General features: G+C 65.5%; 206 protein-coding genes, 5 tRNA genes, 3 pseudogenes and 2 riboswitches (2 of these 216 running past the window's edge). Of the genes and pseudogenes, 117 read left to right on the top strand and 97 right to left on the bottom strand.

The window, feature by feature from the left end; translation table 11 throughout:
* The 4 genes from carA to RQI28_RS03595 form a co-directional block, all read left to right on the top strand.
* A protein-coding gene (carA, locus tag RQI28_RS03610; RefSeq protein WP_311221206.1) for a glutamine-hydrolyzing carbamoyl-phosphate synthase small subunit crosses the window boundary here: on the top strand, positions 1–342 show its 3' portion. 843 nt of this gene lie to the left of the window's left edge; only the last 342 of its 1,185 coding nucleotides appear in the window; the start codon falls outside the window, past its left edge; its stop codon occupies positions 340–342.
* Complete coding sequence (gene carB, locus RQI28_RS03605) at positions 335–3,601, top strand: carbamoyl-phosphate synthase large subunit (RefSeq protein WP_311221205.1); 3,267 nt, start codon at positions 335–337, stop codon at positions 3,599–3,601. The genes carA and carB overlap by 8 nt, the downstream gene beginning before the upstream one ends.
* Before the next feature lie 213 nt (positions 3,602–3,814).
* On the top strand, positions 3,815–4,291 hold the full coding sequence (gene greA, locus RQI28_RS03600; RefSeq protein WP_311221204.1) for a transcription elongation factor GreA: 477 nt from the start codon (positions 3,815–3,817) through the stop codon (positions 4,289–4,291).
* 20 nt (positions 4,292–4,311) lie between these two features.
* Complete coding sequence (locus RQI28_RS03595; protein ID WP_311221203.1) at positions 4,312–4,728, top strand: DUF4149 domain-containing protein; 417 nt, start codon at positions 4,312–4,314, stop codon at positions 4,726–4,728.
* Between the two features lie 76 nt (positions 4,729–4,804).
* Here RQI28_RS03595 and RQI28_RS03590 read toward each other — a convergent pair whose 3' ends face one another.
* Both RQI28_RS03590 and RQI28_RS03585 read right to left on the bottom strand, forming a co-directional pair.
* The gene (locus tag RQI28_RS03590; protein ID WP_311221202.1) at positions 4,805–5,548 is read right to left on the bottom strand and encodes a glycosyltransferase; all 744 of its coding nucleotides are present in this window, start codon (positions 5,546–5,548) and stop codon (positions 4,805–4,807) included.
* Positions 5,548–6,024, bottom strand: coding sequence for a YhbY family RNA-binding protein (locus RQI28_RS03585; protein ID WP_311221201.1), 477 nt, complete (start codon positions 6,022–6,024; stop codon positions 5,548–5,550). Before RQI28_RS03585 ends, RQI28_RS03590 begins: the two co-directional genes overlap by 1 nt.
* A 76-nt stretch (positions 6,025–6,100) precedes the next feature.
* Between RQI28_RS03585 and RQI28_RS03580 the strand changes: the two genes are divergently transcribed.
* The 4 genes from RQI28_RS03580 to glmM all read left to right on the top strand — a co-directional run bounded on the left by RQI28_RS03580 (position 6,101) and on the right by glmM (position 11,205).
* On the top strand, positions 6,101–6,754 hold the full coding sequence (locus tag RQI28_RS03580) for an RlmE family RNA methyltransferase (protein WP_311221200.1): 654 nt from the start codon (positions 6,101–6,103) through the stop codon (positions 6,752–6,754).
* A gap of 165 nt (positions 6,755–6,919) precedes the next feature.
* Positions 6,920–8,839, top strand: coding sequence for an ATP-dependent zinc metalloprotease FtsH (ftsH, locus tag RQI28_RS03575; protein WP_311221199.1), 1,920 nt, complete (start codon positions 6,920–6,922; stop codon positions 8,837–8,839).
* Positions 8,840–9,017: 178 nt separating this feature from the next.
* Complete coding sequence (gene folP, locus RQI28_RS03570) at positions 9,018–9,824, top strand: dihydropteroate synthase (RefSeq protein ID WP_311221563.1); 807 nt, start codon at positions 9,018–9,020, stop codon at positions 9,822–9,824.
* Positions 9,825–9,870: 46 nt separating this feature from the next.
* Complete coding sequence (gene glmM / locus RQI28_RS03565) at positions 9,871–11,205, top strand: phosphoglucosamine mutase (protein ID WP_311221198.1); 1,335 nt, start codon at positions 9,871–9,873, stop codon at positions 11,203–11,205.
* 67 nt (positions 11,206–11,272) lie between these two features.
* On the opposite strand, the gene RQI28_RS03560 is transcribed toward glmM, so the two are convergent.
* Entirely contained in the window at positions 11,273–13,108 is a 1,836-nt protein-coding gene (locus RQI28_RS03560; protein ID WP_311221197.1) for an EAL domain-containing protein, read from the bottom strand.
* 139 nt (positions 13,109–13,247) lie between these two features.
* The gene (locus RQI28_RS03555; RefSeq protein ID WP_311221196.1) at positions 13,248–13,706 is read right to left on the bottom strand and encodes a TerB family tellurite resistance protein; all 459 of its coding nucleotides are present in this window, start codon (positions 13,704–13,706) and stop codon (positions 13,248–13,250) included.
* A 159-nt stretch (positions 13,707–13,865) separates the two neighbouring features.
* Between RQI28_RS03555 and RQI28_RS03550 the strand changes: the two genes are divergently transcribed.
* Positions 13,866–14,138 (top strand): hypothetical protein, encoded by a 273-nt coding sequence (locus RQI28_RS03550; protein ID WP_311221195.1) that lies wholly within the window; start codon positions 13,866–13,868, stop codon positions 14,136–14,138.
* Positions 14,139–14,219: 81 nt separating this feature from the next.
* Entirely contained in the window at positions 14,220–15,152 is a 933-nt protein-coding gene (locus RQI28_RS03545; protein WP_311221194.1) for a DHHA1 domain-containing protein, read from the top strand.
* A 13-nt stretch (positions 15,153–15,165) separates the two neighbouring features.
* On the opposite strand, the gene RQI28_RS03540 is transcribed toward RQI28_RS03545, so the two are convergent.
* The 5 genes from RQI28_RS03540 to RQI28_RS03520 all read right to left on the bottom strand — a co-directional run bounded on the left by RQI28_RS03540 (position 15,166) and on the right by RQI28_RS03520 (position 20,929).
* Complete coding sequence (locus tag RQI28_RS03540) at positions 15,166–16,431, bottom strand: DUF1501 domain-containing protein (RefSeq protein ID WP_311221193.1); 1,266 nt, start codon at positions 16,429–16,431, stop codon at positions 15,166–15,168.
* A gap of 21 nt (positions 16,432–16,452) precedes the next feature.
* The gene (locus RQI28_RS03535; protein ID WP_311221192.1) at positions 16,453–18,084 is read right to left on the bottom strand and encodes a DUF1800 domain-containing protein; all 1,632 of its coding nucleotides are present in this window, start codon (positions 18,082–18,084) and stop codon (positions 16,453–16,455) included.
* Between the two features lie 122 nt (positions 18,085–18,206).
* Complete coding sequence (locus tag RQI28_RS03530) at positions 18,207–19,487, bottom strand: MFS transporter (protein WP_311221191.1); 1,281 nt, start codon at positions 19,485–19,487, stop codon at positions 18,207–18,209.
* A gap of 120 nt (positions 19,488–19,607) precedes the next feature.
* Positions 19,608–20,048, bottom strand: a complete 441-nt coding sequence (locus RQI28_RS03525; RefSeq protein ID WP_311221190.1) for a thermonuclease family protein — start codon at positions 20,046–20,048, stop codon at positions 19,608–19,610.
* A gap of 272 nt (positions 20,049–20,320) precedes the next feature.
* Entirely contained in the window at positions 20,321–20,929 is a 609-nt protein-coding gene (locus tag RQI28_RS03520; protein ID WP_311221189.1) for a pseudouridine synthase, read from the bottom strand.
* Positions 20,930–21,129: 200 nt separating this feature from the next.
* Between RQI28_RS03520 and gltS the strand changes: the two genes are divergently transcribed.
* Positions 21,130–22,335, top strand: coding sequence for a sodium/glutamate symporter (gene gltS / locus RQI28_RS03515; protein ID WP_311221188.1), 1,206 nt, complete (start codon positions 21,130–21,132; stop codon positions 22,333–22,335).
* Positions 22,336–22,356: 21 nt separating this feature from the next.
* On the opposite strand, the gene RQI28_RS03510 is transcribed toward gltS, so the two are convergent.
* Complete coding sequence (locus RQI28_RS03510) at positions 22,357–23,250, bottom strand: peptidoglycan DD-metalloendopeptidase family protein (protein WP_311221187.1); 894 nt, start codon at positions 23,248–23,250, stop codon at positions 22,357–22,359.
* Between the two features lie 157 nt (positions 23,251–23,407).
* On the opposite strand from RQI28_RS03510, the gene RQI28_RS03505 reads away from it, so the two are divergent.
* A complete protein-coding gene (locus RQI28_RS03505; protein WP_311221186.1) occupies positions 23,408–24,229 on the top strand; it encodes a DUF6250 domain-containing protein in 822 nt (273 codons plus the stop codon).
* A 102-nt stretch (positions 24,230–24,331) separates the two neighbouring features.
* On the opposite strand, the gene RQI28_RS03500 is transcribed toward RQI28_RS03505, so the two are convergent.
* From RQI28_RS03500 to RQI28_RS03490, 3 genes are all read right to left on the bottom strand, one after another.
* Positions 24,332–24,514, bottom strand: a complete 183-nt coding sequence (locus RQI28_RS03500; RefSeq protein ID WP_311221185.1) for a hypothetical protein — start codon at positions 24,512–24,514, stop codon at positions 24,332–24,334.
* 51 nt (positions 24,515–24,565) lie between these two features.
* On the bottom strand, positions 24,566–25,729 hold the full coding sequence (locus tag RQI28_RS03495) for a zinc-dependent alcohol dehydrogenase (RefSeq protein ID WP_311221184.1): 1,164 nt from the start codon (positions 25,727–25,729) through the stop codon (positions 24,566–24,568).
* Between the two features lie 244 nt (positions 25,730–25,973).
* Positions 25,974–30,074, bottom strand: a complete 4,101-nt coding sequence (locus RQI28_RS03490) for a chemotaxis protein CheB (protein WP_311221183.1) — start codon at positions 30,072–30,074, stop codon at positions 25,974–25,976.
* Positions 30,075–30,339: 265 nt separating this feature from the next.
* Between RQI28_RS03490 and RQI28_RS03485 the strand changes: the two genes are divergently transcribed.
* Positions 30,340–30,690, top strand: a complete 351-nt coding sequence (locus tag RQI28_RS03485; protein ID WP_311221182.1) for a hypothetical protein — start codon at positions 30,340–30,342, stop codon at positions 30,688–30,690.
* A 130-nt stretch (positions 30,691–30,820) separates the two neighbouring features.
* The gene (locus RQI28_RS03480) at positions 30,821–31,279 is read left to right on the top strand and encodes a YetF domain-containing protein (RefSeq protein WP_311221181.1); all 459 of its coding nucleotides are present in this window, start codon (positions 30,821–30,823) and stop codon (positions 31,277–31,279) included.
* 421 nt (positions 31,280–31,700) lie between these two features.
* On the opposite strand, the gene RQI28_RS03475 is transcribed toward RQI28_RS03480, so the two are convergent.
* The 3 genes from RQI28_RS03475 to RQI28_RS03465 all read right to left on the bottom strand — a co-directional run bounded on the left by RQI28_RS03475 (position 31,701) and on the right by RQI28_RS03465 (position 32,438).
* Positions 31,701–31,776, bottom strand: a tRNA-Asn gene (locus RQI28_RS03475).
* Positions 31,777–31,825: 49 nt separating this feature from the next.
* A tRNA-Asn gene (locus RQI28_RS03470) sits at positions 31,826–31,901 on the bottom strand.
* A 75-nt stretch (positions 31,902–31,976) separates the two neighbouring features.
* Positions 31,977–32,438: a YbaN family protein gene (locus RQI28_RS03465; RefSeq protein ID WP_311221180.1), complete on the bottom strand. Its 462-nt coding sequence runs from the start codon at positions 32,436–32,438 to the stop codon at positions 31,977–31,979.
* 57 nt (positions 32,439–32,495) lie between these two features.
* Here RQI28_RS03465 and def point away from each other — a divergent pair, with 57 nt between their 5' ends.
* Positions 32,496–33,035 (top strand): peptide deformylase, encoded by a 540-nt coding sequence (gene def / locus RQI28_RS03460; RefSeq protein WP_311221179.1) that lies wholly within the window; start codon positions 32,496–32,498, stop codon positions 33,033–33,035.
* Positions 33,036–33,127: 92 nt separating this feature from the next.
* Here the strand turns inward: def and RQI28_RS03455 are convergent, their stop codons facing one another.
* Positions 33,128–35,785 (bottom strand): [protein-PII] uridylyltransferase, encoded by a 2,658-nt coding sequence (locus RQI28_RS03455; RefSeq protein ID WP_404976834.1) that lies wholly within the window; start codon positions 35,783–35,785, stop codon positions 33,128–33,130.
* Between the two features lie 104 nt (positions 35,786–35,889).
* Positions 35,890–36,705 carry a type I methionyl aminopeptidase gene (gene map, locus RQI28_RS03450; protein ID WP_311221177.1) on the bottom strand — a complete coding sequence of 272 codons (816 nt, stop codon included), beginning with the start codon at positions 36,703–36,705 and terminating at the stop codon, positions 35,890–35,892.
* Positions 36,706–36,873: 168 nt separating this feature from the next.
* Between map and purL the strand changes: the two genes are divergently transcribed.
* Complete coding sequence (purL, locus tag RQI28_RS03445; RefSeq protein ID WP_311221176.1) at positions 36,874–40,884, top strand: phosphoribosylformylglycinamidine synthase; 4,011 nt, start codon at positions 36,874–36,876, stop codon at positions 40,882–40,884.
* Between the two features lie 18 nt (positions 40,885–40,902).
* Here purL and RQI28_RS03440 read toward each other — a convergent pair whose 3' ends face one another.
* Entirely contained in the window at positions 40,903–41,658 is a 756-nt protein-coding gene (locus RQI28_RS03440; RefSeq protein ID WP_311221175.1) for a sulfite exporter TauE/SafE family protein, read from the bottom strand.
* A gap of 111 nt (positions 41,659–41,769) precedes the next feature.
* Between RQI28_RS03440 and RQI28_RS03435 the strand changes: the two genes are divergently transcribed.
* A complete protein-coding gene (locus tag RQI28_RS03435; protein ID WP_311221174.1) occupies positions 41,770–42,669 on the top strand; it encodes a LysR family transcriptional regulator in 900 nt (299 codons plus the stop codon).
* On the opposite strand, the gene RQI28_RS03430 is transcribed toward RQI28_RS03435, so the two are convergent.
* Entirely contained in the window at positions 42,656–44,446 is a 1,791-nt protein-coding gene (locus RQI28_RS03430; RefSeq protein WP_311221173.1) for an EAL domain-containing protein, read from the bottom strand. The genes RQI28_RS03435 and RQI28_RS03430 overlap by 14 nt on opposite strands.
* A gap of 188 nt (positions 44,447–44,634) precedes the next feature.
* Between RQI28_RS03430 and RQI28_RS03425 the strand changes: the two genes are divergently transcribed.
* Complete coding sequence (locus RQI28_RS03425; protein WP_311221172.1) at positions 44,635–45,642, top strand: DUF808 domain-containing protein; 1,008 nt, start codon at positions 44,635–44,637, stop codon at positions 45,640–45,642.
* A 159-nt stretch (positions 45,643–45,801) separates the two neighbouring features.
* Positions 45,802–46,422 (top strand): OmpW family outer membrane protein, encoded by a 621-nt coding sequence (locus tag RQI28_RS03420; RefSeq protein WP_311221171.1) that lies wholly within the window; start codon positions 45,802–45,804, stop codon positions 46,420–46,422.
* Positions 46,423–46,578: 156 nt separating this feature from the next.
* Here RQI28_RS03420 and RQI28_RS03415 read toward each other — a convergent pair whose 3' ends face one another.
* Positions 46,579–47,610, bottom strand: a complete 1,032-nt coding sequence (locus RQI28_RS03415; protein ID WP_311221170.1) for a metal-dependent hydrolase — start codon at positions 47,608–47,610, stop codon at positions 46,579–46,581.
* Between the two features lie 192 nt (positions 47,611–47,802).
* On the opposite strand from RQI28_RS03415, the gene egtD reads away from it, so the two are divergent.
* Together egtD and egtB are read left to right on the top strand one after the other, a co-directional pair.
* Positions 47,803–48,720, top strand: coding sequence for an L-histidine N(alpha)-methyltransferase (gene egtD / locus RQI28_RS03410; protein ID WP_311221169.1), 918 nt, complete (start codon positions 47,803–47,805; stop codon positions 48,718–48,720).
* A 26-nt stretch (positions 48,721–48,746) separates the two neighbouring features.
* Positions 48,747–50,108 carry an ergothioneine biosynthesis protein EgtB gene (gene egtB, locus RQI28_RS03405; RefSeq protein ID WP_311221168.1) on the top strand — a complete coding sequence of 454 codons (1,362 nt, stop codon included), beginning with the start codon at positions 48,747–48,749 and terminating at the stop codon, positions 50,106–50,108.
* A gap of 13 nt (positions 50,109–50,121) precedes the next feature.
* Here the strand turns inward: egtB and RQI28_RS03400 are convergent, their stop codons facing one another.
* The 3 genes and pseudogenes from RQI28_RS03400 to RQI28_RS03390 form a co-directional block, all read right to left on the bottom strand.
* On the bottom strand, positions 50,122–50,571 hold the full coding sequence (locus tag RQI28_RS03400; protein ID WP_311221167.1) for an energy transducer TonB: 450 nt from the start codon (positions 50,569–50,571) through the stop codon (positions 50,122–50,124).
* A gap of 41 nt (positions 50,572–50,612) precedes the next feature.
* A complete protein-coding gene (locus RQI28_RS03395; RefSeq protein WP_311221166.1) occupies positions 50,613–51,899 on the bottom strand; it encodes an aminotransferase class I/II-fold pyridoxal phosphate-dependent enzyme in 1,287 nt (428 codons plus the stop codon).
* Positions 51,900–52,150: 251 nt separating this feature from the next.
* Positions 52,151–52,409 (bottom strand): annotated as a pseudogene (locus RQI28_RS03390) (U32 family peptidase); the annotation flags it as partial.
* A 190-nt stretch (positions 52,410–52,599) separates the two neighbouring features.
* Between RQI28_RS03390 and RQI28_RS03385 the strand changes: the two are divergent.
* From RQI28_RS03385 to RQI28_RS03365, 5 genes are all read left to right on the top strand, one after another.
* Complete coding sequence (locus tag RQI28_RS03385; protein WP_311221165.1) at positions 52,600–53,760, top strand: branched-chain amino acid ABC transporter substrate-binding protein; 1,161 nt, start codon at positions 52,600–52,602, stop codon at positions 53,758–53,760.
* 97 nt (positions 53,761–53,857) lie between these two features.
* On the top strand, positions 53,858–54,112 hold the full coding sequence (locus RQI28_RS03380; protein WP_311221164.1) for a hypothetical protein: 255 nt from the start codon (positions 53,858–53,860) through the stop codon (positions 54,110–54,112).
* 48 nt (positions 54,113–54,160) lie between these two features.
* Positions 54,161–55,318: a tRNA adenosine(34) deaminase TadA gene (tadA, locus tag RQI28_RS03375; protein ID WP_311221163.1), complete on the top strand. Its 1,158-nt coding sequence runs from the start codon at positions 54,161–54,163 to the stop codon at positions 55,316–55,318.
* Between the two features lie 76 nt (positions 55,319–55,394).
* The gene (locus RQI28_RS03370; RefSeq protein WP_311221162.1) at positions 55,395–56,384 is read left to right on the top strand and encodes an LD-carboxypeptidase; all 990 of its coding nucleotides are present in this window, start codon (positions 55,395–55,397) and stop codon (positions 56,382–56,384) included.
* Between the two features lie 211 nt (positions 56,385–56,595).
* On the top strand, positions 56,596–59,070 hold the full coding sequence (locus RQI28_RS03365) for a penicillin acylase family protein (protein ID WP_311221161.1): 2,475 nt from the start codon (positions 56,596–56,598) through the stop codon (positions 59,068–59,070).
* Positions 59,071–59,164: 94 nt separating this feature from the next.
* Here RQI28_RS03365 and RQI28_RS03360 read toward each other — a convergent pair whose 3' ends face one another.
* A complete protein-coding gene (locus RQI28_RS03360; protein WP_311221160.1) occupies positions 59,165–60,697 on the bottom strand; it encodes a helicase HerA-like domain-containing protein in 1,533 nt (510 codons plus the stop codon).
* A gap of 70 nt (positions 60,698–60,767) precedes the next feature.
* Here RQI28_RS03360 and RQI28_RS03355 point away from each other — a divergent pair, with 70 nt between their 5' ends.
* The 7 genes from RQI28_RS03355 (at position 60,768) to rng (ending at position 67,593) form a co-directional block, all read left to right on the top strand.
* Positions 60,768–61,487: a YebC/PmpR family DNA-binding transcriptional regulator gene (locus RQI28_RS03355; RefSeq protein ID WP_311221159.1), complete on the top strand. Its 720-nt coding sequence runs from the start codon at positions 60,768–60,770 to the stop codon at positions 61,485–61,487.
* Complete coding sequence (gene purD, locus RQI28_RS03350; protein ID WP_311221158.1) at positions 61,484–62,782, top strand: phosphoribosylamine--glycine ligase; 1,299 nt, start codon at positions 61,484–61,486, stop codon at positions 62,780–62,782. The genes RQI28_RS03355 and purD overlap by 4 nt, the downstream gene beginning before the upstream one ends.
* Positions 62,782–63,753 carry an oxygen-dependent coproporphyrinogen oxidase gene (gene hemF, locus RQI28_RS03345; RefSeq protein ID WP_311221157.1) on the top strand — a complete coding sequence of 324 codons (972 nt, stop codon included), beginning with the start codon at positions 62,782–62,784 and terminating at the stop codon, positions 63,751–63,753. The genes purD and hemF overlap by 1 nt, the downstream gene beginning before the upstream one ends.
* A gap of 205 nt (positions 63,754–63,958) precedes the next feature.
* The gene (gene rsfS, locus RQI28_RS03340; protein WP_311221156.1) at positions 63,959–64,807 is read left to right on the top strand and encodes a ribosome silencing factor; all 849 of its coding nucleotides are present in this window, start codon (positions 63,959–63,961) and stop codon (positions 64,805–64,807) included.
* Between the two features lie 40 nt (positions 64,808–64,847).
* Positions 64,848–65,315: a 23S rRNA (pseudouridine(1915)-N(3))-methyltransferase RlmH gene (rlmH, locus tag RQI28_RS03335; RefSeq protein WP_311221155.1), complete on the top strand. Its 468-nt coding sequence runs from the start codon at positions 64,848–64,850 to the stop codon at positions 65,313–65,315.
* Positions 65,316–65,447: 132 nt separating this feature from the next.
* A complete protein-coding gene (locus tag RQI28_RS03330; protein WP_311221154.1) occupies positions 65,448–66,062 on the top strand; it encodes a Maf family protein in 615 nt (204 codons plus the stop codon).
* 37 nt (positions 66,063–66,099) lie between these two features.
* On the top strand, positions 66,100–67,593 hold the full coding sequence (gene rng / locus RQI28_RS03325; protein WP_311221153.1) for a ribonuclease G: 1,494 nt from the start codon (positions 66,100–66,102) through the stop codon (positions 67,591–67,593).
* 66 nt (positions 67,594–67,659) lie between these two features.
* On the opposite strand, the gene RQI28_RS03320 is transcribed toward rng, so the two are convergent.
* The 5 genes from RQI28_RS03320 to lptF are packed head-to-tail and all read right to left on the bottom strand — an operon-like array spanning position 67,660 to position 72,516.
* Positions 67,660–68,835, bottom strand: a complete 1,176-nt coding sequence (locus tag RQI28_RS03320) for a pyridoxal phosphate-dependent aminotransferase (protein WP_311221562.1) — start codon at positions 68,833–68,835, stop codon at positions 67,660–67,662.
* 57 nt (positions 68,836–68,892) lie between these two features.
* Positions 68,893–69,834 carry a CysB family HTH-type transcriptional regulator gene (locus tag RQI28_RS03315; protein ID WP_311221152.1) on the bottom strand — a complete coding sequence of 314 codons (942 nt, stop codon included), beginning with the start codon at positions 69,832–69,834 and terminating at the stop codon, positions 68,893–68,895.
* A gap of 56 nt (positions 69,835–69,890) precedes the next feature.
* Positions 69,891–70,295 (bottom strand): CbiX/SirB N-terminal domain-containing protein, encoded by a 405-nt coding sequence (locus tag RQI28_RS03310; RefSeq protein WP_311221151.1) that lies wholly within the window; start codon positions 70,293–70,295, stop codon positions 69,891–69,893.
* Positions 70,292–71,425: an LPS export ABC transporter permease LptG gene (gene lptG, locus RQI28_RS03305; protein WP_311221150.1), complete on the bottom strand. Its 1,134-nt coding sequence runs from the start codon at positions 71,423–71,425 to the stop codon at positions 70,292–70,294. The genes RQI28_RS03310 and lptG overlap by 4 nt, the downstream gene beginning before the upstream one ends.
* The gene (gene lptF, locus RQI28_RS03300) at positions 71,422–72,516 is read right to left on the bottom strand and encodes an LPS export ABC transporter permease LptF (protein ID WP_311221149.1); all 1,095 of its coding nucleotides are present in this window, start codon (positions 72,514–72,516) and stop codon (positions 71,422–71,424) included. Before lptF ends, lptG begins: the two co-directional genes overlap by 4 nt.
* A 23-nt stretch (positions 72,517–72,539) precedes the next feature.
* Between lptF and RQI28_RS03295 the strand changes: the two genes are divergently transcribed.
* The 4 genes from RQI28_RS03295 (at position 72,540) to RQI28_RS03280 (ending at position 76,294) form a co-directional block, all read left to right on the top strand.
* Positions 72,540–74,093 carry a leucyl aminopeptidase gene (locus RQI28_RS03295; protein WP_311221148.1) on the top strand — a complete coding sequence of 518 codons (1,554 nt, stop codon included), beginning with the start codon at positions 72,540–72,542 and terminating at the stop codon, positions 74,091–74,093.
* A gap of 17 nt (positions 74,094–74,110) precedes the next feature.
* Entirely contained in the window at positions 74,111–74,545 is a 435-nt protein-coding gene (locus RQI28_RS03290) for a DNA polymerase III subunit chi (RefSeq protein WP_311221147.1), read from the top strand.
* A complete protein-coding gene (locus RQI28_RS03285) occupies positions 74,545–75,030 on the top strand; it encodes a hypothetical protein (RefSeq protein ID WP_311221146.1) in 486 nt (161 codons plus the stop codon). Before RQI28_RS03290 ends, RQI28_RS03285 begins: the two co-directional genes overlap by 1 nt.
* A gap of 136 nt (positions 75,031–75,166) precedes the next feature.
* Positions 75,167–76,294 carry a branched-chain amino acid ABC transporter substrate-binding protein gene (locus RQI28_RS03280; protein WP_311221145.1) on the top strand — a complete coding sequence of 376 codons (1,128 nt, stop codon included), beginning with the start codon at positions 75,167–75,169 and terminating at the stop codon, positions 76,292–76,294.
* A 220-nt stretch (positions 76,295–76,514) separates the two neighbouring features.
* On the opposite strand, the gene RQI28_RS03275 is transcribed toward RQI28_RS03280, so the two are convergent.
* The 5 genes from RQI28_RS03275 to RQI28_RS03255 form a co-directional block, all read right to left on the bottom strand.
* Complete coding sequence (locus RQI28_RS03275; protein ID WP_311221144.1) at positions 76,515–77,300, bottom strand: peptidylprolyl isomerase; 786 nt, start codon at positions 77,298–77,300, stop codon at positions 76,515–76,517.
* A gap of 64 nt (positions 77,301–77,364) precedes the next feature.
* Entirely contained in the window at positions 77,365–77,652 is a 288-nt protein-coding gene (locus tag RQI28_RS03270) for a BolA family protein (protein ID WP_404976835.1), read from the bottom strand.
* Complete coding sequence (locus RQI28_RS03265) at positions 77,649–78,227, bottom strand: septation protein A (protein WP_311221143.1); 579 nt, start codon at positions 78,225–78,227, stop codon at positions 77,649–77,651. Before RQI28_RS03265 ends, RQI28_RS03270 begins: the two co-directional genes overlap by 4 nt.
* A gap of 53 nt (positions 78,228–78,280) precedes the next feature.
* Positions 78,281–78,694 carry a peptide-methionine (R)-S-oxide reductase MsrB gene (gene msrB, locus RQI28_RS03260; RefSeq protein WP_311221142.1) on the bottom strand — a complete coding sequence of 138 codons (414 nt, stop codon included), beginning with the start codon at positions 78,692–78,694 and terminating at the stop codon, positions 78,281–78,283.
* On the bottom strand, positions 78,691–80,193 hold the full coding sequence (locus RQI28_RS03255) for a protein adenylyltransferase SelO family protein (protein WP_311221141.1): 1,503 nt from the start codon (positions 80,191–80,193) through the stop codon (positions 78,691–78,693). The genes msrB and RQI28_RS03255 overlap by 4 nt, the downstream gene beginning before the upstream one ends.
* Before the next feature lie 182 nt (positions 80,194–80,375).
* On the opposite strand from RQI28_RS03255, the gene RQI28_RS03250 reads away from it, so the two are divergent.
* The 15 genes from RQI28_RS03250 to RQI28_RS03180 all read left to right on the top strand — a co-directional run bounded on the left by RQI28_RS03250 (position 80,376) and on the right by RQI28_RS03180 (position 98,016).
* Entirely contained in the window at positions 80,376–82,019 is a 1,644-nt protein-coding gene (locus RQI28_RS03250) for a 3-(methylthio)propionyl-CoA ligase (protein ID WP_311221140.1), read from the top strand.
* 152 nt (positions 82,020–82,171) lie between these two features.
* Positions 82,172–83,407: a branched-chain amino acid ABC transporter substrate-binding protein gene (locus RQI28_RS03245; protein WP_311221139.1), complete on the top strand. Its 1,236-nt coding sequence runs from the start codon at positions 82,172–82,174 to the stop codon at positions 83,405–83,407.
* Between the two features lie 76 nt (positions 83,408–83,483).
* Positions 83,484–84,437, top strand: a complete 954-nt coding sequence (locus tag RQI28_RS03240) for a branched-chain amino acid ABC transporter permease (protein WP_311221138.1) — start codon at positions 83,484–83,486, stop codon at positions 84,435–84,437.
* Between the two features lie 2 nt (positions 84,438–84,439).
* On the top strand, positions 84,440–85,777 hold the full coding sequence (locus tag RQI28_RS03235; protein ID WP_311221137.1) for a branched-chain amino acid ABC transporter permease: 1,338 nt from the start codon (positions 84,440–84,442) through the stop codon (positions 85,775–85,777).
* Positions 85,778–86,605, top strand: coding sequence for an ABC transporter ATP-binding protein (locus tag RQI28_RS03230; RefSeq protein WP_404976959.1), 828 nt, complete (start codon positions 85,778–85,780; stop codon positions 86,603–86,605). It abuts the gene before it with no gap.
* 1 nt (position 86,606) lies between these two features.
* Positions 86,607–87,302 (top strand): ABC transporter ATP-binding protein, encoded by a 696-nt coding sequence (locus tag RQI28_RS03225; RefSeq protein WP_311221135.1) that lies wholly within the window; start codon positions 86,607–86,609, stop codon positions 87,300–87,302.
* Positions 87,303–87,552: 250 nt separating this feature from the next.
* Complete coding sequence (locus tag RQI28_RS03220) at positions 87,553–89,652, top strand: 3-hydroxyacyl-CoA dehydrogenase NAD-binding domain-containing protein (protein ID WP_311221134.1); 2,100 nt, start codon at positions 87,553–87,555, stop codon at positions 89,650–89,652.
* Between the two features lie 55 nt (positions 89,653–89,707).
* Positions 89,708–90,883, top strand: a complete 1,176-nt coding sequence (locus tag RQI28_RS03215) for an acetyl-CoA C-acyltransferase (protein ID WP_311221133.1) — start codon at positions 89,708–89,710, stop codon at positions 90,881–90,883.
* A gap of 194 nt (positions 90,884–91,077) precedes the next feature.
* Positions 91,078–93,000: an acyl-CoA dehydrogenase gene (locus RQI28_RS03210; RefSeq protein ID WP_311221132.1), complete on the top strand. Its 1,923-nt coding sequence runs from the start codon at positions 91,078–91,080 to the stop codon at positions 92,998–93,000.
* Between the two features lie 103 nt (positions 93,001–93,103).
* Positions 93,104–93,895 (top strand): SDR family oxidoreductase, encoded by a 792-nt coding sequence (locus RQI28_RS03205; RefSeq protein WP_311221131.1) that lies wholly within the window; start codon positions 93,104–93,106, stop codon positions 93,893–93,895.
* Positions 93,896–93,937: 42 nt separating this feature from the next.
* Positions 93,938–94,363, top strand: coding sequence for a PaaI family thioesterase (locus tag RQI28_RS03200; protein WP_311221130.1), 426 nt, complete (start codon positions 93,938–93,940; stop codon positions 94,361–94,363).
* A gap of 115 nt (positions 94,364–94,478) precedes the next feature.
* Positions 94,479–95,495: an NADP-dependent oxidoreductase gene (locus RQI28_RS03195; protein WP_311221129.1), complete on the top strand. Its 1,017-nt coding sequence runs from the start codon at positions 94,479–94,481 to the stop codon at positions 95,493–95,495.
* Positions 95,495–95,965, top strand: coding sequence for a GNAT family N-acetyltransferase (locus RQI28_RS03190; RefSeq protein WP_311221128.1), 471 nt, complete (start codon positions 95,495–95,497; stop codon positions 95,963–95,965). Before RQI28_RS03195 ends, RQI28_RS03190 begins: the two co-directional genes overlap by 1 nt.
* 44 nt (positions 95,966–96,009) lie before the next feature.
* Entirely contained in the window at positions 96,010–96,945 is a 936-nt protein-coding gene (locus tag RQI28_RS03185; RefSeq protein WP_311221127.1) for a glutathione S-transferase family protein, read from the top strand.
* A 165-nt stretch (positions 96,946–97,110) separates the two neighbouring features.
* Positions 97,111–98,016 (top strand): SDR family oxidoreductase, encoded by a 906-nt coding sequence (locus tag RQI28_RS03180; protein ID WP_311221126.1) that lies wholly within the window; start codon positions 97,111–97,113, stop codon positions 98,014–98,016.
* Between the two features lie 16 nt (positions 98,017–98,032).
* On the opposite strand, the gene RQI28_RS03175 is transcribed toward RQI28_RS03180, so the two are convergent.
* Positions 98,033–98,764 carry an ABC transporter substrate-binding protein gene (locus RQI28_RS03175; protein ID WP_311221125.1) on the bottom strand — a complete coding sequence of 244 codons (732 nt, stop codon included), beginning with the start codon at positions 98,762–98,764 and terminating at the stop codon, positions 98,033–98,035.
* 63 nt (positions 98,765–98,827) lie between these two features.
* The gene (locus RQI28_RS03170) at positions 98,828–99,436 is read right to left on the bottom strand and encodes a DUF1566 domain-containing protein (protein WP_311221124.1); all 609 of its coding nucleotides are present in this window, start codon (positions 99,434–99,436) and stop codon (positions 98,828–98,830) included.
* Between the two features lie 126 nt (positions 99,437–99,562).
* Here RQI28_RS03170 and RQI28_RS03165 point away from each other — a divergent pair, with 126 nt between their 5' ends.
* From RQI28_RS03165 to RQI28_RS03155, 3 genes are all read left to right on the top strand, one after another.
* Positions 99,563–100,759 carry a heparan-alpha-glucosaminide N-acetyltransferase domain-containing protein gene (locus tag RQI28_RS03165; protein ID WP_311221123.1) on the top strand — a complete coding sequence of 399 codons (1,197 nt, stop codon included), beginning with the start codon at positions 99,563–99,565 and terminating at the stop codon, positions 100,757–100,759.
* 138 nt (positions 100,760–100,897) lie between these two features.
* Positions 100,898–102,151: a multidrug effflux MFS transporter gene (locus RQI28_RS03160; RefSeq protein WP_311221122.1), complete on the top strand. Its 1,254-nt coding sequence runs from the start codon at positions 100,898–100,900 to the stop codon at positions 102,149–102,151.
* A gap of 62 nt (positions 102,152–102,213) precedes the next feature.
* On the top strand, positions 102,214–103,575 hold the full coding sequence (locus RQI28_RS03155; RefSeq protein WP_311221560.1) for an MFS transporter: 1,362 nt from the start codon (positions 102,214–102,216) through the stop codon (positions 103,573–103,575).
* 60 nt (positions 103,576–103,635) lie between these two features.
* Here the strand turns inward: RQI28_RS03155 and RQI28_RS03150 are convergent, their stop codons facing one another.
* From RQI28_RS03150 to RQI28_RS03140, 3 genes are all read right to left on the bottom strand, one after another.
* Positions 103,636–104,724: a DUF72 domain-containing protein gene (locus RQI28_RS03150; RefSeq protein WP_311221121.1), complete on the bottom strand. Its 1,089-nt coding sequence runs from the start codon at positions 104,722–104,724 to the stop codon at positions 103,636–103,638.
* 39 nt (positions 104,725–104,763) lie between these two features.
* Positions 104,764–105,168 (bottom strand): hypothetical protein, encoded by a 405-nt coding sequence (locus RQI28_RS03145; RefSeq protein WP_311221120.1) that lies wholly within the window; start codon positions 105,166–105,168, stop codon positions 104,764–104,766.
* Positions 105,169–105,251: 83 nt separating this feature from the next.
* Positions 105,252–105,515 carry a hypothetical protein gene (locus RQI28_RS03140; protein ID WP_311221119.1) on the bottom strand — a complete coding sequence of 88 codons (264 nt, stop codon included), beginning with the start codon at positions 105,513–105,515 and terminating at the stop codon, positions 105,252–105,254.
* Positions 105,516–105,656: 141 nt separating this feature from the next.
* On the opposite strand from RQI28_RS03140, the gene RQI28_RS03135 reads away from it, so the two are divergent.
* The 3 genes from RQI28_RS03135 (at position 105,657) to RQI28_RS03125 (ending at position 110,162) form a co-directional block, all read left to right on the top strand.
* Positions 105,657–108,011 carry a Tex family protein gene (locus tag RQI28_RS03135; protein WP_311221118.1) on the top strand — a complete coding sequence of 785 codons (2,355 nt, stop codon included), beginning with the start codon at positions 105,657–105,659 and terminating at the stop codon, positions 108,009–108,011.
* Between the two features lie 154 nt (positions 108,012–108,165).
* Positions 108,166–108,990 carry an HDOD domain-containing protein gene (locus tag RQI28_RS03130; RefSeq protein WP_311221117.1) on the top strand — a complete coding sequence of 275 codons (825 nt, stop codon included), beginning with the start codon at positions 108,166–108,168 and terminating at the stop codon, positions 108,988–108,990.
* On the top strand, positions 108,987–110,162 hold the full coding sequence (locus tag RQI28_RS03125; RefSeq protein WP_311221116.1) for a phospholipase: 1,176 nt from the start codon (positions 108,987–108,989) through the stop codon (positions 110,160–110,162). The genes RQI28_RS03130 and RQI28_RS03125 overlap by 4 nt, the downstream gene beginning before the upstream one ends.
* Positions 110,163–110,185: 23 nt before the next feature.
* Here RQI28_RS03125 and RQI28_RS03120 read toward each other — a convergent pair whose 3' ends face one another.
* Positions 110,186–111,322: an iron-containing alcohol dehydrogenase gene (locus tag RQI28_RS03120; RefSeq protein ID WP_311221115.1), complete on the bottom strand. Its 1,137-nt coding sequence runs from the start codon at positions 111,320–111,322 to the stop codon at positions 110,186–110,188.
* Positions 111,323–111,381: 59 nt separating this feature from the next.
* On the opposite strand from RQI28_RS03120, the gene RQI28_RS03115 reads away from it, so the two are divergent.
* On the top strand, positions 111,382–112,257 hold the full coding sequence (locus RQI28_RS03115; RefSeq protein WP_311221114.1) for a fumarylacetoacetate hydrolase: 876 nt from the start codon (positions 111,382–111,384) through the stop codon (positions 112,255–112,257).
* On the opposite strand, the gene RQI28_RS03110 is transcribed toward RQI28_RS03115, so the two are convergent.
* From RQI28_RS03110 to tviB, 10 genes are read right to left on the bottom strand one after another with little or no spacing between them, the layout of a single operon-like run.
* Complete coding sequence (locus tag RQI28_RS03110) at positions 112,250–114,262, bottom strand: nucleoside-diphosphate sugar epimerase/dehydratase (protein WP_311230882.1); 2,013 nt, start codon at positions 114,260–114,262, stop codon at positions 112,250–112,252. The genes RQI28_RS03115 and RQI28_RS03110 overlap by 8 nt on opposite strands.
* A complete protein-coding gene (locus RQI28_RS03105) occupies positions 114,259–115,446 on the bottom strand; it encodes a DegT/DnrJ/EryC1/StrS family aminotransferase (RefSeq protein WP_311221112.1) in 1,188 nt (395 codons plus the stop codon). The genes RQI28_RS03110 and RQI28_RS03105 overlap by 4 nt, the downstream gene beginning before the upstream one ends.
* Positions 115,446–116,111, bottom strand: a complete 666-nt coding sequence (locus RQI28_RS03100; protein WP_311221111.1) for an acetyltransferase — start codon at positions 116,109–116,111, stop codon at positions 115,446–115,448. The genes RQI28_RS03105 and RQI28_RS03100 overlap by 1 nt, the downstream gene beginning before the upstream one ends.
* Entirely contained in the window at positions 116,108–116,725 is a 618-nt protein-coding gene (locus RQI28_RS03095) for a sugar transferase (protein ID WP_311221110.1), read from the bottom strand. Before RQI28_RS03095 ends, RQI28_RS03100 begins: the two co-directional genes overlap by 4 nt.
* Positions 116,722–117,882: a glycosyltransferase family 4 protein gene (locus RQI28_RS03090; protein ID WP_311221109.1), complete on the bottom strand. Its 1,161-nt coding sequence runs from the start codon at positions 117,880–117,882 to the stop codon at positions 116,722–116,724. Before RQI28_RS03090 ends, RQI28_RS03095 begins: the two co-directional genes overlap by 4 nt.
* Entirely contained in the window at positions 117,879–118,985 is a 1,107-nt protein-coding gene (locus tag RQI28_RS03085; protein ID WP_311221108.1) for a glycosyltransferase family 4 protein, read from the bottom strand. Before RQI28_RS03085 ends, RQI28_RS03090 begins: the two co-directional genes overlap by 4 nt.
* Positions 118,982–119,908 carry a glycosyltransferase family 2 protein gene (locus tag RQI28_RS03080; protein ID WP_311221107.1) on the bottom strand — a complete coding sequence of 309 codons (927 nt, stop codon included), beginning with the start codon at positions 119,906–119,908 and terminating at the stop codon, positions 118,982–118,984. The genes RQI28_RS03085 and RQI28_RS03080 overlap by 4 nt, the downstream gene beginning before the upstream one ends.
* Positions 119,905–121,194, bottom strand: a complete 1,290-nt coding sequence (locus RQI28_RS03075; protein ID WP_311221106.1) for an oligosaccharide flippase family protein — start codon at positions 121,192–121,194, stop codon at positions 119,905–119,907. Before RQI28_RS03075 ends, RQI28_RS03080 begins: the two co-directional genes overlap by 4 nt.
* Before the next feature lie 4 nt (positions 121,195–121,198).
* On the bottom strand, positions 121,199–122,269 hold the full coding sequence (locus tag RQI28_RS03070; RefSeq protein ID WP_311221105.1) for an NAD-dependent epimerase/dehydratase family protein: 1,071 nt from the start codon (positions 122,267–122,269) through the stop codon (positions 121,199–121,201).
* 59 nt (positions 122,270–122,328) lie between these two features.
* Positions 122,329–123,609 carry a Vi polysaccharide biosynthesis UDP-N-acetylglucosamine C-6 dehydrogenase TviB gene (tviB, locus tag RQI28_RS03065; RefSeq protein WP_311221104.1) on the bottom strand — a complete coding sequence of 427 codons (1,281 nt, stop codon included), beginning with the start codon at positions 123,607–123,609 and terminating at the stop codon, positions 122,329–122,331.
* A 121-nt stretch (positions 123,610–123,730) separates the two neighbouring features.
* On the opposite strand from tviB, the gene RQI28_RS03060 reads away from it, so the two are divergent.
* Entirely contained in the window at positions 123,731–124,714 is a 984-nt protein-coding gene (locus RQI28_RS03060; protein ID WP_311221103.1) for an alpha/beta hydrolase, read from the top strand.
* Positions 124,711–125,595, top strand: coding sequence for a YbgC/FadM family acyl-CoA thioesterase (locus RQI28_RS03055; RefSeq protein ID WP_311221102.1), 885 nt, complete (start codon positions 124,711–124,713; stop codon positions 125,593–125,595). The genes RQI28_RS03060 and RQI28_RS03055 overlap by 4 nt, the downstream gene beginning before the upstream one ends.
* A gap of 112 nt (positions 125,596–125,707) precedes the next feature.
* Here the strand turns inward: RQI28_RS03055 and RQI28_RS03050 are convergent, their stop codons facing one another.
* The 5 genes and pseudogenes from RQI28_RS03050 to RQI28_RS03030 form a co-directional block, all read right to left on the bottom strand.
* Complete coding sequence (locus tag RQI28_RS03050) at positions 125,708–126,391, bottom strand: HAMP domain-containing sensor histidine kinase (protein WP_311221101.1); 684 nt, start codon at positions 126,389–126,391, stop codon at positions 125,708–125,710.
* Positions 126,392–126,464: 73 nt separating this feature from the next.
* Positions 126,465–127,034, bottom strand: a pseudogene (locus RQI28_RS19710) (response regulator transcription factor); the annotation flags it as partial.
* Positions 127,031–127,639, bottom strand: coding sequence for a hypothetical protein (locus tag RQI28_RS03040; RefSeq protein ID WP_311221100.1), 609 nt, complete (start codon positions 127,637–127,639; stop codon positions 127,031–127,033). The pseudogene RQI28_RS19710 and the gene RQI28_RS03040, both read right to left, overlap by 4 nt.
* 5 nt (positions 127,640–127,644) lie before the next feature.
* Positions 127,645–128,490, bottom strand: a complete 846-nt coding sequence (locus RQI28_RS03035) for a MipA/OmpV family protein (protein ID WP_311221099.1) — start codon at positions 128,488–128,490, stop codon at positions 127,645–127,647.
* Positions 128,491–128,610: 120 nt separating this feature from the next.
* Positions 128,611–129,540: a folate-binding protein gene (locus tag RQI28_RS03030; protein ID WP_311221098.1), complete on the bottom strand. Its 930-nt coding sequence runs from the start codon at positions 129,538–129,540 to the stop codon at positions 128,611–128,613.
* 9 nt (positions 129,541–129,549) lie between these two features.
* On the opposite strand from RQI28_RS03030, the gene mltG reads away from it, so the two are divergent.
* From mltG to RQI28_RS03000, 6 genes are all read left to right on the top strand, one after another.
* Positions 129,550–130,593, top strand: coding sequence for an endolytic transglycosylase MltG (gene mltG, locus RQI28_RS03025; RefSeq protein WP_311221097.1), 1,044 nt, complete (start codon positions 129,550–129,552; stop codon positions 130,591–130,593).
* 11 nt (positions 130,594–130,604) lie between these two features.
* Complete coding sequence (tmk, locus tag RQI28_RS03020) at positions 130,605–131,321, top strand: dTMP kinase (protein ID WP_311221096.1); 717 nt, start codon at positions 130,605–130,607, stop codon at positions 131,319–131,321.
* Complete coding sequence (locus RQI28_RS03015; protein WP_311221095.1) at positions 131,318–132,343, top strand: DNA polymerase III subunit delta'; 1,026 nt, start codon at positions 131,318–131,320, stop codon at positions 132,341–132,343. Before tmk ends, RQI28_RS03015 begins: the two co-directional genes overlap by 4 nt.
* 16 nt (positions 132,344–132,359) lie before the next feature.
* Positions 132,360–132,719: a PilZ domain-containing protein gene (locus RQI28_RS03010; protein WP_311221094.1), complete on the top strand. Its 360-nt coding sequence runs from the start codon at positions 132,360–132,362 to the stop codon at positions 132,717–132,719.
* Positions 132,720–132,846: 127 nt separating this feature from the next.
* Entirely contained in the window at positions 132,847–133,656 is an 810-nt protein-coding gene (locus RQI28_RS03005; RefSeq protein ID WP_311221093.1) for a TatD family hydrolase, read from the top strand.
* Between the two features lie 17 nt (positions 133,657–133,673).
* Positions 133,674–134,324 (top strand): ankyrin repeat domain-containing protein, encoded by a 651-nt coding sequence (locus tag RQI28_RS03000; RefSeq protein WP_311221092.1) that lies wholly within the window; start codon positions 133,674–133,676, stop codon positions 134,322–134,324.
* Between the two features lie 38 nt (positions 134,325–134,362).
* Here the strand turns inward: RQI28_RS03000 and msbA are convergent, their stop codons facing one another.
* Entirely contained in the window at positions 134,363–136,150 is a 1,788-nt protein-coding gene (msbA, locus tag RQI28_RS02995) for a lipid A export permease/ATP-binding protein MsbA (protein ID WP_311221091.1), read from the bottom strand.
* Between the two features lie 123 nt (positions 136,151–136,273).
* Between msbA and tolB the strand changes: the two genes are divergently transcribed.
* The 5 genes from tolB (at position 136,274) to RQI28_RS02970 (ending at position 139,898) form a co-directional block, all read left to right on the top strand.
* A complete protein-coding gene (tolB, locus tag RQI28_RS02990) occupies positions 136,274–137,596 on the top strand; it encodes a Tol-Pal system beta propeller repeat protein TolB (protein WP_311221090.1) in 1,323 nt (440 codons plus the stop codon).
* Between the two features lie 46 nt (positions 137,597–137,642).
* A complete protein-coding gene (gene pal, locus RQI28_RS02985; protein ID WP_311221089.1) occupies positions 137,643–138,188 on the top strand; it encodes a peptidoglycan-associated lipoprotein Pal in 546 nt (181 codons plus the stop codon).
* A 14-nt stretch (positions 138,189–138,202) separates the two neighbouring features.
* On the top strand, positions 138,203–138,964 hold the full coding sequence (ybgF, locus tag RQI28_RS02980; protein ID WP_311221088.1) for a tol-pal system protein YbgF: 762 nt from the start codon (positions 138,203–138,205) through the stop codon (positions 138,962–138,964).
* Positions 138,961–139,812 carry a ThiF family adenylyltransferase gene (locus RQI28_RS02975; protein ID WP_404976836.1) on the top strand — a complete coding sequence of 284 codons (852 nt, stop codon included), beginning with the start codon at positions 138,961–138,963 and terminating at the stop codon, positions 139,810–139,812. Before ybgF ends, RQI28_RS02975 begins: the two co-directional genes overlap by 4 nt.
* 10 nt (positions 139,813–139,822) lie before the next feature.
* Positions 139,823–139,898 (top strand) — tRNA-Lys (locus RQI28_RS02970).
* An 83-nt stretch (positions 139,899–139,981) separates the two neighbouring features.
* Here RQI28_RS02970 and RQI28_RS02965 read toward each other — a convergent pair.
* The 3 genes from RQI28_RS02965 to RQI28_RS02955 form a co-directional block, all read right to left on the bottom strand.
* Positions 139,982–140,956, bottom strand: a complete 975-nt coding sequence (locus RQI28_RS02965; RefSeq protein WP_311221087.1) for a tripartite tricarboxylate transporter substrate-binding protein — start codon at positions 140,954–140,956, stop codon at positions 139,982–139,984.
* 312 nt (positions 140,957–141,268) lie between these two features.
* Positions 141,269–141,760 carry a DUF192 domain-containing protein gene (locus RQI28_RS02960; protein ID WP_404976837.1) on the bottom strand — a complete coding sequence of 164 codons (492 nt, stop codon included), beginning with the start codon at positions 141,758–141,760 and terminating at the stop codon, positions 141,269–141,271.
* Between the two features lie 125 nt (positions 141,761–141,885).
* On the bottom strand, positions 141,886–142,017 hold the full coding sequence (locus RQI28_RS02955) for a hypothetical protein (RefSeq protein WP_311221086.1): 132 nt from the start codon (positions 142,015–142,017) through the stop codon (positions 141,886–141,888).
* A gap of 315 nt (positions 142,018–142,332) precedes the next feature.
* Here RQI28_RS02955 and icd point away from each other — a divergent pair, with 315 nt between their 5' ends.
* The 3 genes from icd (at position 142,333) to RQI28_RS02940 (ending at position 147,412) form a co-directional block, all read left to right on the top strand.
* Positions 142,333–143,592, top strand: coding sequence for an NADP-dependent isocitrate dehydrogenase (icd, locus tag RQI28_RS02950; protein WP_311221557.1), 1,260 nt, complete (start codon positions 142,333–142,335; stop codon positions 143,590–143,592).
* A 123-nt stretch (positions 143,593–143,715) separates the two neighbouring features.
* Positions 143,716–145,953, top strand: a complete 2,238-nt coding sequence (locus RQI28_RS02945) for an NADP-dependent isocitrate dehydrogenase (protein WP_311221085.1) — start codon at positions 143,716–143,718, stop codon at positions 145,951–145,953.
* 175 nt (positions 145,954–146,128) lie between these two features.
* The gene (locus tag RQI28_RS02940; protein ID WP_311221084.1) at positions 146,129–147,412 is read left to right on the top strand and encodes a phospholipase D-like domain-containing protein; all 1,284 of its coding nucleotides are present in this window, start codon (positions 146,129–146,131) and stop codon (positions 147,410–147,412) included.
* Between the two features lie 158 nt (positions 147,413–147,570).
* Here RQI28_RS02940 and RQI28_RS02935 read toward each other — a convergent pair whose 3' ends face one another.
* The 5 genes from RQI28_RS02935 to RQI28_RS02915 all read right to left on the bottom strand — a co-directional run bounded on the left by RQI28_RS02935 (position 147,571) and on the right by RQI28_RS02915 (position 152,203).
* On the bottom strand, positions 147,571–148,131 hold the full coding sequence (locus RQI28_RS02935; RefSeq protein ID WP_311221083.1) for a cytochrome b/b6 domain-containing protein: 561 nt from the start codon (positions 148,129–148,131) through the stop codon (positions 147,571–147,573).
* Between the two features lie 124 nt (positions 148,132–148,255).
* Positions 148,256–148,723 (bottom strand): SRPBCC family protein, encoded by a 468-nt coding sequence (locus RQI28_RS02930; protein ID WP_311221082.1) that lies wholly within the window; start codon positions 148,721–148,723, stop codon positions 148,256–148,258.
* Between the two features lie 145 nt (positions 148,724–148,868).
* On the bottom strand, positions 148,869–149,771 hold the full coding sequence (locus RQI28_RS02925; protein WP_311221081.1) for an alpha/beta hydrolase: 903 nt from the start codon (positions 149,769–149,771) through the stop codon (positions 148,869–148,871).
* Positions 149,772–149,922: 151 nt separating this feature from the next.
* A complete protein-coding gene (locus RQI28_RS02920) occupies positions 149,923–150,249 on the bottom strand; it encodes a DUF2322 family protein (RefSeq protein ID WP_311221556.1) in 327 nt (108 codons plus the stop codon).
* A 145-nt stretch (positions 150,250–150,394) separates the two neighbouring features.
* Entirely contained in the window at positions 150,395–152,203 is a 1,809-nt protein-coding gene (locus RQI28_RS02915) for a glutamine--tRNA ligase/YqeY domain fusion protein (protein WP_311221080.1), read from the bottom strand.
* A 186-nt stretch (positions 152,204–152,389) separates the two neighbouring features.
* On the opposite strand from RQI28_RS02915, the gene RQI28_RS02910 reads away from it, so the two are divergent.
* From RQI28_RS02910 to RQI28_RS02885, 6 genes are all read left to right on the top strand, one after another.
* Positions 152,390–152,794 carry a hypothetical protein gene (locus tag RQI28_RS02910; protein ID WP_311221079.1) on the top strand — a complete coding sequence of 135 codons (405 nt, stop codon included), beginning with the start codon at positions 152,390–152,392 and terminating at the stop codon, positions 152,792–152,794.
* Between the two features lie 152 nt (positions 152,795–152,946).
* Complete coding sequence (gene aroQ, locus RQI28_RS02905; RefSeq protein ID WP_311221078.1) at positions 152,947–153,390, top strand: type II 3-dehydroquinate dehydratase; 444 nt, start codon at positions 152,947–152,949, stop codon at positions 153,388–153,390.
* Positions 153,387–154,256: an alpha/beta hydrolase gene (locus tag RQI28_RS02900; RefSeq protein WP_311221077.1), complete on the top strand. Its 870-nt coding sequence runs from the start codon at positions 153,387–153,389 to the stop codon at positions 154,254–154,256. Before aroQ ends, RQI28_RS02900 begins: the two co-directional genes overlap by 4 nt.
* A 6-nt stretch (positions 154,257–154,262) precedes the next feature.
* A complete protein-coding gene (arfB, locus tag RQI28_RS02895; protein WP_311221076.1) occupies positions 154,263–154,679 on the top strand; it encodes an alternative ribosome rescue aminoacyl-tRNA hydrolase ArfB in 417 nt (138 codons plus the stop codon).
* A 74-nt stretch (positions 154,680–154,753) separates the two neighbouring features.
* A complete protein-coding gene (locus tag RQI28_RS02890) occupies positions 154,754–155,422 on the top strand; it encodes an alpha/beta fold hydrolase (protein ID WP_311221075.1) in 669 nt (222 codons plus the stop codon).
* Between the two features lie 135 nt (positions 155,423–155,557).
* Positions 155,558–156,484: a DUF3014 domain-containing protein gene (locus RQI28_RS02885; protein WP_311221074.1), complete on the top strand. Its 927-nt coding sequence runs from the start codon at positions 155,558–155,560 to the stop codon at positions 156,482–156,484.
* A gap of 21 nt (positions 156,485–156,505) precedes the next feature.
* On the opposite strand, the gene RQI28_RS02880 is transcribed toward RQI28_RS02885, so the two are convergent.
* A complete protein-coding gene (locus tag RQI28_RS02880; RefSeq protein WP_404976838.1) occupies positions 156,506–157,747 on the bottom strand; it encodes an MFS transporter in 1,242 nt (413 codons plus the stop codon).
* 74 nt (positions 157,748–157,821) lie between these two features.
* On the opposite strand from RQI28_RS02880, the gene RQI28_RS02875 reads away from it, so the two are divergent.
* Together RQI28_RS02875 and RQI28_RS02870 are read left to right on the top strand one after the other, a co-directional pair.
* On the top strand, positions 157,822–158,808 hold the full coding sequence (locus tag RQI28_RS02875) for an AraC family transcriptional regulator (RefSeq protein ID WP_311221073.1): 987 nt from the start codon (positions 157,822–157,824) through the stop codon (positions 158,806–158,808).
* A 44-nt stretch (positions 158,809–158,852) separates the two neighbouring features.
* Positions 158,853–159,155, top strand: a complete 303-nt coding sequence (locus RQI28_RS02870) for an antibiotic biosynthesis monooxygenase (protein WP_311221072.1) — start codon at positions 158,853–158,855, stop codon at positions 159,153–159,155.
* A gap of 6 nt (positions 159,156–159,161) precedes the next feature.
* Here the strand turns inward: RQI28_RS02870 and RQI28_RS02865 are convergent, their stop codons facing one another.
* Positions 159,162–159,632 carry an Lrp/AsnC family transcriptional regulator gene (locus RQI28_RS02865; RefSeq protein ID WP_311221071.1) on the bottom strand — a complete coding sequence of 157 codons (471 nt, stop codon included), beginning with the start codon at positions 159,630–159,632 and terminating at the stop codon, positions 159,162–159,164.
* Positions 159,633–159,736: 104 nt separating this feature from the next.
* Between RQI28_RS02865 and mdeB the strand changes: the two genes are divergently transcribed.
* Positions 159,737–162,448 (top strand): alpha-ketoglutarate dehydrogenase, encoded by a 2,712-nt coding sequence (gene mdeB / locus RQI28_RS02860; protein WP_311221070.1) that lies wholly within the window; start codon positions 159,737–159,739, stop codon positions 162,446–162,448.
* Between the two features lie 39 nt (positions 162,449–162,487).
* On the opposite strand, the gene RQI28_RS02855 is transcribed toward mdeB, so the two are convergent.
* Positions 162,488–163,417: a LysR family transcriptional regulator gene (locus tag RQI28_RS02855; protein ID WP_311221069.1), complete on the bottom strand. Its 930-nt coding sequence runs from the start codon at positions 163,415–163,417 to the stop codon at positions 162,488–162,490.
* 144 nt (positions 163,418–163,561) lie between these two features.
* Between RQI28_RS02855 and RQI28_RS02850 the strand changes: the two genes are divergently transcribed.
* Positions 163,562–164,554, top strand: a complete 993-nt coding sequence (locus RQI28_RS02850; protein WP_311221068.1) for a tripartite tricarboxylate transporter substrate binding protein — start codon at positions 163,562–163,564, stop codon at positions 164,552–164,554.
* Between the two features lie 23 nt (positions 164,555–164,577).
* Complete coding sequence (ggt, locus tag RQI28_RS02845; protein ID WP_311230398.1) at positions 164,578–166,197, top strand: gamma-glutamyltransferase; 1,620 nt, start codon at positions 164,578–164,580, stop codon at positions 166,195–166,197.
* A 39-nt stretch (positions 166,198–166,236) separates the two neighbouring features.
* On the opposite strand, the gene RQI28_RS02840 is transcribed toward ggt, so the two are convergent.
* The 6 genes from RQI28_RS02840 to RQI28_RS02815 form a co-directional block, all read right to left on the bottom strand.
* Positions 166,237–167,118, bottom strand: a complete 882-nt coding sequence (locus tag RQI28_RS02840; protein ID WP_311221066.1) for a zinc-dependent peptidase — start codon at positions 167,116–167,118, stop codon at positions 166,237–166,239.
* A 4-nt stretch (positions 167,119–167,122) separates the two neighbouring features.
* On the bottom strand, positions 167,123–167,932 hold the full coding sequence (locus RQI28_RS02835; protein WP_404976839.1) for a UDP-2,3-diacylglucosamine diphosphatase: 810 nt from the start codon (positions 167,930–167,932) through the stop codon (positions 167,123–167,125).
* Positions 167,933–167,942: 10 nt separating this feature from the next.
* The gene (locus tag RQI28_RS02830; protein WP_311221065.1) at positions 167,943–168,449 is read right to left on the bottom strand and encodes a peptidylprolyl isomerase; all 507 of its coding nucleotides are present in this window, start codon (positions 168,447–168,449) and stop codon (positions 167,943–167,945) included.
* 39 nt (positions 168,450–168,488) lie between these two features.
* Positions 168,489–169,067, bottom strand: coding sequence for a peptidylprolyl isomerase (locus tag RQI28_RS02825; RefSeq protein WP_311221064.1), 579 nt, complete (start codon positions 169,065–169,067; stop codon positions 168,489–168,491).
* A complete protein-coding gene (locus RQI28_RS02820; protein WP_311221063.1) occupies positions 169,064–170,365 on the bottom strand; it encodes a L,D-transpeptidase family protein in 1,302 nt (433 codons plus the stop codon). Before RQI28_RS02820 ends, RQI28_RS02825 begins: the two co-directional genes overlap by 4 nt.
* Positions 170,366–170,473: 108 nt before the next feature.
* On the bottom strand, positions 170,474–171,607 hold the full coding sequence (locus tag RQI28_RS02815) for a tetratricopeptide repeat protein (protein WP_311221062.1): 1,134 nt from the start codon (positions 171,605–171,607) through the stop codon (positions 170,474–170,476).
* A gap of 226 nt (positions 171,608–171,833) precedes the next feature.
* On the opposite strand from RQI28_RS02815, the gene cysS reads away from it, so the two are divergent.
* The 8 genes and pseudogenes from cysS to RQI28_RS02775 all read left to right on the top strand — a co-directional run bounded on the left by cysS (position 171,834) and on the right by RQI28_RS02775 (position 177,965).
* Positions 171,834–173,213 (top strand): cysteine--tRNA ligase, encoded by a 1,380-nt coding sequence (gene cysS / locus RQI28_RS02810; protein ID WP_311221061.1) that lies wholly within the window; start codon positions 171,834–171,836, stop codon positions 173,211–173,213.
* Positions 173,214–173,257: 44 nt separating this feature from the next.
* Positions 173,258–173,929 carry a DNA-3-methyladenine glycosylase family protein gene (locus RQI28_RS02805; RefSeq protein WP_404976840.1) on the top strand — a complete coding sequence of 224 codons (672 nt, stop codon included), beginning with the start codon at positions 173,258–173,260 and terminating at the stop codon, positions 173,927–173,929.
* A gap of 94 nt (positions 173,930–174,023) precedes the next feature.
* Positions 174,024–175,001 (top strand): acetyl-CoA carboxylase carboxyltransferase subunit alpha, encoded by a 978-nt coding sequence (locus RQI28_RS02800; RefSeq protein WP_311221060.1) that lies wholly within the window; start codon positions 174,024–174,026, stop codon positions 174,999–175,001.
* Positions 175,002–175,109: 108 nt separating this feature from the next.
* Positions 175,110–176,060: a tRNA lysidine(34) synthetase TilS gene (gene tilS / locus RQI28_RS02795; RefSeq protein WP_311221059.1), complete on the top strand. Its 951-nt coding sequence runs from the start codon at positions 175,110–175,112 to the stop codon at positions 176,058–176,060.
* A gap of 97 nt (positions 176,061–176,157) precedes the next feature.
* Positions 176,158–177,044 (top strand): annotated as a pseudogene (locus RQI28_RS02790) (aspartate kinase).
* 41 nt (positions 177,045–177,085) lie between these two features.
* A tRNA-Ser gene (locus RQI28_RS02785) sits at positions 177,086–177,178 on the top strand.
* Positions 177,179–177,291: 113 nt separating this feature from the next.
* Positions 177,292–177,504, top strand: coding sequence for a hypothetical protein (locus RQI28_RS02780; RefSeq protein ID WP_311221058.1), 213 nt, complete (start codon positions 177,292–177,294; stop codon positions 177,502–177,504).
* 50 nt (positions 177,505–177,554) lie between these two features.
* Positions 177,555–177,965: a DUF1090 domain-containing protein gene (locus RQI28_RS02775; RefSeq protein WP_311221057.1), complete on the top strand. Its 411-nt coding sequence runs from the start codon at positions 177,555–177,557 to the stop codon at positions 177,963–177,965.
* Between the two features lie 24 nt (positions 177,966–177,989).
* Here the strand turns inward: RQI28_RS02775 and RQI28_RS02770 are convergent, their stop codons facing one another.
* The 9 genes from RQI28_RS02770 to RQI28_RS02730 form a co-directional block, all read right to left on the bottom strand.
* A complete protein-coding gene (locus tag RQI28_RS02770) occupies positions 177,990–178,535 on the bottom strand; it encodes an Rrf2 family transcriptional regulator (RefSeq protein ID WP_311221056.1) in 546 nt (181 codons plus the stop codon).
* A gap of 213 nt (positions 178,536–178,748) precedes the next feature.
* Positions 178,749–178,928 carry a hypothetical protein gene (locus tag RQI28_RS02765; RefSeq protein WP_311221055.1) on the bottom strand — a complete coding sequence of 60 codons (180 nt, stop codon included), beginning with the start codon at positions 178,926–178,928 and terminating at the stop codon, positions 178,749–178,751.
* A gap of 226 nt (positions 178,929–179,154) precedes the next feature.
* On the bottom strand, positions 179,155–179,886 hold the full coding sequence (gene kdpE / locus RQI28_RS02760) for a two-component system response regulator KdpE (RefSeq protein WP_311221054.1): 732 nt from the start codon (positions 179,884–179,886) through the stop codon (positions 179,155–179,157).
* 23 nt (positions 179,887–179,909) lie between these two features.
* Positions 179,910–182,630 (bottom strand): DUF4118 domain-containing protein, encoded by a 2,721-nt coding sequence (locus RQI28_RS02755; protein ID WP_311221053.1) that lies wholly within the window; start codon positions 182,628–182,630, stop codon positions 179,910–179,912.
* A 16-nt stretch (positions 182,631–182,646) separates the two neighbouring features.
* A complete protein-coding gene (gene kdpC / locus RQI28_RS02750) occupies positions 182,647–183,243 on the bottom strand; it encodes a potassium-transporting ATPase subunit KdpC (RefSeq protein WP_311221052.1) in 597 nt (198 codons plus the stop codon).
* An 11-nt stretch (positions 183,244–183,254) separates the two neighbouring features.
* The gene (kdpB, locus tag RQI28_RS02745) at positions 183,255–185,399 is read right to left on the bottom strand and encodes a potassium-transporting ATPase subunit KdpB (RefSeq protein ID WP_311221051.1); all 2,145 of its coding nucleotides are present in this window, start codon (positions 185,397–185,399) and stop codon (positions 183,255–183,257) included.
* Between the two features lie 12 nt (positions 185,400–185,411).
* Positions 185,412–187,220, bottom strand: a complete 1,809-nt coding sequence (gene kdpA, locus RQI28_RS02740; RefSeq protein WP_311221050.1) for a potassium-transporting ATPase subunit KdpA — start codon at positions 187,218–187,220, stop codon at positions 185,412–185,414.
* Between the two features lies 1 nt (position 187,221).
* Positions 187,222–187,320, bottom strand: coding sequence for a potassium-transporting ATPase subunit F (locus RQI28_RS02735; protein ID WP_311221049.1), 99 nt, complete (start codon positions 187,318–187,320; stop codon positions 187,222–187,224).
* The gene (locus tag RQI28_RS02730) at positions 187,317–187,448 is read right to left on the bottom strand and encodes a hypothetical protein (RefSeq protein WP_311221048.1); all 132 of its coding nucleotides are present in this window, start codon (positions 187,446–187,448) and stop codon (positions 187,317–187,319) included. The genes RQI28_RS02735 and RQI28_RS02730 overlap by 4 nt, the downstream gene beginning before the upstream one ends.
* A 395-nt stretch (positions 187,449–187,843) precedes the next feature.
* Between RQI28_RS02730 and RQI28_RS02725 the strand changes: the two genes are divergently transcribed.
* From RQI28_RS02725 to RQI28_RS02675, 11 genes are all read left to right on the top strand, one after another.
* The gene (locus tag RQI28_RS02725) at positions 187,844–188,800 is read left to right on the top strand and encodes an ABC transporter substrate-binding protein (protein WP_404976854.1); all 957 of its coding nucleotides are present in this window, start codon (positions 187,844–187,846) and stop codon (positions 188,798–188,800) included.
* Positions 188,800–189,609 (top strand): ABC transporter permease, encoded by an 810-nt coding sequence (locus RQI28_RS02720; protein ID WP_311221552.1) that lies wholly within the window; start codon positions 188,800–188,802, stop codon positions 189,607–189,609. The genes RQI28_RS02725 and RQI28_RS02720 overlap by 1 nt, the downstream gene beginning before the upstream one ends.
* On the top strand, positions 189,609–190,388 hold the full coding sequence (locus RQI28_RS02715) for an ABC transporter ATP-binding protein (protein ID WP_311221046.1): 780 nt from the start codon (positions 189,609–189,611) through the stop codon (positions 190,386–190,388). The genes RQI28_RS02720 and RQI28_RS02715 overlap by 1 nt, the downstream gene beginning before the upstream one ends.
* A gap of 25 nt (positions 190,389–190,413) precedes the next feature.
* Positions 190,414–191,208 carry a histidine utilization repressor gene (gene hutC, locus RQI28_RS02710; protein WP_311221045.1) on the top strand — a complete coding sequence of 265 codons (795 nt, stop codon included), beginning with the start codon at positions 190,414–190,416 and terminating at the stop codon, positions 191,206–191,208.
* 117 nt (positions 191,209–191,325) lie between these two features.
* Positions 191,326–192,867 (top strand): histidine ammonia-lyase, encoded by a 1,542-nt coding sequence (gene hutH, locus RQI28_RS02705; RefSeq protein ID WP_311221044.1) that lies wholly within the window; start codon positions 191,326–191,328, stop codon positions 192,865–192,867.
* A gap of 34 nt (positions 192,868–192,901) precedes the next feature.
* Positions 192,902–194,635 (top strand): urocanate hydratase, encoded by a 1,734-nt coding sequence (hutU, locus tag RQI28_RS02700; protein WP_311221043.1) that lies wholly within the window; start codon positions 192,902–192,904, stop codon positions 194,633–194,635.
* A gap of 20 nt (positions 194,636–194,655) precedes the next feature.
* Positions 194,656–195,258 carry a HutD family protein gene (locus RQI28_RS02695; protein WP_311221042.1) on the top strand — a complete coding sequence of 201 codons (603 nt, stop codon included), beginning with the start codon at positions 194,656–194,658 and terminating at the stop codon, positions 195,256–195,258.
* Positions 195,259–195,326: 68 nt separating this feature from the next.
* Complete coding sequence (gene hutI, locus RQI28_RS02690) at positions 195,327–196,580, top strand: imidazolonepropionase (protein WP_311221041.1); 1,254 nt, start codon at positions 195,327–195,329, stop codon at positions 196,578–196,580.
* Positions 196,581–196,629: 49 nt separating this feature from the next.
* A complete protein-coding gene (locus RQI28_RS02685; RefSeq protein ID WP_404976855.1) occupies positions 196,630–198,045 on the top strand; it encodes a formimidoylglutamate deiminase in 1,416 nt (471 codons plus the stop codon).
* Positions 198,046–198,070: 25 nt separating this feature from the next.
* Positions 198,071–198,886: an N-formylglutamate deformylase gene (gene hutG, locus RQI28_RS02680; RefSeq protein WP_311221039.1), complete on the top strand. Its 816-nt coding sequence runs from the start codon at positions 198,071–198,073 to the stop codon at positions 198,884–198,886.
* A 153-nt stretch (positions 198,887–199,039) separates the two neighbouring features.
* Complete coding sequence (locus RQI28_RS02675; protein WP_311230719.1) at positions 199,040–199,225, top strand: hypothetical protein; 186 nt, start codon at positions 199,040–199,042, stop codon at positions 199,223–199,225.
* Between the two features lie 17 nt (positions 199,226–199,242).
* Here the strand turns inward: RQI28_RS02675 and asd are convergent, their stop codons facing one another.
* Entirely contained in the window at positions 199,243–200,103 is an 861-nt protein-coding gene (gene asd / locus RQI28_RS02670; protein WP_311221037.1) for an archaetidylserine decarboxylase, read from the bottom strand.
* Between the two features lie 306 nt (positions 200,104–200,409).
* Between asd and infA the strand changes: the two genes are divergently transcribed.
* From infA to RQI28_RS02655, 3 genes are all read left to right on the top strand, one after another.
* Positions 200,410–200,658 carry a translation initiation factor IF-1 gene (infA, locus tag RQI28_RS02665; protein ID WP_024815327.1) on the top strand — a complete coding sequence of 83 codons (249 nt, stop codon included), beginning with the start codon at positions 200,410–200,412 and terminating at the stop codon, positions 200,656–200,658.
* 84 nt (positions 200,659–200,742) lie between these two features.
* A tRNA-Pro gene (locus RQI28_RS02660) sits at positions 200,743–200,819 on the top strand.
* A 94-nt stretch (positions 200,820–200,913) separates the two neighbouring features.
* The gene (locus RQI28_RS02655; RefSeq protein WP_404976841.1) at positions 200,914–201,696 is read left to right on the top strand and encodes a DUF1624 domain-containing protein; all 783 of its coding nucleotides are present in this window, start codon (positions 200,914–200,916) and stop codon (positions 201,694–201,696) included.
* A gap of 4 nt (positions 201,697–201,700) precedes the next feature.
* Here RQI28_RS02655 and RQI28_RS02650 read toward each other — a convergent pair whose 3' ends face one another.
* Positions 201,701–202,708 carry a D-2-hydroxyacid dehydrogenase family protein gene (locus RQI28_RS02650; protein ID WP_311221036.1) on the bottom strand — a complete coding sequence of 336 codons (1,008 nt, stop codon included), beginning with the start codon at positions 202,706–202,708 and terminating at the stop codon, positions 201,701–201,703.
* 335 nt (positions 202,709–203,043) lie between these two features.
* On the opposite strand from RQI28_RS02650, the gene RQI28_RS02645 reads away from it, so the two are divergent.
* On the top strand, positions 203,044–204,732 hold the full coding sequence (locus RQI28_RS02645; RefSeq protein WP_311221035.1) for a long-chain fatty acid--CoA ligase: 1,689 nt from the start codon (positions 203,044–203,046) through the stop codon (positions 204,730–204,732).
* 26 nt (positions 204,733–204,758) lie between these two features.
* Here the strand turns inward: RQI28_RS02645 and RQI28_RS02640 are convergent, their stop codons facing one another.
* Positions 204,759–205,127: a PilZ domain-containing protein gene (locus RQI28_RS02640; RefSeq protein WP_311221034.1), complete on the bottom strand. Its 369-nt coding sequence runs from the start codon at positions 205,125–205,127 to the stop codon at positions 204,759–204,761.
* Positions 205,128–205,226: 99 nt separating this feature from the next.
* Here RQI28_RS02640 and RQI28_RS02635 point away from each other — a divergent pair, with 99 nt between their 5' ends.
* Entirely contained in the window at positions 205,227–206,018 is a 792-nt protein-coding gene (locus tag RQI28_RS02635) for a 2OG-Fe dioxygenase family protein (RefSeq protein ID WP_311221033.1), read from the top strand.
* Between the two features lie 91 nt (positions 206,019–206,109).
* A complete protein-coding gene (locus RQI28_RS02630; protein WP_311221032.1) occupies positions 206,110–206,547 on the top strand; it encodes a universal stress protein in 438 nt (145 codons plus the stop codon).
* A gap of 112 nt (positions 206,548–206,659) precedes the next feature.
* Here the strand turns inward: RQI28_RS02630 and RQI28_RS02625 are convergent, their stop codons facing one another.
* A complete protein-coding gene (locus RQI28_RS02625) occupies positions 206,660–207,643 on the bottom strand; it encodes a tripartite tricarboxylate transporter substrate binding protein (RefSeq protein WP_311221031.1) in 984 nt (327 codons plus the stop codon).
* A 121-nt stretch (positions 207,644–207,764) separates the two neighbouring features.
* The gene (locus RQI28_RS02620; RefSeq protein WP_311221030.1) at positions 207,765–208,526 is read right to left on the bottom strand and encodes an SDR family NAD(P)-dependent oxidoreductase; all 762 of its coding nucleotides are present in this window, start codon (positions 208,524–208,526) and stop codon (positions 207,765–207,767) included.
* A gap of 112 nt (positions 208,527–208,638) precedes the next feature.
* Between RQI28_RS02620 and RQI28_RS02615 the strand changes: the two genes are divergently transcribed.
* The 3 genes from RQI28_RS02615 (at position 208,639) to RQI28_RS02605 (ending at position 211,877) form a co-directional block, all read left to right on the top strand.
* Complete coding sequence (locus tag RQI28_RS02615; RefSeq protein WP_311221029.1) at positions 208,639–209,679, top strand: LacI family DNA-binding transcriptional regulator; 1,041 nt, start codon at positions 208,639–208,641, stop codon at positions 209,677–209,679.
* Positions 209,680–209,788: 109 nt separating this feature from the next.
* Entirely contained in the window at positions 209,789–210,772 is a 984-nt protein-coding gene (locus RQI28_RS02610) for a tripartite tricarboxylate transporter substrate binding protein (RefSeq protein ID WP_311221028.1), read from the top strand.
* 28 nt (positions 210,773–210,800) lie between these two features.
* Positions 210,801–211,877 (top strand): alpha/beta fold hydrolase, encoded by a 1,077-nt coding sequence (locus tag RQI28_RS02605; RefSeq protein WP_311221027.1) that lies wholly within the window; start codon positions 210,801–210,803, stop codon positions 211,875–211,877.
* 108 nt (positions 211,878–211,985) lie between these two features.
* Here the strand turns inward: RQI28_RS02605 and RQI28_RS02600 are convergent, their stop codons facing one another.
* From RQI28_RS02600 to RQI28_RS02590, 3 genes are all read right to left on the bottom strand, one after another.
* Entirely contained in the window at positions 211,986–212,696 is a 711-nt protein-coding gene (locus tag RQI28_RS02600) for an RluA family pseudouridine synthase (RefSeq protein ID WP_311221026.1), read from the bottom strand.
* On the bottom strand, positions 212,680–214,977 hold the full coding sequence (locus RQI28_RS02595; RefSeq protein ID WP_311221025.1) for an ATP-binding protein: 2,298 nt from the start codon (positions 214,975–214,977) through the stop codon (positions 212,680–212,682). Before RQI28_RS02595 ends, RQI28_RS02600 begins: the two co-directional genes overlap by 17 nt.
* A gap of 160 nt (positions 214,978–215,137) precedes the next feature.
* Positions 215,138–215,548, bottom strand: a complete 411-nt coding sequence (locus tag RQI28_RS02590) for an FKBP-type peptidyl-prolyl cis-trans isomerase (protein WP_311221024.1) — start codon at positions 215,546–215,548, stop codon at positions 215,138–215,140.
* A 419-nt stretch (positions 215,549–215,967) separates the two neighbouring features.
* Here RQI28_RS02590 and RQI28_RS02585 point away from each other — a divergent pair, with 419 nt between their 5' ends.
* Complete coding sequence (locus tag RQI28_RS02585) at positions 215,968–217,407, top strand: alpha/beta hydrolase (protein ID WP_311230401.1); 1,440 nt, start codon at positions 215,968–215,970, stop codon at positions 217,405–217,407.
* 232 nt (positions 217,408–217,639) lie between these two features.
* On the opposite strand, the gene RQI28_RS02580 is transcribed toward RQI28_RS02585, so the two are convergent.
* The 6 genes from RQI28_RS02580 to gcvT all read right to left on the bottom strand — a co-directional run bounded on the left by RQI28_RS02580 (position 217,640) and on the right by gcvT (position 224,696).
* Entirely contained in the window at positions 217,640–218,185 is a 546-nt protein-coding gene (locus tag RQI28_RS02580) for a WYL domain-containing protein (protein WP_311221022.1), read from the bottom strand.
* 102 nt (positions 218,186–218,287) lie between these two features.
* Complete coding sequence (locus RQI28_RS02575; RefSeq protein ID WP_311221021.1) at positions 218,288–218,740, bottom strand: hypothetical protein; 453 nt, start codon at positions 218,738–218,740, stop codon at positions 218,288–218,290.
* Between the two features lie 95 nt (positions 218,741–218,835).
* Positions 218,836–219,309, bottom strand: a complete 474-nt coding sequence (locus RQI28_RS02570; RefSeq protein WP_311221020.1) for a hypothetical protein — start codon at positions 219,307–219,309, stop codon at positions 218,836–218,838.
* An 800-nt stretch (positions 219,310–220,109) separates the two neighbouring features.
* A complete protein-coding gene (gcvP, locus tag RQI28_RS02565) occupies positions 220,110–222,998 on the bottom strand; it encodes an aminomethyl-transferring glycine dehydrogenase (protein WP_311221019.1) in 2,889 nt (962 codons plus the stop codon).
* A 77-nt stretch (positions 222,999–223,075) separates the two neighbouring features.
* On the bottom strand, positions 223,076–223,450 hold the full coding sequence (gene gcvH, locus RQI28_RS02560) for a glycine cleavage system protein GcvH (RefSeq protein WP_311221018.1): 375 nt from the start codon (positions 223,448–223,450) through the stop codon (positions 223,076–223,078).
* Positions 223,451–223,562: 112 nt separating this feature from the next.
* The gene (gene gcvT, locus RQI28_RS02555; RefSeq protein ID WP_311221017.1) at positions 223,563–224,696 is read right to left on the bottom strand and encodes a glycine cleavage system aminomethyltransferase GcvT; all 1,134 of its coding nucleotides are present in this window, start codon (positions 224,694–224,696) and stop codon (positions 223,563–223,565) included.
* 59 nt (positions 224,697–224,755) lie between these two features.
* Positions 224,756–224,889, bottom strand: a riboswitch (glycine riboswitch).
* Positions 224,890–224,905: 16 nt separating this feature from the next.
* Positions 224,906–225,004: riboswitch (glycine riboswitch) on the bottom strand.
* Between the two features lie 189 nt (positions 225,005–225,193).
* Here gcvT and RQI28_RS02550 point away from each other — a divergent pair.
* Both RQI28_RS02550 and RQI28_RS02545 read left to right on the top strand, forming a co-directional pair.
* The gene (locus tag RQI28_RS02550; RefSeq protein WP_311221016.1) at positions 225,194–225,781 is read left to right on the top strand and encodes a DUF3455 domain-containing protein; all 588 of its coding nucleotides are present in this window, start codon (positions 225,194–225,196) and stop codon (positions 225,779–225,781) included.
* A gap of 123 nt (positions 225,782–225,904) precedes the next feature.
* Positions 225,905–226,371, top strand: partial view of a sigma-70 family RNA polymerase sigma factor gene (locus RQI28_RS02545; RefSeq protein WP_311221015.1) — the 5' portion only. Its footprint extends 100 nt past the window's final position; only the first 467 of its 567 coding nucleotides appear in the window; the start codon lies at positions 225,905–225,907; its stop codon lies beyond the right edge, outside the window.

Raw genomic sequence — 226,371 nt, 5'->3', positions numbered from 1 at the left:
CACCAGATCATGGCCTTGGCCAGCGGTGCCAAGACCTTCAAGATGGACAACAGCCACCATGGCGCGAACCACCCTGTGAAGGATCTGGACAACGGCCGCGTCAGCATCACCAGCCAGAACCACGGCTTCGCGGTAGAGGCCAACTCGCTGCCCGGCACGCTGCGCCCCACGCACATCAGCTTGTTTGACGGCACGCTGCAGGGCCTGGAGCGCACTGACCAACCTGCGTTCTGTTTTCAGGGCCATCCGGAAGCCTCGCCTGGTCCGCACGACATCGCCTATCTGTTCGACCGTTTCACGGCCCTGATGGAAAAGCACAAGACGGAGAACAAGAATGCCTAAGCGCAGCGACCTCAAATCGATCCTCATCATCGGCGCAGGTCCGATCATCATCGGCCAGGCGTGCGAGTTCGACTACTCCGGCGTGCAGGCCTGCAAGGCGCTGCGCGAAGAGGGCTACAAGGTCATCCTGATCAACAGCAACCCTGCAACGATCATGACTGACCCGGCCACGGCCGACGTTACCTACATCGAGCCGATCACTTGGCAGACGGTCGAGAAGATCATCGCCAAAGAGCGTCCCGACGCCATCCTGCCGACCATGGGTGGCCAGACCGCACTGAACTGCGCACTGGACCTGTGGCATCACGGCGTCCTCGAAAAGTACAAGGTCGAGCTGATCGGCGCGACGCCTGAGGCCATCGACAAGGCCGAGGACCGCCTGAAGTTCAAGGACGCGATGACCAAGATCGGCCTGGGCTCTGCGCGCTCCGGCATCGCCCATTCGATGGACGAGGCCTGGGCCGTGCAGAAGACGTTGGGCTTTCCTACCGTGATCCGCCCCAGCTTCACGCTGGGCGGCACGGGCGGCGGCATCGCCTACAACCCCGAAGAATTCGAGACCATCTGCAAACGCGGCCTTGAAGCCTCGCCGACCAACGAGCTGCTGATCGAAGAATCGCTGCTCGGCTGGAAAGAGTACGAGATGGAAGTGGTGCGCGACAAGGCGGACAACTGCATCATCATCTGCTCCATCGAGAACCTGGACCCGATGGGCGTGCACACGGGCGACTCCATCACTGTGGCCCCCGCGCAAACGCTGTCGGACAAGGAATACCAGGTTCTGCGCAATGCGTCGCTGGCCGTGCTGCGGGAGATCGGTGTGGACACCGGCGGCTCCAACGTGCAGTTCTCCATCAACCCGAAAGACGGCCGCATGGTCGTCATCGAGATGAATCCGCGCGTGTCGCGCTCGTCCGCGCTGGCATCCAAGGCCACGGGATTTCCGATCGCCAAGGTCGCGGCCAAGCTGGCGGTGGGCTACACGCTCGACGAGCTCAAGAACGAAATCACGGGCGGTGCCACGCCAGCGTCGTTCGAGCCCTCGATCGACTACGTCGTCACCAAGATTCCACGCTTCGCTTTCGAGAAATTCCCCACGGCTGATAGCCGCCTGACGACGCAGATGAAGTCGGTCGGCGAGGTGATGGCCATGGGCCGCACGTTCCAGGAGTCGTTCCAGAAAGCCCTGCGCGGCCTGGAGGTCGGCGTGGACGGCATGAACGAGAAGACCCAGGACCGCGAGCTGCTCGAGAAGGAGCTGGGCGAGCCCGGCCCTGAGCGCATCTGGTACGTGGGTGACGCGTTCGCCATGGGCCTGTCGGTGGATGAGGTGTTCGACCTCACCAAGATCGACAAGTGGTTCCTGGTGCAGATCGAGCAGATCGTGAAGATCGAGCTGGACATCGACAAGCTGGTGGCCGACAAGGGTGAGGGCGCCTTGGCAGCGCTGGATGCAGGCACGCTGCTCGCACTCAAGCAAAAAGGCTTCTCCGACCGTCGCCTGGCCAAGCTGCTCAAGACCAACGAAAAGGCTGTGCGCGAAGCGCGCCGCGCTCTCAACGTGCGCCCCGTCTACAAGCGCGTGGATACCTGCGCGGCGGAATTCGCTACCGACACGGCGTACCTTTATTCCACCTACGAGACTGCCACGTACGGGGGTGTCGCCGAATGCGAGGCAGCGCCCACCAACAACAAGAAGATCATGGTGCTGGGCGGTGGACCCAACCGCATCGGCCAGGGCATCGAGTTCGACTATTGCTGCGTGCATGCCGCTCTCGCCATGCGCGAGGACGGCTATGAAACCATCATGGTCAACTGCAACCCCGAGACCGTGTCGACCGACTACGACACCTCTGACCGCCTGTACTTCGAGCCGGTCACGCTCGAGGACGTGCTGGAGATCGTCAACAAGGAAAAGCCGGTTGGCGTGATCGTGCAGTATGGCGGCCAGACGCCCTTGAAGCTGGCCCTGGGCCTCGAAGCCGAAGGCGTGCCGATCATCGGCACCAGCCCCGACATGATCGATGCGGCCGAAGACCGCGAGCGCTTCCAGAAACTGCTGGGCGACCTGGGCCTGCGCCAGCCGCCCAACGCCACGGCCCGTACCGAACCCGAGGCGCTGGAAAAGGCCGCGGCCCTGGGCTACCCCCTGGTGGTGCGCCCCAGCTACGTGCTGGGCGGCCGTGCGATGGAAATCGTGCACGAGCAGCGTGACCTGGAGCGCTATATGCGCGAGGCCGTGAAGGTCAGCAACGACTCGCCCGTGCTGCTGGACCGCTTCCTCTCCAACGCCATCGAGTGCGACGTGGACTGCGTGCGTGACTCCGCAGGCGTCACCTTCATCGGTGGCGTGATGGAGCACATCGAACAGGCAGGCGTGCACAGCGGCGACTCCGCCTGCTCGCTGCCGCCTTACTACCTGTCGCAGCCCACCATCGACGAGATCAAGCGCCAGACCGCCGCCATGGCCCAAGGCCTGAGCGTGGTGGGCCTGATGAACGTGCAGTTCGCGATCCAGGAGGTGGACGGCAAGGACGTGATCTACGTGCTCGAAGTGAACCCGCGCGCCTCGCGCACGGTGCCTTTCGTGAGCAAGGCCACCGGCATCCAGCTGGCCAAGGTGGCCGCGCGCTGCATGGCCGGCCAGACGCTGGCCTCGCAAGGCATCACCAAGGAAGTGACGCCGCCGTACTTCAGCGTAAAGGAGGCCGTGTTCCCGTTCGTCAAGTTCCCCGGCGTGGACACGATTCTCGGCCCCGAGATGAAGTCCACCGGCGAAGTGATGGGCGTGGGCAAGACCTTTGGCGAAGCCTTCGTGAAGAGCCAGCTGGGTGCGGGCACCAAGCTGCCGACGTCGGGCAAGGTGTTCCTCACCGTCAAGAACGCCGACAAACCACGCGCCGTGGACATTGCACGCCAGCTCGTCGCCCTGGGCTTCGATCTGGTCGCGACCAAGGGCACGGCGGCTGCAATCGCCGAAGCGGGCGTGCCGGTGGCCGTCGTGAACAAGGTGACCGAGGGTCGCCCGCACATCGTGGACATGATCAAGAACGACGAGATCGTGATGGTCATCAACACCGTGGAGGAGCGCCGCAACGCGATTGCCGATTCGCGCGCCATTCGCACCAGCTCTTTGCTGGCCCGGGTGACCACCTTCACTACCATCTTCGGCGCCGAGGCGGCCGTGGAAGGTATGAAGCACCTCGACACCCTCGACGTGTATTCGGTGCAGGAACTGCATGCCCAGCTGACTGCCTGATAGGACCGCCGCTCCGTTCGGACGGCACGTCTTTGGGTGCAGGGCGCCGCGTCAAACGCGGCATAATCCCTACTCGAACTGAAACCGCCGCGCGGCAACGCGCGGCGGTTTGCTTTTGGTGGCGTCGCGGCACATTGCATGGCAGTGCGGCCGACACGCTGAGGAGGGTTGCGCATCTGTGCGCAGCAAAGAGTTGAACGGAGAGATTGACCCATGACCACCATCCCGATTACCAAGCGCGGCGCAGAGAAGCTGAAGGAAGAACTGCATCGCCTGAAAACCGTCGAGCGCCCCTGGGTGATCAACTCGATCTCCGAAGCGCGTGCGCAAGGCGACCTGAGCGAAAACGCCGAGTACGAGGCCGCCAAGGATCGCCAGGGCTTCATTGAAGGCCGCATTCAGGAAGTAGAAGGCAAGCTGTCGGCCGCGCAGATCATCGACCCGAGCCAGTTGGACGCAGGCGGCAAGGTCGTGTTCGGTGCCACGGTGGAACTGGAAGACGAAGAGAGCGGCGAGACGGTCACCTATCAGATCGTGGGTGAGGACGAAGCCGATCTGAAGCTGGGCCTGATCAACGTGTCCAGCCCGATCGCCCGTGCGCTGATCGGCAAGGAAGAGGGCGACACGGCAGAGGTGCGGGCGCCCGGCGGCGTACGCCGTTACGACGTGGTGGCGGTCAGCTACCGTTGATGGACGGCGGGGCGCACGCCATGCGAGATCGCCTGCCTGTTTTTGCTGCCGCGCTGTGGTGGGGCAGCCTGTCCACCATCGGGTTCGTGGTGGTGCCCTTGCTGTTCGCCCATCTGGCCACGCCAGCTGCTGCCGGCTTGATGGCGGCACGTCTTTTCGAGGCGCAGACTTTCATTTCGATAGCATGTGGCGCTTTGCTGCTGGTGCTTTCCAAGCGAAAGTTTGCTGAAACCGAGGAGGAGTGGGCGCGAGCAGCTATGATTTTTATCATTGGCGGGCTGTTGCTGGCCTTGGTCGTGCAATACGGCGTGGCTCCCCGCATCGTGGCGCGACAGAACCTCAAGCTCTGGCATTCGATCGGCACGGTGCTGTATGCGCTGCAATGGCTATGCGCACTCGCGGTGCTGTGGCGCACCGTTCAACAACCCCCGCGTTGATATAAGAGGCCAGAGGCCTCAAAGATCGTCAGTTGAGCACGGTCACAACACCGCGCCGATCTGCCCGATGACTCGATCACTCGTGCCAGTGTTCCGCCACCCAGGTGGCCGGCTCGATATGGCGGAAACGCCGGTTGCGCCGGCCTGCCAGGGCGTCTGGCGGATTGCATTCGCCGTGGAAGATAACGATGCGCGCGCCTGCAGGCACGGCTGGCGCCTTCCAGTAATTTGATGGCCAGGCGGGGATGCTGTGGTACTTGAAGCTGGGACACCAGGCGTCAGGCCAATACGACAGCTTGCCCTGGCGATGCAGGAAGTCCGACAGATACGCCTGCTCATTGCGAAACTGGCTTCGAATTTCTTCGAAGTGCCCGCGAAAGTAATCGAGGACGTCCGGATGCGCGCCGATCTCGAAACGATACACCGACGAATTGCCTGTCACCCGCCAGGGGCGCTTGTAATCGTGAATGATGACGAAGTCACCCGACTGGGTAAAGAATTCGTCCAGGCTTCCGGTGACCACCACGTCGACATCGAGAAAGAGTGCGGTGCCGCGCAGGCCGTGCAGGTCAGCACTGAAGGTCGCCAGCTTGGTCCAGCCCCTCTCCGGAATACCCGCAGGCAGATCCAGCGGCGGGATGGGCAGGCACTGCACTTCTTCGCGAATGCCAGAGGCATCGTCCGTCAGGCAGACAAAATGAAAGTCGCCGCGCAGGTGGCGGCGCACCATGGCGTAAAGGCGGTTGACATACTCGGGGCCGTACTTGGTGCCCCATTTCATGCAGATGACGTGGCGCTCTGGCGCCGTGGCGCCAGGCATTAATCAGCCTGCCGTTTCTTGATCGATTTCTGCTTGGGCGGCTTGGCACGCTTGATCTGGCCGCCCGGCGTGAGTCGTTGGTTGCCCAGCACGCGCAGTTGCTTTACTTCGGGGCGTTGGCCGCCGCGCTTGCTGAACTTCAGCACTTTCACGTCGCGAGGACCGGGCATGCGGTCTTCGTCCAAGGTCTTTTCCTTCGGTGGCACGGGGCGCCAGAGCACCAGCAATTTGCCGATGTGCTGAATGGGCGCTGCGTTCAGATCGTTGGCCAGCTGTTGGTAGACCTGTTCGCGCGCCACGCGGTCGTCGCTGAAAACGCGGACCTTGATAAGTCCGTGCGCGTTCAAGGCGGCGTTCACCTCTTTTTGCACGGCAGGAGTAAGGCCGTCACCGCCGATCAGAACCACAGGGTCCAGATGGTGGGCTTGAGCGCGGTGTTCCCGGCGCTCGGCGGGAGTCAATTGAATGAGGGGCATGGGCCGTATTATCTCAATGCGCCGGGCTGGTGCCGGCAACCGGCTCCGCGGCATGCGAATGCACAGCGAAAAACAGATGAAAGCCGACAACAAACCCAAGAAGGTCAACAAAGCGTGGTTGCATGACCACATGAACGACCCGTACGTCAAACAGGCGCAAAGGGACGGCTATCGCGCGCGCGCTGCATACAAGCTCAAGGAGATCGATGAGCAGCTGGGGCTGATCCGGCCGGGCCACATCGTGGTGGACCTGGGTTCGGCTCCAGGTGCTTGGAGTCAGTACGTACGCAGGCGCATGTCTCCTGACGGCGCTGCCGCCGGCGCGCTGAAGGGCACCATCATTGCGCTGGACATGTTGCCCATGGAGCCCATCGAAGGTGTGGTGTTTCTGCAGGGCGACTTCCGCGAGGATGCGGTGCTCGAGAAGCTTCAGGAGGTCGTGCAGGGCAGGGCTGTGGATGTAGTGATCTCGGACATGGCGCCCAACCTCTCCGGCATTGCATCGGCCGACTCCGCCCGCATCTCCTTGTTGATCGAGCTGGCGGTGGATTTCGCCAAGGTCCATCTCAAGCCCGACGGCGCCTTGGTGGTGAAGCTGTTTCACGGAGGTGGCTACGCCGAACTGGTGCAGCTCTTCAAGGACAACTTCAAGCTCGTCAAGCCGCTCAAACCCAAGGCTTCACGCGACCGGTCGTCCGAAACCTTTCTGGTGGGCATTGGCCTGAAGTAGGCGTCGCCAGAGGTATTTGCGGCCTGTGCCGCGTTGACCATAGCCATTGCTGGGGTAAGCCGCCTCGGCCCATGGCTTGAAACGCCTAAAATGCGCCTCAAATGCGCTAGGACGGTTTCATGACACGCTCATGGCTGTTCAACCTTTCCCTTTCTGGAGTTCCGCTTGAACAATCAGTGGTTTTCAAAAGTCGCCGTCTGGCTTGTCATTGCCATGGTGCTTTTTACGGTGTTCAAACAGTTTGACACCCGCGCGGGTGCGAGCGCTGGTGCCGTGGGCTATTCGGAGTTCCTGGAGGAAGTCCGCAGCAACCGCATCAAGAGCGCCACCATCCAGGAAGGCCAAGGCGGTACTGAAATCGTCGCGGTCACCAATGATGACCGCAAGATCCGCACGACCGCCACCTACCTGGACCGGGGCCTGGTGGGCGATTTGATCAGCAACAACGTCAAGTTCGATGTGAAGCCACGCGAAGAAGGCTCGCTGCTGATGACCTTGCTCGTCAGTTGGGGCCCCATGCTGCTGTTGATCGGCGTATGGGTGTACTTCATGCGCCAGATGCAGGGCGGCGGCAAGGGTGGCGCGTTCAGCTTCGGCAAGAGCAAGGCACGCCTGCTCGACGAGAACAGCAATACCGTGACCTTTGCGGATGTCGCAGGCTGTGACGAGGCCAAGGAAGAAGTGAAGGAAGTCGTCGACTTCCTGAAAGACCCGCAGAAATTCCAGAAACTCGGCGGCCGCATTCCACGTGGCTTGCTGCTGGTCGGCCCTCCGGGTACCGGCAAGACGCTGCTGGCCAAGTCGATTGCCGGTGAAGCCAAGGTCCCGTTCTTCAGCATTTCGGGCTCCGACTTTGTTGAGATGTTTGTCGGCGTGGGCGCATCCCGAGTCCGCGATATGTTCGAGAACGCCAAGAAGAACGCGCCTTGCATCATCTTCATCGATGAAATCGATGCGGTGGGACGCCAGCGTGGTGCCGGCCTGGGCGGCGGGAATGACGAGCGCGAGCAGACGCTGAACCAGATGCTGGTCGAGATGGACGGTTTCGAAACCAACCTCGGCGTGATCGTGGTGGCTGCCACCAACCGCCCTGACATCTTGGATGCGGCCTTGCTGCGCCCAGGACGGTTCGACCGCCAGGTTTATGTGACGCTGCCTGACATCCGCGGCCGCGAGCAGATCCTGAACGTGCACATGCGCAAGATTCCCGTGGGTCAGGACGTGAACCCCAGCATCATTGCCCGTGGCACGCCAGGCATGTCGGGCGCTGACTTGGCCAACCTGTGTAACGAAGCTGCCCTGATGGCTGCCCGCCGCAGTGCCCGCACCGTGGAGATGCAGGACTTCGAGAAGGCCAAGGACAAGATCATCATGGGGCCAGAGCGCAAGAGCATGGTCATGCCCGAGGAAGAGCGGCGCAACACGGCCTATCACGAGGCTGGCCACGCATTGATCGGCAAGCTGCTTCCCAAGTGCGACCCTGTGCACAAGGTCACGATCATTCCACGCGGCCGTGCCCTGGGCGTGACGATGAGCTTGCCCGAGAAGGACCGCTACAGCTACGACCGTGAATACATGCTCAACCAGATCAGCATGCTGTTCGGTGGCCGCATCGCTGAAGAAGTGTTCATGAACCAGATGACTACGGGTGCTAGCAATGACTTCGAGCGTGCCACCTCCATCGCCCGCGACATGGTCACACGCTACGGCATGACTGAGGCGCTGGGCCCCATGGTCTACGCTGAGAACGAGGGTGAGGTTTTCCTGGGCCGTTCGGTGACCAAGACCACCACCATGAGCGAGCAGACCATGGAGAAAGTGGATGGCGAAGTACGACGCATCATCGATGAGCAATACGCCCTGGCCCGCCACCTGATCGAGGAAAACCAGGACAAGATGCACGCGATGGCTAAGGCCATGCTCGAATGGGAAACCATTGATGCAGAGCAGCTTGACGACATCATGGCGGGTCGCCAGCCGCGGCCACCAAAGGATTGGACGCCGCGCACTCCATCGTCCGGTGGGGACAACTCTGGTGGTGGCACACCTGCCGTGAACACCGAGCCCGCTCCTACCGCTGCTTGACGCGCGGAACAGCGCAACTGAACAACGGGGCCTTGTGCCCCGTTGTCGCATTTGATCTTCCAATGCGCAACGACAAATTTTCTGCAGAGATCGGGCTGTGAAGTTGGACACGTCGGTGCCGGCTACTGGCTATTGGCGCACCTCGCGTTTTGCCATCGACCTGTCGCGGCCGCAGGTCATGGGCATCGTCAATGTGACGCCCGATTCCTTTTCTGACGGCGGACGCAACGCGGGGCTGTCGAGGGCGCTGGCGCATTGCGAACAATTGCTGGCCGAAGGCGCAGACATTCTCGACATCGGGGGTGAGTCGACCCGCCCGGGCAGTCCGGCCGTATCGCTGGAGGAAGAACTGGCGCGCGTCATGCCCGTGGTGCGCGAGGCTGTGAGGCTGAACGTGCCTCTTTCGGTGGACACCTACAAGCCAGAGGTCATGCAGGCCGTGCTGGAACTCGGGGCCGACATCGTCAACGACATCTGGGCGCTGCGGCAGCCAGGCGCTGCGCAGGTGATTGCGGGCCACCCCCACTGCGGCGTGTGCCTGATGCACATGCACCGCGATCCGCAAACCATGCAGCAGCTGCCCATGGAAGGCGATGTTCCCAAGCGGGTGCTATTATTTTTAGAGCAATCTGCGCTTGAACTGCAAGCGCTAGGGGTCGAAAAGGCTCGTATCGTGCTGGACGCGGGCATTGGCTTCGGCAAGACCGTGGAACAGAACTTCGCCCTGCTGGCCCGGCAAGCTGAGCTGCAGGCCGCTCCTTATCCCTGGCTGGCCGGCTGGTCTCGCAAATCATCGCTGGGTATGGTCACCGGGCTACCGGTAGACCAGCGTCTAGGCGCCAGCGTGGCCGCTGCTGTGCTGGCCGTGGACCGTGGCGCACGCATCGTGCGGGTGCACGACGTGCGTGATACCGTGGCAGCGATTCAGGTCTGGCACGCCATGCAGCAGCAAAGCATTGGCCCAGCGCTGTCGGACAATTCGTAGTTCAGCCGCTGGCATAACAATCAACAAGGCAGTGAGGAGAGAGCACATGAAGCGAACCTATTTCGGCACCGATGGCATCCGTGGAACCGTGGGCCAGGCGCCCATCACGCCTGATTTCGTTTTGCGACTGGCCCACGCCGTAGGACGCGTGCTGCGGGAAACCGAAAAACGCCCGACGGTGCTGATCGGCAAGGACACCCGCATTTCCGGCTACATGCTGGAAAGCGCGCTCGAATCCGGCTTCAATTCGGCCGGCGTCGACGTGGTGCTGCTCGGGCCACTGCCCACGCCCGGCGTTGCCTACCTCACTCGCGCGCAGCGGGCCAGCCTGGGCGTGGTGATCAGCGCCAGCCACAATCCGTACCCCGATAACGGCATCAAATTCTTCAGTGCGCAGGGCGCCAAGCTATCGGACGCGTGGGAGCAGTCGGTGGAAACGGCGCTGACCGCCGCTCCCGTCTGGGCCGATTCGGCGTCGCTGGGCAAGACGCGCAGGCTGGACGATGCCGCCGGCCGGTACATCGAATTCTGCAAGAGCACCTTCGCGCAGGACTTGACGCTGCGAGGGCTGAAGATCGTCGTCGATGCGGCTCACGGTGCGGCCTATCACATAGCGCCCAAGGTGTTTCACGAACTGGGCGCCGAAGTGCTCGCCATCGGCTGCTCGCCCGATGGGCTGAACATCAACCACGAGGTGGGCGCCACGCACCCCGACGCTCTGGTGCGCGCCGTGCGGGCCAACCATGCCGACTACGGCATTGCGCTGGATGGCGACGCGGACCGGTTGCAGATCGTGGACGCCGCAGGGCGCCTCTACAACGGCGACGAGCTGCTCTACCTGATGGCGGCAGATCGCCTGGGCCGCAACGAGGCCGTTCCGGGCGTTGTTGGCACGCTGATGACCAACATGGCCGTGGAAGTGGCGCTGCGCAAGCGCGGCGTGCAGTTCGTGCGTGCCAAGGTGGGTGACCGGTATGTGCTGGAAGAACTGGCACGACACGGATGGCTGCTGGGGGGGGAAGGCTCGGGCCACTTGTTGGCGCTGGATCGCCACACGACCGGCGACGGATTGGTCAGTGCCCTGCAGATCCTTCAGGCCTGCGTGCGCAGTGGCCGCACGATTGCCCAGTTGCTGCAGGACGTGACGCTTTTCCCGCAAGTGCTGCTCAACGTGCGCCTGGCGCCGGAACAGGACTGGAAGTCGAATCAGCTACTGTCAGACGATATCAAGGCCGTCGAAGCGGAACTGGGAGACACCGGCCGCGTGCTGATTCGCGCAAGTGGCACCGAGCCGCTGTTGCGTGTGATGGTGGAAGCACGTGACGCTGAGCAGGCCAATCGGTGTGCGCAGCGCCTGGCGGATGCCGCGCGAGCCGGATAAGGTCGCACAGCGCTGACGGATGCCCGGTACAACATGTGCCGAAGATTCAAGTCCCTGGGCTTGGAGGCTACAAATCCAGCGTGGCGGCTTCTTCTGCCGCCGGCTCCGTAAGCAAGCCATGCCCGCCACGCCGCAACAGCGGCGTGATCTGTTCCGCAGGCATGGGGCGGCTCAGAAAGTAGCCTTGGGCCTCATCACACCCTTGCTCCCGCAAGAACGCGAGTTGCTCGGCTGTTTCCACGCCCTCGGCGGTGGTGCGCATGCCCAGCGCCTGGGCCATGCGGATGATGGCGCTGACGATGGCGCGGTCGTTGGGGTCATGGCCCAGATCACGCACGAACGATTGGTCGATCTTCAGCTTGTAGATCTGGAACCGCTTCAAGTGGCTGAGCGACGAATATCCGGTGCCGAAGTCGTCCATGGACATGCGCACACCGCGCTCGCGCAACTGGTCCATGGTGGCGATGGCAGAACGCGGATCGTCGACCGCCACGCCCTCGGTCAATTCCAGCTCCAGCAAGTGCGCCGGCAACACCGCCTCATCAAGGATGCGGCCGATCAGCTCGGGCAATTGTGGCTGGCGGAACTGCACGGCTGACAGGTTCACCGCAATCGTGAGTGCTTCCAGCCCTTCGGCGCGCCAAGCGTGCAGTTGCGCCAGCGCCGTGCGCAACACCCATTCACCGATCTGCAGGATCTGGCCGGTGTCTTCGGCAATGGGAATGAACTCAGCAGGCGACACGGAACCCAGCTCGGGATGGTCCCAGCGAAGCAGCGCTTCTACGCTGCGGATGGTGCCGGTGCGCAGCGTGACCTGCGGCTGGTAGTGCAGGTGTAGCTGATTGCGCTCCAGCGCCCGGCGCAGGGCGTTTTCCAGTCGCAGTGCCCGCGTCGATTGCGCATGCATCTCCGGCGTGAAGAACCGGAAGGTATTGCGGCCATCCGACTTGGCACGGTACATCGCGGTGTCCGCGGACTGGGTCAGGGTTTCGAAGTCTTCGCCGTCTTGCGGGAAGAGGGCGATGCCCATCGATGGTGCCATCGTCAGCTCGTGATGGCCAATTTGATACGGCTGGCGCGCTGCTTCCTGCAGCTTGCCCGCAACGCGCGCCGCGCCGAGGGCGTTGGCGCCGGGCAGCAACAGTACGAATTCGTCGCCACCCAGCCGCGCCACGGTGTCGCGGTCGCGCACGATGGCCCGCAGCCGCTTGGCGATCTCCACCAGTAGGTCGTCGCCCACGCGGTGCCCCAGCGAATCGTTCACGTGCTTGAAGTGGTCCAGGTCCAGAAACATCACGGCCAGCGGCGTGCCGTTCTGTTGCGCCAGGCGAATCGCCTGCTGGCTGCGTTCGGCCAGCAGGGTACGGTTGGGCAGACCGGTCAGGGGATCGTAATGAGCCAGCCAGTAGATGCGTTCCTGGTCGAGCTTGCGGTCATGGATTTCGCGGTGCAAGTCGGTGACCGTGGCACGCAGCTCTTCGGTTCGGTCCTGCACCAACTGCTCCAACTCGTCGGTCAGGCGCTTGGCCATGCCGGCGCGGCGGGCGCGTACGCCGCCATCCATCACGGCCCACAGAAACTGTTGGGCGTCATCTTCCACACCGGGCATGGCCCGAACGCTGACGCGGCACTGCACAGGCTCACCGTCCTTGCGCAGCAACGTCAATTGGCCGTCGAACACACCGGCTTCGACGACTGCCCATTGCTGCTGTGGAATACCACGCAGCTCGCCCGGCTCGTAGCCCAACAGGCTTTCGAAATGGGGGTTGCAATGCACCAGCAGCCCCTGGTGCACCAGGGCGATCCCCACAGGCGCCGCGTCGAACAGTGCCGGCTCCCATGGATCAGATCCGGAAGACGCTGCATCGGGCAAGCATTCCGGAACGGGTGACAGCGGCGGCATAGATCGGTGCGAATGTAATGGCAGAAGCGGAATTTGTACCAAATTGTAGTCTTCGCTGGCGTGCTGCGTATTTCGGTCGATCCAATGCCCATGTGAACGCCCGTGTGCGCATCGCCAATAGCGCAGCTGCCGGCTGCTTCTACGCAGGCCCGCGCGCGTGCATCTTGGCTGCGATGTACTCCCCATGGGTCACGTGCAGCAGACCGGCAATCTTGCTGATGGCGTGCTGCTCTCCGGCTCCAATATGGTCGTCGGCATACGCCACTTGCCACAGGGCCTCCACCAGCCGGATCTTTTCCGGCTGGGTGAAATGGTCGTTCAGCGCAGAAGTGAAGCGCTGGTAATCGTAGGCGGTTCGGGCGGTCGCATCTGCCAGCTCGAGCAGCTGGTCCAGCTCATCGCCCGCCAGCGCGAAGCGTTCGGACAGCGCCTGGGCCACGGCCTTGCGTTCCTGCGGCTCGGATGCCGGCTCCGCACGCATGACCTCCACCAGCAGCACGGCTGCCGCCAGCTGCACTGCGTGCTGGCGTTCTGCCGCAGGCGCCTCGATGGCCGAGCGGGTGAATGTATCGAACAGATCCTTGAGTGTTTTGAGCATGCGATGTGCGAGCCGGGGCAGGGCGGGTTGGTTCCTGGGTTAAACCCACCGCCGTCCCGCAGGCCAGCCTTCTCCTACGTGCCCATGGCCTGCCGGACGGCCCGCGCACGCCAGGGTGCTGCTAGTTTCAAGGCTTCATCCAACGAAAGGACTTGCCCCATGACTGATTCCGTTCGGGAGTCGTTGAACGATCTGATTGCCTATGACGATGCGCGTGCGAGTGCGCCGTTCGAACACGGATTCGTGGCTGTCGCGGGGCTGGGCCTGCTGGCGTGCGCAGTCGCCGCGCCATCGCGCGGGCGCGCCGTGTTCCATGCGGCGATGGCGGGTGCGTTGCTCTTTCGCGCAGCTTCTGGCAAGGACGGCTTGCGCAAATGGGTCGAAGCAGCGCAGCCGAAGACGGAGAGCAAATGGGTGATTGCACGGCCATGACCGCGCGGACATATCGGGCGAAAAAATGCGCGCGCCGACCCCCACCACTCGCGCAACCGGCGCTGCTCGACAATAGCGGCGATGACCACGACCCAGAACTCCTCCCGCACCCTGCTGCCCCGCCAACTGCTGGTAGCTCCTGACAAAAACGACCCGCAACCCCTGGTGCTGTACCACGGCCGTTGCGCCGATGGTTTCGGCGCGGCGCTGGCCGCATGGATCTACTACGGCGGCCAAGTCGAATGCGTGGGTCTCTCGCACGGGCAGGCCACGTCGGTGGACGACCTGCCGCCGCTGCAAGGGCGTGCGGTGTACATCCTCGACTTCGCCTTTGCGCCAGACCTGTTGGGTGCCATCGACGAGCGCGCTGCCAAGTTGGTGTTGCTCGACCACCACAAGAGCGCCGCAGAGCAATTGACGGGCTTTGCCTGCCGCTGCGGCGTCGTGCATTTCGACATGACCAAGTCCGGCACGCGGCTCGCGTGGGACTTCTTTCACCCCGACGCGCCGCTGCCCGACCTGGCGCGCTTCATCGAGGACCGCGACCTCTGGGCCTGGAAGTACCCGGAGACGGCGGGCTACGTCGCCGCGCTCGACATGGAGCCGTTCGACTTCGCGCGCTGGCAGCAAATCGCGGCATTCACTCCGGCCGACACCGTCGCCTTCATCGCGCGCGGGCAGGCCATGGACGAGAAATTCCGCCACCTGGCCCAGGACGTTGCGGGCGGCGCGCAGGCGCTGGTCTTCAACGGCGAGGCTGGCCTGATGGTGAATGCGCCGGGCGCTTTCCACAGCCTGGTGGGCGAGCTGCTTTCTGCCCAGAGCGGCACCTTCGCGCTGATGTGGACGGTGGGTAAGGACGGCAAGGTGAAGGTCGGCCTGCGCTCGCAGCGCGGCTACGACTGTTCGCTGCTGGCAGTCACCATGGGTGGCGGCGGGCATGCACAGGCGTGTGGCTTTCGTATGGGCGCCGACCGCCTGCCTGAACTGCTGAGCGGGCAATTCAAGGCCTGATCGCCGCCGGGCGCTACACCAGCTTCAGATCGACCGCGCGGGCCTGCGGAAACACGCGCGCCAGCGCGGCCGGCCTCAATCCATAGGTGCGGGCGAAGAGTCCACCGAGCACGGAACGGTAGTCGTTGAGCACGGGGTAGTCGCGGTTCTGGAACAGCGTGGTGGCCGACAGGGCCTGCTGCTCGCCCGCAATGCGCCCGCCCGCCACGCTGCCGCCCAGCACCCACATGACGCTGCCGTGGCCGTGGTCGGTGCCCCGGTTGCCGTTCTCGCGAAAGGTGCGTCCGAACTCGCTGACGACCACCACGGTGGTGCGGGTCCACGACGGGCCCATCTCGTCGGCAAAGGCGGCCAGGCCCCGGCCCAGTTCCTCGAACCGGTTGGCCAGCGCGCCGGTGGCGTTGCCTTGGCCCACATGCGTGTCCCAGCCGCCCACATCAACGAAGCCCAGGTTGTAGCGCGACTGCATCAGCCGCGCCATGCGCCGGGCCGTGCCTTCAAAGCCTTTGGTGCTCAGGGCGTTGCGACTGGCCGCATCCATCTCGCCCTGCATGGTGCGCGCCACCTCGTCTCGGGTTTGAAACCCCTCGGCCACGGGCACCGCCAGCGGCGTGCCCTGGTACATGGATGCGATCAGCCCAGCCTGCCGGTCATCGATGCCCGGCTTGGCCGCGCCGGCCGCGCCCAGGGCGGTGTTGGGCACGTCGTAGCCGCCGCGCAGCGCCAGCGGCAGCGTGTCGGTAAAAGCCATGGGCGACAGGTGGTCGTGCCAGCGCGGCTGGGCCCCCAGCTCCAGCGCCAGCCGGTTGAGAAAGCCCGAGCGGTAGTCGCGCCGCGCAGCCACCGGCTGGCCCAGCTCGATGCTGTCCTGCGTGTCGAAGTGGCTGCGCGTGAGGTCTTCGGTGCCTGAGAACGGCACGAAGGCGATCTGTTTTTTGGCATAAAGCGGCTGCAGCGACCCGGCCAGCGCCGGATGCAGGCCCCAGTCCGCCGTCAAGGGCAGCGCCCCGCCATCGCTGCCCGGGCGCGCAATGGCGATGTTGGGGCGCGTCTCGTAGTAGAAGTCGCTGGCGACTGGCACCAGCAGGCTGGCGCAGTCGTAGCCGCCACGCAGAAAGACGAGCAGAAAGCGTGCGTCCGTGGCGCCGTCGGGCGTCGCGGCCAGACTGGCTTGCAGCACGCCGGGTGCGGCCATGGCGGCCAGCGCCTGCAGGCAATGGCGGCGCGTGGGCGTGTTGCCAGAGCTGCCGGTCGAAGTTGAAAAAGCGGAGTGCGGCATGGCGAACCTTTCCTGGGGGCCTCAGGCGTACATGAATTCCGGCGCCGAAAGCAGGAACGTGTTCCATTCCGCCGGCGATGTGGCGCGGGCCAGCGCGACGCGCGTGGCCGGCGCCAGCAGCGGCTCCAGCGCGCGGAAGGCCTCGCTTTGTGCGATGGCCGGTGGCGGTACTTTGGTCTGTGGCGCGCCCTCCGCGCGGTAGAGCGCGCCGGTGCCGGCGCCGCCCAGCGCCCGTGCGATCTCGAACCGCACGGCCAGCTGGCCAGAGCTGGTCCACGCGGCAGCGTCCAGCGGGTAGCCGTCTGGCGTGGCTCGGCCGTAAAGCGGTTCGGCCAGCCGCTGCAGCCACGACAGCGCGGGGTCGGGGTTGGCCAGCACACGGTCGGCATAACCCAGCCGCAGCCCGGCCATCACGTACTGCACCGGGTCGCGCAAGCGGGTGCCCAGCGACGCCTTGAACGCATCGCTGGCGATGAGCGTCTGCAGCACCGCGCCGATATGGCCGTCGCTGCGTGTGAAGCTTTCGGCCAAGGCCTGCACCAGGGCCGGCGATGGCGCGTCGCCCACCAGGTACGCGGCCAGTTTGCGCGAGACGAAGCGGGCAGTGGCCGGAGCACGCGCCAGGCGGTCCAGCGCCTCGTCCAGTTCGGCCATGCCCTGGCCCTGCAGCGGCTGGCCCAGCAGCTCCTTCGGTTGCCAGTCGTGGCGCTGTGGGTGGAATTCATAGAGGCCGTTGCGCACGTAATGGCGCGCCCATTCGGCTTTCAGCTTCGGCGGCGGCTCGTCCAGCGGGCGCAGGGACACGCCGTGGCCGGTGAGCACACGGGCCAGCTCCTGTACGTCGTGCTGCGAATAGCCACCGCCCACGCCCAGCGTGTGCAGCTCCATCAGCTCGCGCGCGTAGTTCTCGTTGATGCGGCCCGCCGCGTTCTGCGCATTGTCCAGATAACGCAGCATGGCCGGGTGGCGCACCGTGGCGCCCAGCAGGTCACGAAAGCGCCCCAACGCATGCGGGCGGATCGCGCGGTCTTCATAGTCGCCCACCATGGCGCGAATGTCGGCCTTGCCGGCGAAGACGCTGAAATGGTTCATCCAGAACCACGTCATCTTTTCCTGCAGCTGCGCCGGCGAATACACGGCGCGCAGCACGAAGCGGCGCTCAGCCTCGCGCTGCAGGGCGCGCATGTCGCGCTGGTAGGCGTCCTGCGCGGCCTTGCGGGCGTCTTCGGTGGGGTCGTTCTTGATGGCCTGCTGGCGGGCCTGCATGTCGATGGCCAGCGCTTCCATTGGCGTGCGGGTGATGGCCATGGCGTCGATCTGCGCCTGGGCCTGCAGCGGCAGAGCGGTTGGCGTACCGGGCCGCAGCAGCGCAGCAACGGTGGCGGCGGTGCCGGTGCGCTGCAGTGCTTGCAGCGAGGCGTTGTCGGCGCCCCAGGTCAGGCGATCCAGCAGGCGTACGCCTTGTGCGCTGCCGGCATCGATGGCCGTCTCAGTAGCCGCCCACCCGGTGACTGCCGGCCCGCACAGGCTGGCAGCCGTCACCGCCAGCCATTGGCGGCGGTTGAGCCCGGGGGAGAAGCGCGCTGGGTCAGACGAAAAGTCACCGCCGCGCGAGGGCGCGGCAGGCAAGGCGGCACGCACAAAAGACAGCATGGTGTTGGAAAAGTAGTGGCTGCGCTGCGCATGGTGCGCCGCCACATTCCGGCCCGCAAGGGGCCGCGCCGGTTTTTACCCCGGCGACACAGATGTATCGGCCTGTGGCCGAGTGCAACCGATCAGCTGGCGGCGCGGTGCGCTGCGGGCGTGGCTTCCTCGAAGCGGTCGACCTTGCGCAGCGGTTTGAAGACCAGCGCCCAGGTGCCCACTACGCCCAGCGTGCACAAGCCGCCCAGCACGGCAGCGGGCACCACGCCCAGCCACGCGGCGCTGGTGCCGGCGCGGAATTCGCCCAGCTCATTGGACGACCCGATGAACAGCATGTTCACCGCGTTGACGCGCCCGCGCATCGCGTCGGGGGTGGAGAACTGCACCAGCGCACCACGGATGTACACACTCACCATGTCCGCTGCGCCCGCCACCATCAGCGCCGCGAACGACAGCCAGAACAGCGTGGACAAGGAAAACACCAGGTTCGCCACGCCGAAGATCGCCACAGCGATGAACATGGTGCGTCCCACATGGCGGTTGAACGGGCGCATGCTCAGGTACAGCCCGGCGCTGACCTCGCCGATCGCCATCGCACTGCGCAGCGCGCCCAGGCCCTGCGGCCCCACGTGGAGCACTTCATGCGCGTAGATGGGCAGCAGGGCGATCACGCTGCCCAGCAGCACCGCGAACAGATCGAGCGAGATGGTGCCCAGAATGATGGGGCGCGATTTGATGAAGCGAATGCCTGCGCCAAAGCGCTCGACCATGCTGCCCTGCGTGGGCCCCAGCGGTGCAGCGTGCGCCACCGGCACGCGCAGCAGCAGCGCCGTGCCCAGCGCAAAGCACACCAGGCACACCGGGTACGTCAATTCGCCCCCGCCCAGCGCGTACAGCAAGCCGCCCAGAAACGGCCCGCCGAGGGTGGCCGAACGCATCAGCATGCTGTTGGCCGCAATCGCCTGGGCCAACTGGGCGCGCGGCACGATCTGCGGCAGTAGGCTTTGCAGCGCCGGCCCCGAGAACGCGCGGGAACAACCGAACAGCACCAGCACCGCGTAGATGCCCGCAACCCCCGCCGAGCCGTGGCCTGACAGCCACCACAGCAGGCCGCTGCAGACAGCGCCCACCGACCAGCTCACGGCCAGGATGCGCTTGCGGCTGTAGCGGTCGATCAAATCGCCCGCCGGCAGCAGCAGGCAGAGCATGGGCAGAAACTGCGCCAGCCCGACATAGGCCAGCGCCAGCGGCTCGCGCGTCAGGTCGTACACCTGCCATGCCACCACCACGGCCTGCACCTGCGTGGCGAACACTGCGGCCAGCCGCGCCATCAGGAACGCGATGAAGCCGGCGTGGCGGTACACGCTGGTGGCCGGGGCAGGCGCGGCAGGGTCGTTGGGGGTAGCGGTCATCGAGGGCGAGGCCGGGGCAGGCGCGGCAGCAATTGCATAGTCCAGGCAGCCTGTCGGCCCTGGCGTGCAAAAGCGCCCGATCCTACCGGCTTCGCGCTCGGCGCGTGTGGGCCCCTCGGGTCAGCGCGGGTGGCGCCGGCGGTAGTCCCACGGTGCTTGCGGGCGCTTTTGCGACCACAGGCCCGTGTGGCTGGCGCGGGCCTTGCGCTGCAGCGCTGCCAGTTCGGGGTAGCGCGACGCGTGCGGGGTGTAGACCCAGGCCAGCCCGGCGCCGATCTGTTCGCTCGCCACGTCGCGCCCTGCGCAGCGCACGTGAGCCAGCAGGCGGCCATAGGCGTCGTGCCCCTGCGTGCGCAGCGCTGCCTGCTGGCGAAAGCACAGCTGCGCGAGGTTCTGTCGGGCGCGTTGGCCGAAGGCCTGCTTGCTCTCGGGCGCGTCGATGGAGACGATGCGTACCTTCTGCGGCCGGTATTCGCCGGGCGTGCCGCAGCGCACCGTGAGGGTGTCGCCGTCGCTGATGGCGACGACGAGGCAGAAAAGAGAGGCGGCGACGGTAGACAAAAGAAGGTGAGGTGCGTGGACGAAAAGCCGCGCACTATACCGTCGTGCCTGTGCAGCGGCTGCCGAAATCTGCGGCTTGTTCGATCTGCCTAAAAACAAGGCAGTGCGCTGAAACGCAGCACCGGCGCGGCTTTGGCGGGGTTGTCCGGGCGCTTGTCCACAGATCGGCCCACAGGCTGCGGGCATAACTCGAGCCGGTCGGTCGCCATGGCCAAAATTATGGTCTTTTAGGCCTCTAGCGCTTTATTGATAAGCGCAAGTAGCTATGAAAGTTATAGCGAAACGGCTTGCTCTGCCCAGTCGCCCGGCGCGAGTCCGTCCAGCGTATACGGCCCGATGGCGGCGCGCACCAGCCGCAGCGTGGGGTGCCCGACGGCAGCGGTCATGCGGCGCACCTGGCGGTTGCGGCCTTCGCGAATGGTCAGCGCGATCCAGGCCGTGGGGCGGGCCTGGCGCACGCGAATCGGCGGATCGCGTTCCCACAGCGTGGCGGGTGGCTTGATGCGCCCGGCGCGGGCCGGCAGCGTCAGCCCGTCGTTCAGCGTCACGCCTTGGCGCAGCGCTGCCAGTGCGTCGTCGCCGGGCTCATCCTCCACCTGCACCCAGTAGGTCTTTTCCATCTTGAAGCGTGGGTCGGCAATGCGGGCCTGCAGGCGGCCATCGCTGGTCAACAGCAGCAGGCCTTCGCTGTCCGCGTCCAGCCGGCCGGCCACGTACACGCCGGGCAGGTCGATGAAGTCCTTCAGGCCCTGCCAGCGGCCCTCGGCCGTGAACTGGCTGAGCACGCCGTAGGGCTTGTTGAAGCGGATCAGCCGGGGCGTTCCAGCGGCTGCAGCGGCTGGGGCGGAGGGTTGAGGGCGGGCGTGGCGGAAAGCTGGCATGGGCTGCCAGCATAGCGGCCCCGGCGGTCGCCCGACCGCGCAGCCGGGCTCATCTGGCAGCGCGGTAAATAACAGTAAAATAAGGCTCCAGCGCTTTATCCATAAGCGCTAACAGCTATTAAGTTGATAGCGTTTAAGCGGTGCGACGCATGGGCTTCTCGCCCCGCCATCCATTCCAACGCCCAGATTCATCCCAGCCCATGATCACCATCTCGCTCGATATTGCCCAGACCGTGGGCGCGGCCGCCGTCCTGCTCGTGGTTGGGGAATTCATCCGCAATCGCGTGGGGCTGCTCTCGCGCTATTTCATTCCCGGGCCGGTCATCGGCGGCGTGCTGTTTTCGTTGCTGGCGCTGGCCGGCTACCAGGGCGGCTTTTTCTCGATCCAGTTCGACGCGAGCATTCGTGCTTTTCTGCTGCTGGTGTTCTTCACCACGATCGGCTTTTCGGCCAGCTTCGAGATGCTCAAGAAGGGCGGCGTGGGCGTAGCGATCTTTCTGGGCGCGGCCGTGGCGCTGGTGCTGCTGCAGAACGTGGTCGGCGTGGGCGTGGCGGCTTTGCTGGGGGTGCATCCGATGATCGGGCTGGCGGCGGGGTCGATGTCGCTCACGGGCGGGCACGGCACGGCGGCAGCCTTCGGGCCGCTGCTGGAGCAGGCGGGCGCCGCCGGTGCGCTGCCGGCGGCGATTGCAGCGGCCACCTGGGGGCTGGTGTGCAGCTCGGCCATCGGCGGACCGGTGGGCTCGCTGCTGATGCGCCGCCACGGGCTGACCGGCCCGAAGGCGCAGGCCACTGCCGCGCCGCCCGTGCCCGGCCATGTCGTCACCGCGCATGAAACGGAAGACACCAACGCGCAGACCATGATGTACGCCACCGTGCTGATCGCGTTGGCCATCGGCGCGGGCACGGTCATCGTGCGCTGGCTTGCCGATGCGGGCATCGTCATTCCGGCCTACCTGGGCCCCATGCTGGTGGCAGCCTTGCTGCGCAACGTGATCGACTGGCGCGACGGCGTGCTGCCTGCCAACCAGTTCGACGTGGTTGGCAACGTGTCGCTGGGGTTTTTCCTCGCGATGGCGCTGATGTCGATGAAGCTCTGGGAGATGGCCGAGGTGGCCGGCCCGCTGCTCGTCATCCTCATCGTGCAGACAGCGCTGATGTTCTGCTTCGCTTACTTCATTACCTTCCGGGTGATGGGGCGCGACTACGACGCGGCCGTCATCGCCGCCGGCCACTGCGGCTTTGGCCTGGGCGCCACGCCCAACGCCATGGCCAACATGCAGGCATTCACCACGGCGAACGGGCCATCGGTGAAAGCGTTCTTCGTGATTCCACTGGTGGGTTCGCTCTTCATCGACTTCTTCAACGCCGTCATCATCACCGGCTTCATGAACGCGCTGCGCTAGATTCCGGCGCTCCAAAAGGCATCACGCCGGCAGGAACAACGCCGGGTTCACCATCGCGCGGTTCAGCATCACGCCCCAGTGCAGGTGCGGCCCGGTGACCCGCCCGGTGGCGCCTACGCGGCAGTAGGGCTGACCGGCGGCCACTGTGTCCCCTACGCGCACGTCCACCGCGCTCAGGTGGCACACCATGGTCAGCAGGCCGCCGCCGTGGTCCAGCCACACTGTGTCGCCATTGAAGAAATAGTTGCCCACGTCGATCACGCGCCCTGGCAGCGGCGCCACCACGGGCGTGCCGGTCGGTGCTGCGATGTCCATGCCGCTGTGCGGGCTGCGCGCCTGGCCGTTGAACACCCGCCGCAGCCCGAACGAGCTGGAGCGCGGCCCCGGTACGGGCACCTGCATGCGCAGGTCCTGCAGGCGGGGCAACGGGGTCGAGAACGTGGCCATCACCTGCCGCTGGTGGTCGCGCTCGCGTTCGTAGCGGGCCTGGTCCTCGGCTGACAAATCCACTGTGCGCGGAGCCACGTTCAGCCGCTGCTCTCGGTACTGGTGCGCCGCGATGCGGTAGGTGAGCGTGCGTTCGGCCTCGCCCGCCACGCGCACGGTGATGTGCGCCGGGCCTACCGGTGCCGACAGCGCGATGCCCACGATGGCCGTCCATTCGATCATGTCGCCCAGCACCAGCAGGGGCACGCCATCGGCATGCGCCACGGGCCGCTCGGCCGACGGCCCCAGCGATATGCGCGCCACGCCGCCGGGCACCACGACGGCGCGCGGCCACACGGTGGGCGGCGCGGGTGGGCTGTCCTTGGCCGCCCACGCCGGCAGGGCGCACAAGCTGGCGCCGGCCAGGGCCTGCTGCAGCAGCAGCCGGCGATTTGAACGAGGCAGGGCGATGAAAGAGTGGGCGGGCATGTGGCGTGCGGCAAGGCGGTAACGGAATGCGTGATCTTCGCACCCTTGCGCGCCGCTCAAACCCGCATATCGAACAACGAAATGGTAGTCAGGCACGCCCCTCTGGCTGCGTGAAGATGGCAGCTTCTTTTAGTTCGGATCAGAGAAAGAGCACAGCATGCCGGTCTTATTGTCGAAAGCGCGCCGCGCCTTGTGGGGGGCCATCTTGGCCTGTGCGGCGGGTGGGGCCGTGGTGGGCTGCGGCGGTGGGGACGGCTCGGGCGAAGGGTCGGGCGACCTGACGCTTGGGCTACTGGCGCACGACGATTTCACCCAGGGCCTCGGCCGCTGGAAGGTCGAGCAGCAGGACGGAGCCGGTACCGTGACCGCCAGCGGCGGCGTGCTGGACATCGTGCAGCCGTCGGGCGCCACGATCTGGTTTCGGCAGAAGTTCTCGGGCGACTACCAGATCACCTTTTCGGCCACGCCCGTGCCCATCACTTTTCCTGACACGCGCTTCTTTGATCGCATCTCCGATCTGAACATGTTCTGGAACGCGGTCGATCCGCGCGCAAGCGGCGGTGACCCCACGCTGAACACGTTCGACGGGGCGCTGAATTCATACAACCCGGTCAAGCTCTACTACGTGGGCTTTGGCGCCAACAGCAACACAACCACACGGCTGCGCCGCAACGACGGCACGGACAGCCGCCCGCAGATCACTGGCTACTCCACGCCCGCATCGGCCACGGCGGACGACCGCGCAGGCGGCATGACGGCCGCCACCACGCTGGTGGCCAACCAGCCAACGCAGGTGCGCATCGTCTCGCGAGCCCCCACGGCTGGTGATCCAGTCACACTGCGCTGGTACGCCAACGGCGCGCTGGTGTTCAGCCACACCGACCCGGCGGCTTATCTGGAAGGCTGGTTCGCGCTGCGCACGACTACCAGCCATTGGCAAATTCGGGATTTCAAGGTGCAGGCGCTGGCCCAGCTTTGAGTGCAGTGCTAGGCCGACGATCGTTGGCTGTACGTTCCCTGGGTGCCTCCTGTCCTGTGGCACCACAGCTCTGTGCCTCTCCAGCGGCTGAGGCAGCGTGCTTTATGAAGCGGTCTTGCCGTCGTCAGGTCCTGACGAAGAATGCTTTTCGCGCTCGTCATCCGGATGCGGCTGGTAAGCCGGCGTCGCCGGTTTGCCTCCGCTGTCCGTTTCTACCAGGGCAGGGCTGGGACGGTCGGTGTCTTTGCGGGGCTTGCCGTCGGGGGAATCGATTTGGGTGACCATGGAGTTTCTTTGTGATGGGTTGGTAGTGAGGGCCAGCGCGCTGGGGCCAGCTCAGGGCGTGAGCACCACTTTGCGGCAGTCGTCCTGGACCTTGTCGAACATGTCGTAGGCGCTTTCAGCTTCTGAGAGCTTCATGCGGTGCGAGATGATCACGTCCGGCCGCATCTTTCCTTCGCCGATGAGCTCGAGCAGTTCAGGCATGAACCGCTGGGCGTGTGTCTGCCCCATCTTGAAGGTCAGGCCCTTGTCGAACGCGTCGCCGAACAGAAAGCCGTGAATGAATCCAGCGTACACGCCCGGCACGCTGACGACTCCGCCGCGCCGCGTGGCGGCAATGCACTGCCGCAGCGCCTTGCCACTGGAGCCTTCGAGCTTGATCGCGGTGAGGGCGGTTTCCAGCGCGCTGCCTTTGGCTTCGAAGCCCACGGCATCGATGGTGGCGTCCACTCCGTGCCCTGCCGTAGCTTGCAGAATGACTTCAGCCGGGTCGCTTTCCTGGTCGAAATTGATGGGTATCACGCCGTACTGCTGAACGGCGAACTCCAGGCGAGAGACGTTATCGTCCACCATGAAGATCCGCTCGGCACCCACATGGCGAGCGCATAGCGCTGACATCAGACCGACCGGGCCCGCGCCAAAGATCGCTACCGAGGAACCGGGCCCCAGTTCCGCATTGAGTACCGCCTGATAGCCGGTGGGCAAGATGTCCGAGAGAAACAGCACTTGTTCATCACTCAGTACGTCGGGCACCTTCAGCGGACCCACGTTTGCCTGCGGAACGCGCACATATTCCGACTGCCCTCCCGCGTAGCCGCCGTATAGGTGGGAATAGCCGAACAGCCCCGCACCGGGGGTGGCGGACTTCTTGTTCAGAATGGCGCCGCGTCCTGGGTTGGTGGTCTCACAGGCGGCGAACAGAGTTTTGTCGCAATAAAAGCAGCTGCCGCACGCAATGACGAATGGAATCACCACGCGGTCGCCGCGCTGCAGGCCCGCCACACCCGTACCCACGTCTTCCACGATCCCCATGAACTCATGGCCCAGAATGTCGCCCTCTTTCATTTCGGGAATCTTGCCGCGGTAGATATGCAGATCCGAGCCGCAGATTGCCGTGGCGGTCACTCGCAGGATGATGTCGTCGGGGGCATAAAGCACCGGATCTGGAACGGTTTCCACCCGTACCTTCTTGGCGCCTTGATAGGTGAGAGCCTTCATGGGGAAGCACCTTGCTATTGATGAGGGATCTTTAGCCTATGGAGCAATGGTTGCCGGTTTTGTCGGCCATCGCGCCGTGTGCGGCCCCATAGCCGTGGGCCTGCTGCATTCAATTGGCAGCGGCAACATGTGTTGAGCAGGTGCCAGGCACAGTGCTAAAGGGGCGGGGTATCGACACACTTGAAGCGTCCCGCGAAGTGGCATGCCTACTCTGAGACGGACGACAAAGAGATCTGTCGCCCTATTAGACTTTTGCTTGTCTTTGACGCATGGCCGCGACCACCGCGCTTTCCAGCATTTCTAGGTCGACAGGCTTACCTAAATGGGCGTCGAAGCCGGCAGCGATGGCCCGCGACCGGTCCACCTCTCTGGCCATTCCAGACACGGCCACCATGGCAATATTGAACGTCTCTTCCTGCTCACGGAGCTGCTGCGCCAGCCAGTACCCGTCTCTTATGGGCATGCCGATATCGGACACCACCACGTCAATTGCTGTGTTTCTTGCGAGATGCAGCGCTTGCTCCGCACTGTTCGCCAGGTGTACCTGCGCGCCTTCGTTTTCGAGGATTGCAGAAAAGGCGCCAAGCAGTTCGGGCTCGTCGTCCACCAGCAACAGCCGCACTCCTTGCAGCCGCACGTCAGATTGAACCTGGCAGGCTGCCTGAGCAAAGGTAATGGCCAGCGGCAACCAGACCTTGAAGCAAGAACCAAGACCCTTGCCCTGTGAAGTAGCGGCTACCCTGCCGCCGTGCAACTCTGCCAGTTGCTTGACCAGCGCCAATCCGATGCCCAGGCCTCCCGTGCGCCGGCTGGGGCCGGCGTCAACCTGCCTGAACATCTCGAAGACACCGGTCACGTGGACAGGGTCCATGCCAATGCCATCATCCGTGACGGTGATGACGGCCATGCCTTCCTCGGTCTCCAGGCGTACATCGATCCTTCCTTCTGGCGGAGTGAACTTGACGGCGTTGGTGATGAGGTTCCAAACGATCTGCTCAACGCGTACTGCATCTCCGTAAATGCTGGCGTCGGCTAACTCCATGGAAAAACGCTGCGCTTTCTTCTCCACATCCGGTCGCACTGCGTCGGCAATATTGCGCACTAGGCCAGCCATATCCACCAGCGAAGGGGTCAAGGTCATCTTGCCCATGTTGGCGCGAGACAGCTCCAGCAGGTCGTTGATGATCTGTAGCTGACTTGCCACCGCACTCTTGATTGACGCAGCAGCCCGCAACGCTCGTTCATCCTGCTGCAGTGACGGCAGTCGTTGTATCAACTGAGCGTTCATTTGAATCACGGACAGAGGGTTTTTGAGCTCATGCGACACGACGGCGAGGAACTCGTCCTTCATGGCGCCGACCTCCTGCAACTTCGCACGGGTGGCCCGTTCAGTAGCCAAAGCGGCATCTCTACGCTGGTCGCGCAGTTCCTCCTCCGTCAGATTGCGCGCGATTTTCGCAAATCCGATCAAACGCCCATCTGCGTGCATAGGTGTGGTGATGCCGCTGCAATACACCCGCGTTCCGTCCTTTCGGACGTGCCACCGGCTATCGTCGGCGCAACCAGAGTCCCTTGCCTTTGCCAACTCGTCATCAGCCTTATTTGCCAGCCGCTCGTCTTCAGAAAAAAGGATGCTGAACGACAGACCTATGGCCTCGGAATCGGCGTAGCCAAAAATTTTCTCTGCTCCCCGGCTCCAGGTGTCGATCACTCCTGTCTCATCCATTGTGATGATGGCGTAGTCGCGCATGCTCTCCGCAACGAGTTGCATGCGTCGCTCGCTCATGCGGAGGTTCTCTTCGGCCTTCCGTTTGGATGTAATGTCGAAAAATGCGAGAACGGCGCCCTCGATGCGGTCAGTGAGCGTGCGGTAGGGTACAGCCCGCGCGAGAAACCAACGCTTGTCATTGCTGCTGACCTCTCTTTCGATACGTGTCAGGTTCCGTAGAACGTCGTGCACATCGTCGGCCAGTTGGGGGTAGTCAAGACGGTGCGTGATATCAAGCAGCGGACGCCCCGTATCCGAAGTCAGCAAATTGAAAAGCGTGGCAGCTTGCGGGGTGAAGCGCTTGATGCGCATTTCCCGGTCGACAAAGACAGTGCCGATGTCTGCTGAATTCATCAGATTCTGCAGGTCGTCATTGAGCTGGGTAGAGTCTTCGATGCGCATCGTCAACTCGGAATTGACGGTGGTGAGTTCCTCATTCACCGCCTGCAGTTCCTCACGGCTGGTTTCCAGCTCTTCCGTCGTTGAGCGAAGCTCTTCATTGATGGTCTGAAGCTCTTCATTGGATGCCCTGAGCTCTTCCGTTGATGCATTGGACTCGCCCACCATTGTTCTCAGTCGCTCTTGCGTTCTAAGTAGCTCTCTCTCCAACGAGTCGACCAGCGGATCTCTATGTATATTGCCATCGACAGGTGTCGCCAGGCTTTCCTGAGCCTCATCAAAGACGATGAGCAGCAGACCCTTAGGCGTTTCGTCGAACGCGGGTCGCACAGTCATCACGATGGTATGCAACTGGCCGTTGACTCTCAGCCGTACACGCGGTGCCTCCACAACCAGCCCGGTCTCAATCGCCCGGGTGAGAGCTGCGCGAAGTTCCGCTCTCAACTCAGGTCGCGCCAACGCAAGCAGTTTGTTTGTCGGTGCGCCTTCAGGCAGTCTCAACAGATGAGTAGCTCGCTGGCTAACGTGCAGCACGGTGTTGTCCGCATCGATCAGAACCGTGGGCGGGCCGTAGTTACGCAAGATACGCTCATGTAACATTTCCAACGGCGGACGCTCCGCCTGCCGGGGTGGATCCGCAGTAAACGCAGGCGCAGCAACCTCTGGAATCTTCACTGGCATTGGTGGCAGCGAGCGGGCTCGAAGCGCTTTGGCGGTGGCCCGGTAGATACGGTGGCCCTTGTCGACGCCGTCGAACAGGCCTTCTGCTGTGTCGATGGTTTCAGAGCTGCCGAGAAACAAGAGACCTTGGGGCTTCAAGGCAAAGTGAAAGCTGCGCGTCACCTGATTTTGAGCGACCCGGTCCAGGTAAATCAGCACATTTCGGCAAGAAATAAGATCCATGCGCGTGAACGGAGGATCACTCAACGCGTTATGGGTCGAGAACACGACCATGTCTCTCACAGTCTTGGTGATTCGCAGGCACCCCGGCTCAGCCGTGAAAAAATCTGCGATTCTTTGAGGATCGATATCTACGGCGATGGACTCCGGAAATAACCCTGTGCGGGCGGCTGCAATAGCTCGTTCATCAATATCCGAAGCAAAGATTTGAATGGTGGCGGCTTGCCCCAGTATTTCTCTTAATACGATGGCTAAGGAATAAGCTTCCTCGCCTGTGGCGCACCCCACTACCCAAGCGCGAAACGGTTCGTTTTGCTGCCGTTCAGAGGCGGCATTCCTAAGCGACGCTTCCAAGGCTGCAAATGATTCCGGGTCTCTGAAGAAGTTCGTAACGCTGATCAGCATGTCCTGCAGCAATGCAGGCGTCTCGCGCGGCTCGGTGTCCAGCAGTTTGCGGTAGCTTGGAAGATCTGACACTGCGTTGACTTGCATGCGCCGTTCCAACCGACGGAGCACCGTGCCGCGTTTGTAATGCGCAAAATCGTGACCGGTGCGCTCACGCAGTAGCGCCTTGATAGAGGCTAGCGCTTCCTCCGACTGGAGTTCCTCCTCGGGGGTCTGGGTCAGAACCCTGAGATCAGCCGGCGGCGCGGGTAACGCTATATTTTTGGCGTTCTTCCAAAGGAATTTGAGCTTCGACGCCATTTCTTCCAGCGGCAGAACGAAGTCCACCATGCCGGTGCGAATGGCCGATTGGGGCATGCTGTCATATTCGGCTTCGTCCGGGCTTTGGGTGAAGGTCAATCCGCCTAATTCCTTCACACGCCGGAGCCCCTGCGCTCCATCGCTGCCTGTGCCCGTGAGCACTATGCAAATGGCGCGCTCCTCGTGGGCCTGCGCCAAGCTGCGAAAAAAGAGATCAATTGAACTTCTTCTTGCCGCGAGCGTGGATAAGGGCGAAACACGCAATTTGCCGTCCGTCATTTCCAATTTCAAAGCGGGTGAAATGACATAGACGTGATTGACCTCGATAGTGGTGACTTCCGTCACAGTCACCACGGGTAGGGCGACGTCTCTCTGCAGAATGGATCCCAACACGCTTTCGTGGTCCGGGCTGAGATGCATGACCACAACAAATGCCATTTCCGGGTCGGTTGGCAACTTGCCTAGCAGATCTCGTAGCGCTGCGAGGCCGCCTGCCGATGCGCCCACCCCAACGATCGGGAAGTTCAGCTGACTCTTGGCGACTGGCAATTCTTCGGGGTCTTGAGGGCGCATGGTGTCAACTCTGCTATGGCGACATCGCAAGCGTTTAGTCGCGTTGGTGAATGAGGCAATGGTTGAGCCGATGAAGGTGCCGCGCCAAGCTGGTGGTTCAGAATAAAGCCATTTTCAACAGACTCTGTTACAGACTCAGGCAAATTCCAACTGGTGGTCTGGGAGCCCAACCTCCGAACCGTCGGGGGTTCAGTGGCGCTGCTCTGGTCATCTGGCTGTCAGTCAAATCTGACGCGTGTCGGCTCTATCCGACTTCGTCTATTGATTGATTCTGGCTCTGCTCGCGTGGAGCACGCATGCAGTTTTAAAGCTGGCCAACACGTTCAAGGCTGACTTTCTCTTTGCTGCAAATCATGGAAGGCTGTATATGCAGGAAAAATTCACTGACCGACATCCGCTGAGCGATCTTGCTTATGACTGGGTGACACTGGTGCAGAACAAGGCGCAGGCGCTGACCGCATATGACCAGTACATCAAAGATGCCGAAGCTGCCGGATCTTCAGAATGTGCAGCCTTTTTTCGCAAAGTACATGAAGCCGACAAGGCACAGTTAGCTGAAGCGAAGCAGCATCTCATATCAGTACTGCAGGGGAAAATGGGTGCAAACACCCCTTAGCGTAATTCGGTCTTGAAAGCAGGCTCGATTTTTCAAGGGGATCAATAACCTCTCCGCCCGGAAAGGCGTAGAGGGCGGCCAGGTGCTGGACTTTCAATGGCGCCATTCATGATTTGCCGTGGAGCAAATAATGTTTAATCTTGAGTTGGACGTGCTGGAGTTGATGGTGCGGCCGGTCATCGTCTACGGCATTCTGTTGCTAGTAATGCGTCTGACTGGAAAGCGGACGGTGGGTCAGTTCACGCCGTTTGACCTTCTGGTGGTGATGCTTGTCAGTGAGGCTGCCGGCCCTTCCATGACGGGGAAAGATCAATCCCTGCTAGGGGGGCTGATAGTCTGTCTTATCCTTCTAGGACTCAACACGCTGGTGGGGGCGATTACTGCACGTAGCCGAGCCGCCGAGATATTACTTGACGGAGAAGCTGTACTCCTGGGGCGCGATGGGGTGATATTAAATGCTGCTTGCAAGAAACATCGGATTTCTCAAAACGATATAGACCAAGCCTTGAGGGAGGCCGATTGCGATATCAGCGAGCTTAGATATGCGTTCCTTGAAGTAGACGGGAAAATCAGTATTCAGAAAATTTGAAACTATTGTCGACGCGCATGAGCGTGTCGCTCGCGGCGCAGACGTATCGGTCGGCCTAAGGTGACGTTTACGTCGGCAGGAGTCGGTTGGCGTGGAAGTTGACGGTTTGCTGTCGCCACCTGCTCTAAAACCAGACTTGTTAACTGCCGGGACGCAGAGAATCTGTTGAGCTCACCGCGCAAGAATCTTCATCTTGTTCAATTGCCGGTGCCTGCGGACCATCAAGAACATTCTCTGGCGAAGGGGAAGCAACCACCGTCGGCAAAAGGTCGCTGTTAGACGGCCTCGTCGCAGGTGGCCTCACCAAGCGGCCTGCACAGAATTCTGGGCGGTAGGTGCAATGCGCAGAAGACTCTCAGCGCCAAGAAAAAAAGCCCGCCATCATTGAGATGGCAGGCTTTTTTCGCTTTGCGGCTTGTAGTGGCTCCTCGACCTGGGCTCGAACCAGGGACCTACGGATTAACAGTCCGGCGCTCTACCAACTGAGCTATCGAGGAATATGAATGGTGTTTGATCGCTTGTTGCTGGAACAAAGATCTGAAATCTTGGCTCCTCGACCTGGGCTCGAACCAGGGACCTACGGATTAACAGTCCGGCGCTCTACCAACTGAGCTATCGAGGAACAAGACTTCGATTATATACACAAAAAAACGGGTTTCAGACGGTGCGGCGCGGCCCTGGTGCGCGGCGGCGAAGCTCACACGCCGGGGCGCTGCGATTCGGGTACGTGTGCCAGCGACGGCTCGGGGCGGCGCCAAAGCCAGGCCAGCACGCAAGCCATGCACAGGCTAGCCGTCACCGCCGCCCAACGCGGCGCTTGGCTTACCACCAGCACGACCGCACACAGCGCCATCAACGCGGTGGCGCTCCACTTGGCGCGGCGGCTCACGCAGCCACCGTTGGCCCAGTTGCGCAGCATGGAGCCGAACAGGGGGTGGCCCCACAGCCACGCGTGCAGACGGGGCGAACTGCGCGCCGCTGCCCAGCCGGCCATCAAGATGAAGACGGTGGTGGGCAGCCCCGGCACGAAAATGCCGATGACGCCCATCACCAGGCACAGTGCCGCAAACGCCAACAGCAGCCACCGCACCACCAGCGGCAGCGGCGCGTGCGGCGGTAGGGGGGGCAGCGGCGGCTGCGGCTCTGGCGGAACGGGCATGGCCCGATTGTGCCTGCGGCGTTATGCTCGCCAGCCGCCCAGCGCAACCACACATCCATGACCATCCACGCCATTCTGAAAATGGGCGACCCGCGGCTTCTGCGCGTTGCCCAGCCCGTGACCGAATTCGACACCGATGCTCTGCATACGCTGGTGCGCGACCTGCTGGAGACGATGCAGTCCGTCAACGGCGCAGGCTTGGCCGCGCCGCAGATCGGCGTCGATCTGCAGGTGGTGATCTTTGGTTCGAACCAGCGCAACCCGCGCTACCCGGACCGCCCGCTGGTGCCGCAGACCACGCTGGTCAACCCGGTGATCATGCCGCTGGGCCACGAGGAGGAAGAGGACTGGGAAGGCTGTCTGTCCGTGCCGGGCCTGCGCGGCGTGGTGCCGCGCTGGTCGCGCATTCGCTATACCGGGTTCGATCCGTACGGCGACCCGATCGACCGGGTCGCCGAGGGTTTTCATGCGCGTGTGGTGCAGCATGAATGCGATCACCTGATCGGCAAGCTCTACCCGATGCGGGTGCGCGACTTCTCGCGATTCGGCTTTACCGAGGTGCTTTTTCCGGACATCAACGCGGCCGAAGACGATTGAATCCGGCGGGTGGAGTTTTGAATGAAATAGTGCTCTAGCGCTTATCCATTAAGCGCTACTAGCTATATATATAATAGCAAAAGCGGGTGGGCTCAGTCGCTGTCCGCCAGCGCCTTGAGCAGCTCGGTCTCGATGCGGATCTGCCGGGCGTTGTTCTGCAGCTCGGAGCCTTGCACCAAGAAGGTGTCTTCCACCCGCTCGCCCAGCGTGCTGACCTTGGCGAGCTGCACGCTCAACTGGTGCTGCGACAGCACTCTCGCTATCAGATACAGCAAGCCGGCACGGTCGCTGGCAGAGATAGAGATAAGCCAGCGCTGCGCTTTTTCGTCGGGGCGCAGCGTGACGCGGGGGGCCACCGGAAAGCTCCTGACCCGCCGCGACACGCGCTTGCGCGTCGGCTCGGGCAGGGCGCCGCCGTCGGCGATGGCGCGCCCCAGATCGCTTTCGACCATGTGGGTGAGTTCACGGTAGTGGCCCGCCTGGGTGGATGCCACCACCTGGAACGTGTCGAGCGCGTAGCCATTGCGCGTGGTGTGCACACGCGCATCCAAGATGCTGAAGCCTGCCCGGTCGAAGTAGCCGCAGATGCGCGCGAACAGGTCGGGCTGGTCGGCCGCGTAGACCATCACCTGCAGGCCTTCGCCCACCAGCGACTGGCGTGCGCGCACCACCGGCCGCTCCGATCCCACCAGCCGCGCCAGGTGCCGCGCGTGCCAGGCGATGTCGGCAGCTTCGTGCCGCATGAAGTAGCCCACGTCCAGCGTGTCCCACAGCTTCAGGTGGCCATCGGCCGGCTGCGCGCTCAATGCCAGCAGCACCAGCGCTTCGCGCTTGCTGGCTTCGACCTCGGCGGCGGCATCGGGCGCGCGGCCGCCCAGCGTGCGCAGCGTGGCGCGGTACAGGTCTTCCAGCAGCTTGCCCTTCCAGGCGTTCCAGACCTTGGGGCTGGTGCCGCGGATGTCCGCCACCGTCAGCAGGTAAAGCGCGGTCAGATTGCGCTCGTTGCCCACGCGCTGCGCGAAGGCGGCGATGACGTCAGGGTCCGACAGGTCCTGCTTTTGCGCGACCTGGCTCATCGCCAGATGCTCGCGCACCAGGAATTCGATCAGCGCCGAGTCGGCCTTGTCCACACCGTGCTGGCGGCTGAAGTGGCGCACTTCCTCCGCGCCGATCTGCGAATGGTCGCCACCACGGCCCTTGCCGATGTCGTGGAACAGCGCGGCCAGGTACAGCAGCCAGGGCTTGTCCCAGCCGCTCGCCAGTTGCGAGCAGAACGGGTATTCATGCGCATGCTCGGCCATGAAGAAGCGCCGCACGTTGCGCAGCACCATCAGGATGTGCTGGTCGACCGTGTAGACGTGGAACAGGTCGTGCTGCATCTGCCCGACGATGCGGCGAAAGGCCCACAGGTAGCGCCCCAGCACCGAGGTCTGGTTCATCAGCCGCATGGCGTGGGTGATGCCGGCCGGCTGCTTGACGATCTGCATGAAGGTGGCGCGGTTGACCGGGTCGCGCCGGAAGGCCGCATCCATGACGCCACGCGCGTTGTAGAGCGCGCGCAGCGTGCGCACCGACAGGTCTTTCAGCCCGCCGGTGGTCTCGTACAGCAAGAACGTTTCCAGAATGGCGTGCGGCTGCTGCTGGTACAGGTCGTCGCTCGCCACCTCGATCAGGCCGGCTTTTTCGAAGAACCGGTCGTTGATGCGGCGCAGCTCGTGCGTGGAAGGCGACAGGCGCTCCTCGATGTTCAGCAACAGCATCTGGCTGAGCTGCGACACGGCCTTGGCCGCCCAGTAATAGCGGCGCATCAGCGTTTCGCTGGCGCGCATGGCCAGCCGCTTACCGTCGGGCGAAGTAGAGCGGTAGCCGAACGATTCGGCCACGGCGGTCTGCAGGTCGAACACCAGGCGGTCTTCGTGGCGGCCGGCCACTACATGCAGGCGGGCGCGAATGAGGAACAGCAAGGCCTCGTTGCGCTCGATCTGGCGTACCTCGAACGGCGTGGCCAGCCCGCTGGCGGCCAGGTTGCGCCAGGTGCTGCCCAGGCCCGCTGCGCGGGACACCCAGGTGATCATCTGCAGATCGCGCAGGCCGCCGGGCGACTCCTTGCAGTTGGGCTCCAGCGCGTAGGGCGTGTTTTCGTACTTGTTGTGGCGCTGGCGCATCTCCAGCGTCTTGGCGACCAGGAAGGCGGCCGGGTCCATCTGCTCCAGATACCGGCGGCGGAACTCGGTGAACAGCGCGGCGTTGCCGCAGATCAGGCGCGACTCCAGCAGCGAGGTCTGCACCGTCACGTCGCCGGCCGACTCGCTCAGGCATTCGGCCACCGTGCGTACGCTGGAGCCGATCTCCAGGCCCGTGTCCCAGCAGCTGCCGATGAAGGTCTCCATCGCGGTGCGCAGCGGGTCTTGCGCTTCGGTGTCCACGCAGGGTTCTTGCCCTTCGCTGCGGTCTGGGCACAGGGCGTCGGGCAGCAGCACCAGCACGTCCACGTCGGAATAGGGAAAGAGCTGCGCCCGGCCGTAGCCGCCCACCGCCACCAGCGCCACGGTGGCGGGCAGGCCAGCGCGCTGCCACAACTGCTGCAGCAGTCCGTCGGCCAGCGACGACAGCTTGAGCAGCAGCGGGCGAATGCCCCGGGTGGAGACGCCACCTGCCTGCAGCGATGCGAGCAGCTCTGCCTTGTCTTGCCGATAGGCGTCCCGCAACGCGGGGAGTTCAGAAGGCGTGGGGGAAGGGATGGCGGACATGGGCGTACTCATGGGCGGACTGTGAGGCATGCCTGCGGGTGCAAGCAAGATCCATACGAAAGCACAACACCCGCCAGGCCCGGCGCGGGGCCGGGCGGGGCAAATCAGGTCTTGGTGGCCGTCACGAAGGAAGGCAGCGGCGGCGATCCGGCCGACAGCGTCAGCACTTCGTAGCCGGTTTCGGTCACCAGCACCGTGTGTTCCCACTGCGCGGACAGGCTGCGGTCCTTGGTGATGATGGTCCAGCCGTCGTTGCCCAGTTCCTTGATCTCGCGGCGGCCCAGGTTCAGCATGGGCTCGATGGTGAAGATCATGCCGGGGCGCAATTCGTCCAGCGTGCCCGGGCGGCCGTAGTGCAGCACCTGCGGCTCTTCATGGAACTTCTGGCCGATGCCGTGGCCGCAGAATTCGCGCACCACGGACAGGCCATGCCCTTCGGCAAATTTCTGGATCGCATGGCCCACGTCGCCCAGCCGCGCGCCTGCCTTGACCTGCTGAATGCCCAGCCACATGGCATCGAACGTCAGGCTGCTCAAGCGCTTGGCCGCAATCGAGCATTCGCCGATCAAGTACATGCGGCTGTTGTCGCCGTACCAGCCGTCCTTGGTGATGACGGTGACGTCCACGTTGACGATGTCGCCCTTCTTCAAAGGCTTGTCGTTCGGAATCCCGTGGCACACCACATGGTTGACCGACGTGCACAGGTGGCCGGGGTAGGGCGGGTAGCCCGGCGGCTGGTAGCCGATGGTGGCGGAGACGGTGCCTTGTTGCGCCATGCACTCGGCGCCCAGGCGGTCGATTTCTGCGGTGGTGATGCCGGTGCGAATGTGGGGGGTGATGTAGTCCAGCACTTCGGAGGCCAGGCGACACGCCTCCCGCATGCCGGCAATGCCCTCGGCGTCTTTGATGGTGATGCTCATGGGGCCGAATTATCCCACCCGGCTTTTGCCTTTGCAGCCAAGCGGCTTCGGTGCGGCCGGGCACCGTTAAAATGCCGGGTTTTCCGAGAACCTCCGGGCCGGCGTCCCCATTCAGCGGCCACCGTCCTGCGCAGTCCGCGTTCCACCCCCATCACACAGGCCGCTACCGTGACCTTGCACATGACTCAGCTGGAGGGCGGCAATGCCCTCAGCACCTTCCGCGCCCAGCAACTGCAGCCCGCCCTGGAGGCCATCCATCCCAAGATCACCGGCATCGCGGCGCGCTTCGTGCACCTGGTGTCGACCGATGCCCAGCCCACGCCGGCCGAGCGCGAGCGCCTGGCCGCGCTGCTGACCTACGGCGACCCGTACGCCGGCCCGGTGGCGGGTCCTGCGCTGATCGTCACGCCGCGCCTGGGCACGGTGTCGCCATGGGCGTCCAAAGCCACCGACATCGCGCGCAACTGCGGCCTCGCCATTCGCCGCGTCGAGCGCGTGACCGAATACCGCCTGCAGCTCAAGTCCGGCCTGCTGGGCGGCACGCCCGAGCTGACCGAGGCGCAGCGGGGCCAGGTCGCCGCGCTGCTGCACGACCGCATGACCGAATCGGTGGTGCCTGACTTGGGCAGCGCCGCCGCGCTGTTCACCGAACTGCCCGCCGCGCCGATGGAATTCGTCGACGTGCTGGGCGGCGGGCGTGCAGCGCTCGAAGCGGCCAACACGCGCTGGGGCCTGGCGCTGGCAACGGATGAGATCGACTACCTGGTCAACGCGTTCACCGGCTTGAAGCGCAACCCGACCGATGTCGAGCTGATGATGTTCGCGCAGGCCAACAGCGAGCACTGCCGCCACAAGATCTTCAACGCGCAGTTCACCATCGACGGCGAAACGCAGGACAAGAGCCTGTTCGCCATGATCCGCAACACGCACCAGCTGGCGCCGCAGCATACGGTGGTGGCGTACTCGGACAACGCCTCGGTCATGGAGGGCTCGCCGGTTGAGCGATTTATAGCCAAAATGGCCTCTAGCGCTTATCCATCAAGCGCAAGTAGCTATGAAAAGAGTAGCGCACTGAACCACGTGCTGATGAAGGTGGAAACGCACAACCACCCCACGGCGATTTCGCCCTTCCCCGGCGCCTCGACCGGGGCGGGGGGCGAGATCCGCGACGAAGGCGCCACCGGGCGCGGCTCCAAGCCCAAGGCAGGGCTGACGGGCTTCACGGTGTCCAAGCTCTGGGGCGGTGAATTCGGCAAGCCCGAACACATCGCCAGCCCGCTGCAGATCATGGTCGAAGGCCCGCTGGGCGGCGCGGCGTTCAACAACGAATTCGGCCGGCCCAACCTGCTGGGCTACTTCCGCGAATACGAGCAGACCGTGGGCGGCGTCGACCGCGGCTATCACAAGCCCATCATGATCGCGGGCGGCCTGGGCACCATCGATTCCGGCCTCACGCAAAAGATCGAATTCCCGGCCGGCTCGTTGCTGATTCAGCTGGGCGGGCCCGGCATGCGCATCGGCATGGGCGGCAGTGCGGCCAGCTCGATGGCTACCGGCGCCAATGCAGCCGAGCTGGACTTTGACTCGGTGCAGCGCGGCAACCCCGAGATCGAACGCCGCGCGCAAGAGGTCATCAACCACTGCTGGGCGCAAGGCGCGGCCAACCCCATCCTGGCCATTCACGACGTGGGCGCGGGCGGCCTGTCCAACGCGTTTCCTGAGCTGACCAACGACGCCGGGCGCGGTGCGCGCTTCGACCTGCGCGCGGTGCAGCTGGAAGAATCGGGCTTGGCCCCGAAGGAAATCTGGTCCAACGAAAGCCAGGAACGCTACGTGCTGGCTATTGCGCCCGAATCGCTGGAGCAGTTCCGCCTGTTCTGCGAACGCGAACGCTGCCCCTTCGCCGTCATCGGCACCGCCACGGGCGAGCGCCAGCTGGTGCTGGACGACACGGCACTCACCGAAGGCGAACAGAAGCTGCCCGTCGACATGCCCATGGAAGTGTTGCTGGGGAAGCCGCCCAAAATGCACCGCGACGTCACCACCGTCAAGCGCGCCCTCACGCCCATCGACCTGACCGGCGTGGCGCTGCAGCAAGCGGTGATCGACGTGCTGGCCCACCCGACGGTGGCGTCCAAGCGCTTTCTGATCACCATCGGCGACCGCACGGTGGGCGGCTTGAGCCACCGCGACCAGATGGTCGGCCCCTGGCAGGTGCCGGTGGCCGATTGCGCCGTGACGCTGGCCGACTTCAAGGGCTTTGCCGGCGAGGCCATGAGCCTGGGCGAGCGCACGCCGCTGGCCGCCATCGATGCACCCGCTTCGGGCCGCATGGCGGTGGCCGAGGCCATCACCAACCTGCTGGCCGCGCCTATCGAGCTGCCCCGCGTGAAGCTCAGCGCCAACTGGATGGCCGCCTGCGGCGAGGCCGGTGAAGACGCCGACCTGTACGCCACGGTGAAGGCCGTGGGCATGGAGCTGTGTCCGGCTTTGGGCATCAGCATTCCGGTCGGCAAGGACAGTCTTTCCATGCGCACGCAGTGGAAGGACGAGGCCGGCACTGCCAGGAAGGTGACCTCGCCCGTCAGCCTGATCGTGACCGCCTTCGCGACGCTGGCCGACGTGCGCGGCACGCTCACGCCGCAACTCGACGCCACCGAAGACGACACCACGCTAGTGCTGGTCGACCTGGGCAAGGGGCAAAGCCGCATGGGCGGCTCCATCCTGGGCCAGGTGCTGGGCCAGGCCGGTGATGTGGCGCCCGACCTGGACGACGCCAAGGACCTGGTGAACCTGGTCAATGCCGTGAACGCCCTGCGCGCGCAGGGCCGCATCCTGGCCTATCACGACCGCAGCGACGGCGGCCTGCTGGCGGCAGCGGCCGAAATGGCCTTTGCCGGCCAGGTGGGCGTGGCGCTGAACGTCGATTTGCTGGTGACAGAAGGCGACGGCATCAGCGACAGCCGCATGGAAACGGGCGACGCCAAGAACTGGGCGCAGCAGGTGAGCGCGCGGCGCGAAGAGCTGACGCTCAAGGCGCTGTTCAACGAAGAGCTGGGCGTGCTGCTGCAGGTGCGCACGGCCGAGCGCAACGAGGTCATGCAGACGCTGCGCGATCACGGGCTGTCGAAGTGGAGCCACTTCGTCGGCAAGACGCGCCCGCAGTCGTCCACCATGAATGTGGGCAAGGGCGAGCTGCAGGTCTGGCGCGATGCCAAGAGCGTCTTCAGCGCCAGCCTGTCCGACCTGCATCAGGTGTGGGACGCGGTGAGCTGGAAGATCTGCCAGCAGCGCGACAACCCCGCCTGCGCCGATGCTGAACACGCAGCGGTGGGCCAGCCGAACGACCCAGGCCTGCACGTGGCGCTGACGTTCGACCCCGCAGACAACATCGCCGCGCCGTTCCTGAACCTGGCGCGCCCGAAGGTCGCCATCCTGCGCGAGCAGGGCGTCAACTCGCATATCGAGATGGCTTACGCCTTCACCGAGGCCGGCTTCGAGGCTTACGACGTGCACATGACCGACCTGCAGACCGGCCGCGCCGACCTGGCCGCTTTCCAGGGCGTGGTGGCGTGTGGCGGCTTCAGCTACGGCGACACGCTGGGTGCCGGCATCGGCTGGGCGCGCTCCATCACGTTCAACGACCGGCTGGCGGCGCAGTTCCAGGGCTTCTTCGGCCGCGGCGACACGTTCGGCCTGGGCGTGTGCAACGGCTGCCAGATGTTCGCCGAGCTGGCCGACATCATTCCGGGTGCCGAAGCCTGGCCGCGCTTCACCACCAACCAGAGCGAGCGCTTCGAGGCGCGCCTGTCGCAGGTGGAAGTGCTGGAATCGCCCAGCCTGTTCTTCTCTGGCATGGCTGGCAGCCGCCTGCCGATCGCCGTGGCGCATGGCGAGGGCTATGCCAACTTCGCACGCCGCGGCAACCAGAGCGAAACGATTGCCGCCATGCGCTTCGTGGACCACCACGGCGCACCCACCGAGCAGTACCCGCTTAACCCGAACGGCAGCGCGGGCGGCCTCACCGCCGTCACCACGGCCGACGGCCGCTTCACGGCCATGATGCCGCACCCCGAGCGCGTGTTCCGCAACGTGCAGATGAGCTGGACTAACGGCGACGTGAGCGCCTTCAGCCCGTGGATGCGCATCTGGCGCAACGCGCGCAAGTGGGTCGGCTGACGCGGGCGACGGAGCCGGTCAGCGCAGCGTGCGCGAGGCCAGTTCCAGCCCGAGCAGCAGCAGGAACCAAAGGAATCCCTGCCGAAACCGCTGTGGGCTGATGCGCTCCCGCAGCCGCTGCCCCAGCCACATGCCGGCCAGCGCCGGCAGCGTGGCCAGGGTGGACCAGCCCATCTGCTGCACAGGCAGGGCGCCGTGCCCGGCCAGCCCGGCGGCCAATGCCAGCGTGGACACGGTGAATGACAGACCGAGCGCCTGCACCAGTTCGTCGCGCTCCAGCCGCAGCGCTTGCAGGTAGGGCACGGCAGGCATCACGAACACGCCCGTGGCGCCGGTGATCGCTCCGGTGGTCAAGCCCACGGCGGGCGACAGCCAGCTTTCGGCACAGCGCGGCACCGACAGCGGCCGTGCCATTAGCGCATAGGCGGCGTAGCCCATCAATGCCAGCCCCAGGGCCAGCCCCGTCCAGCGGGGATCGGCCCGCGCCAGCAGCGCAGACGCAGCCCACGTGCCCAGCACGCTGCCCAGCAGCATGGGCCAGAGGCGGCGCAGCAGCGGGCCTTCCGCAGGCCCGACCGCCAGTTGCCAGAGGTTGGTCACCAGCGACGGAATCACCAGCAGCGCAGCCGCCGCGACGGGCGGCATGGCCGCGCCCAGCAGGCCCATGGCGACCGTGGGCAAACCCATGCCGGTCACGCCCTTGACCAGCCCCGCGGCCACGAAGGTCAGGCACAGCCAGGCGAGGAAACCGGGTGAGGTGTGGAGGTCGGGCATGCCTGCATTGGAGCGTTGGCGGCCCGCCGGCACAATGCGGATTCTTCCGGCGATGCCTTCGGGTGAGCCGAAGGCGCGTTACCGTCCATCCACTCCACTGGCAGCCACCGAATGCGGCTCGATCTCGCGGATCTTCGTCTCTTCCTCAGCGTGGTGGATGCCGGCAGCATCACGCAGGGCGCCGTGCAGGCGAACCTGGCGCTGGCGTCTGCCAGCGAGCGCTTGCGCCACATCGAGGCTGACGCTGGTGTGCCGTTGCTGCAGCGCCGCCCGCGCGGCGTGGTGGCCACGGAAGCCGGCGAGGCGCTTGCCCACCACGCGCGGCTCATCGTGCGCCAGCAGGCACTGCTGCGTGGCGAGTTGCGCGACTTTGCCGCTGGTGCGCGCGGCACGCTGCATCTGTACGCCAATACCGCCGCGCTCACCGAATTCCTGCCGCGCCAGCTGGGCGCCTGGCTGGCCGAGCGCCCGGGCCTGCAGGTGGATCTGAAGGAGCGCACCAGCGCAGACATCGTGCGGTTGATCGGGGCCGGGCTGGCGCAGGCCGGCATTGTGTCGGATGCTGTGGACGCCCCCGGCCTGCAGTTGCAGCCGGTGGCGCGCGACCGGCTGGTGCTGATCGCCCCGCTTGCGCACCCCATCGCGCAGGCCGGACTTTCAGTGCGGTTCGTCGATGTGCTGGGAGAAGCGTTCGTGGGCCTGTCGGCAGGCCATGCGCTGCAGGACCACATTGACGAGCACGCCCGGGCGGCGGGCGCCGTGCTGGCCACACGCATTCGCATGAACACCTTCGATGGACAGTGCGACATGGTGTCGCACGGCGTGGGCGTGGCCATCGTGCCGCAGAGCACGGCCCGGCGACTGCGGCGCGGCCGCCATTACCGCGCTGTGCCTTTGCTGGATGGCTGGGCGCAGCGCCGGTTGTGCCTTTGCTACAGCGACTGGCCCAGCCTGCCGCCCGCCCTGCAGAGCCTGCTGCGGCACCTGGGAGCCACGGTCACACCGGCGTGACGAGCTGGTTCCAGCCGAGCAGGAAGTCGAACGCCGCTGCCGGCGGCAGCGGGTGGCTCAGGTAATAGCCCTGCGCCTGGTCGCAGCCGATCTGCAGCAACTCGTCGAAGACCTCGGCCGTCTCCACGCCTTCAGCCAACATGCGGTAGCCCAGCGTGTGGCCCAACTGCACCATGGCACGTACGACGTCCAGCGCGCGGGCGTCATGGCCGATGGGCCGGATCAGCGACTGGTCCAGCTTCAGTACCTCGGCCTGCAAGCCGTAGAGGCAGCCGAAATTGCAATAGCCGGTGCCGAAGTCATCCAGCGCCACGCGCACGCCCAGCGCGCGCACGGCGCGAATCGCGGCCAGCGTGGGGCCTTCGGTCAGCACCGCGTTCTCAGTGCATTCGATCTCCAGTCGCGATGGCTCCACGCCATGTCGCTTGCAGCAGTCACTCAGCTGCCGCACGAAGTCGGGTTGCTCCAGATTGCGGGGCGACACGTTGATGGCCACGTTCACCCTCAGGCCGTGGTCCTCCCATTCGCGGATCTGCGCGATGGCGGTGTCCATCACCCAATGCGTCACCGACTGGATGTAGGTGGTCTTTTCCAGCAGCGGAATGAATTCGCCCGGCGAGACGGCTCCCAGCAGCGGGTGGTCCCAGCGCAGCAGCGCCTCCACGCTGGTGTATTGCATCGATGCACGATCGAACTGCGGCTGGTAGACCAGCCGGAATTCGTTGGCCTGCAAGGCGCGCGGAACCCGCGACAGCAGGTCGTACGAATGCCGGTGGCGGCCATCGGCTGCGGCGTCGTACACGCTCACGTCGTCCAGCGTGTCCAGGCCGTGAAACAACGCCACGTTCGCGCGTCGCAGCGCATCGCCCGCATCCGTCGGCTCCAGCAGAAACGGCACCAGGCCGACGCGGCGGTGCTGGTGGATCACAACGCGCTTTCCGTCGTCCCGCCCGGAACGCGACTGGTCGAGCGCATGGAGCAACTCGTGCGCGAACGCACGGGCTTCGGTGAGAGAGTGGCCGGTCAGCAACAGCGCCAAATGTCCCATGTCGGTGCGGTACACGCGCGCGGCGCCCGCCAGCCAGCGGGTGATGTGCTTGCCCATCTCGTGGCTCAACGCTTCGATCGCATCCATGCCCACGGCACGTTTCACGTCCATCAGGGCTTCCAGGGGCAGCAGTTCCAGCAACACCAGCACGCGCTCGCCGCCAGGCTCGCTCATGCACAGTCCGGCCAGGTCGGCCAGCAATTGGCTGCGATTGGGCAGCAGCGTGGCCTCGTCCAGCCGGGCGAAGGAACATTGCAGGTCGATCTGTGCCACCACCAGCGCGGCCAGGTCGACCAACTGCCGCTGCTGCGCCTCGTCGAAGCTGCGGGGGCGCGTGTCCAGCACGCACAAACTGCCCAGCGCGTGCCCGTTGCGCAGGCGCAGCGGCGCGCCCGCGTAAAAGCGCAGGTGCGGGGAGCCCAGGACCAGGTTGTTGTTCTTGAAGCGTGGATCGGTGAGCGCATCTTCCACGACCATCACGCCGTGCTCACGGATGGTGTGGTCGCAGAAAGCGTCCTCGCGGCATGTCTCGCGCACGTCCATGCCGACTTCCGACTTGAACCACTGCCGGTCCGCATCCACCAGGCTTACCAGGGCCATGGGTACGTCGAACACATGGCTGGCCAGCCGGGTGATGCGGTCGAATTCTTCAGACGGGGGCGTGTCCAGCAACCCCGTGGCCTGCAGGGTGGCCAGCCGCTCGGGCTCGGAAGTGCTGTGCAACGGCATGGGCTGGAAGAAAAAAGGCAGGGAAACAGACGCGAAACTTTAACCCAGCCACTTCGGCACCGTCTCGCGCCGCACCGGCGACGTTGCAGAGGACAGGGTTTTGTCCCGCGAACGCTGCCGCCGGTGCGGCGGGGCGGCGCCCGGTTTTCCTCCCATAATCGGCCGCTTTGTAACCTTGGGGAACTTCCATGGCCGGTGCCAGCCTTCTGACTTTGCTCGATGACATCGCCACGGTGCTGGACGACGTCGCCTTGATGACCAAGGTGGCTGCGCGCAAGAGCGTGGCCATGGCCGACGACGTGTCGGTGATGACCAAGGTCGCCGCGCAGAAGACGGCGGGTGTGCTGGGGGACGACCTGGCGCTGAATGCGCAGCAGGTGTCCGGCGTGCGCGCAGAGCGCGAGATTCCGGTGGTGTGGGCGGTGGCCAAGGGATCGATGGTGAACAAGGCCATCCTGGTGCCGGCGGCGCTGCTCATCAGCGCCTTTCTGCCCTGGGCGGTGACGCCGCTGCTGATGGTGGGCGGGGCCTTCCTGTGCTACGAGGGGTTCGAGAAGCTGGCGCACAAGTTCTTGCACAGCGACGAGCCTCGCAAGGACGCGGCCCGCGAGGCCCATGCCCTGGCCAACGCCAACCCGGCGGTGGACATGGCCAGTTTTGAAAAGGACAAGATCAAGGGCGCCGTGCGTACCGACTTCATCCTGTCGGCCGAAATCATCGCCATCACGCTGGGTACGGTCAGCCAGGCGCCCTTCACGCAGCAGGTAGCCGTGCTGGTGGGCATCGCGGTATTGATGACCGTGGGCGTCTACGGCCTGGTGGCCGGCATCGTCAAGCTCGACGACCTGGGCCTGTGGCTGAGCAACAAGGCCAGCAGCGTGGCCCGTGCCATCGGGCGCGGCATTGTCGCTATGGCGCCCTGGTTGATGAAGGGGCTGTCGATTGCGGGCACGGCCGCCATGTTCTTGGTGGGCGGCGGCATTCTGGTGCACGGTGTGCCTGCTGTGGCGCACTGGGTCGAGGGGCTGGCTGCTAGCGCGGCCCAGTGGCCGGCGGGCGGGCTGTGGAGCTTTTTGGTCAACAACCTGCTGAATGCCTTGGTGGGTATCGTGGCCGGCGCGATCGTCCTGATGGTAGTGATGCTGGTCAAGCGCCTGCGTGGCTCCAAGCCCGACAAGGCCGCCGCCGCGCACTGAGTGGATGGAAGAGCCGCAACGCTTGCGCTGGGTCAGAGACCGGTCAAAGCGCCGCCACAGAGGCGGGCGCACCTTTGATCTGAGGCAAGGCTGGCACCACGGTAAGTGGGCTCAATACGGCTACGGGGGTCTTCCCCGGTCAACCGCATTGAGTTCCTTATGAAAAAACATTGGCTGGCCCTCGCTGTCCTGAGCGTCATGACTTCCGGCGCGGCTTTCGCTCAACAGGCGGCTTCCGAGGGCTCGTGGATGGTGCGCGCACGCGCAGTGCACCTGGACAGCGTGAACAAGGACTCCACCGGCCTGGGCCTGTCGATCAATGACAAGGCGCTGCCTGAAGCGGACATCACCTACTTCTTCAGCCCCAACATCGCTGCCGAGCTGATCCTGACCGTGCCGCAAAAGCAGAAGATTCGCGCTGACGGCCTGGGCCAGATCGGCACGCTCAGGCATCTGCCACCCGCGCTGCTGGCGCAATACCACTTCACGCAGTTCAACGGCTTCAAGCCCTATCTGGGCGCTGGCATCAACTACACGCGCTTTTCCAGCGTGCGGTTCGACCCGGCGGTGCAAGCCGCCTTGAACCCCACCATCGACAAAGACAGCTGGGGCGGCGCGCTGCAGGTGGGCGTGGATATTCCGCTGGCCAAGAACCTGTACCTGAACTTCGACGTGAAGAAGGTGTTCATCAAGACAGATGTGTTCTCTGCTGGCGCCAAGGTGGGCACGTTCAAGATCAACCCCGTGTTGGCGGGCGTGGGCCTGGGCTGGCGGTTCTGAGGCCCCATTGATCGCTGAGTAGGTCGGTCATAGAACGGCGGGTTCCGCGCACCAGTTTTTTTGTGCGCGCCAGGCTTGATAGATGGTTTGCTATAGAAAATATAGCTATCAGCGCTTATTCAATAAGCGCCAGAGGCCAAAAAGACCATAAATCTATCATTCGGCGCTCGTCACCCCGAACATTCCGCTGCCGCCGCCATGCCCGCGCATGCGCCGCCACAGCGCGGGCAGGGCGGCCGCAATGTCGGGCCGCTGCCACTGCTGGGTCACGGCACCACCGCCAGCGGCCACTGCATCGGCGGGCCCCAGGTCGAAGTGGAAGGTGTATGACGGCTCTTGCCCCATGCGCAGGTCGGTCACGAAGATGTGGCCCCGCGTATCTTGCTGCAGGCGCCAGAAGCCGCGGCTGAAGTGCGCTATGCGCTGCACCTGCGGGTGCTGGCCGTAGCGCGCGATCAGGTCGGCACCGCGAGGGTGTTCCGTCCACTGCATCGGCTTCTTGCCGTCCGCCAGGGCATAGAAGCCTTCCAGGTATTGCGTGGGCGTGACGGCCACCACGCGCCACAGCACGGTGTTGAAAGGCGTGGGCGTGACCAGCACGCGCTCTGCCTGCACGCCGCGCTGAGCCAGCGCCTGGCGCGCCACCTGCGCCACGTACTGCTGCGCCGCGAAGCTCCAGCCCAGGTAGAGGGTGGTGAACGCCAGCGCCACGCCGTTCCACCGCAGCCCACGCCCGCCGCGAAGCAGCAGGGCCAGCAACACGCCCGCAAGCAGCGGCACCGTGTAGACCGGGTCGATGATGAAGATGCTGCCCACGCCCAGCGGCGTGTCGTCGAACGGCCGCAGCAGCTGCGTGCCGTACACGGTCATCCAGTCCAGCAGCGGGTGGGTGATGAGCGCCAGCCACAGGGCGAGCCACCAGCGGCGCCACTGGTGCGATTGCCCATGCACGCGCGCGGCCAGCCAGCCCAGCGGCAGCGACAGCAGGGTCAGATAGAAGAGGGCGTGGCTTTCCGCCCGGTGCAGCACCATGTTGGCGATGGCGTCGCCCTGGTCGATGAAGGTGTCCAGGTCGGGCAAGGTGCCGGCGGCGGCGCCCCACAGGGCGGCCTTCCACACTGCGGTGCGGCGACCCAGCGCGGCGATGGAGACGGCGGAGCCGAGGGCGAGTTGAGTGAGTGAATCCATGCGCTGAAATTAGCAGAGATGGGCAAAGGATTGACCTTGCCAGGGGTGATCGAGCCCGGAAGCGGGCAAGTCCTACAGCCGATGCGGGTCAGCTCTGCAATCCTGTCACATCGGCATGACCCAATCATCTATGCCGCTGCGGATGCCTTTTCCGCCACCGTACATTTCGTATTCACAGCTCCCCCGAACGCCATGCACTACCCATTGCATCTCGACATCATCCAGGGGCTGTCGCGCCACCCCGCCAGCATTTCACCCAAGTATTTCTACGACCAGCGCGGCTCCGAGCTGTTCGAAGAGATCACCCGTGTGCCGGAGTACTACCCCACGCGCACCGAAAACGCCTTGATGCAGGCGCATGGCGAAGACATCGCACGTGCGGTCAAGCCCTGCACCACGGTGATCGAGCCGGGCGCCGGCAGCTGCGAAAAGGCCCGCACGCTGTGTCGGCTGCTGCAGCCCGAGCGCTTCGTGGGCGTGGACATTTCCGCTGACTTTCTCCGTGATGGCGTGGCGCGCCTGGGCGCGGCCGTGACCGGCCTGCGCACGCATGCGGTGGCGGGCGACATCACCCAGGGCATCACACTGCCGCCAGACATTCCGCGCGCTGGCCGGCTGGTGTTCTACCCAGGCTCGTCCATCGGCAACTTCGACCCGCCGCAAGCGCATGAGCTGCTGAGTCACATGCGCGCCCTGGTGAACGCTGACGGCGCCCTGTTGATTGGCGTCGATCTGCGCAAGAGCGTGGATGTGCTGGAGGCCGCGTACGACGACGCTGCTGGCGTGACGGCGGCTTTCAACCTGAACGTGCTCGCCCATGTGAACCGTCTCATAGGCAGTGACTTCGCGCCGGGCGACTGGCAGCACCAGGCATTCTTCAACGACGCCCAGTCGCGCATCGAGATGCACCTGCAAGCGCGCAGCAAAGCCTGTGTGCGCTGGCCCGGCGGCCAGCGCCAGTTCGCGGTGGGTGAGCGCATTCATACCGAAAACAGCTACAAGTACACGCTGCCCGCGTTCTCGGCATTGCTGGCGGGCGCTGGTTTTTCTCGCGCACAGGCGTGGACGGACGACCAGGGCTGGTACGCCGTGGTGCATGCCCGCCCCTGAGCGACACGACAAGGCCCAATATGACCATGACCCGACCCATTCCGTCCCAAGACATCAGCGCCTTCTCTGCCGCAGACGGGGCTACCTTGCTACACCACTACGAAGACGTGCGCCAGGCCACGGCGGCACTGGCCATGCCGCTGACCGATGAAGACTGCTGCGCGCAGTCCATGCCCGATGCCAGCCCGGTGAAATGGCATCTGGCGCACACCACCTGGTTCTTCGAAACCTTCGTGCTCGAGTCGTATGAGCCAGGCTTCGCACCGTTCCATCCGTCATTTCGCGTGCTGTTCAATTCGTACTACAACGGGCTGGGCGCGCAGCACCCGCGCGCCCAGCGCGGCCTGCTGACACGGCCGGCGCTGCCGCAGGTGCTGGCCTACCGCATGAACGTGGATGGCCGAATCGCGCGCCTGTTGCGCGATCGCGCAGACGACGCGGCATTGACCAAACTGATCGAGCTGGGCCTGCAGCATGAGCAACAGCACCAGGAATTGATCCTCACCGACCTGAAGCACCTGCTGTCATGCAACCCGCTGTGGCCGGCTTATGAAGAGCGGGCCCGCGCTACGGCGGCTTCAGGCGCTTCGCTGCACCCCGCAGCATTGCCGCTGGCGTGGCGCAGCTTTCAAGGCGGTTTGGTGGATATTGGCCACGGCGGCCAAGGCTTCGCGTTCGACAACGAGGTTCCGCGCCATCGCGTGTACCTGGCACCGTACCAACTGGCCTCGCGCCTGGTCACCAACGGCGAATATCTCGCTTTCATGGAAGACGGCGGTTACCGGGAGTCTGCGCACTGGCTGGCCGAAGGCTGGGACTGGCGCAAATCGCAACAGCTGGAGCACCCGATGTACTGGCGGCGGGTGGCAGGTCGTGCCGACGGCAGCGCGCCATTGCAGGGCGCTGCGGCCTGGGAAGAGTTCACCCTTGCCGGCGCCTGCCCGCTCGCGCCGCATCGGCCGGCGGTGCACCTGTCGTACTACGAAGCCGATGCGTATGCCCGCTGGGCCGGTGCGCGGCTACCGACCGAGGCCGAATGGGAGGCAGCCGCAGCCGGTGCAGACAGCTCGGTCGGCCACTTTGCCGACAGCGGCGAATGGCACCCGCGCGCCGCACGCAGCACGCCCGCGGAAGGCGACACGCCTTTAGCGCAACTCTTCGGCGATGCCTGGCAATGGACGCAGTCGAGCTACTCCGCCTATCCCGGCTTTCGGATTGCCGACGGCGCGGTTGGTGAGTACAACGGCAAGTTCATGGTGAATCAGTACGTGCTGCGCGGCGGCTCCTGCGTAACGCCGGCCGGCCATGTGCGGGCCAGCTATCGCAATTTCTTTCCGGCCAGCGCGCGCTGGCAGGTCAGCGGCATTCGCCTGGCGCGCGACGCCTGACGCGGCAGACGCCTCAGGGCGCCATCTTGAACGTCTGCTTCAACTGCAGGCGAACCGCCTTGCCATCGCGCTTCGGCGGATCGAACCGCCAGCGGCGCACTGCATCCAGCACAGGTTTGTTCAACGACTCGTCGGTGCCGGGCAGCACTTTGGCGTCGCCCACATGTCCGCTGGGCAGTACCTCGAAAGCCACCACCACATTGCCCTTGATCCCCATGGTGATCAGGTACGAGGGATAGCGCGGCTCGGGCGATTCGAGCAGCTTGAGCGGGGCGTCCAGCGGCGGGCTGATCTGCTGCTGCAGCACCAGCAGGTCCTGGCTCTTGCGGTAGGCAATGAAGTCTTCTTCCGTCTTGTCGGAGCCGGCGGGGCCGGTGCCGCAGGCCGCCAGCAGCACACTGGCTGCAAGCGTCGCGGCCAGCGTGAGGGAGCGGCGGGCGAGGGGAGCGCGGTGATGGGTCATGGCCCCGAGTATCGCGCGAGCGGCCCTGCCACGCCGCAGGCTCACACCGCGTCCAGCGCCTGGGCCAGGTCGGCCAGCAGATCGTCGATGTGCTCGATGCCCACCGACAGGCGCACCATGCCTTCGCTCACGCCCGCGTTGGCCAGCTCGGCCGCGTTCAGCTGGCGGTGCGTGGTGGACGCCGGGTGCGTGGCCAGCGATTTCGCGTCGCCGATGTTGACCAGCCGCGTGAAGAGCTGTAGCGCGTCGAGAAAGCGTGCGCCCGCCGCCCGGGGATCGATGCCGTCCGGGGTCTTCAAGCTGAACGACAGAATGCCCGAGGCGCGCCCGCCGAGTTGCCGCTGCACCAGGGCATGGTCAGGATGGTCGGGCAGGGCGGCGTAGCGCACCCATTCGACCTTGGGGTGCGTTTGCAACTGCCTGGCCACCGCCAGCGCGTTGTCGCAGATGCGGTCCATGCGCAGCGCCAGCGTTTCGATGCCTTGCAGAATCAGGAAGGCGTTCTGCGGTGCCAGCGCGGCGCCGGTATTGCGCAGCGGCACAACGCGGGCGCGGCCGATGAAGGCCGCCTCGCCCAGCGCTTCTGTGTAGACCACGCCGTGGTAGCTCACGTCGGGCTCGTTCAGGCGGGGAAAGCGCGCCCTGTGCTCCGCCCAGGGGAACTTGCCGCTGTCCACGATGGCGCCGCCCACGCTGTTGCCGTGCCCGCCCAGGTACTTGGTGAGCGAATGCACGACGATGTCCGCACCATGCTCGATGGGCCGCAGCAGGTAGGGGCTGGGCACGGTGTTGTCGACGATCAGCGGCACGCCGTGCGCGTGGGCAATGTCGGCCAGCGCGCGGATGTCGGTCACGTTGCCCAGCGGGTTGCCGATGGATTCGATGAAGATGGCCTTCGTCCGCTCGTCGATCAACCGCGCAAAACTGGCCGGGTCGCGCGCATCGGCGAAGCGGGTGGTGATGCCTTGCTGCGGCAGCGTGTGGGCGAACAGGTTGTAGGTGCCGCCGTAGAGCGTGCCGGCCGAGACAATGTTGTCGCCCGCCTCGGCGATGGTCTGGATGGCATAGGTGATGGCCGCCATGCCCGAGGCCACTGCCAGCGCGGCGATGCCGCCTTCCAGCGCCGCGACGCGCTTTTCCAGCACGTCGTTGGTCGGATTCATGATGCGGCTGTAGATGTTGCCCTGCACCTTCAGGTCGAACAAATCCGCGCCGTGCTGGGCGCTATCGAAGGCGTAGGCCACCGTCTGGTAGATGGGCACCGCCACGGCCTTGGTCGTGGGGTCTGGCGTGTAGCCGGCGTGGACGGCAAGCGTTTCGATCTTCATGCAGTGTGTCTCCCGATGGGGTGTGTGAAAGGGCGCCTGCGCGCCGCTTGGGGGCGGGCCGGGCGCGGCCATTTTGGCACCGGGGTTGCGTGCGCGGATCGAATCTTTGGCGATGAGCTTATGCGTGGGCCGTGTTGCTTGCAGTCGCAACAGGGTTTATGGAAAAGAGGGCTGCAGCGCCTGTTCTATCAGCGCTAGTAGCTACTTTTATGATAGCGAATGGAGCGCAGGCCGCGTGCGGTAGAACTGTAGCGGTTGGCGCTGCGGCCCGTGTGGGTATGGGTGATGTAGCACTGGCCCGAGTACGCCACGCACAGCGCCTTGCAAGAAGAACTCGATGGTAGTGCGCGCAGGGTCGGTGGCAGCGCGCAAGGCGGCGATCTCCTGCAGGTCCAGCTCGCGCCCGATCACGATCTGCGACAGCCCGTCGTCCTGCAGGAGGCGCATTTTCTCGGGCGTGCGGATGTCGGTCTGCGTGGACGCATGCAGCTGGATGGGCGGCAGATCCAGCAGCTGCTGCGCCGCGCACGGTGGGCTTGGATCCGTTGCGCAAATGGGTTCGCAATGTGGGGCGCGGTTGCACCAGATTGACGCGTCTTTGCCCCTGGTTTGCCCGTTCTTGGTGCGGTCCTGGTTAGCATAGGCAGGCTTGCAGCAACCGGCTGCGGCAACTTTTATCCAAGTCAGCCACGGAGACCGAATGTTTGTTTTGCCCCCCGCTTCCCGCGTGCGTTTGCCCCTGCAACTGACGGCCCTGGCCTGCGCCCTTGCAGCGGCGGCCACCGCGTCTGCCCAGGACGTGCAGGCCGTCAAGATCGGCCACGTCGGCCCCCTGTCAGGCGGCATCGCCCACATCGGCAAGGACACCGAGAACGGCGTGCGCATGGCGCTCGCCGATTTGAACGCGCAGAACCTGGTCATCGGCGGCAAGAAGATCAAGTTCGAGCTGGCCGCCGAAGACGACGCGGGCGACCCGCGCCAAGCCACCGCTGTGGCGCAGAAGCTGTGCGACTTGAAGGTCGCTGGCGTGGTGGGCCATCTGCAGTCGGGCACGTCGATTCCCGCGTCCACCATCTATGAAAAGTGCGATCTACCGCACATCACCGCGTCGGCCACCAACCCAGACCTGACCAAGCCCGGCTACAAGACCGCCTTTCGCCTGATCGCCAACGACAGCGCGCTGGGCGCGGCGCTGGCCATCTACGCGGCCGACCACCTGAAGCTCAAGACCGTGGCCATCATCGACGACCGCACGGCCTACGGCCAGGGCGTGGCTCAAGTCTTCAAGGCCACCGCGCAGCAAAAGGGCCTGACCGTGGTGGGCGAAGAATTCACCAACGACCGTGCCACCGACTTCATGGCCATCCTGACCTCGCTCAAGAGCAAGAAGCCCGACGGCATCTTCTACGGCGGGCTGGACGCGCAGGCCGGCCCCATGTTGCGCCAGATCGAGCAACTGGGCCTGGGGCAAGTGAAGTTCTTCGGCGGCGACGCGCTGTGCACCGAAAAGCTGCCCGAGCTGGCGAGCAAGTCCGCCACGCTGAAGAACGTGACCTGCGCCACCGGCGGTGCGTCGGTCACCAAGATGCAGGGCGGAGCCGAGTGGAAGAAGCGCTACGACGCGCAGTTCCCTGGCCAGTTCCAGATCTACAGCCCCTACGCCTACGACGCGGCCATGGTGCTGGTCGACGCCATGAAGCGCGCTGACTCGGTGGACCCGCGCAAGTACACGCCCTTCATCGCCAAGACGCAGTACAAGGGCGTGACGGCCAACGTGGCATTCACCCCCAAGGGCGAGCTGACCCAGCCTGCCGTGACGCTGTACCACTACCCCACCAACGCCCGCGTTGCGCTGAACTGATCTGCGTTTCTTGCCTTGCGCAACGGCCGCCGCGAGCGGCCGTTGTGCTGTGCGGCGCGCTACAGTGGCCCCCGCATGTTTTTCCAGGGGCAAAGCGATGTTCAGAGCGTTCGGGTTGGTCGGGTTGGTGGTGGCGCTGGCCATCGTGGCGGTGCTGGCCAAGCGCCAGATGGCAGCTCCGCAATTGGCTGTGCCGGCGCTGCCCACCGTCACAGGTTCGCCGCAATCTCCGGCCAGCGCGCCGACTGGCTCGGTGCGCGACCAGAGCCAGCAGATCCAGCAGCAGGTGCGCCAGCAGATGGACACGCTGATGCAGCAGCCGCGCCCCATGCCCGAAGATGAATCCAAGTAAAAAAATGCCTCCAGCGCTTGTCTAATAAGCGCAAGTAGCTATCAAAAGATGAGTGATTCAACCCTTCATGCCACCTCGGAGGATGACGCTGTCTGGATGCGCCTGGCGCTGGCCGAAGCCCGTGCCGCCGCCGACGCGGGCGAGGTGCCGGTGGGCGCCGTCGTCGTGCGCGCGGGTGAAGTGATCGCCACCGGCCGCAACGCGCCCATCGCCGGCCATGACCCCACGGCGCATGCCGAGATCGCGGCCCTGCGCGCGGCGGCCGAGCGGCTGGGCAACTACCGGCTCGACGGCTGCACGCTCTACGTCACGCTGGAGCCCTGCGCCATGTGCAGCGGCGCCATGCTGCACGCGCGCCTGCCGCGCGTGGTGTTTGGCGCGGCCGATGCGAAGACGGGCGCGGCCGGCTCGGTGGTCAACTTGTTTGCCCAGCCGAAGCTCAATCACCAGACCGGTTTGCAAGGCGGTGTACTGGCTGCTGAATGCGGCGCGCTGCTGAGCGATTTCTTCCAGCGCCGCCGCCAGCAGCAGCGCGCGCAGGCCCAGGCCGCTCACCCCCTGCGCGACGACGCACTGAGGACGCCCGAACGCCACTTTGCCGATCTGCCCGGCTACCCCTGGGCGCCGCATTACGTGAGCGACCTGCCCGCGCTGGACGGCCTGCGCCTGCACTACCTTGATGAGGGCCCGCAGGGCGCTGCCCGCACCTGGCTGTGCCTGCATGCCAGCCCGGCGTGGAGCTACGCGTGGCGGCGCATGCTGCCTGTGTTTTTGGCGGCGGGTGATCGTGTGGTCGCGCCCGACCTCATCGGCTTTGGCAAGAGCGACAAGCCCAAGAAGGAGGCCGTGCACACGTGGGAATGGCATCGGCAGGTGCTGATCGAATTCGCAGAGCGGCTCGACCTGCGCAACGCCGTGCTGGTGGTGCCCGAAGAAAACGACGGTTTGGCGGCCGCGTTGCCCGTGGCGTTGCCAGGGCGCTTCGCCGGCCTGCTGGCTTGCACGGCATCGCAGGCCGGTGAAGAGGGCGATGTGGACGCTTGCTGGGCCGCACCGTTCCCTGACGCGGGGCATCGCGCCGCGCCACGGGCCTTCGCGCGTTGGGCGCGGGCTGTGCAAGCGGGCTTGCCGGTCGCTACCCGGGCCGACCCGGCGCTGAATGGCGAAGCCCTGGCCGCACTCGCTGTGGAATACTTCCGCCCTTGACGCCACGCCCGCAGCCATGCGAAGGCGCTGCGCAACGTTCATTCTTTCGGAGCAGGCCGCGCACGGCCTGAATGCCTTGTCCTCAGATCACGACCATTCCCACCACGGCGACCATTGCGGCCATCACCACGGCCCGCTGCACATCTACGTTTACTCGCCCTCGGGCGCGGTGCGCGACAAGGCCGGCTTCAAGCGCGGCGTGGCGCGGCTCAAAAGCATGGGCCATGAGGTCGAAATCGACACTGACGCGCTGGCCAGCCACACGCGTTTTGCCGGCGACGACGCCACACGTCTGGCCGCCATCCACCGCGCAGCCGCCAGCGGTGCTGACGTGGCGCTGATCTCGCGCGGCGGCTACGGCCTCTCGCGCATCCTGCCAGGCATTCGCTACAAGGCCGTGGCCAAGGCGGTGGGCGGTGGCACGCGGTTCGTGGGCCTGAGCGACTTCACCGCTTTCCAATCCGCGCTGCTGGCGAAGACTGGCGCCACCACCTGGGCCGGCCCGGCGCTGGTCGGCGACCTGGGTTGCGAAGGCGAGCCCGACGACATCATGCTGGCCTGCCTGGACGACCTGTTCACCGGCCACGGCGAAGGCACCGGCTGGCGCATGAACGCCGAAAAGCCTAAGGCCGACGGCAAGCCCGCGGTGCGTGACATCTACGTGAAGAACGCCACGCTCTGGGGCGGCAACTTGGCCGTGCTGGCGTCGCTGGTGGGCACGCCCTACCTCCCCGACGTGCGCGGCGGCATCCTGTTTTTGGAAGACGTGAACGAGCACCCGTACCGCATCGAGCGGATGCTGACCCAGCTGCTGCACGCCGGCGTGCTGGCCCGCCAGAAGGCCGTCGTGCTGGGGCAGTTCTCCGACTACCAGCTCACCCCGCACGACAAGGGCTTCAAGCTGCAGAGCGTGGTCGACTGGCTGCGCACGCAGATCAAGGCCCCCGTGCTGACCAACCTGCCGTTCGGCCATGTGCCCACCAAGGTGCTGCTGCCCGTTGGCGCGCCGGTGTCGCTGTCGGTGGAAGGGCGCGATGCCTTGATCTACTGGGGCCATACGCACTAAGGCACTAAGGCACTAAGGCCCACGCTAAGAATTTCCCCCTGCATCGTAGTGCCAGCCAATGAGACCCGTCCGCCCTGAGAAACCCGTTCACCCTGAGCCTGTCGAAGGGTGTTCGCAACCGCGTGCCCTGGCTTCGACAGGCTCAGCCCGAACGGACTTTTCTTCACTGACGGACATCGCCCTGCCGGGCATTTGAAGGGAAGGGCGACCCATGGGATGGATTCGGCGAGGCGCGGTCGCCCTGGTGGCCCTGGCGCTGCTGGCAGGCGCCGCAGCCGCCGTCTACGTGCTGCGCAGCTTTTCCGCGCTCGACGGGCGTTTGCAAGCGGCAGGCCTCACGCAGCCCGTGAAGGTGCGGCGCGACGAGGCAGACGTCACCCACATCGAAGCGGCCACGCCCTTCGATGCCTGGTTTGCCATGGGCTACGTGCATGCGCAGGAGCGCACCTGGCAGCTTGAATTCAACCGGCGCCTGATGCATGGCGAGCTCTCGGAGCTCTTCGGCCCGGCGGCGCTGGACACCGACCGGCTGATGCGCACGCTGGACATCGCCGGCGCAGCGCGCCGCCAGTACGCCGGCCTGCCGCCCTTCGCGCGCGAGGCGCTGCAGGCCTACAGCCGGGGCATCGCCTCGTTCCACCAGCACCGGCCGCAGGCGCTGCCGCCAGAATTTTTGCTGTTGGGCGCGCAACCCGGCGGCGCCAGCGGCACGCCCTGGTCGCCCGAGGACAGCGTGGGCTGGGCGCTGATGATGGCGCTGGACTTGAGCGGCAACTGGGGCAGCGAATTCGCACGCCTGTCGCTGGCGCGCACGCTGCCCACCGACCGGCTCTGGCAGCTGATGCCGCCGTATCCCGGCGAGGCGCCCGCGACGAGTGTGGACCTGGCGGCGCTGTACGAGCGGCTGGGCGTGTATCGCGCGCAGGGCGACAAGGTGTCAGCAGCCGAAGCCACCGCCGTGCCGTCAGTCCCATGGGCGCATGAGCTTTTCGCTCAAGCGGGCGACCCGGGCGGGCGGGGCAGCAACAACTGGGTGGTCGCGGGCAGCCGTACCGTGAGCGGCAAGCCGCTGCTGGCCAACGACCCGCACCTGGGCCTGGGCGCGCCGGCGCTCTGGTACTTCGCGCGGCTGAAGGCGCCAGCAGGCGTGGCGTCCGACGGCAGCGCCGTCGCCGCCATGGACGTGATCGGCGCCACCTTGCCCGGCTTGCCCTTCGTAGTGCTGGGGCGCACGGCGCAGGCGGCCTGGGGCTTCACCAACACCGCGCCCGACGTGCAGGATCTGTATCTGGAGCAGATCGACCCGGCGGACGCGAAGCGCTACCGCACGCCCGACGGCTGGGCGCCGTTCACGCAGCGCGAGCACACCATTCGCGTCAAGGGCCAGCCCGACGTGCGCCATACCGTGCGCGCCACGCGCCACGGCCCGGTGCTGAGCGACGCGCAGCCAGCGTTGCACGGCGGCGTGATCGAGCTGAACCGCCACGTGCTGGCGCTGCGCTGGAGCGCGCTGGACGCCGACAACCAGACCGTGCTGGCCGGCCTGCTGGCCAACCAGGCGCAGTCGGTGGATGAATTGTTCGCCGCGTTCGCGCACTACCACTCGCCCATGCAGAGCGTGGTGGCGGCCGACGTGCACGGCCACATCGCTTTCAAGGCCATGGGCCGCGTGCCGCTGCGCGGCGAGGGCAACGACATGCGCGGCGTGGCGCCCGCGCCCGGCTGGGACGCGCGCTACGACTGGCAGGGCTGGCTGCCGCTGGAGGGCGCCCCGCAGGACGACGGCGCCGCACGCGGCTGGCTGGCCACGGCCAACCAGCGCATCACGGCGCAGGGTTACGCGCACTTCATCACCGCCGACTGGGCGCTGCCCTATCGCTATGACCGCATCGCCGAACGGCTGGAGGTCACGCCGCGCCACGACGTGGCCAGCCTGCGCGCGCTGCAGCAGGACACGGTCTCGCTGGCCGCGCTGCGGCTGCTGCCGCATCTGGCCGCCGCGCCTTCCACCCACGCGTTGGCGGGCCGCGCGCAGGCCGAACTGCAGGGCTGGGACGGCGACATGCGAACCGACCGCGCGGCGCCGCTGATCTTTGCCCTGTGGACGGATGAGCTGGCGCGCGGCCTGCTGCTGCCGCGCATGGGCGCCGATCGATTCGCCGCACTCTACGGCCGGCGCGACTTTCGTGCCGCCATCGAAGGCATTCTGGAGCGCGGCGACGCCTGGTGGTGCCAGCCGTTGACCTGCCCGCAGCAGGCCGGCGCTGCGCTGCACCGGGCGCTGGATCGGCTGGCTGCCCAATACGGCGCCGACCCCGCCCGCTGGCGCTGGGGCGCGGCGCACCCGGCGCTCAGCGTGCACCGCCCGTTCAGCAACGTGCCGCTGCTGGCGCGCTGGTTCGACGTGCGCGTGCCCTCGCCGGGCGACGCCTACACCGTCAATGTCGGCCAGTACAACCCGGCCGAAAAGACCGAGCCCTTCGCCAGCCGCCACGCCGCATCGCTGCGCGCGGTGTACGACCTGGGTGACCCGGAACAGTCGCTGTTCATCTACCAGACGGGGCAGAGCGGGCTGGTGTTCTCGCCGCGCTACCGCGATATGGCCGAGGCCTGGGCGCAGGGCGGCCTGCGGCGGCTGCAGCTGGCGCCAGAGCGCTTCAGGCACCGGCTGGTGCTGGAGCCTTGAGGGCGGCTTGAATATGAGTCAAATTGGCCTGTAGCGCTTATCCATCAAGCGCTGGTAGCTATCAAAATAATAGTAAATCGCTGGTGGCTGAATCTCAGCGCTTTTTGCCGCCGAAGATGCTACCCAGCACGCCGCGCAAAATTTCCTTGCCCAGCGACGTGCCCATGGTGCGCACGGCCGACTTGGCCATGGTCTGCACCAAGCCGTCGCGCTTGCCGCCGCGCGGGCCGGTGGAGCCGAACAGCACGTCGTTCAGCCCGCCCATCATTCCTGCGTCGCCCGACGCCGGGGCGCCGGCTGCGCTGCCACCGCGTTGCGCGCTAGCGGCATTGCTGGCGTTGTCTGCCGCCGTATCGGCGCGCCCGCGCAGCTTCTCGTAGGCCGATTCGCGGTCCACGGTCTTTTCATACACACCGGCCACCAGCGACTGGGCCAGCAGCGCCTGGCGTTGCTGCGGCGTGATCGGGCCGATCTGGCTGCCCGGCGGCAGCACGTAGACGCGCTCGGTGATGCTGGGGCGGCCCTTGGCGTCCAGAAAGCTCACCAGCGCCTCGCCCACGGCCAGCTCGGTGATGGCGGCTTCGATGTCCAGCCCCGGCTTGGGGCGCATGGTGGTGGCCGTGGCCTTGACGGCCTTCTGGTCGCGCGGGGTGAAGGCGCGCAGCGCGTGCTGCACGCGGTTGCCCAGTTGGGCCAGCACGCTGTCGGGAATGTCCAGCGGGTTCTGCGTGACGAAGTACACGCCCACGCCCTTGGAGCGCACCAGCCGCACCACCAGCTCGATGCGTTCGACCAGCACCTTGGGCGCCTCGTTGAACAGCAAATGCGCCTCGTCGAAGAAGAAGACGAGCTTGGGCTGGTCGGGGTCGCCGATCTCGGGCAGGGTCTCGAACAGCTCGGACAGCATCCACAGCAGGAAGGTCGCGTAAAGGCGCGGCGCGTTCATCAGCTTATCGGCTGCCAGGATGTTGATGACGCCCTTGCCGTCCACCGTCTGCATCAGGTCGTTGATGTCGAGCATCGGCTCGCCGAAGAACCGGTCGCCGCCCTGCGTTTCGATCTGCAGCAGGCCGCGCTGGATGGCGCCCACGCTGGCGGCGCTGATGTTGCCGTATTCGGTGGTGAACTGCTTCGCGTTGTCACCCACGTAGGTGAGCATGGCCCGCAGATCCTTCAGGTCGAGCAACAGCAAACCATTGTCATCGGCGATCTTGAAGACCAGATTCAGCACGCCCAGCTGTGTCTCGTTCAGCGCCAGCATGCGGCCCAGCAGCAGCGGGCCCATGTCGGACACGGTGGCGCGCACCGGGTGGCCTTGCTCGCCGAACACGTCCCACACCGTGGTGGGGCAGGCCGCGGGCTCGGGCAGCGCAATGCCCCTTTCGGCCAGCGTGGCCGCGAGTTTGTCGCCGATGCGGCCGGATTGGCTGATGCCGGTCAGGTCGCCCTTCACGTCGGCCATGAACACCGGCACGCCGATGCGCGAGAAGCCCTCGGCCAGCGTCTGAAGCGTCACCGTTTTGCCCGTGCCGGTGGCGCCGGTGATGAGCCCGTGCCGGTTGGCCAGGCCGGGCAGAAGTTGGCATTCGGTGGTGCCCGAGCGGGCGATCAAAAGAGGTTCGGCCATGATGGGTGGGCAGTCAAAAGTAAAATCGCAATCAGTAGATTAAATCAATACCAGTAGCACAAGGACACCCGTGGCAGGACACAGTAAATGGGCGAACATCCAGCACCGCAAGGGGCGGCAGGATGAGAAGCGCGGAAAGATCTGGACGCGGATCATCCGCGAGATCACGGTGGCGGCGCGTGCCGGCGGCGGCGATGTGTCGGCCAACCCGCGCCTGCGCCTGGCGATCGACAAGGCCAAGGCCGCCAACATGCCGGCCGACCGCATCAAATACAACATCGACAAGGCCACCGGCAATGCCGAGGGCGTGAGCTATGAAGAAATCCGCTACGAGGGCTACGGCATCGGCGGCGCGGCCATCATCATCGACACGATGACCGACAACCGCGTGCGCACCGTGGCGGAAGTACGACACGCTTTCAGCAAGCATGGCGGCAACATGGGCACCGAAGGCTCGGTGGCGTTTCAATTCAAGCATTGCGGTCAGCTCATCTTCGCCCCCGGCACCGATGAAGACCGCGTGATGGAGCTGGCGCTGGAGGCCGGCGCCGAAGACGTGGTCACCGGCGAAGATGGTGCCATCGAGGTCTTGACCGCGTATGCCGACTTTGAAACGGTGAAGAACGCGCTGGAAGCGGCCGGGTTGGTGCCTGAATTGGCCGAAGTCACGATGCGTGCTGAAAACACCATCGAGCTGGAAGGCGACGACGCTGCACGGATGCAGAAACTGCTCGACGTCCTGGAAGACCTGGACGACGCGCAAGAGGTCTATCACAACGCAGCATTATGAAAATTCTCGTGATTGGTGGCGGCGGCCGGGAACACGCAATGGCCTGGAAGATCAGCCAGTCGCCCAAGGTGACGAAGGTGTACGTGGCGCCCGGCAACGGCGGCACGGCGCTCGACTCCCAACTGGAAAACGTGGACATCACCGATGTGCGTGCGCTGCGCGAGTGGGCGCAGGCACAGAAGATCACCCTGGCCGTAGTCGGCCCCGAGGCGCCCCTGGCCGCTGGCGTGGTGGATGAATTCCGCGCACACGGCCTGCGCATCTTCGGCCCCACGAAGGCCGCTGCACAGCTGGAAAGCTCCAAGGCTTTTTCCAAGGCCTTCATGAAGCGCCACGGCATTCCCACGGCGGAATACGAGGCCTTCACCGACCCGGTGGCCGCGCATGCCTATGTAGACCGCCTGGGCGCGCCCATCGTCGTCAAGGCCGACGGCCTGGCGGCCGGCAAGGGCGTGGTGGTGGCCACCACGCTGCAGGAGGCGCATGACGCGGTGGAGTTCATGCTGGTCGACAACAAGTACGGCGTGAGCCACAACGAAGGCGAGAACGGGAAGGCCGAGCCGCGCGTCGTCATCGAAGAGTTCCTGGAAGGCGAAGAAGCGTCGTTCATCGTGCTGTGCGACGGCAAGAACGTGGCCGCGCTGGCCACCAGCCAGGACCACAAGCGCCTGAAAGACGGCGACGAAGGCCCCAACACCGGCGGCATGGGCGCGTATTCGCCGGCGCCCGTGGTCACGGCCGACGTGCACGCCCGTGCCATGCGCGAGATCATCCTGCCCACCATTCGCGGCATGGAAAAAGACGGCATTCCGTACACCGGCTTTCTGTACGCCGGCCTCATGATCGACGCCGCCGGCCACCCAAAGACGCTGGAATTCAACTGCCGCATGGGCGACCCGGAAACGCAGCCCATCCTGATGCGCTTGAAGAGCGACCTGGTGGACGTGCTGGGCGCAGCGGTGGACGGCAAGCTCGACCAGCTAGAGATGCAGTGGGACCGCCGCCCCGCGCTGGGCGTGGTGATGGCAGCCCATGGCTACCCGGAGAACCCGCGCAAGGGCGACGCCATCGCCGGCCTGCCGGCAGATACCGACGATGCCATGGTGTTCCATGCCGGTACCGCGCTGGATGAAGCCGGCGTGCCGCGTACCGCCGGCGGCCGCGTGCTGTGCGTGACGGCCCTGGCCGACAGCGTGAAGTTGGCGCAGCAGCGCGTGTACGACGTGGCGCGCGGCATTCACTTCGAAGGCGCGCAGTACCGCCGCGACATCGGCCACCGCGCCATCAAGAGCTGATGCTGCAGACCGCTGCCGAGGCGTCGCTGCCGATCCATTCCGGGGCGGTGGCTGCTCGGGTGCGCGATTACCTGGTCGGCCTGCAGGCCCGCATCACCGGCGCTCTCGAAGACGTCGAAGGCCCGGGAGAGCAGGGCGGGGCGCGCTTTCGCTCAGATGCCTGGACCAAGGCGCCGGGCGAGCCGCTGCAGGGCGACGGCATCACCTGCATCCTGGAAGGCGGTCGCGTGTTCGAGCGGGCCGGCTGTGGCTTCTCGCACGTGCGCGGACCGCGCCTGCCACCCTCGGCCACGGCCCACCGGCCCGAGCTGACCGGCGCGCCGTTCGAGGCCATGGGCGTGTCGCTGGTGTTCCACCCGCGCAACCCTTATGTGCCCACCGTGCACATGAACGTACGCATGATCGCGGCCGGCCACCCGGGTGCCACGCCGGTCTGTTGGTTCGGCGGCGGCATGGACTTGACGCCCATCTACGGCTTTGACGAAGACGCGGTGCACTTTCACCGCAGCTGCCAGGCCGCACTAGCGGCTTTCGGCGACGACAAATACCCGCGCTTCAAGCAGTGGTGCGACGAGTATTTCTTCTTGAAGCACCGCAACGAGCAGCGCGGCGTGGGCGGCATCTTCTTTGACGACTTTTCAGAGCCCGGCTTCGAGCAGAGCCTGGCCATGATGCAGTCGGTGGGCGACGCCTTTCTGGGCGCCTACCTGCCCATCGTGCAGCGGCGCCAGAGTCTGCCCTACGGCGAGCGCGAACGCGCTTTCCAGCTCTACCGGCGGGGGCGCTACGTTGAGTTCAATCTGGTGTGGGACCGGGGTACGCACTTCGGCCTGCAGTCGGGCGGGCGCACCGAATCCATCCTGCTGTCGATGCCGCCCCTGGCCGCCTGGGCCTACCAGCGCGAGGACGCTGCGGGCTCGCCCGAGGCCGAATTGACGGCGCGGTTTTTGCAGCGGCGCGACTGGCTCTGAGACGCTTTTCAACCAGTCTCCCAGCCAATTTGAGCCGATCAACTATAATTTTGATAGCTATCTGCGCTTGACGCCATTGCGCAAGACGCCCAAAACGCACCCAATCCGGCCCGCACCACGCCGGATGGCGAAGGGGGCGGCCCTACTGGCCGCCGCTTCGCTTGCACGCTATAAATGATTTCCATCCTTCACTGAATACAGCCTGATGACCACTTCCAGCCAATCGGAATCCGCCGCCAAGAAAGACGTGACCAAGCTCCAGCGTGCCATTGTGGACGGGCTGGAGGACGTCAAGGCGCAAGACGTGCAGGTGTTCAACACCGAGCATCTGTCGCCGCTGTTCGAGCGCGTGATCGTGGCGTCGGGCACGTCCAACCGACAGACCAAGGCGCTGGCTTCCAGCGTGCGAGACGCCGTGCGCGAAGCGGGTTTCCCCAAGCCGCGCATCGAAGGCGAAGAGAACGGTGAATGGATCATCGTGGACTGCGGCGCCGCCGTGGCGCACATCATGCAGCCGGCCATTCGCGCGTATTACCGCCTGGAAGAGATCTGGGGCGACAAGCCCGTGCGCCTGAAGCTGGGCGCGCCCAAGCCGGTGGTCGCGGAAAAGGCTGTCAAGCCCAAACGCAAGAAAGCCGACGTGGCTGCCAAGGCCGAACAGCCGGCGCGCAAGCCTGGCGCGTCCAGGGCCAAGCCAGCTACCGCCGCCGCCGCTCCATCGGCTGGCCGCAAGACGGCAGCGGGCAAGACCACGACCGCCAAGTCATCTACTAGGACCCCCGTCAAGACCGTTGCCCAGGCCCCGGTGAAGACGTCGACCCGCAAGGCCTCCACATCCACCCGGGCGCCGGTGAAGACGGCCGCAAAGGTTGCGGCCAAAGCGCCAGCAAAGACGGCAGCCAAGCCCGTCAAGACGCTGATCGTCAAGCCCATCACCAAGAAGGCCGCACCGGCCAAGACCGTCACGCGCGCCGCGCCTCGCGCAGCCGCCAAGGCACCGGCGCAGCGCGCCGCAGCCCCCGCCGCCAAGAAGGCACCTGGCCGCAAGGGCTGATCGGTCTGCTGACTGATCTGTTGATGCCAGCGACCCACCGATGAAGCTCCTCATCGTGGCCGTGGGCCAGCGCGTGCCCGACTGGGCGCAGACGGCCTACGACGACTATGCCAAGCGGTTTCCGCCGGAGCTGAAGGTCGAACTCAAGGCCGTCAAGACGGAGCCGCGCAGCTCCAAGACGCTGGAAACGCTTTACGCCGCCGAGCGCGAGCGCATCGAGTCCGCCATTCCGCGCGGCATGCGCGTGGTGGTGCTCGATGAGCGCGGCACCAACCTGACCACCAAGGCGCTGGCGCAGCGCCTGAAGGATTGGCAGTTGAGCGGCGACGACGTGGCGCTGGTCATCGGCGGGCCCGATGGCTTGGAACCGGCCTTCCGGCAGGCAGCCCACGAGCGCATTCGGCTGTCCGACCTGACGCTGCCGCACGCCATGGTGCGTGTGCTGCTGATCGAGCAGCTCTACCGTGCCTGGTCCGTCAACGCCGGACACCCGTACCACCGCGAGTGAGTAAGGCGCCTCTGGCGGCCCGGGCCACGATCTGCTCCGGCTGCGCGAGTCGTCTGGTTTGCTATTATTTAAATAGCTGCTAACGCTTATCAGTAGGGCGCTAGCGGCCATTTTGTTTCAAATTCATTTGCCATGGCCGACTTCATCTACCTCGCATCCCAAAGCCCGCGCCGCCGGCAGTTGCTGGAACAACTGGGCATTCGCCATGAACTGCTGCTGCCCAATGCAGAAGGCGACACGGCAGAAGATGCGGAGGCCATCGAGGCCGTGCTGCCGGGCGAGTCGCCCGAGGTGTACGTGCAGCGCGTGACCGGCCTGAAGCTGGACGCGGCGGTGACACGGCGTGCGCGGCGCGGTTTGGCCGTGGCGCCGATCCTGTGTTCCGACACCACCGTGGCGCTGGGCGACGCCATCTTCGGCAAGCCCGAAGACGCGGCCGACGCTGCCCGCATGCTGGCCACGCTCGCCGGGCGCGAGCATCGTGTGCTGACCGCCGTCGCGGTGCAGGCGGGTGAGCGGCGGCTGGCAGCCCTGTCGGTATCCACGGTGCGTTTCGCGCCCATGACGGCCGCGCAGATCGACGCGTATGTGGCCACCGGCGAGTCGCTGGGCAAGGCGGGGGCGTACGGCATTCAGGGGCGCGCCGCAGCGCATGTGGAACACTTGGCCGGCAGCTATTCGGGCATCATGGGACTGCCCATGTACGAGACGGCGCAGCTGCTGCGCGAAGCCTGTTTCTCCGTCTGATTTTTCGGCGCCTGCCTGTCCACCTTTCCCCCCGACCATGCAACAAGACATTCTCATCAACTGGTCGCCCCAGGAAACCCGCGTTGCCGTCGTTGAGCACGGCGCCGTGCAGGAGCTGCACGTGGAGCGCACGCTGGAACGCGGGCTGGTCGGCAACGTTTACCTGGGCAAGGTCTCGCGGGTGCTACCGGGCATGCAGTCCGCCTTCATCGACATGGGCCTGGAGCGTGCGGCCTTCCTGCATGTGGCCGACGTGTGGCAGCGGCAGGAAGGCGGCGAGGCCCCCATGTTCGCGCGCAAGGGCGAGCCGCTGGTGCCGATCGAAAAGCAGGTGTTCGAGGGCCAGTCGATCATGGTGCAGGTCATCAAGGACCCCATCGGCACCAAGGGCGCCCGGCTCTCGACACAGATCAGTGTGGCCGGCCGCCTGCTGGTCTTTCTGCCGCAGGACGACCACATTGGCATATCGCAGAAGATTCCCGCCGCCGAGCGCGATGCATTGCGCGCGCGGCTGCAAGCGCTGGTGGCCGACAAGACCCACGGCGGAGCGTCGGGCGGCGGTTTCATCCTGCGCACCAATGGCGAAGATTCGACTGACGCCGAATTGGCCGAAGACATCACCTACCTGCGCAAGACCTGGGCGCGCATCAAGCAAGCCGCGCTGCGCCTGCCGCCCGCGTCGCTGCTGCACCAGGACCTGAGCCTGCTGCAGCGCGTACTGCGCGACCTGGTGGGTGAAGAGACGACCAGCATCCGCCTCGATTCGCGCGAGCAGTTCAACGAGCTGCAGCTGTTCGGCCGAGAATTCATGCCGGCTGCGGTGCCCAAGCTGCAGCTCTACCGGGGCGAGCGGCCGATCTTCGATCTGTATGCCATTGACGAAGAGATTGCGCGGGCGCTCGGCCGAAGGGTGGACCTCAAATCGGGCGGCTACCTGATCATTGACCAGACCGAAGCGTTGACCACGGTGGACGTGAACACGGGCGGCTATGTGGGCGCGCGCAATTTCGACGACACCATCTTTCGCACCAATCTGGAGGCGGCGGGTGCCATTGCACGGCAGCTGCGCCTGCGCAATCTGGGCGGGATCATCATTGCCGACTTCATCGACATGGCGCGCGAAGACCACCAGCTGGCCGTGTTGGCCGAATTCCGCAAGCAGCTGTCGCGCGACCGGGTCAAGACGATGTCGGGCGGCTTTTCGCAACTGGGCTTGGTGGAGATGACCCGCAAGCGCACTCGCGAATCGCTGGCACACATGCTGTGCGAACCCTGCGAGCACTGTCAGGGCAAAGGCAGCGTGAAGACAGCGCGCAGCGTGTGCTACGACGTGCTGCGCGAGATCCTGCGGGAAGCGCGCCAGTTCAACCCGCGCGAATTCCGCGTGGTTGCCTCTCCCCGCGTGGTCGAGCTGTTTCTGGACGAGGAGAGCCAGCACTTGGCGGGGCTGTCGGACTTCATCGGCAAACCGATTTCACTGCAATCGGAAAGCGCCATGGCGCAGGAGCAGTACGACATCGTGCTGTTGTGACGGGCTACTGGATCGCAGCCTGAGCCTTCCGAATCTGATCGCGCCCGGAGCTGCGCTGGCTTCAGGTCAAAGCTTCCGCAGCCGCGTCAGCGCCTCGTTCAATGTGGCGTCCTGCTTGGCGAAGCAAAAGCGCACCACCCGCTGGTCAAAGCCGTTGCCGTAGAAAGCCGACAGCGGAATGGCTGCCACGCCGATCTCGCGCGTGAGCCACTGGCAAAAGTCGGCTTCGTTCAGATCGCTGACGCCGGAGATGTCCACGCATTGAAAGTAGCTGCCGGTGCTGGGCAGCAGTTTCAGGCGCGAGCCTTCCAGCCCCTGGCGGAACAGATCGCGCTTGGCCTGGTAGAAGGCAGGCAATTGCAGATACGGCGCCGGGTCTTGCAGGTAAGCCGCCAGCCCATGCTGCATGGGCGTGTTGACCGTGAACACATTGAACTGGTGCACCTTGCGGAATTCCGCCATGAGCGGCGCCGGTGCCGCCACCGTGCCGATCTTCCAGCCCGTGACGTGGAAGGTCTTGCCGAAGCTGGACACGATGAACGCGCGTGCCGCCAGACCTGGAAAGCGTGCGGCGCTCTGGTGCTCCACGCCGTCGAACACCATGTGTTCGTACACCTCGTCGCTGATCAGCAGCACGTCGGTCGGCGCGAGCAGCTCTTGCAGCGTGCGCATGTCGTCTGCCGTCCAGATGGTGGCGCTGGGGTTGTGCGGCGTGTTGATGATGAGGGCCCGCGTGCGCGGCGACATGGCGGCGCCGATGGCATCGAAGTCGGGGCGGAAGCTGCCAGGCGTGAGCGGCACACGCAATACGGTGCCGCCCGCCAGCTCGATGTTGGGCACGTAGCTGTCGTAGCAGGGCTCCAGCACGATCACCTCGTCGCCTGGCTGCACGGTGGCGAGGATGGCGGTCAGGATCGCCTGCGTGGCGCCCGCCGTGATGGTGATTTCTGTGTTCGCGTCATAGGCACGGCCATGCAGCGCCTCGATCTTGCGCGCCACGGCCTGCCGCAGTGCCGGAACGCCGGGCATGGGCGGGTACTGGTTGTGCCCGGCCTGCATGGCCTGGGTGACCGAGTCAACCAGCGCGGGGTCGCAGGCGAAATCCGGAAAGCCTTGACCGAGATTCACCGCGTTGTGTTCCGCCGCCAGCGCGGACATCACGGAAAAGATGGTGGTGCCGACCTGCGGCAGCTTGGTGGGCACGTCAGGGGTGCGATGAGGGAGCGAGGCGGCGTAATTCATGCGGCAACGAAAGGCGGGGCTGGGGAAATGGTCGGTGCTGCGCGGGGCAGCAGTCATTCAGAGTTCGTAATCGTTCACGTGGCCAGTCATGGCCCGCGCGATCAGTTCGCGGTTGAGGCGATCGCTGAGCAGTTCCGCGAACTTGTAGACGAAATTGCGCAGGTAGGCCCCGCGCTTGAAAGCTACGCGTGCGACGCTCTGGCCGAAGAGGTGGCCCACCGGACGCACTGTCAAATCATTCATCGGATCGTCGCGCATGGCCATTTCAGCAACGATGCCTACGCCCAGGCCAAGGCGCACATAGGTCTTGATCACGTCGGAGTCAATGGCTTCCAGCACGATGCGTGGTTGCAGCTTGCGCGTGGCGAAGGCCTGGTCGATCTTGCCGCGCCCGGTGAATGACGGGTGGTAGGTGATCAGCGATTCGTGGGCGATGTCGTCCAGCCCTATCCGCTCCTTCTGGGCCAGCGGGTGGGCGTTGGGAACGACCAGTACGTGCTGCCATTCATAGCAGGGCAGGGTCACCAGGTCGGGATAGTCGGCCAGCGATTCCGTAGCCATGCCGATTTCGGCCACTTCGTCGATCACCATGCGAGCCACCTCATGTGGCGTGGCCTGGTGCAGGCTGATGTTGACCTTGGGGTAGGCTTCGCGCAGTCGGGCGACCGGCATGGGCAATACGTAACGGGCTTGCGTGTGGGTGGTGGCGATGCTGAGCGTACCGCTGTCCTGTGCGCTGAACTGCTCGCCGATGCGCTTCAAGTTGCCCACCTCGCGCATGATCAGCTCGATGCTCTTGAGTACGTGCTGCCCGGGCTCGGTGATGCGTTTGAGCCGCTTGCCGTGGCGCGCGAAGATGTCCACGCCCAGTTCGTCTTCCAGTTCGATGATGGCCTTGGAGACTCCGGGCTGCGAAGTGTGCAATGCCTTCGCGGCTTCGGTCAGATTCAGGTTACGGCGGGCAGCTTCCTGAACGAAGCGGAACTGGTGCAGGTTCATATCTGATTGCGGCTAAAAAGTCGCATCATTATGCTGCAGTCTTCTAAGTCAATGGCTTACGCCGAGGCGAACGGGGCGAACGGAGTGCTTGCAATTTCAGCCATCAGCGAGGTCATGCGCTCATCTTCCCCAATCGCCTGCTGCACGTGAAATTGCACGCCCGGGTACTCGGCGCGCAGCGCACTGACCAACATCGGCAAATCGTCACGCGCATGGCGGCCAGTGCCCAGGAACATCGGCACGATGGTGATGCGTGTGATGCCTGTTGACGCCAAATGGGCCACGGTGGTGGGCAGATCAGGTTCGCTAAGTTCGAGGTACGCACAGGCTACCGCCAGCGTGGGCCGGTCCGCTGCGATACGTGCGGCGACCGCTTCCATCGGCTTGCTCCAGAGCGGATCGCGAGAGCCGTGCGCGAACAGTACGACGCCGTCTTGGGTAGAGGAAGTTGAGGTTGTCATCGCCTGAGCACCAGCCAGCCAAAGGCGCCGAGTGAAAGTACCGAGTAAATCAGCCCTGGCGCCGCAGCCGTCAACCAAGGGGACCAGTTCTGCAGGTTGCCCGCATAGCCAAACACGTTGTTGAGCAGGAAGAAGCTGATGCCCGCCATTACCCCGCCGAACACGTAAGCCGCAATGCCGCCCGAACGAAAATGCAGATAGGCAAAGGGCAGCGACAGCACCACCATCACCAGGCAGCTCAACGGGTAGAACACCTTGCGCCAAAACTCGATCTCATAGCGCTGAGCGGACTGGCCGTTCGCTTCCAGGTGCCGGATGTACTGGAAAAGATCAATGGTCGCCATCTTGTCGGGTTTCAGCAGCGACGCGGCCACCATGTCCGTGCTGATGCGGGTCTGCCAGTGAAACTGCGGCTCCTGCAAGCGTTCCACGCGGGGGGCACCGGCATTACCGGCTGTAGCGCCCTGGGCGCTGCCGTGGTGAAAGACGTTGCGTCGCACGCCTTCGAGGCTCCAGCCGTTGCCTTCTGGTGCGAACTGCCCGCGTTCGGCATGCAGCGTCGAGACCACACGCCCCTGCGCATCGAACTCGAACACGTGCACGTTGCGCATGTGGCCGTTCGGGTCGAGCGCACGCACATTCACCGCGATCGAGTGATCGCCCTGGCGCTCCTTGAGCCAGGCGCCTGTGGCTCCCGCGCTGATCTGGCCGGTACGGCGAGCCTTGACGAGCTGAGCCGCACGGTCGCTGAGGGGCGCCACATAGTCGCCCACCGCAAAGGTGACGATGACGAACGCGCAACCCAGCACCAGCAGCGTGCGCAGGGCACGCCATGGGCCGAGCCCGCTGGTGCGCATGATGGTGAATTCGGAGCTCTGCGCCAGGCGCGCCATGACGAAGATGGTGCCGATCAGCACCGTGATCGGCAGCAGTTCATACAGGTGCGCCGGCAGGCTCAGCGCCACGTAAAGCAGGGCGTACGACAGCGTGTAGCCGACTTCGCTGGCGCGGCCCACCCAGCGCAGCTCGTCGACCATGTCGAAGAAGAAAAACAACGCCAGGAAGGCCAGCGTGACGAAGGCCACGCCCGTGATGGCCTCCTGATAGATGAGTCGGCGAATGGTTTTCATGGGCGGTTGCGGCCGGCGAACAGCGTGCGCAAAGACCAGTGGTTGTGGCGCCAGGCCAGCAGTGCAAGCCCGAAGGCCAGGGTGCCGCCGTGCAGCATCAGCATGAACGGCCCGACGCCCAGCCGCCCGACGGCGACCCAGCTCTGGCCCACGGTCATCAGGTTGTAGTAGGTGATGAAAGCGAACAAGGCAAATAGCATGCTGCCGCTGCGGCCTGCGCGCGGGTTGACCACGGCAATGGCCAGTCCCAGCACGACGAAGTTGAGCGCAGCGAATGCGAGGCCGAAACGCCAGCCCAGTTCCGCCAGGTCGTTGGCTGATGGATCACGCATCAGATCGAGCGTGTCGCGTGTCTTGATGGCGGCTTCGTCCGACGAGCGGGAGGAGGCGGCGCCGATGCGCGTGCCGTACTCCACGAAGTCGCTGACCTTGATGGCCGGTTTGTCGAGCGTCGTTTCCAGTCGCTGGCCGTTACTCAGCAGCACCATGCGTTGGTCGTTGCGCACTTCCAGGCGCGCGCTGCGCGCGGAGGTGACCGTTTCGCGGTTGTGTTCATTGGTGGCGATGAACACGTTGGTGGCTTCACCGGCGTCGGAAGTGGCACGGTCGATGAAAAAGACGCGCGTCCCGTTCGCCGATTCCTGGAATTCACCCGGAGCGATGCGGTCGATGTCGCTGCGTTGCTCGTACTGCGCACGCAGCTCCTGCACTTGGCGGTTGGCCCAGGGCCAGATGGCCAGCGACAGCGCGGCGACGACCAGCATCACCGGCCATGCAAAACGCAGCAGCGGCTTGAGCAGGCTCATCAAGCCCTGGCCGCTGGCAAACCAGATCACCATTTCGCTGTCGCGGTACATGCGCGACAGCGTGCTGACCGTGGCCACGAACAGGCTGAGCGTGAGGATAGTGGGCAACTGGCCCAGTACGGTAAAGCCCATCACCAGCATGACGTCTGACGGATTGACACTGCCGCGCGCAGCCTGGCCCAGCGTGCGGATCAGCATCATCGTCATGACCACGGTGACAAGCACCACCAGCGTGGCTCCGAAGCTGCGTGCCAGCTCCTTGCGGATGGATGAATCGAATAACATGGGCTCGAAGGAAAACGCCGATTATGAACTTCGATCTGAAGACCCTGCCGCTGTCCACCGCCGCTGCCGAGAAGTGCGACCTGTTGGTCGTGCTCGTTCCCGATGGCTTCAAGCCGGCCGCGGATGCCCTATCCACCCTGGTCACCCATGCGCTCAAGCTGGGAGACCTCGACACCAAGCCGGGCAAGAGCCTGTCGCTCTACCAGGCGCCTGCCGTAGCTGCGCGGCGGCTGGTATTGGCCGGCGTCGGCAATGGTGGTGCCAGACATGTGCGCCAGGCTTTGCAGGCGTGCGCTGCTGCGCTGAAGGCTACGCAGGTCAAACGTGCCGCCGTGGTCTTTGCAGGCATTGCGCAGGCCGATGCAGTGTGTGCCGCCGTGCTGGCGCTCGCCGATGGCAGCTATGTCTACACCGCCACCAAATCGAAGGCCGAGCCCCGGGCGCTGGCCCGGGTGACCGTGGGTGTGCCTGACGCTGCCGCCGTGCGTGAGGGTTTCGTTCGCGGCACCGGCGTAGCCGCTGGCGTGGAATTTGCCCGTGAGTGGGCCAACCGCCCTGCCAACTACGCGACTCCCACCTTGCTGGCTGACGCAGCCAAGACGCTGGCGAAGGCACCGAACATGCAGTGCAAGGTGCATGGCCCGGCCGAAGTGGCGCGGCTGGGCATGGGTTCGTTCCTGGCGGTGGCGCGTGGCTCAGAAGAACCCTTGCGTTTCATCGAACTGCACTACAACGGCGCCGCCAAGGGCGTGGCTCCAGTCGTGCTGGTGGGCAAAGGCATTACCTTCGACACGGGCGGCATTTCCATCAAGCCCGCGGCCGAAATGGACGAGATGAAGTTCGACATGGGGGGCGCAGCCAGCGTGCTGGGCGTGTTCCGCGCGTTGGCCGAACTCAAGCCGGCCATCAACGTGGTGGGCCTGATTCCGGCGTGCGAGAACATGCCCGACGGTCGTGCGGTCAAGCCTGGCGACGTGGTCACCACCATGAACGGTCTGACCGTCGAAGTGTTGAACACCGATGCCGAAGGCCGGCTGGTGCTCTGCGATGCGCTCACCTATGCCGCGCGTTTCAAGCCCACGGCTCTGGTCGACATCGCTACGCTGACGGGTGCCTGCGTTGTGGCGTTGGGCGGCCTGCGCAGCGGCCTTTTTGCCACTGACGAGGCGCTGGCCAAGCAACTGGAAGCGGCTGGCGACGCGGCGCTAGACCCCTGCTGGCGCATGCCGCTGGACGACGAATATGCCGAAGGACTCAAGAGCAACTTCGCCGATCTGGGTAACGTGGGTGGCCGGGCCGGTGGCGCCATCACCGCCGCCAAGTTCCTTCAGCGCTTTGTCGGCGACACGCCCTGGGCGCATCTGGACATTGCCGGCACGGCCTGGAAGGGCGGCGCGGCCAAGGGCGGCACGGGGCGTCCGGTTGGCTTGCTGGTGCACTATCTGCTGGACGTGGCACGCAACGCGGCCAGCGCCTCCAAACCCGCGAGGCGCGTTGCTGCGAGCGCGGCGGGAGGCAAATCTGTGGCCGCACCCGCGACACGGCCAGGCAAGGCCACTCGCGCAGCCGCGCGATAAGAACGAGGTTGGCGGCGATGACCGAGATCGCATTCCATTTCAACGCGCCGGACAAGCTGGCCTACGCATGCCGCTTCGCCCGCAAGGTGGTGCGCAACGACGCTCGGCTGGTGATTACCGGGCCCGAAGAGGTGCTTGACCAGCTGGATCGCATGCTCTGGGCGCTGGGTCCGACCGATTTCGTCGCGCATTGCCGTGACGATGCCGACGAAGAGACGACGCTTGCGTCGCCCGTGCTGCTGGCCCGGGATGCCAGCGTTGCATCGCACAGCGAAGTGCTGTTGAACATGGGGTCGGTCGTTCCGCCGGCGTTCAGCCGGTACTCCAAGCTGGTAGAAGTGGTGAGCAGCCATGACGAGCCCGACCGCCAGGCAGCACGCGACCGTTGGCGCCATTACGCGGCACGCGGCTATGAGATCGTGCGGCACGATCTCGTTCTGAAAGGTGCCTGATGACGACGCAACCTCCCAAGGGGCCGCCCAGATTTGTGCCCACGCTCACCGATGTGGTGCTGGTTGATGCACTGCCGTTGCCCACGTCGGCTATTCCTTCTGCGTCGCCTGTAACTGCAGCGTCCGCTGTGCCTGCTTTAGTTGCAGGGGTGGCTTCCAATCCCCAGGCAGCCAGTAGTTCTGCGCCCATGGTGGGGGCTGCTGCTCCCGCGCACGCGCGTCCCGCCGCATCTGCGGCGACCGTTCGGGCCGCTTCCGCGTCCGCACTGCCCGCCGGGATTGAGGAATACATCGTTCACCGGGTGATGCAGCGCGTGGATGTGGTGCTGGATCAGCGCCTGCGCGAGGCCATCGCCACGGTGGTGCAGGAACAGACGCGCTCCATGGTGCCCCGTTTGCGCGAAGAGGTGGAATCGGTGGTGCGCCACGCGGTTTATGAAGCCGTGGCGGACGAGTTGTCTGCCGACGGAAACACGGACGCTTGAGTTGACAGGGTATATCCCTGCGATTTCGAGCATGCCTGCGTGTGTTCCCTAGTGATCTGGCCCGTAAATTGCGATATGTTCGCCTGCGTTGAGACACAACAATATTTCTCAGCGTTTACCTTTACTGGAGATCCATATGCAATTGAAGTTGAAACTGACCGTTGCCGCTGCTATCGCTGCGGTTGCTGGCATGGCCACCGCCCAAGAAGTGGTGAAAATCGGCCACGTGGGCCCGGTTTCTGGTGCGCAGGCCCATTACGGCAAGGACAACGAAAACGGCGCCCGCATGGCGATCGAAGAGTTGAACGCCCAAGGCGTGACCATTGGCGGCAAAAAGGTCAAGTTTGAACTGCAGGCCGAAGACGACGCGGCCGACCCCAAGCAAGGCACCGCCGCTGCACAGAAGCTGTGCGATGCCAAGGTCGCTGGCGTGGTCGGTCACTTGAACTCCGGCACCACCATCCCTGCATCGAAGGTTTACAACGACTGCGGTATTCCGCACGTGACGGGTGCGGCGACCAACCCCAACCTGACCAAGCCTGGTTACAAGACCACGTTCCGCATCATTGCGAACGACAACGCCCTGGGCGCTGGTCTGGCTGCCTACGCTGCCGACACGCTCAAGCTCAAGAGCGTGGCGATCGTCGACGACCGCACAGCTTACGGCCAAGGCGTGGCGACCGTGTTCAAGAAGATTGCCGCTGAAAAGGGCATCAAGGTGGTTGACGAGCAGTTCACCACCGACAAGGCCACCGACTTCATGGCCATCCTGACGGCCATCAAGGCCAAGAACCCAGATGGCATCTTCTTCGGCGGTATGGACCCTCAAGCCGGCCCCATGCTGCGTCAGCTGGAACAGCTGGGCATGGGCAACGTGAAGTACTTCGGCGGTGACGGCATCTGCACGGCAGAAATCGCCAAGCTGGCTGCCGGCGCCAAGACGCTGGGCAACGTGGTGTGTGCTGAAGGCGGCGCGTCGCTGGGCAAGATGCCTGGCGGCACGGCATGGAAGGCCAAGTATGACGCCAAGTACCCTAACCAGTTCCAGGTCTACAGCCCTTACACCTACGACGCCACCATGCTGCTGGTCGACGCCATGAAGCGCGCTGGTTCCTGGGATCCTAAGGTCTACATCCCTGAGCTGGCCAAGTCCAGCTACAAGGGCGTGACCGCCAACATCGCCTTCGAGCCGAATGGTGAAATGAAGAACCCGGCCATCACGCTGTACGTCTACAAGGACGGCAAGAAGACGCCTCTGAACTGAGCGCGCTTTATCGTTCTGGCTGATTGAAACGCCCGGCGGGATGTCCATCCTGCCGGGCGTTTTTTTGTTTGGACTGTACCCCTCGGCTTGGTTTGTTCAGGCCGTCCTACCTACAGACTTGGCGTGAACGCAGGCAGAACGAAAAAAGCGGCCAGAAGCCGCTTTTTTCGTGCCGGGAAAGCACGTGCCCCCGGAAGGGGTCGTGCCACCGAAGGGTCGATTACTCGACCTTGGCCTTGGCGCGCAGTTCTTCCTGGAACTTGGCCAGCTTCTGCTGCTGCAGTTGCTGTGCGACCTGGGGCTTCACTTCATCCAGCTTGGGCAGCTGTGCTTCACGCACGTCGTCCAGGCGGATCACGTGATAGCCGAATTGGCTCTTGACCGGGGTCTGGGTCATCTGGCCCTTGTTCAGCTTGACCAGGGCTTCAGTGAATTCAGGCACGTAGGTGCTGGCGTTCGCCCAATCCAGATCGCCGCCACGGGCGCCCGATCCAGGATCTTTCGACTGCTTCTTGGCGATGTCAGCGAACTTGCCGCCCTTCTTGATGGACGCGATGATGGCCTTGGCCTCATCTTCCTTTTCCACCAGGATGTGGCTTGCCTTGTATTCCTTGCCGGTGTTGGCGGCAACGAACTTGTCGTATTCGGCCTGAATTTCGGCGTCGGTGACGGGGTTGGTCTTCTGGTAGTCAGCGAACAGTTCGCGGATCAGGATGGTCTGGCGAGCCAGTTCCATTTGCGTCTTGTAATCGGCAGAGCCTTCCAGGCCGCGCTTTTGCGCTTCTTGCAGGAAGACTTCGCGAGCGATGACTTCTTCCTTGATCTGGCCTTCAATTTCGGGGGTCACAGGACGGCCCGAGCGCTCCACTTGCTGCTTCAGCGCGTCGGCACGTTCCTTGGGGACGGCCTTGCCGTTGACGACGGCGATGTTCTGCGCGGAGACCGGCAGAACCACCGTGCCCAGCAGAGCTGCGGCCACGAGGCCGGACAAGAGCTTTTTCTTCATTCGAATATCCACAAAAAGGAAGTTGGTTGCAGCACTGGGCGCCGCAAGCCCGACGTGGGGCAGATCAGAGAATTTCAATCGCGATGGCGTGAGCGCCCCGGTCAATGAAAAGCTGCAGCGCATCATACACAAGGCGATGCTGTGCTACGCGTGTACGACCCGTAAAGAAAGGTGACGCGATGCGCACCCGGAAATGGGTACCAGAGCCCGTGCCGTTGGCTCCGACGTGGCCTGCATGGGCGGCGCTTTCGTCCAGGACTTCTAGCTGTGTGGGAGTGAGCGCGTCAGCCAGGCGCGCATGCATGGCCTCCGCTGTGATCGCCATGTTGGTTGCTCCAGTGTCAGGGCTCATGGCTGGACATCCTTCGATGCCGCAGCGGCTGCATCGTCGCCGTTGTCGTCATCTTTCATGTAGCGGCTGATGTAGAGCGCCTGGGCCACGATGAAGACCACCATCAGGCCCATGCCGCCGAACAGCTTGAAGTTCACCCAGGTGTCGGTGTCGAAGGTGTAAGCCACCCACAGGTTGATGATGCCCATGGAGGTGAAGAACCCCGTCCAGCTCCATTGCAGGGTGCGCCAGGCCGCGTCGGGCAGTTGCATCTGCGCGCCCATGACGGAGCGAATGAGGTTCTTGCGGAAGATCAGCTGCCCCAGCACCAGGGCCGCAGCCATCAGCCAGTACAGCACCGTGGGTTTCCACTTGATGAAGGTCTCGCTGTGTGAGAGCAGCGTGGCGCCACCGAAGACGACGATCACGCCCAGGCTGACCCACTGCATGGGCTCGACCTTGCCGTGCCGAAAGCGCAGGTAGGCGATCTGCACGATGGAGGCCGCGATGGTCACGGCTGTGGCGATGTAGATGCCCCAGACCTTGAAGGCCACGAAGAACAGGATGATGGGAAAGAAGTCGATCAGCAGTTTCATGAAAGGCGGAGCGGAGTTCGGGCCGATAGGTTGACAGGCTGCAGTCAGGCGTTTCAGCGTGCCGGTGGCTCGAAGTCGAGCGATGCGGAGTTCATGCAGTAGCGCAGTCCGGTAGGCGTGGGCCCGTCTTCGAAGACGTGGCCCAGATGCGCACCGCATTGTGCACAAACCGTTTCAGTGCGCACCATGCCGTGGGTGCGGTCGACGATCTCCTTGATGGCACCAGGCACGGCGAGCGAAAAGCTAGGCCAGCCGCAGCCCGCGTCGAACTTGGTGTCAGAGTCGAACAGCTTGGCGCCGCAGCAAACGCAGTGGTAGCTGCCGTCGGCCCAGTGCGCTTCGTATTTGCCGGTGAACGGCCTCTCGGTGGCGGCGTGGCGCGTGACTTGGTACGACGCAGGTTCAGCGCCTTTTTCTTTCAGCAGGGCCTGCCATTCGGCGCCCGATTTTTCGATGGGGTAGGTCATGATGAACAGCTGATTTCGATGGTGGATGCCCAGTCGGGCGGGAAGTCCGCCCAGTGGGCGTCTTGGGTTGCGTGTTCGTCGAACGGGTGTTCCAGCAGGGCTTGCAGCGTGTGCAGCACAGAGAAGTCGCCGGCCTGGGCTGCGCGAATGGCCTGCTCGCCCAGGTGATTGCGCAGCACGAACTTCGGATTGGTCTTTAGCATCAAATCGGCCGCTAGCGCTTTATCCATAAGCGCAGTATGCTCCTGAAATGATAGCTTCCATGCATGCCAGCCATCACGGTGGATGAACAGGTCGTCCACCGGTTCGTAGTCGCCGGAGCGCCGCGCGTGCGACAGGCGCCGCCAGAAGATGGCCCAGTCCACGCCGTCCTGCGCCAGCAATTGCAGCAGCGTGTCGATGAGAGCTGCGTCGCTATCGCCCTCGCCGGGTTGCAGCAGACCGAGCTTGGCGCGCATGCGGGCCAAAAATTCGGCAGGGAAGACGGTCTTGTACGATTCCAGCGCAGTCTGGGCATGCGCCGTATCGCCGATCAAAGGCATCAGCGCCTGCCCCAGGCAGAACAGGTTCCAGTACGCCACGTTGGGCTGGCGGTTGAAGGCGTAGCGACCCTGGTGGTCGCTGTGGTTGCAGACGTGGCCGGGCACGAAGGCATCGAGAAACTGGAACGGGCCGTAGTCGATGGTCAGGCCCAGGATGCTCATGTTGTCGGTGTTCATCACCCCGTGGCAGAAACCTACCGCCTGCCATTGCGCCAGCAACGCGGCCGTGCGCTCGCTCACCGCCTGCAGCAGCGCCGCGTAGGCGTTGCTGCCCAAGTGCGCGTTGGCCCCGGCCGTGCGGCAGGCCGGGTAATAGCGGTCGATGACGTAGTCGGCCAGCTGGCGCAACTCGGTCTCTTTGCCGCTGGACGCAAAGTGTTCGAAATGCCCAAAGCGGATGAAGCTGGGCGCCAGGCGCGCGACGACCGCAGCCGTTTCTGCCTCTTCGCGGTACACGGGCGCGGGCGAGCCGGTGAGGCTGAGCGCCCGCGTGGTGGGCACGCCCAGGGCGTGCATGGCCTCGCTGCACAGAAACTCGCGGATCGACGATCGCAGCACCGCGCGGCCATCGCCGCCACGGGAATAGGGCGTGCGGCCCGCTCCCTTCAACTGCACTTCGATGTGTCCTTGGGTCTCGCCCAGCAAGATGGCGCGCCCGTCGCCGAGCTGCCCTGCCCACACGCCGAACTGGTGGCCGCTGTAGACCGACGCCAGCGGGCGCGCATCGGCCGGCACGGCGTTGCCGCTGAACACCTGCAGTGCGGCGTCCGACGCCAGCCATTGGGGCGAGACGCCCAGCCATTGGGCGGCGCTGGCGCTGGTGCTGATCCAGTGCGGCGCAGGCAGCGGGGTCGGCACCAATTCAGTGAAAAACGATGGCCCCAATGCCGCGAAGCCATTGCGCCAGGCCAGGCCAGAGCGCGGGACAGCGTCTGTGGATGCGAGGGTAGAAGACATCGGCACATTGTCTCGCAGGGGCGATGTCCAGAGCGGGGCAGGGACTTGGAGCAGCACGCTGTCCGCTGCGCGACACAACCGTGCCGGCGGCCTGCGCAGGTCGGGCTTGCCCTGCCCGGCGGCCGCCGGGTGCGCGGTAGGATGGCCAATCACCGTAAGCCACTAAAAAAAGGAGCACATACATGCTGGGTCTGATGCAGAACCAACCGTTGCTGGTTTCGTCGCTGATCGAGTTTGCGGAGCGCCACCATGGTGACACCGAGATCGTTTCGCGCCGCGTGGAAGGCGACATCCATCGCACCACCTACCGTGCGCTGTCGGCCCGCGCCAAGCAACTCGCCAACGCGCTGGACAGCCTGGGCCTGCAAGCGGGCGCCCGCGTGGCCAGCCTGGCATGGAACGGCTACCGCCACCTGGAGATGTACTTCGGCGTGAGCGGCTCCCAGCGCGTGCTGCACACCGTCAACCCGCGGCTGCACCCGGACCAGATCGCCTGGATCGTCAACCATGCCGAAGACCAGGTGCTGTGCTTCGATCTGACCTTTCTGCCCCTGGTGCAGGCCGTGCATGCGCGGTGCCCGACGGTGCGCCACTGGGTGGCCCTGTGCGACGCCGACCGGCTGCCGCAGGACAGCGGCGTGCCCGGGCTCGTCAGCTACGAGGCCTTGATCGCCAACGCATCGCCCGACTACGCCTGGCCCGTGTTCGACGAGAACACCGCTTGCGGCATGTGCTACACCAGCGGCACCACCGGCAACCCCAAGGCGGCGCTCTACAGCCACCGCTCCAGCACGCTGCATGCGTATGCGGCGGCGCTGCCCGACGTGATGGGCTTGTCCGCGCGCGACTCGGTCATGCCGGTCGTGCCCATGTTCCACGTCAATGCCTGGGGCATTCCTTACTCGGCGCCGCTCACCGGCTGCAAGCTGGTGTTTCCGGGCCCGGCGCTGGACGGCAAGTCGGTCTATGAGTTGATCGAGGCGGAGGGCGTGACTTTCGCCGCCGGCGTCCCCACCGTCTGGCAGATGCTGCTCGGCCACCTCAAGGCGGGCGGCCTGCGCTTTTCCACGCTCAACCGCACGGTGATCGGCGGATCGGCCTGCCCGCCGGCGATGATCCAGACCTTCCAGGACGACTACGGCGTGCGCGTGCTGCACGCCTGGGGAATGACGGAGATGAGCCCGCTGGGCACGCTGTCCACGCTGAAGAACAAGCACAGCGACTGGCCCAAGGACGAGCAGATGAAAATCCTGCGCAAGCAGGGCCGGGCCATCTTCGGCGTGGACATGAAGATCGTCGATGGCAATGGCCGCGAGCTGCCCTGGGACGGCAAGACGTACGGCGACCTGCTGGTCAAGGGGCCGTGGATCGTCGCCAGCTACTTCAAGTCCGAAGGCGGCGACCCGCTGGTGCCCGATGAGCGCGGCATCGGCTGGTTTCCGACCGGCGACGTCGCCACCATCGACCAAGACGGCTTCATGCAGATCACCGACCGCAGCAAAGACGTGGTCAAGTCCGGCGGCGAATGGATCAGCTCCATCGACATCGAGAACATCGCCATGGCGCACCCGGCCGTTGCCATGGCCGCCTGCGTGGGCATGGCGCACCCCAAGTGGGACGAGCGGCCCATCGTGGTGGTGGTGCGCAAGCCAGGGGCTGAAGTCACGCGCGAAGAGCTGCTGCAGTTCTACGAAGGCAAGACGGCCAAGTGGCAGATCCCGGACGACGTGGTATTCGTAGAAGCGATTCCGATCGGTGCTACCGGCAAGATGCTCAAGACGCGGCTGCGCGAGCATCTGAAAGACTACCGGTTGCCGGGGCTCTGAGAACGTAAAAACGCTCTGCGTACCCGCAGTCGCGCAGGGCTTCTTTCATGCCCGCAGTCGCTTGGGCGATAGCGGCTACGGGCATTCCCTGAAACGAACCTGGCCCCTTGTCGATACGCTGCGTCGTGTTGACACTAAAAAGGAGACAGACCATGGGTTTCGCTATCAGATCAATAGCAGCATCCGTCCTGTTGGCGAGCGCTGGCGGCGCATTCGCTCAGAAGGGTGAGACCGTCAAGATCGCTTGGCTGGACCCTCTGTCCGGCCTGATGGCGGCGGTCGGCACCAACCAGCTCAAGAGCTTTCAGTTCCTGGCCGAAGAGTTCAGCAAGAAGAATGCCTCGGGTGTGAAGTTCGAGATCATCGGTATCGACAACAAACTCAGCCCCCAGGAAACCACCAGCGCGCTGCGCTCGGCCATGGACCAGGGTGCGCGCTACGTCGTGCAGGGCAACGGCTCGGGCCCTGCGCTGGCCATCATGGACGCCCTGGAAAAGCACAACGCGCGCAACCCCGGCAAGGAAGTCGTCTTTCTCAACTATGCCGCGGTGGACCCGGACCTCACCAACAGCAAGTGCAGCTACTGGCACTTCCGGCTCGACGCCGACACGTCGATGAAGATGGAGGCGATGACCACCTTCATCAAGGACGTGCCCGAGGTGAAGAAGGTCTACCTCATCAACCAGAATTATTCGCACGGCCAGCAGGTGGCCAAGTTCGCCAAAGAAAACCTGGCGCGCAAGCGGCCCGACGTGCAGATCGTCGGGGACGACCTGCACCCGCTGGCCCAGGTGCGTGATTTCTCGCCCTACATCGCCAAGATCAAGCAGTCGGGCGCCGACACGGTGATCACCGGCAACTGGGGCTCTGACCTGGCACTGCTCATCAAGGCAGCCAACGATTCGGGCCTGAACAACGTCAATTTTTACACCTACTACGGCGGTGTAACGGGCAGCCCCACCGCCATGGGAGCGGCGTCTTCAGGGCGCATCTACATGGTGTCGTACAACCATCTGAACCTGCCTGGCGACATCGGGCGCATCGTCAAGGACTACAAGGCGAAGTTCAACGACGACATGTACACCGGCGCCGTCTATCACGCCTTCTCGATCCTCGACAACAGCTTCGTGAAGGCGAAATCCACCGACCCGGTCAAGGTGGCTGCGGTGATGGAGGGGCTGAAGTTCAACAGCTTCAACGGCGAAGTGGAGATGCGCAAGAGCGACCACCAACTGCAGCAGGGCCTGTTTGTCTCCAAATGGGAAAAGGCCGGCGGCAAATATCCGAACGATGCGGAGAGCACCGGCTACACATTCGTTCCTGTGAAGTACTACGAGCCCTATGTGGCCAGCACGCCGACGTCGTGCCAGATGAAGCGGCCGTCGTGACATGATTTTTGTTTGAAGTCCTTCGAGGCCCGATTCGCTCTCGGGCCTTTTTTTTACCCAGCTTCCGACCATTCCGATGAACCTTGAGTTTTTCGTCATCTCTTTGCTGAACGGCGTCAGTTACGGCTTGCTGCTGTTCATGCTCAGTTCGGGGCTGACCCTCATCTTCAGCATGATGGGGGTGCTCAACTTCGCCCACACCAGCTTCTACATGCTGGGCGCCTACCTGGCCTATTCGATTGCCGGGGTGGTGGGCTTCTGGCCTGCGCTCGTCATTGCGCCGCTCTTGATCGGCGCGATGGGCGCGGGCTTCGAGCGGTTCGCACTGCGCCGCGTCCACAAGTTCGGCCATGTGCCTGAGCTGCTGGTCACGTTCGGCCTGTCTTACCTCATTCTGGAACTGGTGCAGTTGATATGGGGCCGCTCGACCGTGCCCTATGCGCTACCCAGCCAACTGCAAGGGCCGCTCTTCACGCTGTACGGCACGCAGTTTCCGAAGTCGCGCTCGTTCATCATGCTGGTGGCTTTGCTGATGCTGGTGTCGGTCTGGCTGCTGCTCACGCGCACGCGCATCGGCCTGGTGATTCAAGCGGCGCTCAAGCATCCCGACATGGTCGAGGCGCTGGGCCACAACGTGCCGCGGGTGTTCATGCTGGTGTTCGGCGGCGGTTGTGCGTTGGCCGGGCTGGCTGGCGTGATCGGCGGTAACACCTACATCACCGAGCCCGCCATGGCCGCGTCGGTGGGCTCCATCATCTTCGTCGTGGTGGTGGTGGGTGGCATGGGCTCGCTGGCGGGAGCGTTCATCGCCTCGCTGCTGATCGGGCTGGTGCAGACCTTCGCCGTGGCGCTGGACTATTCGCTGGTGCATGCCTTTGCCCGCATCGGCGTGCAGGTCACCGAACAAACCTTCGGCTGGCCCGTGCTCAAGCTCACGATCTCGCAGATCGCTCCGATCCTTCCGTACCTCTTTCTGGTGCTGATCCTGATCTTCCGGCCCAAGGGCTTGCTCGGCACCCGGGAGGACTAAAGATGAGCCATTCGACACCTTCATCCTCCTCCGCCTCGCCGTCCGCAGACGTGCGCTACCACCGCTTCAAGCCGCTGAACGTGGGCCGCTTCGTCATCTGGACCGCCTTCGCCCTGGCACTGATCGCCGCGCCCTGGGTATTCACCAGCAGCCTGGCGCTGACCATGCTGGCCCAGATCGGCTATCTCATCATCATCTGCCTGTCGTACAACATTTTGCTGGGGCAGGGCGGCATGCTGAGCTTCGGGCATGCGGTGTACACCGGGCTGGGCTCGTTCATCGCCATCCATGCGATGAACCTGGCGGCCAAGGGCTCCATGCCCATTCCGCTGGTGCTGATTCCGCTGGTGGGCGGCCTCGCCGGGCTGTTCTTCGCGGTGCTGCTGGGCTTTGTGACCACCAAGAAGTCGGGCACCACGTTTGCCATGATCACGCTGGGCATCGGCGAGCTGGTGGCGTCGATGGCGCTGATGTTCCCTGAATTCTTCGGCGGCGAAGGCGGCATCACCACCGACCGCGTGTATGGCAAAGCCTTCTTCGGCATCAGTTTCGGGCCGGCCATCCAGGTGTATTACCTGATCGCCGCGTACTGCTTCGTGTGCACCGCGCTGATGTTCGCCTTCACCGGCACGCCGCTGGGGCGCATCTTGAATGCGGTGCGCGACAACCCCGAGCGTGTGGAATTCATCGGCTACAACACGCAGCGCGTGCGCTACTTCGCCTTCATCATCGCGGGCTTTTTCGCGGGCGTGGGCGGCGGGCTGGCGGCCATCAACTTCGAGATCGTCACGGCCGCCGACAGCGTGAGCGTGCTGCGATCGGGCGGCTACCTGCTCTTCACCTTCCTGGGCGGCGCCACCTTCTTCTTCGGGCCGATCATCGGCGCGGTGCTGCTGGTGCTGGCGTCCGTGCTGCTGTCAGAGCTGTCCAAGGCCTGGCTGCTGTACCTGGGCCTGGCCTTCCTCTTCATGGTGATGTATGCGCCGGGCGGCATCGCCAGTCTGATCATGATGAATCTGCGGCTGGCCCGCTACGGCAAGCTGCGCGCGCTGGTGCCGTCCTATCTGGCACTGGGCGGCACGGCGCTGGTGGCGGTGCTGGGCGCTGCCGTCATGGTGGAGATGACCTATCACCTGCAACTGAACGCGGCACTGGGGCCGAAGCTCACCTTCATGGGCGTCATCCTCGACGCACGTGCCTTCGCCACCTGGTTCGGTGCGGGCTTCGTCTTCTTGACGGGCCTGGGCCTGTTCGAGCTGTGCCGCCGGCAGTTTTCAAAGCAATGGAGCACGATCCAGGAAGAGATCGAGCACGCCATGAAACGCGGGGAGGGTGCCTGAATGAGCCGCGACGACATGACCGCAACGACAACGCAAGCAACCTCTGCGCGCACGGCAGCCACACCTGCGCTGGAGCTGCGCGACCTGCACAAGAACTTTGGCAAGACCGCCATCATCCGCGGGGCCAATCTGCGTGTGGCGCCCGGCGAGCGCGTGGCCATCATCGGCCCCAACGGCGCGGGCAAATCCACGCTGTTCAACCTGATCAGCGGCCGCTTCGGCGCCACCAGCGGCCAGGTGCTGCTGAACGGCCAGCGCATCGACGGCAAGGCGCCGTACGAGATCAACCGCATGGGGCTGTCGCGCAGCTTCCAGATCACCAATATCTTCCCCAAGTTGAGCGTGTTCGAGAACCTGCGTTGCAGCGTGCTGTGGAGCCTGGGCTACCGCTACACCTTTCTGCGGTTCCTGTCGCGACTGGACGATGCGAACGAGCGCGCCGAAGAGCTCATGCAGCAGATCCGGCTCGACAAGAAGCGCGACACGCTGGCCATGAACCTGACCTACGCCGAACAGCGCGCGCTGGAGATCGGCATCACCATCGCCGGCGGAGCCAACGTGATCCTGCTGGACGAGCCCACCGCCGGCATGAGCAAGAGCGAAACCTCGCGCTTCATCCATCTCATCAAGGAAGTGACCGTGGGCCGCACGCTGCTGACCGTGGAACACGACATGGGCGTGGTGTTCGGCCTGGCCGACAAGATCGCCGTGGTGGTCTATGGCGAGGTGATCGCCTTCGACACGCCCGAGGCGGTGCGCGCCAACCCGCGCGTGCAGGAGGCCTACCTGGGCTCCGCCGTCGCCGCACAACAGGAAGGGGCGCACTGACATGCTCCAGATCGACAACCTGCACGCCTATTACGGCAAGAGCCACGTGCTGCACGGCGTTTCGTTCGACGTGCAGCCTGGTGAGATCGTCGCGCTCCTGGGCCGCAACGGCTCGGGCCGCTCCACCACCGCCAAGGCCGTCATGGGACTGGTCACCTGGGAAGGCGGCCTGCAATGGCGGGGCGAGAGCCTGCAGGGCCGCAAGGCCTACGAGATCGCGCACAGGGGCATCGGCTACGTGCCCGAGAGCCGCGACATCTTTCCGAACCTGACCGTGCACCAGAACCTGCTGCTGGGCCAGAAGGGCAAGGGCAAAGGCAGCCGCTGGGGCTTCGACGACATGTACGAGATGTTTCCGCGCCTGAAGGAACGCCAGCACACCGAGGCGGGCGTGATGTCCGGTGGCGAGCAGCAGATGCTGACGCTGTGCCGCACGCTGATGGGTGACCCCGAACTCATCATCATCGACGAGCCCACCGAGGGCCTGGCGCCCAAGATCGTCGAGCTGGTGGCCGAGTACCTCATGAAGATCAAGTCGCGGGGCGTATCGGTGCTGCTGATCGAGCAGAAGCTCACCATCGCCATGACGATCTCCGACCGCGCGCTCGTGATGGGGCACGGCAGCATCGTCTTCAACGGCACGCCCGACGAACTGCGCGCCAACAGCTACGTGCGCAAGGAGTGGCTGGAGGTCTGAGCCCATGCCCCGGGCTCTTTCCGCACCTGCTGTAGTTTTATGAGTCAAATAGGGCTCTAGCGCCCTATTTATAAGCGCTGATAGCTATAAAAATTATAGCGAATACTGCTTGGGTGTCGCGGCGTTGCGCGGCATGGGGCCCGGCTTGTCCCGCCAGAGACAAATGCGCGGGGGCTGAACTTCCAGCCTCCAGCAAAAAAACGTACGATCGTTCTATTTACTTCCACCAAAGCACAAGGGGACCGACCGCATGACCGCTGAATACCAAGTCCATGGCGACATCGCCGTGATCACCCTGAACAACCCGCCCGTCAATGGACTGGGCCACGCGACGCGCAAGGGCATCACCGACGGCCTGGAGCGCGCCAACGGCGATGCGGCAGTCAAGGCCATCGTCATCACTGGCGCCGGCGGCGCTTTTTCGGGCGGGGCCGACATCAAGGAATTCGGCACCGACAAGGCGCTGCAAGAGCCGAATCTGCTGTCGGTGATTGCCACGGTAGAAAACTCCACCAAGCCCGTGGTCGCGGCCATCCACACCGTGTGCATGGGCGGCGGGCTGGAATTGGCGCTGGGTTGCCACTACCGCGTGGCCGCGCCCGGCTGCAACGTGGCGCTGCCCGAAGTGAAGCTGGGCCTGCTGCCCGGCGCCGGCGGCACGCAGCGCCTGCCGCGCGTGGTGGGAGTGGAGGCGGCGCTGAACATGATCGTGAGCGGCGAGCCGGTCAAGAGCGAGCTGATCGGCTCCATGCCCGGCCAGAAATTGTTCGACAAGATGGCGGCCTCCGCCGAAGCGCTAGCCGGCGAAGCTCTGGCCTTTGCCCGCAGCGTGGCCGACGTGCGGCCGCTGCCGCTGGTGCGCAACCTGCCGTGCCGCCACCCCGAGGGCGACGCGTACTTCCAGTTCGCGCGCAACATGGTCAAAGGGATGGCCAAGAACCTGCCCGCGCCCGCCAAATGCGTGGACGCAGTCGAAGCCGCCACCAAGCGCAAGTTCAACGACGGCCTGGCCTATGAGCGTGAGCTGTTCATCAACCTGATGTGGACGCCCGAGTCGCGCGCGCTGCGTCACATCTTCTTCTCCGAGCGCGCCGCCAGCAAGATTCCGGACGTGCCGTCCGACACGCCCCAGCGCGAGGTCAAGGCCGTGGGCGTGATCGGCGCCGGCACCATGGGCGGCGGCATCGCCATGAACTTCCTGAACGCCGGCATTCCCGTGACGATGCTGGAGACGAAGCAAGAAGCGCTGGACCGCGGCATCGCCACCATCCGAAAGAACTACGAGTCGCAGGTCAAGCGCGGCAAGCTCAAGGAAGACAAGTACCAGCAGCGCATGGGCCTGCTGAGCACCACGCTGAGCTACGACGACCTGAAGAACGCCGACCTCATCATCGAGGCCGTGTTCGAAGAAATGGGCGTGAAGGAAACCGTCTTCAAGCAGCTCGATTCCGTCGCCAAACCGGGCGCGATCCTCGCGTCCAACACCTCCACGCTGGACGTGGACCAGATCGCAGCCTTCACCCAGCGCCCGCAGGATGTGGTCGGCATGCATTTCTTCAGTCCCGCCAACGTGATGAAGCTGCTGGAAGTGGTGCGCGGCAAGGCCACTGCCAAGGACGTGCTGGCCACCGTGATGGGCGTTGCCAAGAAGATCCGCAAGACGGCCGTCGTGTCGGGCGTGTGCGACGGCTTCATCGGCAACCGCATGATCGAGCGCTACAGCCAGCAGGCCGGCTTTCTGCTGGACGAAGGCGCCACGCCGCAACAGGTGGACAAGGCCGTCGAGAAGTTCGGCTTTGCCATGGGCCCGTTCCGCATGGGCGACCTGGCGGGCAACGACATCGGCTGGGCGATTCGCAAGCGCCGCGCCATCGAGCGCCCCGACATGAAGTACAGCCGTACGGCCGACAAGCTGTGCGAGCTGGGCCGCTTTGGCCAGAAGACGGGCGCGGGCTGGTACGACTACCAGGCCGGCAAGCGCGACGCCATTCCGAGCGAGCTGGTGAACAAGATGGTCGAAGACCACCGCAAGGAGCTGGGCATCACGCCGCGCAAGATTTCCGACGATGAAATCGTGCAGCGGCTGGTGTATGCGCTGGTCAACGAAGGCGCGAAGATCCTCGACGAAGGCATCGCCAGCAAGGCGGGTGACATCGACATGGTGTATTTGACCGGCTACGGCTTCCCGATCCACCGTGGCGGCCCCATGCACTACGCCAGCGAGACGGGCCTCTTCAACGTCGAGCAGTCGATGAAGCGCTTTGCGCAGAACCCGCTGGACGATGCCAGCGCCTGGGAGCCCGCACCGCTGCTCTCGCGCCTGGCCGCCGAAGGCAAGGCGTTCGCTTGAACGCCCACGCTCCGCATCCGCCATTGCCCTCGCCGACAGAACAAGGAATTTGCACATGACCTCCGCAGTGATCGTCTCCACCGCCCGCACGCCGCTCGCCAAGAGCTGGAAGGGCTCCTTCAACATGACCCACGGCGCCACGCTCGGCGGCCACGCCGTGCAGCACGCGGTGCAGCGCGCCGGCATCGACGGCGCGCATGTCGATGACGTCATCATGGGCTGCGCCACGCCCGAAGGCGCCACCGGCAGCAACATCGCGCGCCAGATCGCCATCAAGGCCGGGCTGCCAGTCACCACCTCGGGCATGACCATCAACCGCTTCTGCTCCTCGGGCCTGCAGACCATCGCCACGGCAGCGCAGCGCATCATCGCGGGCGAGGGCGACGTGTATGTGGCCGGCGGGGTGGAAAGCATCTCGTGCGTGCAGCAGGAAATGAACCTGCACATGATCCAGGACCTGGCCCTTGCCAAGCAAAAGCCCGAGATCTACTGGAACATGCTGCAGACGGCAGAACAGGTAGCCAAGCGCTATGGCATCGGCCGCGACGCCATGGACGAGTACGGCGCCGGCAGCCAGCAAAAAGCCTGCGCCGCGCAGGCTGCCGGCCTGTTCGATGCCGAGATCGCGCCCATCACCGTCACGGCAGGCATTGCCGACAAGACGCTGGGCCTGATCACCAGGCAAGTCACCGTATCGAAGGACGAAGGCACGCGCGAAGGCACGACGGTGGAGGCCATTAGCGGTCTGCGTTCCGCGCTGCCGGGCGGTTTGATTTCAGCCGGCAACGCCAGCCAGTTTTCTGACGGCGCCGGCGCCTGCGTGGTTACCAGCGAAGCCTACGCCAGCCAGCACGGCTTGAAGCCGCTGGGCCGGTTCCTGGGCTTTGCGGTGGCCGGCTGCGAGCCCGACGAGATGGGCATCGGCCCCATCTTTGCCGTGCCCAAGGTGCTGAAAAAACTGGGCCTCACGGTGCAGGACATCGACCTGTGGGAGCTGAACGAAGCCTTTGCCGTGCAGGTGCTGTACTGCCGCGACAAGCTGGGCATTCCGGCCGACCGCCTGAACGTGAACGGCGGCGCCATCGCCCTGGGCCACCCCTACGGCGTGAGCGGCCAGCGCCTGACAGGCCATGCGCTCATCGAGGGCAAACGCCGCGGTGCCAAGCGTGTCTGTGTGACCATGTGCATCGGCGGCGGCATGGGTGCTGCGGGTGTGTTCGAGGTGCTGTGACGCACGTTGCGACCCTGGCGTGATGGCGCGCGTGTGTCTGCCCCTGTGAAGGCCCACCTGGGGACGCCCGTGCGGTGCGTGCCCGCGCTGCTGTGCCACTGGCAGCGCGTGGCATCGATTGCTCTTTCACTCTCTTTTTAATAGCTGTCAGCGCTTGCTTGGCGGGCGCTGGCGGCCTCAATGAGGCACGGTTCATGAGCCTGCGTCCCACCCTCGACTTTCTGCTCTACCAGTGGCTCGGCGCCGAATCGCTGGCCACGCGCGAGCGCTTTGCCGATCATTCGCGCGAGACCTTCGATGCGGTGCTGGACACCTGCGAGCGCATCGCCCGCGAAAAGTACGCGCCGTTCAACCGCCTGGTCGACACGCAACAGCCGCACACCGTGACCGAGCCGGACGGCACGCTGCGCGTGGTGCTGCCGCAAGCCACGCACGATGCGCGCCGCGCCTATGCCGAATCGGGCCTGCTCAGCGCCGCGCAAGACTATGAAGTGGGTGGCATGCAGTTGCCCTACACGGTGGAGGCTGCGGCCAACAGCTTCTTCGCCGCAGCGTCGGTCAGCATCGGCTCGAACCTGCTGACCTCGGGCAATGCCAACCTGCTGATGGCGCACGGCACGCCGGCACAGCAGCAGGTGTTTGCCCTCAACGAATTCAACGGCCGCTGGGCCGGCACCATGTGCTTGTCCGAGCCGCAGGCGGGCTCTTCGTTGTCGGACGTGGCCACGCGCGCCGTCCCAGACAAGACCCCTTCGGTAGCCGCAGACGAGGCCGCTTCGGTAGCCGCAAACGGCGAAGTCCCTTGGGATGGCGACGTGCTGGGTGCGCGCTATCGCCTGACCGGCAACAAGATGTGGATCAGCTCGGGCGACCATGAGCTGACCGAGAACATCGTGCACCTGGTGCTGGCCAAGATTCCGGGGCCGGATGGCAAGCTGGTGCCGGGCGTCAAGGGCATCTCGCTTTTCATCGTGCCCAAGCATCTGGTGAACGCAGACGGCGCACTGACGGGCGAGCGCAACGACGTGGCACTGGCCGGCCTGAACCACAAGCTGGGCTGGAGCGGCACCACCAACACGCTGCTGAACTTCGGTGAGGGCAAGTATCCCGTGCGCGGCGGCGTGGGCGCCATCGGCTATTTGGTCGGCCAGCCGGGCGAAGGCCTGAAGTGCATGTTCCACATGATGAACGAGGCGCGCATCGGCATCGGCATGGCGGCCACCATGCTGGGGCTGGCCGGCTACTACGCCAGCCTGGACTACGCCAAGAACCGTCCGCAGGGCAGGCCCATCCAGGCGGGCAGCGCGAGCGCTGCGGGCAAGTCCGGCAAGGACGCCGCCGCGCCCCAGGTGCGGTTGATCGAGCATGCCGACATCAAGCGCATGCTGCTGGCGCAAAAGAGCTACGGCGAAGGCGCGCTGGCGCTGAACCTGTACTGCGCGCGCCTGGTCGATGAACAGCACACGGGCGACGCGCAGGCGGCCGACGAGGCGCGCCTGCTGCTGGAAGTGCTCACCCCCATCGCCAAGAGCTGGCCCAGCGAATGGTGCCTGGAGGCGAATTCGCTCGCCATTCAAGTTCACGGCGGCTACGGCTACACGCGCGACTTTCCCGTGGAGCAGTACTGGCGCGACAACCGGCTGAACATGATTCATGAAGGCACGCACGGCATCCAGGCGATGGACCTGCTCGGCCGCAAGGTGCTGATGGAAGGCGGCCGGGGGCTGCAGCTGCTGGCCGGCCGCATCAACGCCACCGTGCAGCAGGCCATCCAGCAGCCCGAGCTGGCCACCTACGCCAACGCGCTGGCCGGTGCGCTGGCCGAAGTGGGCGCGGCCACCAAGGCGGCCTGGGCGACGGGCGAGCCGGCGCAAGCGCTGGCCAACGCCGTGCCGTACATGCAAGCCTTCGGCCATACCGTGCTGGCCTGGGTCTGGCTGGATGTGGCGCTGGCCACGCAGCGCAACGACGCTGCGCTTTCGATAGCTGCTAGCGCAGGCAGGATGGGCGCTGCACGCTATTTCTATCATTACGAACTGCCCAAGATCGGCGCCTGGCTGAACGTGGTGCGCCAGCGCGACCAGACCTGCGCGGCGCTGCCCGAAGACGCGTTCTGATCCGCGCGGCGCGCCTATCAAAGGCGCGACACGGCCCAGGCCGCAGCGCTCGCACAATGTGCCGGCACCTGATTCACAGGCCATCACAAGGAGACACAAGCCCATGAGCCGAACCGTCCAGCAACTCTTCGATCTTTCCGGCAAGACTGCCCTCATCACCGGCGGCTCGCGCGGGTTGGGCCTGCAGATGGCCCACGCGTTGGGCGAGGCCGGCGCCCGCGTGCTGATCACGTCGCGCAAGGCCCCCGACCTGGAAGAGGCCACCGCCACGCTGCAGGCCGCAGGCATCGACGCACGCTGGGTGGCGGCCGACTGCGGGCAGGAAGCGGACATCCAGCGCCTGGCCGCCGAGACGCTGCAGCGCCTGGGCGACGTGGACATCCTCATCAACAACGCTGGCGCCAGCTGGGGCGCCCCGGCCGAAGACCACCCCACCGCCGCGTGGGACAAGGTGATGAATCTCAACGTGCGCGGCTACTTCCTGCTGTCGCAGGCCATCGCCAAGCACAGCATGATCCCGCGCAAGAGCGGCCGCATCCTGAACGTGGCGTCCATCGCCGGGCTGGGGGGCAACCCGTCGGCGATGAAGACCATCGCCTACAACACGTCCAAGGGCGCGGTGATCAACTTCACCCGTGCGCTGGCGGCGGAGTGGGGCGAATACGGCATCACGGTCAACGCGATCTGCCCAGGCTTTTTCAAGACCAAGATGGCAACGGTGCTGATCGAGTCTTTGGGGGAGGAGAAGATGGCGTCGCACGCGCCGCTGCGCCGCCTGGGCGACGAGGAGGACCTCAAAGGCATCGCGCTGCTGTATGCCAGCGATGCGGGCAAGCACATCACCGGGCAGTGGATGGCGGTGGACGGCGGCGTGAGCGTGGTGACGGGCGGCTAAGCTCCGGGTGTTGACCACTACCCGCTGACAGGAGACCTATCCGTGCTGAATTTTGGTGTCGAGATTCCCTTCGTGACCCACCTGGGTTTCACCCTGCACCGCTTGGAGGCGGGCGAGTCCGAGCTGCGCTACGAGGCTGCGCCCGAGCACCTCAATTCGTTCGCCGTGACCCACGGCGGCGCCACCATGGCGCTGCTGGACGTGACGCTGGCCACAGCCGCGCGCAGCGAGACGCCGGACTACGGAGTGGTCACCATCGAGATGAAGACCAGCTTCATGCAGCCCGCGCGCGGACCGCTGGTGGCCAAGGGCCGGCTCATTCACCGCACCCGTTCCATCGCGTTCGCCGAAGGCACGGTGTACGACGCCGAAGGGCGTGCGTGCAGCCATGCCACGGGCACCTTCAAGTACGTGCGGCGCGCCGCGGCGGAAGGGCCCGGCGAGGGCACGGCACTGTCTACCGACTGATGCTTCTTCACGGCGTCTGAAATCGCCGCTTTGCAAAATTTGAATCAAAACGTGCTCCAGCGCTTGTAAATAAAGCGCTGGCCGCTATCATAAATATAGCAAAAGGAGTTTCGCCATGCCCCGCAATCAACAGATCGTTCTCGACAACCGCCCTCAGGGCGAAGCCACCACGGGCAATTTCAAGCTCGTTGCCACCGACACGCCAGCGCTGGGCGATGGCCAGGTGCTGGTGCGCCACCACTACCTGAGCCTGGACCCGTACATGCGCGGCCGCATGAACGAAAGCAAGAGCTACGCGGCCAGCCAGGCGCTGGGCGAAGTGATGATCGGCGGCACCGTGGGCGAGGTGGTGGAAAGCCGCCACGCCAAGTTCGCCGTGGGCGACAAGGTGGTGGGCATGGGCGGCTGGCAGGAATACAGCGTGGTCGACGGCAATGCCGCCGGCGCCTTGCGCAAGGTCGATACGACGCACGTGCCGCTGTCGCACTACCTGGGCGCCGTGGGCATGCCGGGCGTGACGGCCTGGTATGGCTTGGTGAAGATCATCGAGCCCAAGGCGGGCGAGACGGTGGTCGTCAGTGCCGCCACCGGCGCCGTGGGCAGCGCCTTTGCTGCGCTGGCAAAGGCACGCGGCTGCCGCGTGGTGGGCATTGCCGGCGGGCCGGACAAGTGCAGGTACGCCACCGAAGAGCTGGGCTTTGACGTGTGCATCGACCACCGTGCCAACGGCGATCTGAAGGCCATGTCGAAGGCGCTGAAAGAGGCTTGCCCGGACGGCATCGACGGCTACTTCGAGAACGTGGGCGGCTACATCCTCGACGCGGTGCTGCTGCGCGCCAACGCCTTCGCGCGCGTGGCGGTGTGCGGAATGATCGCCGGCTACGACGGCCAGCCGCTGCCGCTGCAGAACCCGGCGCTGATCCTCATCAACCGCATGAAGGTGCAGGGCTTCATCGTCAGCGAACACATGGAAGTGTGGCCCGAGGCGCTCAAGGAACTGGGCGGGCTGGTCGCGGCCGGCAAGCTGCGCCCGCGCGAGACCATCGCAGACGGCCTGGCCGCTGCGCCCGAAGCCTTCCTGGGCCTGCTCAAAGGCAAGAACTTCGGCAAGCAATTGGTCAAGCTGGTCTGATGGCACTGCATTGGACCTGGGCCCGGTTCGACGACCTGGGCGTGCATGCGCTGCACGACGCTCTGGCGTTGCGTTGCCGCGTGTTCATTCTTGAACAAGGCCCGTACCAGGACCCAGACGACGCCGACAAGACCGCCTGGCACCTGCTGGGCCGCGCGCACGCCGGCGGGCCGCTGCTGGCCACGCTGCGGGTGGTGGATGGTGGCGTGAACTACCCCGAGCCCTCCATCGGCCGCGTGGTGACGGCGCCCGAGGCGCGCGGCACCGGCGCCGGCCGCGCGCTGGTGGCTGAGGGCCTGGCGCGTTGCCAGCAGGCTTGGCCCGGCCAGGCCGTGCGCATCAGCGCGCAGGCCCATCTGCAGCGCTTCTATGGCGAGCATGGCTTTGCCACCGTGTCGCCCGAATATCTGGAAGACGGCATTCCCCATGTCGAAATGCTGTGGAGTCCGGGCGAGCGCGCCATAGCCTGAGCGCTTGCCAACAGGCAGATTTCCATCACCACGAGGAGCCCGCGATGACCACTGAGCTGATCCTGCACCATTACCCTTCGTCGCCCTTCTCTGAAAAGATCCGCGCGGCGCTGGGCTTCAAGCAACTGGCGTGGAAGTCGGTCATCGTGCCCAGCGTGGCGCCCAAGCCCGACGTGGTGGCGCTCACGGGCGGCTACCGGCGCACGCCTTTTCTGCAGGTGGGGGCCGACGTGTACTGCGACACGGCGCTCATCTGCGACGTGCTGGAGCATGTGCAGCCCGAGCCGCCTTTGTTTCCACCCCACCTGAAGGGCGTGGCGCGCGTGTTCACGCAGTGGGCCGACACCACGCTCTTTTGGGCCGCCATGGCCTACAACCTGCAGCCGCGCGGCGCCAGCGTGCTGTTCGCCAACCTGCCGCAGGCGGCGCAGCAGGCTTTTTCTTCTGACCGAAAGGCCATGAGCGGCGCAATGCCCCGGCTGGATCCGCGCGACGCCACGGCGGCCTACCGGTCGTACCTGCGCCGTATCGCGCACATGGCTGAAGAGCATGAATTCCTGTTCGGCGCCGAGCCCTGCGTGGCCGACTTCGCCGCCTACCACCCGCTGTGGTTCACGCGCCAGTGCGTGCCGGTGATGGCCGACATCTTTGCCGCGACGCCGGCGGTCGTGGAGTGGATGGACCGCGTCGCGGCGCTGGGGCATGGCCGCATGGAGAAGTTCGATGCGCAAAGCGCGATCACTGTGGCCGAGCGCTCCGAGCCCGCACCGCTGGCCGACGACGTGTTCCAGGACGAGCACGGCATTGCACTGGGCACCGCAGTCACCATCGCCGCCGAGACCTTTGGTACCGAACCCACCGCCGGCACGCTGGTGGCTGCCACGCGCACCCGCTACACGCTGCGCCGCAGCGACCCGCGCGCCGGCACGGTGCACGTCCATTTCCCGCGCATCGGATACGTCTTGAGAGCAACCCCCTGAGCGGCTGCGCCGCTTGCCCCTTCTCTCGGCTCGCTTCGCGATCCGGGAAGGGGGACGACGCCAGCGGTCTGGCAAAGCCAGTCCCGCGGCGTCTGCTGGCCTAGGCGGCGCGGGCGTTCCGGCGGCGCGCTTTTCATGCATCAACACATTCAAGGAGACAGGCCAATGATCGAAGACTTCCACGGCAAGACCGCCGTCATCACGGGTGCGGGTTCCGGCTTCGGGCTGGAATGCGCGCGCATCGGCGCGGCGCGGGGCATGCAGCTGGTGCTGGTAGATGTGCAGCAGGACGCGCTGGATGCGGCAGCCGTCGAACTTGGCGCGGCCGGCGTGCCGGTGCTGGCCCGGCGCGTGGACGTGTCGAGTGCCGCGCAGATGGAGCAACTGGCGGTTGATGTGCAGCAGCAATTCGGCGCGCCGCACCTGGTCTTCAACAACGCCGGCGTGGGCTCAGGCGGGCTGCTATGGGAAAGCACGGTGGCCGACTGGCAATGGGTGCTGGGCGTGAACCTGTGGGGCGTGGTGCACGGCGTGCGCCTGTTCACGCCGATGATGCTGGAGGCGGCGGCCAAAGACCCCGCCTGGCGCGGCCACATCGTCAACACCGCCAGCATGGCGGGCCTGCTGAACCCGCCGAACATGGGCGTCTACAACGTCAGCAAGCATGCGGTGGTCAGCCTGAGCGAAACGCTGTACCAAGACCTTTCTCTCGTTACCGATCAGGTGTGCGCCAGCGTGCTGTGCCCGTTCTTCGTGGCCACTGGCATTCATGCCAGCGAACGCAACCGGCCGGGTGCGCTGGCGGCCGGCCAGCCCACGCGCAGCCAGCTGATCGGGCAGGCCATGACGGGCAAGGCCGTCACCAGCGGCAAGGTGTCTGCCGCCGACGTGGCGGCGAAGGTGTTCGACGCCGTGGCCGGCAACCAGTTCTACATCTACAGCCACCCGCAGGCGATCGGATCGGTGCAGACGCGGCTGGAAGACGTGCTGCAGGGCCGCAACCCCACCGACCCTTTTGCGGGCAAGCCCGAACTGGGCGCCCAGTTGCGCGCGCAGCTGCGGGCGGTGTAGGGCCGGGTTCTACAACTTAGGCAACTGGCGCGACTGAGGCGCCTTCGATGCCGTGCCGGGCCAACGCCTCGGCCACGAAGCCCGAGGCCTTGGCTTCTTCCACGAAATCAGCCAGCGCCTGCGCTGCCTCTGCGCCACGCGACTTGGGCAGGCCCATCGCCTGCTGAATCACCATGAAGCGGCCGGGCAGCAGGCGCAGGCCCGGGTGGCGTGCGGCATCGGCCTGCAGCTGCTGGCGCACGCCGGCGGCCACATCGGCGTTTTCAGCCAGAAAGGTGCCGACCACCGCCGGCGAGGTGGGCGCACGCACCAGTTCGGCATGGCGGATCTCGCGTGTCAGATGCAGGTCGTAGGCGCTGCCTTTGCCTACCACCAGCCGGTGGCCGGCGGCATCGACCTCCGCGTTGTCCTGCAATGGCGAATCTTCCCGCACCAGATAGCTGCCCTCGATCAACACATAGGGCGCTGAAAAAGCGATGCCGGCGCCGCGCACCGGGTCCACCGCGAAAAAGCCGAAGTCGGCGCGCTCGGCCGTCACGGCCTCCACCGACTTGCCCGCTGCGTCGAACACGCACAGCTCCAGCGGCACGCCCAACTGCTCGGCAAAGCGCCGCGCCAGGTCGACCGATACGCCCTTGGCACCACCTTCCGCAGCTGCTCGCGCGAGGATGGGGTTGCCGGTGTTGATGGCGGCACGGATGCGGCCTTGCGGGGCCAGAACGGAACGGAGGGCGGTGGACAGGGGCATGGTGTTCAGGCGCTCAACGGCCTGCCGGGTTGGAGGTGAAAGAGGGGACCATGGCGGGTGGATTCATGGCTGTGGCCGCACCAGCCGCACCGGCAGCCGATTGCCCTTGCCCATGGTGCCGCGCACTTCGCCGGTTTCCATGTCCACCGCCCAGCCTTGTTGCGCCTGCATGCCGGCCTCGCCGTTGCCGCCGCGCGCCACGTTGCCGTAGTTGTAGGGGTTGACGGTGGCGGTGGCGGTGTTCACGCTGGCCGTGCCCGTCCAGTGCCACTGCATGGGCGTGGCCGGAAACAGCACCGGGCTGATCATCGGCGGCTGGCGGCTGCGGTCCACCAGCCGGCGCAGTTCGGGCACGCGCGGCAGGCGCCAGCGCACGCCCTCGGCCTTCCAGCGCGCATTGGCCAGGGCCTGCGCTTCTGAATAGGTGAAAAGGCGCGCCTCGCCCGTGCAGGTGCGGCCGTTCCACTGCATGCCCTCCACGCAGCGAGGCCACGCGAGCTTGGCGCGGTCGTCCAGCACGTACAGGCCGTCGTCAGACGCGCGCATGGCCGCCGGCTTGTCGGGTGGTGCCGCCTGCACGGGCCGTGCGATGACGGCCGTGCAGAGCAGCAGCGCAGCCACGGCCGTGCGGAAGACCATGTGGGACAACAGTGGCAGGGCGGGGTTTGGCATGGCGTCTGCATTCTCGCGCAAGCCCGTATTCGCCGTGGCAGCAACTGCAGATGGCTGCATGTGCGACGGCACAATGGCGCCTCTTTCGATTTCGGGCCGGCCTTTAGCACGCCGGTGCCTCTGCCCATGCTCTCATCGACAACCTTGCCGGGCGCGCCATCTGCCGGCACGCCTGCCACGCAACGACTCGCATCCATCGACGCCTTGCGCGGCCTCGTGATTTTGTTCATGTTGCTGGACCACGTGCGTGAAACCTTCTTCCTGCACCACCAGGTCACCGACCCCATGGCAGTGGCGACCACGTCGCCCGAGCTGTTCGCCAGCCGCCTGCTGGCGCACGTCTGCGCGCCGGTGTTCGTGTTTCTGACGGGTCTGTCCGCGTACCTGTACGGCGCACGCCAGCCCGATGGCCGGGCTGCAGCAGCGGCCTTTCTGGCCAAGCGCGGGCTGTTTCTGGTGCTGCTGGAAGTGACGCTGGTCAACTTCGCGTGGACGTTCCAGTTCCCGCCGCAAATCATTTACCTGCAGGTGATCTGGGTGATTGGCCTCAGCATGCTGGCGCTGGCGGCCCTGGTGTGGCTGCCGCGCCCGGTGCTCATTGCGCTGGGCCTGGTGCTGGTGGCCGGGCACAACCTGCTGGACGGGCTGCACTTTCCCGCGGGCCATGCGCTGCACGTGCCCTGGGCGGTGCTGCATGACCGGGGCTGGATCACGCTGGGCGGCGAGGGTGCCTTGCGCCTGCGCACGTCGTATCCGCTGTTGCCGTGGATCGGTGTGATCGCCCTGGGTTACGCCGCCGGCACCTGGTTTGCCGCCGGGGCTGACGCGGCAGTGCGGCGCAGGCGCCTGCTCGGGTGGGGCCTGGGCCTGCTGGCCGGGTTCGTCTTGCTGCGCGCGCTGAACGGCTATGGCGACCAACCTTGGGGCCTGGCCGATTCGGCCATGGTCACCGTGATGGGCTTTTTCAACGTCACCAAGTACCCGCCCTCGCTGCTGTTCGTCGCGCTGACGCTGGGCATAGGCCTGCTGCTGCTGCGTGCCTTCGAACGCATGCACCCCGCCAGCGGCGTGCTGCGCGTGCTGACGGTGTATGGCGCCGCGCCCATGTTTTTCTACCTGCTGCACTTGTACGTGCTCAAGCTGCTGTACCTGGGTGCCGTGGCGGTCTGGGGCACAACCCAAGGCCGTTACTTCGGCTTTGATGGCATGGGCGCCGTGTGGCTGGCGTCCATTGCGCTGGCCGCTGCCTTGTTCGTGCCCGTGCGCGCCTTTGGCCGCTTCAAGGCCCGGCGCAAGGACCTCGCCTGGCTGAAATACCTCTGACCCGCTTTCGAGTCAGTCGGCTGGTTGCTATAAAAAGTATAGCTACTAGCGCTTGATGAATAGGCGCTAGAGGCCAAAAACACTGAAACTTTGACCCTACGCCGGCGCCGTGGTTCGCCGTTGGCGACAATTGCCCGAATGCGTTCACCGTCGTCTCCCCAGCCGCGTTCCGGCTCGTCTTCTTCATCCTCCCACTTCCTTCGGCTGGCCTTGGTACTGGGGCTGCTCTCGGCCATCGGCCCCTTCGCCATCGACATGTACCTGCCGGCGCTGCCCGACATAGGCGCCAGCTTGGGCGCAGACGTGGGTGCCGTGCAGTGGAGCCTGACGGCTTTCTTCATCGCGCTGGGCGTGGGCCAACTGGTCTACGGGCCGGTGTCCGACCGCGTGGGCCGCAAGGTGCCGCTCTATTTCGGCCTGGGGCTTTTCGCGGTCGCCAGCGTGGGCTGCGCGCTGGCCACCGATATCCAGACGCTGATCGGGCTGCGGTTTCTGCAAGGCCTGGGTGCAGCGGCGGGCATGGCGATTCCGCGTGCGGTGGTGCGCGACCTGCACACCGGCACCGAGGCCGCTCGGCTCATGTCGCTGCTGATGCTCGTGTTCAGCGTGTCGCCGCTGCTGGCGCCCCTGGCGGGCAGCGGCGTGATCGCGCTGACCGGCTGGCGCGGCGTGTTCTGGGCGGTGGCGATTGCGGCCGTGGCGGGGCTGGTGCTGGTGCGTCAGTCGCTGCCAGAGACGCTGCCGGCCGAGCAGCGCGCCGGCGCTGGCGGGCCCAGCGCACTGGCCGCTTACGGCGTGCTGCTGCGCGACGGGCACTACCTGGGGCTGGTGCTGATCGGCGGCTGCTCGATGGCAGGCTTTTTCGTCTACCTGGCCGGCTCGCCTTTCGTGCTCATCAACCATTACGGCTTGTCTTCCGTGCAGTACAGCCTGGCGTTTTCGGTCAACGCTGCGGCCTTCTTCGTGTCCGCGCAGTTCACCGCATCGCTGGGCCGGCGCTTCGGGCTGGTGCGGGTGGTGAAGGCCGCGGTGACGGTGGCTGCCTCGGTAATGATCGCGATGCTGGCGTATTACGCGGCGGGCGGCGACCGGCTGGCGGTGTTGCTGGGCCTGTATTTTCTGGCCAGCGGCGCGATGGGGCTGGTGATTCCGACCACCTCGGTGCTGGCGCTGGAAGAGCATGGCGCCATCGCCGGCACCGCGTCTGCACTGCTGGGCACGCTGCAGATGCTGGTGGGCGCTGTGGCCATGGGCGTCAGCGGCGCCTTCGCCACCGGCAAGCCGCTGCCCATGGTGGTGGGCATGTCGGCCGGCGCGCTGGTGGGCTTTGCGCTGACCTGGACCACGCTGGGCGGCAAGCGGGCACACCGGGTGGGTGGAGCCGCCCATTGACGGCCTCCAGTGCGCAGGCGGCCCCGCCCGATGGCCTGCCGCAGGGGCCGCGATTGCGGGCCATGCTGGTCATCATCCTGGGCCTGACGCTGGCGGTGCTCGACAGCAGCGTCCTCAACCTGGCGCTGCCCGGCATTGCGCGTGAACTGAACGCCAATGCCTCGCAGGCCATCTGGGTGGTCAACGCCTATCAGATCGCCGCGCTGGTCTTGCTGTTGCCGCTGGCTGCGCTGGGCGACCGCTTGGGCTATCGGCGCGTGTATCTGGTGGGCATGGCGGTGTTCGCGCTGGCATCGATGGGCGCCATGCTGGCCTCGTCGCTTTCCACGCTGATCGCAGCGCGTGCGCTGCAGGGCGCGGGCGCCGCCGGTGTCTTGAGCGTGAACGCGGCCGTGGTGCGGCTGATTTACCCGCGCGCGTTGTTGGGCAAGGGCATGGCCATCAACTCGCTGGTGGTGGCGGGCGCGTCGATGGCGGGGCCTTCGGTAGCTGCCGCCGTTCTTTCCGTGGCGTCATGGCCCTGGCTGTTCGCGATGAACCTGCCGCTGGGCCTTTTCACGCTGTGGCTGGGCCGCCGCGCGCTGCCGGCCAACGCGGTCAGCGCCCTGAGCGGCCGCTTTTCCTGGGTCGATGTGCTGTTGAACATCGCCATGTTCACGCTGATTTTCATCGGGGCTGAGCAGTTGGGCGTGCGCGCATCGCCTGCCGCTGCCGGGCTCGGCGGGCCCAGCGCGGGCTGGCTGCTGCTGGCCGCAGGCGCGGCGGTGGGCGTGGTGTACCTGCGGCGGCAAGGGCACCAGGCCACGCCGCTCTTTCCGGTCGATCTGCTGCGCATTCCGGTGTTCGCACTGTCCATGGGCGCATCGGTCAGCGCCTTCTGCGCACAGATGATGGCGTTTCTGTCGCTGCCCTTTCTGTTGCTGGAAGTGCATGGCCGCTCGCACATCGAAGCGGGCCTGCTGATCACCGTGTGGCCGCTGGCCATCGTGACGGTGGCGCCCATCGCGGGGTGGCTCATCGGCAAGGTGGCGGACGGGCTGCTGGGCGGCATCGGCATGGGCGTGTTCGCCTGCGGGCTGCTGGCGCTGGCGTTCATGCCCGCGCATGCGGCCACGGCCGATGTGGTGTGGCGCATGGCGCTGTGCGGCATCGGCTTTGCGTTGTTTCAGTCGCCCAACAACCACACCATCGTGACGACGGCGCCCCTGCACCGCAGCGGCGCGGCCAGCGGCATGCTGGGCACGGCGCGGCTTACCGGGCAGACGTTGGGCGCAGTGGTGCTGGCCGGCATCTTCGCCGTCTGGACGCAGCATGACGGCCGGGGCGAATCCATCGCCATGCTGCTGGCGGCGGGCAGTGCAGTGCTGGCGGGGGTGTGCAGTTCGCTGCGCGTGGGGCGCAAAGCGGCCGGGGCTGCGCACTGACCGATTAATGGTCATAATGGCCTCTAGCGCTTATCCATCAAGCGCTATCAGCTATAAAAATCATAGTAGTTTATTGGCCGCCACGATCTGCTCGGCCAGCGTGCGGATCGTGAGCGGCGCGCAGCCCTCGGCATGGTTGCTGATGGTCACGTACGCGTTCTGCCCCCGCCCCGTGATGCCGGCAATCGCCTGCGCCAGCTCGGCGTGCAGGTCGGGGTCGGGGTGGTGGATGCGGTCGTAGGGCGCGTAGAGCTTTTCGGCATCTTCGTAGCCATACATGCCGTGCACCGGGTGCAGGTTCCAGCGGCAGACCAGCGGCCCGGGCCAGAGCAGGCGCAGCAGTTGCAACTGGTCGCGCAGCGCCGGCATGCGCGCGTGCAGGCCCAGGCAATAGGTGGCGCCGCTGGCGCGCAGCACCTCAGCCAGGCGCGGCAGCACGTCGGTCGCCAGCCATTCGGGGTCGCGCACTTCAACGGCCAGCACCGCATCGGGCGCCACGGCTTGCAGCGGGGGCTGCGCGCTCAGCATCGCATGAAGGCGGTCCAGCACCTCGGGCAGGCGGTGCAGCAGCGTCAACGGCAGGGGGCTGAGTTGGAAGACGAGCGCGCCGGCCTTGGCGCCCAGGCCTTCCAGCGCGGGCTGCACGAATTCCTGCCGCGCCAGGTCGGGGTTCAGGAACGCGCTGTTGGCCTGCCTGCCGCGCCCGTCTTCGCTGCGCACCAGCGCGTCTGTGACCAGGCTGGGCGCCTTCACGACGAAGCGGAAGTCGCCCGGCACCTGGCTTGCGTAGCGGGCGTACTGCTCGGCGGTGAGCGGTCGATAGAAGCTGCGGTCGATGCTGACGGTGCGCAGCAGCGGGTGCTGGGCGTAGATGGGCAGGCCGTTCTTGGACAGGGTGGCGTCGGAATGCTCGCCCTCCCACACCAGGCCCTTCCAGCCGGGATATGTCCACGACGAGGTGCCCAGCCGCAGGTGCGGCGGCAACGCGGCGCCCAGTGCGCGCAGTGCCTCGTCCCAGTCGGCAGGGTGCACGCCGGTGCGTCGGCGTGGCGCTGCGTTGCTGTCTGCATCGTCTGGAGGCGGCGCAGCGGGTGCTGGGGGTGCCGAAGGAGGCGGGGCGGGCGGGCCGCCGAACAAATCGTCTTGCATGGGCTGCGTTGCGTGTGGCGCGGTGTGCGTGGTGCGTCGTCAGGCCGCGCCGAACAGACCGCCTTCGTTCAACAGGTCCCATGCGATCTGCGGGCGCTGGTCCATGCTTTTCTTGATGGCCGCCGGAATGGCCTGGCGCGTCTTGCGGCACAGGCCCGGCTGTTCGTGCACGAGGATGGTGATACCCCGCAAGGTGCGCACTTCGTTCGCGCTGGCCGCAATGCTCAGGCGCACGCCCAGCAGCTCGAAAAGCCGGCTTTCCATGCGGCGCAGATCGGGCAGATCTGCCAAGTTCTCCAGACGCTCCAGCAGCCGCTTTTCTTCGTCGCGCGTCAACTGCAGGATGCGCACGTCGCCACCTTGCTGCTGCATCAGCGCATCCCGTTCGCACACGCAGGCGCCGGGCGGGCATTCGGTGCGGATGGGGAAGGGCAGAGGGGTCATCAAAAAAATGGGCATCGCCACAGAAAAGGCGATGCCCATTTTAGGAAGAAAGGTGACGTGTGGCGCTCACCGACAGCCTTCGGTCATCCAGCGTTCTTGAGCGACTTCTTGGCCTTGTCGGCCGAGTGCTCGGAGCGGTTCTTGTGGTAGCCCGATTTGGCGTTGTTCACCGCCTTGCCTACGGGGCCGCTCTTCTTGGCCTCGCTCTCGGCGCGTTTTTGTTCGATCTTGTGTTCGGCGGAATCAGACGCCTCGGCAGCGGCCTTGCTCACTTGCGCAGTGGCCGTGCCTGCAGCGGCGAAGAACGACAACGAGGCGGCGATGGCGACCAGTGTCTTGCGTTGCATGAAAAACTCCCTGTGATCTGTTGATGATTTGCAGATGGTTGCAGTTGAGCGTGCGGCGAGGTGTCAGCCAAGGTCGAATCGGGCGTAGGTGCTATGGCAAACTTCCCGGCTTCGTTTTTCGTCTCACAACATCGGCAGTACATGCAGCAGATCATTCGGCAGTTGGCCGCAGAAATCAGGGTCAGTGAACAACAGGTGCGTTCAGCGGTGGAACTGCTGGACGGTGGCGCTACCGTGCCGTTCATCGCGCGCTACCGCAAGGAAGTGACGGGCGGGCTGGACGACATTCAGCTGCGCGAACTGGAAGCACGCCTGTCGTACCTGCGCGAGCTGGAGGACCGGCGCGCGGCAGTGCTGAAAGCCATTGACGAGCAGGGCAAGCTGACCGATACGCTGCGATCTGCCATCGCTGCGGCCCCCACCAAGCAGGAGCTGGAAGACATCTACCTGCCCTTCAAGCAGAAGCGCCGCACAAAGGGCCAGATCGCGCGCGAGTTCGGCATCGAGCCGCTGGCCGACAAGCTGTTTGCCGACCCCACACTGAACCCGGCCGAGGAAGCCGCGGCGTTCACCAAGCCGCCCGAAGTGCTGGACGACGGCAAGCCCGGCGCCGACTTCTCGACCGTGCCCGCGGTGCTGGACGGCGTGCGCGACATCCTCAGCGAGCGCTGGGCCGAAGATGCGGTGCTCGTGCAGTCGCTGCGCGAATGGCTGTGGGCCGAAGGGCTTTTGCGCAGCAAGAAGGTCGAGGGCAAGAACGAGAACGACCCCGAGGTTTCGAAATTCCGCGACTACTTCGAGTACGACGAGCCCATCGGCCGTGTGCCCTCGCACCGCGCGCTGGCCGTGTTCCGGGGCCGGGCGCTCGAAATCCTCGAAGCCAAGCTGGTGCTCCCGGTCGAGCCCGAGCCGGGCAAACCCAGCGTGGCTGAAGGCAAGATCGCCCTGCACCTGGGCTGGAGCCATGCGGGCCGCGCTGCCGACGACCTGCTGCGCAAATGCGTGGGCTGGACGTGGCGCGTGAAGTTGAGCCTGTCGACCGAGCGCGACCTGTTCACCCGACTGCGCGAAGACGCCGAGAAGGTCGCCATCAAGGTGTTTGCCGACAACCTGCGCGACCTGTTGCTGGCCGCTCCTGCGGGCCCGCGCGTGGTGATGGGGCTGGACCCGGGCATCCGCACCGGCGTGAAGGTGGCGGTGGTGGATGCGACCGGCAAGCTGGTGGAAACCGCGACCGTTTTCCCGCACGAGCCGCGCCGTGATTGGGAAGGCTCGCTGCACACGCTGGCCAAGCTGGCCGAAAAGCACGGCGTGAACCTGATCGCCATCGGCAACGGCACGGCCAGCCGTGAAACCGACAAGCTGGCGGCCGACCTGATCAAGCTGGCCGCCAAGGCCGAGCGCGCCATTGAAAAGGTGGTGGTGAGCGAAGCCGGTGCGTCCGTCTATTCCGCCAGCGAATACGCGTCGCAGGAGATGCCCGATGTGGACGTGAGCCTGCGCGGTGCGGCATCCATCGCCCGGCGCCTGCAGGACCCGCTGGCCGAGCTGGTCAAGATCGACCCCAAGAGCATCGGCGTGGGCCAGTACCAGCACGACGTGAACCAGAGCGAGTTGGCGAGGACCCTGGGTACGGTGGTGGAAGACTGCGTGAACTCGGTCGGCGTGGACCTGAACACCGCCAGCGTGCCGCTGCTGTCACGTGTGTCGGGCCTGTCGGGCAGCGTGGCCAAGGCCGTGGTGCGCTGGCGCGAGGCCAACGGTGCCTTCAAGAGCCGCAGGCAGCTGATGGACGTGTCGGGCCTGGGCGCCAAGACCTTCGAGCAGAGCGCCGGCTTCTTGCGCATTCGCGGTGGCGACAACCCGCTGGATATGACCGGCGTGCACCCCGAGACCTATCCGGTGATCGAGCAGATCATGGAAAAGACCGGCAAACCCGTGGCGGAGATCATGGGCCGCGCTGACATGCTCAAGACCCTGAAGCCCGAGCTGTTCGCCAACGAAAAGTTCGGCGTCATCACGGTCAGGGACATTCTGGGCGAGCTGGAAAAGCCCGGCCGCGACCCGCGCCCGGACTTCAAGGTGGCACGCTTCAACGACGGCGTGGAAGACATCAAGGATTTGAAGGAAGGCATGGTGCTGGAGGGCACGGTGAGCAACGTGGCGCAGTTCGGCGCGTTCATCGACTTGGGCGTGCATCAAGACGGCCTGGTACACGTGAGCCAGCTGAGCCACAAGTTCGTGACCGATGCACGCGAGGTCGTGAAGACCGGCGACATCGTGAAGGTGAAGGTCATGGAGGTGGACGTGGAGCGCAAGCGCATCGGCCTGACCATGAAGCTGGATGCCGCACCGGCCCGCAAGGACGGGCCGCGTGACAACCGCTTCGAGGGCGCAGGGCGCGGCCAGCACCAGGCACCGCGCCGCCCTAGCGAGCCGGCGGGGCAGTCGGCCATGGCGTCGGCCTTTGCCAAGCTGCAGCAGGGCAAGCGCTGAGATCGCACCGCAGCGGCAGGGAGAGCGCGGGCCGTGCGCAATGCGGCCCGCGGCGCGTACCGCCTGGTGGATGCCGCGTTTTTCCTGTCGATCGCACGGCTGAACTGCCCGGATAATCCAGGCTCCCCACCCAACCCCACACGCCGCGCCATCCATGGAGCTGAACGCACTGCTGGCCGTCCCCGTCGCGCTGCCCAGCCTACCGAAGGCCGTGGCGCTGCTCATGACCGAGCTGGCGTCGGCCGAGCCCGACTTGCGTCGCGTGAACCAGTTGTTCGGCACCGACCCGGCAATGGCCGCGCGGCTGTTGCAAGAGGCCAATTCGCCCGCCTTCGGCGCGCAGGGCCAGGTGGCAGGCATTCCCGAAGCGCTGGCGCTGCTGGGCCTGCGCCAGCTGCGCACACTGGTGGCGTCGGCGCCGCTGGGCACCACGTCGCGGTCGGTGCCGGGTGTGAACCTGCAGCAGTTCTGGCGCTACAGCCTGCGCACCGCCAAGCTGGCGCGGTCGCTGGCGGGCCTCGTCCACCAGAGCCCGCTGGCCGCCTACACCGCCGGCCTGCTGCACGGCGTGGGCGAATTGGCGCTGCACCTGGCCGACCCGGAGCGCGCGCAGTCCATCAACACGCTGATCGCTCCGCTGGAGCTGCGCCGCGCGCGGCTGGAGCAGCGGTTGATGGGCTACAGCTACGCGCACATCAGCGCCGGCATGGCGCGGCGCTGGCAGTTGCCGCCGACGGTGGTCGATGCACTGCAGCACCACTGCGCGCCGTTCGACAACGGCGTCTATGAGCCGCTGGCCGGCGTGCTGCATCTGTCGGCCTGGCGCGTGCGCGCGGGCGAGGCCGAGATGGGCGACAAGGAACTGGCGGTGAGCTTTCCGGGTGAAGTGGGCGTCACGCTGGGGCTGGACATCGACATGGTGCTGCAGCAAGACCCTATCGACTGGACGGTGCGGCCCGACGCGGGCGACTTTGTGTGAAGGCCTTGCGCATTCACGCCGGCCCGGGTGCCATGCGCCAGCTGCGCGATCAAGGCGGGCTGGCACCAGAGAACGTGGGCGTGGTGCCGGCCGCAGCCGGCGGGCCGAAGGGTCTGATCCTCGGGCCGCTGGATCGGTTCTTGTTCGGTGAATGGTTGGCCGCATCGACCCACCCGGTGCACCTGGTGGGCGCTTCCATCGGCGCCTGGCGCATGGCCACGGCCTGCCTGCAGCATGGCGCGGTGCAGGCCTTCGAGCGGCTGGAGCACGACTACATCCACCAGACCTACGACCTGCCGCCCGGTGCGCGCCGGCCCACGGCGGCACACGTCAGCGAGCGTTTCGGGCAGAACCTGCGCGCCTTCTTCGCCGGGCGGGAGGCCGAGTTGCTGACGCACCCGCGCTATCGCCTGCACATCGTCACCGCGCGCGGACGGCACGTGCTGGGGCGCGAGCACCGCCTGGGCACGCCGCTGGGCTACCTGGGCGCCTTTGCCGCCAACGCTTTGCACCGGCGCGCGCTGGGCTGGTGGCTGCAGCGGGTGGTGTTCTCGTCAGGGCAGGGCGATGGCGAGGGACTCGCACCGCTGCCCTTCGATGCGCGCGATTTCTCCACCCGGCAGGTGGCGCTGTCGCTGGACAACCTTTTGCCTGCGCTGCAGGCCAGCTGCTCCATTCCCTTCGTGCTGCAGGCGGTGCATGGCATTCCGGGCGCGCCGCCCGGCGCTTACTGGGACGGTGGCATCACCGACTACCACCTGCATCTGCGCTACCGGGTCGATGATTCGATTGCTATCAAAGATATAGCTGTTAGCGCTTATCCATCAAGCGCTGGAGGCCAAAAAGATGCTGAAACTGGCCGTGCACCCCTGGTGCTGTACCCGCACTTCCAGTCCAGCGTGGTGCCCGGCTGGCTCGACAAGAACCTGCGCTGGCGCCACCGCAGTACGCCCGCGCTGCACCGCATGATCGTGCTCTCGCCCAGTGCCGAGTGGGTTGCCGCGTTGCCGCGCGCCAAGCTGCCTGATCGCAATGACTTCACCCACTACGGCACCGACACCGCCGCCCGCGTGCGCGCCTGGAAAGCCGCCACGTCGGCTAGCCAGCAACTGGCCGACGAATTCGCCCAATGGCTGCAGCGCCCTGATCTGGATTGCGTGCGGCCGCTGTGACTGCCAGGGCTTAGAAGAGGTTCTTACATCGACGCGAGCAGCATCTCGCGGTAATCGTCCACGCTCGCTTCGCGCGGGTTGGTCTTGTGGCAGTGGTCGGCCATGGCGCCGCGAATCACGTCATCGAACATCGCCTCGGTGACGCCCATGGCCGCCAAGCCGGTGGGCAGGCCCAGCCGGGCACTCATGTCGCGCACGGCCTCGGGCACGTCACTGGCGCTCTGCAGGCCCATGGCATGGGCCATGCGCTCCAGCCGGCGGCCCTTGCGCACGGCATCGGCCTCTGCGTTGAAGCGGATCACGGCGGGCAGGAACACGGCGTTGAGCGTGCCGTGGTGCAGGCGCGGGTTCACGCCGCCCAGGCTATGGCTCAGCGAATGCACGCAGCCCAGCCCTTTCTGGAACGCCATGGCGCCCTGCATGCTGGCGCTCATCATGTTCAGGCGCGCGTCCTGGTCGGCGCCATCGCGCGTGGCGCGTTCGATGTGGTGCCAGCCGCGCTCCAGGCCGTCGAGCGCAATGCCGTCGGCGGGCGGGTTGAAGGCCGACGACATGAAGGTTTCCATGCAATGGGCGATGGCGTCCATGCCGGTGGCGGCGGTCAGTTGCGGCGGCAGGCCCATGGTCAGGCCGGGGTCGCAGATGGCGGTGCGCGGCACGATGTGCCATGAATGAAAGCCGAGCTTGCGGTGGTCGTCCACGATGAGGATCGCGCCGCGCGCCACCTCGCTGCCGGTGCCGCTGGTGGTGGGCACGGCGATCAGCGGCGCCGCCCGGTCGGTGATGCGCCCGGAGCCGCCTTCGATGGTGGCGTATGACGTGAGCGGCCCTTCGTGCGTGGCCGCAATGGCGATGCCCTTGGCGCAGTCGATGGCCGAGCCGCCGCCCACTGCGATCAACCCGTCGCAGCCCTGCGCGCGGTAGAGCGCCACGGCATCGCGCACGGCGGCCTCGGTGGGGTTGGAGGGCGTTTGGTCGAACACGGCGTGCGGCAGACCGCCCAGTGCGTCGAGCGCGGTCTGCAGCACCCCAGCGGCCTTCACGCCCTGGTCGGTCACCACCATCGGGCGAGTGATGCCCACGCGCGCGCATTCCTGCGGCAGCAGCCGCACGGCGCCGAACTCAAACTGGATCTGGGTGACGTAGTAGATGAAAGCCATGGTGCGCTGCTCGTAAGTCCTGATTACGATGCTGCACACACTACAACCCGGAGACATGCATGACCATGAAGCAAACCCTCATCGCGCTGGCAGCTGTCGTCGCTTGTGCGACATCGATCACGGCGCAGGCCGAATGCCTGAACGACACGCAGGTAGCCGAGCTGGCGGCGAGCTATGTGGCGAAGACGCCGGCACCGAACTTTCCGGCGCTGTCGGAGGCCGATGGCGCCTGCACGCGCGCCAAGCTGAACGCGCAGTTGGCGCCCCGGCTAGGCAAGGTCATCGGCTACAAGGCCGGGCTGACCAACCCGGCGGTGCAAAAGCGCTTCAACACCGACAAGCCGGTGTGGGGCAAGCTCTATGAAGGCATGGTGCTGGCCAGCGGCGCCACGGTCGACGCCGCCTTCGGTGCGCGGCCGCTGTATGAGGCCGACATGCTGGTGCGCGTGAAGAGCGCCGCCATCAACCATGCGCGCACGCCGCTGGAAGTGCTGCAGCACATCGACCAGGTCATTCCGTTCATCGAACTGCCCGACCTGATGGTGCAGGCGCCGTCGCAGCTCAACGGCGCGGGCGTGGCGGCCATCAACGTCGGCGCGCGGCTGGGCGTGGCGGGCAAACCCATCGCCGTGCCGACCACGCGCGGCGAGCAATATGCGCTGCTGGACGCGCTCGAACGCATGTCGGTCACGCTGACCGACGGGCAGGGCTACAAGCTAGGGGGCGGCACGGGCAGCGACATCCTGGGCCAGCCGTTGATGGCGGTGGTGTGGCTGACGGGCGCGCTGCAAAAGGAAGACATCACGCTGCAGCCGGGCGACCTGGTGAGCCTGGGTTCTTTCTCGGCGCTGCTGCCGCCGCGCGCCGGTCTGGCGGTGACGGCGAAGTTCGACGGGTTGCCGGGCGCGCAGCCGGTGCGCGTGACCTTCAAGTAGCCGTGTGCGATCTGGCGGGCAGCGCGCCATCGTGCTGCCGCGGCTGTTGCTTCAAATACACCCAGTCCACGACGTCGTCCGTGGGCTGGTAGCCCGACACCAGCCGCTGCAGCAGCGCGCGCAGGGTGATGACGTCGTTGGCCTGCACGGCGGCCTGCAGCGCGGCCAGTTGCGGCTGCAGCTCGGGCCACGGCAGAAAGTCTTCGTGGGCTTTCATGATGCGTTCGTGCGCCGTGGGCTGCGGGTCATTGCCGATCAGCAGTTCCTCGTACAGCTTCTCACCAGGGCGCAGCCCGATCACGCGGATGGCCACGTCGCCGTCGGGCCGCGCATCGTCTTGCACCGACAGGCCCGACAGCTCGATCATTCGTCGCGCCAGGTCGGCAATGCGAATGGGCTGGCCCATGTCGAGCACGAACACATCGCCGCCGCGCGCCATGGCCCCGGCCTGAATCACCAATTGCGCGGCCTCCGGAATGGTCATGAAGTAGCGCGTGATGTCCGGGTGCGTCAGCGTGACCGGCAGGCCCTTGCGGATCTGATCGCGAAAGAGCGGCACGACCGAGCCGGATGAGTCGAGCACATTGCCGAAGCGCACCATCGACATCCGCGTGCGGCCGCAAGCCTGCGCATCGTGCGACAGTGCCTGCAGCGTCATCTCGGCCAGCCGCTTGCTGGCGCCCATGATGTTGGTGGGCCGCACGGCCTTGTCGGTGCTGACGAGCACGAAGTCGGCCACGCCGTGTTCGATGGCGGCCAGCGCCGTCTGCAGCGTGCCGAAGACGTTGTTGCTAAGGCCTTCGGCCGGGTTGTGCTCCACGATGGGCACGTGCTTGTAGGCAGCGGCGTGGTAGACGGTGTCTGGCCGCCAGGCGGCCATGATCTTGCGCAACCGGTCGGCATCGCGCACCGATGCCAGTAGCGGCACCAACTCTGTCGGCACGCCGGCTTGGGCGCAGCGCTGGGCCAGGTCCATGCTCACTTCGTGCAGCGCGGCCTCACTGTGCTCCAGCAGCAGCAGCACACGCGGCGGGGCCAGCAGAATCTGGCGGCAGAGCTCGCTGCCGATCGAGCCGCCCGCGCCCGTCACCAGCACCACCTTGGCAGTGATGTGGCGGCCCAGCAGGGCGGGGTCGGGTGGAATCGGGTCACGCCCCAGCAAATCGGACACCTCTACGTCGCGCAGCTGGCTTACCTGCACGCGGCCTTGCGCGATGTCGGTCACGGTGGGCAGGGTGCGCACCACCAGGTTGGGTGCTAGGGCGCGCACGGCCTGCACGATTTCTGCGCGGCGCGTGCGGGTCACGCTGGGCAGCGCCAGCAGCAGCGAATCGAGCCGCGTCTTGCGCAGCAGCGCGGGCAGGTCGGCAGGCGAGAGCACCGGCACGCCCTGCAGGTTGGAGCCGTGCAGCCGTTCGTCGTCGTCCACAAAGCCGACCAGCCACACCTTGCGGCCGTGCGCAAGCGCGCTGGCTAGCTGCTGGCCCGCATTGCCGGCGCCGTAGATCAGCACGCGCGGCCAGTGCTTGCGCAGCTTCAGGTCGCGGTGCATGCCGCCCAGCCAGTAACGCGCCACTGCCCGTGACGTGAGCACGAAGGTCAAGAACAGCACCGGCTGGATGATGCCCACGGTGCGCGGCACCCCGCCCACGCGCAGCAGCGTGAAGATGGCGGCATACGCGATGCCGTACACGGCAGTGGCCTTGACCACTAGAGCCAGCGCCGTCCAGCCGCTGAAGCGGAACACTTCGCGGTACATGCCCGAGGCCAGAAAGATCGGCAAAAAGAGCAGCAGCGCACCTACCAGGCCGGGCAGGTAGATCGCCTGAAAAATGTCGATCCGATCCAGCCGCACCATCAGCGCCAGCGCGAAGGCTGCCGCGCACATGGCGGCGTCCAGCGCCATGACCACCAGGCGCTTGGCACGGCGCGGCAACTGCCGAATGCGCATGGCGACGGGTTCCTTGCGCATGCGGGCCCGAGTGTCTGCGGAGGGGCTGCTCACCGGGCAGTCGCCTCGGTCAGCACCAAGTGCAGCGCAGCCACGGTGCGCGCCATGTCATCTTCGGTCAACGTGGGGTGCACCAGCAACATGATGCTGGTGTCGCCCAGCTGGCGCGCGACTGGCAGCCGTTCGCGCGGGCGCCAGGGCGTGCAGTCGAAGGCCCGCTCCAGGTACACCTCGGAGCACGAACCCTGGTAGGCGGGAACGCCTTGGGCCATCAATGCCTGAACGATGCGGTCACGGCTCCAGCCCGGTGCCAGGCGGTCTGGCTGAACGTAAAGGTAAGTCTTGTAGTGCGCATGCTGCGTCTGGCCCTCATCGTCAGGGCACTGCGGCGCGCGCACGCAGGCATGTCGTCCTGCTTCGCTCAGGATCGCCTGCGCATGGCGGTGGCGCCGCGCAGTCCAGTCGGCCATGCGGCCTAGCTGAATGCGGCCGATGGCGGCCTGCATCTCCAGCATGCGCCAGTTGGTGCCGAACCCGTCGATTTGCCACCGGAAGCCGGGCGGGTGCGTGCGCTCGTACACGGCCTCCCAGGTCTTGCCGTGGTCCTTGAACGCCCACATGGCCGACCACAGGCCGGCATCGTGGGTGGTGACCATGCCGCCTTCGCCGCCGGTAGTCATGATCTTGTCCTGGCAGAAGCTCCACGCGCCCACATCACCGATGGTGCCCACGCTGCGGCCCTTGTAGCGGGCGCCGTGCGCCTGCGCGCAGTCTTCGATCACACTGAAGCCGTGCTTCCGCGCCAGCGCCATGATCGGGTCCATGTCGGCCGGCCAGCCAGCCAGGTGCACCACGATGACCGAGCGAGTGCGCGGCGTGATCACCCGGGCAATCGTCTCGGCAGTGAGGTTACCGCTGTCCGCATCGACGTCGGCGAACACCGGCGTGGCGCCCGCATTGACCACGCAGGAGACGCTGGCGACGAAGGTACGCGGCGTGACGATCACCTCATCACCCGCGCCCACGCCCAGCCCGCGCAGCGCCAGATCCAGCGCCAGCGTGCCGTTGGCTACGGCGACCGCATGGCGCGCGCCGGTCCACTGGGCGAATTCGCGTTCGAACTCGCGGCCTTCGGTGCCCGTCCAGTAGTTGACCCGGTTGGACAGCAGCACGCGCTGCACGGCCTCGGCCTCTTGCGCTGTGAAGCTGGGCCAGGGGGCAAAAGGGGTGTTCAGCATCAGGGTTCCTTGCGGGGCAGCGGCCGAGCCGGGTTGCCGGCCACCACGGCGCCGGGCGCCACGTCTTTCGTCACCACGGCGCCCATGCCGACCACGGCGCCGGCGCCGATGACCAGCGGAGCACCGGGCCGGCCCTGCCGGATCACGGCGCCCGCACCGATATAGGAGTGGTCGCCGATGGCGACATTGCCGTTGCAGCGCACGCCAGGCGCGAAGGTCACGTAGTCGCCGATCACGCAGTCGTGCGAGACGTGGCTGTAGAGGTTGGCATGAAAGCAGCGGCCGATGCGCAGGTTGGAGGTCAGCGTGACGAAGGGGCTGAGCAGCGCGCCAGGGCCGATCTGCACATCGTCCATCAGCACCGTGTTGTCGGCCTGCAGGCTCCACAGTGCCACGCCGTCTGCCTCGCACTGCAGCGCCAGCCGCTCGCGCACGCGGCTGTGGGCGATGGCGATGGCGGCGTGGCGGGTGGTGGCGTCTTGCGACAGAAATTCGGCATAGGTCATTACGCGGTGCCCATTCACCGTGGGCGCGGGTGGCGCATCGTCGATGAACACCAGGCGGTCCAGCGGCACGGCCTGGGCGGTGCACCAGGCGCGGGCCAGGGGCATGATTTCGCGGCCGTGGCCGTTTGCGCCGTAGACGGCGTAGAGCGGAAGGGTCATGGCGTATTGGCCTTGTCTGTCGTGTGGGCGCTGCCCGTGAAGGGCGCTACGGTGGCCTCACCCGGCGCGTGGATGCCGTCGCGGCGCAGCACCTGCAACACGGTTCGGCCGAGTATGCGCAGATCGAGCAGGAAGGAGCGGTGGTCCACATACCAAAGATCGAGCGCGAATTTCGCTTCCCAACTTAAAGCGTTGCGCCCGTTCACCTGGGCCCAGCCGGTGATGCCGGGCCGCACGTCGTGGCGGCGCATCTGCTCGGGCGAATAGAGCGGCAGGTACTCCATCAGCAGCGGCCGGGGGCCGACCAGGCTCATTTCGCCGCGCAGCACGTTGATGAGTTCAGGAAGCTCGTCCAGGCTGGTGGAACGCAGCCAGCGGCCGAAAGGCGTGAGCCGCGCTGCGTCGGGCAGCAGCGCGCCGCGTTCATCGCGCGCATCGGTCATGGTGCGGAACTTGAACATGGTGAAAGGCCGGCCATGCAGGCCTGGCCGTTGCTGCTTGAACAGCACCGGGCTGCCCAGCCGGGTGCGCACGCGCCAGGCCAGCAGCAAGAGAGGCAGGGCCAGCAGCACCAGGGCCAGAGCGGCACAGACGGTGTCGAAGAGACGTTTCACGGAAGCGCTGCCTTTTGGTAGGCCGATGAGTCAGGTGGGGACAACAGACCCATCGCCTCCAGCATGGCCGCGTTCACCTGGTGCACGTCGTACTTTTCCTGCGCGATCTGCCGGGCACGCTCGCCCATCTGTTGGCGCTGTTCAGGGTGGGTGATCAACTGCTTCATGGCGGCGGCGAGCGCAGGCGCCGAACGCACCGGCACCAGCAGGCCATTGTCCCCATGCACTACGGTTTCGCGGCAGCCCGGCGCGTCGGTGGTGATGATGGGACGGCCCATGGCCATGGCTTCGAGCACCGTGCGCGGCGTGCCTTCGCGGTACGAGGGCAGCACATAGACGTTGCAGGCCGAGATGGCGGGTCGCACGTCCGCCATCTTGCCCAGGTACTCGATGTCGCCGTCGGCCACCCATTGGTTCAGTTCGTGCTGGGCGATTGCATCGGGGTTCTCGTCGATCCAGCCCACCAGCAGGCAGCGGACCTTGGGGTGGTCGCGCCGCACGATGGCTGCGGCCCGCGCATATTCGCGCACGCCCTTGTCGCCCAGCAGCCGCGCGACCAGCAGAAAGCAGGCGGGGCCGCCGGGTAGGGGCGCTGGCGCGAAGTGCTGCACGTCCACGCCGGAGCCGTTGACCACCATGGCCGGCGTGGCTGGGTGAAGCAGCCCACGCGTCTGGAAGAGCGCCAGATCGTCCGGGTTCTGGAAGAAAACGGTGTGCACCTTCGACAATGCCACGCGGTACAGCGACTGCACGATGCGGCGCAGGCGGCTGCGGCGGCCATCGCCCTGAAAGGCGTAGCCCAGCCCGGTGATCAGCGCATGGCGCCGGGGCACACGCGCAGCCCAAGCCGCCAGCGAGCCGTAGATGACCGGCTTGGCGGTGTAGCCCAGCACGAAGTCCGGGCGTACCCGGCGCATCAGGCGCCACAGCGCCCAGAGCGACTGCAGATCGGCTAGTGGACTGGTGCCGGTGCGCGCGAGCGGCACGCTGTGCACCGTCACGCCGCGCTGCTCCAGTGCGTGCCTTACCGGATCATCCGCGCTCAAGCCCGGTGCCGCGACGTGCACGTCGACACCGCGTGCCTGCATGGCAGCCATCAGCGGGCCACGAAAGTTGATCAGCGAGTCGGCCCAGCCGGCGATCAGCAGGCCCTTCATCTCGCGTGTTCCTTGTGGGGTGATTCGGTGCGTGCGGCCTGGTGCAGCAATTGCGCCAGGCGCGGGGCGGTGACCTGCAGGCAGTACCGTTGCTCGACCCGCGCGCGGCCGGCAGCGCCCATGCGCTGGCGCAGCGACGGGTCGTGCAAAAGCGTTTCCAGCGACTGCACCCATTCCTGCGGGCTGGCCGCGAGAAAGCCAGTCTCGCCGGGCAGCACGATGCTCTGGTTGGCACCGACGGCGCTCGCCACCGTGGGCAGGCCACAGGCCATGTACTGGATGAGCTTGTAGCCGCACTTGCCGCGCTCCCACGGTGAATCGAGCAGCGGCATGATGCCGATGGCTGCGCCTTGCAGCGACTGCGCTTCGGTGGCTTCGCTCCAGGGCACTGGCTCGGTTGTGACGTCGGGCAGTTGCACGTCGCCCCCGCCGATCACCCGCAGTACGAAGGGCGTGCGGGCCGCGAGTTCGCGCAGCGGTTCGGCCACGGTCTGCAGATAGCGCGCTGTGGAGGGCGAGCCGATCCAGACGATGCGTGCACGGCCATCGCCCGCTTTTTTGAGCGCAGGGGCCGCGTCATAACGGTCCAGGTCCACGACCGTCGGTACGACCTCGACGCGCGCAGCACCTGCATCCGTGGCGCGCTGTGCCAGATAGCCGTTGCCAGCCACCACCAGCGCAGCGCCAGCCATCAGCCCGTCGAGCTTGCGGCCATACACCCTCCGGACAGCGGGCGAAGGGTGCAGGTCGTACTGGTGAAAGGTGGCGTCGTCGTAGTCCAGCACGTAGGGCGCTGCGCTCAGCAGCGCCCGCTCCAGCGGCAGCGGCAGCCAGGCCAGCGCCTCTTTTTCAATCCACAGCACATCGAATGCCCGCGCGCCGAGCAAGTCGCCCACGCGGCGTGCGTAGGCTGCCATCAAAGCGGCCTTGTCATAGTGGCCCGTGTCGTAGCGCGCTTGCAGCATGGCGTCGGACACCAGCGGGCGCACATCCATCTGCACGCCGTGCAACGCCAGCCATGGCAGGTACTGCAGCGTTCGCATACGCGACGAGGCGCCTAGTCGGCCGTACTTGGTGAGGGCGAGAACGCGCAGGGGCTTCATGGCGCAGGCTCCTGGTCTCTGGCGCTCAGCAGCCAGCGCCACAACATGCTGTAGGCCGTTGATGTTTCCTTGATAGACGGCCAGGAGCCCCGTGCCAGCGCCTGCACGATGCGGGCCAGCGGCTCCACCCACAGCGTGGTGAGCGCGACACCGGCCGCGCCGGCTGCGCTGCAATGCTTGTGCGCATACAGCAGGCGGCTGCGCAGCGAATAGAACAACCGCCGCGCCTTGATCTGCCGCGAGGTTCCGCCGCCCGCATGGAACGCCTGCGCGGTCGCCAGGTACCAGGTGGCCCAGCCGGCCTGCTGGGCGCGACAGGAAAAGTCCAGGTCTTCAAAGTACAGAAAGAACTGTTCGTCAAAGCCGTGCAATTGCTCGAACAACGAGCGGCGCACCAGATAGAAGGCGCCGATCACATGGCCCACCTGCCGCGATTCGGTGTGCGGCCATTCGGCCATGGCATAGCCCAGCCGGGGAAATCGGCGCGTCAGCCCGCTGGCGTGCGCGGCCATGCGGGCCGCATTGGGCAGTCTGCAGCAGCTACGGGCGACATGGCCGGCTTCGTCTATCAACTGCACACCGCAGATGCCCGTTCGCACATGGGCCGGGTCGCGCAGCGTCGCCACGGCCTGGCCGAGCGCATCGCCGCGCAACTCGGCGTCGGGGTTCAAAAAAAGGATGAATTCGCCCCGGCCCTGGCGGGCGCCCAGATTGCACGCCTTGCCAAAGCCCAGATTGGCGCCTGCGCGAATGAACGCCACGTCGGGAAAAAGCGCCTGGGCATGTTCGACGGAGTCGTCCACCGAACCGTTGTCGATCACCTGCACCGCGCAGCTCGCGCCCAGGGCATCACGCTGGATGGATTGCAGGCACCGCGCCAACTGCGTGCCGGCATTCCAGTTGACGATGACGATATCGATCATGGCGTGGCTACCGCGCGTTGCGGGCTGTGGCGCAGCGAGAAGAACGCCAGCAGCGACGCGTCGGCCACCATGCGCAGCGTCCAGGCCCACGCGGCGCCCGGCAGGCCGTACTGGCTGATCAGCAGGCCCAGCAGCATCAGAAAGACGGGCAGTTCCGCCAGGTGCATGCGCGCCGTGATGTCCGCACGGCCCCTGGCATGCAACAGGGCGTAGAACAGTGTGCCGAGCGCGTTGGCAAAGACGCCCAGGCACAAAATCTGCCCGACCATCACGGACACCGGCTGCAGCTCATCACCGATCCAGGCCTGCAGCAGCCAGGGCAGCATCACCGCCAGCAAGCCGCACACCAGGCCCATCAGCACGGCCACGCGCCGCAGCCATTTCAGAAAGTAAGGCCGCCAGCCATGCGGGTCTTGCAGCAGCAGCCGGCTCAGGCCCGGAAACATCACCGACGACACCGCGCCTGCCAGCACCAGGCTCTGCACCACCACCTCGTAAGGCAGCACATAGGCCGACACTGCGGCTGCCGACAGCACGGCGCCGATGGTGAAACGGTCTGCCTGCACCAGCACCGGGCTGACCACGCTGCTGACGGTGACCCAGCCGCCAAAAGCGAACAGCGCCCGCGCCGTGGCCGGCTGGTAGTGGCCGGTGCGCGCTTCGCCGCCCTGGCGAATGCAGCGCCAGGCCAGGGCGCGGTAAATGGCCAGACTCAGCAGGCGGCTGGCGACCAGCGGCAGCACCAGCCAGCCCAGGTGCGGCGTGGCCAGCGACACGAAAAAAGGTCCGGCGAAATTGACGACACCCAGCGCCGCACGCAGCAGGCTGATGCCGCGGAAATTCAGGTACGCCTCGTTGAGGCCGCGATACGTCGCGCTCATCGCCTGCGCAGGCAGTGCCAGCGCCAGCAGCAGCACAGCGGTAGCGATCTCGCTGCGTGGTGTGCTGACAGCATGCACCCAGCCGGGCGCGCCCGCCGGTACGGCCAGCACCACCAGCAGGCCGAAGAACAAGCCGGCGATCAAGGTGATGCGCCCGGCAGTGGCCAGCACGTCGGGCACTTCGCCGTCCTTGCCCGCGCCGCGCAAGCCGGCGACGCGCTGGGTCAGCGCACGGCCGATGCCCAGATCCAGGCCGCTGGCGTAGCCGATGAGGCCCCAGGCCAGCGCCAGCAGTCCGAACTTTTCATGGCCGACATTCGCCAGCAGTTGCGGCACAGTCAGCGCGGCCACGGCCAGCGGCACGGCCAGGCCGGCCAGGTTCCATGCCACGTGCGATAGGCGCATGCGGTCAGCCGGCGGCCGGTGTGTCTTGCGAAGCCGACGCGGCTTGTGCAGCCTCTTGCGCTGCATACCAGGGAACGCAAACGTCCAGCCCCTGCGCCAGCGTGTGCGATGGCTCATAGCCCAGCAGGCCGCGCGCCTTGGCCGTGTCGGCTTGGCTGTGGCGAATGTCCCCCGCGCGAAAGTCGCGATAGACGGGCCTGGCCGATGCCGGCACGCCGTTGCCGAGCAGGCGGTCTTTCAGCAACTGGAACAGCGTGTTGAGGCTGGTGCGCTCGCCCACCGCCACGTTGTAGACCTGGTTCTTCGCGGCGGGGTCATGGGTGGTGGCGGCCAGCAGGTTGGCCTGAACGGCGTTGGCCACGTAGCAGAAGTCGCGGCTCGTCTCGCCGTCGCCATTGATGTGGATGGTGTCGCCGCGCAGCAGCGACCGCGTCCAGAGCGGGATCACCGCCGCATAGGCGCCGCCCGGGTCCTGCCGCTGGCCGAACACGTTGAAGTAGCGCAGCCCGATGGCGTGGAAGCCGTAACTGCGGCTGAACACCTGCGCGTACAGCTCGTTGACGTACTTGGTCACGGCGTAGGGCGAAAGGGGCTTTCCGATGGTGTCTTCCACCTTGGGCAGGCCAGGATGGTCGCCATAGGTCGAGCTTGAAGCCGCGTAGGTGAAGCTGCCTACCGCCGCATCCTTGGCGGCCACCAGCATGTTCAAAAAGCCATCGATGTTGGTGCCGTTGGTGGCGATGGGGTCGTTGAGTGACCGCGGAATCGAGCCCAGCGCCGCCTGGTGCAGCACATGGTTCACGCCCGCGCAGGCGCGCCGGCAGGTGTCCAGGTCGCGGATGTCGCCCTCGATGAAGTCGAACGCCTGCCACTGCGCAGCGTTTACCTGCGTGCGCACCTCGTCCAGGTTGCGGCGGTGGCCTGTGGAGAAATTGTCCAGCCCCACCACGCGCTGGTTCAGCCGCAGCAGCGTTTCCAGCAGGTGGCTGCCGATGAAGCCCGCCACACCGGTCACCAGCCAGGTGCGCGGTGCGCGGGCCAATTCGATCTGGAGTGCGTCGTAGGCAATGGACATGGAAAAGTGAAGGAGAGTGGAAGGTCGAAAGAGGATGAAGCGGCCCGCGAGGGCGCAGCTCACAGTCGAATGTCGGATTCTGCGGCGTCCAGCACGTACTTCAGGTCGAAAAGCACATGTTCCGGCTTGCCCATCGCGCGGATGGCTGCGGCGCCCAGTGCGCGGAACTGCTGGTGAGCGACGGCCACGATGATGGCATCGTAGGCGCCGGGCGCAGGCGTGGGCACCAGCGCAATGCCGTATTCGGCCTGTGCTTCGCCCGCATTCACCCACGGGTCGTGCACGTCGGCCTCCACGTCGTATTGCGCCAGTTCTCGCACGATGTCCACCACGCGGGTGTTGCGCAGGTCAGGGCAGTTTTCCTTGAAGGCCAGGCCCATGACCAGCACCTTCGCGCCCTGCACGTGAATGCGCCGCTTCGTCATGGCTTTGACCAATTGCGTGACCACGTAGGCGCCCATGCTGTCGTTCAGCCGCCGGCCAGCCAGGATGATCTCGGGGTGGTAGCCGATCGCCTTGGCCTTGTGCGTCAGGTAGTACGGGTCCACGCCGATGCAGTGGCCGCCCACCAGCCCGGGGCGGAAGTGCTGAAAGTTCCACTTGGTGCCGGCCGCCTGCAGCACGGCCTCGGTATCGATTCCCATGCGGTTGAAGATGAGGGCCAGCTCGTTCACCAGTGCGATGTTCACGTCGCGCTGCGTGTTCTCGATCACCTTGGCTGCCTCGGCAATGCGGATGCTGGCCGCCTTGTGCGTGCCGGCTGTGATGATCTGCGCATAGAGCGAGTCCACCAGTTCGGCCGCCTCGGGCGTGGAGCCGCTGGTGATCTTCACGATGCCGGTCAGCCGGTGGGCCTTGTCGCCCGGGTTGATGCGCTCGGGGCTGTAGCCGGCGAAGAAGTCTTGGTTGAAGCGCAGGCCGGAATGGCGCTCCAGCACCGGCACGCAGTCGTCTTCGGTGGCGCCCGGGTACACGGTGGATTCGTAGACCACCACGTCGCCGGGTTTGAGCAGCCGCGCTACCGCCTCGCTGGCCTGCATCAGCGGGCCCAGGTCGGGTTGCTTGTGCTCGTCGATGGGCGTGGGCACCGTCACGATGAAGACGTTGCAGCCTGCCATGTCGGCCGGCTCATGGGTGAACTGCAGATGCGCCGCCTCGGCCAGCTCTTGCGCGCTCACTTCCAGGGTGTGGTCACGCCCCGCACGCAGCTCGGCGATGCGCTCCTGGCGAATGTCGAAGCCCACCACGGTGCGCTGCTTGCCGAATTCCACCGCCAGCGGCAGACCGACATAGCCCAGGCCAATGACGGCGATGCGAACGGAAGAAAGGGAAGGCAGCATGCGAAGGTGAAACGATGAGTCAGTGGGGCCGTAGCCGTTGAAGGTGCGAGGCGCGCCGGGCTCCTCTATCCTCTATTGTGTCCGGCCCCCGGCCTCTTTCAGACTTGCCGTCGTTTTCACCATGCTCCAGTCTTCTCCACTCCTGACAACCGCCATGCGCGACGTGCTCGACCGCATGGCCCGCGCCGGCCGCCCGCCGCTGCACACGCTCGGCCCCGTGCGCGCACGCGCCGCTTACGAGGCCGGCGCCGGCGTGCTCGAAGTGCCCAAAGCCACGCTGGCCCGTGTGGAAGAGCTGGGCATTCCCACGCGCGACGGTACTGTCTTGCCGGCGCGGCTCTACGCCGATCAGCCCGCGGGCGAGGCAGGCGGCCCCGGCTTGCCGTTGCTGTTGTACCTGCACGGCGGTGGCTTCACCGTGGGCAGCGTGCAGACCCACGACGTGCTGTGCCGCGAGCTGGCACGCCTGGCCGGCTGCATCGTGGTGTCGCTGGACTACCGGCTCGCGCCCGAGCACCGCTTTCCGACCGCGTCGAACGACGCCTGGGACGCGCTGGCCTGGCTGGCGGCCCATGCGGCCGAGCTGGGTGCCGACGCCGCCCGGCTGGCGGTGGGCGGCGACAGCGCGGGCGGCACGCTGGCGGCGGTGAACGCCATCCTGGCGCGCGACGCGGGCCTGCCGCTGGCGCTGCAGTTGCTGATCTACCCCGGCACCACGGCGCATCAGGACACGGCATCGCACCAGCGCTTCGCGCACGGCCTGGTGCTGGATGCCGAAGCCATCGACTGGTTCTTCGGCCACTATGTCTCCAGTCCGCAAGAGCGCGAGGACTGGCGGTTCGCGCCCCTGCTGGCGCCCGATGTGGACGGCGTGGCGCCCGCCTGGGTGGGCCTGGCCGAATGCGATCCACTGGTGGACGAAGGCGTGGCCTATGCCGACAAGCTGCGCGCCGCCGGCGTGGCGGTGGACCTGGAAATCTACCGGGGCGTGACCCACGAATTCATCAAGATGGGCCGCGCCATTCCCGAAGCGCGCCAGGCCCATGCCGACGCGGCCCGCGCCCTGCGCGCTGCCTTTGGAACCCACCCACGCCAAGACCGATGACCACGCCAGACACGACCCGCGACCAGTTTCGCTGCCTGCACCGCCTGCGCGTGCGCTGGGCCGAAGTGGACATGCAGAAGATCGTTTTCAACGCGCATTACCTGATGTACGCGGACAACGCCATGGGCGAGTACTGGCGCTTGCTGGCCGTGCCCTACGAGGCTGGCATGCAGGCGCTGGGCGGCGAGCTGTACGTGAAGAAGGCCACGCTGGAATACCACGCATCGGCCCGGCTCGACGACGTGCTGGACGTGGGGCTGCGCTGCGTGCGCGTGGGCACCTCGTCGCTGTTGTTCGCCTTCGCCATCTTCTGCGGCGACCGGCTGCTGGTGTCCGGCGAGCTGGTCTACGTGTTCGCCGACCCCGCCACGCAGAAGTCGCGCCCCGTGCCTGCCGTGCTGCGTGCCATGCTGGAGCGCTTCGATGCCGGGCACGGCATGGTCGAGGTGCGCGTGGGCGACTGGGCCACGCTGGGGCGCGAGGCCGCGGCGCTGCGCACGGCGGTGTTCGTTCAGGAGCAGGGCATCGCCGATGCCCTTGAACAGGACGGCCGCGACGACGCGGCCGTGCACGCCGTGGCCTTCAACTACCTGGGCTTGCCGGTAGCCACCGGCCGGCTGCTGCGCGGCGCCGTGGGCGAGGGCCTCATCGGCCGCATGGCGGTGGACCGCGCCGTGCGCGGCCAGCGCTGGGGCCGCGAGGTGCTTGACGCACTGGTGGCCGCCGCAGCGCAGCGGGGCGACAGCGTGGTCACCCTGCATGCGCAGGCCAGCGCCGAAGGCTTCTATCGGCGTGCGGGGTTCGATGTGGTGGGGGCGCCCTATCAGGAAGCCGGCATCACGCATGTGTCCATGGCACGCCGCCTGCCATTTGCTATTTAATTGGTAGCTGGTTACGCTTGATATCAAAGGGTTTCAGATATAAATAACATTGAATCCATTGATTGGCAAGCGCAAGCAGCTCTCTTTTCAGGAGTGAATGGCTGATTGCGGCTCAAGCATTGGCTGGTGCGCCGGCAAAGCGCACGCGCATCTCCAGCCCGGTGGGCCCCGGCCCCGTCTGCATCGTCCAGCCGTGCGCACGGGCGATTTCCTGGCAGATGGACAGGCCCAGCCCGGCACCTTCGTCGCGCCGGCTGGCACCCCGCCAGAAGCGCTCGAACAGGCGTGGCAGATCGGGCGGCGCCACACCCGGGCCCTGGTCACTTACCGTGAAGCCGCTGGCATCGGCCAGCACCGTCACCACCGTGTCGGGCGGGCTGTGCTGAATGGCGTTTTCCAAGAGGTTTTTGAACAGGGTGAACAGCGCACCGCGGTCGGCTTGCCAGTCACCAGCGGCGGCATCGACCTGGTGTGCGATGCGCACGCCGCTCTGTCGGGCCACCCGGTCCATGTAGTCGCAGACCTCGGCCACCGCCGCCTGCGGCAGCACGGCTTCGATGTGGTAGTTGCGCGGCTCGCTGGCTTCGGCCAAGTGCAGCAACTGCTGCACCTGCCGGGCCATGCGGTCCACGTCCTGCAGCAAGTAGGGGTTGCGCTGGTCGCTCGGCTCCAGCTCGATCTGCGCGCGGATCAGCGCCAGCGGGGTCTTGAGTTCGTGTGCCGCGTTGGCCGTAAACTCCTGCTGCGTGCGAAAGCCGGTCTGCAGCCGGTCCAGCGCATGGTTGAAGGCTTCCACCAGGGGCGACAGTTCCTTGGGCAGGCCGTCTGCACGCAGCCTCGCATCCAGTGTCTGCGGTGGCCACGTCCAGCGCGTTGGACGTGACCGCTTCCGACAACCCCCAAGCGGCGGCCTCCAGCGCCGCGCGCCGCACCGTCTGCCCGGCCTTGCGCGCCAGGCACAGCATGATCTGCAGCTCGGCCGCCGACAGCGAAATGGTCGCGCCGTGGCAGACCATGTGGCTGTGTTCAGAACTCACGCGGATGTCGCCGAACGACGGGTCCAGGTCGCGCACGGCGGCCGGCCTCCGCAGCAGCGCACGCACGCGGGCGATGAGTTCTTCCATCGGAAAGGGCTTGGTCGGGTAGTCGTCTGCGCCGCCGTCCAGGCCCTCGATGCGGTCGCGCAACGCGTCGCGTGCTGTCAGCATCAGGCAGGGGCTGGCGCGGCCGGCGGTGCGCAGGCGCTTGACGAGTTGCAGCCCGTCGCCGTCGGGCAGGCCCCTGTCGATCACTAACACGCCGTAGTCGATGCTTGTCGACGCCAGCCAGGCGGTGTGGATGTCATGGAAGACGTCCGCCTCGATGCCGGCATTGGCCAATGCCTGTCGCGCCAGTTCGGCCAGCCGGGTATGGTCTTCGACGAGGGGGATGCGATTCATTCGGTGCCCCGTGCTGCATCTGCCGCAGTGCTGGCCTGAGCCGGGGCAGGTGCTGCGTCGATCACCGAAAGCAGACGATCCCGTTCGGCCGCCAAAGTCGTTGGCGTGAGGGTCTGCACCGACGCCATGCCGTGAAAGGCGGCCGCCGAATGCGCGCCTGCCCAGCACAACACCAGGCCTTCTACCGCCGCGCGGCAATGCTGCGACGGGTCGTGATCCGCCGTGTACTGCGCGCATGCTTCGGCCACGAAGTCGTGCCAGATGGTCTGGTAGCAGGGCTGCATTAGCAGTTGCAGGGCCAGCTCCTGTGCCCCGGAGTGTTGCAGCGCGCAGTCGCACACGCTGCGCACATAGGCGCGCACGTGGCGGGCAGGCCCTGGTGCCTCGGTCGCCAGTGCGCTCAGCCACTTTGCGCGAAAGGCCCGTATCAACCGCTCGAAGACCGCATCGAGCCGGGCCTGGCGACTTGCACAAAGCAACGCGAGAGGCCGCGCGATACCGACGCGGTGCGCATCGCCGTGCGACCCATCCGGCGCCGTGCCTGTCGGCAATGCTGCAAGGCAGGGCGCAAGACGCGGCGTGTTCGGGCTGGCAAGGCGTCCCATCGGGATCAGAAGCGGTACAGATAGCCGGCGGAAACGTGCGAAACACTCGACCGGCCGGCGATGGGGCTGTTCTTGGTCTCGTCCGGCAGGCTAGTGACGGCGAGATCCATGAAGATGGCCTGGCGCGCCTGCAGTTGATAGTCTGCTCGCAGCCCGGCCCCGAGCGCGGTAGCAGCCTTGCCGCTGTATTGCGAGCGGCCGGGCAGGGCCTCTCTGGCCTTCACGCCGTAGTAGTAATCCACATACTTCTTGTCCAGCCACTGCGCCTGCACGCGTGGCGTGAGTGCGAATGCGCCGAAGCTGAATCGCCGGTCCACCTGCAGCTGCAATTGCTGGCCCTTGCTGTTTCCGGAGGCGTCGGCGATCCATTCGGCAGACAGCTGGGCGAGCGGGGTCTTCCATGACGCGGCGCCGCCGGCCCAGAAGCTTTCTTTGCGCTCGTCCATGCCGGCCAAGGCGGGGGAGTCGCTGGCTTCGTAGCCGACGCCCTCGTACTTCAGTCGTGCGGCCAGCTCGATCGAGCCGTAGCCCCCGTGCCAGTTCGCCAGCTTGAGGTCGGCCGAGGGCCCGGCGATGCGAAGCCAGGAGTTTTCCACGTACAGCAGCGGCAGCGCGCGTTTCTTGTTGTCCACGCCCTGGTACGGCTGTTGAAAGACTCCACCGCCCAGGCCCAGGCCCCATTGCGTGGATGCGGAGCCGGGCTTGTCGCCCTGCGATGCGCTGGTTCCGCTGGAGCCCGTCTGCGCCGCCACCGGGGCCAGCATGCCCGCGCCGATGGCGCAGAAAGCGGAAAGGTTGACCAGGTATTGCAAGACCTTGGCGCGCGATGCAGGGAGGTGGTGGTGAAGCACGGGAGTTCGCTGGATGTTGAGACATGCCGATGGTCGGGCAGGCCGCCTTACTGGCGACTTACCGGATGGATCTGCCCGGCGCCCCCGTGCTGCCGATCGCGTCGCCCCGCCCCCAGCGGCTCAGATGTCTTCCAGCAGGGTGTAAGGCAGCGGCTGCAGCGTCAGCGCAGGGCCGCCTGCGCTGGTGGCGTTCAACGCCTCGGCGCTGGCGGCACTGATCTGCATGGACACCAGCAGATCGACGCCACCGCCCGGTGCGGGCGCTGTCTGCACGATGGTGCCGACGGGCTGCTCCGCGTCGCCATGGGCAAAAACCTCGGCGCCGACGGCCACGTCCCCTGCCGTGTGTGCCAGATAGGCGCGGCGCTTGAGCGTGCCGCGGAACTGGCTGCGTGCCACCACTTCCTGGCCCGGGTAGCAGCCTTTCTTGAAGTTCACCCCACCCACCGACTCGTAATTGAGCATTTGCGGCACGAAGGCCTCAACCAGCGGGGCGGTCAGCGTGGCGATGCCGCTTTGCACCTCGCTCCATTGCCACAGCGCGTCGCTCAGCACTGGGCCAGCAGGCGCGAGCGTGCCAGCAGGTGCGACCCACAGCGCGCGCGCTTGGCCCTGTGCCGGGTACAGCCGCACCACCGATGCACCATCCACATCGCGCTTGGCCCAGGCGGCGCCAGCCTCTGGCAACAGGGCCTGTGCAGCGGTGCCGGCCAGTCCGTAGACGGCGAAGTCTTCGGTGGCATCGGTCAGCTTGGCTTTGGCCCGCATGACGAACATGGACAGCCGCTTGAGCGTGGGTGCCAGCAAGTCGCGCGAGCAGATCAGCAGGATCTCGGTGGGGCTGCGCTTGAATCCGATGAAGCTTGCCTGCATGCGCCCCTTGGCCGACAAAAAGGCCGCCAGCCTGGCTTCTTGCAGGCCCAGCAGGGCGAAGTCCTGCGTGAGCTGGCCTTGCAGAAAAGAGGCTGCATCTTCGCCTTCGACGCGGATCACACCCATGTGGGCAAGAGGAGCAACACCATCAAGGAGCGGGGGCAGTGAGGAGGTCATGCCTGAATTATGATGCCCGGTTCCTTTCATACAGGCAGCAGGGTCGTGCGTCGTTTCCTCGCGTTGGTGTTGGTCATTATTTTGGCGGCGGGCGCCACGGCAGCCTGGTGGCTGCACGCGCCCATGCCGGTCGGCCCACGCGCGGGCGTGTCGGTCAACGAGCCGCTGGAGCTGGCCATCGAGCCCGGCACCACGCCGCGCGGCGTGGCCCAGGCCGTGGCTGCGGCGGGCGTGGCCATCGACGCGCGCGTGCTCTACGCCTGGTTCCGCGTATCGGGCCAGGACAGGGCCATCAAGGCCGGCAACTATGAAATCCCCGTGGGCACGACGCCCCGCGGCCTGCTGCAAAAGCTGGTGCGCGGCGAAGAGGCCTTGCGTGCCGTGACGCTGGTGGAGGGCTGGACCTTCCGGCAGGTGCGCCAGGCGCTCGCCCGCGAAGAGCAGCTGAAGGCCGAGACGGCCAACCTGTCGGAGGCTGAAATCATGCAGCGGCTCGGCCGGCCTGGTGTTGCGGCAGAAGGGCGCTTCTTTCCCGATACTTACACCTACGCCAAGGGCAGCACCGACCTGGCCGTTCTGCGCCGTGCGCTGCACGCCATGGACAAGAAGCTGGAAGCCGCCTGGGCCCAGCGCGTGGCCGACTCGCCGCTCAAGTCTGCTGACGAGGCGCTGGTGCTGGCCAGCATCGTCGAGAAGGAAACCGGCCGCGCATCCGACCGGGCGCAGATCGCCGGCGTGTTCACCAACCGTCTGCGCGTGGGCATGCTGCTGCAGACCGATCCCACCGTCATCTACGGCCTGGGCGAGAAGTTCGACGGCAACCTGCGCCGGCGCGACCTGCAGACCGACACGCCCTGGAATACCTACACCCGCCCCGGCCTGCCGCCCACGCCCATCGCCATGCCCGGCAAGGCGGCGCTGCTGGCAGCGGTGCAGCCCGAGCGCACGCCTGCGCTGTATTTCGTCTCGCGCGGCGACGGCACCAGCCACTTCAGCCCGACGCTGGACGAACACAACCGCGCGGTAAACCGCTACCAGCGCGGCCAGCAATGACAAGGCCAGCCATGGGCTCCCCTGCGACGACACCCCTGAATGCGGACGGCACGCTGCCCGCGCCGCAGGGCCGCTTCATCACGTTCGAAGGCATCGATGGCGCGGGCAAGTCGTCGCACATCGATGCTTTGGCCGCCGCGCTGCGTGCGCAAGGCCGCGAGGTGGTGGTGACGCGCGAACCTGGCGGCACGCCCTTGGCTGAGAAGCTGCGTACCCTGCTGCTGAACGACGCGATGGACCCGCTGACGGAGGCCTTGCTGATCTTCGCCGGCCGCCATGACCACTTGCGCTGCGTGATCGAGCCTGCGCTGGCGCGCGGCGACGTCGTGCTGTGCGACCGATTCACCGATGCCACCTTTGCTTATCAGGGCGCTGGCCGGGGCTTCGATACTCGCGTGCTATCAATTTTAGAGCGTCTTGCGCAATCCACATCAGCGCTAGAGGCCGATTTGATTCGAAATCCAGACATCACGCTGTGGTTCGACCTGCCGCCGGCCGAGGCCGCCGCGCGACTGGCCGGCGCACGGGCGCCAGACCGTTTCGAGTCGCAGCCGCAGGAGTTCTTCGCCCGCGTGGCGCAAGGTTATGCCGACCGGGCTGCCAGCGCGCCCGGGCGATTCGTGCGCCTGGATGCGCGCCAGGAACGCGGCGCCGTCTGGGCGCAATTGGCTGACGCGCTCACCGCACGCGGCTATCTGCGTGTGGCACAAGCCGGAGCCACCGAATGAGCGCTGCGACCACTGCCGCGCCGCCCGCGCCGGCACTCGCGCCCTGGATCGCCCACCAGCGGCAGTCACTGCTGGCCCAGCGCGGCCATGCCTGGATGCTGCAGGGCCCGTCCGGCCTGGGTCAGTACCCGCTGGCGCTGGAGCTGGTGCGTGCCTGGCTGTGCGACACGGCTACGCCCGAGGGCGCCTGCGGTGTCTGCACCAGCTGCCACGCCATCGACGTGCATGCGCATGCCGACTTGTGCGTGCTGATGCCTGAAACGCAAATGATCGAACTGGGCTGGCCGCTGCCCGAAAAGGCGCAGTCCGATATCGACGACAAGAAGCGCAAGGCCAGCCGCGAGATCCGCGTGGATGCCATGCGCGATGCGGTGGAGTTTTGCCAGCGCACCTCGGCGCGCGGGCGGGGCAAGGCCGTGCTGGTGTACCCGGCCGAGCAGATGAACCACGTCACCGCCAATGCGCTGCTCAAGACGCTGGAAGAGCCGCCGGGCGACGTGCGCTTTGTGCTGGCGACGGAAGCCGCCCACCAGTTGCTGCCGACCATCCGCAGCCGCTGCCTGGGCCACACCATGGTCTGGCCGCAGGGTGCCGCGATGCGCGATTGGCTGACCGGGCAGGGCGTGGCAGCAGATGCCGCAACCGCGTTTTTGCGCGCAGCGGGCGGACGGCCCGACGACGCGCTGGCGCTGGCCCGCGCCGGCCGCAGTCCCGAGGCCTGGTCGCGCCTGCCCCGCGCCATGGCGCGCGGCGACGTGACGGCGCTGTCCGATTGGTCGCCCGCACAGGCGGTGGACGCGCTGCAAAAGCTCTGCTACGACCTGCTCGCCCACCGCGTGGGCGCCACGCCGCGCTACTTCGACGCGGCCGATCTGCCCGCGCCGCCGGGTGTTGGCCCGTTGACGCGCTGGGGCCGTGCGCTGGCCAAAGAGGCGCGTACGGCGGAGCACCCGTTCAATGCCGGACTGATGCTGGAAGCCTTGGCCGCCCAGGCGCGAAACACCCTACACTCGCGGCATTGAAGCCCCCCATCGCCCCATGAACAGCCCCACTACCGCGCCGCGTCCCAGTGTCATGCAGCTGGCCATCAAGGAAAAGGCGGCCTTGTACGCTGCCTACATTCCTTTTTTCGCCGAAGGCGGCATCTTCGTGCCCACACCGCGGGAATACCGGTTGGGTGACGACGTTTACGTGCTGCTGACGCTGCCTGAAGACACGCAACGCTACCCCGTGGCCGGGCGTGTGGCCTGGGTGACCCCTGCGCGGGCTGCGGGTAACCGAACGCAGGGCGTCGGGATCCAGTTTCCGAAGGACGAAAAGTCCCGCCAGCTGAAGGCCAAGATCGAAGAGATTCTGGGCACTGCCTTGGGTTCCGATCGGCCGACCCAGACGATCTGACTGCCGCACGCCCCGCGCACAGCGTAACCAGCCAGCCTCCAATGCCGACCGTGCTGCACGGTCGGCATTTGCTTTTGTGGATACTGGCAAGGCTCGCGCAGGCGGGCCCCACTTTTCTCCATACCGCATGTTTACCGATTCGCACTGCCATCTCAATTTTCCTGAACTGCTGGAGCAGTTGCCGCAGATTCGCCAGGCCATGGCCGACGCCCGTGTGGACCGCGCCCTGTGCATCTGCACCACGTTGGAGGAATTTGCCGGTGTGCATGCGCTGGCCACGGGCTACGACAACTTCTGGGCCACGGTAGGCGTTCATCCGGACAACGAAGGGGTTGCCGAGCCCTCACTGCAAGACCTGCTGGACGGTGCAGCGTTGCCGCGCGTGGTGGCCATCGGTGAAACCGGGCTCGACTACTACGGCATGGAAGACCGCAAGGGCGGGCGCACTGTGGCAGATCTGGAGTGGCAGCGGCAGCGCTTTCGCACCCACATTCGCGCGGGGCGTGCGTGCGCCAAGCCGTTGGTCATCCACACCCGCAGCGCATCCGACGACACGCTCGCCATCCTGAAGGAAGAGGGCGAGGATGGCCCGGGTAATCAGGCGGGCGGCGTGTTCCACTGCTTTACCGAAACGGCAGAAGTCGCCCGGGCCGCGCTCGATCTGGGTTACTACATCTCGTTTTCGGGCATCGTCACTTTCAAGAACGCGCAGCATTTGCGCGACGTGGCCGCTTTCGTGCCCATGGACCGGTTGCTGATCGAGACTGACAGCCCTTACCTTGCGCCCGTGCCGTATCGGGGCAAGACCAATAATCCGTCGTACGTGCCATTCGTGGCGCAGCAACTGGCCGCCGTGAAGGGCGTGCCAGTCGAGGCGGTGGCCGAGGCCACCAGCCGCAATTTCGATAACCTGTTTTTCAAGGGGGCGACGCCATGATTCATCGGCGGCATTGCATGACCTGGATGGCTCTGCTCGCGATGGGCGGCTGCGCCCACGCCGGAGCGTTCGACGACTTCTTCACCGCCATCATTCGCGACGATGGTGGCGCCATCACCGCGCTGGTGCGGCGCGGCTTCGATCCCAACACCCGCGATGCCAAGGGCCAGGTCGGCCTGACGCTGGCGCTGAAGGAAGGCTCGATGAAAGCCTTCGACGCTTTGATGAAGTCGCGCGGTATCAAGGTGGAAGCGCGCAATGCGCAGGATGAAAGCCCGCTGATGATGGCCGCGATCAAGGGCAATCTGCCGGCGGCTCGCGCACTGATTGCCCAAGATGCTGACGTGAACAAGACGGGCTGGGCGCCTCTGCACTACGCCGCGTCTTGCACGACCGACGACGCTGCGGCTATGACGTCGCTGTTGCTGGACAACCATGCGTACATCGATGCAGGCTCGCCCAACGGCACCACGCCGCTGATGATGGCGGTGCGCTATGGGGCGTCGGAAGTGGCCCGCGTGCTGCTGGAGCAGGGCGCCGATGTGACAATCAAGAACCAGCTGGGTATGACAGCCCGCGACTTCGCCGTGGGCGCCGACCGCAAGGACATGGTCGATCTCATCTCCGAGGCGATGCGCAAGCGGCAGCCCCGGCAGGGCAAGTGGTGACGGTGGGCTGACTCCCCCGCCGCCACCAGCGCGGGCGATCAGGGTGCGCTGGGGCGCGACTGCAGCCGCGCATACAAGCCGCCGCTGGCCACCAGCTCATCGTGAGAGCCCTGTTCGGCAATGCGGCCGCGCTCCATGACGATGACCCTGTCGGCGTGCTCGATGGTAGAGAGCCGGTGGGCGATCACGAGGGTGGTGCGGCCGCGCATCAACCGTTGCAAGGCTTCTTGCACCAGGCGTTCCGATTCGGTGTCGAGCGCGGAGGTTGCCTCGTCGAGAATGAGGACGGGCGCATCTTTATAGAGCGCGCGCGCTATGGCCAGCCGCTGCCGCTGGCCGCCCGATAGTTGGGTGGCGTTGTGCCCCACCAGCGTGTGCAGGCCTTGCGGAAGCGCCGCCACGTGCTCGGCCAGATTGGCTGCCACCAGGCAGGCCTGCACCCGCACCTCGTCGATGTTGCCACCCAGCGCCACGTTCGCGGCAATGGTGTCATTGAACATGACGACGTCCTGGCTGACCATGGCGAACTGGCTGCGCAGAGATTCCAGATCCCATTGCTGTACGCCAACACCATCGAGTAGCACTTCGCCCTGCGTGGGCGCAATGAATCGTGGCAGCAGGTTGACCAACGTCGTCTTGCCCGCACCAGACGGGCCGACCAGTGCGACGATCTGGCCCGGTTGGATGTCCAGCGTCACGCGATCCAGCGCCAGGGAATGGTCTGATCCGAACGACACCGTCACGTCCCGCAGTGCGATGGTGCCTGCCGCGCGCTCCGTTCGATGGCTGCCACCGACTTCTGCCGGCGAGCTTTCCAGCAGTACAAGGCCCCTTTCCAGCGCCGCCACGCCCCGCGTGATGGGGTTGGCTACATCGGCCAGTCTGCGAATAGGCGCAATCAGCATCAACATGGCGGCAATGAACGAGGCGAAGCCGCCCACCGTCACGTCACGGGTTCCTACTGCCTGGGCTTGCCAGAGCGCAATGCAGATCACGGCAGACAACGCGCCGGCGGCGAGCAATTGCGTCAGCGGTGTCATCGCCGCTGAAGCGATGGTGGACTTGATCGCCAGGCCGCGCAGGCTTTGGCTCAAGTGGTCGAAGCGCTTAGCTTGGCTTGCCTGTGCACCATGCAGTCGCACCATGCGATGCGCCAATACGTTCTCTTCCACCACATACGCCAGGTCATCGGTGGCTTGCTGGCTGCTCTTGGTGAGCTTGTAGAGCCGGCGAGACAGGGTTTTCATGATCCATGCGACGCCGGGCACCAGCACCGCCACGATCAGTGTCAATTGCCAATTCAGGTAGATGAGGTAACCCAGCAGCGCGATCAGGGTGAAACCATCGCGCGACAAACCCATCAAGGCTTGCACCAACGACAGAAAGCCGGTCTGCACTTCGTACACGACGGTGTTGGACAGCGCACTGGCCGACTGTCGGCCAAAGAGGCTCATGTCTGCGGCGAGGAGCCGGTCGAACAGTGCTTGGCGCAGCTTGAGCATGCCCTGGTTGGCAATGCGCGCCAACGCATACTGCCCGCAGAACTGGGCAACGCCGCGCACCAGAAAGACTCCCATGACGGCCAAGGGCACCATCCACAGCTTCAGAGTGCCCTCGGTAAAGCCTTGGTCCAGCAGGGGTTTGAGGAGGGCGGGGATGAGCGGCTCGGTGATTGCGCCGACGAGCGTGGCCGCGATGGCGACGGCCCATAAAAGGCGTTGATGACCGAAATAGGGATAGAGCCTTTTGAGCCGCGTAAACAGGGGAAGTGTCGTGGTTTTCCCCGTTGACGGAGCCTGCGTAGCGCTATGATTCGAGGATTGCATGAGGGGCGGATTCTAAGTTTTCAGCTTTGGCAGGTTGCACAGATTGTCACAGGCATCTGAGGGCGATGTGTAACATGCATGGCTCCGTTGCCGGCATTCACACGGTTACCCGATCGTTGACCAATGACTACTGAACGAACACCTCATTCCCTTTCTCCCTTGGCGGCTTTGCCGCAACTCTCCCGGCGCCATGTAGTGGCCGCCATGGCCGCTTCTTCAGCGGTGCCTGCCCTGGCGCAGTTCCGCGTCGAAATCAAGGGCGTTGGCCTCACGCAGTTGCCCATCGCCATCGCTCCCTTCCGAGGCGAGGCCCAGGCCCCCCAGAAAATTGCGGCCATCGTTCAGGCTGATCTGGAACGCAGTGGCCAGTTTGTGGGCGTTGACGCTTCGGATCCCGCTCTCGACGAGTCTTCCCGCCCCGACATGGCGCAGTGGCGTCAGAAGAAGGCCGATTCGCTTGCCTCCGGCAGCGTCACGCGGCTGGCCGACGGGCGCTATGACGTACGGTTCCGCCTTTGGGATGTGGTCAAGGGCCAGGATCTCGGCGGCCAGAGCTTCGTCATCACAGAGGGCGATCTGCGTCTTGTGGCTCACCGTATCGCCGACTTCATATACGAAAAACTCACTGGCGAACGCGGCGTGTTTTCGACACGCATTGCGTACGTCACCAAAGTGGGGTCACGCTATAGCCTGTGGGTGGCCGATGCCGACGGAGAGAACGCGCAATCGGCGCTGTCGAGCCCCGAGCCCATCATCTCGCCCGCCTGGTCGCCGTCCGGCGGACAGTTGGCATACGTCTCTTTCGAGTCGCGCAAGCCCGTGGTGTACGTGCATGACGTGTCTAGCGGACGCCGCCGCCTGATCGCGAACTTCAGGGGCTCCAACAGCGCTCCTGCCTGGTCGCCCGATGGACGCACGCTGGCTGTCACGCTCAGCCGTGATGGCGGATCCCAGTTGTATGTCATCGACGCTACCGGCGGCGAACCCCGTCGGCTGATGCAAAGCAGCGGAATCGACACAGAACCGGCATTCTCCAGTGACGGCCGCAGCATCTACTTCGTGAGTGACCGTGGGGGCGCGCCGCAGATCTATCGTGTGCCCGCGTCCGGCGGCAGTGCAGAGCGTGTGACTTTCTCTGGCTCTTACAACATTTCTCCGAGTATCAGCGGAGACGGCCAGTGGTTGGCCTACATCTCCAGAGTGGGTGGCGCCTTCAAATTGCACGTCATGGATTTGAAATCGGGCACTGCAAATGCCGTGACCGATACCACGACAGATGAAAACCCCAGTTTTGCTCCTAACAGCAAGCTGATCGTTTATGCGACCCAGCAGCAGGGTCGCGAAGCACTCATGACGACGACTCTGGACGGCCGTATCAAGGCTCGCCTGGCGGGCAAGAGCGGCGACATTCGCGAGCCCGATTGGGGCCCGTTCCAGAAGCAATAATTTTTTGTTGGTTTTATTTAAGCATCAGCTCGACAGGAGAAATTGAATGATGAATTCCAAGCTCAAACGTGTGTCCCTCGCCCTTGCCATCACTGCCTTGATGGCTGGTTGCAGCTCCGGCGTCAAGCTGGAAGACGCACCCGTTGAAGACCGTGGCGCAACGTCCACGACTGGCAGCGGCGCCAATTCCGGCAACACTGGCCAAAGCGGCGTGGCTCCTGTGAATCTGGATGCTTCCGCTCGGGATGGCGCCGGCCCCGTGGGCGTCGCTCGCATTGTTTATTTCGACTACGACAGCTACTCTATCAAGGGCGAGTTCCAGTCGCTGATCGACGCTCACGCCCGTTTCATCAAGGCCTCGCCCAATCGCAAGGTCATGATTGAAGGTCATACCGATGAGCGCGGTGGCCGTGAATACAACCTGGCCCTGGGACAAAAGCGTGCTGAGGCTGTGCGCCGCTCGCTGGGTCTGCTGGGCGTGCCGGAAAGCCAGATGGAAGCCGTGAGCTTCGGCAAGGAAAAGCCGGCAGCGCAAGGCAACAGCGAAGACGTGCACGCGCAAAACCGCCGCGCTGAGTTGTCTTACCGCTAATGGCTTGGCAGCGCATGAACACCAAGTATCTCGCGGTGGCTGCGCTGGCGGCTGCGGTGTTTGGCACGGCCACGCCTGCCAGCCATGCTGCACTGTTCGAGGACGACGAGGCACGCCGCGCCATCCTTGAGTTGCGCCAGCGCGTGGACGTGCTGCAGCAAGGCGGACAGCGGACCGGCGACGAGACCTCGCAGATGCGCCGCAGCTTGCTTGAGCTGCAAACGCAGATCGAAACGCTGCGCTCCGAACAAGCCAATCTGCGTGGGCAGAACGAACAGCTGCTGCGCGACGTGGCTGAACTTCAGCGCCGCCAGAAAGAATTGGCGCAAGGCATGGACGAGCGGCTCAGGCAATTCGAGCCCGCCAAGGTCACCGTGGATGGTCGTGAATTTCAAGCCGATCCGGCTGAAAAGCGCGACTTTGAAGCGGCGTTGGCGGTGTTTCGTGCAGGTCAGTTTCCAGAAGCGGTGCCTCTCTTCACAAACTTTCTGCGCCAGTACCCTTCGGGTGGTTATGCGCCATCCGCACGGTTTTGGCTCGGCAATGCGCAATACGCTACGCGTGACTACAAGGAAGCCGTCAATAACTTCAAGGCACTGCTTGCGGCGGCGCCCGACCACGCTCGCGCGCCAGAAGCTGCTTTGTCCATCGCCAACTGCCAAGTGGAGTTGAAAGACACCCGTGCAGCGCGAAAGACGCTGGAAGATCTGATCCGGGTCTATCCGCAATCCGAAGCTGCCACCGCTGCCAAGGAGCGGCTGGCTCGTCTGAAGTGATCGCATTGGAAGCCGCGGCAGCACCGCTTGACTTGAGCCAGGAGGCTGCCGTGGACGCAGAACGGCGTTTCGGAGGCTTGGCGCGACTGTACGGTGTCGATGGAGCATCCCGTATTCGCTCTGCACACGTTGTGGTCGTAGGTATCGGTGGCGTCGGCTCGTGGGCAGCTGAGGCACTGGCTAGAAGTGGAGTTGCCCGGCTGACATTGGTGGACATGGATCACATTGCTGAGTCCAACATCAATCGCCAAATCCATGCTTTGTCGTCTACGGTAGGGCAGGCCAAGATTGAGGCCATGAAAGAGCGCATTGCGCTCATTCACCCGTCGTGTACGGTCGATTGCATTGACGATTTCGTTGCCGCATCAAATTGGCCAGCCTTAATGCCTGATCGCTGCGATGCCGTTATTGATGCGTGTGACGACGTCAAGGCCAAGCTTGTCATGGCGGCTTGGGCGATGAACCAGCCTTCTATCTTGTTCATTTCCGTGGGCGCTGCTGGCGGCAAGCGGCTGGCGCATCAGGTCGATATCGATGACCTTTCCAAAACCACGCATGATCCATTGCTGGCGCAGTTGCGTTATCGCTTGCGCAAAGAGCATGGAGCCAAGCGAGAGGGAAAGAAGATTGGCGTGACTTGCGTGTTCAGCAGAGAAGCCGTGGCGCCGCCACATCCAACATGCGAGATCACCGAAGGAGACGGCAGTCTCAATTGCCACGGGTATGGGTCTGTGGTCTCGGTGACAGCAACGTTCGGACAGTGCGCTGCGGGTTGGGTGCTTGATGGTTTGGCAAAGCCAGCGACGGTAAAAAAGCAAGCTATAATTCAAGGCTTTGCTGCAGCGTAAGTTGCGGCACGGGACGTTAGCTCAGTTGGTAGAGCAGCGGACTTTTAATCCGTTTGTCGTGGGTTCGACCCCCGCACGTCCCACCAATATTTGAATGCGCTGCGGCTTGAAAGTCGTAGCGCATTTTTTATTTGCGCTGTCGGACTTAACTGCACTCATCAACGCGCTCTCAGCTGTTTTTAATGCCGGCAGCCCTAACTACGCGCCCCCAGCGGCGGGCTTCGCTAAGAATGAAGGCCTTGTAGTCAGCAGACCGCGACGCCATCACCATGAATCCGACGGCTTCCAGTTGCTGCCCTGCGGGTGTGTTCTTGAAAATCCGCATCATGTCTTTTTCAAGGCGTGTCACGATATTGGCCGGCGTTCCAGCTGGCACGGACACTCCCGCCCACGACACGGCCATAAAACCCGGATACCCTGACTCGGACACGCTCGGTACATCAGGCAGCAGCGGACTGCGGAACAGGCTCGTGATTGCAAGGGCCCGAAGCTTGCCACTGCGCAGGTGAGGCAGTGCCGCATCGAGGTTGGTGAACATCATCGAGACTTTATTGTCCAATACGGCCGATAGTGCCGGTCCGCCTCCGGCAAATGGCATGCCGGTAATAGACGGCGCGCTGCAATTGGCAGTGGCGGTTCCACCAACACATGTAGTGAGGGTTTGGCGCAGCAACTCCATTGCCAAATGCCCTGATGAGGCATTCACTTGGGCATAAGAAAGCTTGCCGGGGTTCTTCTTGGAAAAATCGATCATCTCTCCCAGAGTTTTGATGGGAGCACTGGCTGGGACGATCAGTACATTTGCCCCCGCATTGATTTGCGAAATGTGTATGAAGTCACGCTCTTCCTCATACGCTGGGGGCGGTGTCAGGGCATGGGCTATCGCGTTGCTGCCAATGCCCGAGAGCACCAAGGTGTATCCGTCTGCTGGCGCTTTCGCAGCGACCGAGCAACCAGTGGCGCCGCCTGCCCCAGGAATATTGTCGACCGTGACAGGCTGCCCCAGGGATTTGGACAACTCAGCGGCAGCGGTGCGCCCCAGCATATCGCTGGTTCCTCCAGCAGGAAAAGGAACGATCAGCCGTAAAGGTTTGGTCGGCCATTCAGTATTTTGAGCCGCAGCAGGAAGAAGCGACGCACCCATGAGTGCGGCGGTAGCAGACAGAACTTGGCGGCGATGAACAGGTAGTGACATTTACGGCTTTGCGGTTTATTGACAAATAACAGCGTGAGCCTGTAAGCGCATATCTCACAAGCCGTAGGATCGTGACGGAAAGCCTTAAGCGCGCCATACGCGTTGCCCCTAGTTGGCAAGCAAGGCATTTATTGACTAACGGGGAGTTTGTGTGATCGTCGTCCAAACCGGATCGACCCATCGACACTGCGCATACTCAAGAAGCGGTGCAACAAACCGCTGATGCAGCGATGCTTCCTTCGCCATCATGAGGCGTGTTGTTCACTGGTGTTTTGAAAAGAGGGATCCCGACAACTTGAAGCCCGGCTTGATGCCCTTTCTATCGAACCAGCCCAGATTCATTTCCAGAACGTAACGCACCGGTTTGTTGGAGCAATGAGAATCCAGAGTCTGCGGTTTCATGTCTGCCAGATTGACGATGGTTCCGTCATCGGCCACGAAGGCCGCTGTCAACGGCAGCAGCGTGTTCTTCATCCAAAAGCACTGCGTGGCCGGCTGCTCGAAAACGAAAAGCATTCCTTCCTGCGCGGGCATCTCCGGGCGGTGCATCAAACCGATTTGCCGCTGTTCTGGTGTGACGGCAACCTGTGCGTTGATGCGGTGCATTCCTGCGGTGATATCCACTCTTTGCAGATCGGTTTGCGGTGCTGCAGGCTGCGCGTGGCTGGTAACCATGTGGCCGGTGAGCAGTGCAACGACAAATGTTGCAGAGCCTATGGACCGATGAAGGGGTGAGGGCGAGCGAGGCGTCATGGCGAGTGCTGCAAAGAAAAGCGTGGCGGGGTGACAAGCGTTTGCGTGCCAGCTTAGCAGGCGAAGAAAAGCCCGCACAAGGCGGGCTGATCATGCAAGTGCGGTGTGCAGTTGCCTTCAATGGATCAGGCTGCAACCTTGTGCTTTTTGGTCTTTTTCTGGGCGACCTTCTTGGCAGGTGCCTTGACGGCCTTGGCGTGGTGGTTGTGTGCCTTGGCAGATTGCGCGGCCTTGGCCTTTGGAGTGCGTGCATCCACGGCCGATGCCGCAGGTGCCTGTGGTGCAGCAAGTGCTGGAGCTGGAGTGACCGGCGCCGGAGCGGGGGCTTGTGCGAAAGCACCTGCGGTGTACAGGCCAGCGGAAATCAGGACAGCGAGGAGTTTTTTCATATATGCCAGTTCCTTGAGGAGGGATGCTCGCGGAGAAGCCCGGGAGGCGCTTTTTTAACGGATTTTCACGCCTGCGCGTTGACAAAGTGCGCAATCCCTTTGTCGCTAGAATTGACGGGTTACAGACAGCTCGTTAGTGCGCAGACACACGCCCTGAGCGATTCCACCGGAGATATCCCCTACATGACCAGCTACCAGCACATTCAGGTGCCTGCCGAGGGCCAGAAGATCACAGTCAATGCCGATATGTCATTGAACGTGCCGGATCAGCCCATCATTCCGTTCATTGAAGGTGACGGCACCGGGATCGACATTACGCCTGTGATGCTGAAGGTGGTCGACGCTGCTGTGGAAAAAGCCTACGGCGGTCAACGCAAGATTCGCTGGATGGAAATCTATGCGGGCGAGAAATCAACCAAGGTGTATGGCCCGGACGTGTGGTTGCCCGAAGAAACGCTGCATGCCGTCCGTGATTACGTGGTGTCCATCAAAGGGCCGCTGACAACGCCGGTGGGCGGTGGCATCCGTTCGTTGAACGTGGCGTTGCGCCAGCAACTGGATCTGTATGTGTGCCTGCGGCCCATTCAGTATTTCGAAGGCGTTCCATCGCCTTTGAAAGAGCCGCACAAAACCAATATGGTGATTTTCCGGGAAAACTCTGAAGACATCTACGCAGGCATCGAATTCGAAGCCGGCTCGGACAAGGCGCGGCGGCTCATTGCTTTCCTTCGTGAAGAGTTTGGCATTCAGAAGATCCGCTTTCCGGAGACCTCGGGCATTGGCGTGAAGCCGGTGTCGCGCGAGGGTACCGAGCGTCTGGTGCGCAAGGCCATCCAGTACGCCATCGACCATGACAAACCCAGCGTGACCATCGTGCACAAGGGCAACATCATGAAGTTCACAGAAGGCAGCTTCCGTGACTGGAGCTATGCGCTGGCGCAAAAGGAGTTCGGTGCCGAGTTGATCGATGGCGGGCCTTGGATGAAGTTGAAGAATCCGAAGACGGGCAAGGAAATCACCGTCAAGGACAGCATTGCCGATGCCTTCTTGCAGCAGATTCTGTTGCGACCCGCCGAGTACAGCGTGATTGCCACGCTCAATCTGAACGGCGATTATTTGAGCGATGCGCTCGCGGCACAGGTGGGCGGGATCGGCATCGCGCCGGGCGCCAACATGTCCGATTCGGTCGCGATGTTCGAAGCTACGCACGGCACCTCGCCCAAGTACGCCGGCAAGGACTACGTGAACCCGGGCTCCGAAATCCTTTCGGCTGAAATGATGCTGCGCCACCTTGGTTGGAGTGAAGCTGCCGACCTGATCATCAGCGCCATGAAGAAGTCGGTCCAGAGCAAGCGCGTGACTTATGACTTCGCCCGGCTCATGGAAGGCGCCACGCAAGTGAGCTGTTCCGGTTTTGGCAAGGTGATGATCGAGAACATGTGACCCAGGCAGGGGCGTGGCAGGCTTGACCGCGCGTTCCCCCATCGTTTTGCCGCGCCTTTGTCCGGCGCAATCCCTTTTCTTTTCCAGTGCATCCAGGGCTGCAGGCCCTATTGAGGAGATTCCATGAGTACCGAAAAGCCGACCATCATCTATACCCTGACGGACGAAGCGCCACGCTTGGCGACGGCGTCGTTCCTTCCGATCGTGCGGGCCTTCACAGCGCCTGCGGGCATTGATGTGGTCGAAAGCGACATCTCGGTGGCGGCCCGCGTACTGGGTGAGTTTCCGGAATATCTCAAGGACGAGCAGAAAGCGCCCAACACCTTGGCCGAGCTGGGCAAGAAGACGCTGCAGCCGGACGCCAACATCATCAAGCTGCCTAACATCAGCGCATCGGTGTCGCAGCTGATGGCGTGTATCAAGGAACTGCAGGGCAAGGGCTACGCCATTCCCGACTTTCCGGAAGATCCGAAGACCGACGAAGAAAAGTCGATTCGCGCGCGCTATGCCCGCTGTATTGGCAGCGCTGTGAACCCTGTTCTGCGCGAAGGCAACTCTGACCGCCGTGCCCCGAACGCCGTAAAGGAATACGCCCGCAAGAACCCGCATTCCATGGGCGAGTGGAGCCAGGCATCACGCTCGCACGTGTCGCACATGCACCATGGCGACTTCTATCATGGTGAAAAGTCCATCACGCTGGACAAGGCGCGTGACGTCAAGATGGAGCTGACGACGGACAGCGGAAAGACCATCGTGCTCAAGCCGAAGGTGTCGCTGAAGGACGGCGAAATCATCGACAGCATGTTCATGAGCAAGAAGGCCCTGCTGGAGTTCTACGAGAAGGAAATCGAAGACGCTCACAAGACCGGCGTGATGTTCTCGCTGCACGTGAAGGCCACCATGATGAAGGTGTCGCACCCCATCGTTTTCGGCCACTGCGTGCGCATCTTCTACAAGGAAGCGTTCGAAAAGCACGCCAAGCTGTTCGAAGAACTGGGTGTGAACGTCAACAACGGCATGGTGAATCTGTACGACAAGATCGCCACGCTTCCTAGCGCCAAGCAGGACGAAATCAAGCGTGACCTGCACGCCTGCCACGAACATCGGCCCGAGCTGGCCATGGTGGATTCCGCCAAGGGCATCACCAACTTCCATTCGCCCAACGACGTGATCGTGGATGCGTCCATGCCTGCCATGATCCGCAACAGCGGCAAGATGTGGGGCGCCGATGGCCGCCTGAAGGACGTGAAGGCGGTGATGCCTGAATCGACCTTTGCCCGCATCTATCAAGAAATCATCAATTTCTGTAAGTGGCACGGTGCGTTCGACCCCAAGACCATGGGCACGGTGCCCAACGTGGGCCTGATGGCGCAACAGGCCGAGGAATATGGTTCGCACGACAAGACTTTTGAAGTCTCTGAAGGTGGCGTGGCCAACATCGTTGACTTGGCCTCAGGCGAAGTGCTGCTGAGTCAGACCGTTGAAGCCGGTGACATCTGGCGCATGTGCCAGGTCAAGGACGCCCCAATCCAGGACTGGGTGAAGCTGGCCGTTACTCGTGCCCGCAACTCCGGCATGCCTGCCGTGTTCTGGCTGGATCCGTATCGTCCGCACGAAAACGAAGTGATCAAGAAGGTCAAGAAGTACCTCAAGGACCATGACACCAACGGCCTGGACATCCAGATCATGAGCCAGGTGCGCGCCATGCGTTACACGCTGGAGCGCGTGATCCGTGGCCTCGACACTATCTCGGTGACCGGCAATATCCTGCGCGACTACCTGACCGACCTGTTTCCCATCATGGAACTGGGCACCAGCGCCAAGATGCTGTCCATCGTGCCGTTGATGGCGGGTGGCGGCATGTATGAAACCGGCGCCGGCGGCTCCGCTCCCAAGCACGTGCAGCAACTGGTGGAAGAAAACCACTTGCGCTGGGACTCGCTGGGCGAATTCCTGGCGCTGGCAGTCAGTCTGGAAGATCTGGGCCTCAAGGAAAACAACGCCCAGGCCAAGATTCTGGCCAAGACGTTGGACTTGGCCACTGGCAAGCTGCTGGACAACAACAAGAACCCATCGCCCAAGACGGGTCAGCTGGACAACCGTGGCAGCCAGTTCTACCTGGCTTTGTATTGGGCGCAGGAGTTGGCTGCGCAAACGGAAGACAAGGCGCTGCACGAGCGTTTCACGCCCTTGGCCAAGGCCTTGGCGGAGAACGAACAGGCCATCGTCAAAGAACTGGCTGACGTGCAAGGCAAGCCTGTGGACATCGGCGGTTACTACCAGCCCGACGCCGCCAAGCTCGAGGCCGTGATGCGCCCCAGCAAGACGCTGAACGACCTGCTTTCCAAAGCGGCAGCCTGACGCGCACCATGCGGTGGTTCTAAAAAACTGCCACTGACAAACAACCCGCCTCGGCGGGTTTTTTGTTGTTTAGGCTTAAGCAAATCTGCACTGCTTGGTGCAAATCGGTGGCTCAGCGTCTGTTGCCGTGTTCCACCTACATCCTGAGCGTGGCGGGCCGCACAGAATCTCGACCATGAAAAAAACCAGCCGCACGATAGGCGTCGTACTCCTGACTTTCGTTTTGACTGTGGCTTTGGTCTTGCTGGCGTTGAACTTCACCGCCGGTGAAAAAAAGGTTCAACAGCAACTGCCGCGCCTGTACGGCACCGCCAGCCCGCAGTTCGATCGCGCGATGGGCAACTTGCTGGGGCCGGGCGTGCTGGACGGCAACGAGGTGGTCGACTTGCAGAACGGCGACCATATCTTTCCGGCCATGCTGGCTGCGATTCGCGCGGCGCAGCGTACCGTCACCTTCGAAACCTACATCTATTGGTCAGGCGACATCGGCAAGCAGTTTGCTGATGCCCTCAGCGAGCGTGCACGCGCTGGGGTGAAGGTGCACGTACTGCTGGACTGGGTGGGTAGCGCGAAGATGGAAGAGAGCTACCTGGATGAGATGAAACGGTCTGGCGTGGAGATCGAGAAATTCCATGAGCCGCATTGGTACAACCTGGCCCGCCTGAACAATCGCACCCACCGCAAATTGTTGATCACCGATGGCATGGTGGGTTTCACCGGCGGGGTCGGCATTGCCCCGGAATGGACGGGCCATGCGCAAAACCCTGAACACTGGCGCGATACGCATTACCAGGTGCGTGGCCCGGCCGTGGCACACATGCAGGCCACGTTTTTGGACAACTGGCTGAAGGTGACAGGCAAGGTACTGCATGGCGACGCGTACTTTCCAGCGTTGGCACCGGTTGGCCAGCACCGTGCACAGATGTTCTCCAGCTCGCCCTCCAGCGGCAGCGAAAGCATGCAGTTGATGTACCACATGGCCATCACTGCGGCCGACCGCAGCATCGACCTGTCGGCCGCCTATTTCGTGCCGGATGAGCTGACTTTGAAACTGCTGATGGATGCTCTTGAGCGCGGCGTGAAGCTGCGCATCGTCACCCCAGGCGAGCACACGGATACTGAAACTGTGAAGGCCGCTTCACGCGCTACCTGGGGGCCGCTGCTGCAGGCCGGCACGGAGATCTACGAGTACATCCCCACGATGTACCACTGCAAGGTGATGATCGTGGATGGACGCATGGTGTCTGTCGGCTCCACCAACTTCGACAATCGTTCTTTCCGGCTGAACGATGAGGCCAACCTGAACGTGTACGACGAAGCCTTCGCCCAGCGGCAGACCGTCGTTTTCGATGGCGATGTTCGCAACTCACGCCGAGTCACCCATGAGGATTGGCTCAACCGTCCGCTGAAGGAACGGCTGGCTGAGAAAATGACGGCGCTGCTGCGCTCGCAGTTGTAGATGGCTGCAGCTAATCGCCGCATCTGAACTGAGTTGCCGCTGACGCCAGGCGGTGCAGCGATGCAGCGAAATCCAATGTTTTTAAATGAAAAGTGCCTGTAGCGCTTGATGGATAAGCGGTATTTGCTATATAAATAATAGCAAGTCAATGGTTTGATTCATCCCCACATCCGAGGCAGCACGTTCTCGCTGGGCGAGCGGCGGTGCCACAGCGCGAGGGCAATGTGCCCGCACACGGCGGCCAGCAGCACCCAGCCCAGCTCACCATGCAGCAGCCCGCCCAGTTGTGTCATCCAGTCGATCTTCTCGCCAGGCCGGTCTTGCATCAGGGGAATGCCAAACGGCGCGAACGCGCGGCCGGAGCCGTATTGGCGCAGCAGTGCGATTGCTGGCACCGACAGCATCAGCGCGTACAACAGCCCATGGCCCCAACGCGCTGCGCCGCTGATGGGTGGCGGTGTCTGCCGGCGGTGTGCGATGGCCCACAGAACGCGCACCAAGCCCAGCAGCATGAGGAGGGCGCCGAACGGCTTGTGCAGCGGCCACAGTACAGCGTCCAGTGAAGAGTCTTCGACAAAGTAATGCGCCAGCGCGGCGAAAAAAACCACCGCGAAACTAATAACCATCGCCCAGTGCAGCATGCGGCTGATGGAGCCGTAACGCATGGCGTTGTCGGGATGCGGCCATGTGCTGGCGGTGGGGCGTGGCGATGTCTGCATGATGGGCGGGGTGTTGGATGGAAGTGGCGAGATACGAGGCTGTGCACGCGCTCGGATCACAGCGACCAGCAAATCTGAGGCCAGGCAAGTTCCGCGGTGAAGGCAGCGCGCCTTCACCACACAGTCAACCGGCTGGAATTTCTGGCTCCACCAGCAGTGCAAGCAGTTGCAGCGACTCCTGCCAACCCAGATAGCACGCTTCGACGGGGATCATGGGCGGAATGCCTTCCTGAACGGCCGTCAGTTCAGTACCCAGCGACACGGCTTTGAGCGTGACCGTGGTGCGCATTTCGCCCGGCAAGCCGGGTGCGTCGAATCGATCGGTGTTCACGATGCGCTCGCCGGGAACGAGTTCCAGATATTCGCCACCGAAGGCATGGATTTGCCCGTTGCTGAAATTGGTGAACTGCATCCGGTAGCGGCCACCCACGCGGGCGTCCATTTCCAGCACCTTGCCGCTGAAGCCGTGGGGCGGCAACCACTTGGCCATGGCATCAGGATCAAGAAAGGCGCGGTAGACCCGGTCTGGTGGGGCACGCAGCACGCGATGCAGGGTGACCGTCCCGGTAGCCTCGGGTGTTGATAGGGACATGGTTTTCTCCTGTGAAGCCCTTTCGGGCGCAACGCTCAAACCGATCAGCGCTAAGAGTCCACTCGAGCGCTGGACGAAAACACCACCTTAAGCGCTACAACGCAGCCGGCGCAAGCTGTTTGGCCATTGCGCCAGGCGTTGCGTGTCATGGCGCCGGCGGTGCAGCCTCAATGAAACTCACCACGTCGTCGAGCACTGGCGCCACCCAGCGCAGCGGCCAGGCAAACGCGCCGACCAGCGTGGTGTGGGTGGCGGCGCCTGAATACATCTTCAACGTGACCGGAACGCCTGCGGCCTGCAGTTTGGCGGCCAACTGGCGCGTGCTGCGCTCAGGGCTGACCAACTTGTCTTTGGTGGGGGCGCCCAGAAAGCTGCGGGGAGCCTTGGAGTGGGCGAATTCGATGGGTTGCGCATTCAGCGGGTAGTTCGGGTGGAAAAACACCGGCTGTGCATCAGGGTTGTCGGTGGGGAAGAAGTCATAAGGCCCGGCCAGCCCGATCCAGCCGGCGAGTTCGCTGGGCGTGTGGCCCGTCGGCTTCAGCCAGCGGCTGTCCAGCGCCACCATGGCAGCGTTGTAGCCGCCGGCGCTGTGGCCCATGGCAAAGACGCGCTTCGGGTCGCCGCCCAGGACGGTGGCCTGGTCCAGCCCATATGCCACGGCCAGTGCGCTGTCGACCAGAAAGTCAGGAAAGCGTACTTCCGGGTAGAGCCGATAGTCGGCCACGAGCGTCAGCACACCACGCGCGGCCAGCGCTTCGCCCAGGAAGCGGTAGTCGCCGCGCTCGCCGCTGTTCCAGGATCCGCCGTAGAAGAACACCACGACAGGCCAGCCGTTCCCCGGGGCCGTGGCTTTGGGCCGGTACACATCCAGCTGCTGGCGCGGCAGCGAGCCGTAAGCCACGCCGGTCTGCAGCGTGTGGCTGTCTTGGGACGTCACCGCGTTGAGCGTGCCGACGGCCGAGCAGCCGCTCAGCCACGCGATCAACGCCAATGCGCCTGCGGCTTGGAGCGCAGCGCGCGCCCAGGAACCTCGATGGGGTGTTTTCAAAGGCAGCTCCGGTGGGGATTCCGGGGCATTGCCATCCGGGCGGGCTCGATAGCGCCAGCGCTGGGGATTGTCGGCAGGCGTTGGCGCCGCGCCCGTCGGAGATCGCGCCGTCTGGCTGTGTGGCTGCTTTTCTCGCGCCCCGGCCCTCGGGCTACAGGGCAGCGGCGGGCACCAATTTCACGGCGTACGCCTGGCTTGCTTCTGCCCATGCCACCAGGCGGTCGATGTTGGGATGTTTGCCGGGATGGGCCCGCGCATCCGCCGTGTGCTCGGCATACCACTCCAGCCCCAAGGTTGCGGCGGCCGGGGTGATCGTGCCGCCGTAGAGCGCAGCAAGCGCGTGATAGACGGCCACCGAACCGGCCTGGCCGGGCTTGTTCTCCAGCGTCGCGACTGTCTGGCCCTGCGCGTCGATCAGTTGCAAGGCGGCCAGATGGGCCGCGGAAGGGAGCTGTTGCAGGCGGGCTGAGAATTGCATGGCCGAGGTGAGTGATTTAGTGGTTAAAAACGGCTCCAGCGCTTTATGCATAAGCGCTATCAGCTATCAAAAAATGAGCATTGTCCAGGTGGCGTACCGAAGGGCCGCTTGCAGATGCGGGCCTTCCGTGGGTTCGCCGCACGCCTTACTTGCCCCAGCTGTCCTTCAGCCCCGTCACGCGGTTGAACACGGGCTTGCCCGCGGCGTGATCCTGGCGATCGGCCACGAAGTAGCCAAAGCGTTCGAACTGGAACTTCTGGTCGGGCTGTGCCTGGGCCAGTGAAGGCTCGACATACGCCGTCACCACCTTCAGGCTGTCCGCATTCAGCAGCGCCAGAAAGTCCTTGCCGCCCGCGTCGGGCTGCGCGTCGGTGAACAGGCGGTCGTACAGGCGCACTTCGGCGGGCACGCCGTCGGCCACGCCCACCCAGGTGATGGCGGCTTTCACCTTCACGGTGTCGGCGCCGGCGGTGCCGCTCTTGGTGTCGGGCACGACGGTGGCCAGCACCTGTGTGATGCGGCCATTGGCGTCCTTTTCGCAGCCGGTGCATTCGATGACGTAGCCACCCTTCAGGCGCACCTTGTTGCCGGGGAAGAGGCGCTTGTAGCCTTTGGGCGGCACTTCTTCGAAGTCTTCGCGCTCGATCCAGACCTCTTTGCCTAGCGTGAAGTGGCGCACGGGCGCTTCAACACCTTCGGGTGGGTGAGGCAGGGCGGGCAGGCTGCAGGGCTCCAGGTGGCCGGCACCAAAGACTTCGTCCCAGTTGGTCAGCACCAGCTTGACCGGGTCCAGCACGGCCATGCCGCGGTAGGCCTTGTTTTCCAGGTCTTCGCGCAGGCAGCCTTCCAGCGTGCTGTAGTCGATCCAGCTGTAGTCCTTGGTCACGCCGATGCGCTCGCAGAACATGCGGATCGATTCAGGCGTGTAGCCGCGCCGGCGCAGGCCCACGATGGTGGGCATGCGGGGGTCGTCCCAGCCGGCAACGGTGCCGCTGTCCACCAGGTGCTTCAGCTTGCGCTTGCTGGTGACCACGTAAGTCAGGTTCAGCCGGGCAAATTCATATTGGCGCGGCTGCGGCGCGGCGATCAGGCCGCCTTCCACCAGCCGGTCCATCAGCCAGTCGTAGAAGGGGCGCTGGTCTTCGAATTCGAGCGTGCAGAAGCTGTGTGTGATGTGCTCCAGCGCGTCCTCGATGGGGTGCGCGAAGGTGTACATCGGGTAGATGCACCACTGGTTCCCTGTGTTGTGGTGTTCGGCATGCTTGATGCGGTAGATGGCCGGATCGCGAAGATTGATATTTGCCGAGGCCATGTCGATCTTGGCGCGCAGCACGGCGGCGCCGTCGGGCAGGCTGCCGGCCTTCATCTCCCGAAAGCGCGCCAGGTTCTCCGCAGGCGTACGGCTGCGGAAAGGGCTGTCCACGCCGGGCTTGACGAAGTCGCCGCGGTTGGCGCGCATCGCTTCGGGCGTTTGCTCATCCACATAGGCAAAGCCGGCTTCGATCAGGTGTTCCGCCGCGCGGTACATGAAGTCGAAGTAATTGCTGGCGTAGTAGAGGTGGTCGGTGCCGTCGCTGCTGGCTTTCCAGTCGAAACCCAGCCAGTGCACGGCGTCGATGATCGCGTCGACGTATTCCTGGTCTTCCTTTTCCGGGTTGGTGTCGTCAAAGCGCAGATGGCAGACGCCGCCATAGTTGGCCGCCAGGCCGAAGTTCAGGCAGATGCTCTTGGCATGGCCCACATGCAGGTAGCCGTTGGGCTCGGGCGGAAAGCGCGTGCGAATGCGGGCGGGGTCAGGCTGGCCGGCAGCATGGTGCGCCGCGTCACCGGGCGTGCCACCCCAGCGGGCCTGGGCATGGGTGCCTTGCGACAAATCGCTTTCGATGATCTGCCGCAGAAAATTGCTGGGCTTGACGGGGTCTTTGACAGTGGCTTGGGAGGAGGGGGAGCTCATCCCCGCATTTTAGGCGCCGGCGTCTATGCGGCTTACGCGATGAAACAATGCGCGCTACGTCCAGAAACAAGATCGGGTGTGCTTTGTGCCATCCTTTCAGGCACCTGGTGCGTTGTAGGTGTGTTCCAGGTTTTTGCGGGGCGAGCCACTCAGGCCGCGCCACCCCCTACGAAGAAGGAGATTTCCATGACTCAACGCCTCACTTTCCGCGCCTTCGCCGCTTCAGCCGGCGTGGCCCTGGCATTGCTGACCAGCGCTGGCGCCGCCCAGGCGCGTGACGTGCACTGGTCGGTGGGCGTGGGCGTTCCCGGAGTGGTGCTGGGCGCTTCGTCGGGCTATTACGGCCCGCCACCTGCCTACTACGCACCGCCTCCGCGCCCAATCTATTACGCACCGGCCCCTCCCGTGGTTTACGGCCCTCCGCCGGGGTACTACCGTCCACCGCGTCCGGTGTACTACGCACCGCCCGTCGTCGTGGCACCGCCTGTGTATGGCGGCGGCTACTACTACCGTGAAGGCTATCGCAACGGCCGTGGGCATGGTGACGGCTACCGCCACGGCCACGGCCATGGCCGGCGCGATTGGCGTTAAAAAAAGCGTTTCTTATCAACTAACGAATGGCGGCCCTACGGGGCCGCTTTTTCATGGGCGAAACAGGGTGGTAACGGGGCCTTCATAATTCCGGCCTATCGGCCCCGTGCCCTGCGACGTGCAACGGCCCTGTTCCGGAGCGCCCCATCCTCATGAAAACCGTCTTCGTCCTCAATGGCCCCAACCTGAACCTGCTGGGTACACGCGAGCCTGCAGTCTATGGCGCGCACACGCTCGCCGACGTAGAGCAACTGTGCGTGTCCGCCTGCGCGCGCCACGGCTTTCAACTCGACTTTCGCCAGAGCAACCATGAAGGCGTGCTGGTGGACTGGATCCACGAAGCAGGCCGCATGCATGCGGCCGGCGACCTGGCAGGCCTGGTCTTCAATGCCGGCGCCTACACCCACACGAGCGTGGCGCTGGCCGACGCGGTCAAGGGCACGGGCGTCACCCTGATCGAACTGCACATCAGCAACGTGCATGCGCGCGAGGCGTTCCGGCACCATTCCTATCTGTCTGCCGTTGCCAAGGCCGTCATGTGCGGTCTGGGCGTGCAGGGCTATCCACTGGCCATCGACGGCCTGGCCGGCCTGTGACCCAGCCCCCAGCAGTTCACCCGGAAGTCGCCCGCCTGCAGGCGCTGGCCGAGCGCCACACCACCCCCTGCGGTGATGGCGAAACGGTCTGGCACGCCTGGGGGCCAGAGCGCCCCGGCACGCCGCCGCTGGTGCTGCTGCACGGCGGCAGCGGCAGCTGGACGCACTGGGTGCGCAACATCGACGGCCTGGTGGCGGCTGGCCGGCGCGTATGGGTGCCTGACATGCCGGGCTTCGGCGATTCGGCGCTGCCCGAGGGCGGCTCCGATGCCGACGCCATCGTCGCTCCGCTGGCCGACGGCATGCGCACGCTGTTCGGGCCGCAGCCCATAGACCTGGTGGGCTTCTCGTTCGGCGGGCTGACCTCTGGCCTGTTGCTGGCCGACCACCCCGAACTGGCGCGCCAGCTGGTGCTGGTCGGCGCCCCCGCCATGGGCGTGGTGCCCAAGCGCCAGTTTGAGCTGAAGGCCTGGCGGCACCTGTCGCCCGAGGACCAGGTGGACGTGCACCGCTACAACCTGGCGGCGCTGATGCTGCACGACCCCAACCTGATCGAAGGACTGGCGCTCAGCCAGCACATTGCCAACGTGCTGCGTGATCGCATGCCGCGCCGCCGGCTCGCCCATACCGACATCCTGGCCCGTTCGCTGCCACGCGTGGCGTGTCCGGTGCACGCCATCTATGGCTACAACGACTCACTTTATAAAGAGTGGATCACCGCGCTGGAAGGCGCCTATGCCGCCGCTGTGCCCGACTTTCGCGGCATGGCCCTGATTGCCGATGCCGGCCACTGGGTGCAGTTCGAGCAGCCCGATGCCTTCCTGGCGGCGCTGCTGGCCGCGCTGCAGGCCGGCGCGCCAGGCTGAAGCACTATGGAGCGCAAGCCGCTGATCCAGATCGACGAGCGCGAGGTGCAATGGTCTGCCGTGCGCGCGCAGGGCGCCGGTGGGCAGAACGTCAACAAGGTCTCCAGCGCCGTGCACCTGCGCTTCGACGTGCCCGCGTCGTCGCTGCCTGACGAGGTGAAGGAGCGGCTCTTGTGCCTGCGCGACAGCCGCATCACGCAGGAAGGCGTGTTCGTGCTGAAGGCCCAGCAGTTCCGCACGCAGGAGGCCAACCGAATCGACGCCTTTCGCCGCCTGCAGGAGGTGGTCGATGCCGCCGCGGTGGTCCCGAAGTCGCGCCGCGCGACCAAGCCGACCTACGGCTCACGCCAGCGCCGGCTGGAATCGAAAACCCAGCGCTCCGACGTGAAAGCGCTGCGTGGCCGAGTACGTGACGGAGGGTAAGTCCGGGGCGGTGGCGACTTGAACCTGGGGTGTTGCGACCCACCTGTCGCTTTTACCGATTTTTGACGCCGACCATGCCGAACCTGGACTTGCCGCTCTCCTTCCTGCACCGCCCACCCACCACTGCCACGCCCGAGCCCTGGCTGCTGGTGTTGATGCACGGCGTGGGCAGCAACGAGGACGACCTGTTCGGCCTGTCGCGCTTCGTGCCGGCTCCCTTTCACGTATTGAGCCTGCGCGCGCCTTACCGCATGGGCCCCAACGCCCACGCCTGGTTCGATTTTTCGGTGGAACCCGATGGCCGCCGTTCCATCAATGAGCCGCAGGAAGTCGCCAGCCGCGCCCTGGTGGCGCAAACGGTGGAAGCCGCAGCGCGCCAACTGGGCGTGCCCGCACGCCGCGTGATCGTGGGCGGCTTCAGCCAGGGCGGCATCATGGCGCTGACGCTACTGCTGACCAGGCCCGCCGTGCTGCACGGTGCGCTGGTGCTGCACAGCCGCCTGCTGCCCCAGGCGCTGCCGCAGTCCGCGCCCGCCGATGCGCTGGCTGGCAAGCAGCTGTGGGTCAGCCACGGCGTGCAGGACAACGTGATTCCGCTGACCAGCGCCCAGGCCATTCGCGACCACGCCAGCGCCTCGCCGCTGGCGCTGACCTATCGCGAGTACCAGAGCCTGCACGAACTGCGGCCCGACGAAGTGCAGGACGCGATGGCCTGGCTGCAGGCCCAGGTCGAGGTTTCATAGTCTTTTTGGCCTCTAGCGCTGTATCCATAAGCGTTATTAGCTATAAAAATAGTAGTAATTGGTTTCGAGATGGAACGCTGCGCCGCCTGCGGTGTCGCACAGGCGTGATATCGCCGACCCTGAAAGGAACGAGCCATGCCTGAACGAGAACCCGCCGATCCCTACCGCCCTGGTGCCAAGCCGTCCTCCAGTTCATGGGTGCTGCCCACCGTGCTGGCGGTTGCCGTAGCGGCAGGAGCAGCCTGGTGGTTCTGGTGGCGGCCGGCCCATGCGCCGGTAGCGCCGCCGGTGGCTGCAGCACCGCAGCCCGAAACCGCCGCGCCGCCGGCCGCAGCACCCGCCTCCGCGCCACGCCCGGTGGCGTCCGGCCCGCAGAACCCGGTGGATGCGCTGGCGCAGCCCGCAGGCAGTCTGCCCGCGCTGGCCGATTCGGACAGCCATGTCGCCAAGGCCCTGGGCGACCTGCTGGGCAGCCAGAAGGTCAGCTCTTTCCTGCAACTGGACGGCTTCGTGCGCCGTGTGGTCGCCACGGTGGACAACCTGGCGCGCCCGCAGGCCGCGTCGCGCCTGTGGCCGGTGCAACCCGCGCCTGATCGTTTCTTGGTGGAAGGCCCGGCCGACGCGCAGACCCAGGTCATCGCCCCGGCCAACGCGGCGCGCTACGGCGCCTTCGTCACGTTTGCCGAATCGGTGCCGCGCGACGGCGCGGTCAAGCTGTATGCCCAGCTCTACCCGCTGTTCCAGTCGGCTTACGAAGAGCTGGGATATCCCGGCAAGTATTTCAACGACCGCCTGGTGGCCGTGCTGGACCACCTGATCGCCACGCCCGAGCCGCGCGGCCCGCTGCAAGTGCAATTGACCCGCGTGCAGGGCGAGGTGGCATCGACCCGGCCCTGGGTGCGCTATGAATTCGCCGACCCGAAGCTGCAGGCGCTGTCCAGCGGCCAGAAGATGCTGCTGCGCATGGGGCCGGACAACGCCCGCCGCCTGAAGGCCGTGCTGGTGGACTTTCGCAAGCGAGTTGCCACTGGCGGAGCCGTTCCCCGCACGCCGGCGCCTTGAGCGCAGGCGCTCAAGGCGCCGTCACCGCGCCTTGGGGCCGTAGCGCATGGCCAGCAAGGTGCCCAGGCTGACGGCCACCACGGCAAAGGCTGGCCCGCCCAGCGCGCCCACATGGTCCACCAGCAGCCCGCCCCCAATGGCGCCGGAGGCGATCGCGATCTGGAACGACGTCACCAGCAGCCCGCCCGCGCCCTCGGCCTGGTCGGGTGCCGCGCGCACCATCCAGGTCTGAAAGCCGACCGGAAACGCGCCGAAGGCAAACCCCCACAGCGTGACCGCCACGGCCGTGACGGCCGGTGAGCGGCCCGCTACCAGCAAGGTGGCGGCCAGCACGGCCACCAGCGCGCCGCCCAGCATGATCGCCCGGCGCTCGCTGCGCCCGGCGATCCAGCCGCCCACGAAGTTGCCGAAGAACCCGCCAATGCCATAGGCCAGCAGCACGCCCGAAATAGCGCCTACCGACAGCAGCGCGATCTGCTCCATCATCGGCCGGATGTACGTGAAGCCTGCGAAGTGGCCGGAGATCACCAGCACCACCGCCAGCAGCACGGTGCGCACCTGGGGCCGGCGCAGCAGCTCGGCCAGCACGCGCAGGCTGGGGTTGTCGCGCGGCGGCAGGGACGGCAGCGCGAGGCACTGCACCGCCAGCGTCACCAGGCTGATGGCGCCCGCCGCCACGAAGGCACTGCGCCAGCCCCACAGCTCGCCCATCCAGGCGCCCACCGGGGCGGCGCATACGGTGGCCACCGACACACCCGTCAGCACGAATGACATGGCCCGCGCGAAGAGCGTGGGCGGCACCAGCCGCATGGCCAGCGCGGCCGACATCGACCAGAAGCCGCCCAGCGCCACACCCAGCATCACCCGGGCCGCCAGCAGCATGCCCAGGCTGCCGGCCAGGGCCGACAGCACGTTCGACAGCACCAGCAGCAGCGTGAAGGCGATCATCACCACACGCCGGTCCATCCGGCGCGTGAGCAGCGGCAGCGACGGCGCGGCGACTGCGGCAACCAGCGCCGTCACGGTCACCGCCTGGCCCGCGCCGCCCACCGTCACGCCCAGATCGATTGCCATGGCCGTCAGCAGGCTGACCGGCAGAAACTCGGCCGTCACCAGCCCGAAGACACCGAGCGACAGCGAGCTCACGGCCGCCCATTGGGCTGGCTGGTCGTTTGATGGAGCGGTGGCGTTGTCGATGGGCGCGGCCGGTGGCAGGCCGGCGGGGGAGTCCAGGCTGGCAGAGCAGGAGGAAGAAGAGGACACGGGAAGACCTTGAGCGTGGAGGAAAGTGCATCGTAGGAATAACATGCAGGCGTTTCCATGCCTGGATCGCCGAGATGCATGACTTTTCGTCCAAACCTTTTGCGGGTATCCCCCGATACGAGCCCGAGACGCGGGATCTGCTCACCCAGATCCTGCTCGGGCTGCGGCTCGACGGCGTGGATTACGGCCGTTGCCTGTTTCACGCCCCGTGGTCGGTGGCGTTCCCGGCGCAGGAGGCACGCTTTCACTTTCACTTCGTCAGCAGTGGCGACGCGTGGCTGCGCACTCCCACCACCGACTGGCTGCGGTTGAAGGCGGGCGATGCCGTGCTGCTGCCCCACGGCGGCCTGCATGTGCTGGCCAGTGCCCCCGATGCGCCGCCCATCGACATCGGCTCGCTGGCCCGCGTGCCGGTGTCTGAAAACATCTATCTACTGGACGGGCGCGACCCGGCCGCCACCGAGGCGGAGGCATCGCACGTGCTGTTCTGCGGCACGCTGCGCTTCAACCTCGACCCGCTGCACCCGCTGCTGGCCATGATGCCGGAGGTGATGGTGGCCGGCGACCTGGCGCGGCGCGACGCCACGGTGCCGGCGCTGCTCGACGCGATGGAGCGCGAGGTGGCGCTGGACCGCATCGGCGCCTGCGGGCTGCTGGCCCGGCTGGCCGATGCCCTGGCGGCCAGCATCATCCGCGCGTGGGTGGAATGCGGCTGCAATCAGCCCACCGGTTGGATTGCCGCCGTGCGTTGCCCGCGCATCGGCCGGGTGATCGCTGCGATCCATGCCGCGCCGGAGCGCGACTGGACTGTCGAATCGCTGGCCGCCATCATGGGCGCATCGCGCTCCAGCTTTGCCGAGGCGTTCACCCGCGTGATGGGCGAAACCCCCGCGCGCTATGTGGCCAAGGTCAAGATGTTCGAGGCGCGCCGCTGGATTGCACGGGGAGACTTGCGGCTGGCCACGGTGGCGCATCGCCTGGGGTACGAATCTGAGGCCTCGTTCAGCCGGGCGTTCAAGCGCATCATTGGCCATGCGCCGAGTGCGGCACGCGCTGCCTGAACGGCGCAGCGCTCGATTTTCTTGCCATTCACAGGAGCTTTCCCATGTTCATTGCCATGAACCGCTTTCGCATCGTGCCGGGCCACGAGGCCGATTTCATCGAGATCTGGCGGCAGCGCGACAGCCATCTGGCGCAGGTGCCGGGCTTCAAGCAGTTCCACCTGCTGCAGGGCGCGTCGACCGCCGAGCACACGCTGTTCGCCTCGCACACCGTGTGGGAATCGCGCGCCGCTTTCGACGACTGGACGCGCTCCGAAGCCTTCCGGGCAGCGCATGCCGGTGCCGGCAGCCGCCGCGAGATCTACCTTGGCCCGCCGCAGCTGGAACTGTTCGAGACGGTGCTCTGAGCGGGCTCAGGTGAGCGAAGGCAACGGCAGGGCGGTTTTGTAGCGCACCTGCTTCAGGGCAAAGCTGGAGCGGATCTTCTCGATGCCCGGAATGGGCGTGAGCTGCTCCAGAATGAACCGCTCCAGCGCGCCGATGTCGGCCACCGCCACGCGGATCAGGTAGTCGGAGTCGCCGCTCATCAAATAGCACTCCATCACTTCGTCGTGCTCGGCGATGCGGCGCTCGAAGTCGGCCAGCGACGGCTTGGCCTGTGACTTGAGGCTGATGTTGATGAACACGTTCAGCCCCAACCCCAGCGCCGCGGCGTTGGCCAGCGCTACGTAGCGCGCGATGACTCCAGCCGCCTCCAGCGCCTTCACGCGCGCCAGGCAGGGCGATGGCGACAGCTGAACGCGGCGCGCCAGTTCCACGTTCGACAAGGAGCCGTCGGCCTGCAGCTCGGCCAGAATGCGCAAATCCATGGTGTCGAGTTTCATGTGCTGCAGTTTAAGTAAATGGCGGCACAACATGCCGCCATATCGGGTTAATCACGACGCGTAACAGCCGCTCATGCCGTGGCGTCGTCGATAGAGTGATTGTCATGAACGCTCCTTTGCCGCTGCACGCCCTGGCCTTTGGCGAGACCTCCGCGCCCGATTCCGATCCGCAAGAAACCGCCGAATGGCGCGAGGCCTTCCAGGCGCTGGTCGCCACGCACGGCCCCGAGCGTGCGCGCTTCGTGCTGGACGAGCTGGCGAACCTGGCGCGCCAGCAGCGCACCGGCTGGCAGCCCACGCTGAACACACCGTATGTGAACACGGTGGCCGTGCAGGCACAGCCCGTGTTCCCGGGTGATCTGGCCATCGAAGAACGCCTGGCGTCGCTGATGCGCTGGAATGCGCTGGCGATGGTGGTGCGCGCCAACCAGGCCGAGATGGGCGGATCGAGCGAGCTGGGCGGGCACATCGCCAGCTACGCCAGCGCGGCCGATCTGTTCGAGGCCGGCTTCAACCACTTCTTCCATGCGCGCGAAGGCACGGCGCCCGGCCAGCACCGGGGCGACCTGGTGTTCTTTCAGCCGCACAGCGCGCCGGGCGTGTATGCGCGGGCGTACCTGGAGGGGCGCCTGACCGAGCGCGACCTGCAGCACTACCGCCAGGAGATCACCGCATCGCAAGCCGGCGCGCAGGGCCTGTCGAGCTATCCGCACCCGTGGCTGATGCCCGACTTCTGGCAGTTCCCGACCGGCTCGATGGGCATCGGGCCGATCAGCAGCATCTACCACGCGCGTTTCATGCGCTACCTCACGCACCGCAACCTGCTCGATTGCACGAACAGAAAAGTCTGGGGCGTGTTCGGCGACGGCGAGATGGACGAGCCCGAGAGCATGAGCGCGCTGACGCTGGCCGCGCGCGAGGGGCTGGACAACCTGGTCTGGGTGGTCAACTGCAACCTGCAGCGGCTCGATGGCCCGGTGCGCGGCAACGGGCGCATCGTCGATGAGTTGGAACGCCTCTTTGCCGGCGCGGGCTGGAACGTGGTCAAGCTGCTGTGGGGCAGCGACTGGGACGGCCTGTTCGCGCGCGACCTGACGGGCACGCTGGCGCGCACGCTCGGCGGCACGGTGGACGGGCAGATGCAGACCTTCGCCGCCAAGGACGGGCGCTTCAACCGCGACCATTTCTTCGGCCAGAACCCCGAGCTGGCGGCACTGGCCCAGGGCCTGACCGACGAGCAGATCGACCGCTTGAAGCGCGGCGGGCACGACCTGGTGAAGATCCACGCCGCCTATGCCGCAGCCGCCGCGCACCGGGGCCAGCCCACGGTGATCTTCGCGCACACCAAGAAGGGCTACGGCATGGGCTCGGCGGGGCAGGGCAAGATGACCACGCACAGCCAGAAGAAGTTCGACGAGTCCGACCTGATCGAATTTCGCAACCGCTTCAACTTGCCCTTGACGGACGCGCAGGCCACCGGCCTGGCGTTCTATCGCCCGGCCGAAGACAGCCCGGAGATGCAATACCTGCACGCCCGCCGCACCGCGCTGGGCGGCCCGTTGCCTCGTCGCGACACGACCTGCGACGTGGTGCCCGTGCCGGCGCTGCCGCAATACGCGCAGTTCGCCCTGGGCGCGGACGGCAAGGAGATGAGCACGACCATGGCCTTCGTGCGCATGCTGGGCAGCCTGCTGAAGGACGCGCAGCTCGGGCCCCGCATCGTGCCCATCGTGGCCGACGAGGCGCGCACCTTCGGCATGGCCAACCTGTTCAAGCAGGTGGGCATCTACAGCAGCGTGGGCCAGCGCTATGCGCCGGAAGACATCGGCTCGGTGCTGCCGTACCGCGAGGCGATGGACGGGCAGATTCTGGAAGAGGGCATTAGCGAGGCCGGCGCCATTGCCAGCTGGACGGCGGCCGCCACCAGCTACAGCGTGCACGGCCTGGCCATGCTGCCGTTCTACATCTACTACTCGATGTTCGGCTTTCAGCGGGTGGGCGACGCCATCTGGGCTGCGGCCGACCAGCGTGCGCGGGGCTTCTTGCTGGGCGCTACATCCGGCCGTACCACGCTGGGCGGCGAGGGCCTGCAGCACCAGGACGGCTCCAGCCACCTGGTGGCGGCGACCATTCCCAATTGCAAGGCCTACGACCCGGCGTATGCGGGCGAGCTGGCCGTGATCGTTGATGCGGGCATGCGCGAGATGCTGGTCGAGCAGCAAGACGTCTTCTACTACGTCACGCTAATGAACGAGAACTACGCCCAACCCGACTTGCCTGAAGCGGCGCGCACCGGCGTGTTGCGTGGGTGCTATGTTTTTGATAGCTGGAAGCGCTTGTCCATCCAGCGCGAGAGGCCGATTTCATCTGAATCTGAAAACCGCGTCACGCTACTGGGCTCCGGCGCCATCCTGACCGAAGTGGTCAAGGCGGCCGAGCAACTGGCGGCTGACGGCGTCCACGTGACCGTCATCAGCGTGACCAGCTGGAGCGAGCTGGCGCGCGACGGCGTGGCGTGCGAGCAGCGCAGCCTGGCAGGCGACGCAGCGCCGGGCACGCCCTGGCTGGAGCAGGTGCTGGCCGGCACGAGCGGCCCGGTCATCGCCGCCACCGACTACGTGCGCACAGTGCCTGAGAGCGTGCGCGCCTTCGTGCCCGCCGGCCGCCGTTATCTGACGCTGGGCACCGACGGCTTTGGCCGCAGCGACACGCGGGCGGCGCTGCGCAGCTATTTCGGCGTGGACGCGGCCCACATCGTTCAGGTGGCGCAGCAAGCTTTGAGCAGCACCAAAAATTTGAGTGAAATTGGCCTCTAGCGCTTATCCATCAAGCGCATGCAGCTATGGTTTTGGTAGCTATTCGCTTGCCGTACGGGTGATGTGCTCCACGAAGCGCTGCACGGCTTCCGATGGGTTGTCTCGGCTCCAGACCACGCCCACGGGGCCGAAGCGGATGGTGCGGTCCAGCGCCAGGATCTGCATGTTGCCCAGCGTGGCCTGGTACTGGGCCATGGCTTCGGAGCACACGCCCACGTAGTCGCCCTGGTGCACCAGCGCCTGCAGCGTGGTGATGGCGGCGGTCTCCACCTTGGGCAGCAGCCAGGGCGCACCGCTGTCGAGCAAGGCGGTATCGAGCTGCGCGCGCATCAGCGTGCCCTTGGGCGGCATGATCCAGTTTTCTTGCAGCAGGTCGGCCAGGCGCACGGTGCCAGTGGCGTTCCACCACCGGCTCGCACGGCCGACCACCAGGCACACGTTGTCTTCAAACAGTTCGCGGTGTTCCAGCCGTGCATCGTGCGCGCGTGCGTCGAGCGAGCCCACCACCACGTCCAGCTGCTTGTTCTGCAGCCCTTCGAGCAACTGGCCGAAGGGGCTTTCCGACACGGTGACTGAAATGTGTGGGTACAGCGCCTGGAATTCAGCCAGCGCCTGCGGCACCCCGCGCGCTACGCCGGCCCATACGCTGCCGATGTGCAGGCGTGCGGTGCGGCCTTCGGCCACGGCGCCCAGTTCCATCTGCGTGCGCGAGATGTCGCCCAGCACGCTGACTGCCAGCCGCTTCATGATGATGCCCGCCGGTGTGAGCTGAATGCGCCGCCCGCGCGTGACCAGCGGCATGCCCACCAGCTCCTCCAGATCGGCCAGCCAGTGCGACATGGCCGACTGCGTCATGTGCATGCGCAGGGCTGCCTCGGTCAGCGTGCCGGCGTCGTCCAGCACCAGGAACGACTCGAGGTGCCTGACCTTCAGTCGGCGCGCCCAGGCGACTTGATCGTAGGAACCCATGAGTGAATGCTAATGGATCCATCGGGCGAATTCGCTGGCGCGGCGGGGTGGCGGCCCGAATAATCAAGGCAGAGCGGCCCGGTGCCGCCAGCGATTCGATTCCACTCCACCCTCTGCTCGACCCCTTTTCGGAGATTGCACACCATGAAGAAAACTTCCTGCCTTGCGAAGATCGCAGCCGCCGTGCTGTCGTTGGGCGCCATGGCCGCCTCGCCCGTGCTGGCGCAAGACGCCGGCTACCCTGGCACGCGGCCCATTCGCCTCATCGTGTCGCAGCAAGCGGGCGGCAGCTCCGACACCGTCGCACGCCTGTGGGCCGAGCATGCGGGCAAGGCCATCAACGCCAACATCGTGGTCGAGAACAAGCCCGGTGCGGGCGGCATCATCGCCGTGCAGCAGGTGTTGAGCCAGCCGGCCGACGGCTACACGCTGATGTTCGGCGGGGTGTCGCAGATGGTGCTGAACAAGTTCGTCTACAAGCCGCTGCCCTACGACCCGGAAAAGGACTTCGTCGGTGTGGGCATGCTGAGCACCGTGCCCTTCGTGCTGGTGGCCAACCCTGCGACTGGCTTCAAGTCGCTCGATGACCTGGTGAAGTACGCCAAGGCGCACCCGGGCGAGTTGAACTTCTCTTCGTCGGGCCTGGGCAATTCGACCCAGCTGGCGGTGGAGCTGCTGCAAAAGAAGCTGGGCATTTCCATGACCCACGTGCCGTTCAAGGGCGAGCCGGACGGCCTGATGGCCACCATCGGCGGCCAGACGCAGGTGATGGCGCCGGTGGGTGGAACCGCGCTGCCGCACATCAAGAGTGGCAAGGTCGTGCCGCTGGTGGTGCTGGCGCCTTCGCGCCTGCCCGAGCTGCCCGACGTGCCGGCGGCCAACGAGCTGGGCGTGAAAGACTTCGACACCATGGGCTGGAGCGGCATCGTTGCCAAAAGCGGCACGCCTGCCGCCATCATCGCCAAGCTGCATGAAGGCACGCGCGCCTTCCATGCCAACGCCGAGGTGCAGGCCAAACTCAAGGGCATGAACGCCATCCCGATGGCGGGGCCGGCCAGCCAGCTGATGGAGGTCGCCCGCCGCGATGCGCAGGCCTGGGGATCCACGCTCAATTCGCTGAACCTGAGCGCCAAATGATGGCGGCGTCGACAAAGCAAGCCATGGTGTCCTGCCCGCAGCCGGAGGCGGCGGAGTCGGGCATCGAGATCCTGCGCGCGGGCGGCAACGCGGTGGATGCCGCGGTGGCCACCGCACTGGCGCAGACGGTGGTGGACCCGCTGATGTGCGGCATCGCCGGTTTTGGCACGGCAGCCGTTTACATGCAGGGCGGCTCCGGCGCCCCGGCGCACGAGTATTTCGACTTCCACGCGCCGGCACCGCTGGCCTGCCGCGAAGACATGTGGGCGCATCTGCTGGAAGGTGAGACCAAGGACGGCTTCGGCTTCATCCTGGCCGGCCGCGTCAACGACATCGGCCCGCAATCCATCGCCACGCCGGCCACGCTCAAAGGCCTTCAAGCCATGCACCGCGCCCACGGCCGCCTGCCGTGGGACGAGGTGGTGGCGCCGGCCATTGCCTGGGCGACCGAGGGTTTCTTCGTGCGGCCGGGCATGCACGCGTTCTGGATCGACGAGCCCACCATGGGTCGCGCCAGCAACCTCGATCGCCTGCGCTACAGCGACGACGGGCGCGCGCTCTACTGCCGCGCTGACGGATCGCCCAAACCCATCGGCACGCCACTGGCCAACCCGGGCATGGCCGACGTGCTGGCACAGATAGCGCAGGAAGGCATTGCACCCTTCTATGAAGGCGAGCTGGCGCGCCGCATGGTGGCGCACGTGCAGTCGATGGGTGGCCTGCTGACGCTGGACGACCTGGCGCAGTACCAGGTGCGCCGCGCTGCACCGCTGGTAGGCCGCTACCGCGACCGCACCATCACCACCAACCAGCCACCGGGCGGCGGCGCCATGCTGCTGCAGATGCTCAACATCCTGGAGAACTTCGGGCTCGGCGGCATGGAGCACAACGGCGCCGACTACTTGCGGCTGTTGAGCGAGGCAATGAAGAAAGCCACGGCCGACAAAGACCGGCACATTGGCGACCCGGCCTTCGTGCAGGTGCCGCTCGACGAGCTGCTGTCCAAGGACGGCGCGGCACGCGTGGCCCAAGACATTCGCGCAGGCCGGCGCCACAGCGTGGAGCGCGTGAACCCCGGCGCGCCCGTGCCGCGCGACACCACGCACCTGAGCGTGGTCGATGGCGACGGCAACTGCGTGTCGATGACGCATTCGCTGGCCATGCCGTCCGGCGTGATCACGCCCGGCATGGGCTTTTTCTACAACGGCTGCATGGGCGTGTTCGACCCGCGCCCTGGCCGGGCCGGCAGCATCCAGCCGGGCAAGAGCCGCTTCACGTCGTCATGCCCGAGCATCGTCTTCAAGGAAGGCCGGCCCGAGATCGTGCTGGGCGCGCCGGGCGGCACGCAGATCGCCATGGGCGTGCTGCAGGTGCTGCTGAACATGATCGACCACGGCATGGACATGCAGCAGGCCGTGTCGGCGCCGCGCTTTTCGTCCACCAGCAATTCCATCGACGTGTGCAACCGCATTCCGCGTCACGTCACCCGGCAGTTGCAGGCGGACGGCTACGAGGTGTTTCGCAACCCGTACAACTACACCATCGGCTGGGTGCACGGCGTGCAGATCGCACCGGATGGGCGGCTGAATGGCGGCGCTGACCCGGGGCGCGACGGCGTGGCGTACGGCACCCAGGTGCAATGAAACCGCGGGAATGCTCGCCTCTAAGCTTTGGCGCAGTCGTCAGTCGGCCGTGTGAAAGAAAGCGTCCAGCAGCGGCATGAGCGTGGGGAATTCCTGCGCGAAGCGGGTGCGGCTGACGAAATAGGCTTCGCACGCGACGGCGAAGAACTCGGCGGGTGCCGTCGCGCCGTAGCCGTCCAGCCACGGGCGCTCGCCGCCGAAGCGCTCGGCGATGATGACCTTCTCACGGAACGCGTAATACGCTGGGGCCCAGGCATTGCGCCAGAGCGTTCGCGCCGTGCGCGAATCGCGCGTGCCCAGAAAACCGCTGGGCAGAGGGGGGCAGCCGTCGGCGTGGCCGCCCTGCATGTCGAGCTTGTGCACGAATTCATGGATCACCACGCTGGTGCCGCTGCCGTTCGCGTCCGTGGTTGTGCTGGCTGTGGCACCGTGCGCGGCATGCACCAGCGGCCGGCCGGCACCGTCCACGGCGGGCCAGCTGAGCATGACGGGGCCGCGCTCCATGGCCTCGCCCAGCAGCACTTCGTCGTAGTCGTGCACCACGCCCGCATCGTCCACCGCTTGGCGGCGCGCCACCGCTTCGCCCGGGTGCACGACGATGCCGACGAAATCGTCGTACCAGGCCAGCGCCTTGGCGGGGTCGCCCCAGTGCAGCAGCGGCAGGCAGGCCTGGGCCGCAATCGCCACGGCCATGGCGTCGGTCACTTCAAAACCATGCGCGCCGGTGAATTGCTTGCGTTGCAAAAAGAGCGCGCTGAGTGCGCGCAGCTTGGACTGCTCTTGAGTGGTCAGGGCCGCCAGGAACGGATAGCGCCGCAGGGTCTGCAGCCACAGCGGCACGTCGATGTCGGGAACGGGCGCCAGCGTGGCGCGCACGCGGTTGACGAAGCGGCGCAGGGCGCGGGGTAGAAGGGCGGGCATGGCCCTACTTGGGGACGAGCGCGACGCGTTCCAAGCCCTGGCCGGTCAGGCGCAGCACGCCCGCCCGCGGGGGCTGGGCGTCCAGGTCCCAGTCGGTCAGCACGTGGCGGGTGAGGGCGGGGCTGGTGCCATCGGGCCCCTGCTCGCGCAGCACATGGTCGGCCGGCAGGTGGGTGTGGCCGTGGATCAGCGCAGGGGCTTGCGCGGCCGCCAGCCAGGCCAGCGCGGCATCGGTATCGACATCGCCATAGAAGCCCGTGCCAGACTGCTTGCGCGCCTCGCTCTCGGAACGCACGCTGCGGCCCAGCGCGCGGCGCTCTGCCAGCGGGCGTGCGAGCAGTTGGGCCTGCCATTGCGGGTTGCGGGCCATGGCACGAAAGCGCTGATAGTCCACATCCTGAAGGCACAGGGCGTCGCCGTGCGACAGCAGCCAGCGCTGGCCTGCAAAAGTCAGCACGGTCGGGTCGACCAGCAGCGGGATGCCGCTACGCCGTGAAAATTCACCGGCCACCAGAAAGTCCCGGTTGCCGTGCATGAAGAAAAGGGGAATGCGCTGGGCGGTGCGCTGCAGCAGTGCGCAGCAGGCGGCTTCGAAGCTGCCGGGCTCGTCGAGGGCGTCGTCGCCCGCCCAGACCTCGAAGACGTCACCCAGCAGGAAGACCGCGTCGGCCGGCGTGGCGGCCAGGTAGCCCTCAAAGGCCTGCACGGTGGCCGGGTGGGCCGCATCCAGGTGCAGGTCTGAAACGAAATCGACCGTGCGCCAGTCGGGGGGCGCGATGAGCTCCCCGGCAGGCGGCACGGCCAGATTCACCATGGCGCGTGAATCAGAGCGCCACGGCCTTCTCGATGATCACGTCTTCCTTGGGCACGTCGTCATGAAAGCCCTTGCGGCCGGTCTTCACGGCCTTGATCGCGTCCACCACTTCGGTGCCCTTGATCACCTTGCCGAACACGGCATAGCCCCAGCCCTGGGCGGACGGTGCGGTGTGGTTCAGGAAGCCGTTGTCGGCCACGTTGATGAAGAACTGCGCGGTGGCCGAATGCGGGTCGCTGGTGCGGGCCATGGCCACCGTGTAGTTGGCGTTCTTCAGGCCGTTGTTGGCTTCGTTCTGGATGGGCGCATCGGAATTCTTCTGGTTCATGCCCGGCTCGAAGCCGCCGCCTTGCACCATGAAGCCAGGAATGACCCGGTGGAAGATGGTGTTGTCGTAGTGGCCCTTCTTCACGTAGGCAAGAAAGTTTTCCACCGACTTGGGGGCCTTCTCGGCATCCAGTTCCAGGGTGATGACGCCGTGGCCAGCAATGTGGAGTTCGACTTGGGGGTTGCTCATTTCATGTCCTTTCGAGGCTTGTGTGCAAAGAGGTTACGTTCACTTCACCAGCGTGGCGGAGGTGATGGTGACGGGGGTGGTCGGCACGTTCTGGTGCGGGCCCTTGTTGCTGGTCGCCACGCCCTTGATCTTGTCCACCACGTCGGTGCCAGCAACGACCTTGCCGAACACGGCGTAGCCATTGCCTTCGCCGGTGGCGTTGAGCATTGCGTTGTCCTTCACGTTGATGAAGAACTGTGAGGTGGCCGAGTTGGGGTTGTTGGTGCGCGCCATCGCAATGGTGTAGGTGTCGTTCTTCAGGCCGTTGTTGGCCTCCAGCACGATTGGGGCCTTGGTCGGCTTTTGCTGCAGGTCGGGCGTGAAGCCGCCGCCCTGGATCATGAAGCCGTTGATCACGCGGTGAAAGACCGTGCCGTCGTAGTGCTTGTCGTTCACGTAGGCGAGGAAGTTCTCCACGGTCTTGGGCGCCTTGGCAGGGTCGAGTTGCACGACGATGTCACCCATCGACGTGGCGATCTTGACCTTGGGGGCTTCTTGCGCCTGTGCTGGTGCTATTGAAAAGATAGCTGTCAGCGCAATGCTGGTAAGCGCCAGCGTCGTATTTCTTCTGGAAATCATCCTATCACTCCTTCGAAAAAGATCTGCCACTGGTTGCCCTTACGCATCCAGTACTGGCGTTTGACGGGCCCGGTGCGGGCCCCGGCGGCCACCTCGCCGAACGTGACGACCATGGTATCGGCCGCGTCCGTCCAGCGCAGGTACGACTTGTCCTTGAGTTGCAACTCTCTGCCACGCAACGCGCGCGACTCGGCTTCCAGGCCGCGGCTCCAGTCGGTCAGCGGCATCTTGCCGTAGCTCTCGAACGTGGGGGCGTAAAAGCCCAGCAGCTGCTGCATGTCGCCGCGCGACTTGGCGGTGCGCCAGGCGTCCAGCACGGCTTCGAACTTCTGGCGCTCGGGCTGCAGGCTTTGCGGCTGCACCCACTGCAGCTGCCGCGCGATGACCACCGGCGTGGTACGCGGCTCCACCGTGTGCAGGATGCGCTCCAGATCCGGATTGGCCAGCGCCAGGCAGCCATCGGTAGCCAGCGGCGCACGCGAGAACTGGTCCGGCGGCGTGCCGTGCAGCCAGATGCCGCTGCCTGTCTTGCCCCGGCTTATATCCAGCGGGCTGGGGTAATTGATGGGCAGCGCGCCGGCGCCGTAGAAGTCGGTGAGCTTGGCCGCATCGAGCCGGCTGGTGATGTAGTACACGCCCAGCGGCGTGCGCTGGTCGCCTTCCAGCGATTTTTCGATACCCAGCTTGCCGACCGAGGCGTAATAGTCGGCGATCAGCACCAGGCCCTTGCCGGTGTTCTCGAAAAGGTACAGGCGCGAGCGCGATGCGTCCACGGCAATCGCATGGCGAGAGCGGGGCGCGATCTCCAGAAACTGCGTGGGAACGGCGCCGGCCGGCGGGCGGGTGCGCAGCGCGTCGGTGCGCTGGCGCGATTCAGCTCGCAGCTCGCTCAGCACTTCGCTGGCTTGCCGCAGCGGTGGCGCATCGGCCACGGCCGGGGAGGGTACGTCGCCCAGCTGATGCAGCGGCCGCACGCGGGCGGCCAACAGGTCACCGAGCGCCAGTTGCGCCAGCTGAAAGTTGGGGTGGTCGCGCACCAGGCTTTCTGCCTTGGCGAGTGCTTCGCGGGTGCGGCCCTCGCCGGTCAGGCGGTAGACCTCGACCAGGCGCTTTTCTGCCAGACCATCGTGCAGCGCAGCGGGAGCGGCCCCGCGCGGGGCTGGGGCCGTCTTGGCGGCGGGTGCCGGCCGTTTGGATTGGCCGATGTCGCGCAGCTTGTCGCCCTGGGCATGCACGACGGGCGGCGCAGCCCACAGCGTCAGAACCAGGCTGGCGGCCAAGCCGCGGCTCCATGTCATGGTGGGCGCGAGCACGCGGCTGCGGTCAGACCGTTGCGCGGTGCGCATGGGCGAACGGGACAACACGGATAAGGGGCGCAGTCGCCCGCGGTACCGCAGCAACCGCCATCAACCGCCGGTGGCCTCACGCACGATGACCCAGCGGCCGCCGTTGTTGACCAGGTCCAGCGTCTTGCGGCTGTTGACGTTGTAGCTACCGGAACTGTAGCCCTGGCGGAACCGGGCTTGCGCCTTGTTGCCGTTGACCATCACGCGCAGATCGTTGACGGACACGTTGATCTTGGCGCGGCCGACGATGCGATCGCGGCGTTCCTTTTCCCACGCAGCGCGGCTTTGCTTGCCCGGCGCGTAGCTGCTGTCATAGGCGCCGAGGTAGCCGGCCATGTCCTGGCTTTCCCAGGCGGTGGCCCAGGCGTTGACTGCGCGGGTGATGTCTTTTTCAGCCGTGGCGCTGGCTGCGGCGGGTGCCGCTGCGGGGGCTGCAGCCGGAGCGGGCGAAGGCGCAGGAGCGGGGGCGGGGGCGGGTGCTGCCACTGGCGCAGGCGCCGGGGCGGGCGTTGGAGCCGGGGTCGGTGCCGGAGCGACCGGCTTTGGAGCCAGTGGCGGGGCTGTGGCCACCACCGCAGCTGGCGCGGGTGCCGGAGCCGGACGGGCCGCAGGTGCGGCAGCCGCCGTCGTGGTGGTTGGGCGGGCAGTGCTCGCCGACGACGACTTGCCGTCGCCCGAGAACAGGTCGCGAATCAAGGCCAGCTTCGGGCGCACCGAATTGGCATTGGTGCCGTCCAGCTGCAGCGCCTTGTTGTAGGCCTGGCTGGCCAGCTTGGCGTAGATGTCGCCCAGGTTTTCGTGCGCGGTCGAATAGCTGGGGTTGGTGCGGATCGCCATCTCCAGCGCCGTGCGGGCCTTGTCCAGCTGGTTCTGGCTGGCGTACAGCACGGCCAGGTTGTTATAGGGCTCGGGCAGCTCGGGATAGTCTTCCGTCAGCTTGGTGAAGGTGATTACGGCTTCGGCCTGCTTGCCCGAATCGGCCTGCGCCACGCCGCGCAGGAACCGCAGTTGCGGATCGCGCGGATTGGCGGTCAGGCGCTGGTCGGCCTTGGCCAGTGCGTCGGCCGGCTTGCCCGAACGCAGCAGCTGCGTGATCTCGGCGTAATCGTCTGCATGAGCGAGCGGCGCACCCAGCGCAGCCGACAGCGCGATCAGGCGCAGGAGGTGGGGAAGGGTGCGGAGGACAGGCTTCATGGGCGGTGCTGGAGTTGGAGCGGTGTCAAGCCGTAACGAGGCTTATACTGCGGCGGATTGTAGCTGAGGGGTTTGTCATGCCGGTACGCTGTTGCCGCTCCTGATTTGATGGCACACACAGTGCCGCCACTGCCTCCCAAGCAGGCCTCCAGCCCTCTGTGCGAGCCTTGGGCGAGCCCTTCGCCGGCCGCCAGCTGCATCCTCCCCAGACCCTGACTGACATTCCATGAGTTTGCGTATCTACAACACGCTGTCGCGTGCGTTGGAAGACTTTGCCCCGCTGGAACCCGGCCACGTGCGCATGTACGTGTGCGGCATGACCATCTACGACCTGTGCCACATCGGCCACGCCCGCATGATGATGGCGTTCGACGTGGTGCAGCGCTGGCTGAAAAGCAGCGGTTATCGCGTCACCTACGTGCGCAACATCACCGACATCGACGACAAGATCATCAAGCGCGCGGTGGAGCGCGGCATCACCATTCGCCAGCTGACTGACGAGATGATCGCGGCCATGCACCAGGACATCGGCGCTTTGGGCATCGAGCCGCCCGCCGTCGAGCCGCGCGCCACCGAATACGTGCCGCAGATGCTGGCGCTCATCGACAAGCTGCAGCACAAAGGCTTGGCCTACCAGGGCAGCACGGGCGACATGAACTATGCCGTGCGCAAGTTCGACGGCTACGGCAAGCTGTCGGGCAAATCGCTGGATGAGTTGCGTGCTGGCGAGCGCGTGGCCGTGCTGGAAGGCAAGGACGATCCGCTCGATTTCGTGCTGTGGAAATCCGCCAAGCCCGAGGAGCCGCCCGAGGCGAAATGGGACAGCCCCTTCGGCGTGGGCCGCCCCGGCTGGCACATCGAATGCTCGGCCATGAGTTGCGCCACGCTGGGCGAGAGTTTCGACATTCACGGCGGCGGGGCCGATTTGCAGTTTCCGCACCATGAAAACGAAATCGCCCAGAGCGAAGGCGCGACGGGCCAGCCGCTGGCGCGCTTCTGGGTGCACAACGGCTTCGTGCGGGTGGACAACGAGAAGATGAGCAAGTCGCTCGGCAACTTCTTCACCATTCGCGACGTGCTGAAGAACTACGACGCCGAAACGGTGCGCTTTTTCATCGTGCGCGCCCACTACCGCAGCGCTCTCAACTACAGCGACGCCCATTTGGACGACGCACGCGGCGCGCTCAAGCGGCTGTACACCGCGCTCAGCCAGATGGCGCCTGCCGAATTGGCGGCCATCGACTGGGCCGACCCGTATGCCGCCCGGTTCAAGGCGGCGATGGACGAGGACTTCGGCACGCCCGAGGCCATCGCCGTGCTGTTCGACCTGGCGGGCGAGGTGAACCGCAGCCGGTCGGCCCAGGCTGCCGGCTTGCTGAAGGCGCTGGGCGGTTGCCTGGGGCTGCTGCAGGGCGATCCGCAAACCTTTTTGAAGGCGGGTGCGGTTCTGCAGGATGCCGACATCCAGCAGCAGATTGCTGCCCGCGCCGCCGCCAAGGCGGCACGTGACTTTGCTGAGGCCGATCGCATCCGCAAAGAGTTGCTGGCCCAGGGCATCGTCCTCAAGGATTCCGCCGCCGGCACCACCTGGGAGGCCGCGCAGTGAGCAGTTTCGAGTCAAAACGGCCTCTGGCGCAGGTGGTATAAGCGGTGGCAGCTATAAAGAAGATAGCGGAATCGCCGCTGGTTGCACCTTTGAGCGCGCCGGTGCCCGAATACTGGGCCGAAGCCTGCAAGCACCTGATGAAGAAAGACCGGGTGATGAAGCGCCTCATTCCGCAGCTGGGCGATGTCGCGCTCAGCCAGCGGGGCGACGCCTTCACCACTCTGGCGCGCAGCATCGTCGGCCAGCAGGTGTCGGTCGCGTCCGCCCAGAAGGTGTGGGATGCGTTTGCCGCGCTGCCCGTGGGCATGACGCCCGCCAACGTGCTCAAGCTCAAGGTCGACGACATGCGCGCGGCAGGCCTGTCGGCGCGCAAGGTTGATTACCTGGTCGATCTGGCGTTGCATTTCGACTCCGGCCGGCTTCACGTCAAGGACTGGGACGCGATGGACGACGACGCCATCACGCGCGAGCTGGTCGCCATCCGTGGCATCAGCCGCTGGACGGCCGACATGTTCCTGATCTTCCATCTGGCGCGCCCCAACGTCATGCCTTTGGATGACGCCAGCCTGATCGCCGGCATCAGCCAGCATTACTTCTCGGGCGATCCCGTCAGCCGCAGCGATGCGCGTGAGGTGGCAGACGCCTGGAGGCCCTGGTGCAGCGTGGCGAGTTGGTATATTTGGCGATCTCTCGCTCCCCTGCCGGTGGACTATTGATCCTGTCCTTGTGCGCGCCATGCCGCGCGCTGGCGCCTGTTGCGCGCACTGCAGACCCAAACTGGGCATCACATCCCGCCCAAGGAGAACCAAGTTGGCGAAAAAGACATTCCTGGACTTCGAGCAGCCCATCGGTGAGCTCGAATCGAAAATCGAAGAACTGCGTTACGTCCAGACCGAAAGCGCGGTCGATATCTCCGAAGAGATCGACCAGCTGAGCAAGAAGAGCCAGCAGCTCACCAAGGACATCTACGGCGACCTGACGCCCTGGCAGATCACCAAGATTGCGCGCCACCCTGAGCGCCCGTACACCATGGACTACGTGCGCGAGGTTTTCACCGACTTCGTGGAAATGCACGGCGACCGCCACTTTGCGGACGACCTGTCCATCATCGGCGGCCTGGCCCGCTTCAACGGACACCCCTGCATGGTCATCGGCCAGCAAAAGGGCCGTGACACCAAGGAGCGCGCCGCGCGCAACTTCGGCATGAGCCGCCCCGAGGGCTATCGCAAGGCGCTGCGCCTGATGAAAACGGCAGAGAAGTTCAAGCTGCCGGTCTTCACCTTCGTCGACACGCCCGGTGCCTATCCGGGCATCGACGCCGAAGAGCGTGGCCAGTCCGAAGCCATCGGCCGCAACATTTTTGAAATGGCCCAGCTGGAAGTGCCCATCATCACCACGGTGATCGGCGAAGGCGGCTCCGGCGGCGCGCTGGCCATCAGCGTGGCCGACCAGGTCATCATGCTGCAGTACTCCATCTACTCGGTCATCAGCCCCGAAGGCTGCGCCTCCATCCTCTGGAAGACGGGCGACAAGGCGCAGGACGCGGCCGACGCCATGGGCATCACCGCACATCGCCTGAAGGCGCTGGGCCTGGTGGACAAGATCGTCAGCGAGCCCGTGGGCGGCGCGCACCGCGACCACAAGCAGATGGCCGCCTTCCTCAAGCGCGCGCTGGGCGACGCCTTCCGCCAACTGGCCGACCTCAAGCCCAAGGACCTGCTCGACCGCCGCTACGAGCGGCTGCAGAGCTATGGCCGCTTTACCGACACCAAGGCCGACAGCCGTTGAAGCTGCGGCTGCCGCGGCCATCGCAGCCCGGGTAATTGCCAGGCGGCCCTGCGGGGCCGTTTTTTCTGGGCGGCTCCGTTCTGCAGCAGCGGCCCTCAGCCAAGATCAATGACGCAATCCTTCGACGCCGCCATGCAAGCCTTCGCGCCCGACTTGCCGCTGGGCGTAGGCTTCAGCGGCGGGGCGGATTCGACCGCGCTGCTGCTGGCCTGCCATGCGCGCTGGCCGGGGCAGGTGGTCGCGCTGCATGTACACCACGGTTTGCAAGCGGCTGCGGATGATTTCGAGGCCCACTGCCGTGCGATCTGCGACACCCTGGGCGTGCCACTGCGCAGTTGCCGAATCGACGCGCGGCCGCAAGCAGGACAGAGCCCGGAAGACGCGGCCCGCCGGGCACGTTATCAGTCTTTTCAGGCTCTAGTGCTTGACTATCAAGCGCAGGTAGCTATTAAAACAATAGCATTGGCACAGCATGCCGACGACCAGGCCGAAACGCTGTTGCTGGCGCTGTCGCGCGGTGCCGGCGCACCCGGCCTGGCTGCCATGCCTGCCCGCTGGGAGCGGGCAGGCATTAACTGGCACCGGCCGTTGCTGCGCGTGGCTGGCCATGACGTGCGTGGGTGGCTGCAGGCGCGCGGCGCCACCTGGGTCGAAGACCCCACCAATGCCGACGAGCGCTACACCCGCAACCGCATCCGGCGGCAGCTGCTGCCAGTACTAGACGCCGTGTTCCCGCAGTTTCGCGACACGTTCGCGCGCAGTGCTGCGCATGCTGCGCAGGCGAGCGAGCTGCTGCATGAACTCGCTGAGCAGGACCTTGCCGCAGCCGGCAACCCGCCCCGCATCGACGTACTGCGAAGCATGAGCGCCGCGCGGCAAGCCAACCTGCTGCGCCACTGGCTGCGCACGGCGCACGGCGCCACGCCGTCCAGTGCGCAACTGGCCGAGCTGCAGTCCCAGATCGCCAATTGCGCCACCCGCGGGCACCGCATCCGCATGCGCGTGGGCTCGGGCTTCGTCGTGCGCGAGGCGGATGTCCTCGGTTGGTGCAATTGCTAGGTTTTGGTTCCAACTTCTGCACGAACCGGCGGCGCGCCAAAACAGCTTTTCTCATCCTTTCGCGCCCTGCCTTTCGGTTCGTCTTTCCACATATCCAATCGCACTGATCGTTCATAAATACGGCGGCACGTCGATGGGCTCGACCGAGCGCATCCGCAACGTTGCCAAGCGCGTGGCCAAGTGGGCTCGGGCCGGCCACCAGATGGTCGTGGTTCCCAGCGCCATGAGTGGCGAAACCAATCGCCTGCTCGGGCTGGCCGAAGATCTTGCACCCTCGCGCGCCACGTCGGCCTATCACCGTGAACTCGACATGCTGGCCTCGAAATGCTGGGAAATGGCCAGCCTCGGCAGCAAGGTGCTGCAGATTCGCTCGGTCGAATTTGCCGACAAATACAAAGTGCCGTTGCGTGTGATCTCCAGCTTCACGCCCTGGGACATCGACATCGACGAAGAAGCCCGCTCCGGCACGCTGATCACTTTTGAGGAAGACGAAAAAATGGAACAAGCCGTCTTATCCGGCATCGCATTCAACCGCTACGACGCCAAGGTCTCCGTGCTGGGCGTGCCGACAAGGCAGGCATCGCCGACCAGATCCTGGGTGCGGTGGCTGACGCCACAATCGAAGTCGACGTGATCACCCAGAACCTGAGCAAGGACGGAAAGACCGACTTCAGCTTCACGGTGAACCGCAGCGACTATGCACGCACGATCGAGCTGCTGAAGGAAAAGGTTCTGCCCGAACTGGGCGCGCAGGAAGTCGTGGGCGACGCCAAGATCTGCAAGGTGAGCATCGTCGGCATCGGCATGCGTAGTCACGTCGGCGTGGCCGCCAAGATGTTCCGCGTGCTGAGCGAAGTGGGCATTAACATCCAGATGATCTCCACCTCGGAAATCAAGACCTCGGTGGTCATCGACGAGAAGTACGTCGAGCTGGCCGTGCGTACCTTGCACAAGGCATTCGATCTCGACCAACCGGCCGCCTGAGCGCCTGAGAGGGCCTCAAACTGAGGCATAATAGCGGGATTGGAAACGTGACCGAGTGGCCGAAGGTGCTCCCCTGCTAAGGGAGTATGGGGTGTAGAGCCTCATCGAGGGTTCGAATCCCTCCGTTTCCGCCAGAGTTCAAAGCCCCAAGTGATTCAGTCACTTGGGGCTTTTCTCTTTGTGCCGCTACGTAGATTTCTGCGTCTGGCACGGCGCCCGATATGAAAGCCCTGGACTGATCTAAAGAATGAAGACCATCGATGAGATGCTGAATCTCGACTTGCTGACCCACGAGCAGCATTCCCAGATCAGTGCATGGATTGCCCGGTCCTCATCGCCTGACGAAATACTGCAGATGCCGGCGCCACTTTGGCAGGCGGTTGAGCGTGCGAGCCAGGCGATGGGCATCAACGAAGATCTGTTGCGTCCTCCGTCGCTGGATGACGGCGGCGCTGCCTAGGATCATGCTGGCCTGAGCAACGCCCGAGCCTCTGATGTGGAGGCTTGCAAATGCCCCTGGATCAAGCGGTTAGTCGCTGCCTTGCAGCGATTGCTGGCATGCTCAATCCTTTGTTCACCAGGTACTTGTTTATGCACGTCGGCTCAGGCGCCATGGCAATCGTGATTGCTTTTGCAGGCACAGCAGCCGCACAGTCCACTGTGGTCGGCTCAGCCAGCCAGTGCAGTTCAGAGGCCACAGCCATCTCGCGCGACATGGATGTGGCCCGTTCCAAGGGGCAGATGTTGCGTCATCGTCAGTTGGCCGACCAACGTGCCGCATTGCTGAAGAACTGCTCTCTGACAGCTGGTTCTGAAAGCCCTGGTGACCGGATCAAGCATCTGGAACTCAGGATCGTTCAGCTGAGAGGCGAGCTAACTGATGCCGAGGCGGAGCTTGAAAGGCTTCGCAAAGCCCAGTAACTGCGGCGGCGCTGTAGACGCGGCTCAGGCCGAGCTCAGCTCGCCCAGGGCAAAGACAGAGTTTGGAACGTTGCGCGCCGGCAATTGCGTGCGTACGACTCTGCGTGCTGCTGGGCGAATCTGCCGATTGGAGGATTCGCTCTCCGTAATCTGCGCGTTCTGCTGTTTCAGCAAGTCAGCGACCGTGATGGACTGCAGATAATCCTTCACGCGGGAATGGAAGGAGATCCACAGTTCTTCCGTCATTTCCGCTGAAGGCAGCCCCAACGCGTCTGACGCAGGGTCGGCCGCATCGGTGGTCGGCCGCGCCATGAACTTCTCGGATGCAGCGACGATCTCGGCCACGGACAGTTCCTGCGGCTGGCGTGTCAACGTGTAGCCGCCGCCGGGCCCGCGGATGCTCGTGACCAAGCCCGCGCGGCGCAGTGCGCCGAAGATGTCTTCCAGATACGACAGCGAGATGCCTTGCCGGGCACTGATGCCGGGCAGTGCGACGGGGCCGCCGTGAGAACGCAGAGCCATGTCGGTGACTGCAGTGACGGCCATCTTGCCTCGGGTGGTCAAACGCATGATGAAAATACTCCTGGAACGAGGTTGCCAACGTCTTGGGAGCCACTGTGCTGATCCTTCAGACGCAGGGGCCACACATGTGGATCGGCCCTGCAAAACAGCGGCGCCTTGGACAGGCACGAGAAAAGAAACAGAGGGGAAAGGGCGCTGCTCACGAAGCAGTGAGCTGCAGGAGCCTGGCGCAGACGCTACGTCGAAGCAGCCGCGCGGACGTCAGGCAAACAAGCCGATGCGCGGAGGCTTGCGGGGTGTGGCTGGAGCGTGCGAGGCGGACTGCGCCTGGTCCACCTGGACTGGTGAATAGGTGGGGCCCGAACGGCGCATAACCGCCATGGACGGGTTCAACTCGTCTGGCAATTCGTGCAGGTCATCGGCCAAAGCATGGCCTGGCATGTCGGGTACCTGGTCGGCCGGGCTATGGGAGGGAGCGGGCAGTTCGGAAACGGTTGCCAGCGCGGCTAGCTGCGCCTTCTCGTGATGCTGCAACACCAAAGAGGCGACGCTAGCGCGGTGCTGCGCTGACTCAGTCGGTGTGGAAAAGCCCACGGCCGAAACTCCTACGCTGAGGAAGAAGTGCAGAGTGAAGACCGTGATAAACCACCGTAGCATCGTGGGTAAATTATAGCCAGGCGTCTAAAGCTGTGTGGGGCAAGGCCTCCAGGACAAGGCGATAGCCTACACCGGTCTCTGTCAGCAGATGCCGGGGCTGGGCGGGGTCGACCTCCAGCTTGCGGCGCAGGTGGCCCATGTGGATGCGCAGGTAGTGGCTGCGGTCGACATGGCCCGGCCCCCACACTTCCGTCAGCAGTTGGCGCTGCGTCAGCACCCGCCCAGCGTTGGCGGCCAGCACCGTCAGCATGCGGTATTCGATGGGCGTGAGGTGCACTGGCTGGCCGTCGCGCAATACGGTGCGTGCGGCACGGTCGATTTGAACCGTGCCGAAAATCAACAGCGGATCAGGGTCGGCACTGCCTTCACCCAGCCGGGGGCGTCGCAAGTTCGCACGCACGCGCGCCAGCAGTTCGCCCGTGCCGAAGGGCTTGGTCAGGTAATCGTCGGCACCGGCATCCAGCGCGGCGATCTTGTCGGACTCGTCCGCGCGGGCCGACAGCACGATGATGGTCACCGGCGACCAGCCGCGCGCGTCGCGGATCAGATCCAGCCCGTCACCGTCCGGCAATCCCAGGTCGAGGACGACCAGGTCGGGCTTGCGAGTGGCCACGGCCGCCAGTCCCGCCTGCAACGTGGCGGCCTCGTGCACCAGCCATCCTTCGGCCTCCAGCGCCGAGCGCACAAAGCGACGGATCTGCGGCTCGTCTTCAATCACGATCACGGTGCGGGCTGAAAGCATGGGCCGATTGTCGGGGGTGGCGTTCAGTCGCCTGCCATCTCAGGCGCCTCGCGGCGCGGCAGGGTGAGATGGAACAGCGCGCCACCGCCCGGTGCCGAATGCGCGGTGATGTCGCCGCCGTGCGCCTGCGCGATGGCCTTGCATATGGCCAGCCCCAGGCCCACGCCGGGAATGGCCGATTCCGCGTGGCCGCGCGTGAACTTGTCGAACGGCGTGCTTGTCGTTCCGCGCAGCGATGCAGGCAGGCCCGGCCCGTTGTCGCTTACCGTGATGTTCAGCGTGGTGTCGCCAGTCCAGGCACGTATCTCGATCGGGGGCGCGCCGTACTTGGAAGCGTTTTCCAGCAAATTGACCAGCACGCGTTCCACCAGGACCGCGTCGAATTCCACCAAGGGCAGATCCTCTGGCAACTGCGTCTGCACTGGCAAACCGCCCAGCGCAGCCTGGCTGGCCCGTATGGCCGAGCCGACCACCTCTTCCACCGATTGCCAATCGCGCCGCAACTGGGGCGCGCCGGGCAGGCCGCCGTCCAGCCGCGCCATGTCCAGCAGGTTGGTCACCAGTGCATGAAGCGCGCGGGCCTGCGACACGATGGCCCGGGCCGTGTCGGCATGCTGCGTTGCGGGCTGGCCGGGCAGCGCTTCGGCCAAGCCGCGCAGGGCTGTCAGCGGCGTGCGGATGTCGTGCGACAGCGCCCCCAGCAGCGTGTTGCGCAGCCGCTCCGATTCCATATCCACGACGGCCTGTTGTGCGATGTCGACGTAATGCACACGCTCCAGCGCTATGGCGATTTGGCGGACCAGCGTGTCCAGTTGCCTGGCGTGTTCGGGCACGGCCAGCAAATCGGGAACGGGCAGCGTCAGGGCCAGCACGCCGCGCACGCGCATGGGCGCTTGCAGTGGCAAATAACGCCACGGTTGGGCGGACAGCGTGGCCGTGCCCAGGCCTGCCGGCTCGCCATGGCGAAACGCCCATTCTGCGACATGGCCGTCCCAGTCGGGCGGATGGGGCTGCGGCGGCACCAGCCGGTCGGCGGCATCGGTCAGCACCACGACGGCCTGGCCGCCGAAGTACGCGCGGATGGCTTGCTCACCCAGTTCAGCCACTTGTCGCGCCTCCAACGCGCCCGACAACTCCCGCGTCAATTCAAAGAGCGAATGGGTGCGCCGCTCGCGCTCGGCTGCCACGCCGGCGGATGAGCGCAAGCCGGCGGTCAGCTGGCCAATCACTAGGCCCACCGCAAGCATGACCGCGAAGGTGAGCAGGTATTGCGCATCGCTCACCGCGAACGAGATGCGAGGAGGCACGAAAAAATAGTCGAAGGACAGCACATTCAGCAAGGCGGCCAGCGCTGCAGGTGCACGTCCCCAGCGCAGCGCCACCCCCACCACGCCCAGCAGGAACAGCATGACGATGTTCACCAGGTCGAGCATGTCGATGAGTGGCAGCGTAAGCAGGGTCAGCGTAATGCTGACCGCCGTGGCCCAGGCAAAGCCCCATGCGCGAGAAGGACGGGCGGGCAACAGGTGGTGCACCGTGCCTTCGCCAGCGATCTTGGTCGCCAGCGTGCGTGGCAATGCGCGATGCGGTGCGGGCGCGACCTGCACGATGTCCACCCCTGGCAACTTGCGCGTCAGTTGCGACTGCAGGCGGGAGCCTGAGCAGGCACGCCGCCACGCTGGAGCGTCCGCGCCACGGCCGATGACCAGCGTTGCGCAGTTCAAGCGGCCAGCCTGTTCGGCCAGGCCCTGCACCACGCTGGGCGCCGTCGGTACCGCTGTTTCTGCGCCCAGGCTCTGCGCCAGCTGCAGTGTCGCCAGGGCCTGTTCACGCTGGGCGGTGGGCAGGCGGCGCTGCGGTGTCTCGACGTGGACGGCATGCCAGCGCACATTCAGTTGGCCCGCCAGGCGGGCGGCGGTGCGCACCGTCTGCGCTGCGGCTGGGTGGCCGCCGACCGCCACCAGCAGGGCGCCGGATGTGTTCCAGGCCTGCGCAGCGCCCGCGCTGCCGGAATGCTCCACGCGCCAGTCGCGCATGTCGTCTTCCACATGCTCGGCCGTGCGCCGCAGGGCAATCTCGCGCAGTGCGATCAGGTTGCCTGTGCGAAAGAAGTTGCGTGCCGCCTGCTGCGCCTGCGCCGGCACGTAGACCTTGCCGGCCTTCAGCCGCGCGAGCAATTCGTCGGGCGTCACGTCCACCAGCACCACTTCGTCGGCATCGTCCAGCACCGCATCAGGCACGGTTTCATGCACGCGAATGCCGGTGATAGTTCCCACCGTGCCGTTCAGGCTTTCCAGGTGCTGCACGTTCAGTGCGGTCCACACGTCAATGCCTGCCGCCAGCAGCTCCTGCACGTCCTGCCAGCGCTTGGTGTGGCGCGATCCAGGCGCATTGGTGTGCGCCAGTTCGTCCACCAGCAGCACCTGCGGGCGGGCAGCCAGCGCGGCGTCCAGGTCCAGCTCGTGCAGCACGCGGCCGCGGTACGGCATTTCGCGCAGGGGCAGCACGGCCAGACCATCCAGCAGGGCCGCGGTCTCCGCGCGGCCATGGGTTTCGATCACGCCCACCCGCACGTCGCGGCCCGCCTGGCGCTCGCGCTGCGCGGCGCTCAGCATCGACCAGGACTTGCCCACGCCCGCATTGGCGCCGAAATAGATGCGCAGGCGCCCCGTGCGCTGCTGGGCCTCTTGCGCGCGCAATTGGGCGATCAGCGCGTCGGGGTCGGGGCGTTCGATGTCGGGCATGGGGCGTGATGATGACTTATGGCGCAGGGCGTGCGGACGGATCGGCAGCGGCGAGCGCCAGATTGAGCGCCAGCACGTTCACACGCGGCTCGCCGATCAGGCCCAAGAGCGGGGCTTCGGTGTGGCGGTCGATCAGCGCCAACACGTCAGCTTCGGGCAGCCCGCGCACCCGCGCCACGCGTGCGGCCTGGTAGCGGGCGCCGGCGGGCGTGATGTGGGGGTCGAGCCCGCTGGGCGACGTGGTCACCAGGTCTGCAGGCACGGGGGCGTCGTTGCCTGGATCGGCTTCGCGCAATGCTTGCACGCGCGCCTGCACAGCCTCGGTCAGCGCTGGGTTCAGCGGTCCCTGGTTCGACCCGCCGGAGGCCGCGCCGTTGTTGGGCATGGACGCGGTGGCCGACGGGCGGCCCCAGAAATTGCGCGGTTCGGCAAACGGCTGGCCGATCAGCGCCGAGCCGATGGTGCGGCCATCCCGCTCCAGCAGGCTGCCCTGCGACTGCCAGGGGAAAAGAGCCTGCACCGCGCCCGTGACGGCGGCGGGGTAGAGCAGGCCGGTGAAGGCGCTCAGCAAGGCGAGCAGCACCAGGGCCGGGCGAATGATTGTGTTGAACATGGTGTGAAATTTCAGACGAGGCCGGCTGCTGCCAGCAGCATGTCGATCAGCTTGATGCCGATGAACGGCACGATGAGCCCGCCCAGCCCATAGATGGCCAGGTTGCGGCGCAGCAGGGCCGCGGCACCCACGGGGCGGTAGCGCACGCCTTTGAGCGCCAGCGGAATCAGGAACACGATGATCAGCGCGTTGAAGATCACCGCCGACAAAATGGCCGACGAAGGACTGGCCAGCCGCATGACGTTGAGCGCGTCCAACTGCGGGTAGGTGGCTGCGAACAGCGCCGGCACGATGGCAAAGTATTTCGCCACGTCGTTGGCGATCGAGAAGGTGGTCAGCGAGCCGCGCGTCATCAGCAGCGCCTTGCCCGTTTCCACCACCTCCAGCAGCTTGGTGGGGTTGGAATCCAGGTCCACCATGTTGCCGGCTTCCTTGGCCGCCTGCGTGCCGCTGCCCATGGCCACCGCCACGTCGGCCTGCGCCAGGGCGGGGGCGTCGTTGGTGCCGTCGCCGGTCATGGCGACCAGGTGGCCTTCGGCCTGGTACTTGCGGATGCGTGCCAGCTTGTCTTCGGGCGTGGCCTCGGCCAGGAAGTCGTCCACGCCCGCCTCGGCGGCAATGGCGGCGGCCGTCAGCCGGTTGTCGCCGGTGATCATCACCGTCTGGATGCCCATGCGGCGCAGCTCGGCAAAGCGTTCCTTGATGCCGGCCTTGACCACGTCTTTCAGCTCGACGATGCCCAGCACGCGTGCGCCTTCGGCCACTGCCAGCGGCGTGCTGCCGCGCCGCGCCACGTCGTCGGCTGCTGCCAGCACGACCGCGGGCACGGTGCCGCCCAGCGATTCAACATGGCGGCACACGGCCTGCACGGCGCCCTTGCGCACGGCGACCGGCTCCGCATTCACCGACAGCGCCGGCGCGGGCAGGTCGATGCCGCTCATGCGCGTCTGCGCCGTGAAGGGCACGAACACCGCGCGCCCGGGCGCATCGGCCCGCACGCCGCCCTGGTGCGCCAGCGTGACGATGCTGCGGCCCTCGGGCGTTTCGTCCGACAGCGACGCCAGCAGCGCGGCGCGGGCCAGCGCGCTGCTGTCGCAGCCGGGCGCTGGCAAAAACGCGCTGGCCTGGCGATTGCCGTGCGTGATGGTGCCGGTCTTGTCCAGCAGCAGCACGTCCACGTCACCGGCAGCTTCGACCGCGCGGCCCGACGTGGCGATCACGTTGGCCTGCATCATGCGGCTCATGCCCGCCACACCCACGGCCGACAGCAGCCCGCCGATGGTGGTGGGGATCAGGCACACCAGCAGCGCGATCAGCGCGGTCAGCGGCACGGGCGAACCTGCGCCGACGGCCTGCACGCTGAACAGCGAGAACGGCAGCAGCGTGGCGGTGACCACCAGGAAGACGATGGTCAGCGCCACCAGCAAGATGGTGAGCGCGACCTCGTTGGGCGTCTTCTGGCGGCGCGCGGCCTCCACCATGCCGATCATGCGGTCAAGGAACGACTCGCCCGGGTTCACGGCGATGCGCACGACGAGCCAGTCCGACAGCACGCGCGTGCCGCCGGTCACGGCAGAAAAATCGCCGCCCGATTCGCGCACCACCGGGGCCGATTCGCCGGTGATGGCGCTTTCGTCCACCGACGCGACGCCGTCCACCACTTCGCCGTCCAGCGGAATCACGTCACCGGTTTCCACCAGCACCACATCGCCGCGCCGCAGGTCGCTGGCTTGCGCGGGCAGCCAGGTGCGGTCAGGGCTGGGCCAGGCGGCCTGGAGCTTCTTGGCCCACGTATCCTTGCGCAGGCCCTTGAGCGACGCGGCTTGTGCTTTGCTGCGGCCTTCGGCCAGCGCCTCAGCAAAGTTGGCGAAAAGTACGGTGAACCACAGCCCCAGCGACACCGCCAGGATGAAGCGCGGAGACAGGCCGCTCCCCTGTGCCGCGTCGGGCGCGGCCAAGGCCTGCGCCCACAGCAGCGTGGTCATGATGCTGCCGACGTATACGACGAACATCACTGGGTTGCGCCACTGCGCGGCGGGCCAGAGCTTAGAGAACGCGCCGACCAGCGCGGGCTTGAGCAGGGCGACATCCATCAACGACTGCTTGAAATCCGTAGCGGGAGTAACGGGGGTGGAGGGAGTTGCAGGGGTTTGCATCGTTGTCTTTCCTTACTTGGCCGGCCACAGCATCAAGTGCTCGACCACCGGCCCCAGCGCCAGCGACGGCACGTAATTCAGCAGGCCCACCAGCAGCACGGTGGCCACCAGCAAGGCCACGAAGAGTGGGCCGTGCGTGGGCAGCGTGCCGCTGGTCACCGGCAGGCGCTGCTTGGCGGCCAGCGCGCCGGCAATGGCCAGCACCGGCACGATCACGCCGAAGCGGCCCAGCCACATCGCCACGCCCAGCAAGGCGTTGTAGAAGGGCGTGTTGGCCGACAGGCCGGCAAAGGCGCTGCCGTTGTTGTTGGCGGCCGAGGTCAGCGCGTACAGCACTTCGGAAAAGCCGTGCGCGCCCGGGTTGGCGATGCCAGCGGTGCCCGCGCCGGTGCTTACCGCCACCGCGGTGCCCAGCAGCACCACGATGGGCGTGACCAGAATGGCCAGCGAGACCAGCTTCATCTCGCGCACCTCGATCTTCTTGCCCAGGTACTCTGGCGTGCGGCCGATCATCAGGCCCGCGATGAACACGGCCAGCAGCGCGAACACCAGCATGCCGTAGAGCCCGCTGCCCACGCCGCCAAACACCACCTCGCCCAGTTGCATCAGCACCAGCGGCACCAGGCCGCCCAGCGGCGTGAGCGAATCGTGCAGGGTGTTCACCGCGCCGCACGACGCTGCCGTCGTCACCGCTGCGAACAGGGCCGACGCGGTGATGCCGAAGCGCACTTCCTTGCCTTCCATGTTGCCGCCAGCCGCCATGGCGCTGGCCGTCTGGTCCACGCCCAGGCGCGCCAGCAGCGGGTTGCCTGCCTGCTCGGCCGCGGTGATGGCGACGACGGCTGCGACGAACAGCACCGTCATGGCCGCCAGCAGCGCCCAGCCTTGCCGCTGGTCGCCCACCACGCGGCCGAAGGCCAGGCACAGCGCGGTCGGGATGAGGAAGATCGCCAGCATCTGGATGAAGTTGGAGAGCGCCGTGGGGTTCTCATATGGATGCGCCGAATTGGCATTGAAGAAGCCGCCGCCGTTGGTGCCCAACATCTTGATGGCCTCTTGCGACGCCACCGGGCCCATGGCGATCACCTGGGTGTCGCTGCGCACGGTGTCGGTCAGCGGCGCGCCGGCCGCGTCCAGCACGGGCTGGCCTGCGGCATCCACGCGCGGCGCTTGGTAAACCGTGGTCTCCAGCGGGGTCACCACCGCGTCGGGCTTGAAGTTCTGGATCACGCCCTGGCCGGCCAGCAGCAGCGCAATGGCGAACGACAGCGGCGCCAGCACCCACAGCGTGATGCGCGTGACGTCGGCCCAGAAGTTGCCCACCAGGCCTTTGCCGTCGGCGCGCCGGCCCGCAAAGCCCCGCGCCAGCGCGAACGCCACCGCAATGCCCGTGGCGGCGGACAGAAAGTTCTGCACTGTCAACCCCAGCATCTGGGTGAGATGGCTCATGGTGGCCTCACCCGCATAGCCCTGCCAGTTGGTGTTGGCGACAAAGCTCACGGCGGTGTTGAAGGCCGAATCAGGCGACACCGCGCCGCGCGCCATGGGGTTCAGCGGCAGGTGGTTCTGCATGCGCTGCAGGGCGTACAGCACCAGCGTGCCGACGCCGTTGAAGGCGATCAGGCTGAGCGCGTAGCGGTGCCAGGGCATCGACGCGTCCGGCTGCACGCCAGCCAGGCGATACAAGGGCGCCTCGATGCGTTGCAGCACACGCGGCAACTGTCCAGTGCACAGCGCGGCCAGCAGGCGGCCCACGGGCCAGGCCAGCAGCGCCAGCACGGCGAGAAAGAGGGCGAGCAGCCCCCAGGCGGAAGCGGTCATGTCAGAACTCCTCCGCGCAGATCAGCGCGAACACGAGGTACGCGAACAGCAGCACCGCCACCATGCCGGCCAGGCCGTACAGCACTTCGATGCCCATCACGTGCGCTCCTGCCGTTGCGCCGGCGCCGTGCGGTGCAGCCACAAGGCCGCCTCAGCGGCTGCCACCCACAGCGCCGCTATCGCGGCCATCCACATCCAATCCATCGCATCACTCCCGTTGTCAGACATGGCAGTGATTCTGGAAACGGGCGTGCAAAGACGGTGCACAGAAGCAGCGGCCGCGCGTATAGAAACCGTAAAGAAACCGATTTGCTATTGTTTTTATAGCTGCTAGCGCTTTTGGAATAAGCGCTAGAGCCTTAAAAGACCATAAATTCCGCCCTTCAGTGCCTACAGCCATGCTGCGGGGCTACATGCCTATACAGGTTGGCCCATGTCTTGCATGGCATAGCCGGCAGTGTTGTTGTGCGCACCCGTCAGGTGCAGCGCACCGGGCACGTTGGCCGGTTCTGCGCCATGCCTGCGCGTTTTCCCTGTATAGACAGCGGACGCGGGCGCGCATCATTCCGGCGCAGTGGCGTTTCGATGGATCTCAACGAGGAGCTGAATACATGAACCGAACGATGGGTTGCAGGATGGTGTCGCTGATTGCGGCTGGGGTGTGCTTGCTGGGCGCTGCCACGGCAGTGCAGGCGCAGGACACGAAGATCGTGCTGGGCATGTCCGGCTGGACGGGCTTTGCGCCGCTGACGCTGGCCGACAAGGCGGGCCTGTTCAAGAAGAACGGGCTGGACGTCGAACTCAAGATGATTCCGCAGAAAGACCGCCACCTGGCCCTGGCCTCCAAGGCCATCCAGTGCGCAGCCACCACGGTGGAAACGCATGTCGCCTGGAACACCAACGGCGTGCCCATCGTGCAGATCTTCCAGATGGACAAGTCCTATGGCGCCGACGGCATTGCGGTGCGCAACGACGTCAAGAGCTTTGCCGACCTCAAGGGCAAGACCATCGCCGTCAGCGCCCCGGGCACTGCGCCGTACTTCGGCCTGGCGTGGATGCTCTCCAAGAACGGCATGAGCCTGAAGGACGTCAAGACCGTGTCGCTGGAACCGCAACCCGCCGCGCAGTCGTTCGTGGCGGGCCAGAACGATGCGGCCATGACATATGAGCCCTATCTGTCCACTGTGCGCGCCAGCCCACAGGCCGGCAAAATTTTGGCGACCACCATCGACTACCCCATGGTGATGGACACCGTGGGCTGTGCGCCCGACTGGCTCAAGGCCAACCCCAAGGCGGCGCAGGCGCTCACACAGTCGTACTTCGACGCGCTCGATCTGATCAAGGCTGACCCGGCCAAGGCCAACGAGATCATGGGCGCTGCGGTCAAGCAGACCGGCGACGCGTTCGCCAAGTCGTCGGCCTATCTGCGCTGGCAGGACAAGGCCGCCAACCAGAAGTTCTTCGCCGGCGAGTTGCAGCAGTTCATGAAAGACGCTGCCGCCGTGTTGCTGGAGGCCGGCGTGATCCGCAAGCAGCCGGACAACTTCAACGCCATGTTTGACGACAGCTTCATCAAATGATGGAGGCGGTGCCGACGACAACCGCCCGCCGCCGCCTGCGCCCGCTGGAGCCCGTGGGCGCCGTCACGCGCTGGCTGCTGGGCGTGGCCTTCTTCGTGCTGTTCTTCGCCGTGTGGGCAGTGGCCACCCTGGGCGGATTCGTGTCGCCCACCTTCCTGGCCAGCCCGGTCACCATGGTGCAAGAAGGCTGGCTGCTGTTCACTCAGTTCAACTTTCTGTACGACATCGGTATGACGGTGTGGCGGGTGCTGGGCGGGTTCATCATGGCCGCCATCGTGGCCGTGCCGCTGGGCATTGCGATGGGCGCGCACAAGGGCTTCGAGGCGTTCCTGGAGCCCTTCGTGTCGTTCTGCCGCTACCTGCCGGCCTCGGCCTTCATTCCGCTGCTGATTCTGTGGGCCGGCCTGGGCGAAATGCAGAAGCTGCTGGTGATCTTCATCGGCTCTGTGTTCCAGATCATCCTGATGGTCGCCGTCATCGTGGGCAGCGCGCGCCGCGACTTGGTGGAGGCCGCCTACACCCTGGGCGCCACGCCCACCGGCATCGTGCGCCGCGTGCTCATTCCGGGAGCCGCGCCCGACATCGCCGAAACCCTGCGCCTGGTGCTGGGCTGGGCGTGGACCTACGTGATCGTCGCCGAGCTGATCGGCTCGTCATCGGGCATCGGCCACATGATCACCGACAGTCAGGCGCTGCTGAACACCGGCCAGATCATCTTCGGCATCATCGTCATCGGCCTCATCGGACTGGTGTCCGATTCCCTCTTCAAGGCGATCAACCGCCGCCTCTTCGCGTGGAGCACCATCTGATGAGCGAGCTGTCCATCCAGGGTGTCTCGCGCACCTTCACCTCGGCCAAGGGCCAGGCCACCCAGGCGCTGCTGCCGGTGGATTTCCACGTGGCCGACAACGACTTCGTCACCATCCTCGGCCCGTCAGGCTGCGGCAAATCGACCATGCTGCGCATCGTGGCGGGGCTGGACCATCCCACCAGCGGCCGCGTGCTGCTGGACGGCCGCCCAGTCGAAGGCCCGGGCGCCGACCGGGGCATGGTGTTCCAGAGCTACACGCTGTTTCCCTGGCTCACCATCGAGCAGAACATCCGCTTCGGCCTGCGCGAGCGCGGCATGCCAGAGGGGCAGCAAAAGGAACGCGCGGCGTATTTCATCGCGAAGGTGGGCTTGCGCGGCTTCGAGCAGCATTACCCCAAGCAGCTGTCGGGCGGCATGCAGCAGCGCACGGCCATCGCCCGCGCGCTCGCCAACGACCCCAAGATCCTGCTCATGGACGAGCCGTTCGGCGCGCTCGACAACCAGACCCGCGTGCTGATGCAGGAGCTGCTGCTGGGCATATGGGAGGCCGAGCGCAAGACGGTGCTGTTCGTCACGCACGACATCGACGAGGCCATCTTCATGGCCAGCCGCGTGGCGGTGTTCAGCGCGCGGCCCGGCCGCATCAAGACCGAACTGGCCGTCGACTTGCCGCACCCGCGCCATTACACGATCAAGACCTCGCCCGAGTTCATGGCGCTGAAGGCGCGGCTGACGGAAGAGATCCGCGCCGAGTCGATGGCGGCGGATGCGCACTGAGGGTGCGCTGATAGAGTCCCGCGCCATGACGACTTCCGCACGCAAACGACCTTCCAAGCCCGCCGCTGCGTTGGCCACTACCTCGGCCGCGGCCGAGCCCGCGCTGGCGCTCTACCAGCAGGTCAAGGACCACATCGTGCGGCGCATTCAGGACGGCTCCTGGCGCGCGGGCGACCGCCTGCCGTCGGAGAACGAGCTGGTGCTGCAGTTCGGCATGTCGCGCATGACGGTGAACCGCGCGCTGCGCGAATTGATGGAGCAGGGCCGCATCGTGCGCGTGGCCGGCGTGGGCAGCTTCGTGGCCGAAGACAAGCCGCAGTCCACGCTGCTGCAGATTGCCAACCTGGCCAGCGAGATCCGCCAGCGCGGGCACGACTACCGCTGCGACGTGCTGACCGTGGAGCGCGTCTCCGCACCGCTGGACGTGGCCGCCGCGCTGGACGTGCGCACTGGCGAATCGGTGTTCCATTCGCTGTGCGTGCACCGCGAGGACGGTGTGCCCGTGCAACTGGAAGACCGCTACGTGAACCCGCGCGCCGTGCCCCAGTTCGGTGCGCAGGACTTCACCCAGCTGCAACCCTCTGAATATCTGGTGCGCAACGTGCCGTTCGACCAGATGGAGCATGTGGTGGACGCCGTGCTGCCCACGCCCGAGCAGGCCCGTCTGCTGGACATTGCCGTGACCGACCCGTGCCTGCTGCTCACGCGCCGCACCTGGTCGCGGGGCGTGCCGGTCACCATCGTGCGCTGCCTGCATCCGGGCTCGCGCTATCGGCTCGGCAGCCGCATCCGTGCGGATGGGCATGCGCTGGTGGGTTGAAGAAATGCAGTCTCATCCTGTCTATACAAGATGATTGTTCCATGATTCAATCGGGGCATCAAGCGGACTGAAAACGCTTTATTTTCTGAAATTAACTTGTATAGACAGGATTGATTCATGAGCGCCGTGCCCATCTCCCTCGTGCTTCACCCCGGCCAGGTCACACTGGCCGATCTGCGCACCATCGCGGCCGGCGGGGTGCAGCTGACGCTGGACGCATCGGCCACGCCCGGAATGCAGGCCGCGCAGGCCGTGGTCGATCGCATCGTCGAAGAAGATCAGGTGGTCTACGGCATCAACACCGGCTTCGGCAAGCTGGCCAGCACGAAGATCGCCCATGAGCGGCTGGCCGAGCTGCAGCGCAACCTGGTGCTGTCGCACAGCGTGGGCACGGGCGACCCGCTGGGGGACGACGTGGTGCGCATGGTGCTGGCGACCAAGGCGATCAGCCTGGCGCGCGGCCATTCGGGCGTGCGGCCTGCGCTGGTGCACGCACTGCTGGCGCTGGCCAATGCCGACGTGTTGCCCGTCATTCCCGCCAAGGGCTCGGTCGGCGCCTCGGGCGACCTAGCGCCGCTGGCGCACCTGGCCTGCGTGCTGATCGGTGAAGGCTTTGCGAAAGTGAACGGCCAGGTCGTTTCGGGCCGTGAAGCCATGGCGGCCATCGGCCTGGAGCCCTTCGTTCTGGGCCCCAAGGAAGGGCTGGCGCTGCTCAACGGCACGCAGGTATCCACTGCGCTGGCGCTGGCCGGCCTGTTCGGCGCCGAGAGCGTGTTCGCCGCCGGGCTGGTGGCGGGCTGCCTGACGCTGGAGGCCATCAAGGGCTCCGTCAAACCCTTCGATGCGCGCATCCACGAAGCGCGCGGCCAGGCGGGCCAGATCGCCGTGGCGGCGGCAGTGCGTGCCTTGCTCGACGGCAGCGCCATCGACACATCGCACCCGCACTGCGGCCGTGTGCAAGACCCATATTCGATTCGCTGCGTGCCGCAGGTGATGGGCGCCTGCCTCGACAACCTGACCCAGGCCGCGCGCGTGCTGCAGATCGAGGCCAATGCGGCGTCGGACAACCCGCTGGTGTTTACCGACACGGGCGACGTCATCTCCGGCGGCAACTTCCATGCCGAGCCGGTAGCCTTCGCCGCCGATATCCTCGCGTTGGCTATTTCCGAGATCGGCGCCATCTCCGAGCGCCGCCTGGCGCTGCTGCTGGACACGGGCCTGTCGGGCCTGCCGGCCTTTTTGATCCGCGACAGCGGCGTCAATTCCGGCTTCATGATCGCCCAGGTCACCGCCGCCGCCCTGGCGGCCGAGAACCAGTGCCTGGCGCACCCCAGCAGCGTGACCAGTCTGCCGACGTCGGCCAACCAGGAAGACCACGTCTCCATGGCCACCTACGCCGCTCGCCGCCTGCTGGACATGGTGCGCAACACGGGCGTGATCGTCGGCATTGAGGCCATGGCCGCCGCGCAGGGGATGGAGTTCGACCGATCCATCAAAAGTTCGGTTTTGGTCGAAGCCCAGTTCTCCGCCATTCGCGCGCGCGTGGCTTTTCTGGAGCAGGACCGCTATCTGGCCCCTGACATCGAGGCCGTGCGCGTGTGGGCGCTGGAAGCGTCTTGGCCCGATCCGCTGACCGCCTGCCTGCCCAGCTTCCAATGACCGACCGCCCCCCATCGCGTAAGGAGTAATCACCATGAACGCCAACGACGCCATCCTGTCCGCCACCCCCTCCGTGCCCAACGCCGACCCGCGCCACGACCCCACGCGCGTGATTCGCGCCCCGCGCGGCAGCCAGCTGAACTGCAAAAACTGGCTGGCCGAAGCGGCCTATCGCATGCTGCAGAACAACCTCGATGCCGAGGTGGCCGAGCGCCCGCAGGATCTGGTGGTCTACGGCGGCATCGGCCGCGCCGCGCGCGACTGGGCCTGCTACGACCAGATCCTTGCATCGCTCAAGGTGCTGGAGGCCGACGAAACCCTGCTCATCCAGTCGGGCAAGCCCGTGGGCGTTTTCAAGACGCACGAGAACGCCCCGCGCGTGCTGCTGGCCAATTCCAACCTGGTGCCGAAGTGGGGCACCTGGGATCATTTCAACGAACTGGACCGCAAGGGCCTCTTCATGTACGGCCAGATGACCGCCGGCAGCTGGATCTACATCGGCAGCCAGGGCATCGTGCAGGGCACGTTCGAGACCTTCGTCGAAGCCGGCCGCCAGCACTACGGCAACAGCCTGGCGGGCAAGTGGATCCTGACCGCCGGCTTAGGCGGCATGGGCGGCGCGCAGCCGCTGGCGGCCACGCTGGCCGGCGCCGTGTCGCTCAACATCGAGTGCCAGCAAAGCAGCATCGACTTTCGCCTGCGCACGCGCTACGTCGATAAGCAGGCGCGCGACATTGACCATGCGCTGGAATTGATTCAAGAGCACTGCGATGCCAAGGAGGCGGTGTCGATCGCGCTGCTGGGCAATGCGGCCGAGGTGCTGCCTGAGCTGGTGAAGCGCGCGGCGGCGGGCGGTTGCAAGCCCGACCTGGTGACTGACCAGACCTCAGCGCACGATCTGATCAACGGCTACCTGCCCGCCGGCTGGAGCGTGCCGCAATGGCAGGCCGCCATGAAAGACCCCGCGCAGCACGCCGCACTGCAAAAGGCCGCGGCCCATTCGTGCGCCGTGCATGTGCAGGCCATGCTGGACTTCCAGGCCATGGGCATTCCCACGGTCGATTACGGCAACAACATCCGCCAGGTGGCGTTCGACGAGGGCGTGAAGAACGCTTTTGACTTCCCCGGCTTCGTGCCGGCCTACATCCGCCCGCTGTTCTGCGAAGGCAAGGGCCCGTTCCGCTGGGTCGCGCTCTCGGGCGACCCGGAAGACATCTACAAGACCGACGCCAAGATCAAGGAGTTGTTTCCCGACAACCACCACACGCACCGCTGGCTGGACATGGCGCGCGAACGCATCGCCTTCCAGGGCCTGCCTGCGCGCATCTGCTGGCTGGGCCTGGGCGAGCGCCACAAGGCCGCGCTGGCCTTCAACGAGATGGTGAAAAGCGGCGAGCTGAAGGCGCCCATCGTCATCGGCCGCGACCACCTGGACACCGGCTCGGTCGCCAGCCCCAACCGCGAGACCGAGGCCATGAAGGACGGCACCGACGCCGTGAGCGACTGGCCGCTGCTGAACGCGCTGCTCAACACCGCCGGCGGCGCCACGTGGGTGAGCCTGCACCACGGCGGCGGCGTGGGCATGGGCTATTCGCAGCATGCGGGCGTGGTGATCGTTGCCGACGGCACCGATGAAGCCGCTGCCCGCCTGGGCCGCGTGCTGTGGAACGACCCCGCTACGGGCGTGATGCGCCATGCCGATGCGGGCTACGACATCGCCATTGCCACCGCCAAAAAGCAGGGCCTGAACCTGCCCATGGTGCGCTGAGCGCTGGAGCCGGCATGCACATGTCCAGCGACACCTTGCACCGGTTCGATCTGGCCACCGCGCCCGCCATGCCGTGGAAGAACGGCGGCGGAACCACGCGCGAGATCGTCTGCTGGCCGCCCGGCGCGGGCATCGACGACTTCGGCTGGCGCGTGAGCGTGGCGAGCGTGGAGCAGGCGGGGCCGTTTTCGGCCTTCCCCGGCATCGACCGGCAGATCATGTGGCTGACCGGTGGCGGCCTGCATGTGCGATCTGATGACGGAGCCATCGACCGGGTTTTGCAGGCGCCCTGGCATCCCTTTGCCTTTGCTGGCGAGGCCACGCTGGCCTGCACCCTGGTGGGCGAGCCGTCGCAGGACTTCAACCTCATGCTGCGGCGCGGCGCCTGGCGCGGTGCCATCGACGTGGTGCACCACGCCGTGCAGCCGGGCGCAGCACCAGCCGGGCTGTGCATGGTGCTGGCGGGCACGTGGCAGCAGGGCGGGGCGCTGTTCACGCCCGGCCAGGGTTTGTGGTGGAGCGCGGGCGCACCGGCCGAAGCGCTGGCGCCGCAACTGGCAGCGCAAGAATCGGTGGACCACTGTGCGCTGGCCTGGATCGAATTACAGCAAGTTTATGAATGAAATTGGCCTCTAGCGCTTATCAGTCAAGCGCTAGTAGCTATCAAAATAATAGTAAAAAGGATTTGGCCATGTCTGCTGCCTTCGCGCCCCCACTGCCCAGCGCCGACGGCGTATGGGGTGACGTGCGGCTGGTTGATGAGCTGGCGCGGCCCGACGTGCCGGTGCCGCCAGGCGCTGCCGCCAGCATCGTGGTGCAGCAAGGGCTGGTGCGCTGGGTGGGGCCGTCTGATGCGCTTCCAGCCATGTTCGCCAACCTTCCGAGACGCGCGGGCAACGGCCTGCTCGCCACGCCAGGTCTGGTCGATTGCCATACGCACCTGGTCTACGGCGGGCAGCGCGCCAACGAATTCGCCATGCGCCTGGCAGGCGCCAGCTACGAAGAGGTGGCGAGCGCGGGCGGCGGCATCGTGTCGTCGGTGCAGGCCACCCGCGCGGCCACCGAAGACGAGCTTTTCGCCCAGGCCCTGCCGCGGCTGCAGTCCCTGCTGGATGAAGGCGTGTGTGCGGTCGAGATCAAGTCTGGCTATGGCCTGTCTTTGGAGCACGAGCGCAAGCAACTGCGTGTGGCGCGGCGGCTGGGCGAAGCTTGCGGCGTGACTGTGCGCACCACCTTCCTGGGCGCCCACGCGCTGCCGCCCGAATATGCCGGCCGCAGTCAGGATTACATCGACTTGGTGTGCCATGAGATGCTGCCCCCGCTGGCCGAAGAAAACCTGGTGGATGCGGTGGACGTGTTCTGCGAGCGCATCGCCTTCACCCTGGCCGAGACAAACCAAGTCTTCCAGGCCGCGCAGCGCCTGGGCCTGCCGGTGAAGCTGCATGCCGAGCAGCTGTCCGACATGGGCGGCGCGCAGCTCGCGGCCCGGTACGGCGCGCTGTCGTGCGATCACATCGAACATCTGTCGCCAGCGGGCATTGCCGCCATGCGCGACGCAGGCACCGTGGCGGTGCTGCTGCCGGGCGCCTACTACACGCTGCGCGACACGCATCTGCCGCCCATTCAGCAATTGCGCGACGCGGGCGTGTCCATGGCCGTCTCCACCGACCACAACCCCGGCACGTCGCCCGCGCTGAGCCTGCGGCTGATGGCCAACATGGCCTGCACGCTGTTTCGCCTGACAGTGCCCGAGGCGCTGGCCGGCATCACCACGCACGCCGCGCGCGCCCTGGGCCTGCAGGATTCGCACGGCTTGATCGCCGCCGGCCGGCCTGCCAACTTCGTACTGTGGCCCGTGGCCGAGGCGGCCGAGATCGCCTACTGGTTTGGCGACCGGCCGGCCTGCACCGTGGTGCGGCAGGGCCGGGTGGCGCGCGGTGGCTGATCGCCCATGTTGGCGCTGAAAGAACGAACACATGGACTCCATCAAGGAAATGATCTCCACGTCGGAGCAGGGCGGCGGCGCGCTGTTTGCCGCCGATGCGCTGCTGCCCACCGGCTGGGCGCGCGACGTGCTGCTGCGCTGGGACGCGGCAGGCACGCTGCAATCGGTGCAAGCGGGCGCGCAGGCTGGCAGCGCGCCGCACGCGCCGGGCCCGCTGATTCCTGGTCTGCCCAATCTGCATTCGCATGCGTTTCAGCGCGCCTTTGCCGGCCTGACGGAATACCGCGCACCGCAGCCCGGCGGCGGGCAAGACAGCTTCTGGAGCTGGCGCAGCCTGATGTATCGCTTTGCCGCGCGCATCACGCCCGAATCGCTGGAGGCCATCGCCACCTGGCTCTACGTCGAAATGCTGGAGGCGGGCTACACCGCGGTCTGCGAATTCCACTACGTGCACCACGACCAGGACGGCACGCCGTACGCCGACGACGCCACGCTGGCGCAGACGCTGCTGCGCGCCGCCAGCACGGCAGGCATCGGCATCACGCTGCTGCCCGTGCTGTATCAGACCAGCGGTTTCGGCGGCCAGCCGCCGCGCGAAGCCCAGGCCCGGTTCATCCGCTCCACCGACTCGATGCTATCTTTATTGGAGCGCCTGGCGCCCGCAGTACGGGCGCAGCAGGCCTGTTTGGGCCTGGCGCCGCATTCGCTGCGCGCCGTGCCGCCCGACAGTCTGCGTGTGGCCCTGCAGGGGTTGGCGGCGCTGAATGAACGCGCGCCCATCCACATCCACATTGCCGAGCAGACGCAGGAAGTTCAGGATTGCTTGGCCTGGAGCGGCCAACGCCCGGTGCAGTGGCTGCTGGAAAACGCCCCCGTCGATGCGCGCTGGTGCCTGGTGCACGCCACGCATATGACGCCTGACGAATACGCCGCCGCCGCGCGCACCGGCGCCGTGGCCGGCATCTGCCCCACGACAGAAGCGAACCTGGGCGACGGCCTCTTCGACATGCCGCTGTGGCTGCAGAACGGCGGGCGCTGGGGCGTGGGATCCGACAGCCACGCCTGCGTGAATGCGGCGGAAGAATTGATGCTGCTCGAATACGGCCAGCGCCTGTCGACCCGCCAGCGCAACGTGCTGGCCACCGCCAGCCAGCCGCAGGTGGCCACCGCTATGACGCTGCAGGCGGTGCAGGGCGGGGCTCAGGCGGCAGGGCGTGCCATAGCGGGACTGGCCACGGGCCAACAGGCCGACTGGGTGGCGCTGGACGCCGATCAGCTGGCGCTGCAGGGTCTGCCCGCGGACAGCCAATTGGGTGCGCATGTGTTCGGCAGCCACCGCACGTCGGCAGTGCACGGCGTGTGGGTGGCAGGCCGCCAGCGCGTGCAGGCCGGCCGCCATCCGCTGCATGACACTGCTGCGCGAGCCTTCGTGCAAGCGCGCTCTGCCACCATTCACACTGATTGATCTTCCCGCAGACTTTTTGCATCCCATGACCGATATCGCCATTCCTGCTTTCACCTTCCACCAGGGCACTGCACCCCTGCTGCTGTCGATGCCGCACGTCGGCACCCATGTACCTCCCGCCATCGCGGCACGCTTTACCGAAGAAGCCCGCCAGGTGCCAGACACCGATTGGCATCTGGAGCGCCTGTACGCCTTCGCGCGCGAACTCGGTGCCTCGATCCTCGTTGCCACGCACTCGCGCTACGTGGTCGATTTGAATCGCCCGCCCGACGGGGCCAGCCTGTATCCCGGCCAAAGCGTGACGGGTCTGTGCCCGGTCGACACGTTCGACGACACGCCCATCTATGCCAACCGCGATGGCCCCGACGCGGCTGAAACCGCTGCCCGCCGCGATGCGGTGTGGGCGCCTTATCACGCGCAACTTGGTCAGGAACTGGAGCGCATCCGCGCGGCGCATGGCGTGGCCGTGCTGTGGGACGCGCATTCCATCCGCTCCGTGCTGCCGCGTTTCTTCGAAGGCAGGTTGCCCGACCTGAACCTGGGCACGGCCAATGGTGAGAGCTGCGCGCCCGAGCTGGCGCAGCAGTTGCTGGCCATCGGCGAGGCCAGCGGATATTCCGCCGTTCTCAACGGCCGCTTCAAAGGCGGCCACATCACCCGTCAATACGGCCGCCCGGCAGACAACGTGCATGCGGTGCAACTGGAAATGACGCAGGCCAGTTACATGCAGGAGGCGTTGCCCTTCGACTACCTGCCCGACGTGGCAGCCCGTGTGGAACCGACCTTGCGCCAGATGATCGAGGCAGCGTTGGCGTTCGCGCACGCACAGGCGAGGCGATAGGACGCCCGATCCCATCACGAACCACCCGCAGCAGCGCCAAACGACTACTATGGGCCTATGGACACCATGCAAGACACCGAGCTCAGCCAGGCGCTAGCGCCGGCAGCTTCCCCGAATGCCGAGCCTGCATGGGGGTGGGGTGATCGCTTTTGCATGCCGCTATTCAGTCCTGGCACGCGGGTGCGCATGGCGGGCGAGTGGGAAACCGTGAGCCACGTCGGGCTGCGACGCCAGGAGCTCGCGATCTATCTGGTCGGCCGGGATTTGCCGGTCGACCCGTCCCGGCTGGAGCTGGCCGCCACTACCTTTACGACTCTGCGCGTGCCGGAAGCACGCTAAAGCCAAAGTCGCACAGTTCAGGCTGTCGCCGTGCCTGGCTGTTGCGCCATGGCTTCGCCCAGCCGCGTTGGCCGCAGCGGCCCCCAGCCCGCTTCGAACTGCACCGCATCGCGTTGAAACAGCAGCACGACGGTGGAGCCCAGCAAAAACCGTCCCATCTCGTCGCCCTGGTTCAGCGTGATCTGCTGGTCGGCGTAGTCCCATTGAACCAATCGGCCTGGGCGTGGCGGGTTCACCTGCCCATGCCATACGGTCGCCATGCTGCCGACGATGGTGGCCCCTACCAGCACCAGCGCCATCGGCCCCAACGGGGTTTCGAACAGACACACGACCCTTTCGTTGCGCGCGAACAGCCCCGGCACGCCGCGCGCCGTGAGCGGGTTTACCGAAAACAGCGCACCCGGCACGTGCACCATGCGCAGCAGCCGGCCCGCGCACGGCATGTGGATGCGGTGGTAGTCGCGCGGGCTCAGGTAAATGGTGGCAAAGCTACCGTCGTTGAACTGCGCTGCCGTTGCTGCGTCGCCACCCAGCAGTGCAGTCGTGGAATAGTGGTGGCCTTTGGCCTGGAAGATCTGGTCGTGCGCAATGGCGCCCAACTGGCTTACCGCACCATCGACCGGGCACACCACGGCGGCATTGGCCAGCGGCCGGGCGCCAGGGCGCAGCGCGCGGGTGAAGAAGTCGTTGAAGGTCGCGTAGCTGGCAATATCCGGATTGGCCGCCTCTTTCATATCGACGCCGTACTGCGCCACGAAGCGGCGGATCGCCGAGGTGGTGATGCTGCCCGCACGGGCGGAGGCGAATCGGCCGGCAATCATGGTGAGCAATTGCTTGGGCAACAGGTACTGGGGGAGGACGGCGAGGCGGTCAGACACGTGGGGGGAATCCTTGGGTGGGGCCGATGATTCTAGAGGCGCGCAGGCCTCGGCGAGGGTGGCGCTCCCCTGCATGGCGCAGTGAACCGTAGCGCGGTACAATCGACAGGCTAATGCACAGCGACTTGCCTGTCCATTGAAGCCGTCGCCCCCGGCCCTGTCGCCTCATGCGCCCCGGGTGCAGCGACTCCCCTGCATGTCATGCCCGCGCTGCCCGGTCTTTTCAAGGCCTGAGCAGCTTGTTGTGAGCAGCGTCGGCATGCAGGTGCGCCCCAGAATATTTGTTATTTGGAACTTGACTGAAACATGGCAAAAGAAGAACTGATTGAAATGCAGGGCTCCGTGACGGAAGTCTTGCCTGACTCGCGCTTTCGCGTCACGCTGGAAAACGGCCACCAACTCATCGCCTATACCGGTGGCAAGATGCGCAAGCATCACATCCGCATTCTGGCCGGCGACAAGGTGTCGCTGGAACTGTCGCCTTACGACCTGACCAAGGGCCGCATCACGTTCCGTCACTTGGCCGGTCGCGGCCCTGGTCCGTCCAGCCGTTGATGGATAGTTGCCGCGCAAAAAAATCGCGGCAACTTTTGCAAACTGGCCAAAGTGGCTCAAATTGCAGGTTAGAATTCTTTTTGTCGGAGCGTAGCGCAGCCTGGTAGCGCATCTGCTTTGGGAGCAGAGGGTCGCGAGTTCGAATCCCGCCGCTCCGACCATTGATTCAAGGGGTTGCATCGCAAGGTGCAACCCCTTTGTCATTTCCGCCCCTCGATCCGGCCTGGCTCGCCACGCACGTCGCACCAACGTCGCATGCCCCTGGTTTCACCGTATTTGCCCGTTTCCGCTCTCCTGCCTGCCAAGCGCATGGAGGCGGTCGATGCACTGCGCGGCATCGCCATGCTATGGATGACCGTCTTTCACTTCTGCTTCGATCTCAGCCACTTCGGCTACTGGGCGCAGGACTTTCGTTCCGACCCTGTCTGGACGGTCCAGCGCACGCTGATCGTCAGCCTGTTCCTGATTTGTGCCGGCATGGGGCAGGCGCTGGCATCGGCCAACGGGCTGGGCTGGTCACGGTTCAGCCGCCGGTGGTTGCAGGTGGTGGGTGCAGCGCTGCTCGTCACGGCCGGCTCGGCCATCATGTTTCCGCGCACCTTCATCTACTTCGGCGTTTTGCACGGCATGGCGGTGATGCTGCTCATCGCACGACTGAGCACGCCGGCCGGCCGTTGGTTGTGGCCCGCCGGAGTGGTGGCGCTGGCGTTGCCGAGCGTGGCGGCCTGGGCCCTTTCGGGGCCGCTCGCTGGCGCTGCCGATGTGTTCAGCAGCCGCGCGCTCAATTGGCTCGGGCTGGTCACGCGCAAGCCTTTCACAGAAGACTACGTGCCTGTGCTGCCCTGGCTGGGCGTGATGTGGTGGGGCGTTGCCAGCGGCCAGTGGCTGTTGCGCCACCGTCCGCACTGGCTCGCCATGCCTTTGCCGCGCTCGATGGGGTGGCTGCCCGTGCTGGGCCGCCACAGCTTGAGCTACTACCTCTTGCACCAGCCCGTGATGATCGGCGCCATCATGGCTTGGGCCGCGCTGGCGGGCTGATTGTTTAGCGTCTTACCTGAAGCGCGCCTGGGTTGACGATGTTCGTCGGCGTGCCGCGGATGTAGTTCACGACGTTGTCGAAAGCCGCCCCGAAGTACAGCTCGTAGCTGTCTTGTTCCACGTAGCCGATGTGGGGCGTGCAAATGCAGTTTTCCAGCCGCAGCAGTGCATGGCCTTGCAGGATAGGTTCGCTCTCGAACACATCTACTGCCGCCATGCCGGGTCGGCCGCGGTTGAGTGCGGCGATGAGCGCGTCGGGCTGAATCAGTTCAGCGCGTGACGTGTTCACGATCAGCGACGTTGGCTTCATGGCCGACAGGTCTTCCAGTGTGACGATGTTGCGCGTGTCGTCGTTCAGCCGCAGATGCAGCGATATCACGTCGCACTGCGAGAAGAATTCCTCGCGCGTGCTGGCCACCTGCAGGCCGTCGCTCAGCGCCTGCGCGCGCGATGCCTCACGGCCCCACACGCGCACGTTCATGCCGAACGCGCGACCGTAGCCTGCCACCAACTGCCCAATACGGCCATAGCCCCAGATGCCCAGCGTCTTGCCACGCAGCACCGTACCGACGCCAAAGTTAGGCGGCATCGACCCTGAGCGCAGGCCCGACTGCTGCCAGGCGCCGTGCTTCAGATTGGCGATGTACTGGGGCAGGCGGCGCATGGCCGCCATGATCAGTGCCCAGGTGAGTTCCGCCGGGGCGACGGGTGAGCCCACGCCTTCGGCCACTGCAATGCCGCGTTCGGTACAGGCCTGCACATCGACATGGCTGCCGACCTTGCCGGTCTGTGCGATCAATCTCAGGCGCGGCAGCTTTTCCACCAATTGACGCGTGATCTGGGTGCGCTCTCGCACCAGCACGATGATGTCTGCGTCTTTCAGGCGCACCGATAGCTGGCCCAGGCCTTTGACCGTATTTGTGTACACCTTGGCGGAATAGGGGTCGAGCCGTGCAGCGCAGTGCAGCTTGCGCACAGCGTCCTGGTAGTCGTCGAGTATGACTATGTTCATGTTGTCCATTGCGTCCGCACCGGGTGCGGTCCGGGGGCCCGGAAACGAGTTCCGCCGCCACTGGCTACATCAAGAAAAAGAAAGGGCGAATCAACGGGGCAGTCGCATTGCACGCTGCGCCGGTGCCGCATTGTCGTTCATCCCCATGCCGTGGCGGCCGCCCGAATGCCCGCTTGCAACCAGACGGGACACACCGTTACAAAACGCCACGTCCCTAGGGCTGCCTTGCTGAGCACGGACCTTTCGCGGTCGCTTGGGCGACGCCGCATTGGTGCGATCCCCAATACGGGCGTCGGCGTGCGTGTTTACGCTCCGCTTCAAAGGAACAATTTTGCATGCGACCTCACCACCGTTTCTGGCCGCGCCGGCTGCCGCACGCGCTTCGAGTTCCCGCCACATCGCTCTGGGACAACCTGGCCACCAGCGCGCGTCGGTACCCCGACAAGCCTGCGTTGGTCTTCTTCGGCGCGCACATGCCGTACCGCGAACTGGCCGACTCCGCCGAGCGGCTGGCGGCGCACCTCTATGCGCTGGGTGTGCGCAAGGGCGACCGGGTGGTGCTGTGCATGCAGAACTGCCCGCAATTGGTGGTGGCGCACTTCGCCATCCTGCGCGCCAATGCCGTCGTGGTGCCGGTCAACCCGATGAATCGTGCCGAGGAGCTCAAGCACTACATCACCGACCCCGACACCCGCGTCGCCATCACCACCGCCGACCTGGCGGCGGAACTGGGCCAGGCCAGCGATGCGCTGCCTGCTGAATCTGCCTTGCGGCATTTGATCGTCACGCAATTCACCGATGCGTTCGACCCCAGTGCCGAGGGCCCTGATGCCGTGCCCGCGCACTGGCGTGACTGGCTGTGCACGCAGCGCGCACTGCCTCGCTTGGCGCACGGCCAGGTGCATGCGTGGACCGATGCCCTGGCTTGCACAGACGCCGCACCAGCGCATGACGCGGCCAGCAGCGACTTGGCCGTACTGCCCTACACCAGCGGCACCACCGGCTTGCCCAAGGGATGCATGCACCCGCACCGCAGCATCATGCACAACGCCGTCGCCGGCAGCCTGTGGGGCACGGGCACGCCCGAAGGCGTGGTGCTGGCGGTAGTGCCCATGTTTCACATCACCGGCATGGTCAGCGTGATGCACACCACGATCTACTGCGGCTCCACGCTGGTGATCATGCCGCGCTGGGACCGCGACTTGGCGGGCCGGCTGATCTCGCACTACCGCGTGACCAGCTGGACCAACATACCCACCATGATCATCGACCTGATGGGCAGCCCGCATTTCGGCGACTACGACCTGTCGAGCCTGCTCTACATCGGCGGCGGCGGCGCCGCCATGCCGCAGGCGGTGGCGCAGCGGCTGTTCGACCATTACGGCCTGCGCTATTCCGAAGGCTACGGGCTGACCGAAACCGCCGCGCCCACGCATTCCAACCCGCCCGACCATCCCAAGCAGCAATGCCTGGGCATTCCCTTCATAAGCACCGATGCCCGCATCGTGGACCCCGACACGCTGCGCGAGCTGGGCGTGGGCGAGCAGGGCGAGATCGTCATGCATGGGCCCGAGGTGTTCGATGGCTACTGGAAGCGCCCCGACGCCACGGCATTGGCCTTCATCGACATCGACGGAAAGCGATTCTTCCGTTCAGGCGACCTGGGGCACAGGGATGAAGACGGCTACTTCTTCCTCACCGACCGGCTCAAGCGGATGATCAACGCCAGCGGCTTTAAGGTGTGGCCGGCGGAAGTCGAGGCGCTGATGTTCCGCCACCCGGCAATCCAGGAAGCCTGCGTAATCGCCGCACGCGACGCCTACCGCGGTGAAACCGTCAAGGCGGTGGTGGTGCTGCGCAGCGACCAGCGCGGCCAGGTGTCCGAAGCGGACGTTACCGCGTGGTGCCACGAACACATGGCGGTGTACAAGGCGCCGCGCATCGTGCAGTTCGTCGATGCCTTGCCCAAGAGCGGCAGCGGCAAGGTGATGTGGCGCGCGCTGCAGGAGGCCGAGCCCGGTTGAGCGTCGCGGTTCGGCGCGGGGGGCCTTTACGAACGCGTATCGGCCAGCTCGCCCAGCTCCCGCTCCAGCAGGGCTGGGTCTTCCAGCTGCAATTCGATCAGGCGGCGCAAGTGGGTCACGCTGTCAAGGTCGATTACGCGGCACAGCAAACCGACCTGCTCGCCGTCGATGTGAGCCACTTCCGCAGACATCGAGATGTGCGCTTCGCCCGGCGACAGTGGCATGGCCAGCTGGCAGGGCATGCCCACCGCCAGAACGACGTCGGGCGGCAGTTGCAGCAACGCGCCTTTGAGCGACAGATCCAGCACCTGTGCGGCGAAGGTGCCGTGGCCGGTGGTGAACTGGGCGGGCGCTTGAAACCCGATGCGGATGAAGTGGCGGCGCTCTGAGGCCATGGAAAGCTCCTGGTGGGTGCCCGGCATGCTAGCGCAAGGCGGAGGCCGCGTGGCGCACGCTCTGAACAACGCCGCTGCGGTGCCTTAAGCTCGCGTGCTATGGCCCAAGTGACGTTTCCCCCTCCCTATGTTTCCGTTGGCGATATCGCTGCGCAACTGCGTGACACCGGCCACGTGGTCTTGAGCCCGCAGGATGTCATGGCCTGGGCGGGCGCGGACCTTGGCGAGCTCAACGCTTTGCGCGCCGACTGGAACGATCTCCCGCCCGACGAGTTCCTGAAGGACGGCGGCCGCTACCGCCGGCGCCGCCATGCCAGCTTCGTGGCCGAACCCGACCCGCTGAGCGGTGAAATACAGTTGCGCCCCGTGCCGCACCGCGCCCATTGGCAACCCGTGGAATACAACGCGCTGCACGGTGGCATGGAGCGCTGGTTCGCGCCCGTGACCGATGCGGTGTTGGCGGCACCTGCCTGGCAGCGTTTGATGGCGTCGCTTGCGGGCCTGGCGCAGGCAGCGCTGGCGTCCAAGCCGCAGCCGTGGTTTGTCGAAGCGCACCAGTTCCGAATCGACACCGCAGGCGGCATCGGCCGCCCCACGCCCGAAGGCGCGCACCGCGACGGCGTGGATCTGGTGGCGGTGTTCCTCGTTGCGCGCGAGGGCATCAAGGGAGGCGAGACCCGCATCTTCGAAGCGGCCGGCCCCTTCGGCCAGCGTTTCACGTTGACCGAGCCGTGGTCGCTGCTGCTGCTGGACGACAGCCGCATGATCCACGAAACCACGCCCATCCAGCCCTTGGCGGCTGGCGGTTGGCGCGATACGCTGGTAGTCACATGCAGGCGCGGCGGCTTTCAGGATGCCATAGACACGACGGTGCAAGTCCCTGCGAACTGATGGGCATCAAGGCCAAGGATCGCCGCCGCTGCCACACTGTCATGGTTCCCGCGGCTGTCAGGCCGTCTCTCAACCTGAAGGAGAAGACTCTATGTTCCAACACATTCTGATTCCCGTCGACGGTTCGAACACCTCGCAGATCGCAGTGTCCAAGGCTGCTGGCCTGGCCAAGGCGTTCGGCAGCAAGGTGACGGCTTTGTATGTGGTCGACCCGTACCCCTTCACGGGCGTGGGTGCCGACTTTGCCTACGGCCAGTCGCAGTACCTGACGGCCGCCACGGCTGAGGCCAATACGGCGCTGGATGCCGCCAAGTCTGCCCTGGAGCAGGCGGGCATTCCCGTGACGACGGTGGTGGGCGAAGGGCACGCTGTACACGACGGCATTGCGCGCGCGGCGGAATCGTCGGGCGCCGATCTGATCGTCATGGGCTCCCACGGCCGGCGCGGCCTGGAGAAGCTGGTGCTGGGAAGTGTCACGCAGCGTGTGCTGGGCGTGGCCAAGGTGCCGGTGCTGGTCGTGCGCGACTGATCTGTATTGCAGCTCCCACCTCTCTGAAGCGGTGGGCGGTGCGGCCATCAAAAAAGGCTCCCGAAGCAATCGCCTCGGGAGCCTTTTGTCATGCTTTGGAGATTCGCTTGGCTTACTCGATCTTCGCGCCCGAGGCCTCGACGATGCCCTTCCACTTGGCGTAGTCGTTGCGGAACAGCGTGTTGAACTGGCTGACCGACAGCGCTTCAGGCTCGGCGCCCTGGGCCTGGATGGCCGCCTTCATCTCCGGCGTGGCCAGCAGCTTGTTGACCTCGGTATTCAAGCGGGTGACCACGGCAGCGGGCGTGCCGGCCGGTGCGAACAGGCCGTACCAGGTGCTCACGTCGAAGCCGGCGTAGCCCGACTCGGCCACGGTGGGCACGTCAGGCAGCGACGAGCTGCGGCGTGCCGACGTCACGGCCAGCGGGCGCAGCTTGCCCGACTTGATCTGGCCGATGGCGGAGGGGACTGACGACACCAGCAGATCCACGTTGCCCGACAGCGCATCCATCAGCGCCGGGTTCGATCCCTTGTACGGCACGTGCACCAGCTTCACGCCGGCGGCCTTTTCAAACAGGTCGCCCGCCAGGTGAATGGAGGTGCCGTTGCCCGGCGAGCCGTAGGTGATGGTGCCCGGCGTGGCCTTGGCGGCAGCCACCACGTCGGCCAGTGTCTTGAAGCGCGAATTGGCGCTGGTGGCGATGATCACCGGCGTGTAGGCAACGTGGGCGATGGGCGTCAGGTCGCGCGTGGGCTCCCATGGCAGGTTCTTGTAGAGCCATGGGCCGATGACCAGGTTGTCCTTCTGGCCCATCACGATGTCGTAGCCCGTAGGCGCCATGCGAACGGTTTCGGTGATGCCTAGCGTGCCGCCGGCGCCGGGTCGGTTGTCGGCCACCACAGTCCACTTGGTGCTCTCGCCCAGCTTGGTTGCCACCAGGCGCGCCAGGATGTCGGTGCCGCCGCCGGGCGGGAAGGGCACGATCAGGCGGACCGGCTTGGTGGGGTAGTCGGCGCCGGCAGCAGCGGTCTGCGCGTGCGCGCCGGTGCTCACGGCAAGGGCCAGGGCGGTGAAGGACAGCAGGGTGCGAATCATGGTGTGGTTGTCTCCGTTGTCGTCAAAAAATGAGAGGGTTGCAGCGGTTTAGTGCCAATTATGCCTCTAGCGCCCTATCCATAAGCGCTAGTAGCTATTAAAGTGATAGCGTTTGGGTGGATCAGCCTTCGCGCACGTCGGCCACAGGCGCATCGCCGAAGTCGGCGCGCGCCAGCCAGGCCAGCACGCGGCGGGCGGCCTCGTCGGGCGATGTGAGCCGGCCTTCGTCCTTGAGTGCCGCAAAGCTGCCCGCGTCCGGAAAGCGCTGCGGGTCGGCGCCGCGCAACTGGGTCTGCATGTCGGTGTCGATGACGCCGGGCGCCAGCGAACACACGCGCGCGCCGTGCGGCCGGGCTGCTTCGTCGAGCGCCACGCAGCGGGTGAAGTGGTCCATGCCCGCCTTGGCCGCGCAGTAGGCGGCCTGCGACGCCATGGCGCGCCGGCCCAGGCCCGACGAAATGTTGAGCACCTTGCGCGGCACCTGCCAGCCGGCCGTCGCGCCCAGGAAGGCACCCGTCAGCAGCATGGGCGCCTCCAGCCCCACGCGCAGTGCCTGCGCCAGTGCATCGGGGTCGCTATCCGACAGCGGGGCGATTGGCGGAATCACGCCCGCGTTGTTGATCAGCGTGGCCGACGCGAGGCGGCCGGCGGGCAGGGCGGTGAGCCAGTCGCGCAGCCGTGCGGCGGCGTCGGGCGCCTGCGCCAGGTCGATGGGCCACTGCTCCAGCGTGGCCCCGGTTCCTTCGGCGGCCGATGTTAGTTCAGCGGACGGGTTGCGCGACAACGTGACCAGCGTGTGGCCCGGCTGCAGCAGCTGGCGCGCCATGGCCAAGCCCATGCCGCGCGATGCTCCGGTGATCAGATAGAGATGAGGTTGCGTCATGGGCGGCAATGGTAGCGGCCGGGCGCGCAAAGGCACCGAGGGTTTGCGCAAGGCGCGCTGCGTGCCGCGGCTGCAAGGGGCATGCGCAAGGCGCGCTCCCTAGAATCGCCACATGGAAGATTCCAGCCAGCCCCCTGCTACCCGTCGACGCCGAGGTTCGGGCCACGTCACCATCCGCGATGTGGCGCGCCTGGCGGGCGTGGCGCCGATCACCGTGTCACGCGCTTTGAGCACGCCCGACCAGGTGTCGCTGGCAGTGCGCGAGCGCGTGCGCGAGGCGGTGGCCGCCAGCGGCTACGTGCCCAACCTGATCGCCGGCGCCTTGTCGTCAGGCCACAGCCGCATGGTGGCGGCGCTGGTGCCGTCGCTGTCCACGCTCACCCTGCACCCCATGCTGGAAGCGCTGGGCGAGGCGCTGGAGCCCAGCGGCTGCCAATTGCTGCTGGGCCAGACCGGCTACGACAACGCCCGGCTGGACGGCATTCTGGAAACCCTGCTGGGCCGCCGGCCGGCCGGCATCGTCATCACCGGCCCGCTGGAATCGCCCGCCTGGCGCCAGCGCCTGCGTGCCAGCGGCGTGCCGGTGGTGGAAACCTGGGACCTGGTGGACGACCCCATCGACCTGCTGGTGGGCTTTTCGCACGCCGGCATGGCGCGGGAGGTGGTGGCTTTTTTGCACGCGGGCGGCCGGCGGCGACTGGCGTTCTTCGGCGCGCAAGATGCCCGGTCGCGGGCGCGCGCCGCCGCTTTCACACAAGCCGCGCAGGCGCTGGGCTTGCCCGTGCCGCTGATGCATGCCGCGCCCGCGCCGGCCACGGTGCGCAGCGGGCGCGACGCACTGGCCGCGTTGGTGGAGCAGGGCGGTGCATTGCCGGTCGATGCCGTGTTCTGCAATTCGGACCTGATGGCCATGGGTGTGTTGATTGAGGCGCAGGCGCGGGGCCTGCGCGTGCCAGGTCAACTGGCGATCGTCGGCTGTGGCGACTTGCCGTTCTCTGGCGACATGGAGCCCGCGCTGACCACGGTGCATCTGGATGGGCAGGCGATTGGCGCGCGCGCCGGGCAGCTCATCGTCGACCGCCTGGAAGGCCGGGAGATCGCCAGCCGCGTTTGGGATCTCGGTTTTTCCATCACCCGGCGCGCGACCAGCTGATCGGCAAGACGGCCGCGCGTCTCATGGAAAACGAGCATGCGCTGACCCTTTCACGATTCAAATGGTACCGGTACCATTCGTAGACAACAAGCATGACTGGAGATACACCATGGCGTTTTTGACGAATCGGCGCGGCGCGATGCTGGCGCTGGGAACGGGCCTGCTGCCCGCCTGGGCCGCCGCGCAGGACGCGCAGTGGCCGACGCGCCCCGTGCGCCTGGTGGTGCCCACGCCGCCGGGCGGCGCCAGTGACCGGCTGGCGCGCCTGCTGGGCACTGGCATGGGCAAGTTCCTGGGCCAGCCCATCGTGGTGGACAACCGGGGCGGCGCTGGCGGCACGCTGGGCACGGCGGTGGCGGCCAAGGCCCCGGCGGATGGCTACACGCTGCTGTTCACCGGGGTCTTCAATGCCATCAACCCCAGCCTGTACGCCAAGCTGCCCTACGACTACCTGCAGGATTTCATTCGCGTGGCGCCCATGACGCAGGGCCCCAACGTGCTGGTGGTGCGGCCCGACTTCGACGCCGACACGCTGGCCGCCTTCGTGGCGCTGGCACGCGCCAAGCCGGGCGCCATCGACTTTGCGAGCGGCGGCAATGGCACGTCGGGCCACCTCACGCTGGAGATGTTCCAGCGCGCGGCCCGCATCCAGCTCAACCACATTGCCTACAAAGGCACGGCGCCTGCGTTGCAGGACGTGCTGGCAGGCACCGTGCGCGTCATCGCGCTCAACCAAGATACCGCCCTGCCGCACCTGAAGGCCGGCAAGCTCAAGGCGCTGGCGATCAGCGGCGCGCAGCGCAACCCCGCGCTGCCCAACGTGCCGACCTTCGTTGAATCGGGCTTTGCCGACATGGTGGTCACCTCCTGGGCGGGCGTGGATGCGCCCCGGGGTACGCCCGCGCCCATCGTGGAGCGCGTGGCCGCCGCCGTGGCACACGCCATGCGCCAGCCCGAAGTGCGCCAGCCGCTCGAGGCCGACGGCTGGGTGCCCTGGGAATCGACGCCCGGCGAATTCGACGCCTTCGTGCGGCGCGACACGCAGCGCTGGGCGGAGGTGATTCGCGCCGCGCAGATCCGCATCGAGTCCTGATTTCTCTCACTGTTTTTTTGTCGCACGCATGCTCCAGTCCTCGGCCCTTTCGCCCGCTTTGTCGCCCTCCGATTCCACTGCCGTGCACGACGCGCTGCATCGCCTGGGGCCGCTGCGCCTGCAATCTGGCGCAGTGCTGCCCGAGGTGGACGTGGCCTACGCCACCTACGGGCGGCTTGCGCCCGGCGGCGACAATGCCATCCTCGTCACCCACGGCTATACGGCCAGCCACCGCATGCTGGCGCATGGCGACGGCGTGGCGGAAGGGTCATGGGCGCCACTGATCGGGCCGGGCCGGGTGCTCGACACCGACCGGTATTTCATCGTCTGCTCCAACATGCTGGGCTCGTGCTACGGCAGCACCGGGCCGGCCAGCATCGACCCGCGTACCGGCCGTGTCTATGGCCCGGATTTCCCCGACATCACGCTGCAGGACATCGTCCAGGTGCAGCACCAGTTGCTGCAGCACCTGGGCGTGCAGCGCCTGCGCGCGGTGGTCGGTCCTTCATACGGCGGCTTTCAGGCCCTGCAGTGGGCGCTGGACCATCCTGATCGGGTGGATGCTATTGCTGCTGTGGTTTCGGCACCCTTCATGCCGCCGAGCCCGCATATGGATCTGCCCACGCTGTACGCAGCGCTGCAGGCCGACCCAGGGTGGAACGCCGGCCGCTATGCCGAAGGCGCCGGCGTGCAGCCCACGTTGCATCGCTTGCGCCAGGCAACGCTGCAGGCTTACGGCATGGACGAGGTGCTGCGCGCGCAGGGCGTGCACGATGCCCACGCGCGGCAGGCACGCATCGACTCCATGGCCCGCGCCTGGGCGGCGGAATTTGATGCGCACTCCTTGATCGTGCTGCTGAAGGCAGCGCTGGCTTTTGATGTGCGGCCCCGGCTGCATGAACTGCGCTGCCAGTTGCTGCACGTCACGGCCAGCACCGACCTGCTGTTTCCGCCCGTTGCCGTGCGCGGCACGCTGGCCGCAGCGGGCACCGGGCTGGCCCGCTATGTGGAGATGGACACCGCATTCGGCCACCAGGCCTCGGGCCCGGCACATGCGCTCTGGAGCGGTGCGCTGCAAGACGTGCTCGACAGCACGGCCGATTGAGGGTTTGAGCGCTTGAAGGCATACGGCGCTCTTCACAGCAATTTGCTATTAAATTAATAGCTACTAGCGCTTATGCATCAAGCGCTATAGGTCAAAAAGGCTTGAAATTCAGAAGGGCGCTGGCGAAGTGAACGCCAGCGGCTGCCCCGTGCCCGGGTGATCGAATGCGATGTGGGTGGCATGCAGCAGCAGCCGTGGTGCGCGGGCCAGGGCCTGCGCGTCGGCATAGAGCGCGTCGCCCAGAATGGGGTGGCCCAGCGCGGCCAGATGCACGCGCAACTGGTGGGTGCGGCCGGTCACGGGTTGCAGTTCGACCCGGGTGCTGGCGGCATCGGCATCAACTACAACCGTGCGCCAGCGGGTCAGGCTGGGCTTGCCTTTCTCCGCATCGATCACGCGCAGCGGGCGACGCTCCCAGTCGGCGGCAATCGGCAGGTCGATGGTGTGCCAGTGCGGCGCGTCGTCGTGTTCAGCTGGGGCATTTGCTTGCGCATCAGGCGCCGCAAGGCAGCCCTGCACCACGGCCACATAGCGCTTGTGCACCCGTCGCTCGGCGAATGCCTGGCTGAGCGCACGCTGCACCGCCAGCGACCGCGCCATCACCACGATGCCCGACGTCGCCTGATCGAGCCGGTGCACCACCAGCGCATCGGGCCACCGCTGCTGCGCGCGGGCGCTCAGGCAGTCCTGCTTGTCGGGGCCCCGGCCCGGCACGCACAGCAGGCCCGACGGCTTGCACAGCACCAGCAGGTCGGCGTCTTCGTGCAGGCATTCCACACCGGGCGCCAAGGCGGCGCCGGGCTCAGCCACCGCTGGCATCGGCGGGCGGCAGGCCCATGCTTTCGTCCGGCGCCTCGTCCCCTGCAGGGCCGTGCGCCAGACGCTGCACGGTCGCGCACAGTTCTTCCACGTCGTTGGGCTTGTGGATGAGCGCGTTGGCGCCTTCTGCCAGCGCCGCGCGTTCGATGTCGGCGGTGACGTAGCCCGAGGCCAGTGCCACCGGCAGTGCAGGGCGAATGCGTTTGGCTTCGCGCACCAGATCCACGCCGCAATAACCCGGCATGTTGTAGTCGGTGACGACCAGGTCGTAGGCCTCGGGGTCGGCGCGCAGCGCGGCGGTGGCTTCGTGCGGGTCGGTGAAGCCGCTCACGCGGTAGCCCCGTCGGCGCAGCAGGCGCTGCACCAGAAACACCAGCGCCTGGTCGTCGTCCACGTACATCACGTGGCGCTGGCGCTGCTGCGGGCCGCCCGCGTCGACCGGGGTTGCGCCCGATGCGCGGCTTTGGCTTGGAATGTCCGGCGCGGGCGGTGTCGTCGGCACCGTGGTCGGAATGCAGAAAGCCCCGCCATCGCCCGCTCCCGACGGGCAATGCGATGTGCCCGGAAAGTACAGCGTGAAGCTGCTGCCTTCGCCCGGCACGCTGTAAACGTCGACCGCGCCGCCGTGCGTGCGCATCACGCCATGCACCACGGCCAGGCCCAGGCCGGTGCCCTGGCCGACGGGCTTGGTGGTGAAGAAGGGCTCAAAGATGCGCTGCTGCGTGGCCGCGTCCATGCCAGGGCCGTTGTCGCTCACGCGCAGGCACACATAGTCGCCGGGCGGAATGGCCAGCCGCTCGCAGATGCGCGCATCGGGCTGCGCGCACACGGCCTGCAGCAGCACGGTGCCGCGCTGGTCGCCCAGTGCATGCAGGGCGTTGGTACACAGGTTCAGCAGGGCTTGTTCGACCTGCGTCGGGTCGGCCAGGATGTCGGGCACGTCGGGGTCGATGCGCACCTGCACGTCCACGCCGGGCGGCACGGTCACGCGCAACAGGCGCACGGTGTCGTTCACGGCCTCGGGCACCGACACGGGCGCGCGCTTGGGCGGCTCGTTGCGGCTGAAGGTGAGGATCTGGCGCACCAGGTCGCGGGCGCGGCGACCGGCTTTCTGGATCTCTTCCAGGCTCTCGAGCACGGGCGATTCGGCGCCCGCGTCGGCCTTGGCGAGTTCCACGTTGCCGAGAATCGCGCCCAGAATGTTGTTGAAGTCGTGCGCAATGCCGCCGGCCATGGTGCCCACGGCCTGCATCTTGTGCGACTCGCGCAGCTGCGCTTCCAGCTCGTTGCGGTGCGCCTCGGCCTTCTTGCGCCCGGTCAGGTCGCGCGCGAAGACGGTGGCGCTGGTGCCTTCGCCCTGGTTCTCGAACGACAGGCTCACTTCCACCGGCAAGTCGCGCCCGGTGGCGGTGCGCGCCGTCACCTCGCCCAGCACGGCCTGGGTGGTCAGCTGCGACAGGGCCATGGCCTGGGCGGCGTCGGGCAGAAAGCGCTCCAGCGCGCTGCCCAGCGCGTCTTCTTGCGTGCACACGAAAAGCGCCGACGCCGTGGGGTTGAAGACGGTGATGCGGTGGTTCTGGTCGACGCAGATGATCGCGTCGAGCGCGGAGTTGATCACCGCTTCCAGCCGCCGCTCGCTGGCCAGAATTTGCGCGTTGCGATCTTTCAGCGTGGCCGCGCTGTCTTGCAGCGCGCGGCGCTCGGCCAGCAGCGGCCCCTGGTCGATCACGGCGCACAGAAACTGCGGCACCACCGGGCCGTCACCTTGCGGCGTCTCGATGCGGGCGATGTGCAGGTCGCCGGTGATGCGGGCGTGCTCGCCGGTGTGGAAGACCACCTCGGTCACCTCGGCGCTGCCGGCCGCGCGGGCCTCGTCGAACGCAGCGCGCACGCGGGGCGCGTCGTCTGCCCGCACGAAGGGCATCAGCGCCACCAGCGGCCGGTCGGCCTCGGAGGGTTGGAACGAGCGGTGCGCCATGGAGTTGGCTTGCACGACCATGTCGTGCTCGTCGAGCACCATCAGCGACAGCGGCACGCTGGAGAACAGCGTCTCGAACCGTTCCGACGCGCTTTCGGCCGCTGCCTGGCTGAAGCGCAGCACCTTGTTCTGCGTCTCCAGCTCGGCCTGCGAGGCGCGCAGCTCGTCGATCAGCGCACCCACGGCATCGGCCGGGCGGCCGGGCTGGCGGCGCTCGGGCAGGCCTGGCGGCGGCGCGTGCGTGCGCTCCGCGGGCGGACGCTGCGCGGAGCGGAAGAGAAAGGAGAGGTCTGGACGCGTCATGGCGCTGGCGGCGGCGTGGGTGATGGCTGCGGATGAAACCTTGGCATCCGGTCCCAACCCGCCTTGCGCAGGCGGGTGAGGCCAGTGTACGCGCCGTGCTCGCGCGAAGCGATGGCGTCCGCTGTTCAGCCCCGCAGGGCGGCAGCGGACGATGCGCGCATCAGCGGCGAGCCGAAATCAGCTCGATCTCGAAGTTCAGCGTGGCGTTAGGCGGAATCACGTTGCCTGCACCCCGTGCACCGTAGGCGATGGAGGCCGGGCAGGTCAGCTTGGCCTTGCCGCCGGGCTTCATGCGCTGCACGCCCTCGGTCCAGCACGGGATCACGGCATTGAGCGGGAACTCGGTGGGCTCGCCGCGCTTGTAGGAGCTGTCGAACTCCTTGCCGTCCAGGAACATGCCTTTGTAGTGCACCTTGACGGTATCGGTGGCCTTGGGCGAGTCGCCCGTGCCTTCCTTCAACGACTGGTAGATCAGGCCGGTTGAGGTAGTGACGGGGGCCGCGGCGGGTGTCTGTGCGATGGCGAGAGGGGTGAGGGCGGCGAAGGTCAGGGATGCGATAAGAAGGCGCATGAAGAAAAACTCCGGAATGAGGCAAGAGGCTCATCTTAGAGAAATCGACGTCTCGGCTTTGCAAGGCATCTGACGGCAAGCTTGGTGGGCGGCAAAGCCGTCCGCTGCGGCAAGACAGCTCTAGGGATCCTCTGCACGAATCGAGCGGAAAGTGAGCGCTGCGGATCGGGAGGGGCTGCAAGGCGCAAAACGCAGCAATAGCTTGGCTATTGCGAGTATTTGCAACGCCGCAGACTGCCCGAGGCCGCAGATGCACACGGCGCGGTGATTTGTGCAGAGAATCCCTAGGCTTCAATCACCGTGGCCGCTGCCGTCACCCTGGCGACAAAACGCTCGGGAAAGCCCGCGCAGAGGCCGCGCAGGCCATCCCTAGACTGGCGCCTCGCACTGGATTTCCCCACTGATTCAAAGAGACAAACATGATGCCCAACTGTTCTTGCTTCTCCCCCCGTACTGCCGCCGTCTGCGCCGTTGGCGCGTTGCTTCTCGGTGCCTGTGGTGGCGGTGGCTCGGACCCAGTGCCGGAAGAAACCCGTGCGCAGGACAGCCGCACCAGCTTCGCTGTAGCGACCGCCAGCCTGCCGTTCACCGCCATGGACGGCGCCACAGCTGAGACCGACCGCTGGACCGGCGTCAATGCCGGTGCGGGCTACCGCATCGAGGTGCCCAAGAACTGGAACGGCATGTTGGTCATGTACGCCCACGGCTATGCCGGCGAAGGCAATGCGCTGACCGTGTCCAACCCGGCCTTCCGGCGGTACTTGATCGAGAACGGCTATGCCTGGGCCGCGTCAAGCTACACCAAGAATTTCTACGACGTGCGCGTGGGCGTGGAAGACACCAATGCGCTGGCCAACGCCTTCGTGCGCATCGCCGCCGCCAACGGCCGTGTGCTGCCCGAGCCCACCCGCACCTACTTGACCGGTGTGTCGATGGGCGGCCACATCACCGCCGCTGCCATCGAGGAGGAGGCGCAGCGGACCGCCGTCAACAAGCGCAGCTACCAGGGTGCCTTGCCGATGTGCGCCGTGCTGGGAGATCTGTCGCTGTACAACTACTTCGGTGCCTACCAGCTGGCGGCGCAGAAGCTGGCCGGCGTGCCCGCCACCACCGCGCCCACGACCGACTGGGCCACGCTCGCCCCGCGCGTGCGCGACGCTATGTTCGCCAGCCAGACATCGTTCTCGTCGGTGACCCCCCAGGGGCAAAAGCTCAAGGACATCGTGATGAACCTGACCGGCGGACCGCGGCCGATCTTTGACCAGGGTTTTGCCAACGCTCCGCTGCAGAACACCGTGTGGGGCACCTTCGGTCGCGACGGCACCATCAACGGCATTCTGAACAAGCAGGGCATCGACACCACCGGCACCGTCTACCGGTTCAACGCCAGCGCGGCCGAGGTGGCGGATTTCAACGCCACCATCGCCAAGTGGGTGCCGGCCGCCGACGCCAACCGCCTGCGTACTGACGGGCTGCGCTGGGTACCTCAGGTCAACGGCCAGTTCCGCATCCCCGTAGTGACCATCCATACGTTGGGCGACATGTACGTGCCCTTCCACATGGAACAGGTCTACCGCGACCGCGCCGAGGCCAACGGCAATGGTCAGTGGCTGGTGCAGCGGGCCATCCGCGCACCGAGCCACTGCGATTTCACCGTCGCCGAGCAGTCCGAGGCTTTCAAGGCTCTGGCCGATTGGGTCGAGAAAGGCACCAAGCCCGCCGGCGACGACGTGAAGACGCCCGCCACTCTGGCCGACGCCCGTTATGGCTGCACCTACACCCGCAATGCAGGAGGCCGTGACGACAGTGCCGTCACCGTGGCTACCCGCGCTGCGATGCCTGGGTGCAGTGGAAGCTGATTTAATAATCCAGTGCTTGGCACACCTTTGATAACGGCGAAGCGCTGGAATAAATGCTTGCTTGCATAAAGCGGAATGTGAAGAGCCTAACGTTTGACTTCAGCGGCGCTGAAAGGAGGGGTTAGGCCGAAGGACAAGCGCGCAGGCCATGCTAGGCTTGTGGTGCGCGGCACGCGCCAGCAAGGCTGGAGAGCGCTACACGCTGCGTGGACCAGTGAAAGATGCGATGACATCAAGACTTCCGATCGAACAGCCAACGTCCAACATCAGCGATATGTTCTTCTTGTTGCATGTCGATCGGGTCCTGGATGCTCTCGATTCTGAACGTCCTCTCTTCCTTGCGTAGTTCGCAATAGCCGACAACGTACTCTGGCGAATCTGATGGGTACGTCGCAGTCAAAATAACGGTGCGGATGGATATTTCGCCATGAGAGTCTGTGTAGGCGAATCGGATGCGGCCTTTAATTGAAAGACCTTCAGCCTTGATCTTTTGCTTAAAGCTGTCGTAGCGTCGAAAGTCAAACGGTTCGTCCGATGTGATCGTGACAGCGCCAACTTTCCTGATGAAGACTGGGGAGGTGGCTGCGGTCGGTATTTTGCGAGTCTTCTTCTTTGGAGTGGTGTCGAAGAACTTGCCAGACTCGATCATACGATTCAGATTTTTGACTGCAGCATCTAGGTTGCTATATAGCTTGGCCATACGGCGAGCGTTAACAGCCTCTTCCTGCTTGGCCTTTGTTGCCGCAGAGACCGTTCGCTTTGGATTTGATGCTTGCATGGGATCGTAAGTCCAATGGCAGTAATAGAGAGTAGGCGGCGACCACTGCGGCCTAGCGCTTAAGTTCAGCGGGCGCCGTAGGCGGTCCGCTGCAATGACGGGTTAGGCCTCATTTTGCGAGGTGAATGCGCAATAAGCCTCTTTGCCAACCTTGAGCGCTGCAAAGAGACATACGGCAATAAAGCCAGAAAGCAGTGTTGCCGAAACGCCTATTGATGCGCCGAGGAACGTGGCAATGACGCCAACGATTGCAGTGGTGGAATTCTTCTGCATTTCTAGTATTTGTTTCCAGAGCGCGCGGTACTTCTTTTCGTCTGCGCACAGAAAAAGCTGCATCTCTGACTTGACGAAATCCCAGTATTTCTTTTCAGGGCGATGATCTCCAATGCGTGGCGGCCCTGCGGAGGCTTGTGGCGGTAATGGACCTCCTCGGTACATGAAGCGAGCAACCTCTTCCTCTGTTGAAGCGGCCCCCATTTCCCAAATGACGAGTGGTGTTGCTTCAAGAGTAAGGTCCGTCGGATTGAGGGCGGCGAGCAAGCTTTGCGTGTTCATAGTCTGTCAACGAGGTCTAACGTTTGATATGAGAAGCTTGACCAGGCTTGCCGGAGCGAGTCCTCTCGATGGAAGGGTTAGGCGTCGGTTCCGCGTCACGCATTGGAAGCCTGAATTTTCTTAAGAATGTTCGTGATGTGCTGAGGATACGCGCCGGTGAAGTACTCAAACGTCAGTGGATTGGCTGCGTAAAACTGACAGCACAGTTCAACCCATAAATCGGCCTTCAGAGGGCCGTTCAACTTAAAGACCTTCTTTGACCGAGCCTTGATGTGATCGGCGTTCTTTGCCGTCATATTGAAGTCAGAGTCACGACGCTGGAAGTATTCGTCCCTAAGAAAGAATTGCACAGCACCATCGAAGTGCCGAAAACAGTTGGTCGTGATATCAAACTCTGCATGCAGATAGCGAGCCGGAAAGTACGACTGCCCGTCAATCTCGAGTTGCACATCCTCTGTCTTTAGCTCAAGCGATTGAAACGTCTTGATTTCGTCCGACTCGCTCCATTTGACATCGAGGCAATGCACGTTTGCGAACAGAAAGTCTATGTAGCGAGGATCAAGATCCAAGGGGGGCGAAGCTTGGCGGTTCCAGGTTTGATTTGCCTCACATCCTCATTGAACGGCGCTCCATACCAAGTGTCAGATTCGAGATATACGGAGTTGTCGACATTGAGTCGAACTCGATCTTCGTCAATAGCCACGTACCTCGTGACGCCTTGAAGCTCTAGCTCCCAGAGCATTTCAATGAATCGCGGTGCCCAGTTGGCCTTAGGGTGCATCTGCCGTCTGAAGCACGAATGTGCCATCAGCATGAAATCGCTTCCTACAAAGTAGCCAGGCTGGAACTTAATTGGAGGCAACCGTGTAGCGAGATCTCCAAACGAAAGTAGTCCGTCTCGCTCAGTTTGCATTGATCCGAGGAGCGCTTTTGCAAGCCCAGATGCGGTTGCAACTACCCCTGTGATTGGGGTGTACTCGAATGAACTGGCGTCTAAGGCAAATCCTTTCGTCGCTGCGTTGTGATCTTTGCAATCTGAGCGCTTGCATTCGCCAGCTTGGCGTTGGCTTGTTCAGCCAACCCCGCTGCGTGCCGAGCCATCAGCTCTTCAAGGTTCAGATCGGTTGACATATTTCTCAGGCAAACCTAAAAATCTGCGGATTGTGCGGCGACCGAGATGACTGCAGCCCAGACCGTAACGCGCCTGCATACCAGCTTCTGTGACTACAGTAGCTTACCGCAGGCTTTCGCTTTCAGGCCTGAAAACCCATTGCTTATTGCCCCAAAAGAACAAAAGCCTGGTCATCCAGGCTTTTGTTTTTTAAATCGTAGCCCTGCCCACGCGGTGCATGATGCACCCGCAGTATTGCTAAGCCGCCAACTCACTCACCGGCACACAGCTGCAAAACAGATTCCTGTCCCCATAAACGTTGTCTACGCGCCCCACGGGAGCCCAGTATTTGGCCTGGCGCAGCGCAGGCACCGGGAACGCTGCAGTTTCCCGGCTATAGGCCCGGGCCCAGTCGGCAGCCAACAGGCTTTCCGCCGTATGCGGTGCGTTCTTCAGCGGGTTGTCGCCCTGTGGCCAGGCGCCGTTTTCGATCTGGCGAATCTCTTCGCGGATGGCGATCATCGCGTCGATGAAGCGGTCCAGCTCGACCAGTGTTTCGCTCTCGGTGGGTTCCACCATCAGCGTGTTGGGCACGGGGAAGGACAGCGTGGGCGCGTGAAAGCCGTAGTCGATCAGCCGCTTGGCGACGTCTTCGGCCATCACGCCGCTGGTGTCCTTGAAGCCACGCAGGTCCAGGATGCATTCGTGCGCGACGTGGCCGTTGGCCGATGCGTACAGGGTGGGGTAGTGGCTCTTCAGGCGCGCGCTGATGTAGTTGGCGCTGAGGATGGCGGTTTCGGTGGCGGCCTGCAGGCCGTCGGCGCCCATCATGCGGATGTACATCCAGCTGATGGGCAGCACGGCGGCATTGCCCAGGGGGGCCGCGCTGACGGCGCCCACTCCCCCTGGCACACCGGCCGATGCATGGCGCGGCAGGTACGGCACCAGGTCTTGCACCACGCACACCGGGCCGACGCCCGGGCCGCCACCGCCGTGCGGAATGCAGAAGGTCTTGTGCAGGTTCAGGTGGCTCACATCGCCGCCGAATTCACCGGGCGCGGCCACGCCCACCAGGGCGTTCATGTTGGCGCCGTCCACGTATACACGGCCGCCGTGTTGGTGGACCAACTGGCAGAGCTCCTTGACCTGCGTCTCGAACACGCCGTGCGTGCTGGGGTAGGTGATCATCACGCAGGCCAGGCGCTCGCTGTGCTGCTCGCACTTGGCGCGCAGGTCGGCCAGATCGACGTTGCCATTCGCGTCGCAGGCGGTCACGACCACCTGCATGCCCACCATCTGCGCGCTGGCGGGGTTGGTGCCGTGGGCGCTGCTCGGGATCAGGCAGATGTCGCGGTGGCCCTGGCCCTGCGCCTGGTGATAGGCGCGAATAGCCAGCAGCCCGGCGTATTCGCCCTGGCTGCCCGCGTTGGGCTGCAGGCTGATGCCGGCGTACCCGGTGGCCTCGCACAGCCAGGCGCGCAGTTGCTCATCCAGCTCGGCATAGCCCTGCAACTGGTCGGCCGGCGCGAACGGGTGCACCTGCGCGAATTCAGGCCAGGTGATGGGGATCATCTCGCTGGTGGCGTTGAGCTTCATGGTGCAAGAGCCCAGCGGAATCATGGTGCGGTCCAGCGCCAGGTCTTTGTCGGACAGCTGGCGTATGTAGCGCAGCATGCCGGTTTCGCTGTGGTGGGTGTTGAACACCGGGTGCGTCATGAAGGCGCTGCTGCGGCGCAGCGCGGCGGGAATGAGCGGCTCCACGCCCTGCTCGAAATCGGCAAAACGGGGCAGGGCCTGGCCTTCTTGCGCGAAGACCTTCCACAGCAACTCCACGTCAGCACGCGTGGTGGTCTCGTCCAGCGAGATGCACAGGTAATTGTCAAAGTGAATTCGCAGGTTGGCGCCCATGGATACTGCTCTGGCAGCTATGGTTTTGGTAGCGCCATCCGTCTTGAGCGACAGGGTGTCGAAGACCGCCTGCGGGCGCAGTGGCGCGCCCAGTTGCTCCAGCCCTTTGGCCAGGATGGCGGTGTAGGCGGCAACACGCTGTGCGATGCGCGTGAGGCCCTCGGGGCCGTGGTACACGGCGTACATGCTGGCGACAACGGCCGGCAGCACCTGCGCCGTGCAGATGTTGGAGGTGGCCTTTTCGCGGCGGATGTGCTGCTCGCGCGTCTGCAGCGCCAGGCGATAGGCGGGTTTGCCGTGCGCATCCACACTCACGCCGACGAGGCGGCCGGGCAACGACCGCTTGTATTCGTCGCGGCAAGCCATGAAGGCGGCGTGCGGGCCACCCGCGCCCATGGGCATGCCAAAACGCTGGGTCGTGCCCACGACGATGTCGGCGCCCCATTCACCGGGCGGCGTGATCAGGGTCAAGGCGAGCAGGTCGGCTGCTGCGATGAAGGCGGCGCCTTTGGCATGCACCTTGGCCGTGTCGTCCTTCAAGTCGTCGATGCGGCCGCTGGTGGCGGGGTACTGCGCCAGCACGGCGAAATAGTCGCCGTCGAGCGCTGCATTCCATTCCTCGAGAGAGTTGGCCAGCACCACTTCGATGCCCAGCGGCGCGGCGCGCGTCTTGATCACCTCGATGGTCTGCGGATGCGCGTCGCCCGCCACGATGAAGCGCGTGCTTTTCGACTTGACCGAGCGCTTGGCCAGCGTCATGGCCTCGGCGGCAGCGGTGGCCTCGTCAAGCATGGACGCGTTGGCGATCGGCATGGCCGTGAGGTCGCACACCATGGTTTGAAAGTTGACCAGTGCTTCCATGCGGCCCTGGCTGATCTCGGCCTGGTAGGGCGTGTAGGCCGTGTACCAGGCGGGGTTTTCCAGAATGTTGCGCAGGATGACGCCCGGCGTGTGCGTGCCGTAGTAGCCCTGGCCGATGAAGCTGCGCAGCACGCGGTTCTTGCCCGCCAGCGCCTTCAGCTCGGCGAGCGCGGCCGCTTCGGTGACGGCGGCCGGCAACTGCATGGGCCTGGCGCGGGCGATGGAGCGCGGCACGATGCCGTCGATGAGCGCGCGGCGCGAGGCCTCGCCGATCACGGAGAGCATGTGCGCTTCATCGGCCGCATCGATGCCGATGTGGCGGGGCTGGAATTCAGTGGCGTTCTCCAGCGCGGAGAGCGAGGGCAGGGCGGTGGTCATCGGCGGCGGCAGTCAGTCAGGGGCGAAAAAACGGCCGCGCCCGGTGGTGGCCGGGCGCGAGGGAGGGCAGTGCGCGGTCAGGCGCTCTTGGCGAACTCGGTATAGGCCGGCTCGTCCATCAGGGCGTCGAACTGGGCCTTGTCGGAGGCGCGCACCTTGAAGAACCAGCCTGTGCCCAGCGGGTCGCTGTTGGCCAGCGACGGGTCGGCGCGCAGCGCTTCGTTCACTTCGATGATTTCGCCCGACACGGGCATGTACACGTCGGCCGCGGCCTTGACGGACTCGACCACGCCGGCCACTTCGCCTTGCGCGAACGTCTTGCCCACTTCGGGCAGGTCCACGAAAACCACGTCGCCCAGCGCGTCCTGCGCATGCACGGTGATGCCAACCACGGCGGCTTCGTGGCTAGCGGTATCGACCCACTCGTGGTCCTTGGAAAACTTGACGGTCATGGGGCACTCCAGAAAAGAAAAAGGTGAAAGACTTGAGGAAAAAGATTGACGCCGATGTCAGCTGTAACTGTAGCCCGGCCAGCCACCTGGCGGCGGGCCGCAGCGCAGGCCATCAGCCGCGGTGGTAGCGCGCGGGCGTGAAGGGCAGGGCGACGACTTCCATGGGCACGGCCTTGCCCCGCACCAGCGCGTTGACGCGGCTGCCCACGGCGGCGAAGGCGGGCGCCACGTAGCCCATGGCCACCGGCCGGTCTACCGTGGGGCCGAGCAGTCCGCTGGTCACTTCGCCGATGCGCTGGCCTTCTGCAGACTGCAGCTCGGTGTGCTCGCGCACCGGCACGCGCTCCAGCGCCACCAGGCCCACGCGTTTGCGGGTCAGCAGCGCGGGGTCGTCGATCTGCGCCAGCACCCGGCCTGCGCCCGGAAAGCCGCCGGCACGCGCGCCCCCGGTGCGGCGCACCTTCTGGATGGCCCAGTTCAGGGCGGCTTCGGGCGGCGTGGTGGTGGTGTCGATGTCGTTGCCGTAGAGGCACAGGCCCGCTTCCAGCCGCAACGAATTGCGCGCGCCCAGGCCAATGGGTTGCACTTCCGGCTGGGCCAGCAGCGCGCGAGCCAGCGTCTCGGCCTGGGTAGCGGGCACGGATATCTCGAAGCCGTCTTCGCCCGTGTAGCCGCTGCGGGTGATGAAGCAGTCGCAGCCGGCCACGGTGAAGGCCCCGCCCGTCATGAACACCAGCGACAACACCTCGGGCGCCAGGCGGCCCAGCGCCGTGGCGGCCTGCGGACCCTGCAGCGCCAGCAGCGCCTGGTCGGGCAGCGGCTGCACCTGGCACAGGTGGCCGATGCGCGACTGGATGTGCGCGATGTCGCCCGCCTTGCAGGCGCCGTTGACGATGACGAACAGGTCGTTGCCCCGGTTCACGAACATCAGGTCGTCGATGATGCCGCCCTCGTCGTTCAGCAGCAGGCCGTAGCGCTGCTTGCCGACGCCCAGCCCTACCACATCCACCGGCACCAGCGTTTCAAAAGCGGCGGCGGCATCGGGCCCCACGAGGCGCAACTGGCCCATGTGCGATACGTCGAACAGGCCGGCGGCGGTGCGCGTGTGGTGGTGTTCGGCCATCAGGCCTGCGGGGTACTGCACCGGCATGGAATAGCCGGCGAAGGGCACCATGCGGGCGCCGAGTTCCAGGTGCAGTGCGTTGAGCGGGGTGGTCAGCAGGGCGGCGGGCGCGGGGGACGACATGGGCGGAACTCTCCAGGGGGCAAGCAGTGAAGCGGCCCGCCCTGATGGCTGGCCGCGGCATGTGCCCCGCTGTCCGCTTTACCTGAGAGATTCACCGTGCCGGTGGCCGACAAGGTCGGCGCTGCGGCGGGGTTTGCTCCTTCGGTGGGCTGCCTGCCGATGTGGGCGGCAGCCTCTCTCCAGCTGGGGAAACGCCTGCATCCCTGCGGGCGTTCCTGTCAGTCCTTTTGCCTGAGCGTTCGGGCGATGAAACCCTGCGCCTTCGGCGGCTGCCGCAAGTTGCGGCGGCTCTCTCCTGACGAGTGGCCGGAGTATAGCGGCGCGCCTTGGCCCGGGCGGCCTTGCAGCCTCGGCATTCCCTGCATCGGTCATGTTGCAACTTGTTGCATCCGAAGGTGCATCCAAAACGCGTGCTGACGTGTAGAGCCTGGGCAGACCCGTGAGAACACAAGGGCCTGTCAGTCACTCAACTGATCATTCATTCAAAGGAGCACCCTATGCGCAACATCCGTCCTTCCCGCATCGCCGCCCTGGCAGGCACCGTGTCCGCCGTCGCACTGCTGGCCGCTTGCGGTTCGATGTCTTCTTCGTCCACCACCGCATCCGGCATGATGACTTTCTCCCAAGCCAGCCTGCCCGCATCCATCCAGGTGCCCGCCGGCAACAAGGTGGCATGGGAAACCGTGGGCAAGGGTGACATCACCTATGAATGCAAGGACAAGGCCAATGCACCCGGCCAGGTCGAATGGACGTTCGCCGGCCCTGACGCCAAGCTGCTCGACCGCAGTGGCAAGCAAGTGGGCAAGTACTACGGCCCACCGGCCACCTGGGAAGCGAACGACGGCTCCAAGCTGACGGCAACGCAACTGGCCGTGGCACCTTCGACCGCCGGCGCACTGCCTTACCAGCTCGTCAAGGCCAACCCTGCCATGGGCAGCGGCGCACTGACCGGCGTGACCTACATCCAGCGCGTGGCCCTGACCGGCGGCGTGGCCCCTGCGAACATGGCCTGTACCGCCGCGAACAAGGGCCAGAAGACCACCGTGCCGTACCAGGCCGACTACATCTTCTACAAGGCCGCCTAAAAGCGGGTGGTTCAAGGGGTCGAGTGGGCGTGAAAACCCACGCCGCCCCGGGGGCGGCGCGACCGTGCGGCTTGATGGTGCGATGCACTACCATGCCGCATCTTCAACCCGCCACCTCCGCCCTTGAACGCAGCAGCCGACCCCTTCGACTACGACGCCGCCATCGGGGCCTGTGCCCGCGGCGACCACCAGGCCCTGCAGCGCATCTATCAGCGCGACGGCCGCTACCTGCTGGGCGTAGCCCTGCGCATCGTGCGCGAACGCGCCCAGGCCGAGGACGTGCTGCATGACGCCTTCCTCAGCATCTGGCAGCGTGCCGCCAGCTTCGATGCCGGTCGCGGCGCGGGGCGGGGCTGGATCTACAGCGTGGTGCGCCATGCGGCGCTGAATGTGGCGCGCGGCAACGTGCGCGACGTGCGTATCGACGAAGAGGCCATGGAGGCCATCGACGATCAGGCTGCGCTGGAGAGCTACCGCAGCCGGATTGACCCTTATGAACTGGGTGCCGACCTGGGCAAGCTCGACACTTGTCTGGGCCGCCTGGAGCCCGCACGGCGCGACTGCATCGTGCTGGCTTACGTGGAAGGCTG

This window comes from Acidovorax sp. WCS2018Noco2-16, assembly GCF_031843945.1.
Classification (GTDB): Bacteria; Pseudomonadota; Gammaproteobacteria; order Burkholderiales; family Burkholderiaceae_C; genus Paracidovorax.
This window is presented reverse-complemented; position numbering and strand designations above follow the sequence as displayed.

Excerpts from the sequence above, each read along its gene's own strand:
- carB (WP_311221205.1), top strand. The coding sequence starts at position 335 with ATGCCTAAGCGCAGCGACCTCAAATCGATCCTCATCATCGGCGCAGGT.
- greA (WP_311221204.1), top strand. The coding sequence starts at position 3,815 with ATGACCACCATCCCGATTACCAAGCGCGGCGCAGAGAAGCTGAAGGAA.
- RQI28_RS03595 (WP_311221203.1), top strand. The coding sequence starts at position 4,312 with ATGCGAGATCGCCTGCCTGTTTTTGCTGCCGCGCTGTGGTGGGGCAGC.
- RQI28_RS03590 (WP_311221202.1), bottom strand. The coding sequence starts at position 5,548 with ATGCCTGGCGCCACGGCGCCAGAGCGCCACGTCATCTGCATGAAATGG.
- RQI28_RS03585 (WP_311221201.1), bottom strand. The coding sequence starts at position 6,024 with ATGCCCCTCATTCAATTGACTCCCGCCGAGCGCCGGGAACACCGCGCT.
- RQI28_RS03580 (WP_311221200.1), top strand. The coding sequence starts at position 6,101 with ATGAAAGCCGACAACAAACCCAAGAAGGTCAACAAAGCGTGGTTGCAT.
- folP (WP_311221563.1), top strand. The coding sequence starts at position 9,018 with ATGGGCATCGTCAATGTGACGCCCGATTCCTTTTCTGACGGCGGACGC.
- glmM (WP_311221198.1), top strand. The coding sequence starts at position 9,871 with ATGAAGCGAACCTATTTCGGCACCGATGGCATCCGTGGAACCGTGGGC.
- RQI28_RS03560 (WP_311221197.1), bottom strand. The coding sequence starts at position 13,108 with ATGCCGCCGCTGTCACCCGTTCCGGAATGCTTGCCCGATGCAGCGTCT.
- RQI28_RS03555 (WP_311221196.1), bottom strand. The coding sequence starts at position 13,706 with ATGCTCAAAACACTCAAGGATCTGTTCGATACATTCACCCGCTCGGCC.
- RQI28_RS03550 (WP_311221195.1), top strand. The coding sequence starts at position 13,866 with ATGACTGATTCCGTTCGGGAGTCGTTGAACGATCTGATTGCCTATGAC.
- RQI28_RS03545 (WP_311221194.1), top strand. The coding sequence starts at position 14,220 with ATGACCACGACCCAGAACTCCTCCCGCACCCTGCTGCCCCGCCAACTG.
- RQI28_RS03540 (WP_311221193.1), bottom strand. The coding sequence starts at position 16,431 with ATGCCGCACTCCGCTTTTTCAACTTCGACCGGCAGCTCTGGCAACACG.
- RQI28_RS03535 (WP_311221192.1), bottom strand. The coding sequence starts at position 18,084 with ATGCTGTCTTTTGTGCGTGCCGCCTTGCCTGCCGCGCCCTCGCGCGGC.
- RQI28_RS03530 (WP_311221191.1), bottom strand. The coding sequence starts at position 19,487 with ATGACCGCTACCCCCAACGACCCTGCCGCGCCTGCCCCGGCCACCAGC.
- RQI28_RS03520 (WP_311221189.1), bottom strand. The coding sequence starts at position 20,929 with ATGCCAGCTTTCCGCCACGCCCGCCCTCAACCCTCCGCCCCAGCCGCT.
- gltS (WP_311221188.1), top strand. The coding sequence starts at position 21,130 with ATGATCACCATCTCGCTCGATATTGCCCAGACCGTGGGCGCGGCCGCC.
- RQI28_RS03510 (WP_311221187.1), bottom strand. The coding sequence starts at position 23,250 with ATGCCCGCCCACTCTTTCATCGCCCTGCCTCGTTCAAATCGCCGGCTG.
- RQI28_RS03505 (WP_311221186.1), top strand. The coding sequence starts at position 23,408 with ATGCCGGTCTTATTGTCGAAAGCGCGCCGCGCCTTGTGGGGGGCCATC.
- RQI28_RS03500 (WP_311221185.1), bottom strand. The coding sequence starts at position 24,514 with ATGGTCACCCAAATCGATTCCCCCGACGGCAAGCCCCGCAAAGACACC.
- RQI28_RS03495 (WP_311221184.1), bottom strand. The coding sequence starts at position 25,729 with ATGAAGGCTCTCACCTATCAAGGCGCCAAGAAGGTACGGGTGGAAACC.
- RQI28_RS03490 (WP_311221183.1), bottom strand. The coding sequence starts at position 30,074 with ATGCGCCCTCAAGACCCCGAAGAATTGCCAGTCGCCAAGAGTCAGCTG.
- RQI28_RS03480 (WP_311221181.1), top strand. The coding sequence starts at position 30,821 with ATGTTTAATCTTGAGTTGGACGTGCTGGAGTTGATGGTGCGGCCGGTC.
- RQI28_RS03465 (WP_311221180.1), bottom strand. The coding sequence starts at position 32,438 with ATGCCCGTTCCGCCAGAGCCGCAGCCGCCGCTGCCCCCCCTACCGCCG.
- def (WP_311221179.1), top strand. The coding sequence starts at position 32,496 with ATGACCATCCACGCCATTCTGAAAATGGGCGACCCGCGGCTTCTGCGC.
- RQI28_RS03455 (WP_404976834.1), bottom strand. The coding sequence starts at position 35,785 with ATGTCCGCCATCCCTTCCCCCACGCCTTCTGAACTCCCCGCGTTGCGG.
- map (WP_311221177.1), bottom strand. The coding sequence starts at position 36,705 with ATGAGCATCACCATCAAAGACGCCGAGGGCATTGCCGGCATGCGGGAG.
- RQI28_RS03440 (WP_311221175.1), bottom strand. The coding sequence starts at position 41,658 with ATGCCCGACCTCCACACCTCACCCGGTTTCCTCGCCTGGCTGTGCCTG.
- RQI28_RS03435 (WP_311221174.1), top strand. The coding sequence starts at position 41,770 with ATGCGGCTCGATCTCGCGGATCTTCGTCTCTTCCTCAGCGTGGTGGAT.
- RQI28_RS03430 (WP_311221173.1), bottom strand. The coding sequence starts at position 44,446 with ATGCCGTTGCACAGCACTTCCGAGCCCGAGCGGCTGGCCACCCTGCAG.
- RQI28_RS03425 (WP_311221172.1), top strand. The coding sequence starts at position 44,635 with ATGGCCGGTGCCAGCCTTCTGACTTTGCTCGATGACATCGCCACGGTG.
- RQI28_RS03420 (WP_311221171.1), top strand. The coding sequence starts at position 45,802 with ATGAAAAAACATTGGCTGGCCCTCGCTGTCCTGAGCGTCATGACTTCC.
- RQI28_RS03415 (WP_311221170.1), bottom strand. The coding sequence starts at position 47,610 with ATGGATTCACTCACTCAACTCGCCCTCGGCTCCGCCGTCTCCATCGCC.
- egtD (WP_311221169.1), top strand. The coding sequence starts at position 47,803 with ATGCACTACCCATTGCATCTCGACATCATCCAGGGGCTGTCGCGCCAC.
- egtB (WP_311221168.1), top strand. The coding sequence starts at position 48,747 with ATGACCCGACCCATTCCGTCCCAAGACATCAGCGCCTTCTCTGCCGCA.
- RQI28_RS03400 (WP_311221167.1), bottom strand. The coding sequence starts at position 50,571 with ATGACCCATCACCGCGCTCCCCTCGCCCGCCGCTCCCTCACGCTGGCC.
- RQI28_RS03395 (WP_311221166.1), bottom strand. The coding sequence starts at position 51,899 with ATGAAGATCGAAACGCTTGCCGTCCACGCCGGCTACACGCCAGACCCC.
- RQI28_RS03385 (WP_311221165.1), top strand. The coding sequence starts at position 52,600 with ATGTTTGTTTTGCCCCCCGCTTCCCGCGTGCGTTTGCCCCTGCAACTG.
- RQI28_RS03380 (WP_311221164.1), top strand. The coding sequence starts at position 53,858 with ATGTTCAGAGCGTTCGGGTTGGTCGGGTTGGTGGTGGCGCTGGCCATC.
- tadA (WP_311221163.1), top strand. The coding sequence starts at position 54,161 with ATGAGTGATTCAACCCTTCATGCCACCTCGGAGGATGACGCTGTCTGG.
- RQI28_RS03365 (WP_311221161.1), top strand. The coding sequence starts at position 56,596 with ATGGGATGGATTCGGCGAGGCGCGGTCGCCCTGGTGGCCCTGGCGCTG.
- RQI28_RS03360 (WP_311221160.1), bottom strand. The coding sequence starts at position 60,697 with ATGGCCGAACCTCTTTTGATCGCCCGCTCGGGCACCACCGAATGCCAA.
- purD (WP_311221158.1), top strand. The coding sequence starts at position 61,484 with ATGAAAATTCTCGTGATTGGTGGCGGCGGCCGGGAACACGCAATGGCC.
- hemF (WP_311221157.1), top strand. The coding sequence starts at position 62,782 with ATGCTGCAGACCGCTGCCGAGGCGTCGCTGCCGATCCATTCCGGGGCG.
- rsfS (WP_311221156.1), top strand. The coding sequence starts at position 63,959 with ATGACCACTTCCAGCCAATCGGAATCCGCCGCCAAGAAAGACGTGACC.
- rlmH (WP_311221155.1), top strand. The coding sequence starts at position 64,848 with ATGAAGCTCCTCATCGTGGCCGTGGGCCAGCGCGTGCCCGACTGGGCG.
- RQI28_RS03330 (WP_311221154.1), top strand. The coding sequence starts at position 65,448 with ATGGCCGACTTCATCTACCTCGCATCCCAAAGCCCGCGCCGCCGGCAG.
- rng (WP_311221153.1), top strand. The coding sequence starts at position 66,100 with ATGCAACAAGACATTCTCATCAACTGGTCGCCCCAGGAAACCCGCGTT.
- RQI28_RS03320 (WP_311221562.1), bottom strand. The coding sequence starts at position 68,835 with ATGAATTACGCCGCCTCGCTCCCTCATCGCACCCCTGACGTGCCCACC.
- RQI28_RS03315 (WP_311221152.1), bottom strand. The coding sequence starts at position 69,834 with ATGAACCTGCACCAGTTCCGCTTCGTTCAGGAAGCTGCCCGCCGTAAC.
- RQI28_RS03310 (WP_311221151.1), bottom strand. The coding sequence starts at position 70,295 with ATGACAACCTCAACTTCCTCTACCCAAGACGGCGTCGTACTGTTCGCG.
- lptG (WP_311221150.1), bottom strand. The coding sequence starts at position 71,425 with ATGAAAACCATTCGCCGACTCATCTATCAGGAGGCCATCACGGGCGTG.
- lptF (WP_311221149.1), bottom strand. The coding sequence starts at position 72,516 with ATGTTATTCGATTCATCCATCCGCAAGGAGCTGGCACGCAGCTTCGGA.
- RQI28_RS03295 (WP_311221148.1), top strand. The coding sequence starts at position 72,540 with ATGAACTTCGATCTGAAGACCCTGCCGCTGTCCACCGCCGCTGCCGAG.
- RQI28_RS03290 (WP_311221147.1), top strand. The coding sequence starts at position 74,111 with ATGACCGAGATCGCATTCCATTTCAACGCGCCGGACAAGCTGGCCTAC.
- RQI28_RS03285 (WP_311221146.1), top strand. The coding sequence starts at position 74,545 with ATGACGACGCAACCTCCCAAGGGGCCGCCCAGATTTGTGCCCACGCTC.
- RQI28_RS03280 (WP_311221145.1), top strand. The coding sequence starts at position 75,167 with ATGCAATTGAAGTTGAAACTGACCGTTGCCGCTGCTATCGCTGCGGTT.
- RQI28_RS03275 (WP_311221144.1), bottom strand. The coding sequence starts at position 77,300 with ATGAAGAAAAAGCTCTTGTCCGGCCTCGTGGCCGCAGCTCTGCTGGGC.
- RQI28_RS03270 (WP_404976835.1), bottom strand. The coding sequence starts at position 77,652 with ATGAGCCCTGACACTGGAGCAACCAACATGGCGATCACAGCGGAGGCC.
- RQI28_RS03265 (WP_311221143.1), bottom strand. The coding sequence starts at position 78,227 with ATGAAACTGCTGATCGACTTCTTTCCCATCATCCTGTTCTTCGTGGCC.
- msrB (WP_311221142.1), bottom strand. The coding sequence starts at position 78,694 with ATGACCTACCCCATCGAAAAATCGGGCGCCGAATGGCAGGCCCTGCTG.
- RQI28_RS03255 (WP_311221141.1), bottom strand. The coding sequence starts at position 80,193 with ATGTCTTCTACCCTCGCATCCACAGACGCTGTCCCGCGCTCTGGCCTG.
- RQI28_RS03250 (WP_311221140.1), top strand. The coding sequence starts at position 80,376 with ATGCTGGGTCTGATGCAGAACCAACCGTTGCTGGTTTCGTCGCTGATC.
- RQI28_RS03245 (WP_311221139.1), top strand. The coding sequence starts at position 82,172 with ATGGGTTTCGCTATCAGATCAATAGCAGCATCCGTCCTGTTGGCGAGC.
- RQI28_RS03240 (WP_311221138.1), top strand. The coding sequence starts at position 83,484 with ATGAACCTTGAGTTTTTCGTCATCTCTTTGCTGAACGGCGTCAGTTAC.
- RQI28_RS03235 (WP_311221137.1), top strand. The coding sequence starts at position 84,440 with ATGAGCCATTCGACACCTTCATCCTCCTCCGCCTCGCCGTCCGCAGAC.
- RQI28_RS03230 (WP_404976959.1), top strand. The coding sequence starts at position 85,778 with ATGAGCCGCGACGACATGACCGCAACGACAACGCAAGCAACCTCTGCG.
- RQI28_RS03225 (WP_311221135.1), top strand. The coding sequence starts at position 86,607 with ATGCTCCAGATCGACAACCTGCACGCCTATTACGGCAAGAGCCACGTG.
- RQI28_RS03220 (WP_311221134.1), top strand. The coding sequence starts at position 87,553 with ATGACCGCTGAATACCAAGTCCATGGCGACATCGCCGTGATCACCCTG.
- RQI28_RS03215 (WP_311221133.1), top strand. The coding sequence starts at position 89,708 with ATGACCTCCGCAGTGATCGTCTCCACCGCCCGCACGCCGCTCGCCAAG.
- RQI28_RS03210 (WP_311221132.1), top strand. The coding sequence starts at position 91,078 with ATGAGCCTGCGTCCCACCCTCGACTTTCTGCTCTACCAGTGGCTCGGC.
- RQI28_RS03205 (WP_311221131.1), top strand. The coding sequence starts at position 93,104 with ATGAGCCGAACCGTCCAGCAACTCTTCGATCTTTCCGGCAAGACTGCC.
- RQI28_RS03195 (WP_311221129.1), top strand. The coding sequence starts at position 94,479 with ATGCCCCGCAATCAACAGATCGTTCTCGACAACCGCCCTCAGGGCGAA.
- RQI28_RS03190 (WP_311221128.1), top strand. The coding sequence starts at position 95,495 with ATGGCACTGCATTGGACCTGGGCCCGGTTCGACGACCTGGGCGTGCAT.
- RQI28_RS03185 (WP_311221127.1), top strand. The coding sequence starts at position 96,010 with ATGACCACTGAGCTGATCCTGCACCATTACCCTTCGTCGCCCTTCTCT.
- RQI28_RS03180 (WP_311221126.1), top strand. The coding sequence starts at position 97,111 with ATGATCGAAGACTTCCACGGCAAGACCGCCGTCATCACGGGTGCGGGT.
- RQI28_RS03175 (WP_311221125.1), bottom strand. The coding sequence starts at position 98,764 with ATGCCCCTGTCCACCGCCCTCCGTTCCGTTCTGGCCCCGCAAGGCCGC.
- RQI28_RS03170 (WP_311221124.1), bottom strand. The coding sequence starts at position 99,436 with ATGCCAAACCCCGCCCTGCCACTGTTGTCCCACATGGTCTTCCGCACG.
- RQI28_RS03165 (WP_311221123.1), top strand. The coding sequence starts at position 99,563 with ATGCTCTCATCGACAACCTTGCCGGGCGCGCCATCTGCCGGCACGCCT.
- RQI28_RS03160 (WP_311221122.1), top strand. The coding sequence starts at position 100,898 with ATGCGTTCACCGTCGTCTCCCCAGCCGCGTTCCGGCTCGTCTTCTTCA.
- RQI28_RS03155 (WP_311221560.1), top strand. The coding sequence starts at position 102,214 with ATGCTGGTCATCATCCTGGGCCTGACGCTGGCGGTGCTCGACAGCAGC.
- RQI28_RS03150 (WP_311221121.1), bottom strand. The coding sequence starts at position 104,724 with ATGCAAGACGATTTGTTCGGCGGCCCGCCCGCCCCGCCTCCTTCGGCA.
- RQI28_RS03145 (WP_311221120.1), bottom strand. The coding sequence starts at position 105,168 with ATGACCCCTCTGCCCTTCCCCATCCGCACCGAATGCCCGCCCGGCGCC.
- RQI28_RS03140 (WP_311221119.1), bottom strand. The coding sequence starts at position 105,515 with ATGCAACGCAAGACACTGGTCGCCATCGCCGCCTCGTTGTCGTTCTTC.
- RQI28_RS03135 (WP_311221118.1), top strand. The coding sequence starts at position 105,657 with ATGCAGCAGATCATTCGGCAGTTGGCCGCAGAAATCAGGGTCAGTGAA.
- RQI28_RS03130 (WP_311221117.1), top strand. The coding sequence starts at position 108,166 with ATGGAGCTGAACGCACTGCTGGCCGTCCCCGTCGCGCTGCCCAGCCTA.
- RQI28_RS03120 (WP_311221115.1), bottom strand. The coding sequence starts at position 111,322 with ATGGCTTTCATCTACTACGTCACCCAGATCCAGTTTGAGTTCGGCGCC.
- RQI28_RS03115 (WP_311221114.1), top strand. The coding sequence starts at position 111,382 with ATGACCATGAAGCAAACCCTCATCGCGCTGGCAGCTGTCGTCGCTTGT.
- RQI28_RS03105 (WP_311221112.1), bottom strand. The coding sequence starts at position 115,446 with ATGCTGAACACCCCTTTTGCCCCCTGGCCCAGCTTCACAGCGCAAGAG.
- RQI28_RS03100 (WP_311221111.1), bottom strand. The coding sequence starts at position 116,111 with ATGACCCTTCCGCTCTACGCCGTCTACGGCGCAAACGGCCACGGCCGC.
- RQI28_RS03090 (WP_311221109.1), bottom strand. The coding sequence starts at position 117,882 with ATGAAGGGCCTGCTGATCGCCGGCTGGGCCGACTCGCTGATCAACTTT.
- RQI28_RS03085 (WP_311221108.1), bottom strand. The coding sequence starts at position 118,985 with ATGAAGCCCCTGCGCGTTCTCGCCCTCACCAAGTACGGCCGACTAGGC.
- RQI28_RS03080 (WP_311221107.1), bottom strand. The coding sequence starts at position 119,908 with ATGATCGATATCGTCATCGTCAACTGGAATGCCGGCACGCAGTTGGCG.
- RQI28_RS03075 (WP_311221106.1), bottom strand. The coding sequence starts at position 121,194 with ATGCGCCTATCGCACGTGGCATGGAACCTGGCCGGCCTGGCCGTGCCG.
- RQI28_RS03070 (WP_311221105.1), bottom strand. The coding sequence starts at position 122,269 with ATGTCCATTGCCTACGACGCACTCCAGATCGAATTGGCCCGCGCACCG.
- tviB (WP_311221104.1), bottom strand. The coding sequence starts at position 123,609 with ATGCTGCCTTCCCTTTCTTCCGTTCGCATCGCCGTCATTGGCCTGGGC.
- RQI28_RS03060 (WP_311221103.1), top strand. The coding sequence starts at position 123,731 with ATGCTCCAGTCTTCTCCACTCCTGACAACCGCCATGCGCGACGTGCTC.
- RQI28_RS03055 (WP_311221102.1), top strand. The coding sequence starts at position 124,711 with ATGACCACGCCAGACACGACCCGCGACCAGTTTCGCTGCCTGCACCGC.
- RQI28_RS03040 (WP_311221100.1), bottom strand. The coding sequence starts at position 127,639 with ATGGGACGCCTTGCCAGCCCGAACACGCCGCGTCTTGCGCCCTGCCTT.
- RQI28_RS03030 (WP_311221098.1), bottom strand. The coding sequence starts at position 129,540 with ATGACCTCCTCACTGCCCCCGCTCCTTGATGGTGTTGCTCCTCTTGCC.
- mltG (WP_311221097.1), top strand. The coding sequence starts at position 129,550 with ATGATGCCCGGTTCCTTTCATACAGGCAGCAGGGTCGTGCGTCGTTTC.
- tmk (WP_311221096.1), top strand. The coding sequence starts at position 130,605 with ATGGGCTCCCCTGCGACGACACCCCTGAATGCGGACGGCACGCTGCCC.
- RQI28_RS03015 (WP_311221095.1), top strand. The coding sequence starts at position 131,318 with ATGAGCGCTGCGACCACTGCCGCGCCGCCCGCGCCGGCACTCGCGCCC.
- RQI28_RS03010 (WP_311221094.1), top strand. The coding sequence starts at position 132,360 with ATGAACAGCCCCACTACCGCGCCGCGTCCCAGTGTCATGCAGCTGGCC.
- RQI28_RS03005 (WP_311221093.1), top strand. The coding sequence starts at position 132,847 with ATGTTTACCGATTCGCACTGCCATCTCAATTTTCCTGAACTGCTGGAG.
- RQI28_RS03000 (WP_311221092.1), top strand. The coding sequence starts at position 133,674 with ATGACCTGGATGGCTCTGCTCGCGATGGGCGGCTGCGCCCACGCCGGA.
- msbA (WP_311221091.1), bottom strand. The coding sequence starts at position 136,150 with ATGCAATCCTCGAATCATAGCGCTACGCAGGCTCCGTCAACGGGGAAA.
- tolB (WP_311221090.1), top strand. The coding sequence starts at position 136,274 with ATGACTACTGAACGAACACCTCATTCCCTTTCTCCCTTGGCGGCTTTG.
- pal (WP_311221089.1), top strand. The coding sequence starts at position 137,643 with ATGATGAATTCCAAGCTCAAACGTGTGTCCCTCGCCCTTGCCATCACT.
- ybgF (WP_311221088.1), top strand. The coding sequence starts at position 138,203 with ATGAACACCAAGTATCTCGCGGTGGCTGCGCTGGCGGCTGCGGTGTTT.
- RQI28_RS02965 (WP_311221087.1), bottom strand. The coding sequence starts at position 140,956 with ATGGGTGCGTCGCTTCTTCCTGCTGCGGCTCAAAATACTGAATGGCCG.
- RQI28_RS02960 (WP_404976837.1), bottom strand. The coding sequence starts at position 141,760 with ATGACGCCTCGCTCGCCCTCACCCCTTCATCGGTCCATAGGCTCTGCA.
- icd (WP_311221557.1), top strand. The coding sequence starts at position 142,333 with ATGACCAGCTACCAGCACATTCAGGTGCCTGCCGAGGGCCAGAAGATC.
- RQI28_RS02945 (WP_311221085.1), top strand. The coding sequence starts at position 143,716 with ATGAGTACCGAAAAGCCGACCATCATCTATACCCTGACGGACGAAGCG.
- RQI28_RS02940 (WP_311221084.1), top strand. The coding sequence starts at position 146,129 with ATGAAAAAAACCAGCCGCACGATAGGCGTCGTACTCCTGACTTTCGTT.
- RQI28_RS02935 (WP_311221083.1), bottom strand. The coding sequence starts at position 148,131 with ATGCAGACATCGCCACGCCCCACCGCCAGCACATGGCCGCATCCCGAC.
- RQI28_RS02930 (WP_311221082.1), bottom strand. The coding sequence starts at position 148,723 with ATGTCCCTATCAACACCCGAGGCTACCGGGACGGTCACCCTGCATCGC.
- RQI28_RS02920 (WP_311221556.1), bottom strand. The coding sequence starts at position 150,249 with ATGCAATTCTCAGCCCGCCTGCAACAGCTCCCTTCCGCGGCCCATCTG.
- RQI28_RS02915 (WP_311221080.1), bottom strand. The coding sequence starts at position 152,203 with ATGAGCTCCCCCTCCTCCCAAGCCACTGTCAAAGACCCCGTCAAGCCC.
- RQI28_RS02910 (WP_311221079.1), top strand. The coding sequence starts at position 152,390 with ATGACTCAACGCCTCACTTTCCGCGCCTTCGCCGCTTCAGCCGGCGTG.
- aroQ (WP_311221078.1), top strand. The coding sequence starts at position 152,947 with ATGAAAACCGTCTTCGTCCTCAATGGCCCCAACCTGAACCTGCTGGGT.
- arfB (WP_311221076.1), top strand. The coding sequence starts at position 154,263 with ATGGAGCGCAAGCCGCTGATCCAGATCGACGAGCGCGAGGTGCAATGG.
- RQI28_RS02890 (WP_311221075.1), top strand. The coding sequence starts at position 154,754 with ATGCCGAACCTGGACTTGCCGCTCTCCTTCCTGCACCGCCCACCCACC.
- RQI28_RS02885 (WP_311221074.1), top strand. The coding sequence starts at position 155,558 with ATGCCTGAACGAGAACCCGCCGATCCCTACCGCCCTGGTGCCAAGCCG.
- RQI28_RS02875 (WP_311221073.1), top strand. The coding sequence starts at position 157,822 with ATGCATGACTTTTCGTCCAAACCTTTTGCGGGTATCCCCCGATACGAG.
- RQI28_RS02870 (WP_311221072.1), top strand. The coding sequence starts at position 158,853 with ATGTTCATTGCCATGAACCGCTTTCGCATCGTGCCGGGCCACGAGGCC.
- RQI28_RS02865 (WP_311221071.1), bottom strand. The coding sequence starts at position 159,632 with ATGAAACTCGACACCATGGATTTGCGCATTCTGGCCGAGCTGCAGGCC.
- mdeB (WP_311221070.1), top strand. The coding sequence starts at position 159,737 with ATGAACGCTCCTTTGCCGCTGCACGCCCTGGCCTTTGGCGAGACCTCC.
- RQI28_RS02855 (WP_311221069.1), bottom strand. The coding sequence starts at position 163,417 with ATGGGTTCCTACGATCAAGTCGCCTGGGCGCGCCGACTGAAGGTCAGG.
- RQI28_RS02850 (WP_311221068.1), top strand. The coding sequence starts at position 163,562 with ATGAAGAAAACTTCCTGCCTTGCGAAGATCGCAGCCGCCGTGCTGTCG.
- ggt (WP_311230398.1), top strand. The coding sequence starts at position 164,578 with ATGGTGTCCTGCCCGCAGCCGGAGGCGGCGGAGTCGGGCATCGAGATC.
- RQI28_RS02840 (WP_311221066.1), bottom strand. The coding sequence starts at position 167,118 with ATGCCCGCCCTTCTACCCCGCGCCCTGCGCCGCTTCGTCAACCGCGTG.
- RQI28_RS02835 (WP_404976839.1), bottom strand. The coding sequence starts at position 167,932 with ATGGTGAATCTGGCCGTGCCGCCTGCCGGGGAGCTCATCGCGCCCCCC.
- RQI28_RS02830 (WP_311221065.1), bottom strand. The coding sequence starts at position 168,449 with ATGAGCAACCCCCAAGTCGAACTCCACATTGCTGGCCACGGCGTCATC.
- RQI28_RS02825 (WP_311221064.1), bottom strand. The coding sequence starts at position 169,067 with ATGATTTCCAGAAGAAATACGACGCTGGCGCTTACCAGCATTGCGCTG.
- RQI28_RS02820 (WP_311221063.1), bottom strand. The coding sequence starts at position 170,365 with ATGACATGGAGCCGCGGCTTGGCCGCCAGCCTGGTTCTGACGCTGTGG.
- RQI28_RS02815 (WP_311221062.1), bottom strand. The coding sequence starts at position 171,607 with ATGAAGCCTGTCCTCCGCACCCTTCCCCACCTCCTGCGCCTGATCGCG.
- cysS (WP_311221061.1), top strand. The coding sequence starts at position 171,834 with ATGAGTTTGCGTATCTACAACACGCTGTCGCGTGCGTTGGAAGACTTT.
- tilS (WP_311221059.1), top strand. The coding sequence starts at position 175,110 with ATGACGCAATCCTTCGACGCCGCCATGCAAGCCTTCGCGCCCGACTTG.
- RQI28_RS02780 (WP_311221058.1), top strand. The coding sequence starts at position 177,292 with ATGAAGACCATCGATGAGATGCTGAATCTCGACTTGCTGACCCACGAG.
- RQI28_RS02775 (WP_311221057.1), top strand. The coding sequence starts at position 177,555 with ATGCCCCTGGATCAAGCGGTTAGTCGCTGCCTTGCAGCGATTGCTGGC.
- RQI28_RS02770 (WP_311221056.1), bottom strand. The coding sequence starts at position 178,535 with ATGCGTTTGACCACCCGAGGCAAGATGGCCGTCACTGCAGTCACCGAC.
- RQI28_RS02765 (WP_311221055.1), bottom strand. The coding sequence starts at position 178,928 with ATGCCAGGCCATGCTTTGGCCGATGACCTGCACGAATTGCCAGACGAG.
- kdpE (WP_311221054.1), bottom strand. The coding sequence starts at position 179,886 with ATGCTTTCAGCCCGCACCGTGATCGTGATTGAAGACGAGCCGCAGATC.
- RQI28_RS02755 (WP_311221053.1), bottom strand. The coding sequence starts at position 182,630 with ATGCCCGACATCGAACGCCCCGACCCCGACGCGCTGATCGCCCAATTG.
- kdpC (WP_311221052.1), bottom strand. The coding sequence starts at position 183,243 with ATGTTCAACACAATCATTCGCCCGGCCCTGGTGCTGCTCGCCTTGCTG.
- kdpB (WP_311221051.1), bottom strand. The coding sequence starts at position 185,399 with ATGCAAACCCCTGCAACTCCCTCCACCCCCGTTACTCCCGCTACGGAT.
- kdpA (WP_311221050.1), bottom strand. The coding sequence starts at position 187,220 with ATGACCGCTTCCGCCTGGGGGCTGCTCGCCCTCTTTCTCGCCGTGCTG.
- RQI28_RS02730 (WP_311221048.1), bottom strand. The coding sequence starts at position 187,448 with ATGTCTGACAACGGGAGTGATGCGATGGATTGGATGTGGATGGCCGCG.
- RQI28_RS02725 (WP_404976854.1), top strand. The coding sequence starts at position 187,844 with ATGGGTTGCAGGATGGTGTCGCTGATTGCGGCTGGGGTGTGCTTGCTG.
- RQI28_RS02720 (WP_311221552.1), top strand. The coding sequence starts at position 188,800 with ATGGAGGCGGTGCCGACGACAACCGCCCGCCGCCGCCTGCGCCCGCTG.
- RQI28_RS02715 (WP_311221046.1), top strand. The coding sequence starts at position 189,609 with ATGAGCGAGCTGTCCATCCAGGGTGTCTCGCGCACCTTCACCTCGGCC.
- hutC (WP_311221045.1), top strand. The coding sequence starts at position 190,414 with ATGACGACTTCCGCACGCAAACGACCTTCCAAGCCCGCCGCTGCGTTG.
- hutH (WP_311221044.1), top strand. The coding sequence starts at position 191,326 with ATGAGCGCCGTGCCCATCTCCCTCGTGCTTCACCCCGGCCAGGTCACA.
- hutU (WP_311221043.1), top strand. The coding sequence starts at position 192,902 with ATGAACGCCAACGACGCCATCCTGTCCGCCACCCCCTCCGTGCCCAAC.
- RQI28_RS02695 (WP_311221042.1), top strand. The coding sequence starts at position 194,656 with ATGTCCAGCGACACCTTGCACCGGTTCGATCTGGCCACCGCGCCCGCC.
- hutI (WP_311221041.1), top strand. The coding sequence starts at position 195,327 with ATGTCTGCTGCCTTCGCGCCCCCACTGCCCAGCGCCGACGGCGTATGG.
- RQI28_RS02685 (WP_404976855.1), top strand. The coding sequence starts at position 196,630 with ATGATCTCCACGTCGGAGCAGGGCGGCGGCGCGCTGTTTGCCGCCGAT.
- hutG (WP_311221039.1), top strand. The coding sequence starts at position 198,071 with ATGACCGATATCGCCATTCCTGCTTTCACCTTCCACCAGGGCACTGCA.
- RQI28_RS02675 (WP_311230719.1), top strand. The coding sequence starts at position 199,040 with ATGCCGCTATTCAGTCCTGGCACGCGGGTGCGCATGGCGGGCGAGTGG.
- infA (WP_024815327.1), top strand. The coding sequence starts at position 200,410 with ATGGCAAAAGAAGAACTGATTGAAATGCAGGGCTCCGTGACGGAAGTC.
- RQI28_RS02655 (WP_404976841.1), top strand. The coding sequence starts at position 200,914 with ATGCCCCTGGTTTCACCGTATTTGCCCGTTTCCGCTCTCCTGCCTGCC.
- RQI28_RS02650 (WP_311221036.1), bottom strand. The coding sequence starts at position 202,708 with ATGAACATAGTCATACTCGACGACTACCAGGACGCTGTGCGCAAGCTG.
- RQI28_RS02645 (WP_311221035.1), top strand. The coding sequence starts at position 203,044 with ATGCGACCTCACCACCGTTTCTGGCCGCGCCGGCTGCCGCACGCGCTT.
- RQI28_RS02640 (WP_311221034.1), bottom strand. The coding sequence starts at position 205,127 with ATGGCCTCAGAGCGCCGCCACTTCATCCGCATCGGGTTTCAAGCGCCC.
- RQI28_RS02635 (WP_311221033.1), top strand. The coding sequence starts at position 205,227 with ATGGCCCAAGTGACGTTTCCCCCTCCCTATGTTTCCGTTGGCGATATC.
- RQI28_RS02630 (WP_311221032.1), top strand. The coding sequence starts at position 206,110 with ATGTTCCAACACATTCTGATTCCCGTCGACGGTTCGAACACCTCGCAG.
- RQI28_RS02625 (WP_311221031.1), bottom strand. The coding sequence starts at position 207,643 with ATGATTCGCACCCTGCTGTCCTTCACCGCCCTGGCCCTTGCCGTGAGC.
- RQI28_RS02620 (WP_311221030.1), bottom strand. The coding sequence starts at position 208,526 with ATGACGCAACCTCATCTCTATCTGATCACCGGAGCATCGCGCGGCATG.
- RQI28_RS02615 (WP_311221029.1), top strand. The coding sequence starts at position 208,639 with ATGGAAGATTCCAGCCAGCCCCCTGCTACCCGTCGACGCCGAGGTTCG.
- RQI28_RS02610 (WP_311221028.1), top strand. The coding sequence starts at position 209,789 with ATGGCGTTTTTGACGAATCGGCGCGGCGCGATGCTGGCGCTGGGAACG.
- RQI28_RS02605 (WP_311221027.1), top strand. The coding sequence starts at position 210,801 with ATGCTCCAGTCCTCGGCCCTTTCGCCCGCTTTGTCGCCCTCCGATTCC.
- RQI28_RS02600 (WP_311221026.1), bottom strand. The coding sequence starts at position 212,696 with ATGCCAGCGGTGGCTGAGCCCGGCGCCGCCTTGGCGCCCGGTGTGGAA.
- RQI28_RS02595 (WP_311221025.1), bottom strand. The coding sequence starts at position 214,977 with ATGACGCGTCCAGACCTCTCCTTTCTCTTCCGCTCCGCGCAGCGTCCG.
- RQI28_RS02590 (WP_311221024.1), bottom strand. The coding sequence starts at position 215,548 with ATGCGCCTTCTTATCGCATCCCTGACCTTCGCCGCCCTCACCCCTCTC.
- RQI28_RS02585 (WP_311230401.1), top strand. The coding sequence starts at position 215,968 with ATGATGCCCAACTGTTCTTGCTTCTCCCCCCGTACTGCCGCCGTCTGC.
- RQI28_RS02580 (WP_311221022.1), bottom strand. The coding sequence starts at position 218,185 with ATGCAAGCATCAAATCCAAAGCGAACGGTCTCTGCGGCAACAAAGGCC.
- RQI28_RS02575 (WP_311221021.1), bottom strand. The coding sequence starts at position 218,740 with ATGAACACGCAAAGCTTGCTCGCCGCCCTCAATCCGACGGACCTTACT.
- gcvP (WP_311221019.1), bottom strand. The coding sequence starts at position 222,998 with ATGACCACCGCCCTGCCCTCGCTCTCCGCGCTGGAGAACGCCACTGAA.
- gcvH (WP_311221018.1), bottom strand. The coding sequence starts at position 223,450 with ATGACCGTCAAGTTTTCCAAGGACCACGAGTGGGTCGATACCGCTAGC.
- gcvT (WP_311221017.1), bottom strand. The coding sequence starts at position 224,696 with ATGTCGTCCCCCGCGCCCGCCGCCCTGCTGACCACCCCGCTCAACGCA.
- RQI28_RS02550 (WP_311221016.1), top strand. The coding sequence starts at position 225,194 with ATGCGCAACATCCGTCCTTCCCGCATCGCCGCCCTGGCAGGCACCGTG.